Source organism: Pseudomonas cremoricolorata, from assembly GCF_000759535.1.
GTDB classification, from domain to species: domain Bacteria; phylum Pseudomonadota; class Gammaproteobacteria; order Pseudomonadales; family Pseudomonadaceae; genus Aquipseudomonas; species Aquipseudomonas cremoricolorata_A.
In genome coordinates this window covers 976042-1204744 of sequence record NZ_CP009455.1, presented here as the reverse complement: position 1 = coordinate 1204744, position 228703 = coordinate 976042, and the positions used below count along the sequence as shown (strand labels likewise).

At 63.9% G+C, this 228703-nt stretch carries 200 protein-coding genes and 2 tRNA genes (1 of these 202 cut by a window edge); 105 read left to right on the top strand and 97 right to left on the bottom strand.

All coding sequences use genetic code 11. From position 1 onward, the window contains the following. The first annotated feature begins 201 nt into the window (after window positions 1–201). Window positions 202–2136, top strand: a complete 1935-nt coding sequence (gene dibA / locus LK03_RS05110) for a phosphodiesterase DibA (protein ID WP_049870432.1) — start codon at window positions 202–204, stop codon at window positions 2134–2136. A gap of 20 nt (window positions 2137–2156) precedes the next feature. On the opposite strand, the gene tcyN is transcribed toward dibA, so the two are convergent. The 3 genes from tcyN to tcyJ are packed head-to-tail and all read right to left on the bottom strand — an operon-like array spanning window position 2157 to window position 4378. Continuing rightward, entirely contained in the window at window positions 2157–2915 is a 759-nt protein-coding gene (tcyN, locus tag LK03_RS05105) for an L-cystine ABC transporter ATP-binding protein TcyN (RefSeq protein ID WP_038411356.1), read from the bottom strand. A gap of 3 nt (window positions 2916–2918) precedes the next feature. Next, window positions 2919–3587, bottom strand: a complete 669-nt coding sequence (gene tcyL, locus LK03_RS05100) for a cystine ABC transporter permease (protein ID WP_038411355.1) — start codon at window positions 3585–3587, stop codon at window positions 2919–2921. Continuing rightward, complete coding sequence (gene tcyJ, locus LK03_RS05095) at window positions 3584–4378, bottom strand: cystine ABC transporter substrate-binding protein (protein ID WP_038411354.1); 795 nt, start codon at window positions 4376–4378, stop codon at window positions 3584–3586. The genes tcyL and tcyJ overlap by 4 nt, the downstream gene beginning before the upstream one ends. 275 nt (window positions 4379–4653) lie before the next feature. Between tcyJ and epsC the strand changes: the two genes are divergently transcribed. Continuing rightward, window positions 4654–5586: a serine O-acetyltransferase EpsC gene (gene epsC, locus LK03_RS05090; protein WP_038414615.1), complete on the top strand. Its 933-nt coding sequence runs from the start codon at window positions 4654–4656 to the stop codon at window positions 5584–5586. Window positions 5587–5909: 323 nt separating this feature from the next. Then, window positions 5910–7925 (top strand): choline transporter BetT, encoded by a 2016-nt coding sequence (gene betT, locus LK03_RS05085; protein WP_038411353.1) that lies wholly within the window; start codon window positions 5910–5912, stop codon window positions 7923–7925. 38 nt (window positions 7926–7963) lie between these two features. Here betT and tauD read toward each other — a convergent pair whose 3' ends face one another. The 4 genes from tauD to tauA are packed head-to-tail and all read right to left on the bottom strand — an operon-like array spanning window position 7964 to window position 11451. Beyond that, window positions 7964–8797 carry a taurine dioxygenase gene (tauD, locus tag LK03_RS05080; protein ID WP_038411352.1) on the bottom strand — a complete coding sequence of 278 codons (834 nt, stop codon included), beginning with the start codon at window positions 8795–8797 and terminating at the stop codon, window positions 7964–7966. Between the two features lie 31 nt (window positions 8798–8828). Next, window positions 8829–9668, bottom strand: coding sequence for a taurine ABC transporter permease TauC (gene tauC, locus LK03_RS05075; RefSeq protein ID WP_038411351.1), 840 nt, complete (start codon window positions 9666–9668; stop codon window positions 8829–8831). Further along, a complete protein-coding gene (gene tauB, locus LK03_RS05070) occupies window positions 9665–10456 on the bottom strand; it encodes a taurine ABC transporter ATP-binding subunit (protein WP_038411350.1) in 792 nt (263 codons plus the stop codon). Before tauB ends, tauC begins: the two co-directional genes overlap by 4 nt. Window positions 10457–10479: 23 nt before the next feature. Continuing rightward, the gene (tauA, locus tag LK03_RS05065) at window positions 10480–11451 is read right to left on the bottom strand and encodes a taurine ABC transporter substrate-binding protein (RefSeq protein WP_038411349.1); all 972 of its coding nucleotides are present in this window, start codon (window positions 11449–11451) and stop codon (window positions 10480–10482) included. Between the two features lie 462 nt (window positions 11452–11913). On the opposite strand from tauA, the gene LK03_RS05060 reads away from it, so the two are divergent. The 11 genes from LK03_RS05060 to LK03_RS05010 all read left to right on the top strand — a co-directional run bounded on the left by LK03_RS05060 (window position 11914) and on the right by LK03_RS05010 (window position 23282). Further along, window positions 11914–13230 carry an OprD family outer membrane porin gene (locus tag LK03_RS05060; RefSeq protein WP_038411348.1) on the top strand — a complete coding sequence of 439 codons (1317 nt, stop codon included), beginning with the start codon at window positions 11914–11916 and terminating at the stop codon, window positions 13228–13230. 207 nt (window positions 13231–13437) lie between these two features. Then, window positions 13438–14076, top strand: coding sequence for a peroxiredoxin (locus tag LK03_RS05055; RefSeq protein ID WP_028693256.1), 639 nt, complete (start codon window positions 13438–13440; stop codon window positions 14074–14076). 198 nt (window positions 14077–14274) lie between these two features. Then, window positions 14275–14868: an NADPH-dependent FMN reductase gene (gene ssuE, locus LK03_RS05050; protein WP_038411347.1), complete on the top strand. Its 594-nt coding sequence runs from the start codon at window positions 14275–14277 to the stop codon at window positions 14866–14868. A 91-nt stretch (window positions 14869–14959) separates the two neighbouring features. Further along, window positions 14960–15925 (top strand): sulfonate ABC transporter substrate-binding protein, encoded by a 966-nt coding sequence (locus LK03_RS05045; protein ID WP_038411346.1) that lies wholly within the window; start codon window positions 14960–14962, stop codon window positions 15923–15925. Between the two features lie 58 nt (window positions 15926–15983). Beyond that, window positions 15984–17132, top strand: coding sequence for an FMNH2-dependent alkanesulfonate monooxygenase (gene ssuD / locus LK03_RS05040; RefSeq protein ID WP_038411345.1), 1149 nt, complete (start codon window positions 15984–15986; stop codon window positions 17130–17132). A 9-nt stretch (window positions 17133–17141) separates the two neighbouring features. Beyond that, complete coding sequence (ssuC, locus tag LK03_RS05035; protein ID WP_028693260.1) at window positions 17142–17939, top strand: aliphatic sulfonate ABC transporter permease SsuC; 798 nt, start codon at window positions 17142–17144, stop codon at window positions 17937–17939. Further along, window positions 17936–18748: an aliphatic sulfonates ABC transporter ATP-binding protein gene (gene ssuB / locus LK03_RS05030; protein WP_038411344.1), complete on the top strand. Its 813-nt coding sequence runs from the start codon at window positions 17936–17938 to the stop codon at window positions 18746–18748. Before ssuC ends, ssuB begins: the two co-directional genes overlap by 4 nt. A 50-nt stretch (window positions 18749–18798) precedes the next feature. Next, window positions 18799–19014: a TOBE domain-containing protein gene (locus LK03_RS05025; protein WP_027595183.1), complete on the top strand. Its 216-nt coding sequence runs from the start codon at window positions 18799–18801 to the stop codon at window positions 19012–19014. 187 nt (window positions 19015–19201) lie between these two features. Further along, a complete protein-coding gene (locus tag LK03_RS05020; protein WP_038411343.1) occupies window positions 19202–19702 on the top strand; it encodes a sigma-70 family RNA polymerase sigma factor in 501 nt (166 codons plus the stop codon). Further along, window positions 19699–20688: a FecR domain-containing protein gene (locus LK03_RS05015; RefSeq protein WP_049870430.1), complete on the top strand. Its 990-nt coding sequence runs from the start codon at window positions 19699–19701 to the stop codon at window positions 20686–20688. Before LK03_RS05020 ends, LK03_RS05015 begins: the two co-directional genes overlap by 4 nt. Window positions 20689–20894: 206 nt before the next feature. Then, window positions 20895–23282: a TonB-dependent siderophore receptor gene (locus LK03_RS05010; protein WP_038414613.1), complete on the top strand. Its 2388-nt coding sequence runs from the start codon at window positions 20895–20897 to the stop codon at window positions 23280–23282. A gap of 75 nt (window positions 23283–23357) precedes the next feature. Here the strand turns inward: LK03_RS05010 and LK03_RS05005 are convergent, their stop codons facing one another. The 3 genes from LK03_RS05005 to LK03_RS04995 all read right to left on the bottom strand — a co-directional run bounded on the left by LK03_RS05005 (window position 23358) and on the right by LK03_RS04995 (window position 28173). Then, window positions 23358–23993: a TetR/AcrR family transcriptional regulator gene (locus LK03_RS05005; RefSeq protein ID WP_038411342.1), complete on the bottom strand. Its 636-nt coding sequence runs from the start codon at window positions 23991–23993 to the stop codon at window positions 23358–23360. Next, entirely contained in the window at window positions 23993–25585 is a 1593-nt protein-coding gene (gene gshA, locus LK03_RS05000; protein WP_038411341.1) for a glutamate--cysteine ligase, read from the bottom strand. Before gshA ends, LK03_RS05005 begins: the two co-directional genes overlap by 1 nt. Before the next feature lie 263 nt (window positions 25586–25848). Next, window positions 25849–28173, bottom strand: coding sequence for a Tex family protein (locus LK03_RS04995; protein WP_038411340.1), 2325 nt, complete (start codon window positions 28171–28173; stop codon window positions 25849–25851). A gap of 228 nt (window positions 28174–28401) precedes the next feature. On the opposite strand from LK03_RS04995, the gene ompR reads away from it, so the two are divergent. Continuing rightward, a complete protein-coding gene (gene ompR / locus LK03_RS04990; RefSeq protein WP_038411339.1) occupies window positions 28402–29142 on the top strand; it encodes an osmolarity response regulator transcription factor OmpR in 741 nt (246 codons plus the stop codon). A 115-nt stretch (window positions 29143–29257) separates the two neighbouring features. Further along, window positions 29258–30571 carry an ATP-binding protein gene (locus LK03_RS04985; RefSeq protein ID WP_028693269.1) on the top strand — a complete coding sequence of 438 codons (1314 nt, stop codon included), beginning with the start codon at window positions 29258–29260 and terminating at the stop codon, window positions 30569–30571. A 49-nt stretch (window positions 30572–30620) separates the two neighbouring features. On the opposite strand, the gene rimK is transcribed toward LK03_RS04985, so the two are convergent. After that, the gene (rimK, locus tag LK03_RS04980) at window positions 30621–31526 is read right to left on the bottom strand and encodes a 30S ribosomal protein S6--L-glutamate ligase (protein ID WP_028693270.1); all 906 of its coding nucleotides are present in this window, start codon (window positions 31524–31526) and stop codon (window positions 30621–30623) included. Further along, the gene (locus tag LK03_RS04975; protein ID WP_038411338.1) at window positions 31523–32005 is read right to left on the bottom strand and encodes an ATP-dependent zinc protease family protein; all 483 of its coding nucleotides are present in this window, start codon (window positions 32003–32005) and stop codon (window positions 31523–31525) included. Before LK03_RS04975 ends, rimK begins: the two co-directional genes overlap by 4 nt. 109 nt (window positions 32006–32114) lie before the next feature. Between LK03_RS04975 and LK03_RS04970 the strand changes: the two genes are divergently transcribed. After that, window positions 32115–32516, top strand: a complete 402-nt coding sequence (locus LK03_RS04970) for an RNA-binding S4 domain-containing protein (protein ID WP_038411337.1) — start codon at window positions 32115–32117, stop codon at window positions 32514–32516. 21 nt (window positions 32517–32537) lie between these two features. Here LK03_RS04970 and LK03_RS04965 read toward each other — a convergent pair whose 3' ends face one another. After that, window positions 32538–33338: a phosphatase PAP2 family protein gene (locus tag LK03_RS04965; protein ID WP_038411336.1), complete on the bottom strand. Its 801-nt coding sequence runs from the start codon at window positions 33336–33338 to the stop codon at window positions 32538–32540. A gap of 107 nt (window positions 33339–33445) precedes the next feature. On the opposite strand from LK03_RS04965, the gene hslO reads away from it, so the two are divergent. The 8 genes from hslO to LK03_RS04925 all read left to right on the top strand — a co-directional run bounded on the left by hslO (window position 33446) and on the right by LK03_RS04925 (window position 41058). After that, a complete protein-coding gene (gene hslO / locus LK03_RS04960) occupies window positions 33446–34345 on the top strand; it encodes an Hsp33 family molecular chaperone HslO (protein WP_038411335.1) in 900 nt (299 codons plus the stop codon). Between the two features lie 180 nt (window positions 34346–34525). Next, complete coding sequence (locus LK03_RS04955) at window positions 34526–36067, top strand: phosphoenolpyruvate carboxykinase (RefSeq protein ID WP_038411334.1); 1542 nt, start codon at window positions 34526–34528, stop codon at window positions 36065–36067. A gap of 307 nt (window positions 36068–36374) precedes the next feature. Then, window positions 36375–37175, top strand: a complete 801-nt coding sequence (locus tag LK03_RS04950; protein ID WP_038411333.1) for an energy transducer TonB — start codon at window positions 36375–36377, stop codon at window positions 37173–37175. A 36-nt stretch (window positions 37176–37211) separates the two neighbouring features. Further along, window positions 37212–37934, top strand: a complete 723-nt coding sequence (locus tag LK03_RS04945; RefSeq protein ID WP_038411332.1) for a MotA/TolQ/ExbB proton channel family protein — start codon at window positions 37212–37214, stop codon at window positions 37932–37934. A 1-nt stretch (window position 37935) separates the two neighbouring features. Continuing rightward, on the top strand, window positions 37936–38337 hold the full coding sequence (locus LK03_RS04940) for an ExbD/TolR family protein (protein WP_038411331.1): 402 nt from the start codon (window positions 37936–37938) through the stop codon (window positions 38335–38337). Between the two features lie 160 nt (window positions 38338–38497). Next, window positions 38498–39079 carry an alpha/beta hydrolase gene (locus LK03_RS04935; RefSeq protein WP_038411330.1) on the top strand — a complete coding sequence of 194 codons (582 nt, stop codon included), beginning with the start codon at window positions 38498–38500 and terminating at the stop codon, window positions 39077–39079. Between the two features lie 66 nt (window positions 39080–39145). Further along, complete coding sequence (locus tag LK03_RS04930; RefSeq protein ID WP_049870429.1) at window positions 39146–40135, top strand: sigma 54-interacting transcriptional regulator; 990 nt, start codon at window positions 39146–39148, stop codon at window positions 40133–40135. 137 nt (window positions 40136–40272) lie between these two features. Then, window positions 40273–41058 carry a MetQ/NlpA family ABC transporter substrate-binding protein gene (locus tag LK03_RS04925; protein ID WP_038411329.1) on the top strand — a complete coding sequence of 262 codons (786 nt, stop codon included), beginning with the start codon at window positions 40273–40275 and terminating at the stop codon, window positions 41056–41058. A gap of 83 nt (window positions 41059–41141) precedes the next feature. Here LK03_RS04925 and LK03_RS04920 read toward each other — a convergent pair whose 3' ends face one another. The 3 genes from LK03_RS04920 to LK03_RS04910 are packed head-to-tail and all read right to left on the bottom strand — an operon-like array spanning window position 41142 to window position 44902. After that, the gene (locus LK03_RS04920) at window positions 41142–41963 is read right to left on the bottom strand and encodes an alpha/beta fold hydrolase (RefSeq protein ID WP_038411328.1); all 822 of its coding nucleotides are present in this window, start codon (window positions 41961–41963) and stop codon (window positions 41142–41144) included. A gap of 6 nt (window positions 41964–41969) precedes the next feature. Then, window positions 41970–44348: a penicillin acylase family protein gene (locus LK03_RS04915; protein ID WP_038411327.1), complete on the bottom strand. Its 2379-nt coding sequence runs from the start codon at window positions 44346–44348 to the stop codon at window positions 41970–41972. Next, the gene (locus LK03_RS04910; RefSeq protein WP_240478661.1) at window positions 44345–44902 is read right to left on the bottom strand and encodes a DUF6436 domain-containing protein; all 558 of its coding nucleotides are present in this window, start codon (window positions 44900–44902) and stop codon (window positions 44345–44347) included. The genes LK03_RS04915 and LK03_RS04910 overlap by 4 nt, the downstream gene beginning before the upstream one ends. 144 nt (window positions 44903–45046) lie before the next feature. Here LK03_RS04910 and LK03_RS04905 point away from each other — a divergent pair, with 144 nt between their 5' ends. After that, window positions 45047–45973: an alpha/beta hydrolase gene (locus tag LK03_RS04905; protein WP_038411325.1), complete on the top strand. Its 927-nt coding sequence runs from the start codon at window positions 45047–45049 to the stop codon at window positions 45971–45973. On the opposite strand, the gene LK03_RS04900 is transcribed toward LK03_RS04905, so the two are convergent. Further along, window positions 45974–46726: a DUF2059 domain-containing protein gene (locus tag LK03_RS04900; protein WP_038411324.1), complete on the bottom strand. Its 753-nt coding sequence runs from the start codon at window positions 46724–46726 to the stop codon at window positions 45974–45976. A gap of 138 nt (window positions 46727–46864) precedes the next feature. Here LK03_RS04900 and LK03_RS04895 point away from each other — a divergent pair, with 138 nt between their 5' ends. Then, a complete protein-coding gene (locus LK03_RS04895; RefSeq protein WP_038414611.1) occupies window positions 46865–47494 on the top strand; it encodes a 2OG-Fe(II) oxygenase in 630 nt (209 codons plus the stop codon). Beyond that, window positions 47481–47999: a DUF523 domain-containing protein gene (locus LK03_RS04890; RefSeq protein ID WP_038411323.1), complete on the top strand. Its 519-nt coding sequence runs from the start codon at window positions 47481–47483 to the stop codon at window positions 47997–47999. The genes LK03_RS04895 and LK03_RS04890 overlap by 14 nt, the downstream gene beginning before the upstream one ends. Here the strand turns inward: LK03_RS04890 and LK03_RS04885 are convergent. After that, a complete protein-coding gene (locus LK03_RS04885; protein WP_038411322.1) occupies window positions 47983–48465 on the bottom strand; it encodes a transporter substrate-binding domain-containing protein in 483 nt (160 codons plus the stop codon). The two genes, LK03_RS04890 and LK03_RS04885, sit on opposite strands and share 17 nt — an antisense overlap. A gap of 243 nt (window positions 48466–48708) precedes the next feature. After that, window positions 48709–49938, bottom strand: coding sequence for a phosphoglycerate dehydrogenase (serA, locus tag LK03_RS04880; protein ID WP_028693289.1), 1230 nt, complete (start codon window positions 49936–49938; stop codon window positions 48709–48711). A 169-nt stretch (window positions 49939–50107) separates the two neighbouring features. On the opposite strand from serA, the gene LK03_RS04875 reads away from it, so the two are divergent. From LK03_RS04875 to LK03_RS04860, 4 genes are all read left to right on the top strand, one after another. After that, entirely contained in the window at window positions 50108–51511 is a 1404-nt protein-coding gene (locus LK03_RS04875) for an FAD-binding oxidoreductase (RefSeq protein WP_038411321.1), read from the top strand. Between the two features lie 14 nt (window positions 51512–51525). Continuing rightward, a complete protein-coding gene (locus LK03_RS04870; protein ID WP_038411320.1) occupies window positions 51526–52191 on the top strand; it encodes a fumarylacetoacetate hydrolase family protein in 666 nt (221 codons plus the stop codon). Between the two features lie 154 nt (window positions 52192–52345). Continuing rightward, complete coding sequence (locus LK03_RS04865) at window positions 52346–53290, top strand: SdiA-regulated domain-containing protein (protein ID WP_038414610.1); 945 nt, start codon at window positions 52346–52348, stop codon at window positions 53288–53290. A gap of 59 nt (window positions 53291–53349) precedes the next feature. Further along, window positions 53350–54258, top strand: a complete 909-nt coding sequence (locus LK03_RS04860; protein ID WP_038411319.1) for an SdiA-regulated domain-containing protein — start codon at window positions 53350–53352, stop codon at window positions 54256–54258. A gap of 6 nt (window positions 54259–54264) precedes the next feature. On the opposite strand, the gene rpiA is transcribed toward LK03_RS04860, so the two are convergent. Then, a complete protein-coding gene (rpiA, locus tag LK03_RS04855; RefSeq protein WP_038411318.1) occupies window positions 54265–54939 on the bottom strand; it encodes a ribose-5-phosphate isomerase RpiA in 675 nt (224 codons plus the stop codon). Window positions 54940–55070: 131 nt separating this feature from the next. On the opposite strand from rpiA, the gene ilvA reads away from it, so the two are divergent. The 4 genes from ilvA to ptsP all read left to right on the top strand — a co-directional run bounded on the left by ilvA (window position 55071) and on the right by ptsP (window position 60027). Further along, a complete protein-coding gene (gene ilvA, locus LK03_RS04850; RefSeq protein WP_038411317.1) occupies window positions 55071–56585 on the top strand; it encodes a threonine ammonia-lyase, biosynthetic in 1515 nt (504 codons plus the stop codon). Window positions 56586–56613: 28 nt separating this feature from the next. Beyond that, window positions 56614–57039, top strand: a complete 426-nt coding sequence (locus LK03_RS04845; RefSeq protein WP_038411316.1) for a DUF2269 family protein — start codon at window positions 56614–56616, stop codon at window positions 57037–57039. Window positions 57040–57245: 206 nt separating this feature from the next. Further along, window positions 57246–57725, top strand: coding sequence for an RNA pyrophosphohydrolase (locus LK03_RS04840; RefSeq protein WP_028693297.1), 480 nt, complete (start codon window positions 57246–57248; stop codon window positions 57723–57725). A gap of 22 nt (window positions 57726–57747) precedes the next feature. Further along, window positions 57748–60027, top strand: a complete 2280-nt coding sequence (gene ptsP / locus LK03_RS04835) for a phosphoenolpyruvate--protein phosphotransferase (RefSeq protein WP_038411315.1) — start codon at window positions 57748–57750, stop codon at window positions 60025–60027. Here the strand turns inward: ptsP and LK03_RS04830 are convergent. Continuing rightward, the gene (locus LK03_RS04830) at window positions 60024–60782 is read right to left on the bottom strand and encodes an NRDE family protein (RefSeq protein WP_038411314.1); all 759 of its coding nucleotides are present in this window, start codon (window positions 60780–60782) and stop codon (window positions 60024–60026) included. The genes ptsP and LK03_RS04830 overlap by 4 nt on opposite strands. 202 nt (window positions 60783–60984) lie before the next feature. On the opposite strand from LK03_RS04830, the gene lgt reads away from it, so the two are divergent. Then, a complete protein-coding gene (gene lgt / locus LK03_RS04825) occupies window positions 60985–61794 on the top strand; it encodes a prolipoprotein diacylglyceryl transferase (protein ID WP_028693300.1) in 810 nt (269 codons plus the stop codon). Between the two features lie 47 nt (window positions 61795–61841). Further along, the gene (locus LK03_RS04820; RefSeq protein ID WP_038411313.1) at window positions 61842–62813 is read left to right on the top strand and encodes a thymidylate synthase; all 972 of its coding nucleotides are present in this window, start codon (window positions 61842–61844) and stop codon (window positions 62811–62813) included. Window positions 62814–62838: 25 nt separating this feature from the next. On the opposite strand, the gene LK03_RS04815 is transcribed toward LK03_RS04820, so the two are convergent. Next, a complete protein-coding gene (locus LK03_RS04815; RefSeq protein ID WP_038411312.1) occupies window positions 62839–63258 on the bottom strand; it encodes a VOC family protein in 420 nt (139 codons plus the stop codon). A gap of 39 nt (window positions 63259–63297) precedes the next feature. Then, complete coding sequence (gene cadR, locus LK03_RS04810) at window positions 63298–63741, bottom strand: Cd(II)/Pb(II)-responsive transcriptional regulator (RefSeq protein ID WP_038411311.1); 444 nt, start codon at window positions 63739–63741, stop codon at window positions 63298–63300. An 82-nt stretch (window positions 63742–63823) separates the two neighbouring features. Between cadR and LK03_RS04805 the strand changes: the two genes are divergently transcribed. Further along, window positions 63824–66115, top strand: a complete 2292-nt coding sequence (locus tag LK03_RS04805; protein ID WP_038411310.1) for a heavy metal translocating P-type ATPase — start codon at window positions 63824–63826, stop codon at window positions 66113–66115. 6 nt (window positions 66116–66121) lie between these two features. On the opposite strand, the gene yrfG is transcribed toward LK03_RS04805, so the two are convergent. Continuing rightward, window positions 66122–66784, bottom strand: coding sequence for a GMP/IMP nucleotidase (yrfG, locus tag LK03_RS04800; RefSeq protein WP_028693305.1), 663 nt, complete (start codon window positions 66782–66784; stop codon window positions 66122–66124). Window positions 66785–66847: 63 nt separating this feature from the next. Between yrfG and nudE the strand changes: the two genes are divergently transcribed. Together nudE and cysQ are read left to right on the top strand one after the other, a co-directional pair. After that, window positions 66848–67414: an ADP compounds hydrolase NudE gene (nudE, locus tag LK03_RS04795; RefSeq protein ID WP_028693306.1), complete on the top strand. Its 567-nt coding sequence runs from the start codon at window positions 66848–66850 to the stop codon at window positions 67412–67414. Continuing rightward, entirely contained in the window at window positions 67411–68238 is an 828-nt protein-coding gene (gene cysQ, locus LK03_RS04790; protein ID WP_038411309.1) for a 3'(2'),5'-bisphosphate nucleotidase CysQ, read from the top strand. The genes nudE and cysQ overlap by 4 nt, the downstream gene beginning before the upstream one ends. 73 nt (window positions 68239–68311) lie before the next feature. Here the strand turns inward: cysQ and LK03_RS04785 are convergent, their stop codons facing one another. Both LK03_RS04785 and LK03_RS04780 read right to left on the bottom strand, forming a co-directional pair. Continuing rightward, window positions 68312–69712 (bottom strand): sigma-54-dependent transcriptional regulator, encoded by a 1401-nt coding sequence (locus tag LK03_RS04785; RefSeq protein ID WP_038411308.1) that lies wholly within the window; start codon window positions 69710–69712, stop codon window positions 68312–68314. After that, entirely contained in the window at window positions 69709–71523 is a 1815-nt protein-coding gene (locus LK03_RS04780) for a sensor histidine kinase (protein ID WP_038411307.1), read from the bottom strand. The genes LK03_RS04785 and LK03_RS04780 overlap by 4 nt, the downstream gene beginning before the upstream one ends. Window positions 71524–71632: 109 nt before the next feature. Here LK03_RS04780 and LK03_RS04775 point away from each other — a divergent pair, with 109 nt between their 5' ends. The 3 genes from LK03_RS04775 (at window position 71633) to LK03_RS04765 (ending at window position 77461) form a co-directional block, all read left to right on the top strand. Then, complete coding sequence (locus LK03_RS04775) at window positions 71633–74533, top strand: aminotransferase (protein ID WP_038411306.1); 2901 nt, start codon at window positions 71633–71635, stop codon at window positions 74531–74533. Between the two features lie 251 nt (window positions 74534–74784). Then, window positions 74785–75891, top strand: a complete 1107-nt coding sequence (gene aguA / locus LK03_RS04770; RefSeq protein WP_038411305.1) for an agmatine deiminase — start codon at window positions 74785–74787, stop codon at window positions 75889–75891. Between the two features lie 280 nt (window positions 75892–76171). Continuing rightward, window positions 76172–77461, top strand: coding sequence for an OprD family porin (locus LK03_RS04765; protein WP_038411304.1), 1290 nt, complete (start codon window positions 76172–76174; stop codon window positions 77459–77461). 72 nt (window positions 77462–77533) lie between these two features. On the opposite strand, the gene LK03_RS04760 is transcribed toward LK03_RS04765, so the two are convergent. The 12 genes from LK03_RS04760 to tssA form a co-directional block, all read right to left on the bottom strand. Beyond that, window positions 77534–78199, bottom strand: a complete 666-nt coding sequence (locus LK03_RS04760) for a hypothetical protein (RefSeq protein ID WP_038414609.1) — start codon at window positions 78197–78199, stop codon at window positions 77534–77536. Window positions 78200–78201: 2 nt separating this feature from the next. Next, the gene (locus tag LK03_RS04755; protein ID WP_049870428.1) at window positions 78202–82575 is read right to left on the bottom strand and encodes an RHS repeat-associated core domain-containing protein; all 4374 of its coding nucleotides are present in this window, start codon (window positions 82573–82575) and stop codon (window positions 78202–78204) included. 12 nt (window positions 82576–82587) lie between these two features. Next, a complete protein-coding gene (locus LK03_RS04750; RefSeq protein WP_038411303.1) occupies window positions 82588–83022 on the bottom strand; it encodes a DcrB-related protein in 435 nt (144 codons plus the stop codon). Between the two features lie 10 nt (window positions 83023–83032). Then, window positions 83033–84970, bottom strand: a complete 1938-nt coding sequence (locus LK03_RS04745; RefSeq protein ID WP_038411302.1) for a type VI secretion system tip protein VgrG — start codon at window positions 84968–84970, stop codon at window positions 83033–83035. A gap of 11 nt (window positions 84971–84981) precedes the next feature. Next, window positions 84982–87642 carry a type VI secretion system ATPase TssH gene (gene tssH / locus LK03_RS04740; RefSeq protein WP_038411301.1) on the bottom strand — a complete coding sequence of 887 codons (2661 nt, stop codon included), beginning with the start codon at window positions 87640–87642 and terminating at the stop codon, window positions 84982–84984. Beyond that, window positions 87635–88681: a type VI secretion system baseplate subunit TssG gene (gene tssG / locus LK03_RS04735; protein WP_038411300.1), complete on the bottom strand. Its 1047-nt coding sequence runs from the start codon at window positions 88679–88681 to the stop codon at window positions 87635–87637. The genes tssH and tssG overlap by 8 nt, the downstream gene beginning before the upstream one ends. Further along, on the bottom strand, window positions 88645–90507 hold the full coding sequence (tssF, locus tag LK03_RS04730; protein WP_038411299.1) for a type VI secretion system baseplate subunit TssF: 1863 nt from the start codon (window positions 90505–90507) through the stop codon (window positions 88645–88647). The genes tssG and tssF overlap by 37 nt, the downstream gene beginning before the upstream one ends. Next, the gene (gene tssE, locus LK03_RS04725; RefSeq protein ID WP_028693319.1) at window positions 90504–91019 is read right to left on the bottom strand and encodes a type VI secretion system baseplate subunit TssE; all 516 of its coding nucleotides are present in this window, start codon (window positions 91017–91019) and stop codon (window positions 90504–90506) included. Before tssE ends, tssF begins: the two co-directional genes overlap by 4 nt. A gap of 122 nt (window positions 91020–91141) precedes the next feature. Then, window positions 91142–91630, bottom strand: a complete 489-nt coding sequence (locus LK03_RS04720) for an Hcp family type VI secretion system effector (protein WP_028693320.1) — start codon at window positions 91628–91630, stop codon at window positions 91142–91144. A gap of 30 nt (window positions 91631–91660) precedes the next feature. Next, entirely contained in the window at window positions 91661–93157 is a 1497-nt protein-coding gene (gene tssC / locus LK03_RS04715; protein WP_038411298.1) for a type VI secretion system contractile sheath large subunit, read from the bottom strand. Window positions 93158–93168: 11 nt separating this feature from the next. Beyond that, the gene (tssB, locus tag LK03_RS04710; protein WP_038411297.1) at window positions 93169–93684 is read right to left on the bottom strand and encodes a type VI secretion system contractile sheath small subunit; all 516 of its coding nucleotides are present in this window, start codon (window positions 93682–93684) and stop codon (window positions 93169–93171) included. Between the two features lie 69 nt (window positions 93685–93753). After that, window positions 93754–94779 (bottom strand): type VI secretion system protein TssA, encoded by a 1026-nt coding sequence (gene tssA / locus LK03_RS04705; protein WP_038411296.1) that lies wholly within the window; start codon window positions 94777–94779, stop codon window positions 93754–93756. Window positions 94780–95150: 371 nt separating this feature from the next. On the opposite strand from tssA, the gene tagH reads away from it, so the two are divergent. From tagH to LK03_RS04635, 14 genes are all read left to right on the top strand, one after another. Continuing rightward, entirely contained in the window at window positions 95151–96542 is a 1392-nt protein-coding gene (gene tagH / locus LK03_RS04700) for a type VI secretion system-associated FHA domain protein TagH (RefSeq protein ID WP_038411295.1), read from the top strand. A 46-nt stretch (window positions 96543–96588) separates the two neighbouring features. Further along, entirely contained in the window at window positions 96589–97071 is a 483-nt protein-coding gene (tssJ, locus tag LK03_RS04695; RefSeq protein WP_038411294.1) for a type VI secretion system lipoprotein TssJ, read from the top strand. Window positions 97072–97086: 15 nt separating this feature from the next. Then, window positions 97087–98421: a type VI secretion system baseplate subunit TssK gene (gene tssK, locus LK03_RS04690; protein ID WP_038411293.1), complete on the top strand. Its 1335-nt coding sequence runs from the start codon at window positions 97087–97089 to the stop codon at window positions 98419–98421. A 6-nt stretch (window positions 98422–98427) separates the two neighbouring features. Then, window positions 98428–99729: a DotU family type VI secretion system protein gene (locus tag LK03_RS04685; protein WP_038411292.1), complete on the top strand. Its 1302-nt coding sequence runs from the start codon at window positions 98428–98430 to the stop codon at window positions 99727–99729. Further along, window positions 99726–103232, top strand: coding sequence for a type VI secretion system membrane subunit TssM (tssM, locus tag LK03_RS04680; protein ID WP_038411291.1), 3507 nt, complete (start codon window positions 99726–99728; stop codon window positions 103230–103232). The genes LK03_RS04685 and tssM overlap by 4 nt, the downstream gene beginning before the upstream one ends. Continuing rightward, entirely contained in the window at window positions 103229–103888 is a 660-nt protein-coding gene (tagF, locus tag LK03_RS04675) for a type VI secretion system-associated protein TagF (RefSeq protein ID WP_038411290.1), read from the top strand. Before tssM ends, tagF begins: the two co-directional genes overlap by 4 nt. Continuing rightward, on the top strand, window positions 103885–104613 hold the full coding sequence (locus LK03_RS04670; RefSeq protein ID WP_028693330.1) for a PP2C family protein-serine/threonine phosphatase: 729 nt from the start codon (window positions 103885–103887) through the stop codon (window positions 104611–104613). The genes tagF and LK03_RS04670 overlap by 4 nt, the downstream gene beginning before the upstream one ends. After that, window positions 104610–107606, top strand: a complete 2997-nt coding sequence (locus LK03_RS04665) for a serine/threonine-protein kinase (protein ID WP_038411289.1) — start codon at window positions 104610–104612, stop codon at window positions 107604–107606. Before LK03_RS04670 ends, LK03_RS04665 begins: the two co-directional genes overlap by 4 nt. Then, entirely contained in the window at window positions 107603–108319 is a 717-nt protein-coding gene (locus LK03_RS04660; RefSeq protein WP_038411288.1) for an ABC transporter ATP-binding protein, read from the top strand. The genes LK03_RS04665 and LK03_RS04660 overlap by 4 nt, the downstream gene beginning before the upstream one ends. Further along, a complete protein-coding gene (locus LK03_RS04655; protein ID WP_038411287.1) occupies window positions 108319–109521 on the top strand; it encodes an FtsX-like permease family protein in 1203 nt (400 codons plus the stop codon). Before LK03_RS04660 ends, LK03_RS04655 begins: the two co-directional genes overlap by 1 nt. Beyond that, window positions 109514–111295: a formylglycine-generating enzyme family protein gene (locus LK03_RS04650; RefSeq protein WP_038411286.1), complete on the top strand. Its 1782-nt coding sequence runs from the start codon at window positions 109514–109516 to the stop codon at window positions 111293–111295. The genes LK03_RS04655 and LK03_RS04650 overlap by 8 nt, the downstream gene beginning before the upstream one ends. Before the next feature lie 81 nt (window positions 111296–111376). Next, window positions 111377–112267: a type VI secretion system-associated lipoprotein TagQ gene (gene tagQ / locus LK03_RS04645; protein WP_038414607.1), complete on the top strand. Its 891-nt coding sequence runs from the start codon at window positions 111377–111379 to the stop codon at window positions 112265–112267. 161 nt (window positions 112268–112428) lie between these two features. After that, on the top strand, window positions 112429–113286 hold the full coding sequence (locus LK03_RS04640; protein ID WP_156109564.1) for an NAD synthetase: 858 nt from the start codon (window positions 112429–112431) through the stop codon (window positions 113284–113286). After that, entirely contained in the window at window positions 113283–113702 is a 420-nt protein-coding gene (locus tag LK03_RS04635; protein WP_038411284.1) for a hypothetical protein, read from the top strand. The genes LK03_RS04640 and LK03_RS04635 overlap by 4 nt, the downstream gene beginning before the upstream one ends. Here LK03_RS04635 and LK03_RS04630 read toward each other — a convergent pair. Next, window positions 113697–115067 carry an ATP-binding protein gene (locus tag LK03_RS04630; RefSeq protein ID WP_038414606.1) on the bottom strand — a complete coding sequence of 457 codons (1371 nt, stop codon included), beginning with the start codon at window positions 115065–115067 and terminating at the stop codon, window positions 113697–113699. The two genes, LK03_RS04635 and LK03_RS04630, sit on opposite strands and share 6 nt — an antisense overlap. A gap of 19 nt (window positions 115068–115086) precedes the next feature. After that, window positions 115087–115806, bottom strand: coding sequence for a response regulator (locus LK03_RS04625; protein WP_038411283.1), 720 nt, complete (start codon window positions 115804–115806; stop codon window positions 115087–115089). 158 nt (window positions 115807–115964) lie between these two features. Between LK03_RS04625 and LK03_RS04620 the strand changes: the two genes are divergently transcribed. Continuing rightward, window positions 115965–118241: a TonB-dependent siderophore receptor gene (locus LK03_RS04620; protein ID WP_167334485.1), complete on the top strand. Its 2277-nt coding sequence runs from the start codon at window positions 115965–115967 to the stop codon at window positions 118239–118241. Between the two features lie 66 nt (window positions 118242–118307). Here LK03_RS04620 and LK03_RS04615 read toward each other — a convergent pair whose 3' ends face one another. Beyond that, the gene (locus LK03_RS04615; protein WP_038411281.1) at window positions 118308–118946 is read right to left on the bottom strand and encodes a C40 family peptidase; all 639 of its coding nucleotides are present in this window, start codon (window positions 118944–118946) and stop codon (window positions 118308–118310) included. 167 nt (window positions 118947–119113) lie between these two features. Here LK03_RS04615 and LK03_RS04610 point away from each other — a divergent pair, with 167 nt between their 5' ends. Continuing rightward, window positions 119114–119533 carry an NINE protein gene (locus tag LK03_RS04610; protein ID WP_038411280.1) on the top strand — a complete coding sequence of 140 codons (420 nt, stop codon included), beginning with the start codon at window positions 119114–119116 and terminating at the stop codon, window positions 119531–119533. Between the two features lie 45 nt (window positions 119534–119578). Here LK03_RS04610 and LK03_RS04605 read toward each other — a convergent pair whose 3' ends face one another. The 3 genes from LK03_RS04605 to LK03_RS04595 all read right to left on the bottom strand — a co-directional run bounded on the left by LK03_RS04605 (window position 119579) and on the right by LK03_RS04595 (window position 124372). Next, window positions 119579–120274 carry an SPOR domain-containing protein gene (locus LK03_RS04605; protein WP_038411279.1) on the bottom strand — a complete coding sequence of 232 codons (696 nt, stop codon included), beginning with the start codon at window positions 120272–120274 and terminating at the stop codon, window positions 119579–119581. A 1-nt stretch (window position 120275) separates the two neighbouring features. After that, window positions 120276–122012, bottom strand: a complete 1737-nt coding sequence (gene argS / locus LK03_RS04600; protein ID WP_038411278.1) for an arginine--tRNA ligase — start codon at window positions 122010–122012, stop codon at window positions 120276–120278. A gap of 140 nt (window positions 122013–122152) precedes the next feature. Continuing rightward, on the bottom strand, window positions 122153–124372 hold the full coding sequence (locus LK03_RS04595; RefSeq protein WP_038411277.1) for a primosomal protein N': 2220 nt from the start codon (window positions 124370–124372) through the stop codon (window positions 122153–122155). A gap of 167 nt (window positions 124373–124539) precedes the next feature. On the opposite strand from LK03_RS04595, the gene rpmE reads away from it, so the two are divergent. From rpmE to LK03_RS04580, 3 genes are all read left to right on the top strand, one after another. Next, entirely contained in the window at window positions 124540–124755 is a 216-nt protein-coding gene (gene rpmE / locus LK03_RS04590; protein ID WP_038411276.1) for a 50S ribosomal protein L31, read from the top strand. Window positions 124756–124757: 2 nt separating this feature from the next. After that, entirely contained in the window at window positions 124758–125579 is an 822-nt protein-coding gene (locus tag LK03_RS04585; protein WP_038411275.1) for a thermonuclease family protein, read from the top strand. 179 nt (window positions 125580–125758) lie between these two features. Then, window positions 125759–127027 (top strand): malic enzyme-like NAD(P)-binding protein, encoded by a 1269-nt coding sequence (locus LK03_RS04580; protein ID WP_038411274.1) that lies wholly within the window; start codon window positions 125759–125761, stop codon window positions 127025–127027. A 184-nt stretch (window positions 127028–127211) separates the two neighbouring features. Here the strand turns inward: LK03_RS04580 and LK03_RS04575 are convergent, their stop codons facing one another. Beyond that, window positions 127212–129665 (bottom strand): penicillin-binding protein 1A, encoded by a 2454-nt coding sequence (locus LK03_RS04575; RefSeq protein WP_038411273.1) that lies wholly within the window; start codon window positions 129663–129665, stop codon window positions 127212–127214. 182 nt (window positions 129666–129847) lie between these two features. Between LK03_RS04575 and pilM the strand changes: the two genes are divergently transcribed. The 10 genes from pilM (at window position 129848) to hemE (ending at window position 144389) form a co-directional block, all read left to right on the top strand. Continuing rightward, the gene (gene pilM, locus LK03_RS04570; RefSeq protein WP_038411272.1) at window positions 129848–130741 is read left to right on the top strand and encodes a type IV pilus biogenesis protein PilM; all 894 of its coding nucleotides are present in this window, start codon (window positions 129848–129850) and stop codon (window positions 130739–130741) included. Next, the gene (locus LK03_RS04565; RefSeq protein WP_038411271.1) at window positions 130741–131277 is read left to right on the top strand and encodes a PilN domain-containing protein; all 537 of its coding nucleotides are present in this window, start codon (window positions 130741–130743) and stop codon (window positions 131275–131277) included. Before pilM ends, LK03_RS04565 begins: the two co-directional genes overlap by 1 nt. Then, the gene (locus LK03_RS04560) at window positions 131274–132296 is read left to right on the top strand and encodes a pilus assembly protein PilP (RefSeq protein ID WP_049870426.1); all 1023 of its coding nucleotides are present in this window, start codon (window positions 131274–131276) and stop codon (window positions 132294–132296) included. Before LK03_RS04565 ends, LK03_RS04560 begins: the two co-directional genes overlap by 4 nt. Further along, window positions 132247–133488 carry a secretin N-terminal domain-containing protein gene (locus tag LK03_RS04555; RefSeq protein WP_049870425.1) on the top strand — a complete coding sequence of 414 codons (1242 nt, stop codon included), beginning with the start codon at window positions 132247–132249 and terminating at the stop codon, window positions 133486–133488. Before LK03_RS04560 ends, LK03_RS04555 begins: the two co-directional genes overlap by 50 nt. A 4-nt stretch (window positions 133489–133492) precedes the next feature. Further along, a complete protein-coding gene (aroK, locus tag LK03_RS04550) occupies window positions 133493–134011 on the top strand; it encodes a shikimate kinase AroK (RefSeq protein WP_038411270.1) in 519 nt (172 codons plus the stop codon). A 96-nt stretch (window positions 134012–134107) separates the two neighbouring features. Beyond that, on the top strand, window positions 134108–135205 hold the full coding sequence (aroB, locus tag LK03_RS04545) for a 3-dehydroquinate synthase (RefSeq protein ID WP_038411269.1): 1098 nt from the start codon (window positions 134108–134110) through the stop codon (window positions 135203–135205). 15 nt (window positions 135206–135220) lie between these two features. Continuing rightward, window positions 135221–136810: an SPOR domain-containing protein gene (locus tag LK03_RS04540; protein ID WP_038411268.1), complete on the top strand. Its 1590-nt coding sequence runs from the start codon at window positions 135221–135223 to the stop codon at window positions 136808–136810. A gap of 369 nt (window positions 136811–137179) precedes the next feature. Then, complete coding sequence (gene gltB / locus LK03_RS04535; protein WP_038411267.1) at window positions 137180–141625, top strand: glutamate synthase large subunit; 4446 nt, start codon at window positions 137180–137182, stop codon at window positions 141623–141625. Window positions 141626–141748: 123 nt separating this feature from the next. Further along, a complete protein-coding gene (locus tag LK03_RS04530) occupies window positions 141749–143167 on the top strand; it encodes an FAD-dependent oxidoreductase (protein ID WP_038411266.1) in 1419 nt (472 codons plus the stop codon). Window positions 143168–143324: 157 nt separating this feature from the next. After that, on the top strand, window positions 143325–144389 hold the full coding sequence (gene hemE / locus LK03_RS04525; protein WP_038411265.1) for a uroporphyrinogen decarboxylase: 1065 nt from the start codon (window positions 143325–143327) through the stop codon (window positions 144387–144389). A gap of 52 nt (window positions 144390–144441) precedes the next feature. On the opposite strand, the gene LK03_RS04520 is transcribed toward hemE, so the two are convergent. Further along, window positions 144442–145674, bottom strand: coding sequence for an MFS transporter (locus LK03_RS04520; RefSeq protein ID WP_430962070.1), 1233 nt, complete (start codon window positions 145672–145674; stop codon window positions 144442–144444). Between the two features lie 143 nt (window positions 145675–145817). Here LK03_RS04520 and LK03_RS04515 point away from each other — a divergent pair, with 143 nt between their 5' ends. Continuing rightward, a complete protein-coding gene (locus LK03_RS04515; RefSeq protein WP_038411263.1) occupies window positions 145818–146708 on the top strand; it encodes a LysR family transcriptional regulator in 891 nt (296 codons plus the stop codon). Between the two features lies 1 nt (window position 146709). On the opposite strand, the gene LK03_RS04510 is transcribed toward LK03_RS04515, so the two are convergent. Next, on the bottom strand, window positions 146710–148101 hold the full coding sequence (locus tag LK03_RS04510) for an L-cystine transporter (protein WP_038411262.1): 1392 nt from the start codon (window positions 148099–148101) through the stop codon (window positions 146710–146712). A 243-nt stretch (window positions 148102–148344) separates the two neighbouring features. Between LK03_RS04510 and LK03_RS04505 the strand changes: the two genes are divergently transcribed. Continuing rightward, window positions 148345–149397 carry a hypothetical protein gene (locus LK03_RS04505; RefSeq protein ID WP_038411261.1) on the top strand — a complete coding sequence of 351 codons (1053 nt, stop codon included), beginning with the start codon at window positions 148345–148347 and terminating at the stop codon, window positions 149395–149397. 66 nt (window positions 149398–149463) lie between these two features. On the opposite strand, the gene ilvD is transcribed toward LK03_RS04505, so the two are convergent. Then, the gene (gene ilvD, locus LK03_RS04500) at window positions 149464–151305 is read right to left on the bottom strand and encodes a dihydroxy-acid dehydratase (protein ID WP_038411260.1); all 1842 of its coding nucleotides are present in this window, start codon (window positions 151303–151305) and stop codon (window positions 149464–149466) included. Window positions 151306–151571: 266 nt separating this feature from the next. On the opposite strand from ilvD, the gene LK03_RS04495 reads away from it, so the two are divergent. Continuing rightward, window positions 151572–153248, top strand: a complete 1677-nt coding sequence (locus LK03_RS04495; RefSeq protein ID WP_038411259.1) for a DUF4153 domain-containing protein — start codon at window positions 151572–151574, stop codon at window positions 153246–153248. Between the two features lie 35 nt (window positions 153249–153283). On the opposite strand, the gene LK03_RS04490 is transcribed toward LK03_RS04495, so the two are convergent. Together LK03_RS04490 and LK03_RS04485 are read right to left on the bottom strand one after the other, a co-directional pair. Next, entirely contained in the window at window positions 153284–154420 is a 1137-nt protein-coding gene (locus LK03_RS04490; protein WP_081951661.1) for an MFS transporter, read from the bottom strand. A gap of 280 nt (window positions 154421–154700) precedes the next feature. Next, window positions 154701–155897 carry a class I SAM-dependent rRNA methyltransferase gene (locus tag LK03_RS04485; protein ID WP_038411257.1) on the bottom strand — a complete coding sequence of 399 codons (1197 nt, stop codon included), beginning with the start codon at window positions 155895–155897 and terminating at the stop codon, window positions 154701–154703. 211 nt (window positions 155898–156108) lie between these two features. On the opposite strand from LK03_RS04485, the gene LK03_RS04480 reads away from it, so the two are divergent. Together LK03_RS04480 and mutM are read left to right on the top strand one after the other, a co-directional pair. Further along, on the top strand, window positions 156109–156927 hold the full coding sequence (locus LK03_RS04480; protein ID WP_205621233.1) for an HDOD domain-containing protein: 819 nt from the start codon (window positions 156109–156111) through the stop codon (window positions 156925–156927). Between the two features lie 3 nt (window positions 156928–156930). Next, window positions 156931–157743 (top strand): bifunctional DNA-formamidopyrimidine glycosylase/DNA-(apurinic or apyrimidinic site) lyase, encoded by an 813-nt coding sequence (gene mutM / locus LK03_RS04475; RefSeq protein WP_038411255.1) that lies wholly within the window; start codon window positions 156931–156933, stop codon window positions 157741–157743. 24 nt (window positions 157744–157767) lie between these two features. Here the strand turns inward: mutM and LK03_RS04470 are convergent, their stop codons facing one another. Further along, on the bottom strand, window positions 157768–158019 hold the full coding sequence (locus LK03_RS04470) for a YfhL family 4Fe-4S dicluster ferredoxin (RefSeq protein WP_028693370.1): 252 nt from the start codon (window positions 158017–158019) through the stop codon (window positions 157768–157770). Between the two features lie 109 nt (window positions 158020–158128). Beyond that, a complete protein-coding gene (gene coaD, locus LK03_RS04465) occupies window positions 158129–158611 on the bottom strand; it encodes a pantetheine-phosphate adenylyltransferase (protein WP_038411254.1) in 483 nt (160 codons plus the stop codon). 238 nt (window positions 158612–158849) lie between these two features. Here coaD and LK03_RS04460 point away from each other — a divergent pair, with 238 nt between their 5' ends. Then, window positions 158850–159704: a sulfurtransferase gene (locus LK03_RS04460; RefSeq protein ID WP_038411253.1), complete on the top strand. Its 855-nt coding sequence runs from the start codon at window positions 158850–158852 to the stop codon at window positions 159702–159704. Between the two features lie 15 nt (window positions 159705–159719). Here the strand turns inward: LK03_RS04460 and LK03_RS04455 are convergent, their stop codons facing one another. The 6 genes from LK03_RS04455 to LK03_RS04430 all read right to left on the bottom strand — a co-directional run bounded on the left by LK03_RS04455 (window position 159720) and on the right by LK03_RS04430 (window position 167016). Then, window positions 159720–160706 (bottom strand): hydrolase, encoded by a 987-nt coding sequence (locus tag LK03_RS04455; RefSeq protein WP_038411252.1) that lies wholly within the window; start codon window positions 160704–160706, stop codon window positions 159720–159722. A 92-nt stretch (window positions 160707–160798) separates the two neighbouring features. Continuing rightward, the gene (locus tag LK03_RS04450) at window positions 160799–162193 is read right to left on the bottom strand and encodes a M16 family metallopeptidase (RefSeq protein WP_049870423.1); all 1395 of its coding nucleotides are present in this window, start codon (window positions 162191–162193) and stop codon (window positions 160799–160801) included. Continuing rightward, entirely contained in the window at window positions 162190–163503 is a 1314-nt protein-coding gene (locus tag LK03_RS04445) for a M16 family metallopeptidase (protein ID WP_049870422.1), read from the bottom strand. The genes LK03_RS04450 and LK03_RS04445 overlap by 4 nt, the downstream gene beginning before the upstream one ends. A gap of 93 nt (window positions 163504–163596) precedes the next feature. Further along, window positions 163597–164193, bottom strand: coding sequence for a 16S rRNA (guanine(966)-N(2))-methyltransferase RsmD (gene rsmD, locus LK03_RS04440; protein ID WP_038411251.1), 597 nt, complete (start codon window positions 164191–164193; stop codon window positions 163597–163599). Continuing rightward, window positions 164193–165668, bottom strand: coding sequence for a M16 family metallopeptidase (locus tag LK03_RS04435; RefSeq protein ID WP_038411250.1), 1476 nt, complete (start codon window positions 165666–165668; stop codon window positions 164193–164195). Before LK03_RS04435 ends, rsmD begins: the two co-directional genes overlap by 1 nt. Continuing rightward, window positions 165661–167016, bottom strand: a complete 1356-nt coding sequence (locus LK03_RS04430; protein ID WP_038411249.1) for a M16 family metallopeptidase — start codon at window positions 167014–167016, stop codon at window positions 165661–165663. The genes LK03_RS04435 and LK03_RS04430 overlap by 8 nt, the downstream gene beginning before the upstream one ends. Window positions 167017–167249: 233 nt before the next feature. Between LK03_RS04430 and ftsY the strand changes: the two genes are divergently transcribed. The 4 genes from ftsY (at window position 167250) to rpoH (ending at window position 171380) form a co-directional block, all read left to right on the top strand. Continuing rightward, entirely contained in the window at window positions 167250–168728 is a 1479-nt protein-coding gene (gene ftsY / locus LK03_RS04425; protein WP_038411248.1) for a signal recognition particle-docking protein FtsY, read from the top strand. Beyond that, complete coding sequence (ftsE, locus tag LK03_RS04420) at window positions 168725–169396, top strand: cell division ATP-binding protein FtsE (protein WP_028693379.1); 672 nt, start codon at window positions 168725–168727, stop codon at window positions 169394–169396. The genes ftsY and ftsE overlap by 4 nt, the downstream gene beginning before the upstream one ends. Beyond that, window positions 169393–170415 (top strand): permease-like cell division protein FtsX, encoded by a 1023-nt coding sequence (ftsX, locus tag LK03_RS04415; RefSeq protein WP_038411247.1) that lies wholly within the window; start codon window positions 169393–169395, stop codon window positions 170413–170415. The genes ftsE and ftsX overlap by 4 nt, the downstream gene beginning before the upstream one ends. Before the next feature lie 110 nt (window positions 170416–170525). Continuing rightward, window positions 170526–171380 (top strand): RNA polymerase sigma factor RpoH, encoded by an 855-nt coding sequence (gene rpoH, locus LK03_RS04410; RefSeq protein ID WP_038411246.1) that lies wholly within the window; start codon window positions 170526–170528, stop codon window positions 171378–171380. 63 nt (window positions 171381–171443) lie between these two features. Here rpoH and mtgA read toward each other — a convergent pair whose 3' ends face one another. Then, window positions 171444–172154 (bottom strand): monofunctional biosynthetic peptidoglycan transglycosylase, encoded by a 711-nt coding sequence (gene mtgA / locus LK03_RS04405; protein ID WP_038414601.1) that lies wholly within the window; start codon window positions 172152–172154, stop codon window positions 171444–171446. 64 nt (window positions 172155–172218) lie between these two features. Between mtgA and LK03_RS04400 the strand changes: the two genes are divergently transcribed. From LK03_RS04400 to trmB, 4 genes are all read left to right on the top strand, one after another. Beyond that, window positions 172219–172590, top strand: coding sequence for a DUF423 domain-containing protein (locus LK03_RS04400; RefSeq protein ID WP_038411245.1), 372 nt, complete (start codon window positions 172219–172221; stop codon window positions 172588–172590). Between the two features lie 101 nt (window positions 172591–172691). Continuing rightward, the gene (gene thiS, locus LK03_RS04395; protein WP_038414600.1) at window positions 172692–172892 is read left to right on the top strand and encodes a sulfur carrier protein ThiS; all 201 of its coding nucleotides are present in this window, start codon (window positions 172692–172694) and stop codon (window positions 172890–172892) included. 52 nt (window positions 172893–172944) lie between these two features. Then, window positions 172945–173739 carry a thiazole synthase gene (locus tag LK03_RS04390; protein WP_038411244.1) on the top strand — a complete coding sequence of 265 codons (795 nt, stop codon included), beginning with the start codon at window positions 172945–172947 and terminating at the stop codon, window positions 173737–173739. Window positions 173740–173748: 9 nt separating this feature from the next. After that, complete coding sequence (gene trmB / locus LK03_RS04385; protein WP_038411243.1) at window positions 173749–174471, top strand: tRNA (guanosine(46)-N7)-methyltransferase TrmB; 723 nt, start codon at window positions 173749–173751, stop codon at window positions 174469–174471. Window positions 174472–174520: 49 nt separating this feature from the next. On the opposite strand, the gene LK03_RS04380 is transcribed toward trmB, so the two are convergent. From LK03_RS04380 to LK03_RS04340, 9 genes are all read right to left on the bottom strand, one after another. After that, window positions 174521–174847: a DUF3392 domain-containing protein gene (locus LK03_RS04380; protein ID WP_028693387.1), complete on the bottom strand. Its 327-nt coding sequence runs from the start codon at window positions 174845–174847 to the stop codon at window positions 174521–174523. Window positions 174848–174856: 9 nt separating this feature from the next. Next, complete coding sequence (hemW, locus tag LK03_RS04375) at window positions 174857–176050, bottom strand: radical SAM family heme chaperone HemW (protein WP_038411242.1); 1194 nt, start codon at window positions 176048–176050, stop codon at window positions 174857–174859. After that, complete coding sequence (rdgB, locus tag LK03_RS04370; protein ID WP_038411241.1) at window positions 176047–176643, bottom strand: RdgB/HAM1 family non-canonical purine NTP pyrophosphatase; 597 nt, start codon at window positions 176641–176643, stop codon at window positions 176047–176049. Before rdgB ends, hemW begins: the two co-directional genes overlap by 4 nt. Further along, on the bottom strand, window positions 176640–177074 hold the full coding sequence (locus LK03_RS04365) for a DUF4426 domain-containing protein (RefSeq protein WP_038411240.1): 435 nt from the start codon (window positions 177072–177074) through the stop codon (window positions 176640–176642). The genes rdgB and LK03_RS04365 overlap by 4 nt, the downstream gene beginning before the upstream one ends. Before the next feature lie 51 nt (window positions 177075–177125). After that, window positions 177126–177746: a methionine biosynthesis protein MetW gene (metW, locus tag LK03_RS04360; protein ID WP_038411239.1), complete on the bottom strand. Its 621-nt coding sequence runs from the start codon at window positions 177744–177746 to the stop codon at window positions 177126–177128. A gap of 7 nt (window positions 177747–177753) precedes the next feature. Beyond that, window positions 177754–178893 carry a homoserine O-succinyltransferase MetX gene (gene metX / locus LK03_RS04355; protein WP_038411238.1) on the bottom strand — a complete coding sequence of 380 codons (1140 nt, stop codon included), beginning with the start codon at window positions 178891–178893 and terminating at the stop codon, window positions 177754–177756. A gap of 88 nt (window positions 178894–178981) precedes the next feature. Beyond that, complete coding sequence (locus LK03_RS04350) at window positions 178982–179572, bottom strand: YggT family protein (protein WP_038411237.1); 591 nt, start codon at window positions 179570–179572, stop codon at window positions 178982–178984. A 10-nt stretch (window positions 179573–179582) separates the two neighbouring features. Next, window positions 179583–180401, bottom strand: a complete 819-nt coding sequence (proC, locus tag LK03_RS04345; RefSeq protein ID WP_038411236.1) for a pyrroline-5-carboxylate reductase — start codon at window positions 180399–180401, stop codon at window positions 179583–179585. 38 nt (window positions 180402–180439) lie between these two features. Further along, complete coding sequence (locus LK03_RS04340) at window positions 180440–181126, bottom strand: YggS family pyridoxal phosphate-dependent enzyme (RefSeq protein ID WP_038411235.1); 687 nt, start codon at window positions 181124–181126, stop codon at window positions 180440–180442. 64 nt (window positions 181127–181190) lie between these two features. On the opposite strand from LK03_RS04340, the gene LK03_RS04335 reads away from it, so the two are divergent. Beyond that, a complete protein-coding gene (locus LK03_RS04335) occupies window positions 181191–182195 on the top strand; it encodes a type IV pilus twitching motility protein PilT (RefSeq protein WP_038411234.1) in 1005 nt (334 codons plus the stop codon). A gap of 9 nt (window positions 182196–182204) precedes the next feature. On the opposite strand, the gene LK03_RS04330 is transcribed toward LK03_RS04335, so the two are convergent. Further along, window positions 182205–183089, bottom strand: a complete 885-nt coding sequence (locus LK03_RS04330; protein ID WP_038411233.1) for a LysR substrate-binding domain-containing protein — start codon at window positions 183087–183089, stop codon at window positions 182205–182207. A 276-nt stretch (window positions 183090–183365) separates the two neighbouring features. Here LK03_RS04330 and LK03_RS04325 point away from each other — a divergent pair, with 276 nt between their 5' ends. After that, window positions 183366–184007: a LysE family translocator gene (locus LK03_RS04325; protein WP_038411232.1), complete on the top strand. Its 642-nt coding sequence runs from the start codon at window positions 183366–183368 to the stop codon at window positions 184005–184007. 98 nt (window positions 184008–184105) lie between these two features. After that, window positions 184106–184921 (top strand): PDZ domain-containing protein, encoded by an 816-nt coding sequence (locus tag LK03_RS04320; protein WP_038411231.1) that lies wholly within the window; start codon window positions 184106–184108, stop codon window positions 184919–184921. A 234-nt stretch (window positions 184922–185155) separates the two neighbouring features. Here LK03_RS04320 and LK03_RS04315 read toward each other — a convergent pair whose 3' ends face one another. The 4 genes from LK03_RS04315 to LK03_RS04300 form a co-directional block, all read right to left on the bottom strand. Continuing rightward, window positions 185156–186538, bottom strand: a complete 1383-nt coding sequence (locus LK03_RS04315) for a sensor domain-containing diguanylate cyclase (protein ID WP_038411230.1) — start codon at window positions 186536–186538, stop codon at window positions 185156–185158. Between the two features lie 410 nt (window positions 186539–186948). Beyond that, window positions 186949–187473, bottom strand: coding sequence for a hypothetical protein (locus LK03_RS04310; protein ID WP_081951553.1), 525 nt, complete (start codon window positions 187471–187473; stop codon window positions 186949–186951). 174 nt (window positions 187474–187647) lie between these two features. After that, entirely contained in the window at window positions 187648–187920 is a 273-nt protein-coding gene (locus LK03_RS04305; protein ID WP_038411229.1) for a DUF3077 domain-containing protein, read from the bottom strand. Window positions 187921–187945: 25 nt separating this feature from the next. Beyond that, complete coding sequence (locus LK03_RS04300; protein WP_038411228.1) at window positions 187946–188188, bottom strand: hypothetical protein; 243 nt, start codon at window positions 188186–188188, stop codon at window positions 187946–187948. Window positions 188189–188968: 780 nt separating this feature from the next. On the opposite strand from LK03_RS04300, the gene LK03_RS04295 reads away from it, so the two are divergent. Both LK03_RS04295 and LK03_RS04290 read left to right on the top strand, forming a co-directional pair. Then, complete coding sequence (locus LK03_RS04295) at window positions 188969–191107, top strand: ATP-dependent nuclease (RefSeq protein ID WP_038411227.1); 2139 nt, start codon at window positions 188969–188971, stop codon at window positions 191105–191107. Next, complete coding sequence (locus LK03_RS04290; protein ID WP_038411226.1) at window positions 191092–193017, top strand: UvrD-helicase domain-containing protein; 1926 nt, start codon at window positions 191092–191094, stop codon at window positions 193015–193017. Before LK03_RS04295 ends, LK03_RS04290 begins: the two co-directional genes overlap by 16 nt. 573 nt (window positions 193018–193590) lie before the next feature. Here LK03_RS04290 and LK03_RS04285 read toward each other — a convergent pair. From LK03_RS04285 to LK03_RS04245, 9 genes are all read right to left on the bottom strand, one after another. Further along, window positions 193591–194112 (bottom strand): DUF2846 domain-containing protein, encoded by a 522-nt coding sequence (locus LK03_RS04285; RefSeq protein WP_038411225.1) that lies wholly within the window; start codon window positions 194110–194112, stop codon window positions 193591–193593. 35 nt (window positions 194113–194147) lie between these two features. Further along, window positions 194148–194780: a hypothetical protein gene (locus LK03_RS04280; protein WP_049870421.1), complete on the bottom strand. Its 633-nt coding sequence runs from the start codon at window positions 194778–194780 to the stop codon at window positions 194148–194150. A gap of 97 nt (window positions 194781–194877) precedes the next feature. Further along, window positions 194878–194953, bottom strand: a tRNA-Thr gene (locus LK03_RS04275). A gap of 98 nt (window positions 194954–195051) precedes the next feature. Then, window positions 195052–195288 (bottom strand): hypothetical protein, encoded by a 237-nt coding sequence (locus LK03_RS04270; RefSeq protein WP_038411224.1) that lies wholly within the window; start codon window positions 195286–195288, stop codon window positions 195052–195054. A gap of 335 nt (window positions 195289–195623) precedes the next feature. Next, a complete protein-coding gene (locus LK03_RS04265) occupies window positions 195624–196859 on the bottom strand; it encodes a methyltransferase (RefSeq protein WP_038411223.1) in 1236 nt (411 codons plus the stop codon). An 87-nt stretch (window positions 196860–196946) separates the two neighbouring features. Further along, window positions 196947–197636, bottom strand: a complete 690-nt coding sequence (locus tag LK03_RS04260; protein WP_028693569.1) for an ABC transporter permease — start codon at window positions 197634–197636, stop codon at window positions 196947–196949. After that, on the bottom strand, window positions 197633–198328 hold the full coding sequence (locus LK03_RS04255; RefSeq protein ID WP_038411222.1) for an ABC transporter permease: 696 nt from the start codon (window positions 198326–198328) through the stop codon (window positions 197633–197635). Before LK03_RS04255 ends, LK03_RS04260 begins: the two co-directional genes overlap by 4 nt. A 54-nt stretch (window positions 198329–198382) precedes the next feature. Then, window positions 198383–199138: an ABC transporter substrate-binding protein gene (locus LK03_RS04250; RefSeq protein ID WP_028693410.1), complete on the bottom strand. Its 756-nt coding sequence runs from the start codon at window positions 199136–199138 to the stop codon at window positions 198383–198385. Window positions 199139–199149: 11 nt separating this feature from the next. After that, on the bottom strand, window positions 199150–199923 hold the full coding sequence (locus tag LK03_RS04245; protein WP_028693411.1) for an ABC transporter ATP-binding protein: 774 nt from the start codon (window positions 199921–199923) through the stop codon (window positions 199150–199152). Between the two features lie 603 nt (window positions 199924–200526). On the opposite strand from LK03_RS04245, the gene gabP reads away from it, so the two are divergent. After that, a complete protein-coding gene (gene gabP / locus LK03_RS04240; RefSeq protein WP_038411221.1) occupies window positions 200527–201915 on the top strand; it encodes a GABA permease in 1389 nt (462 codons plus the stop codon). Window positions 201916–201989: 74 nt separating this feature from the next. On the opposite strand, the gene LK03_RS04235 is transcribed toward gabP, so the two are convergent. From LK03_RS04235 to LK03_RS04215, 5 genes are all read right to left on the bottom strand, one after another. Then, the gene (locus LK03_RS04235) at window positions 201990–202433 is read right to left on the bottom strand and encodes a hypothetical protein (RefSeq protein ID WP_038411220.1); all 444 of its coding nucleotides are present in this window, start codon (window positions 202431–202433) and stop codon (window positions 201990–201992) included. 149 nt (window positions 202434–202582) lie between these two features. Then, window positions 202583–202658, bottom strand: a tRNA-Phe gene (locus tag LK03_RS04230). 89 nt (window positions 202659–202747) lie between these two features. Further along, the gene (locus LK03_RS04225; protein WP_038411219.1) at window positions 202748–203020 is read right to left on the bottom strand and encodes an oxidative damage protection protein; all 273 of its coding nucleotides are present in this window, start codon (window positions 203018–203020) and stop codon (window positions 202748–202750) included. Further along, window positions 203017–204084, bottom strand: coding sequence for an A/G-specific adenine glycosylase (gene mutY, locus LK03_RS04220; RefSeq protein ID WP_038411218.1), 1068 nt, complete (start codon window positions 204082–204084; stop codon window positions 203017–203019). Before mutY ends, LK03_RS04225 begins: the two co-directional genes overlap by 4 nt. After that, a complete protein-coding gene (locus LK03_RS04215) occupies window positions 204081–206333 on the bottom strand; it encodes an AsmA family protein (protein ID WP_038411217.1) in 2253 nt (750 codons plus the stop codon). The genes mutY and LK03_RS04215 overlap by 4 nt, the downstream gene beginning before the upstream one ends. 349 nt (window positions 206334–206682) lie before the next feature. On the opposite strand from LK03_RS04215, the gene LK03_RS04210 reads away from it, so the two are divergent. From LK03_RS04210 to hisF, 6 genes are all read left to right on the top strand, one after another. Next, a complete protein-coding gene (locus LK03_RS04210; RefSeq protein ID WP_038411216.1) occupies window positions 206683–208344 on the top strand; it encodes an OFA family MFS transporter in 1662 nt (553 codons plus the stop codon). A 134-nt stretch (window positions 208345–208478) separates the two neighbouring features. Continuing rightward, window positions 208479–209072, top strand: a complete 594-nt coding sequence (hisB, locus tag LK03_RS04205) for an imidazoleglycerol-phosphate dehydratase HisB (RefSeq protein ID WP_038411215.1) — start codon at window positions 208479–208481, stop codon at window positions 209070–209072. Next, on the top strand, window positions 209073–209711 hold the full coding sequence (gene hisH / locus LK03_RS04200) for an imidazole glycerol phosphate synthase subunit HisH (RefSeq protein WP_038411214.1): 639 nt from the start codon (window positions 209073–209075) through the stop codon (window positions 209709–209711). Then, complete coding sequence (locus LK03_RS04195) at window positions 209711–209971, top strand: DUF2164 domain-containing protein (protein ID WP_038411213.1); 261 nt, start codon at window positions 209711–209713, stop codon at window positions 209969–209971. Before hisH ends, LK03_RS04195 begins: the two co-directional genes overlap by 1 nt. Before the next feature lie 100 nt (window positions 209972–210071). Then, window positions 210072–210821 carry a 1-(5-phosphoribosyl)-5-[(5-phosphoribosylamino)methylideneamino]imidazole-4-carboxamide isomerase gene (gene hisA, locus LK03_RS04190; RefSeq protein WP_038411212.1) on the top strand — a complete coding sequence of 250 codons (750 nt, stop codon included), beginning with the start codon at window positions 210072–210074 and terminating at the stop codon, window positions 210819–210821. Window positions 210822–210910: 89 nt separating this feature from the next. Further along, window positions 210911–211681 carry an imidazole glycerol phosphate synthase subunit HisF gene (gene hisF / locus LK03_RS04185; RefSeq protein WP_038411211.1) on the top strand — a complete coding sequence of 257 codons (771 nt, stop codon included), beginning with the start codon at window positions 210911–210913 and terminating at the stop codon, window positions 211679–211681. Between the two features lie 64 nt (window positions 211682–211745). Here the strand turns inward: hisF and LK03_RS04180 are convergent, their stop codons facing one another. The 4 genes from LK03_RS04180 to LK03_RS04165 form a co-directional block, all read right to left on the bottom strand. Then, window positions 211746–213776, bottom strand: a complete 2031-nt coding sequence (locus LK03_RS04180) for a TonB-dependent receptor domain-containing protein (protein ID WP_038411210.1) — start codon at window positions 213774–213776, stop codon at window positions 211746–211748. A 306-nt stretch (window positions 213777–214082) separates the two neighbouring features. Next, window positions 214083–215261, bottom strand: a complete 1179-nt coding sequence (choV, locus tag LK03_RS04175; RefSeq protein ID WP_038411209.1) for a choline ABC transporter ATP-binding protein — start codon at window positions 215259–215261, stop codon at window positions 214083–214085. Continuing rightward, window positions 215258–216106 (bottom strand): choline ABC transporter permease subunit, encoded by an 849-nt coding sequence (gene choW, locus LK03_RS04170; protein WP_205621232.1) that lies wholly within the window; start codon window positions 216104–216106, stop codon window positions 215258–215260. Before choW ends, choV begins: the two co-directional genes overlap by 4 nt. Window positions 216107–216212: 106 nt before the next feature. After that, complete coding sequence (locus tag LK03_RS04165; RefSeq protein ID WP_038411207.1) at window positions 216213–217160, bottom strand: choline ABC transporter substrate-binding protein; 948 nt, start codon at window positions 217158–217160, stop codon at window positions 216213–216215. 450 nt (window positions 217161–217610) lie between these two features. Between LK03_RS04165 and LK03_RS04160 the strand changes: the two genes are divergently transcribed. Then, window positions 217611–218990, top strand: a complete 1380-nt coding sequence (locus tag LK03_RS04160) for an L-serine ammonia-lyase (protein ID WP_038411206.1) — start codon at window positions 217611–217613, stop codon at window positions 218988–218990. A gap of 387 nt (window positions 218991–219377) precedes the next feature. Further along, a complete protein-coding gene (locus LK03_RS04155) occupies window positions 219378–220484 on the top strand; it encodes a GlxA family transcriptional regulator (RefSeq protein ID WP_038411205.1) in 1107 nt (368 codons plus the stop codon). Between the two features lie 141 nt (window positions 220485–220625). On the opposite strand, the gene LK03_RS04150 is transcribed toward LK03_RS04155, so the two are convergent. The 5 genes from LK03_RS04150 to choX form a co-directional block, all read right to left on the bottom strand. Further along, window positions 220626–220883 (bottom strand): hypothetical protein, encoded by a 258-nt coding sequence (locus tag LK03_RS04150; protein WP_038411204.1) that lies wholly within the window; start codon window positions 220881–220883, stop codon window positions 220626–220628. A gap of 266 nt (window positions 220884–221149) precedes the next feature. Further along, window positions 221150–221626, bottom strand: coding sequence for a thioesterase family protein (locus LK03_RS04145; protein ID WP_038411203.1), 477 nt, complete (start codon window positions 221624–221626; stop codon window positions 221150–221152). Between the two features lie 10 nt (window positions 221627–221636). Further along, window positions 221637–222602 carry an L-carnitine dehydrogenase gene (locus LK03_RS04140; RefSeq protein WP_038411202.1) on the bottom strand — a complete coding sequence of 322 codons (966 nt, stop codon included), beginning with the start codon at window positions 222600–222602 and terminating at the stop codon, window positions 221637–221639. Window positions 222603–222778: 176 nt separating this feature from the next. After that, on the bottom strand, window positions 222779–223672 hold the full coding sequence (locus LK03_RS04135; RefSeq protein ID WP_038411201.1) for a 3-keto-5-aminohexanoate cleavage protein: 894 nt from the start codon (window positions 223670–223672) through the stop codon (window positions 222779–222781). Between the two features lie 59 nt (window positions 223673–223731). Then, on the bottom strand, window positions 223732–224658 hold the full coding sequence (choX, locus tag LK03_RS04130; RefSeq protein ID WP_038411200.1) for a choline ABC transporter substrate-binding protein: 927 nt from the start codon (window positions 224656–224658) through the stop codon (window positions 223732–223734). A gap of 145 nt (window positions 224659–224803) precedes the next feature. Here choX and LK03_RS04125 point away from each other — a divergent pair, with 145 nt between their 5' ends. Then, complete coding sequence (locus LK03_RS04125) at window positions 224804–225751, top strand: GlxA family transcriptional regulator (protein WP_038411199.1); 948 nt, start codon at window positions 224804–224806, stop codon at window positions 225749–225751. An 18-nt stretch (window positions 225752–225769) separates the two neighbouring features. Here LK03_RS04125 and LK03_RS04120 read toward each other — a convergent pair whose 3' ends face one another. Then, complete coding sequence (locus tag LK03_RS04120; protein ID WP_038411198.1) at window positions 225770–226171, bottom strand: lysozyme inhibitor LprI family protein; 402 nt, start codon at window positions 226169–226171, stop codon at window positions 225770–225772. A 289-nt stretch (window positions 226172–226460) separates the two neighbouring features. Between LK03_RS04120 and LK03_RS04115 the strand changes: the two genes are divergently transcribed. The 3 genes from LK03_RS04115 to dgcA all read left to right on the top strand — a co-directional run. Next, window positions 226461–227438 (top strand): dipeptidase, encoded by a 978-nt coding sequence (locus LK03_RS04115; protein ID WP_028693436.1) that lies wholly within the window; start codon window positions 226461–226463, stop codon window positions 227436–227438. A gap of 214 nt (window positions 227439–227652) precedes the next feature. Next, complete coding sequence (locus tag LK03_RS04110) at window positions 227653–228183, top strand: DUF5943 domain-containing protein (protein WP_038411196.1); 531 nt, start codon at window positions 227653–227655, stop codon at window positions 228181–228183. A 15-nt stretch (window positions 228184–228198) separates the two neighbouring features. Then, on the top strand, window positions 228199–228703 hold the beginning of the coding sequence (gene dgcA, locus LK03_RS04105; RefSeq protein ID WP_028693438.1) for a dimethylglycine demethylation protein DgcA. It continues 1556 nt past the right edge of the window; 505 of the gene's 2061 nt are visible here — the first part of the coding sequence; the start codon lies at window positions 228199–228201; its stop codon lies beyond the right edge, outside the window.

Sequence of the window (228703 nt, the reverse complement as noted above, 5' to 3'; positions counted from 1 at the left end):
GGGCGTGTGGCACGGCCGGCCCGCCACGCGAGCGATTTGCCATATATGAGTAAATCACTGGGATTAAGTTCACACATCGCTTGCCGCTTGTCGTGTGTTCTCGCGTCGAAAAAAAACCTGTGCAGGACGCTGACGGGCAGCCATGGCGGCATTGTGCCCTTATACTTGCCGTTCATTTTCCCTGGGCTGACCCAACCCGTTATGTCTGTTTCCGTTCGCGACGCCTTGCGCATGGCTGCGCTGTACCTGGTGCTCTCGATAGTCTGGTTGGCGGTCGCCGGGCAGGTGCTCGACGACCTGATCGAAAACCCGCGCTGGCACGCCCTCGGCGGCCACCCCAGCGTGCTGGTCTGGGTGCTTGCCAGCAGCGTGCTGATATTCATCTCTCGCGCCCGTCTGCTCAGTTTCATCGGCTTGGGTGCGCGCCTGCGCCGCGAGGACCGCGAGCGGCTGCGCATGGCTGCAGCGGTGTTCGACACCACCCTCGAAGGGGTACTGGTGACCGACAGCAAGGGCCTGATCGTGCACGTCAACCGTGCCTTCATGCGCATCACCGGGTATCAGGAGGATGAAGTGCTCGGCCAGCGGCCGAACAAGTTCAAGTCCGGTCACCACGGCCCGGCCTTCTATCAGCAGATCTACGCCGCGCTGTCGAGCAATGGCGAGTGGAGCGGCGAGATCTGGAACCGTCGCAAGAGCGGGGAAATCTACCCGCAATGGCAGACCATCCGTGCCATCCGCGACGACCACGGTGCGGTCAGTCACTTCGTGGCGGTGTTCAGTGACATCAGCGCGATCAAGCACTCCGAGCAGGAGCTGGCGCACCTGGTGCATCACGATCCGCTCACCAGCCTGCCCAACCGCCTGTTGTTCAGCGACCGTGCCGAGCAGGCCCTGGCCGCCGCCCAGGCGCACAAGCGCGGGTGTGCCCTGTTGCTGATGGACCTCGACCATTTCCAGAGCATCAACGATGGCCTGGGCCACCCCATCGGAGACCAGTTGCTCAAGCGTGTCGCCGAGCGTCTGAGCGACGTGCTCGGCAGCGGCCTGACCCTGGCGCGGCTGGGCGGCGACGAGTTTGGTGTGTTGCTCGAAGGCTGTCAGCAGGTCGGCGAGGCCGCCAGCGTGGCGCGCACTGTCATCGAACGCATGAAGACGCCGTTCAGCTTCAATGGCCACCGGCTGTTCATCAGCGTCAGCATCGGCATCAGCCTGTTCCCCCACGATGCACTGACGGCCGAGCAGTTGCTGCGCAACGCCGATTCGGCGCTGTTCAAGGCCAAGACCTGTGGCCGTGCGGGTTACGCCTTGTACACCGAAGAGCTGACCGCCCACGCCCAGCACCGCGTGGAAACCGCCGGTGAGCTACGCCGGGCGCTGGAGCACGACGAGTTGCAGGCGTACTTCCAACCGGTACATGACCTGGCGTCCGGCGCCATGATCGGGGTCGAAACCCTGGTGCGCTGGCTGCACCCGCACCGCGGCCTGGTGGCCCCGGGTGAGTTCATTCCGATTGCCGAGCGTAGCGGGCTGATCGCCGAAATCGACACCTGGGTGCTGCGTCAGGCGTGCCAGCAGATGGTGCGCTGGCAGGCCGAAGGCCGGGCGCTGGAGTTCGTCGCGGTGAACATCTCCAGCCGTCTGTTCAGCCAGCGCAGCCTGTACCGGGAAGTGGCCAAGGTGCTGGACGAAACCGGCATGAACCCCGGGCTGCTGGAAATCGAGGTCACCGAGAGCGCAGTGATGGATGACCCGGAAGTGTCGCTGGAGCAATTGCATCGCCTGCGCGAACTGGGCCTGCGCCTGGCCATCGATGATTTCGGCACCGGTTATTCGTCGCTGCTGCGGCTAAAGCGCCTGCCGGTGCAGAAACTCAAGATCGACCAAGGCTTCGTCGCCGGTCTGCCGGATGACGAAGATGACATCGCCATCGTCCGGGTCATCATCGCCCTGGCTCGCAGCATGGGCATGCAGGTACATGCCGAGGGTATCGAGCACGCGCAACAGGCGCAGCTGCTGCTCACCCTGGAGTGTCAGCTGGGGCAAGGCTACTGGTTCGGCCGGCCGATGCCGGCGGATGAACTGATGGCCACGGCACACGCAGGGGTGGCGCGACACGGGCGGCGGCTACGCTGACCGCGTGTGGCGCCAGAGCGCTAGCCTTGCGCCGCCGTGCCGAGGAATTTGCGCAGAAATTGCCGGGTCCGTTCGTGTTGCGGGTTGGCGAACAGCGCCTTGGCCTCGCCCTGCTCGACGATCACCCCCTTGTCGAAGAAAATCACCCGGTGAGCGACATCGCGGGCGAAGCTCATTTCATGGGTGACGATGATCAACGTACGTTGCTCTTCGGCCAGGCTGCGGATGGTCCCGAGCACCTCACCGACCAGTTCCGGGTCGAGCGCCGAGGTCGGTTCATCGAACAGCATGACCTGCGGCTCCATCGCCAGGGCCCGGGCGATGGCCACACGCTGCTGCTGGCCGCCAGACAGGCGCCGCGGGTAGGCGTCTTCCTTGCCGGCCAGACCGACCTTGCCCAGCAGCCGACGGCCCAGCGCCAGCGCCTGCTCGCGCGGCGTCTTCTTCACCACCAGTGGCCCTTCGATGACGTTTTCCAACGCCGTACGGTGCGGGAACAGGTTGAAGTTCTGGAACACGAAACCGGCCTGCTGGCGCAGACGGCGGATCGCAGCCTGCTGGCTGCTTAGCGGGCGGTTGGCGTCGATGCTGATCTGGCCGATGCGAATGCTGCCGCTGTCGGGAGTCTCCAGCAGGTTCAGGCAGCGCAGGAAGGTGGTCTTGCCCGAGCCGCTGGGCCCGATGATGGCGATGACCTCACCGGCGCTGACCTGCAGGTCGATGTCGTGCAGGACGGTCTGGCCGTTGAAGCGTTTGCTCAGCCCTTTGACGGCGATCATGCCTCAGTGCTCCTGATCGTGGCGGTTGACCCGCGCTTCAAGGCGATTCTGCAAGTGCGCCAGGATGCTCGCCAGCACCCAGTAGATCAGCGCCGCCGCCAGGTACAGGGTGAACACCTCGAAGGTGCGTGCGGTGATCAACTGGGCCTGGCGGAACAGCTCCGGCACCTGGATGGTGGCCGCCAGGGCCGTGTCCTTGACCAGCGAAATGAAACTGTTGCCCAGCGGCGGCAAGGCCGTGCGCATGGCTTGCGGCAGGATCGCCCGGCGCAGTGCCTGGGCGCGGGTCATGCCGATGCTGGCGCAAGCTTCCCACTGGCCCTTGTCGATCGAGGAGATCGCCGCCCGGAGAATCTCGCAGGTATAGGCCGCCATGTTCAGGGAGAATCCGATCAGCGCGGCGGGCAGTGGGTCGAGCTCCAGTCCGACCTGGGGCAGGCCGTAGTAGATGACGAACAGTTGCACCAACAGCGGCGTGCCGCGAAAGAACGACACATAGATGCGCGCCAGCCAGCTCACCGGCCATAGCCGCGACAGCCGCATCAGCGCCAGGGCGAAGCCCAGCATCAGGCCGAAGAACATGCCGCCGACGCTGAGCACGATGGTGAAGTAGGCGCCCTTGAGCAGAAAGGGCGCCGAGTCCAGCGCCAGTTGCAGGCTTTCTTCGATCATTGGGTGACGTCGGCGCCGAAGTATTTCTCGGACAGTTTGCCGAGGGTGCCATCGGCCTTGAGTGCCGCCAGCGCCTTGTTCAGGGCTTCGAGCAGCTCAGGCTCGTTCTTGCGCACCGCGATGCCCGACTCCAAGTGTGAGAACGCTTCACCGGCCAACGCGGTGTCCTTGGCCTTCTTGGCATATTCCAGGGCCGCCAGGCGGTCGATGAGGATAGCGTCGATACGGCCCACGCGCAGGTCCTGGAATTTCGCCGGGTCATCGTTGTAGGTGCGCACATCGGCGCCCGGTACTTCCTTTCTCACCCATTGTTCGTAGTTGGTGCCCAGGCCCACCCCGACCTTCTTGCCATCCAGGTCGGCCGCGTTTTTGATCGCCAGTTTGGCGAGATTCTTCTCCAGCACCAGCGCCTGAATGCCCGAAACGGTGTAGGGCGTCGAGAAGTCGTAGGCCTTCTTGCGCTCATCGGAAATGGTCACCTGGTTGACCACCACATCGAGGCGTTTCGATTGCAGCGCAGCCAGAATGCCGTCCCATGGGGTGGGTTGCAGCTTGACCTTGACCCCCAGCTGCTTGGCCAGCGCCTCGGACAATTCGACCTCGAAGCCTGTGAGCTTGCCGCTTTCGTCGACGAAGCTGAAGGGCGGGTATGTGCCCTCCAGGCCGACGTTGAGCACGCCTTTTTCCTGGATGGTCTTGAGTTGTTCACCGGCAGAAGCCTGGCCCAACATGCCTGTGCCCAGCAGCAGGGCAAGACCAGCGGTGAGAAGCGGTTTGGCGAGCTTGATCATGTTAGGCCTGCTGAATGTGGGGATGGGGGTAGCGACTATAGAGGCGCGGCTTTTAGTGCAGGAAATAATAAAAAAGCATTTTGTTATTCCAGCCATTGGCTTGCTCAGCACCTCTGGCTATTAGGTTAGGCCAGGAAATGCCAACACGTGAGTCGACAGTGGTTCATGATCGGCCAATGGGACCAAAGCGGTGTTTTTTGCAGGAGCAGGATTCCCGTAGAGTGGGTCGCTGCTTGGGTTACCTTTCGAATCAGAATCTGTTGCAGGAGAACACCGTGAGCCAACCAACCTCTACCAGCCAGTGGCAGCTGCCGGCCATCGTCAGCGGCCTGCGCAGTGCCCGCGAACAGTGGCGTACGCGCAATGGGCGCAGCAGCGGCGAGCAGGGCGGGCGCGAACTGCCCTCGCGCGAAGCCATCGGTCAGGTGTTCGAGCAGCTCTGCGGTGCGCTGTTTCCCATGCGCCTGGGCCCGGTCGACCTGCGCGAAGAAAGCGAAGACTTCTATGTCGGGCACACCCTCGACACCGCGTTGACCTCGCTGCTGACCCAGGCGCGCCTGGAGCTGCGCTACGCCGCGCGCCACGACAACGCCGACGTCGCCGCCAGTGATGCCCGTGCGCTGAGTGTCATTCAGCACTTCGCCGCCGCCTTGCCGCACCTGCGTGTGCTGCTCGACACCGACGTGCTGGCCGCCTACCACGGCGACCCGGCGGCGCGCAGCGTCGATGAAGTGTTGCTGTGCTACCCCGGCATTCTGGCAATCATCCACCACCGCCTGGCGCATCACCTGTACCGCGCCGGTTTGCCGCTGCTGGCGCGGATCGGCTCGGAGCTGGCGCACTCGGCCACCGGCATCGACATCCATCCGGGTGCGCAGATCGGCCCCGGCTTCTTCATCGACCACGGCACCGGCGTGGTGATCGGCGAGACCGCGATCATTGGCGAGCGGGTGCGCATCTACCAGGCCGTGACCTTGGGCGCCAAGCGGTTCCCGGCCGATGAGTCCGGCACGCTGCACAAGGGCCAGCCGCGCCACCCCATCGTCGAGGACGATGTGGTGATCTACGCCGGCGCCACCATCCTTGGACGCATCACCATCGGCCAGGGCTCGACCATCGGTGGCAACGTCTGGCTGACCCGCAGCGTGCCGGCGCAGAGCAACATCACCCAGGCCAACCTGCAACTCGATTGCCAGGACAAGCACTGAGCCACGTGATGCCCGCAACGGCGGCAGGGTGCAGCGACCCATGCCCGCCGTTGAACACCTTGGCCGCTGCCCCGATACGCCTGTGAATCGCCGGTTGCAGGTGCGGAACTTGCCTCTGCCAACCCTTCTCTGAGTCAGACACCGAGAGCGACCCCGCCATGCCCGTTCGGCTCGAGCGGGTCGCCATGGACGACGATCCGTGGTTAACTTGAACGCTTGTTCAATTTAAAAACGCTGGTCCGTTGCCGGTGTTCAACAGGAGGATTCCCTTTGCTGAACCCGTTCAATCCGAACATTCCGAACCCTTGCGAGGTGCCCGTCCGATGAGTGCCTCCAGCGCATCTGCTACTCCCGAGCAGTCCCCCGACAAGATCCGCATGAACCCGCCAGTGTTCTACTTCGCGGCGAGCGTCATTCTGCTGTTCGGCCTCACCGTCATCAGTTTCCCCGACGCCGCCGGCCAGTGGCTGCTGGCGGCGCAGAACTGGGCCGCCAACACCGTTGGTTGGTACTACATGCTGGCGATGACGCTGTATCTGGTCTTCGTGGTGGTCACCGCCTTGTCTGGCTACGGCAAGATCAAGCTCGGTGCCGACCACGACGAGCCCGAATTCAGTTACCTGTCATGGGCCGGCATGCTGTTCGCCGCCGGCATCAGCATCACGCTGTTCTTCTTCTGCGTCTCCGAACCCCTGACCCACATGCTGCAGCCGCCCCAGGGCGAGGCCGGCACGGTCGAGGCCGGGCGTCAGGCGATGCAGATCCTGTTCCTGCATTGGGGCCTGCACGGTTGGGGCGTGTTCGCCTTCGTCGGCATGGCCCTGGCCTACTTCGCCTATCGGCATAACCTGCCGCTGGCGCTGCGCTCGGCGCTGTACCCGCTGATCGGCAAGCGCATCAACGGCCCGATCGGCTACGCGGTGGACGGCTTCGGCATCATCGCCACGGTGTTCGGCCTGGGGGCCGACATGGGCTTTGGCGTGCTGCATCTCAACTCCGGGCTGGACTACCTGTTCGGCGTCAGCCACAGCCAGTGGGTGCAGGTGCTGCTGGTCACGCTGATGATGGGCGCGGCGGTGGCCGTGGCGGTCGCTGGCGTCGAGAAAGGCGTACGGGTGATGTCCGACATCAACCTGTTCCTGGCCTGTGCGCTGTTGCTGTTCGTGCTGTTCGCAGGCCCCACCCAGCACCTGTTCAACACCCTGATCCAGAACCTTGGAGACTACCTCGGCGCCTTGCCGAGCAAGAGCTTCGATGTCTACGCCTACGGTGAAAACCGCGACTGGCTGGGCGGCTGGACGGTGTTCTATTGGGCCTGGTGGATTGCCTGGTCGCCGTTCGTGGGCCTGTTCATCGCGCGTATTTCCCGTGGCCGCACCATCCGCGAGTTCGTCTTCGGCGTGCTGCTGATTCCACTGGGCTTCACCCTGGCGTGGATGTCGATCTTCGGCAACAGCGCGCTCGACCAGGTGATCAACCACGGCATGACCGCCCTCGGCCAGTCGGCCCTGGACAACCCGTCCATGAGCCTGTACCTGCTGCTTGAAACCTATCCGTGGAGCAAGACGGTGATCGCCGTCACCGTGTTCATCAGTTTCGTGTTCTTCGTCACCTCGGCCGACTCCGGCACCGTGGTGTTGTCGACGCTGTCGGCCAAAGGTGGGCAGGCCGATGAAGATGGTCCGAACTGGCTGCGCATCTTCTGGGGCGCGATGACCGCACTGGTGACCAGCAGCCTGCTGTTCGCCGGCAGCATCGACTCGCTGAAATCGGCGGTGGTGCTGACCTCGTTGCCGTTCTCGCTGATTTTGCTGTGCATGATGTGGGGGCTGCACAAGGCCTTCTACATGGAATCGCAGCGGCTGATCGCGCGGACCCATTCACTGGCGCCGTTCGCCCAGACCCGCCGCGGTCGTGGTGGTTGGCGTCAGCGCTTGAGCCAGGTGGTGCACTTCCCGTCGCGCGACGAAGTCTATCGGTTCATGGATGACGTGGTGCGCCCGGCGATCAAGGACGTCACCGAGATGTTCGAGCAGAAGGGCCTGGTGTTGATCACCCAGGACGACCCGGCGCACGACAACGTCAGCCTCAAGGTCGGTCATGGTGAAGAGCAGCCGTTCATCTACCAGGTGCAGATGCGTGGCTACTTCACCCCCTCGTTCGCTCTGGGCGGGCTCGGTTCGCAGCCGCTGAACAACCGCCGCTACTACCGCGCCGAGGTGCATCTGTCAGAGGGCAGCCAGGACTACGACCTGGTGGGCTACAGCAAGGAGCAGATCATCAACGACATCCTCGACCAGTACGAACGGCACATGCAGTTCCTGCACATGGTCAGGTAGGTCAGTGATGAAGGCTGGGCCGCGCTGCGGCCCAGCCTTCAGAACGGCACATCCCCCAGAATCGTCGCCCGGTGCATCACCCGCCGCTGTGGGCGGTAGTCGTCCACCGCGTAATGCTGGGTCACGCGGTTGTCCCAGAACGCGACGTCGTTTTCCTGCCAACGCCAGCGGATGCTGAATTCCGGGCGGGTGGCGTGGGCGAACAGCAGTTTGAGCAAGGCGTCGCTCTCGTGCGCCTCCAGCTCATTGATCCGTGTGGTGAACCCCTCACTGACGAACAGTGCCTTGCGCCCGCTCTGCGGATGGGTGCGCACCACCGGGTGCGACAGCGGCGGGTGCTCGCGGCGGGTGGCTTCCCAGCGCGCCAGGTCTTCGGCGGTGTTGCCGAAGCGCTCCAGCGGAAACGAGCGGGTGAAATCATGGGTGGCCGTCAGGCCATCGAGCAAACTCCGCAGCGGCGCCGACAGCGCCTCGAAGGCGGCGATACCACTGGCCCACAGGGTATCGCCGCCATAGGCCGGTAACTGCTTGGCGCTGAGCACCGCGCCCAGTGCCGGGGTGGGCAGGAAGGTCACGTCGGTGTGCCAGATGGCGTTGTCACGAACGTCGGTCACGGCGGTGTCGAGCACCAGCACCTGTGGCACATCGGCCACCTTGGGGTAAATCGGGTGAATGTGCAGGTCGCCGAACTGCGCGGCGAAGTGCGCCTGCTGCTGCGGGCTGATCGGCTGATCGCGGAAGAACAGCACCTGGTGCTTGAGCAGCGCCTGCTCGATGGTGTCGCGTTGTGCACGGTCCAGCGGGCGGGCCAGGTCGATACCGCTGAGCTGCGCGCCGAGGGCGGGGCCAAGGGGGTGGATGGTCAGGCTCATGTGGCGCTCCGGGTTCGGCAAAAAGGTAGGTTCAGTGACTTTTGCCGTGCCACGGCACCAGCGTGCGTTGCAGGGCACGCAGGCCCATCTCCAGGGCAAAGGCGATCAGCGCGATCAGCACGATGCCCAGCACCACCACATCGGTGACCAAAAACTGCGCCGCGGACTGCACCATGAAGCCCAGGCCGCGTGTGGCGGCGATCAGCTCGGCCGCCACCAGGGTCGACCAGCCGACCCCCAGGCCAATGCGGATGCCGGTGAGCATCTCTGGCAAGGCGCTGGGCACGATCACGTGGGCGATCAACTGCGCCCGACTGGCGCCCAGCGATTGCGCCGCGCGCAGCTTGACCGGGTCGACGGTACGCACTGCCGTGGCGGTGGCGATGGCAACCGGGGCGAAGATCGCCAGGTAGATCAGCAGCACCTTGGACAGCTCGCCGATGCCGCACCAGATCACGATCAACGGTAGGTACGCCAGCGGTGGAATCGGCCGGTAGAACTCGATCAACGGGTCGAAGATGCCCCGCGCCACCCGGTTGCAGCCGATGGCGATACCCAGCGGAATCGCCGTGAGCACCGCCGCCAGCAAGGCCACGCCGATACGTCCCAGGCTCGCGCCCAGGTGCTGCCACAGGCTGGCGTCCATGTAACCCTGGCTGAGCAGGCTTGCGGTCTTGCGCACGATGTCGCCGGGCGAGGGGAGAAACAGCGGCTCGATCCAGCCGGCTGCCGTCACCAGCCACCACAGGGCGAGCAAGGTGAGCGCGGTCAGGGTGCTGATCCAGCGGGTCGAAAGGGCACGCCGTGGTGGGCGCGCCAACGCGGCGGCAGGCTGCGATTGCGCCTGCAGAGGTACTTGCAGACTGCTCATGCTGTTGCCCGCCGTGTGGCCTGACGCTGTTCGAAGACCCGCGCCAGCACCTGCTCGCGGGTGGCGATGAAGGCCGGGTCCGACTTGATCGCCCGCGCCGACTCGCCGGCTGCATAGCGCTGGCCGAAGTTCAGTTGCAGGCGTTCGACGATGCGCCCCGGGTCAGGCGCCAGCAGCACCAGATCGGTGGCGAGGAACACCGCCTCTTCGATGTCGTGGGTGATCAGCAATACCGGCTTGGCACTGCGTTGCCATATGCGCAGAAGCAATTCCTGCATCTGCTCGCGGGTAAAGGCATCGAGGGCGCCGAACGGCTCATCCATCAACAGCAACTGTGGTTCGGCAGCCAGCGCCCGGGCCAGCCCCACGCGCTGTTTCTGCCCGCCCGACAGTTGCCAGATGCGCCGCTCGGCGAAGCCGGCGAGGTCGACCAGTGCCAGCATCTCCCGCGCGCGGGCTTCGCGTTCCGCCTTGGCGACCCCGGCCAGGGCCAGGCCGAAGGCGACGTTGCCCAGCACGGTTTGCCACGGCAGCAGCGCGTCATCCTGAAACACCACGCCGCGCTCGGCGCCCGGGCCGCTGATCGGCACGCCATCGAGGGTGATGTGCCCGGCGCTGGGGGCGACGAAACCGGCGATGAGGTTGAGCAGCGAGGTCTTGCCGCTGCCCGAAGGGCCCAGCGCCACCACTAACTGGCGTGGGCCGAGGCTCAGGTCGATGTCGGCCAGCACCGGGGTGGCGGCGCCGGGGTACTGTGCGCTGATGCGCTGCAGTTCAAGCAAGGCCATGGCAGGCTCCGGTCAAGGGCGAATCACTGGGGGATGTACTGGGCGCTGACGTAGGGCGCGTAGTCCGGCAGCACCGCTTCGACCTTGCCTTGCTCTTTAAGGAAGGCGGCAGTGTCGCTCAGGGCCTGGGTGGTCGGTGCGCCAAGCGCCGTGCGCTGATCGGCTGCCAGCGGATAGACGTTGCCTTGCAGCAGCAACGGGATGTCTGCGGGTTTGGCCCCCGACAGGCGCGCCACTTTGCTGATGTTGTCGGCCTTGGCCAACCACGCCTTGGGGTCCTGGCGGTAATCGGCATAGGCGTCCAGGGTGACCTTGGCGAAGGCCTTGACCACCTCGGGGTGCTTGGCCGCAAAGTCCTTGCGCACGATCCAGGCATCGAACGTCGGCGCGCCTTTGCTGGCCAGCTCGCCGGAGGTGATCAGCACCTTGCCGCTTTCCTTGGCCACGCCCAGGGCGGGGTCCCAGACGTAGGTGGCATCGATGTCGCCACGCTTCCAGGCGGCAATGATCGCCGGCGGCGCGAGGTTGAGAATCTGCACCTTGGCCGGGTCGATGTCCCACTGCTTGAGCGCTGCCAGCAGGCTGTAGTGACCGGTGGACACGAACGGTACGGCGATTTTCTTGCCGATCAGGTCGTGTGGGGTATCGATGCCGTTGCGCGCCACCAGGGCCTCACCGGCACCGATCTGGGTGGCGATGAGGAAGGTCTCGATCGGCAGCTTGCGGGTGGCCGCCGCGGCCAGGGGGCTGGAGCCAAGATACCCGATCTGTACGTCGCCCGAGGCCACGGCGGTGATGACATCCGCGCCGTTGTCGAACTTGCGCCAGTCGATGCTGGCCTTGCTCGATTGCTCATAGGCGCCATCAGCCTGGGCCACTTTGGCCGGGTCGACGGTGGTCTGGTAGGCCACGGTCAGGTCGGCGGCCTGGGCGGCCCAACTGGCGCTGGCCAGAGCGATGGCGGCGAACAGACGCAACGGAGCATGGACGATCATGGAGCATTCCTCGGCAGACGATCAGGGATGAGCGAATGCTGTGAAGGCTAAATGATCTAAAAAAACAAATATAAATAACTTTTAAGAATTAGCTTAGGCGGCTGCCGTTGGTCGCTGGATGCGGCTTCACGTTGCTGCCCGTGAGACACACCTGACGCAGCGGTAGGACAGCCGTTTGAGCCTTACTTTGTGGAATAAAAAACCGCTTGCTCGAATGCGCTCGATGAAAAGGGCTCAAGGTTATTCCGCAAAAATCTTACAAATTTGGAAAACAATCATTCTTGATTTATCAGATTGTCATTATTCTGTAGCCCGTTTGGCGTATTAGACCAAAGTCGCGAAACGAACTGTAACGATTGACTTCGCGAGGACGCTTTGGCGCTAATCGCCAATCCACGGTGAGCACGGCATCAGACCAGGCCACTGCAGACGCACAAAAATTAGAACGTAGAGGAGCACATCATGTACAAGTCCAGCCTGGCTCTGGCCGTGGCCCTGGGGGTTTTCGCCCAACAAGCAGCAGCTGCCGGTTTCGTTGAAGACAGCAAGTTGTCGGTCAGCTCGCGCACCATGTACTTCGACAACAACAACCGTGAAGTCCACAGCAACCCGCGCCCTGATCAGCGCGAATCGGGTCAAGGCTTCAAGCTCGACTACATCTCCGGCTTCACCCAAGGCACCGTGGGCTTTGGTGTAGACGCACAGGCCCTGTGGGGTATTCACCTCGACGGCGGCCGCGGCTACCACAAGTCGGGCTTCTTCCCCAACGACGGTGATGGCTCTGCCAGCCAGTGGGCACGCTTGGGCGCAAACGCCAAGGCGCGCTTCTCCAAGACTGAAGCGCACTTCGGTAGCGCGCTCGCCCCGAGCCTGCCGATTCTGGTTTCCAACGACGGTCGTCTGCTGCCACAGACCTTCGAAGGCGGCACCATTCAGTCCAAAGAAATCGACAACCTGACCATCAACGCCGGTCAGCTGACCCACGCCATGGGCCGTGCGTCGAGCAACCGTACGGGTCTGTCGGTCAATGGTGCTACCGAAGACAGCAACAAGTTCCGCTACGGTGGCCTGGACTACAAGCTCACCAAAGACCTGACCCTGCAGTACTACTACTCGAACCTGGAAGACTTCTACAAACAGCACTTCCTGGGCGCGACCCACCTGTTCCAGATCGACAAGGATCAGTCGTTCAAGACCGACCTGCGCTTCTTCGACAGCAGCAGCGACGGCAAGAACGGTGAAGCCGGCTACCGCTTCAACAACAACGGCGGCTACGCCAAGAACCCAGGCAAGGTCGACAACAAGACCTGGTCGGCCATGTTCACTTACACCCTCGGCAGCCATGCCCTGTTGGTCGGCCACCAGCGCGTCAGCGACGACGGTGGTTTCGTCTGGCTGAACCAGGGCAGCCTGGTCAACGAAGGTGCAGCGGGCGCAAGCTTCTACCTGTTCACCGACAGCATGCTCAACCAGTTCGCCAAGGCCGGTGAAAACACCACCTTCGGCCAGTACTCGTACGACTTCGCTAGTCTCGGCGTACCGGGCCTGAAGGCGTCGGTTTCGTACCTGCGCGGCGAAGACGGCAAGAATGCCAGCGGCAACGGTACCTTCAACGAGTGGGAGCGCGATGCGCGCATCGACTACGTGATCCAGGAAGGCCCGCTCAAAGGCCTGGGCACCAGTCTGCGTCATGGCGTATACCGTGGGTCGGGCGCCAGCTCGCTGGCTGACCAGGATCAGACCCGTCTGATCTTCAACTACACCTACAACTTCCTGTAAGGCGTAGCTGGAGCGGGGCGTTCGCGAGTCGATATCGCGTTCAAGGCCCTCAACCTGAAAACCCTGCCCCTTGCGGCAGGGTTTTTTACGATACGAATCTAATATTCCTAAATCTTATAAATAAATCGATATTTATTCTTTTTAATTTATCGGCGGCACAGGCACATTGCTGACATCAGGCCTGACTCAGCATAGGAGCCGCACCCCATGAGCCTCAAACTTGGCGACATCGCCCCCGATTTCGAACAGGACTCCAGCGTCGGTACGCTGCGCTTTCACCAGTGGCTGGGTGACAGCTGGGGGGTGTTGTTTTCCCACCCTGCCGACTTCACCCCGGTGTGCACCACCGAACTGGGGCTGACCGCCAAGCTCAAGGACGAATTCGCCCAGCGCGGGGTCAAGGCCATCGCGCTGTCGGTCGACCCGGTCGAATCCCATCACCGCTGGATCGACGACATCAACGAAACCCAGAACACCGTGGTGAATTTCCCCATCATCGCCGACGCCGACCGCAAGGTCTCCGACCTCTACGACCTGATTCACCCCAACGCCAGCGACACCCTGACGGTGCGCTCGTTGTTCGTCATCGACCCGCACAAGAAAGTGCGTCTGACCATCACTTACCCAGCCAGCACCGGGCGTAATTTCAACGAGATTCTGCGGGTGATCGACTCACTGCAGCTGACCGACAGTCATAAGGTGGCGACGCCCGGCAATTGGCAGGACGGCGACGATGTCGTGATCGTGCCGTCACTCAAGGACGAAGACGAAATCAAGCGACGCTTCCCCAAAGGCTATCGCGCCGTGAAGCCGTATCTGCGCCTGACCCCGCAACCCAATCGCTGAACCTCATTGATTGCCTCGCGCTTGCCTAACAGGGATTTTCGGGCCGTTTCGACGGCCCTTTTTTTTGCTTTGCCGAAAAGTCGCGGGTGCGTGACGTCCATTAATTAATAATGGAATAAGCAAATGAAAAAATATGATTTCTAGCTATATGAAAGTGCTGGTAACGTCACCCCCAACTGAACACAAGGAAACGTCGTGATGCTGGTCGTCTCAATCGGTGGAAGCCCCAGTCCTCGTTCGCGCTCAGGCGTGCTGCTCGAGCATTCGCGCCAATGGCTGCAGGAGCGTGGCGTGGAAGTAGTGAGTTTCCAGGTACGTGACTTTGCCGCCGAAGACCTGCTCCACGCGCGTTTCGACAGCCCTCAGGTCAAGCACTTCCAGGACGTCGTGGCCCAGGCCGACGGCCTGATCGTCGCCACTCCGGTGTACAAGGCGTCGTTTTCCGGCGCGCTGAAGACCTTGCTCGACCTGCTGCCTGAGCGTGCTCTGGAACACCGCATCGTGCTGCCGATCGCCACTGGCGGCAGCATCGCCCATATGCTCGCGGTGGACTATGCACTCAAGCCGGTCCTGGCTGCGTTGAAGGCGCAAGAGACCCTGCACGGGATCTTCGCCGACGACAGCCAGATCAGCTACGGCCAGGGCGACACCCCGGCGCAGCTCGCGCCGGTACTGCAGGAACGCTTGCTCGACTCGCTGCAGACGTTTCACCTGGCCTTGGCCCGGCGCCCACAGGCCGTGGCACCAGGGGTGCTCAACGAACGGCTGATCAGCGCTCGCTGGAGTATCTGATCGGTTTTACCGCTGTACTGCTTTTCCACCTTACTGGCCCGCCAACGGGCAAGCAGGTGCAACCCGAACCTCATTCGTACAGGAGAGCGCTATGCGCACAGTCTTCTTGCGTCGTGGTCTGGTCGCCCTGTTTGCGGCGGCCGTGTCCTACGGCGTCATTACCCAGGCCCAGGCTGAAACCCTGCGCATCGGCTATCAGAAATACGGCACGCTGGTGCTGCTCAAGGCCAAGGGCTCGCTGGAAAAGCGCCTGGCCGAGCAGGGCATCAAGGTGCAATGGACCGAATTTCCAGGTGGCCCGCAGTTGCTCGAAGGGCTGAACGTCGGCTCGATCGACTTCGGCGTCACCGGCGAAACCCCACCGGTCTTCGCCCAGGCCGCGGGCGCCGACCTGCTGTATGTCGCCTATGAACCGCCTGCGCCCCACAGCGAGGCGATTCTGGTGCCCAAAGGCTCGGACATCCAGGCGGTGAAAGACCTCAAGGGCAAGAAAGTCGCCCTGAACAAAGGCTCCAACGTGCACTACTTGCTTGTGCGTGCGCTGCAGAACGCCGGCCTGCAATACAGCGACATTCAGCCCGTCTACCTGCCCCCGGCCGATGCCCGCGCCGCCTTCGAGCGCGGCAGTGTTGATGCCTGGGTGATCTGGGACCCGTACCAGGCGGCTGCCGAGCAGCAGCTGCAGGCACGCACCCTGCGCGACGGCGAAAACCTGGTCGACAACCATCAGTTCTACCTGGCCACCCGCAACTACGCCACCCAGCATCCCGCGGTGATCAGCACCTTGATCGAAGAAGTGCGCACGGTGGGCGAGTGGTCGCAGGCCAACCCGCAGCAAGTCACCGACCAGGTTGCGCCGCTGCTCGGGCTGCCCGCCGACATCACCCTGACCTCGGTCAAGCGCCAAGGCTATGGCGCTGCGCCGCTCACCCCCGAGGTGGTCGCCGCGCAGCAGAAGATCGCCGACACCTTCCAGGCGCTCAAGCTGATTCCCAAGCCCCTGAGCATCAAGGACGTGATCTGGACCCCACCTGCCAAGGTCGCCAGCGCGCCTTGATTGATTCGCCAGCGGCGGCCCGGTGCCGGCGCTGCTCACCCTTGAGGAGACAACTCCAATGAGCCTGAATATTTTCTGGTTCCTTCCCACCCACGGCGATGGCAAATACCTCGGCACTGCCGAAGGCGCGCGGGCGGTCGACCATGGCTACCTGCAACAGATCGCCCAGGCTGCCGACCGCCTTGGCTTCGGCGGCGTGCTGATCCCTACCGGACGCTCCTGCGAGGACTCCTGGCTGGTGGCCGCCTCGCTGATTCCGGTCACCGAGCGGCTGAAATTCCTCGTCGCGCTGCGCCCTGGGATCATTTCCCCCACCGTCGCGGCGCGCCAGGCCGCGACCCTCGACCGACTGTCCAATGGTCGCGCACTGTTCAATCTGGTGACCGGCGGTGACCCCGACGAGCTGGCTGGCGACGGCCTGCACCTGAGTCATCAGGAGCGCTACGAAGCCTCGGTGGAATTCACCCGCATCTGGCGCAAGGTGCTCGAAGGCGAAACGGTCGACTACGACGGCAAGCATTTGCAGGTCAAAGGCGCCAAGCTGCTCTATCCACCGGTGCAGCAACCGCGGCCGCCGCTGTACTTCGGTGGCTCGTCGGAGGCAGCGCAGGACTTGGCTGCCGAGCAGGTCGAGCTGTACCTGACCTGGGGCGAACCACCGGCGGCGGTTGCCGAGAAGATCGCCGTAGTGCGCGAGAAAGCTGCCGCGCAGGGCAGGGAAGTGCGCTTCGGTATTCGTCTGCACGTGATCGTGCGCGAGACCAACGAAGAAGCCTGGGCGGCCGCAGATCGGCTGATTTCGCACCTGGACGACGACACCATCGCCCGTGCCCAGGCCTCGCTGGCGCGCTTCGATTCGGTGGGACAACAGCGCATGGCTGCCCTGCATGGCGGCAAGCGTGACCAGCTCGAAGTCAGCCCCAACCTGTGGGCCGGGGTCGGGCTGGTGCGTGGGGGTGCCGGGACTGCACTGGTCGGTGATGGCCCGACCGTAGCGGCGCGGGTCAAGGAATACGCAGCGCTGGGCATCGACACCTTCATCTTCTCCGGCTACCCGCACCTGGAAGAATCCTACCGGGTGGCTGAACTGCTCTTCCCGCACCTGGACGTGCAGCGCCCCGAGCGGCCTACAAGCTGCGGTTATGTGAGTCCGTTCGGCGAGATGGTGGCCAACGACATCCTGCCCAAAGCCGCGTCGCAGAGCTGAGGGGCGATCATGAGTACGACATCTTCCAACACCCTGGCCAAGCGCCTGGCGCCCTGGGCCTTGCCGGTTCTGCTGCTGGCACTGTGGCAACTGGCGGTCAGCGCCGGCTGGCTGTCCACGCGCATTCTGCCGGCGCCCAGCGCGGTCATCAGTGCCGGCGTCGAGCTGGTGCGCAGTGGCGAAATCTGGACGCACCTGGCGATCAGCGGCTGGCGCGCAGGCCTCGGCTTCGCCATCGGCGGCAGCATCGGCCTGGTGCTGGGCTTCATCACCGGGCTGTCGAACTGGGGTGAGCGTCTGCTCGACAGCTCGGTGCAGATGATCCGCAACGTGCCGCACCTGGCGTTGATTCCGCTGGTGATTCTGTGGTTCGGCATCGATGAGTCGGCGAAGATTTTCCTGGTCGCCCTGGGCACCTTGTTCCCGATCTACCTGAACACCTACCACGGCATCCGCAACGTCGACCCGGCGCTGGTGGAGATGGCGCGCAGCTACGGGCTGTCGGGCTTTGCCCTGTTCCGCCAGGTGATCCTGCCCGGCGCCCTGCCATCGATTCTGGTCGGTGTGCGCTTCGCCCTGGGCTTCATGTGGCTGACCCTGATCGTCGCCGAAACCATTTCCGCCAATGCCGGCATTGGCTACCTGGCGATGAACGCCCGGGAATTTCTGCAAACCGACGTGGTAGTGCTGGCAATCGTGCTGTACGCGGTGCTCGGCAAACTGGCCGACCTGGCCGCACGGGGGCTGGAGCGCGCCTGGCTGCGCTGGCACCCGGCCTACCAAGTGGCGAAGAAGGAGGGCGCATGACCGTGCTCAAGCAACAACCCCCGCACCTGCTGCGCGGCATCCCGCTGGCGACCCGCGACCTGCGCAAGACCTTCGGCAAGCGCGAGGTACTGCGCGGCATCGACCTGCACATTCCGGCGGGGCAGTTCGTCGCTATCGTCGGGCGCAGTGGCTGCGGCAAGAGCACCTTGCTGCGCCTGCTGGCCGGCCTCGACCTGCCCAGCCAGGGTCAGTTGCTGGCTGGCGCGGCGCCTCTGGCCGATGCCCGCGAGGAAACCCGCCTGATGTTCCAGGACGCCCGGCTGCTGCCGTGGAAGAAAGTCATCGACAACGTCGGCCTGGGCCTGTCGGGCAACTGGCGTGAACAGGCGTTGCAGGCGCTGGATGCGGTCGGTCTGATCGACCGCGCCAACGAGTGGCCAGCGGCATTGTCGGGCGGGCAGAAACAGCGCGTAGCGCTGGCCCGTGCGCTGATCCACGAACCGCGCCTGCTGCTGCTCGACGAACCCCTAGGCGCGCTCGATGCGCTGACCCGCATCGAGATGCAACAACTGATCGAGCGACTCTGGCGCCAGCACGGTTTCACCGTCCTGCTGGTGACCCACGATGTCAGCGAAGCGGTGGCGGTGGCCGACCGGGTCATCCTCATCGAAGACGGCGAAATCGGCCTCGACCTGGAAGTCGATCTGCCCAGGCCCCGCGCACGCGGTTCACACCGCCTGGCGGCGCTGGAAAGCGAAGTGCTCAACCGTGTCATGTCGGTGCCGGGCGCCCAGCCCGAACCCGACCCTGTAGCACCCCTGCCTACGCAACTGCGTTGGGCGCACTGAACCCTGAAACCCTGAAGTACCGCATCCAACCACTCTCGAAGGAAATAGCCATGACCATCAAAGCGATCAACGTCCGTAACCAGTTCAAAGGCACCGTGAAAGAAATCCTCGAAGGCCCGGTGTTGTCGGAAATCGATGTGCAGACCGCCTCAGGCGTCGTCACGTCAGTCATCACCACCCGCTCGGTGCGCGAGCTGGAATTGCAGGTGGGCAGTGAAGTGATTGCCTTCGTCAAATCGACCGAGGTGTCGATCGCCAAGTTGTAATGCCTGGCAGGGTTGCTTGCGCTACTGATCTGCGCCCCAAAAGTGGACGGATGTCCAACCAAGGGAAGCGCCGATCAGTGCGCTAGCCCCTGGCCGGCATCCAGAGTTACCCAGCCCAATTGCAAATCCCCCACCACTTGCTCACAATGCGACCGGTTATCATTTACGCTGCGTCCGGACGCGCTCTATGCCCTCTCACAACCACGGCGTGACTACGCTCTACCTCGACCATCACCGTTGGCTGCATGCCTGGTTGCACGGCAGGCTGGGCAATGCCGCGGACGCGGCCGATCTGGTTCAGGAAACGTTCGTTCGCCTGCTCAACCGCCGCGAGCGGCTCGAACTGAAAACCCCGCGGGCGTTTCTGCGCACGGTGGCCAAGGGTCTGGTCATCGATCACTGGCGGCGCGGCGAAATCGAGCGGGCCTATCTGGAAGCGCTGGCCCAGCGTCCTGACCTGGAATCGCCTTCACCTGAATCCCGCGAGTTGGTTTTTGAATTGCTCGAGCGTATCGCGCGGATGCTCGACGGCTTGAAACCCAAGGTCCGCCAGGCCTTTCTGCTGGCGCAATGCGAGGGCTTGAGCCATCCGCAGGTCGCTGCGCGCATGGGCATTTCGCTGCGCTCGGTCGAGCGCTACGTCGCCGATGCGCTGTACCACTGCTACCTGTTGCGATACGGCGCGTGAGCGGCGCACAGGCGCGGCAGCTGCCTTGCGAGGCGGTGGTCAGGCAAGCCATCGAATGGTCGTTGCGCTTGCAGGTTCACCCCTGCGACACCGCCTTGTACGAGCAGTGCCAGCGCTGGCGAACCCACGCTGCCGAGCATGAGCGTGCCTGGCAACAGGTGCAGGCGCTCACTGGCGAATTGAGTCAGCAGTTCGCCGCGCTGCCTGCATCCGGTCTGGCGATCGAAGCGCTGGAGCAGAGCCAACAACGCCTGCACCGGCGCCAGGCCTTGAAGCTGTTGTCGAGCGTGGCGGTAGTGGGCTCGGCCGCCTGGTTCGCCCGCGACGTGGCACCCATGCAGCAGTGGCGCGCCGACTACGCCACCGGCATTGCCCAGCGTGGCAGTTTCCACCTGGCCGATGGCACCTCGCTGCAACTGAACACCGACAGCGCGGTGAACCACGCTGTCGGTGAGGGGCGCCGATCGATCACCCTAACCCGTGGGGAAATTCTGCTGGATACCGCGACCTCGCAGCCTGGTGAAGGCCGGTCGCTTCTGCAGGTTCACAGCGGTCACGGCGTGTTCGAAACCCTGGCCGGGCGCTTCGTGGTGCGCCGCGACGAGCGCCAGACCCGCCTGAGCGTGATCGCGGGTGAAGTGCTGGTGCGGCCTATGAAGGGTCAGCCGGTGCAGGCACGCGCCGGCCAGGACTATCGGGTCAGCGCGATCCAGGCACACCTGGTGCCTGACCCGGACATGGACGCCAGCGCATGGATCGACGGGCTGATCGTCACCCGCGGCATGCGCCTGCGCGACTTCCTCGCGGAAGTGGCGCGTTATCGCCGGGGGCGTGTGGCGTGCAGTGACGATATCGCCGACTTGCGGCTTTCCGGGGTGTTTCGCCTGCAAGACACCGACAAGCTGCTGGCCGTGCTGCCACGGACGTTGCCCGTGCAGGTCGATTACCGCACACGCTGGTGGGTGACCCTGCGACGACAGGCGTGATTTTTTGGCGGGTTTCCCGAGGTCGTGCGGCTAAAGAGCAATTCCCTCTTCAACCCCTTCTTCCATGGAAGCCCCCGATGACCCGGCAACTGACTCCTTTTCTCGCGCATTCGTCCGTCGCTTGCGTTCGTGCACCACGCACCCGGCTAGGCAGCGCGATCAGGCTCGCGACCTTGACCACTGCGTTGGGCATCACCGCTTTGCCCATGCTGAGCCTGGCCGAGGAAACCGCAGCGGTAGCCGCCAGCACTCGCGCCTACACCATTGCACCAGCTCCGCTGGGCGAAGCACTGAACCAGTTCGCCCGTCAGGCTGGCATCACCCTGTCGGTCACGCCCCAGCAGACGGCCGGCGTGCAGTCTGCCGGTTTGCAGGGCCAATACTCGGTCGAGCAAGGGTTGGCGATGCTGCTGGGTGCCAGTGGCTTGCAGGCGGTGGCCACCGACAGCGGAAGTTACGTGGTGCGCAGCGCTGAAACCGAGGCGTTGTCGTTGTCGGCAACCGACATCCGCAGCTTCACCTTGGGCAACGCCCTGGGCAGCACCGAAGGCTACAACGCGTCGCACAGCCAGATCGCGACCAAGACCAGTACCGCATTGCTGGAAACCTCACAGTCGGTGTCGGTGGTGACCCGTCAGCAGATGGACGACCAGGGCGCGCAGACCGTCGCCCAGGCCATGCGTTACACCCCCGGCGTGCTGACCAACCCCTATGGTGCCACCCACCGCTACGACTACGTCGCCATGCGCGGCTTCAATGACGGCGCTGTGGATAACATCTACCTCGACGGCCTGAAGTCGATGGGCGACAGTGGCACCTTCAGCACCATGCAGGTCGACCCGTACTTCCTCGAACGCGTGGATATTCTCAAAGGCCCTTCGTCAGTGCTCTACGGCCGCAGCTCTCCCGGTGGCCTGGTGGCGCTGACCAGCAAGAAACCGCTGTACACGCCTTATCACCAGATCCAGGCAACCGTCGGCACCCAGGGTCAACGTGGCGTGGGCTTCGATTTCAGCGGGCCGGTCGATGACGACAAACGCATCGCTTACCGGCTGATCGGCCTGGCGGACAAATCCGATACACAATTCGATCATGCCGAAGAAAAGCGCTACGTCATTTCGCCGACGGTCAGCATCGACTTTTCCGAAGACACCTCGCTTACCCTGCAGGCCTATCTGCAGCACGATCCCGAAGGCGGCTATCACGGCGGCGTGCCGGCGGATGGCGCCCTGCACAAGCGCAATGGCCGACGTATTTCCGAGCACTTCTTCGACGGCGAGCCGGATGTCGACGGCTATAGCCGCGATCAGAAGTCGTTCAGCTACCAGTTCGAACATCGCATCAATGATGTCTTCACCGCGCGCCAGAACTTCCGCTACCAGGACTCGAAGGTCAACATCGACCAGATCTACAGCTATGGCTGGACCACACCGACCAGCAACCAGCTGAACCGCTACTACACCGGCGGCGACGAGCGCCTGCATGCCTTCATCATCGACAACATGCTGCAAGCCGACGTCTTCACCGGCAGCGCCAAGCACACGCTGCTGCTGGGCGCTGACTACCAGCGGCGTAAGACCGTGGTCGACTGGACCAGCGGCGCCGTGGCCCCGCTCGATGCCTTCGATCCGGCCTACGGCAACGATGCGATCGACTACTACAGCCCCACCAGCTACCTGCGGCGCCTGGAGCAAACCGGGGTGTATGCCCAGGACTTGATCGAGTGGGATCAATGGCGTTTCTCGCTGGGCCTGCGCCACGATTGGGTCACCACCTCGGACGAAAACCGCATCGCCGAGGCCGCGCGCCCGCAAGGCACCGAGATCGAAGACAAACGCACCAAGACCACCGGCCGTGCCGGCGTGCTGTATCTGTTCGAAAACGGCATTGCGCCGTACCTGAGCTATTCGCAGTCGTTCAACCCCAACTCCTATTCCGACAGCGCCGGCAACCCGCTGGCGCCCACCGACGGCACCCAGTTGGAGGCCGGCCTCAAGTACCAGCCGCCGGGCACGGACAATCTGTTCACCGCTTCGGTGTTCCACATCGAGCAGGAAAACCTCGCCTCCAAACTGCCCCAGGAGAACTTCTACCGGCCCGTCGGCGCGGTGCGCTCGCAGGGCCTGGAGCTCGAAGCGCACCTGCAGCTGACCGACAACTTCAAGCTGCTGGGCAGCTACACCCTGACTGACATCGAGTATTCGAAGTCGATGCCGAGCACCTTGAGCACACCAGGCAATGTCATCGACAACAAAAGCAACTCACCGACTCAGGCGCCCAAGCACATGGCGTCGCTGTGGGGTGACTACGCGTTCGACAGCGGTGCGCTGGATGGCCTGCGGGTGGGCGGTGGCGTGCGTTACGTCGGCTACAGCTGGGCCGATGCCGAGAACACCATGAAGGTGCCGTCGTACACGCTGTTCGACGCCTCGGTGGGCTATGACCTGGGCAAGGTGGGGCTCAAGGGCGTGGATGTGCGGGTCAATGCCAACAACCTGACCAACGAATCCTATGTGGCGTCGTGTGCGAGCCTGAGCTTTTGCTACATGGGCGAAGAGCGCAACGTGAATGCGACGGTGAGTTATCAGTTCTGAAGGGCCATTCGCGGCTCACGCCGCTCCTACGGGGTCAATCTGTAGGAGCGCACAAGCCGCGATGGACCGCGACGCTCAAACCGCCGCGTTCTTTTGCAGATACACCGGCAGATACATCCCCAGATACGCCTCGAACACGCGCATGCCTTCCTCGGCCATGCGCGGGGTAATTACCTCGTGCTGCTGGATCGAGCGGGCATAGACACGGTCGCTCAACGCCAGCGCCAGGGCGAATACCTCGACATCGTCAGGCAGGGCCGGCAACTGGAAATGCTGTTCGAACAGCTGGTGCAGCAGCTTGTCCAGTTCGAGATCGTGCTTTCGGTCGGCCTGGCTCACCTCGTTGAGCCCGTGCTGGGCGAGAATCAACTGACGGGCCGCGGCATCGTGGTGATACACCGCCAGCATGCGCTGTTCGAGCAGGCGCGCCAGGTCATGCCAGGTGTGCAAGGTGCTGCTGTCGATGGGCGCCAGCAGCGCCTGGCGGAAGGCGTGGTGGATGTCGCCGGTCAGCGCTTCGAGCAGCGCCGGGACGCTGGCGAAGAAGTGATAGACCGACGACGGCGGAATCTGTGCGCGTTCAGCCACGCTGTAGATCGACAGCCCGGCCACGCCCTGCTCGGGCAGCAGGGCGCGGGCGGCGGCGAGGATCGCTGCGATCCGCGCCTGGCTGCTGGCGCGCGGCCGACGCGGGACGAGCGCGCGGCTCATCAGGTACTGATGGCCAGGATGCTGGCCTGGTAGGCACCGACGAACAGGTCGAAATCACCCACTTCCTGCTGTTCGAGGCGAGTCTGCTCGTCCAGCGACTTTCGCGCCATGGCCTCGAACGCCTGTTGCCGCTCGCTGGACAATGGCTGGCTGCGCAGGGTCTCGGCGTGGGCCAGGCTTTGGCGCATGGAGAATGCGGCGAAGCTTTCGTTGTGCTGCTGCATGCTGGCCAGCACCCGTGCCGACGGGGTCTGTGACGGATCGTCGACCTTGGCTTGCTGCGCGCCCAGTGCGTTGACGTGCTCGTCGCTGGCGTTGGCCTGGTCGAGTAACTCGGCGAACGGCCTGATTCGTTCCAGCAGTTCGTTGGCCCAGGTGGTGAGGGGGATCGCCTGGCCATTGCGACTCAGTTCCAGACCCGGGCGCCGGCCTTCCTTGACCACACTGAGGAAGTTGTCGCTGCACTGGCGGCACTCGGCATTGTCCAGCTGTGGACTGTCGTCCAGGGCGCAGAGCAGCAGGAAGGCATCGAGGAAACGCGACTGCGGCAGATCGATGCCCACGGGCAGGTACGGGTTGATGTCCAGGCAGCGCACTTCGACATACTGCACGCCCCGGGCGACCAGCGCCTGGATCGGCCGTTCGCCGGTGTACGTGACGCGCTTGGGGCGAATGTTGGAGTAGTACTCGTTTTCGATCTGCAGCACGTTGGTGTTGAGCTGCACCCATTCGCCGTCTTTGTGCGTACCCACTTCGACATAGGCCGGGTAGGGCGTTGCCACCGCTTTGCGCAAACTGTCGGTGTAGCTCTGCAGGTCGTTGTAGCAGGGCGTCAGGCCGGCCTGGGCATTGCTCTGGTAACCCAGGTCGCTCATGCGCAGGCTGGTGGCGTAGGGCAGGTACAGGGTGGTGGCATCGAGCTGTTCGAGCTGGTGCGCACGGCCGCGCAGGAAGCCCGCATCCAGTGCTGGCGAGGCGCCGAACAGGTACATCAGCAACCAGCTGTAGCGGCGGAAGTTGCGGATCAGTCCGATGTAGGTTCGGGACTGAAAGTCGCGGTCGCTTTCCTGGCTGCCCTCGGCGGCACGCAGCAGCGGCCACAGGGCTTCAGGCAGGGAAAAATTGTAGTGAATGCCGGCGATGCATTGCATGGTGCGTCCGTAACGCAGGGCCAGGCCCTTGCGGTACACGTGCTTGAGCTTGCCGATGTTCGAGGTGCCGTACTCGGCGATGGGAATGTCTTCCTCGGCCGGCAATGCGCACGGCATCGACGGGCTCCACAGGTACTCGTCGCCAAGACCGGTGTAGACGAAACGATGGATGTCTTCGAGGTTTTCCAGCACCTGGGCCGGGTCGGTCAGCGCCGGAGTGATGAACTCCAGCAGCGATTCGGAATAGTCAGTGGTGATCTGCTCGTTGGTCAGTGCCGAGCCCAGCGTGTGCGGATGCGGGGTCTGGGCCAGGCGACCTTCGGCGGTCACACGAAGGCATTCACGTTCAATGCCATGCAGACACTGCGCGAGCAGGGGAAGATTGGCGCTGAGCAGGCTCAGGCGGCTGTTGAGGAGGTCGCTCAAGATGTATTCCTTCACGCGTCAGTCGCCCCAATATGGGGGTGGAAGTGACGGTCTACAAGGGTAGGAAAAAAGGAACTGGCGTGGTCGCCTGGTTTACGCGGTTCCAGCAGTGCCACAGCAGTATGGAAAATACCGCAGATACCAATTGGTGAGCTAGACCGGGGAGAAGGTTCCTTGGACATTGCTGGACTGCCATGTCGCCCTCGAGCGTGCCAGTGTCGGGCTGCGAAGCAGCCCCACTGGGTATTGCCTGAACGAACGGTATCAGGGCATCACGCTCACTTCTTCTTCAACTGGCGAGCATTGGCGAACAGTGCCGCCATGGCATTGTTGGCCGGCGCTGGCGCGGCAGTTTCGCGCGGGCGCGGTGCCTGCGCCGGACGATTGCCCCCGGCGCCACGGCCGCCGCCACGCTGGCCGTCGACCTTCTCGCCTGGGGTATCGCTCATGCGCATGGACAGGCCGACCCGTTTGCGCGGGATATCCACCTCCATCACCTTGACCTTCACCACGTCACCGGCCTTGACCGCTTCACGCGGATCCTTGACGAACTTCTCCGACAGCGCCGAGATGTGCACCAGACCATCCTGATGGACACCGATGTCGACGAACGCACCGAAGTTGGTGACGTTGGTCACCACGCCTTCGAGGATCATGCCAGGTTCCAGGTCCTTGAGGTCTTCGACGCCATCCTGGAAGGTCGCGGTCTTGAACTCGGGACGCGGGTCGCGACCGGGTTTGTCCAGCTCCTGGAGGATGTCGGTGACCGTTGGCAGGCCGAAGGTTTCGTCGGTGAAGCGCTTGGGGTCGAGGCGCTTGAGGAAGCCGCTGTCGCCGATCAGCGAGCGGATGTCGCGCTCGGTGCCGGCCGCGATGCGCTGCACCAGCGGGTAGGCTTCCGGGTGTACGGCCGAAGCGTCCAGCGGGTTGTCGCCGTTCATCACGCGCAGGAAGCCTGCGGCTTGCTCGAAGGTTTTTTCGCCCAGGCGGCTGACTTTCTTCAGCGCCGCACGGGTGGCGAACGGGCCGTTGGCGTCGCGGTGGGCGACAATGTTCTGCGCCAGGGTGGCGTTTAGGCCGGAGATGCGCGTGAGCAGCGCCACCGACGCGGTGTTGACGTCGACACCGACGGCGTTCACGCAGTCTTCCACTACTGCGTCCAGGCCGCGCGCCAGCTTCACCTGCGACACGTCGTGCTGGTACTGGCCAACGCCAATGGATTTTGGCTCGATCTTCACCAGTTCGGCCAACGGATCCTGCAGGCGGCGGGCGATCGACACCGCGCCACGAATCGACACGTCCAGATCAGGGAATTCGCGGGCGGCCAGCTCGGAGGCCGAGTACACCGAGGCGCCGGCTTCCGAGACCATGACCTTGGTCATCTTCAGCGCGGGGTACTGCTTGATCAGGTCGGCGGCCAGCTTGTCGGTCTCGCGGCTGGCGGTGCCGTTGCCGATGGCGATCAGTTCCACCGAGTGCTTGGCGCACAGCGCGGCCAGCACGGCCAGGGTGCGATCCCAGTCGTTGCGCGGCGCGTGCGGGTATACGGTGGCGGTGTCGAGCAGCTTGCCGGTGGCATCGACCACCGCCACCTTGCAGCCGGTGCGCAGGCCCGGGTCCAGGCCCAGGGTGGTGCGCGGGCCGGCGGGGGCGGCCAGCAGCAGGTCGTGCAGGTTGTGCGCGAAGACGTTGATCGCCTCGCTCTCGGCGCTGTCACGCAGTTCGCCGAGCAGGTCGGTTTCCAGGTGGGTGTAGAGCTTGACCTTCCAGGTCCAGCGCACCACCTCGCCCAGCCACTTGTCGGCGGCGCGGCCACGGTTCTCGATGCCGACGTGTTCGCCGATCATCTGCTCGCACGGGTGCAGAGTGCCGGGCAGCTCTTCGCCGACCTTCAAGGACGCGCTGAGCATGCCTTCGTTGCGGCCGCGGAAGATCGCCAGGGCGCGGTGCGACGGCACGCTGCGCAGCAGTTCGTCATGGGCGAAGTAGTCGCGGAACTTGGCGCCTTCCTCTTCCTTGCCCGGCACCAGTCGGGCACTGAGCACCGCTTCGTGCTTGAGGAAGGTGCGCAGTTTCTCGAGCAGGCTGGCGTCTTCGGCGAAGCGCTCCATGAGGATGTACTTGGCACCTTCCAGCGCAGCCTTGACGTCGGCCACGCCCTTGTCGGCATCGACGAAGCGTGCGGCCTCGGTTTCCGGCGCCAACTGCGGATCGCCGAACAGGGCATCGGCCAACTCGCCGAGGCCGGCTTCCAGGGCGATCTGACCCTTGGTGCGGCGCTTTTGTTTGTACGGCAGGTAGAGGTCTTCGAGGCGGGTCTTGGTGTCGGCGAGCTGGATGTCGCGGGTCAGCTCCGGGGTCAGCTTGCCCTGTTCCTGGATGCTGGCGAGGATGCTCGCGCGGCGCTCGTCGAGTTCGCGCAGGTAGCGCAGGCGCTCGTCGAGGTGGCGCAGTTGGGTGTCGTCCAAGCTGCCGGTGACCTCTTTGCGGTAACGGGCGATGAAGGGCACCGTCGAGCCTTCGTCCAACAAGGCTACGGCCGCCGCGACCTGCTGCGGGCGAACGCCCAGTTCCTCGGCGATACGGCTGTTGATGCTGTCCATGAGAACTACCTGACAATGGGTGAATGCGTGAGGCCGCGGGCGGGCGGCAAGCCCGGCGCTGCTCGGTCAAGGCCGGGGATTATACGCATCGCATCCGGCTTGCGGTGATGGCCCCCGGCCACCTGCGCAGGTGGGAAGTGGCGCCCCGGGAAAAATCTGCTAACAATGCACACGGCACGGGCTACAGCGGCTACGCCATAATGCCGGCCGACATCAGAGGAGCTATTCATGAGTGGCACTGCAAACAACGCTGAAGGCGAAAAGATTCTCATCGTCGATGACGATCCGGGGCTGAGCAACCTGCTTGAGCGTTTCTTCACCAGCAAGGGCTACCGTGCCCGCGCCGTGCCCAATGTCGAACAGATGGATCGCCTGCTGGCGCGCGAGGTGTTCAACCTGGTCGTGCTCGATCTCATGCTCCCTGGCGAAGATGGACTGTCGGCCTGCCGTCGGCTGCGCGCCGCGAACAACCAGATCCCTATCATCATGCTCACCGCCAAGGGCGATGAGCTCAGCCGCATCAAGGGCCTGGAGCTGGGCGCGGACGATTACCTGGCCAAGCCCTTCAACCCCGACGAACTGGTGGCGCGGGTCAAGGCCGTGCTGCGCCGGCAATCGCCGAGCGTTCCCGGCGCCCCGGGCAGCGAAGACGAAACCGTCACCTTTGGCGACTACGAGTTGTCGCTGGCGACCCGTGAGCTCAAGCGCGGCAACGAGGTGCACATGCTCACCACCGGCGAGTTCGCCGTGCTCAAGGCACTGGTCATGCATGCCCGCGAGCCGATGACCCGCGACAAGCTGATGAACCTGGCCCGGGGTCGCGAGTGGGATGCCTTGGAGCGCTCCATCGACGTCCAGATTTCCCGCCTGCGGCGCATGATCGAGCCCGACCCTTCCAAGCCGCGCTACATCCAGACGGTGTGGGGCGTCGGCTACGTGTTCGTACCGGACGGCAACGCCAGTAAATGAAGCCCCGTTCGCGGGCGCTCCCTGATGCAGCAGGGCGATCCTCGGTGATCGCCCTGTTTGCGTTCGCGTTGGGCCAGCGGCATCGCTGCGCCCCTGTCATTCAGCAGTTGGTCCGATGAAAACGCCTCTCTGGTTCCCGCAAAGCTTCTTCTCTCGCACCCTCTGGCTGGTGCTGATCGTCGTGCTGTTCTCCAAGGCGTTGACCCTGGTCTACCTGCTGATGAACGAGGATGTGCTGGTCGACCGTCAGTACAGCCACGGTGTGGCCCTGACGCTACGCGCGTACTGGGCCGCCGATGAAGAAAACCGTGATCAGATCGCCGAGGCAGCCGGGCTGATCCGCGTCACCGGCGCCGGCGTGCCGGAAGGCGAGCAGCACTGGCCCTACAGCGAAATCTATCAACGCCAGATGCAGGCCGAGCTGGGCGAAGACACCGAAGTGCGTCTGCGTATCCATGCGCCACCGGCGCTGTGGGTCAACGCGCCAAGCCTGGGGCCGGGCTGGCTGAAAGTGCCGCTCTATCCGCACCCGTTGCGCGGTCAGAAGATCTGGAACGTCTTGGGCTGGTTCCTCGCCATCGGCCTGCTGTCCACGGCCTCGGCGTGGATTTTCGTGCGTCAGCTGAACCAACCGCTCAAGCGCCTGGTATTCGCCGCACGGCAATTGGGCCAGGGCCGCAGTGTGCGCCTGCCGATCAGCGATACCCCGAGCGAGATGACCGAGGTGTATCGCTCGTTCAACCAGATGGCCGAAGACGTCGAGCAAGCCGGGCGCGAGCGGGAACTGATGCTCGCCGGAGTTTCCCACGACTTGCGCACACCGCTCACGCGCCTGCGGCTGTCGTTGTCGTTGATGGACGCGGAACACGACCTCACCGACGACATGGTCCGCGACATCGAAGACATGGACGCCATTCTCGACCAGTTCCTCGCCTTCATTCGCGATGGGCGTGACGAGCCTGTGGAGGAGGTCGACCTCAATCACCTGATTCGTGAAGTGGTGGCCCCGTACAACCAGCCCGAGGAACAGGTGCGCCTGTGCCTCGAGCCGATCCCGCCCTTCCCGCTGCGGCGGGTGTCGCTCAAGCGCATGCTCGGCAACCTGATCGGTAACGCCTTGCATCATGGCGGACAGGCGGTGGAAGTGGCGGCCTATGTGTCGGGCGACCACAGCGCGCCCTACGTGGTGCTCAGTGTGCTCGACCGTGGCGCCGGCATCGACGAGTCGGAGCTGCAAAGCATCTTCAACCCGTTCATTCGTGGCGACCGCGCCCGTGGCGGCAAGGGCACCGGCCTGGGCCTGGCGATCGTCAAGCGCATCGCAGCCCAGCACGGCGGCAACGTCGAGCTGCGCAATCGTTCAGGTGGCGGGATCGAAGCCCGGGTGCGGTTGCCGCTGGGGCTGCTGTTGCCGCGCAACGCGGTCTGAGTGCAGGGCAGTTGCTGCGCCTGGGCGGCGCAGCGTGCCTGACGGGTCGTCAGCCTTTGCCCTTGGTGCGGGTCTGGTTCGGGCCGCCGTTCTTTTCCAGATGCTCGATGATCATTCCGGCCACGTCCTTGCCGGTGGTCACCTCGATGCCCTCAAGGCCCGGCGAGGAATTCACCTCCATCACCAGCGGGCCGTGATTGGAGCGCAGAATGTCGACCCCGGCCACGCTCAGGCCCATGACCTTGGCCGCGCGAATGGCCGTCATGCGTTCTTCCGGGGTGATCTTGATCAGGCTGGCCACGCCGCCGCGGTGCAGGTTGGAGCGAAACTCGCCGGGCTTGGCCTGACGCTTCATCGAGGCGATGACCTTGTCGCCGACCACGAAACAACGGATGTCCGCCCCGCCGGCTTCCTTGATGTATTCCTGGACCATGATGTTCTGTTTCAGGCCCATGAACGCCTCGATCACCGACTCGGCCGCCTTGGTGGTCTCGCACAGCACCACGCCGATGCCTTGGGTGCCCTCCAGTACCTTGATCACCAGGGGCGCGCCGTTGACCATCTGGATCAGGTCGGGGATGTCGTCTGGGGAGTGGGCGAAACCTGTGACCGGCAGACCGATGCCACGCCGCGACAGCAACTGCAGCGAGCGCAGCTTGTCGCGCGAGCGGGCGATGGCCACCGATTCGTTGAGCGGGTAGACACCCATCATTTCGAACTGGCGCAACACGGCGCAGCCGTAGAAGGTCACCGAGGCGCCGATCCGTGGAATCACCGCATCGAACCCTTGCAACGGTTTGCCGCGGTAGTGGATCTGCGGCTTGTGGCTGGCGATGTTCATGTAGGCCCGAAGGGTATCGATGACGACGACTTCATGACCACGTTGGGTACCGGCCTCGACCAGACGGCGGGTTGAATACAGACGCGGATTGCGCGACAGCACGGCGATCTTCATGCGGCACCTGTGGCAGGAAAGGTAGTTGCCGGGTAGGCCGGCTTGTCCTGAACGTATTTCAAACCTGGGTTCACTACCAGTTGACCGTGAACCAACGCTTTCGAGCCAATCAAAAGGCGATATCGCATGCGCTTGCGGCAGGCGAGGGTGAATTCCACCTCCCAAAGCCGGTCGCCCAATGCCAGGGACGTGCGAATGACGTAACGCATCTGCTCGTGGCCGTTGGAGCTTCTGATCAGGCGCATGCTTACCAGCGGTGCTTCGCACGGGTGATCGCGCAACTGCTTGAGGCTGCCTAGATGCGCGATGAACCGTACCCAGGGCTCGCCGTCGCGCTCGAACGGTTCGATCTCGGTGGCGTGCAGGCTGGAGGTGCTGGCGCCGGTGTCGATCTTGGCGCGCAGGTTGGCAACGCCCAGGCCGGGCAGGGCGACCCATTCGCGCAGGCCGATCACACTCAGATGGTCAAATGTCTTCACATAACGCGCCTTGTGGATAAGGGGGTGAACTGTAAGCACCACGCGGACTTTTTGCATCCGCCAGTGAAGGTAGTACAGTTCCGTGAACGACTGAATTCGAGGAATCGGGATGACCGCCAAAGGCGAAGATGACGACAAGGTCCGCCTGGATAAATGGCTATGGGCAGCACGTTTCTATAAAACCCGGGCGCTGGCCAAGGCAGCGATCGAGAGCGGCAAGGTGCATTGCCGCGGCGAACGCTGCAAACCGGGCAAGGAGCCGCGCGTGGGCGACAGCTTCGTGCTGCGCATGGGCTTCGATGAAAAGACCGTGGTGGTCAAGGCGCTGTCCGCCGTGCGCCGCGGGGCGCCCGAGGCACAACTGCTGTATGAGGAAACCGAAGACAGCATCCGTCGCCGCGAGCAGGCTGCCCAGTTGCGCAAGGCCGGTGCCACCGGTGTCACCACCGATGGCCGACCGAACAAGAAGCAGCGACGGCAGATCCATCAACTGCATGGCCACTTCGGCTGAGCGAAACAGGCCCCGGAACGATCAGGCGCGGCGCACGATGCTCATGCGGTTGATCAGCGGCAGTTTCTGCAACAGGGTGAATAGCGGCGTGGTCCAGCGTACCAGGGCGTCGCTGGCCTTTGCCGCCATGGGCGTGTAGCAGCTCCAGCCCAGCGCCAGAATCGCCATCAGCAACCCGCCGATGTAGTCGTCCTGGCCCCAGTGGGCGCCGGCCACCAGGCGTGGCAGCATGAAGATCACTGCCAGGCTCCAGATCACCACGTGCTGCCAGGTCCGGCGGCTGAACAGGCTCATGAACAACGCCCAGATCAGCAGTACCGAGGCGTGGTCGCCTGGGAAACTCTTGCTGGAGCGGTCCTTCAGTTCCCACGATTGCTCGAGATGGGGGTAGTAGTCGCTGAGGTGAATGGCGCTGGCGAAGTTCATCGATGGACTGGAGTGTTGCCAGCCCATGGCGTCCACCCACTTGGAAAACACCGCGCGAATCACCACTAACAGCAGCAGCGTGACCAGAAAGCCGAAGAATGCGGCGCGCACCTGGAATGCGCTGAACACCCAGTTCCCGCGAATTAGCAACCCGAGCATGATCAGGCCGACGACAATGTCGAATGGCCGCAGGCTGCCGACAGTCCAGATATAGCGCCATGTGGTGCTTTCGGACAGGGGCGCGTTGAGGGTGTGGAACAACCACTCGTCGAAAGTCAGACACAGTTGATGGCCAATAGGCCATAACCAGAAACACAGCAGGCCGATGGGCAGCAAGGTGCACACCGCCAGCGGTCCCCAAGCCCACCTGGCTTGGAACAAGGGTTGATTGTCCATAAGATACCTTTATCACCAGCGAAATTTGAGTGCGTCAGACCGCACTCGGCAGCGGGCTTTCATTTCCCGAATATCATTTTGTCATTATTTTCAGATAGCCAGAACCTATGAGCGACTTGCCTGATACAGATTTCACTCAACGCTTCATCTTCGACGACCGCGATGTCCGCGGCGAGTGGGTGTCGCTTGAACACAGCTATGCCGAGGTCCTGGCCCGGCATCCCTATCCGGCCCCGGTAGCGACATTGCTCGGTGAACTGATGGCGGCCACTGCTTTGCTGGTCGGCGCTCTCAAGTTCGACGGCCTTCTGATTCTGCAGGCACGCTCCCAGGGGCCGATTCCTCTACTGATGGTGGAATGCTCGGGTGATCGCGAGATCCGTGGCATGGCCCGTTACGAGGCCGAGCAGATCGCTGCCGATGCGACCTTGGCCGAGCTGATGCCTGATGGCCATCTGACCCTGACCATCGACCCGGTCAAGGGCCAGCGTTATCAGGGTACGGTCGATCTCGATGGCGCCGACCTGGCGCAATGCTTCACCAACTACTTCCTTCAGTCGCAGCAGCTCAACACGCGGTTCTGGCTCGATGCCACCGATGGCAAGGCCCGGGGCCTGCTGTTGCAGCAACTGCCGGCCGATCGCGAGACCGACGCGGATGAGCGCGAGGAAAGTTGGCAGCACGTCCTGGCTCTGGCCAGCACACTCAAGGCAGAAGAATGGGCGCAGGACAACGAAACGCTGTTGCACCGCCTCTACCACGAAGATGCCGTGCGCCTGTTCGACGGCAACCCGCTGCGATTCCATTGCAGTTGCTCTCGCGAACGATCCGGCAATGCGCTTGTCAGTCTTGGCGAAGCCGATGCCAAGGCCCTGGTGGACGAGTGTGATGGGCAGATCGAGATCGATTGCCAGTTCTGTAACGAGCGGTACTTATTCGATGCCAGCGATGTTGAACAACTGTTCAACGGCGGTGGAACGGACGCGCCTTCAGAAACTCGCCACTGAAACGTTTAAGCCCAAGATATTCTCCTGCCGAATTGCGCAAATCCGCAGTTCTGACAGGAGGGGCCTACTTTTTTTGGGCTTTTCTGGCATAATCCGGCCACTTTTTTCGCTGTAGTAGTTTTATTCCGACCACTACAAATCGTTTGGAGCACTCGGCCTCGGGCCGGATGAGGATCTCTCATGACGCAAGCCAACAACACCGTGTACAAAGACCTGAGCGTCGATGAACTGGTAAAACAAGCGCTGTCCCGCGGTGAAGGCGTGCTGGCCGATACAGGTGCACTGGTTGTCGAGACCGGCCACCGTACTGGCCGTTCGCCGGCTGACCGTTTCATCGTCGAAGAACCTACCACCCAGGACGCCATCGCCTGGGGCCCGATCAACCGCAAGTTCCCGGCCGACAAGTTCGATGCCCTGTGGGACCGCGTGCAAGCCTTCAACGATGCCCAGGATCACTTCGTTTCCTACGTCCACGTAGGGGCTGCCGACGCGCACTACCTGCCCGTCAAGATGACCACCCAGACCGCTTGGCAGAACCTGTTCGGCCGTTGCCTGTTCATCAATCCCGAACAGTACAACCCGGCTGGCCGTGGCGAGTGGCAAGTGCTCAACGTCGCCAACTTCGTGTGTGAGCCCGAGCGTGACGGCACCAACTCCGATGGTTGCGTGATCATCAACTTCGCGCAGAAGAAAGTGCTCATCGCCGGCATGCGTTACGCCGGTGAAATGAAAAAAGCCATGTTCTCGGTGCAGAACTTCCTGCTGCCGGCCGCCGACGTACTGCCGATGCACTGCGCCGCCAACATCGGTGAAGACGGCGACGTGACCCTGTTCTTCGGCCTGTCCGGCACCGGCAAGACCACCCTGTCGGCCGACGAAAGCCGTTACCTGATCGGTGACGACGAGCACGGCTGGGGCGAGGGCGTGGTGTTCAACATGGAAGGTGGTTGCTATGCCAAGTGCATCGACCTGTCCGAGAAGAACGAGCCGGTCATCTGGAAAGCGATCAAGCATGGTTCGGTACTGGAAAACGTCATCATCGATGACGCCAAACATGCCGACTACAGCGACGTCAGTCTGACCCAGAACAGCCGGGCGGCCTACCCGCTGGAGCACGTCGCCAAGCGTTCCGAAAAGAACCTGGGCGGCGAACCCAATGCCGTGATCTTCCTGACCTGCGACCTGACTGGCGTACTGCCTCCGGTGTCGATCCTGAACAACGAGCAGGCGGCCTACCACTTCCTGTCCGGCTACACCGCACTGGTCGGCTCCACCGAAATGGGCTCGGGCAGCGGCATCAAGTCGACCTTCTCGACCTGCTTCGGCGCGCCGTTCTTCCCGCGTCCGGCAGGCGAGTACGCCGAGCTGCTGATCAAGCGTATCAACGCCTTCGGCTCCAAGGTGTATCTGGTCAACACCGGCTGGACCGGCGGTGGCTACGGCGTCGGCAAGCGCTTCAACATCCCGACCACCCGTGCGGTGATCGCGGCGATCCAGAGCGGTGCGCTGATCGGCGCTGAAACCGAGCACGTCGCCACCATCAACCTGGATGTGCCAAAAGCCGTTCCGGGCGTCGACACCGAGCTGCTCAACCCGCGCAACACCTGGGCTGACAAAGCCGCTTACGACGAAGCCGCCAAAGGCCTGGCCAAACTGTTCACGGAAAACTTCAAGAAATTCGAAGTGTCCGAGGCCATCGTTGCCGCAGGTCCTCAGCTGTAAGCCATTACCGCTGACCGAAAGCCGCCCCCATGGGCGGCTTTTTCGTTTCCAAGGGGGCAAGCGGCTGGCGGCCGAACGATGCCTGTCAGGTATATTTTCAATGCCGCTCAGGCATGCCATGCAATGGCTTTGCTTTCCAGCCCTGAAAATCCGCGACTTCGGGCGCTGCGATCACGCTAAATATCAGCTTTAGTTATAACTTTAATTTTAAACATTACTTTATGCGATAAGCCCTGCTGACGATGATTCGTTCACAGCATGCCCCAAGGCACGCTGTTTCGAATCAACGCCCCCAGGAGCTCGATCAATGGGTAATGTCCAGACGGCCGTCAAGGCTTACGACCTGCCATGGCGCCCGGCGCCGGGTGATCTGGTCGAGCTTGGACGCACGCTACGCGTGCCGCTGGCTCAACTACGTCTACAACGCACGCCGTTCAGCGGCCTCAAGGGCCGCGACAAGCTGCTGCTGGGTTTGCTGGTAGTGGCACTGCATGGCGCGGCTGCCTACTGGATCAGCCAGGCGCCGACGCCGGCGCTGCCGGTGGTGCCCCCGCAGATTCCGCCGATGACCATCGAGTTCGCCGCCCCGGCGCCACCGGTGGTCGAACCGCCGCCGCCCGCGCCTGCTCCGCCAGTGGTCGAGCCACCGCCACCGCCGGTGGTGGATGAACTGGCTGCCAAGCCTGCGCCCAAGCCGGTACCCAAGCCCAAACCGTTGCCCAAGCCAGTCGCCAAGCCCGTGCCCAAGCCGCAGCCAGAGCCGGTGCAGGCACCGCCGCCAGCACCTGCGGCTGCTCCCGCACAGCCGGCGCCGAAACCGGCACCGGTCACTCCGCCTTCGGCCAATGCCGCCTACCTGAAGAATCCGGCACCCGAATATCCGCAGCTGGCCCAGCGTCGGGGCTGGGAAGGCACCGTGCTGCTTCGCGTGGAGGTGTTGCCCAGCGGCAAACCCGGACAGATTCAGCTGCAGAAAAGCAGTGGCCGCGATGCCCTGGACGCTGCCGCCATCGCCGCGGTCAAGCGCTGGAGCTTCGTGCCGGCCAAGCAGGGCGACGTGGCTCAGGCGGGCTGGGTCAGCGTCCCGATCGATTTCAAACTTCGTTAACCGGCGTCCATCGACCGAACATAGGAAGACCCCATCATGAGCGTGTTGGCATCCCCCCTCGAATCCGTTGAAAGTGCAGTCATCTGGCTGCTGGTTGGTTTCTCTGTTGCCACCTGGGCGCTGGCGCTGATCAAGATCACGCAGTTCATACGCCTGAAACGTCAGGACAAACGTTTCCACAGCCATTTCTGGGCCGCCTCCAGCCTCGATTCTGCGGCTGAGTTCAGCCAGACACAGCCAGGCCCCGCCGCACGGGTTGCCCAGGCAGGTTACGCAGCCATCGCCGTGGCCGAGCCCGGCCAGGCCAGCGACCTGAGCCACGCCATCAATCACCAGGACCGCCTTGAGCGCGCCTTGCGCCAACAGATTGTGCGGGAACGACGCTCACTGGAAAGCGGCCTGGCGGTGGTTGCCAGTATCGGTACCACGTCGCCGTTCATCGGCCTGTTCGGCACCGTGTGGGGCATCATGGAGGCGCTCAAGGGTATCAGCGCGGCAGGCTCGGCCAGCCTTGAAACCGTGGCAGGACCAATCGGCGCTGCGCTGGTGGCCACCGGGGTCGGCATCGCCGTCGCCGTGCCGGCAGTGCTGGTCTACAACTATTTCCTGCGCCGGCTCAAGCTGACCACCGCCGACCTCGATGATTTCGCCCACGACTTCTACAGCCTGGCGCAGAAGAGTGCGTTCCGCGTGCTGCTGCACCCAGCCTTGCACAAGCACCAGGCCGGCCCAGCCGTAGCCGTGAAGGAGGCGTCCTGACATGGCTTTTTCGACCCAGGACAGTGACGAAGTCCTCAGTGAAATCAACGTCACCCCGCTGGTGGACGTCATGCTGGTGCTACTGGTGGTGTTCATCGTCACCGCGCCGCTGCTGACCAACGCCATTCCCATCAACCTGCCCAAGACCGAGGCGGTGGCGCCGGTCGAGCAGAAAGACCCGCTGGTGGTCAGCATCGATGGCTCGGGCGCGCTGTTCATCAACAAGGATGAACTGCCCGCCGACGGCCTGGAAGCACGGCTCAAGCGCGCCAAGCTCGACGACCCGGAGGTGCGCGTGCAACTGCAGGCCGATGATGGCGTGAATTACGGCGAAGTGGCGCGGGCGATGGCGGCGATCGAGCGGGCGGGAATCAGCAAGCTGGCAGTGATCACTGCGCGTTGAGTGGAATCAGGCAGGGCTTGGAGGGTCGGTCTCTTGGCAGAGGTCGGCCCTTTTTTGATCTGGATTTATGGTTATTAACAAATAGCTTCTTATTCCTTTACGCATATATCACCACCTTTATAATCGGCCACATCAATGCATACGTTAGGGAGGCGTACCCATGCGCAATGAGTCGATCCGCTATCTGATCGTGCCGGGCTGGCAAGGATCGCCAGACAACCATTGGCAGAGTCACTGGCAGCGTACCCTGCCTAACAGCGCGCGGGTCGAGCAACTCGACTGGTTCACCCCGCAGCGCGAGGACTGGGTGTCGGCGCTGGAGCAGGCGATCTCCGCCGAGCGCTCGCCGGTGATTCTGGTAGCCCATAGCCTGGGTTGCGTCACCGTGGCGCACTGGGCCGCACAGGCCAGCCCGACCCTGCTGCGCCGGGTGCGCGCGGCATTGCTGGTGGCGCCTGCCGACGTCGAGCGCCCTGGCTGCGCCGCTGCGCTGCGCAACTTCGCACCGATTCCAAGGCAGCGCCTGCCGTTCGCCACCCATGTGGTGAGTTCCGATAACGACCCAGCCGTCAGCGTGCCACGGGCGATGTGCCTGGCCCAGGACTGGGGTGCCGAGGTGGGCTTGTTGGCCAGCGCCGGGCACATCAACGTCAAGTCCGGGCACGAGTGCTGGGAACAGGGCTTCGCCTACCTCTATCGATTGCAGGGCCGGGCCGAACAGCGCAGCCTGCGCCGCGCCTGACGCGCCTCTGCCATCACCGTTTTCCCCGTACACGCCAGGGCCACCGACGCCGTGGTGGGAGTTCACATGCCGTTCCACAACACCTTCGGCCAGCCACTGCTGACCTTTCCCGAACTGGACAAAAGCCCGCTGAGCATTCGCGCCAAGGCGCTGGTGTTCGTCGACCCGCGCTCGCAGCAACTGCGTTACCAGCTCGAACGCCTGGCGCCGCAGCCTTTGCCGGTGCTGATTCGCGGTGAGACCGGCAGTGGCAAGGAGCTGTTGGCGCGGCAGATCCACCGGGCCAGCGACCGGGCAGGGCTGTTCGTTTCAGTCAACTGCGCGGCGATCAGCCCGACCTATGCCGATGCCGAGCTGTTCGGCTACAGCGCCGGCAGCCATGGCGGCACGGCCAGTGGCCGCGCCGGCTGGTTCGGCTCGGCCAACGGCGGCACGTTGTATCTGGATGAAATCGCCGACCTGCCGCTGGCGATTCAGGGCAAGTTGCTCGCCGCCCTGGAAAACCGCGAGGTCACCCGCGTTGGCGCGCAGCGCCCGCAGGCGGTGGATGTGCGGCTGGTGGCGGCGTCGAGCATCGACCTTGCCGATGCGGTGCGCGCTGGCCTGTTCAACGAGCGGCTGTATCACTATTTGCATGAGGGCGAGCTGCAACTGCCAGCGCTGCGCGCGCGGGTCGGTGACATCCTGCCGCTTGCCGAATACTTCGTAGGCATCTACAGCGCGCGACTCGACCGGCCTGTTCCTTTGCTGAGCGAAGCGGCACAGTTGGTGCTGGAAGGGTATGACTGGCCCGGTAATACCCGCGAGCTGGAAAACGTCATCCACTTTGCCCTGTTGGTCAGCCACGGACCTGAAGTGCTGCCTGAACACCTCGGGTTGCCCCCTGCCGACCCCATCGAACAGCTGGCAGCCAAAGCGGCGCAACTCGGCGCCAGCCGCGAGCCGCAGACCCTGGAACGCCTGCGCGACACCCTGCGTCAGGCACTGGCGCAGCTTGAATTCGGCGAGTCGGGGCAGGGCGTTGCGGGCAGCAGGAGCAACAGGAATAACGACTGATTAATTTGGAATAAGAAGCAAATCAAAATATATTGTTAAGGCATAAGTATTACCGGTATCGTCCGCTTCATGCCGGCCCCTTAGCGGCGCCCGGCCCACGTTGTCGACCCCGTACTCGCACACTTTCAAGGAACATCATGAAGAAGACGTTGCTGACCACGGCCCTGGCCGCTGCCCTCGCATTCACTGGCCTGGCCTCGGCGGCTGAAAAACTGGTGGTGGCTGCCACCCCGGTGCCGCATGCCGAGATCCTCGAGCTGATCAAGCCAACCCTGGCCAAAGAAGGCGTGGACCTGGAAATCAAGGTCTTCACCGACTACGTGCAGCCCAACGTACAGGTCGACCAGAAGCGTTTGGATGCCAACTACTTCCAGACCTTGCCGTACCTGAAGAACTTCAACGAAGGCAAAGGCACCAACTTGGTGACCGTGGTCGGCGTGCACGTCGAACCCTTCGGTGGCTACTCCAAGAAGGTCAAGAGCCTTGACGAGCTCAAGCAAGGCGCCACCGTCGCCATTCCCAACGAGGGCAGCAACAGCGGCCGCGCCTTGCTGCTGCTGCAAAAAGCCGGGTTGATCACCCTGAAAGACCCGAACAATGCCCTGGCGACCCCCAAGGACATCGTCAAGAACGACAAGCAGCTGAAATTCCGTGAGCTGGAATCGGCCATGCTGCCGCGGGTTCTCGACCAGGTCGACCTGGACATGATCAACACCAACTATGCCCTGGAAGCGGGCTTGAACCCGGCCAAGGATGCGCTGGTCATCGAAGGCAGCGACTCGCCGTACGTCAACTTCCTGGTGGCTCGCCCGGACAACAAGGACAGCGATGCCATGCAGAAACTGGCCAAGGCCCTGACCAGCCCTGAAGTGAAAACCTTCATCGAGAAGAAATACCAGGGCGCGGTACTGCCCGCGTTCTGATCCCACCGCTTCGCTGCCCCCGCAGCGAACGCAAGCGGCCCCCCACAGTGTGTGCACGGCACCTGTGGGGCGCCTGCCGCCACTCAGCCCGCCGCGCGCGGCAGCCAGTTCAGCAGAAAATCATTGATCACCCTGGGGTTCTCGAGGCTGGAGATGTGCCCGGCATCGGGTATCTGCGCCGCCAGACAGCCGATCAGACGGGACATTTCATTGGCTTCGGCGGGTGGACGCGGGATGTCCTGATCGCCACCCAGAACGATGCTGCGCTCGGCAGGCAGTTGGCTGAGCTGTTCAAGCAGGTTTTCCCGACCGAAGATCAGCCGGCCCAAGGGGTCGATGCTATTGCGGATGGTCTCGGCGCTGAAGGCTTTCAAATCGCTGCGAAAGCGCTCGCGCACTTCAGGTACCGTTGCGCCACCGGCGTGGAAGAAGATCGGCACGATGATGTCCAGCAACGGGTCGGTGAACTCACCGGCTTGGGAAGCGGCGTCGAGCAGGGCGAAATAGCGCTCGCGGGTGGGGTCGGGTTCAGCGCCCAGGTAGGTGTCCATCAGCACCAGACGATCGACTCGCGACGGGTGCGCAAGGGCCAGGTGCACGCCCCACATCCCGCCCACCGACAGCCCGACGACATGGCAGCGGCTGATGCTCAGGGCGTCGAGCAGTTGCAGGTACTGGCGCGCCAGGGCGGCCATGTCGGTGGTGCCGGGCGGTGGCGGTGCCGAATCACCATGGCCCCAGAGCTCCGGGACGATCACTCGATAGCGGGTAGACAGGGCTTCGACCTGCGGTGCCCACATTTCGGCAGACCACAGGTAGCTGTGCCCCATCAGCACGACCGGCCCCTGGCCTTGGTCGACGTAGCTCAGGCGTGCGCCTTCGATGTCGATGAAGTGTTTGTCCATGGCGGGCTATTCCTGTTGGCTAGGGTTGGCGGGGAGCAAGCGTAGCGTGCTCTGGCCATCCTCCGTGGGTTGGCGCGCCGGGAAATCTTGTCCAGTTATGTATGCCTGGGCCTGGTCGGCGTAGTGGCGGTCGAAGGGCACACCGCTCTGGCCGACCGGGTTGAGGGTGCGTGCCAGCTGCGGGTGGGCGAAGTCGATCACCCGCCGCGTCGAGGGGCCATAAGTGACGGGCCAGGGCGCCGGGCCGATTTTTGCCGATAGATTGTTCGGCACTTCGTGGCTGCCCGGTGCTTCGAACGGGCCGATGTCCAGCAGCAGGTTCAGCGGTTTTTTCGCCCCCAGCGGGTGGTGGTGGGTGAGGGTGTGTGCCTGGCCCCAGTGCCAGCCTGCCGGATCCTCCCCATAGAGCGCTTGCAGGTGGCTCAGGCTGCGTTGCCAGGCCAGGCGCACCACCGCCTCGCGCCCACTTGCCGATGGCTCATGGCGGTTCTGCCACCAGGGTGAGCTGGCATCGGCTGCCAGGCGCGGCAGCGCGGCATCGATGGCGCGGGTGCCCAGCAGCACCTCGAACCAGGTGTCGCCCAGCTCGTCATGCAGGGCGGCGAAGGCCAGCTCATAGAGGAACTGGTTGAACAGCGTGGCCGCCGTGGACTCCAGCGGGTAGTCGCCTTGCCAGTCTGCCAAGGCCTGAACCAGTGCCTGTTGCCGATCACCCTCGGCCACCCGGCGCAAGGTCGGCAGCAGCGGTGCCAGGGTGCGCGGGCCGTAGTCGCTGCCGACCTCGCGTTGCAGCGCCTGGCTGCGCGCGGTGTCCCACTGCGTGCCGCCTTCGCGCAGACGCTGGTCGAGGCGGCGGCCGCGGTCGGCCAGGTTGTAGTAGCCGGGGATGGCGACCTCGCCAGGCGGCTGTGCGTTGGCCGAAACCACATAGCCGCGCGCCGGGTTTTCCTCCTGCGGGTTGTCGCTGAAGGGGCGAAAGCCCAGCTTGTCGGCGGCGTGGCTGCTGCCGTCGAGAAGGAACGCCGGATTGACCCCGTCGGGGCGAATCGGCAACTGCGCCGCGGCCCACCAGCCGATGTCGCCAGCGGCGTTGGCCCACACCAGATTCAACCCCGGAGCGTGGATTTTGCTCGCCGCTTCGCGCATCTGCGTCAGCGAGGCGGCGCGGTTGATCTGGTAGAAGCCGTCGAGAATAGGGTTTTCGGTTTCCAGAAACGCCCACCATAGGGCAATCGGCGCATCGCCTGCGCTGTCGCCCAGCACGCGATTGACGATCGGGCCGTGGGCCGAACGGCGCAGTTCGATCACCTGCGCTGGCTCACCTTTGACGGCAATCGATTCGGCGCGGCGTTCGAGGAGTTGCCAGCGCCCGTCGATCAGCACCTGCTCGCTGTTGGCTGGATTGACCTGCTCGCGGACAAGGTCGACGTCATCGTTCTGGAACATGGTCAGGCTCCAGGCGAACTCGGCGTTGTGCCCGAGCAGGGCGAACGGCGTCAGCGCCAGGTGATGGCCATAGAGGTTGAAGCCTGGCGCGCTCAGCTCGGCCTCGTACCACACCGACGGCACGGCGAAGCTGATGTGCGGGTCGCCGGCCAGCAGCGGCTTGCCGCTGCGGGTATGGCTGCCAGACACCGCCCAGGCGTTGCTGCCTTCGAACTGGGCGATGCCGGTGAGCTGCAGGGCCTCATGGCTGGTCCGCGCCAAGTGTTCGAGGCCGCGCCAGTCGGCAGTGGCCAAGGGGGCGGCGACGCTACCGGTGGGCTGCCAGTCGAGATCGAACACCCGCAGATAGTCGCTGCCCAGTTGGTCACGAATGTAGGTCAGCGCAGGTTCGGTGCGAAACGCCGCCGCGAAGCTGTAGGCCAGGTAGCCGGCAATGCTGAAGGTGTCCTCGGCGGTGAATGGGCGCGGAGTGATGCCGAGCAGGTCGAATTCCATCGGCCGGTGTTCGGCCTGCCAGGCGTTGACGCCCTGGAGGTAGGCCTGCAGCGCCTGCCAGGTGGCGCCCTGGCGGTCCTGACGTTGCGCCATGCGCGTGGCGCGTTCGGCGATGCGCAGGCTGCGAAACAGCGCATCGGTGGGCACCAGGGCCTTGCCGAGTACTTCGGCCAGTTCGCCACGGGCGAGGCGGCGCATCAGCTCCATCTGGAACAGGCGATCCTGGGCGTGCACATAGCCCAGCGCTCGGTACAGGTCAGCCTCGTTCTGCGCCTGGAGATGCGGCACGCCGCGGGCGTCGTAGTCGACCTGCACCGGCGCCTGCAAGCCGGCCAGGCGTATGTCGCCTTGGCGTTGTGGTTGTTTCTGATAGAGGTAGACGCCGACACAGGCGGCCAGGGTCAGCACGACGCTCAGCGCCAGCAGGCTCAGGCGAGTTTTCATCGAGGTTCCTCAGCGGCAGACCATGGACAGTAGCAGCCCACCGCCAGGGTGTTGGTCGCCGTCACCGTGCGCCCGGCGCGCAGGGCTTGGATGATCGGTTCGACGAAGCTGTTGCTGGCATTGCAGACCGCGCCTTCGCTCCATGGCCCGAAGTACACCAGCGTTCCTTGCCGATCCCAGATCGCCACGGCGGGGCTTGCGGGTAGTTGCGCGCTGCCCGGCAACGCTGGCAGCTCCGGCAAGTCTGCCAACGGCTGCGGCAATTGGCCGTGGCTGCCGGGCTTGCGCACGGTATGGAACTGCACCTCGGGCCCGGCGAAGCGTTGCACCAGCTCGCTCAGGTGCTGCTGATTGCCGACATTGCAAGGGCAGCTTGGGTCCCAGAAATGCACCACGCGAATCGCACCGGGGCCGGCGATTTCCGCTGGCAGTTGCAATTGCCTGCCATCGAACAGGGTGGCCTGATGATCGAACGGGCGCAGGTAGCGGGCCTGGAAACGCTCATAAGCGAACCACGCCACGGCGGCGCCGAATAGCACCAGCAGGACAAGCATCAGGGTAGAGCGAGAAGGGCTGGACATGGGCGATCCACGGATGCCGCGCCGCGGCGCTGGCGATGAACGATTCGCACAGCTTGCCATGGCGTGAACCAGAGCTGAATATCGCAGGTCAATGCTTGCTCGATTCGGACCTGTCCCATGCCTGCCAGTTTTCATCCCGACCAACTGCGCGCCAGCCTAGCGCCGCTGACCGCGCGATCCGCGCTGAGTGAGCAAGGCCTGATCTACCAGCGTTACTACGGCCTCGACCTGCCCACGTCGAGCACCCTGGGCACGTTCGAGGTGGCCGGATTCGAGGTGGTCGGACAGGCATGGCTGCCACCTCAGCCGGTGGCGACGCTGTTCCTGCTGCATGGCTTCTATGACCACATGGGGTTGTTCCGCCACGTCATCGAATGGGCGTTGGGCAAGGGCTATGCCGTGCTCAGCTGTGACCTGCCGGGGCATGGGCTGTCCAGCGGCGCGCGGGCCAGCATCGATGACTTCGCGGTGTATCAGCAGGTGCTCGACGCACTGTTCCTCCAGGCCCAGGCCCTCGACCTGCCGCAACCCTGGCACCTGTGCGGGCAGAGCACCGGTGGCGCCATCGTCGTCGATCACCTGTTGCACTGCGCCGAACAGAGCCCTGCGCAAGGCCAGGTGGTGTTGCTGGCACCGCTGGTGCGACCGCGCGCCTGGGGCCGCTCGAAGCTCAGCTACAGCGTGCTGCGGCACTTCGTCAGTGGTATCGAGCGGCGCTTCACCGACAACAGCAGCGACCCGGCCTTCCTGCCGTTTCTGCAGGCAGACCCTTTACAGCCACGGCGGCTACCGACCGCCTGGGTCGGTGCGCTGGTGCAGTGGGTCAAGCACATCGAAGCGGCGCCGCGCAGCAACCGGCCCTTGCTCATCGTGCAGGGCGAGGCTGACGGCACGGTGGATTGGCAACACAACCTGCGCGTGCTGCAAGACAAGTTCGCCAAGCCGCAGATTCTCATGTTGCCCCAGGCGCGCCATCACCTTGCCAACGAGCTGCCTGATGTGCGCCAGCAGTACTTCACCTTCCTCGGCCAGCACCTGGGCTGATCAGTTCAGGTCGGCGCCGCTCTGGCCCACGGCCAGCCCGGCGCGCACGGCAGCCAGGGCGGCCTGGTAGTAGGCCTTGCCTTCGGCGGACTCGGCGAAGGTGGCGAATTCTTCCAGTTCGTTGTCGGACAGGTCGCGATAGACATACAGCAAGGTGTTGTTCAGGTCGCTGCCAATCTGCTGCATCAGCCGTTGCCGCTGGCCGTCGAGCATGCCCTGCGCCTGCCCGCCGCCGAACAGGCCGGGCAGCATCGAGCTCAAGCTGTCGGCGGCAACACCGGCGATGGCCAGGCTGACCTCCGCCCCGGCTTCACGCGCCGGCAACGCCCGCGCCAGGTGGTCGATGAGCAGCAGGCGATTATCGCTGGCCTGAATCTTCGGCAGCCCCTCGGCGTTTTTCGCCAACTGATCCTTGCGCGTGGCCAGCAACTCGGCGGCGACCACCTTGCGCCCCAGCGGCGACTGGAAGAAGGTCAGCGCCGCGGTGGGATCAGGCAGGGTGGCGCGCAACTGGGCCTGGGCACGGCGGTCCATGGCCTGGGCCTGGAAGCGCTGGTTGCTGTTGTTGACCAGGGCCTGGAACACCGCAGGTGGCAAGCTGTTGCGGTAGCGCTGCTGGGCGGCGCCAACGGCATCGGTGAAGTGGGCGCGTTGGTCGGCCCAGCCAGCGGCTTTGTACAGTTGGTCGAGACTGTCTGCCCAGACAGGCATGGCGCAGATCATCAGCACAAGCAGGGAAAACGGACGGCGCATTCAGGACTCCTGTCGGCAGGGCGCCATTGTCCTAGGCACCGGCCTGATTTGTCGAGAACCCCGAGACGGCTGGCCGTCAGGTGGTACGCGCGTACCGCCAGCGAAGCCTACTGTTTGTGCGCTTGGGTTACCGCTATGATGCCGGCCATGACCCTACCTTCCGAACACCCGATGTTGTCGGCCATCGTCGACGATCTAGCCGCCCGTGGCTGGTCGCAGCAGGCCCTGTTCTTGCCCGGCGAGCTGATCCGCGCGCTGGCGGCCGAGTGTCGCCGCCGCGCGGCGCAAGGCGAGCTGGAGCCGGCGGCGATTGGCCGAGGCGATGCACAGACCATCCGCGAGGCGATTCGCGGCGACCGTATCCAGTGGATCGAGCCCGGTGACGCCGACTGCTGCGACCGCTACCTGGAGGTGATGGACTGTCTGCGTCAGACCATCAACCGCGAGCTGTTCCTGGGCCTCGAAGACTTCGAATGCCACTTCGCCCTGTACCCGCCCGGTGCGTTCTACCGGCGCCACCTCGACCGTTTCCAGGATGACGACCGGCGCATGGTCTCGGCGGTGTTGTACCTCAACGATGACTGGCAGGCCGGCCAGGGTGGGGAACTGCGCATGTACCTGGATGGACGTGAGCACGACGTTCCCCCTGAGGCAGCTTCGCTGGTGGTGTTTCTGTCCGGCGATGTGCCCCATGAGGTACTGCCGGCCAGCCGTGATCGGCTGTCGCTCACCGGCTGGTTCAGGCGCCGCGGCAATGACCCGTTCTGAGCTGCCCAAGGTGCTGGTCAGTGCCTGCCTGCTCGGTCAGGCGGTGCGCTATGACGGTCGCGACAGTGGCCATCCTGATGTGTTGCGCGCCTGGCAGGCCCAAGGTCGGGTGGTGGCGCTATGTCCCGAGGTGGCGGGGGGACTGTCGACACCCCGCCCGCCGGCAGAGATTCTCGGCGGGCAGGGCGGGCAGGTGCTCGATGACCAGGTTCAGGTGCTGACCGTCGAGGGCGAGGATGTCTCCCAGGCCTTCCTGCACGGCGCGCAGCGGGCGCTGATGCTGGTGCGGCGGCACGGCATCGGTGTGGCGGTGCTCAAATCAGGCAGCCCTTCGTGCGGCAATCGCCTGACCTATGACGGCAGCTTCAGCGGGGTCAAGGTAAGCGGCGAGGGCGTCACAGCGGCACTGTTGCGCCGCGAAGGCGTGCAGGTATTCAGCGAGCTTGAACTGGAGCAGGCCAGCCAGGCCCTCGGGCGAATGACAGCGCCTAACGCGCCGCGGTAGGTTGCTCGGCAGGCTTGAGCCACTTGGCTTCCAGCTCGGCCAGGCGTCCCGCTTCGCTCAGGCGCTGCAAGGCATTGTTGACTGCGCTCTGGAAGGCTGGATTGTCTTTCTGAAATGGGATCACCCGCGTTTCGCTGCTGAACGGTTGGCTGGTGTCGATTTCGGCCTGGGTGGGCGGCTTGAGGTCATTCAGGGCGATGTCGTAGCGCCCGCTTTCCAGGCCCGCTACCAGTTCCGACTCCGGTGCCTCGACGAAAGTCGCGCGTACATCCAGTTCATCGGCCAGGGCCTGACCCAACTCCACCTCGAAGCCTGTCAGGCGCTCATCTTCCTTGAAGGTGTAGGGCGGGGTATCGGCCAGCACGGCAATGCGCAGTTCGCCCCGGTCGTTGACTTCATCCAGCAGCTCGGCCTGGGCCAATGGATTGATCAGTACTGCAAGCAGTACGCCAATGGTTAAACGCATGGGTGTCCCTTTTCTTGTGTCTGGCAGGTGTATGGCGTTCGCCGGCGCTGCTCCAGGCCGGTGAAGCGCAGGCTATGACCGTGCGAGGCGGGGAATGTTTGCCAGCGGAGGGATTTTTTCCCGCGCCAGAGGGGCGGGGTAGTGCAGAAGGGGCTGATTGGCCCGGTCATGATGATCCGGGCCGGCACTGCGTGCCCGGTTTCGGCCTGCCGAAGCAGACCTTGGCCGGGCGAGCGCGGCGTATCAGAACAAGACGCGCGAGCGGATGGTGCCTTTGACGTGCTGGAGTTTTTCCTGAGCCAGGTCGGAGTACTCGGCATCGACGTCGATGACCACGTAGCCGACCTTGTCGTCGGTCTGCAGGAACTGGCCGGAGATGTTGATGCCGTTTTCCGCGAACACGTTGTTGATTTCGCTGAGCACGCCCGGGATGTTCTCGTGGATGTGCAGCAGACGGTGCTTGCCCGGGTGCGCCGGCAGGGCCACTTCAGGGAAGTTGACCGAGGAAACGGTGGTGCCGTTGTCGCTGTACTTGACCAGCTTCTCGGCCACTTCCAGGCCGATGTTGGCCTGTGCCTCGGCGGTGGAACCACCGATGTGCGGGGTGAGGATGACGTTGTCCAGGCCGCGCAGCGGGCTTTCGAACTCTTCATCGTTGGAGCGCGGCTCGACCGGGAAGACGTCGATAGCGGCGCCGATCAGGTGCTTGTCCTTGATCGCGGCGGCCAGGTGATCGAGCTCGACCACGGTGCCGCGGGCGGCGTTGATCAGGATCGAGCCTTTCTTCATGGCGCGGATTTCTTTCTCGCCGATCATCCACTGGGTGGACGGCAACTCAGGCACGTGCAGCGACACGATGTCGGCCAGGCCCAGCAGTTCGTGCAGGTTGGCGACCTGGGTGGCGTTGCCCAGCGGCAGTTTGGTCAGCGGATCATAGAAGTAGACTTGCATGCCCAGGCTCTCGGCCAGTACCGACAGCTGAGTACCGATCGAGCCATAGCCGACGATGCCGAGCTTCTTGCCACGAATCTCGAAGGAGTTGGCAGCGCTCTTGATCCAGCCGCCGCGATGGCACGAAGCGTTTTTCTCGGGGATGCCGCGCAGCAGCAGGATGGCTTCGGCCAGCACCAGCTCGGCGACCGAACGGGTATTGGAGTAGGGTGCGTTGAATACGGCGATGCCGCGCTGGCGGGCGGCATTGAGGTCGACCTGGTTGGTGCCGATGCAGAAGCAACCGACCGCGACCAGTTTCTTCGCACAGTCGAAGATCTCTTCGGTCAACTGGGTGCGTGAGCGGATACCGATGAAGTGGGCATCGGCGATCTTTTCTTTCAGCTCGGCTTCGGGCAACGAACCAGTGAGGTACTCGATATTGGTGTAACCGGCTGACGTGAGGGTATCGACAGCGTTCTGGTGCACACCTTCAAGGAGAAGGAACCTGATCTTGCTCTTTTCGAGAGAAGTCTTGCTCATCTGCGTAAACCTGTATCCCGGAGAAAAATGGCGAGAAGTTGCAGCGGCACGGCGAGGGGCCTAGCACGAACAACGGGGGCGATATGCTACCATGCGCGACGCAATCTGCGCTGATTCCGCCACATGAAGCCTGTTCAGGCTGACCATGAATAGTCCGAGTGTTCCTGCCATGACCGACACCGCGGTACTCGCTGAACTCATGACGCTGGTCGCACCCGCCAAGGTGCTGACCGACCCCGCCTCGCTGCAGGCCTACGGCACCGACTGGACCCGGCATTACCCGCCTGCACCCAGTGCCGTGGTGCTGCCCAGAACCCTCGAACAGGTCCAGGCCATCGTCCGTTGGGCCAACCGTCACCAGGTTGCGCTGGTGCCGTCGGGCGGGCGTACCGGGCTGTCGGGGGCGGCGGTGGCGGCCCATGGCGAAGTGGTGGTGGCGTTCGACCTGATGAACCAGATCATCGGCTTCGATGCGGTCGATCGCAGCGTGGTCTGTCAGCCTGGGGTCATTACCCGGCAGTTGCAGGCCTTCGCCGAAGAGAACGGCCTGTATTACCCGGTCGACTTCGCTTCGTCCGGCTCCAGCCAGGTGGGCGGCAATATCGGCACCAACGCCGGCGGGATCAAAGTGATCCGCTACGGCATGACGCGCAACTGGGTCGCCGGGCTGAAGGTGGTCACCGGCACGGGCGAGTTGCTCGAACTGAACAAAGGCCTGGTGAAGAACGCCACCGGCTACGACCTGCGCCAGTTGTTCATCGGTGCCGAGGGCACCCTGGGCTTCGTGGTCGAGGCCACCCTGCGGCTGGAGCGCGCCCCGCGCAACCTCACGGCGATGGTGCTCGGTACGCCTGATTTCGATTCGATCATGCCGGTGCTGCATGCCTTCCAGGGACAGCTCGACCTCACCGCTTTCGAATTCTTTTCCGACAAGGGGCTGGCGCACATCCTGGCTCGCGGCGATGTCCCAGCACCGTTCGAGACGCCATGCCCGTTCTACGCCCTGCTCGAATTCGAAGCGCTCAATGACGAGGTCGCCGAGCAGGCCCTGGCCACCTTCGAGCGCTGCGTGGAACAGGGCTGGGTACTCGATGGGGTGATGAGCCAGAGCGAAACCCAGCTCAGGAACCTGTGGAAACTGCGCGAATACCTGTCGGAAACCATTTCCCATTTCACCCCATACAAGAACGACATCTCGGTCACCGTGGCCAAGGTGCCGGCGTTCCTGCGCGAGATCGATGCGGTGGTCAGCCAGCATTACCCGGACTTCGAGGTGGTCTGGTACGGCCATATCGGTGACGGCAACCTGCACCTGAACATCCTCAAGCCGGCCCATCTCGACAAGGCGGCGTTCTTCGCCCGCTGCGCCACGGTCAACCAGTGGGTGTTCGAGATCGTCGAGCGCTACCAGGGCTCGATCTCTGCCGAACATGGCGTTGGCATGATCAAGCGCGACTATCTGCATTACAGTCGCTCGCCGGCGGAAATCGCCTGCATGAAAGCGATCAAGGCGGTGTTCGACCCGAATGGCATTCTCAATCCGGGTAAGATCTTCGCTCCTGACCACCAGTAGCAAAGGAATCGGCCATGAATTACCAGCACCAATACGTAGACGGCACGCGCATCCACTTTCCACTGGGCAAGGTGGTGTGCGTGGGGCGTAACTACGCCGAACATGCCAAAGAGCTGAACAACCCCATTCCGACCGAGCCGCTGCTGTTCATCAAGCCGGGCAGTTGCGTGGTGCCTGCCGAAGGTGGGTTCAACATCCCAAGCGATCGCGGTTCGGTGCACTTCGAGGCGGAAATCGCGGTGCTGCTGGGCAAGCCGCTGTCGGCCCGGGCCAGCGAAGAAGACGTGCGCGATGCCATTTCCGGCTTCGCCCCGGCGCTCGACCTGACCCTGCGCGATGTGCAGAGCAAACTGCGCGACAAGGGCCTGCCATGGGAAATCGCCAAGTGCTTCGACGGTGCCTGCGTGCTGCCGCCGTTCGTGTCTGCCGACGCCTTCGCCGACGTCAATGACATTCCGATTCGCCTGACCATCAATGGTGAAGTACGCCAGGATGGCAACAGCGCAATGATGCTCAACCCCATCGTGCCGATCATCCAGCACATGGCCGCGCAGTTCTCGCTGCAGGCCGGTGACGTCATTCTCACCGGCACCCCGGCCGGCGTTGGCCCGTTCCACTCCGGCGACGAGTTGGTGCTGGAACTGCCGGGCGTCAGCCGTTTCGACAGCCGGGTGCTGTAAATCACCGCAGCCGCCAGCGGCGCGGGCTTTACCCTTTTTTCACAACCCATGTGGATAATCGCCGGGTCTTTTTCCCGGGCGCAGGCGCATGACCGGGGCTGCAGGTCGGCCCCAGGCATCGCGCTGGCTGCCCATGATTCAGGTGACCCGCACGATGCCCCGTTCCTCCTCTTCATTGGCCTTGCCGCCCAAACGTTCTGCCCTGCGCCGCTGGCCAGTGTGGCTGGCGCTGCTGGCGGTGGTTTTCTATGGCGTTGCCGTGCTCATGCACTGGGACGACCGCGGCCTGCTGTGGCTCAAGGAAAGCCAGCAAAGCCCCGGCACGCGCCTGGAAAGCGTCTGGCTGCCCGACTACAGCGTCGACATCGACGCCAAGCAGATGGCCGGTATCGGCGATGATGAAGCCTCCGACCTGGCCTTCAGCCCGCAGACCCGCACGTTGTTTTCGGTGATGGGCAAGCACCCATTTCTGGTCGAGCTGAGCCTCGATGGCGAGGTGTTGCGCAAGATTCCCCTGCTTGGCTGGGACAACCCTGAAGGTGTGGCCGTCATGGCTGACGGGCAGATCGCGATCACCGACGAGCGCAAGCACGATCTGGTGCTGGTCAAACTCGACGCCACCACCACGACCCTCAACCGCGCGGACTTCACCTCTTATGACCTGGGCACCTCGCCTGAAGAGAACAAAGGCTTCGAAGCCATCGCCTGGGACGCCCACCGCCAGCGGCTGCTGATCGGCCAGGAGCGTCCACCGAAGCTCTACACCTGGGCCACCAACGGCCATGGCCCGCTCACCGGCGACAAGCGCCACCTGCCCAGCGACCAGCTCGACCTGCGCAATTTGTCGGCGCTGACCGTCGACCCGCGCAGCGGTCACCTGCTGGCACTGTCGGCCGACTCACACCTGCTGCTGGAACTGGACGAAGAGGGTCGGCAGGTCAGCTTCATGGCCTTGCTCGGCGGTTTCAACGGCCTCGCGGCGCACATTCCCCGGGCCGAGGGCGTGGCGCTGGATGACCAGGGCACGCTGTACATGGTCAGCGAGCCAGACCTGTTCTACCGCTTCAAGAAAAACCCGTCGACAGCGCCGGATCATTAAGCGCCGCTTCAGCTATTCGTGCTTAGATGCGCCACCTTTGATTGCCGAGTCGTTTTTCCATGCGCCGTGTTTTCCGCTTGCCGCTGCTGCTGTCGATGCTGGGTCTGTGTCTGCTGTTGCTCGCCGCCGCGGCGCAGGAGTTTCGCCTGTTCGAGCGCGCCTGGTTCAACGTCAAGGCCTGGTGGCAACCGGCCCAGGAGGGCATCGCCTTGCAGGGCTACCAGGTGAGCATCGAGGCCAAGGTGATCGACGGCCTGGACGACGACGTATCGGCGCTGACCTACGATCCCGAGCGCAAGACCCTGTTCACCGTCACCAACGCCCGCCCTGAACTGATCGAACTGTCGCTGGATGGGCGTATCCTACGCCGGGTGGCGCTGACCGGCTTCGGCGATCCGGAGGCGGTCGAGTACGTCGGCCCTGGCAGCTTCGTCATTACCGACGAGCGCCAGCAGCGGCTGATCAAGGTGCAACTCGATGACAACACCACCGCCCTGGACGCCAGTGACGCGCAGCAGTTGACCCTGGGTATCGGCTTCAATGGCAACAAGGGCTTCGAGGGGCTGGCCTACGACTCGCTGGGCAAGCGCCTGTTCGTCGCCAAGGAGCGCGACCCGATGATGATCTACGAAGTGCGCGGCTTCCCCAACGAACAGCCCGACAAACCCTTCGCCGTGCACGTGGTGCAGGACCGCGAGCGTGACTCACGGTTGTTCGTGCGCGACCTGTCGAGCCTGCAGTTCGATGAGCGCAGCGGGCATTTGCTGGCGTTGTCCGATGAGTCGCGGCTGATCGTGGAACTGAGCGTGGAGGGCAAGCCGCTCAGTACCCTGTCGCTGCGCAAGGGCTACCAAGGCCTGCAGCGTACCGTGCCGCAGGCCGAGGGCCTGGCGATGGACGAGGCCGGCACGCTGTACCTGGTCAGCGAGCCGAACCTGTTCTACGTATTCAAGCCGCAGCAGCCCTGAGGCGGCTTAGCGGGCCTTGAGGGTCTGTACACCTTCAGCGGTGCCCAGCAGCAGCACGTCGGCTGGACGCGCAGCGAACAGACCATTGGTGACCACGCCGACGATGGCGTTGATCTGGCTTTCCAGCAGGCGCGGGTCGGCGATCTGCAGGTTGTACACATCGAGGATGATGTTGCCGTTGTCGGTCACCACGCCTTCACGGTAGACCGGGTCGCCGCCGAGCTTGACCAGCTCGCGGGCTACATGACTGCGGGCCATGGGAATCACTTCCACCGGCAGCGGGAAGGCCCCCAGCACCGGCACCAGCTTGCTGGCGTCGGCAATGCAGATGAAGGTCTGCGCCACGGCCGCGACGATCTTCTCGCGGGTCAGTGCGGCACCACCACCCTTGATCAGGTTCAGGTGCTCGTCGCTTTCGTCGGCGCCGTCGACATAGAACTCCAGCTGGTTGACGCTGTTGAGTTCGTACACGGCAATGCCGTGGCCCTTGAGCCGCGCCGCCGTGGCTTCGGAACTGGCGACGGCGCCGTCGAAGGCGGTCTTGTGCTGAGCCAGGGCATCGATGAAGAAGTTGGCCGTGGAGCCTGTGCCGACGCCAACCACGCTGTCCTTGTCGAGTTTCGGCAGGATGAGGTCGACGGCGGCCTGGGCGACGGCCTGTTTGAGTTGGTCCTGGGTCATGCGGGCTCCAAAAAGGGGCGGGAGATTCAAAAGCGGCCAGTATAGCGACTCGCGCGGCATTGCTGTGGTCGCCCGACGGGACGCTGGGGTAGACTTCCAGGCCTTGTCCCGCGGCCCAGTGTGCTTCCCCGATGCTTGAACAGTACGTCAAGAAGATCCTCACCTCGCGCGTCTACGACGTCGCCGTCGAAACCCCACTGCACAGTGCCGGGCAACTGAGCCGGCGCCTGGGCAATCAGATTCTGCTCAAGCGCGAAGACTTGCAGCCGGTGTTCTCGTTCAAGATTCGCGGGGCCTACAACAAGCTGGCGCAACTGAGCGCCGAGGAACTGGCCCGTGGCGTGGTCACCGCCTCGGCCGGCAACCACGCCCAGGGCCTGGCCCTGGCGGCGCGCGAGATGGGTATCAAGGCGACCATCGTCATGCCCAAGACCACCCCCGAGATCAAGATCGAAGGTGTGCGCTCGCGTGGCGGCAAGGTGGTGTTGCACGGCGACTCGTTCCCCGAAGCGCTGGCCTACTCGCTGAAGCTGGTCGATGAGCGCGGGCTGGTCTACATCCATCCCTACGATGACCCGCACACCATCGCCGGCCAGGGCACCGTGGCCATGGAAATCCTGCGCCAGCACCAGGGCCGGCTGGACGCCATCTTCGTGCCGGTCGGCGGCGGCGGGTTGATCGCCGGCATCGCCGCCTATGTGAAGTACCTGCGCCCGGACATCAAGGTCATCGGTGTCGAACCGGACGACTCCAACTGCCTGCAAGCGGCCATGGCTGCGGGCGAGCGCGTGGTGTTGCCGCAAGTCGGGCTGTTCGCCGACGGTGTTGCGGTGGCGCAGATCGGCCAGCACACCTTCGACATCTGCCGTTTGCATGTCGATGAAGTGATCACGGTCAGCACCGATGAAATCTGCGCGGCGATCAAGGACATCTACGACGACACCCGCTCGATCACCGAACCGGCCGGCGCCCTGGGCGTGGCCGGGATCAAGAAGTACGTCGAGCGCACAGGTCTCACCGGGCACACCTTCGTTGCCATCGATTCGGGGGCCAACGTCAACTTCGACCGCCTGCGCCATGTGGCCGAGCGCGCCGAGCTTGGCGAAAAGCGCGAAGCGATCATCGCCGTGACCATCCCCGAGCACCCCGGCAGCTTCAAGGCGTTCTGCGAAGCGGTGGGCAAGCGCCAGATCACCGAATTCAACTACCGCAAGCACACCGCCGATGAAGCGCACATCTTCGTCGGCGTGCAGACCCACCCCGACAGCGATCCGCGTGCAGCCTTGGTCCAGCAGTTGACTGACCAGGGCTTCCCGGTCATCGACCTGACCGACAACGAACTGGCCAAGTTGCACATCCGCCACATGGTCGGCGGCCATTCAGCCAAGGCCCATGACGAGATCGTGCTGCGTTTCGAGTTCCCCGAGCGTCCGGGCGCACTGTTCAACTTCCTCGACAAGCTCGGCGGGCGCTGGAACATCTCGATGTTCCACTACCGTAACCACGGCGCAGCCGATGGCCGGGTGGTCGCCGGGTTGCAGGTACCGGAGGACGAGCGTCACCTGGTGCCGGCGGCGCTGGCCAGGATCGGCTACCCGTACTGGGATGAAACCGATAACCCGGCCTACCAGATGTTCCTCGGCTAGGCTTGGTCTGATTCTACGGAGCTGACCCATGGACCTGCTGACAACGCTCAAGACCGTGCATATCGCGGCAAACCTGCTGGCGGTAGGCAGCGCCCTGGGCCTGGGCGTATGGGCCTGGCGGGCGCGGCAGCAGGCGGGGGCGGCCATGGCTGCCGGCCTACTGCGCGGTCCGCTGCTGGCGGCGTGGCTGTTGCTCGTACTCAGCCTGTTGAGCATGCCGTTCAGCGGCTGGTGGCTGGTGCATCTGGTCGGCTGGCCGCTCGGCCAGGCCTGGCTTCTGGCTTCCAGCACGCTCTATGGCGTCGCGGCGGCAAGCACCGCCTGGCTGCTGCTGCGGCTCTACCGCCAGCGCCGCGGCGCTTCGGCACGGCCGCGTCTGACCTTGGCCCTGGCGCTGTTCAGCGCGCTGTGCTTCGTGCTGATCGCTGCGTTGATGGGCGCCAAGCCGGTCTGACTCACGCCGTCATCCCCCGGTCATGCCTTGGCGGTATATACCTGACACGGCCCATCACGCCCGAGGCGTCACCGGTTCCACGACGCCGGTCAATACCGCGCGCTCACACCCTGCCAGACTCGCAGCGGATATGCGCTGCGGGCGCGTTGCTGCGCTTGCAAGCTTTGTGGAACAATGCGGCGACATGCGTTTTCGAGGTTGCGGCCGTGATCGACCCGGATGGTTTTCGCCCCAATGTCGGGATCATTCTTACGAATGATGTCGGACAGGTGTTATGGGCTCGGCGGATCAACCAGGATGCCTGGCAGTTTCCCCAGGGCGGCATCAACCCTGATGAAACGCCGGAAGATGCCCTGTACCGCGAGCTGAATGAAGAAGTGGGGCTCGAGCGCGATGACGTGGAAATTCTTGCCTGCACCCGCGGCTGGTTGCGTTATCGTCTACCCCAACGTCTGGTCCGCACACACAGCCAGCCGCTGTGTATCGGCCAGAAGCAAAAATGGTTTCTGCTGCGTTTGGTCACCAATGAGCAGCGAGTACGTATGGACCTGACCGGAAAACCGGAGTTCGACGGCTGGCGCTGGGTCAGCTACTGGTATCCGTTGGGCCAGGTGGTGACATTCAAGCGCGAGGTCTATCGCCGCGCGCTCAAAGAGCTTGCCCCGCGCTTGCTGATGCGCGACTGACCACGGAGTCCGACCCCGAGCCATGCTCAATACGCTGCGCAAGATCGTCCAGGAAGTGAACTCCGCCAAAGATCTCAAGACGGCGCTGGGTATCATCGTCTTGCGCGTCAAAGAGGCCATGGCCAGCCAGGTCTGCTCGGTCTATCTGCTCGACCCGGAAACCAATCGCTTCGTGCTGATGGCCTCCGAGGGTCTCAACAAACGCTCCATCGGCAAGGTCAGCATGGCCCCCAACGAGGGCCTGGTCGGTCTGGTCGGCACCCGCGAGGAGCCGCTCAACCTGGAAGACGCCGCCGCCCACCCGCGTTATCGCTACTTCGCCGAAACCGGTGAAGAACGTTACGCCTCCTTCCTCGGCGCGCCGATCATCCACCACCGCCGTGTGGTCGGCGTGCTGGTCATCCAGCAGAAGGAACGTCGTCAGTTCGACGAAGGCGAAGAGGCCTTCCTGGTCACCATGAGCGCGCAACTGGCCGGGGTCATCGCCCATGCCGAGGCTACAGGCTCGATTCGCGGCCTGAACCGCCAGGGCAAGGGCATTCAGGAAGCGCGCTTCGTCGGTGTGCCGGGCTCGCCCGGTGCCGCCGTCGGCCGCGCCGTGGTGATGCTGCCGCCTGCCGATCTGGATGTGGTGCCCGACAAGACCGTCGAGGATATCGACGCCGAGCTGCTGCTGTTCAGCGCGGCCCTGGAAGGCGTACGCGCCGACATGCGCAAGCTCTCGGCCAAGCTGGCGACTCAGTTGCGCCCCGAAGAGCGTGCACTGTTCGACGTTTACCTGATGATGCTCGAAGACGCCGCCCTCGGCGGTGAAGTGGTGGCGGTGATCAAGACCGGCCAGTGGGCCCAGGGCGCCTTGCGCCAGGTGGTCAGCGAGCACGTCAACCGTTTCGAGCTGATGGACGATGACTACCTGCGCGAGCGCGCCTCCGACGTCAAGGACCTCGGCCGCCGCCTGCTCGCCTATTTGCAGGAAGCGCGCTCGATGGCGCTGGTGTACGCGGAAAACACCATTCTGGTCAGCGAAGAGCTGACCCCTGCCATGCTCGGTGAAGTGCCCGAGGGCAAGCTGGTCGGGCTGGTGTCGGTGCTGGGCTCGGGCAACTCCCACGTGGCCATCCTGGCCCGCGCCATGGGCATTCCCACGGTCATGGGCCTGGTCGATCTGCCGTATTCCAAGGTCGATGGCATCGAGCTGATCGTCGACGGCTACAAGGGCGAAGTCTTCACCAACCCCAGCGAAGTGCTGCGCAAACAGTACGGCGATGTGGTGGAAGAGGAGCGCCAGCTGGCCCAGGGCCTCGATGCCCTGCGCGAATTGCCCTGCGTGACCCCTGACGGCCATCGCATGCCGCTGTGGGTCAACACCGGGCTGCTCGCCGATGTCGCCCGCGCCCAGCAGCGCGGGGCCGAGGGCGTCGGGCTGTACCGCACCGAAGTACCGTTCATGATCAACCAGCGCTTCCCCAGCGAGAAGGAACAGCTGGCGATCTACCGCGAGCAGTTGCAAGCCTTCCATCCGCTGCCGGTGACCATGCGTACGCTGGATATCGGCGGTGACAAGGCACTGTCGTATTTCCCGATCAAGGAAGAAAACCCCTTCCTCGGCTGGCGCGGCATTCGCGTCACCCTCGATCACCCGGAAATCTTCCTGGTGCAGACTCGCGCCATGCTCAAGGCCAGCGAGGGCCTGAACAACCTGCGCATCCTGCTGCCAATGATTTCCGGCATCCACGAACTCGAAGAAGCCTTGCACCTGATCCACCGCGCCTGGGGCGAGGTGCGCGATGAAGGCACCGACGTGCCGATGCCGCCGGTTGGGGTGATGGTGGAAATTCCTGCAGCGGTGTATCAGACCCGCGAGCTGGCGCGTCAGGTCGATTTCCTCTCGGTGGGCTCCAACGACCTGACCCAGTATTTGCTGGCGGTCGATCGCAACAACCCGCGGGTCGCCGATCTGTATGACTACCTGCATCCGGCGGTGTTGCAAGCTTTGCAGACGGTGGTGCGCGACGCCCACGGCGAAGGTAAGCCGGTGAGCATTTGCGGAGAAATGGCCGGTGATCCGGCGGCGGCGATATTGCTCATGGCCATGGGCTTCGACAGTCTGTCGATGAACGCTACCAACCTGCCCAAGGTCAAGTGGATGCTGCGCCAGGTCAACATGAGCAAAGCCCACGAGCTGCTCGCCGACGCCATGAGCCATGACAGCCCGCAACTTATCCACAGTGCGCTGCAACTGGCGTTGAAGAACCTCGGCCTGGCGCGGATGATCGCCCCCGGCGCCAACAAGTCGCTTTAAGCGCCCGGCCCAAGGGCCAGCGCCACCTCCCCTAAGTGCCCGCCATGCGGGCCGAAACTGCGCTCGATCAGTTGGCGATTGCCTTGCGCATCGCACAGCAGCACGGTGCTGGCACGGGTGCCGTAGTGCGGGCTGGCGATAAACACACTCGACAGCAAGCGCTCGGTTTCGCGGCCTACGCCGGTGTCAGGCAGTGCGCTGTCGGCGGGGCGTTGGTCATCGCCCAGCAGTGCCAGCAAGCGATCCGCGTGCGGCGCCGACAACTCGGCGCGCAACCCTTCACGCGCCTTGTGCAATTTCGGCCACGGCGTGTCGAGCGCTGCGTTGCTCAACCCATACACACCCGGTTCGAGCAGGCGCGGCTGTGCCTGGAGCGCGTTGAGGTAGCCCAGGTGCAGGCCGTCGCCGACCAGTAGGTTGAACCCCGCATACTCCCCAACGCGCGGCGCCAGCGCGTCCAGATACTGTGCTGCGCTGAGCTGCCCGCGCAGGAAGCCCGCCACCAGCTCGCCACGCGAGCGAAGGCCGGTGGTAAGGTCCGGGTTGCGGATATTGGTGAGGGCGGCAAAGCGCCCCCCGGCAGCGACGCCGAGCCAGCTGCCGCCAGCTTGCAGGTCGCGCCCGGCATGCACGCCGGGGGCATCGTGCCACGCCGCCAGGGGCTGGGTAGGGCGGGCGTAGAACTCGTCACGGTTGGCCGCGACGATCAGCGGCAGGGCCTGGCCCGGCTGCCAGGCAAAAACGATCAGGCACATTCGAAGGTCTCCGATTGCTACCACTGTAGCGGCGTTGCCCAAAGACTTCACTAGAGCCCCGACCTTGGCTTCCGTTACCATGCCCAACTGATTTTCTCGGGGATGGCGCAGTGTTTGTCGCCATGTCCGCCCACGCATACGTTCACCGCGCCGTGGTTTGGCGTCGGTTTCAGTTCTGTGATGTGAACCATAAGGAATCACCATGCTGCCTTACCCGCAGATCGACCCCGTGGCCCTGGCCATCGGGCCGCTGAAAATTCACTGGTACGGCCTGATGTACCTGGTCGGCATCGGCGGTGCCTGGCTGCTCGCCTCGCGCCGGCTCAACCGCTTCGACCCAACCTGGAGCCGCGAGAAACTCTCCGACCTGGTGTTCTGGCTGTCGATGGGGGTGATCGTCGGCGGGCGCCTGGGTTACGTGCTGTTCTACGACCTGCACGCCTACCTGAGCAATCCGACGTTGATCTTCGAAGTGTGGAAAGGCGGCATGTCGTTCCACGGCGGGTTCATCGGGGTGATGCTGGCGGCGCTGTGGTTCGGCAAGCGCAACAACAAGTCGTTCTTCGAACTGATGGACTTCGTCGCACCGATGGTGCCGATCGGTCTGGGCGCCGGACGCATCGGCAACTTCATCAATGCCGAGCTGTGGGGCAAGCCGACCGATGTGCCGTGGGCGATGATCTTCCCGCCGTTCAGCGACCCGGCGCAGTTGCCGCGCCACCCGTCGCAGCTGTACCAGTTCGCCCTCGAAGGCGTGGCGCTGTTCCTGGTGCTGTGGTTCTACTCGCGCAAACCGCGCCCGACCATGGCGGTGTCCGGCATGTTCGCGCTGTTCTACGGCATCTTCCGCTTCATCGTCGAGTTCTACCGGGTGCCGGATGCACAGCTCGGCTATCTGGCGTTCGGCTGGCTGACCATGGGTCAGTTGCTCTGCGTGCCAATGATCGTCGCCGGCCTTGCCATGATCTGGTGGGCCTATAATCGCAAGCCCACGGCGACATCCGCCCATTGATCCACACGGCAGGGGTGATCCCTCTGCCGCTTCGCTACAGGTAGGCCATGAAACAGTATCTAGACCTGGTCCGTGACGTGATCGACAACGGCACGCTTCAGGAAAACCGCACCGGCATCCGCACCATCAGCCGGCCCGGCGCCATGCTGCGCTTCGACCTGCAGCAAGGTTTTCCGGCCATCACCACGCGCCGGCTGGCGTTCAAGTCGGCCATCGGCGAGATGGTCGGCTTCCTGCGCGGGGTGAACAACGCCGCGCGCTTCCGCGAGCTGGGCTGCAAGGTGTGGGATCAGAACGCCAACGAAAATGCCCAGTGGCTGGCCAACCCGTTCCGTCAGGGCGAAGACGACCTCGGCGAAATCTACGGCGTGCAATGGCGCAAATGGCCGGGCTACAAGCGCATCCCGCTGAGCAACCCGGCCGCCATCGCCATGGCCGAGCAGCAAGGCTTTCGCACGATCGCCCGCGATGAAGAAGACGGCCAGGGCTTCGTCATTCTGTACAAGGCCATCGACCAGGTGCGCCAGTGCCTGGACACCATCGTCAACGACCCCGGCAGCCGCCGCATCCTGTTCCACGGCTGGAACTGCGCGCAGCTCGATGAAATGGCTCTGCCGCCGTGCCACTTGCTGTACCAGTTCCACGCCGACGCAAGCAAACGCGAGCTGTCGCTGACCTTGTACATCCGCTCCAACGACCTGGGCCTCGGCACCCCGTTCAACCTCACCGAGGGCGCCGCGCTGCTGTCGCTGTTCGCCCGCCTCACCGGCTACACGCCGCGCTGGTTCACCTATTTCATCGGTGATGCGCACGTCTATGAAAACCATCTCGACATGCTCAACGAGCAGTTCAGCCGCGCGCCCATGGCGGCGCCGAAGCTGGTGATCAGTGAGCGCGTGCCTGAGTTCGCCAAGACCGGCCAGTACCAGCCCGAATGGCTGGAGCTGATCGAACCTGGCGATTTCACCCTGGAAGGCTACGAGCATCACCCGCCGCTGACGGCGCCGATGGCGGTGTGAGGTCGCGCGGCAGCGCGCAGGTGCGTCAGCCCTGCGCGGTGATCTCGGGGTGCGCGGTGTAGCAGACGAAGCACAGCTTGTTGCCCTCCGGGTCGCGGCAGTAGGCGCCGTAGTAGTCCTCGGCGTAGTGCGGCCTGAGTCCGGGCGCGCCTTCGTCGATGCCGCCCTGGGCGAGGGCGGTGGCCCACGCCTGATCGACCGCTTCGCTGGAACGCGCCAGAAAGCTGACTTGGGTGCCATTGCCCCAGGTCGCGGGCAGGCCGTTGATCGGCAACTGGATATAGAACCTGCGCCAGGCCACGGCCTTGTCATGCCAGCCGGCGCCGGTCGGGCCGCCATCGTGGGGTTCTTCGATGCGCTCGAGCCCGAGCGGTGCCAGCACGGCATCGTAGAAGGCCGTCATGCCGGCGAGGTCTTTCGCGCCGAGTTGGATATGGCTGAACATCGCTCGCTCCTTGTCGCTGAAGTGAGGGTGGGTACGGGCTCAGTGTCCGTGGCTGCGCCCAACGTGGGAGTGCTCGGTGTCGGTCGCGGTGACGGCACCGTTGACCTCCAACTGCTGGAGGATGGCGCATTCGGCGCCTTGCTGGCTGCAGCGCTGGCGCAGCTCGACCAATTGCCGTTGCAGCGCCACCAGGCCGTCGATGCGTGCCTGGACATGCTCGATATGCTCGTCGATCAGCGCGTTGACGCTGCCGCACTGGCCTTCAGGGCGGTCGCGCAGGTTGAGCAGGCTGCGGATTTCATCGAGGGTCATGTCCAGGGTGCGGCAGTTGCGGATGAAGGTCAGCCGCTCGACATGGGCCTGGGTGTAGAGCCGGTAGTTGCCGTCGGTGCGCGCCGGTTCCGGCAGCAGGCGTTCACGCTCGTAGTACCGGATGGTCTCGACGGCGCAGTCGGTGGCCCTGGCCAGTTCGCCAATCTTCATCACTGATCTCCACAGGAAAGCTTGACCCTATAGTGGCTACAGGGTGTTCACTTGGCAACAGGTGCACATTAAGGACGCGTCCATGAACCAGCCTGTCAGCCCGCCGACCCACCACGATCACGATCACGATCACGATCACGATCACGATCACGATCACGATCATGCCCATGCGCCCGAGCAGGCGCAGAACGGACATGCCCACGCCCATGCCGCCGGCAGTTGCTGCAGCAGCGCCGCGCCTGCGCAGGTGCAACTCACCGCGCACAGCAGCGCTGACGCCCGGCTCAGCCGTTTTCGCATCGAGGCCATGGATTGCCCGACCGAGCAGACGCTGATTCAGGACAAACTCAGCAAGCAGCCGGGCATCGAGCAGCTGGAATTCAACCTGATCAACCGGGTGCTTGGCGTGCGTCACACGCTGACCGGCACCGAGCCGATCGAGCAGGCCATCGCCAGCCTGGGCATGCACGCCGAGCCGCTGGAGGGCGATGCCGAGGTCGGCGCTGCGGCGGCGGCACCGACGCGCTGGTGGCCACTGGCGTTGTCTGGCCTGGCGGCGCTGGCTGCCGAAGTGGTGCATTTCACCGGGCTGGCCCCCGAGTGGTTGGTGGCCGCCCTGGCGCTGGCGGCGATTCTCGGCTGCGGCCTAGGCACCTACAAGAAGGGCTGGATCGCCCTGAAGAACCGCAACCTCAACATCAACGCGCTGATGAGCATTGCCGTGACCGGCGCGGTGCTGATCGGCCAGTGGCCGGAAGCGGCCATGGTCATGGTGCTGTTCAGCGTTGCCGAGCTCATCGAAGCGCGCTCGCTGGACCGCGCGCGCAACGCCATCGGTGGGCTGATGCAGCTCAGTCCCGACCTTGCCACCGTGCGTGAGGCCGACGGCCAGTGGCGCGAAGTGGACGTGCGTGAAGTCGCCGTCGGCGCAGTGGTGCGGGTCAAGCCAGGCGAGCGCATCGGCCTGGACGGCGAGGTGCTCAGCGGGCAATCAAGTGTCGATCAGGCGCCGATCACCGGCGAAAGCCTGCCGGTGGAAAAGACCGTGGGCGACAAATTGTTCGCCGGTACCATCAACCAGGCCGGGGCGCTGGAGTATCGGGTCACTGCGGCGGCCGGGCAGTCGACCTTGGCGCGAATCATCAAGGCGGTGGAAGAAGCCCAGGGCAGCCGCGCGCCGACCCAGCGCTTCGTCGACCGTTTCTCGCGCATCTATACCCCGGCGGTGTTCGCCGTGGCCCTGGCGATTGCCGTGCTGCCGCCGCTGTTCGGCGCCGGCGCCTGGTTCGACTGGATCTACCGCGCTCTGGTGCTGCTGGTGGTGGCGTGCCCCTGCGCGCTGGTGATTTCTACCCCGGTGACCATCGTCAGTGGTCTGGCAGCGGCGGCGCGCAAGGGCATTCTGGTCAAGGGCGGGGTGTACCTGGAAGGCGGGCGCAAGCTCGATTTCCTGGCGCTGGACAAGACGGGCACCATCACCCACGGCAAGCCGGTACAGACCGACTTCCACCTGCTCGACCCGCGTTTCGAAGGCCGCGCCCAGGCGCTGGGCGCAAGCCTGGGCGAGCGCTCCGACCATCCGGTATCTCGCGCCATCGCCCAGTTCGCCCGCCAGCCGAATCAGCCACTGAGTGAGGTGCAGGACTTCGCCGCGCTGGCCGGGCGGGGCGTGCGTGGCGAGATCGACGGCGTGCGTTATCACTTGGGCAACCACCGCCTGGTGGAAGAGCTGGGGCTGTGCTCACCGGAGCTGGAAGCCCGGCTCGATGGCCTTGAGCGTCAGGGCAAGACCGTGGTGCTGCTGCTCGATGACAGCGGCCCCCTGGCGCTGTTCGCCGTGGCCGATACGGTCAAGGAAAGCAGCCGTCAGGCGATTGCCGAGTTGCACGAATTGGGCATCAAGACCCTCATGCTCACCGGCGACAACCCACACACAGCCCAGGCCATCGCCGCCCAAGTGGGCATCGACTGCGCCGAAGGCAATCTGCTGCCGGCCGACAAGCTCGCCGCCATCGAGGCGCTGTACGCACAAGGCCACCGCGCCGGGATGGTCGGCGACGGCATCAACGATGCCCCGGCGCTGGCGCGGGCCGAGATCGGCTTCGCCATGGCCGCCGCCGGCACCGACACCGCCATCGAGACCGCCGACGTGGCGCTGATGGACGACGACCTGCGCAAGATTCCGGCATTCGTGCGCCTGTCACGCCAGACCGCGGCGATTCTCACCCAGAACATCGTGCTGGCTCTGGGCATCAAGGCGATCTTCCTCGCCATCACCTTCGCCGGCCTGGCCACCATGTGGATGGCGGTGTTCGCCGACATGGGCGTGAGCTTGCTGGTGGTGTTCAACGGGTTGCGTCTGCTGCGCAAGTAGCGCCGCTTAAAGTCCATCCAGAAGCGTGCGGTAGTCGTCCACTGCATCGAACTCCTGGGTATCTCTGATCGCCGCCTTGCTGTCCGGTTGAAGAACCGCCAGCAGGTGCGCGACACCGAAGCGCCGGGCGCTGCGCAGAATCGCCAGGGTGTCGTCGATGAACAGGCTGCGCGAAGGCTCGAAGCCGATGTCGGCGTGCAGCGCATCCCAGAACTGCGGGCTTTCCTTGGGGAAGCCGTAATCGTGTGAGCTGATCAGCCGCTCGAAGTACGGCGCCAGCTCCACCCGCTCCAGCTTCAGCGACAGCGAGTCGCGGTGCGCGTTGGTGATCAGCACCACGCGCTTGCCGGCGTCGCGGATCGCCGTCAGGAACGGCCCGGCATCCGGGCGCAGGGCGATCAGCTCGGCCAGTTCCTGTTTGAGTTCGCGAATCGGCAGGCGCAGTTCTCGGCTCCAGAAATCTAGGCAGTACCAGTTCAGCGTGCCGGCGTTGCGCTCGAACAATGGCTGCAGCTCCAGCTCGGCCATCGCCCGGCTGACGCCATGCAGTTCGGCGTAGCGCTGGGGCAGGTGCTGCATCCAGAACTGGTTGTCGTAGTGCAGGTCGAGCAGGGTGCCGTCCATGTCGAGCAGGACGGTATCGATCTCGGACCAGGGAAGAAGTGCCATGGGAAACTCTCGTTCAGTCAGCAAGCCACGGTATAGTAACCCGTTCACGTCTAGGAGCCTGCCATGCGCGAGAAACCCACCGTCCTGAGCCGCGAGATCGTCGCCAGCAGCCACCTGTTTCGCGTCGAAGCGGTGCAGTTGCGTTTCAGCAACGGCACCGAGCGCACTTACGAACGTCTGGTCGGGCGCGGCACCGGGCACGGCGCCGTGATGATCGTGGCGATGCTCGACGGCGAGCGCGCGTTGCTGGTCGAGGAATACTGCGGGGGCACCGATGCCTACGAGCTGTCGCTGCCCAAGGGCCTGATCGAGCCGGGTGAGGACGTGCTGGCCGCCGCCAACCGTGAGCTCAAGGAGGAAGCCGGTTATGGTGCCCGCGAGCTGGAACACCTGACCGAGCTGTCGTTGTCGCCGGGCTACATGAGCCAGAAAATCCAGGTGGTGCTGGCCACCGACCTGTACGAAGAACGCCTGGAGGGCGACGAGCCCGAGCCGATGCGCGTCGACACGGTCAATCTGCGCGAGCTGTCCGCCCTCGCCACCCACCCGCAGTTCTCCGAAGGCCGCGCCCTGGCGGCGCTGTACCTGGTGCGTGACCTGCTCACTCAACGAGGCCTGCTCAGCGCATGAATCAGCAACGACTGCTCGCCGAGGTGGTGACCCTCGCGCAACGTGCCGGCGAGGCGATTTTGCCGTTCTGGCGTGCCGATGTCGCCGTCACCGCCAAGGCCGATGATTCCCCGGTAACGGCCGCTGATCTGGCTGCGCATCATGTGATCGTCGCCGGGCTACAGGCTCTGACCCCGGACATTCCGGTGCTGTCGGAAGAAGACTGCGGCATCGCCCTGGAGCAGCGTCAGCGCTGGCAGCGCTGGTGGCTGGTCGATCCGCTGGACGGCACCAAGGAATTCATCGCCGGCAGTGAAGAATTCACCGTCAACATCGCCCTGATCGAGCGCGGTGAGGTGGTGTTCGGCGTGGTATCGATGCCCACCAATGGCCGCTGCTACTTCGGTGGGCGCGCATTGGGTGCCTGGCGTGCCGAAGCTGGCGCTGCGCCCGAGGCGATCGCGGTGCGCAGCCAGCCTGGCGCCGGTGAGCGCTTCACCGTGGTCGCCAGTCGCCGGCACAGCAGCCCGGCCCAGGAGCTGTTGCTCGAAGGGCTGTCGGCGGCGGTCGGCGAGCTGACCCTGGCGAACATCGGCAGCTCGCTGAAATTCTGCCTGCTGGCCGAAGGCAGTGCCGATTGCTATCCGCGCCTGGCCCCGACCTCGCAATGGGACACCGCCGCCGCGCAAGGCGTGCTGGAAGGCGCCGGCGGCGCGGTACTTGGCCTCGACGGCCAGGCATTGCAGTACCCGCCCCGCGAATCGCTGCTCAACCCGTTCTTCCTTGCGTTGCCGGCCACTGCCAGTTGGCGGGATGCCTTGGTGCGGTTGGCTTCGGCGGTCTGACGCGCTGCGGTTGATCTTGAGCCTTTCGCGGCTGAAGACGCGAAAGGCCGGCAAAGCCGGCCTGCCCCAACACCTACCCCCGCCCGTCCTCATGCTCATCATGCCCGCTGCTGCCCTCGAAACTCAGGCCATGCTTGCGCAGTTTGTCGTGCAGGGTCTTGCGCGGCATGCCCAGCGCTTCGGCGAGGCTGCGCATCGAGCTATGCGGCTGGCTCAGTTCGGCGGCGATCAGCGAGCGTTCGAACTGCTCGACCTGTTCGCTGAGGCTGCCACCGCGCGCTACCGGGGTGGCGGTGGCGGCGGCGGGTTGCGGTGTGTCCAGGGCCAGTTCCAGGCCCAGGGCGAAGCGTTCGGCGGCGTTTTGCAGTTCACGCACGTTACCCGGCCAGTCGTGGCGCAGCAGTAACGCGCGCTGCGCCGGTTGCAGGCTGTGCGGGGGCAAGCCATGGCGCTGGCTGGCGGCATCGGCAAAATGCTGGAACAGCACCAGAATGTCATCGCCACGCTCGCGCAGCGCCGGTATACGCAGTGAAGCCACGTTCAGCCGGTAGTACAGGTCGGCGCGGAAGCGGCCCTGGTCGGCGGCCTGGCGCAGGTCTTCCTTGGTGGCGGCGACTATGCGGATATCCAGCGGAATCAGCTGGTTGCCGCCCAGGCGTTCCACCACCCGCTCCTGCAACAGGCGCAGCAGCTTGACCTGCACATCCAGGCTCATGCTTTCGATTTCATCGAGGAACAGCGTGCCGCCGTTGGCGAATTCGAACTTGCCGATGCGCCGCTTCTGCGCCCCGGTGAAGGCCCCCGGTTCGTGGCCGAACAGTTCGCTCTCGACCACCGACTCGGCCAGCGCCCCGGCGTTGATCGCCACGAATGGCCCGTCGCGGCGGCTCGACAGATCGTGCAGGGCGCGCGCCACCACCTCCTTGCCGGCACCGGTCTCGCCCAGGATCAGCACGTCGGCGCGGGTGCCGGCCAGGGCGCCGATCTGCTCGTGCAGGCGCAGCATCGACGGTGCTTGCCCGACCAGGCGGGTGGCCAGTTGCTGGCGGTCGCTCAGGGCCAGGCGCAGGCTGCGGTTATCAAGCACCAGGCGGCGCAGGGCGAGGGCGCGACGCACACTGTCGAGCAGCGCATCACTGGCGAACGGCTTTTCCAGAAAATCGTAGGCGCCGGCGCGCATCGCCTGTACCGCCAGCGGCACATCGCCGTGGCCGGTGATCAACAGCACCGGCAGCTCCGGGTCGCGGCCATGCAGTTGCTCGAGCAGTTGCAGGCCGTCGATGCCGGGCATGCGGATGTCACTGACCACCACCCCTGGCCAGTCTTCGCCAATGCGTTCGGCCAGGCCCTGGGCATCGCTCAGCGCCGTGACCTTGAGCCCGGCCAGGTCCAGGGTCTGGCTCAGGGCCTGGCGCAGGTGCGGGTCGTCGTCGACCAGGATGACCTGGGTCGGGCTGTCGATCAGAAAGGTCATGCCGAAGGGTCCTCAGAGGGTTTCAGGTTGGCGCCGCCGCTGGCCACGCGCAGGCGCAAGGTCAGCAAGGCGCCGCCTTCGGGGTGGTTGCCCAGCAGCAATTCGCCGCCCAGGGTGCGCATCAGGCTGTCGCAGATGGCCAGGCCCAGGCCCAGCCCCTGGGTGCGGGTCTTGGTGGTGAAGAACGGCTCGCGGGCGTGGGCCAGGGCCTGGCTGCTGAAGCCTGGGCCGTTGTCGCGAATCAGCAGATACACATGGTCGTCGCGTTTTTCCGCGCTCAGCCACAGGGTGCGCGGATTGGCTTTCTCGGTGAGGGCATCGAGGGCATTGGCCAGCAGGTTGCCGAGCACCTGGCGCAGGCGGGTTTCGCCGGCCTGCACCCACAACGTGGCATCGGGGATGTCGCGCACCAACTCTACGGCCATGGCGCGGCGGCGCTTGGCCAGCAAGGCCAGGGCGTCTTCCAGCGCTGGTTGCAGGGCCACGCTTTCCGGGGCGTGGCGGTCGCGCCGGGCGAAGGCGCGCAGGTGGGCGATGATCGAGGCCATGCGCCCGGTCAGCTCGCCGATCTGCTTGAGGTTGCCGCGGGCATCGTCGGTGCGCTGGTGGTCGAGCAGCACCTCGGCGTTCTCGGCATAGCTGCGGATCGCCGCCAGCGGCTGGTTGAGCTCATGGCTGATGCTTGCCGACATGGTGCCGAGCACCGACAACTTGCCGGCCTGCACCAGTTCGTCCTGGGCGCGCACCAGTTCCTGCTGGGCGTTTTCCCGCTCCAGCACGGCGCTCTTGAGACGCGTGTTGAGGCCTTCCAGCGCCGCAGTGCGCTCGACCACGCGTTTTTCCAGGTCTTGCCGGCCACGTGCCTCGAAGCGAATGCGGTCGATGTAATGGCGCCGGCGTTGCATCACCAGCCCGGCCAGCAGCATGACCACCAGCAGCGCACCGGCGCCAATGGCGGTGACCGTTTGCACCGAGCGGTCGAGAAGGATGCGTGGGGCGAGAATGCTCACCTGCCAGCCGGTTTCACGGATGTCGCGGGTCTGGGTGATCCAGGCATCGGGGTTGAGGGTCAGCGGCTGTGGCGCCTGGGTCGGGTAGGGCTGGATGGCGATGATCGCCTGACGCTCGGCGGCGCTCAGCGGGCGGGTCGCGCGGAAGCGCCAGTCGGGCCGCGAGGTGAGCACCACCACGCCATTCTGGTCGGTCAGCAGCAGTTGTTCCGGGGTGCGCCCCCACAGCGTTTCGGTGTGGTCGAGGTCGACCTTGACCACCAGCACGCCGATCACCTTGCCGGCATCGCGCACGGCGGCGGCGAAGAAGTAGCCGCGCTTGGCCGAGGTGGTGCCCTGGCCGAAGAAGCGGCCCAGATTGCCCTGCATGGCTTCGATGAAATACGGGCGGAAGGCGAAGTTACGACCGACGAAAGAATCGTGCTTGTCCCAGTTGGAGCCGGCCAGGGTGTTGCCGCTGACGTCCATCAGGTACATCACCTCGGCGCCGGTCTGCTGGGAAATGTCCTTGAGCAGACGGTTGGCGTTGGTGACCGCTTCCAGGCGGAACGGATCTTTCAGCACGCCGCGCAGCGCTGGCAGTTCGCCGAGAATCTGCGGCAGGGTTTCGTAGCGGTGCAGGGTGCCGAGCAGGTTGGCGACGTACAGGTCGAGGGTCTGGCGATTCTGCGAAGCCAGTTGGTCCTGATAGTAGCGCTCGGCCAGGTGATGCAGCGGCCACAACAGCGGCGCCAGGCACAGCGCCAACAGGGCCAGGCTGCGCCAGCGGGGGCGTCGGGGTGGAGTGGGGGTCGGGGTCATCGCCTGTCGCGCCAGTCAAAGAGGCGGTAATTATGCGCTACTTCGCCTTGCCCCTTGAATATCGCTGGGCACGATGGCGATATAGGCGGCAAAAAATCGAGGCTTTACCATGCCCCTGAGCACTTTGTTGCAGCGCTCCAGCCTGCCCAACCCCGTACTTGACCCGCTTCAGGCCGAATCCTTGCTGCGCCGTCACTACGGACTACACGGCACATTGAAGTCGCTGGGCAGCCAGCAGGACCTCAACCTGCGTCTGGACACCGGCCAGGCGCGCTATGTGCTCAAGGTCTGCCACGCCAGTTATGCCGAGCAGGAACTGCACGCGCAGCACGCGGCCCTGGCGCATCTGCGTGCCCACGGCCTGCCGGTGCCGGCCGTGTTGCCCGCTGTCGATGGCAGCACGCTGCTGAGCATCGAGGCCGACGGGCAGCCCCTGCGCGCGCGCCTGCTCGACTACATCGAAGGCCAGCCGCTGGGCGAACTGCAGCACCTGCCCACGCGGCTGATCGCCGAGCTGGGTGCGCTATGCGGGCGGGTCGACCTGGCCCTGGCCGAGTTTCATCACCCCGGCCTGCAACGCACCTTGCAATGGGACCCGCGCCACGCCGTCGCGTTGATCGAACACCTGCTGCCGGCACTCCCGGATGCCGAGCGCCAGGCCCAGGTGCGGCAGGTTTGCGCCGCTGCGGCCGAGCGCCTGCAAGCGCTGGCCGAGCACCTGCCGCTGCAAGCCGTGCACCTTGACATCACCGACGACAACACTGTCTGGGCCCGCGATGAACAGCGCCAGTGGCAGTTGCAGGGGGTGATCGATTTCAGCGATCTGCTGCACACCTGGCGCATCGCCGAGCTGTCGATCACCTGCGCCGGCCTGTTGCATCAACTGCCCGACGACCCGCTGCGCATCGCTTCAGCGGTGCGCGCCTACCATGCCGTCAACCCGCTGCATGAAGCCGAGCTGCGCGCGCTGTGGCCGCTGATCGTGCTGCGCGCCGGGGTCTTGGTGCTGAGCAGCGCCCACCACCTGCAACACGACCCGCACAACGCGTACATCCGCGCCAACCTCGACTGTGAATGGGGCATCTTCGATGTCGCGGCGGCAGCGCCTGCCGCGCTGATGGAGGCCGCGTTCCTCGAGGCCGGCGATTGCTCACCCCTTGCCCTGCCGCTGGATGGCTGCACGCCGCTGTTGCCGGCACTGGCCGCCCAGCCGCCTAGGGGTGTCGACCTCGGCGTGCTCAGCCCGCACTGCGAGGCCGGCAACTGGCAGCAGGCTGATTTCGACCGCCAAGTGCTCGAGGCCCAACCGGGCGCAGCCTGCACCCTGCATGGGCAATACCGCCTGTCGCAAACCCACATCGACCGCGCCGACGAGCCGGCCACCTGCGCCCTCGGCGTGCAGCTCAAGCTGGCGCCGGGCAGCGCACTGGTCGCACCGCTCGAAGGTATCTGGCAGCGCCATGACGAGGGCCAGGGCTGCCTGCGCATGGCGTCCTGCACCCTGTGGATAATTGGCTTGCAGCAGGCGCCGGCCGAGGGGCAGCGGCTGGCCCAGGGTGATGCACTGGGCAGCAGCAGTGGCTGGTTGACCGTGCAACTGTGCCGGGCGGCCGAACTGCGTCCGCCGTTTTTCGCCAAGCCCTCCGAGGCGCCTGCGTGGCTGGCGCTGTGCCCGTCACCGGGCGCGCTGCTCGGTATTGCCTGCGAAGCGCCGCCGCTGGTCGATGCCCAGGCGCTGCTGGCGCGCCGCGATGCCAGCTTCGCCCGCTCGCAGAAACACTACTACCAGCAGCCGCCACACATCGAGCGGGGTTGGCGCAACTACCTGATCGACATGCACGGTCGCTCGTACCTGGACATGCTCAACAATGTCGCGGTGCTCGGCCACGGCCATCCGCGCATGGCCGCTGAATCGGCCCGGCAGTGGTCGTTGCTCAACACCAACTCACGTTTCCACTATGCCGCCATCGCTGAGTTTTCCGAGCGTCTGTTGGCCCTGGCGCCGCCAGGCTTCGACCGGGTGTTTCTGGTCAACAGCGGCACCGAGGCGAACGACCTGGCGATTCGCCTGGCCTGGGCCTACAGCGGCGGGCGTGACCTGCTCAGCGTGCTGGAGGCCTATCACGGCTGGTCGGTGGCGACCGATGCCATTTCCACCTCCATCGCCGACAACCCGCAAGCCCTGCAGACGCGCCCGAACTGGGTGCATGCAGTGGAGGCGCCGAATACCTTCCGCGGGCGCTATCGCGGCGCCGACAGTGCGGCGCACTACCTGCGCGACGTCGACGCCAAGCTCGCCATGCTCGACGCCCAGGGGCGGCAACTGGCGGGGTTCATCTGCGAGCCGGTGTATGGCAATGCCGGCGGTATCGCCCTGCCGCGCGGCTATCTGCAACAGGCCTATGCCAAGGTGCGCGAACGCGGCGGGGTGTGCATCGCCGACGAAGTGCAGGTCGGCTATGGCCGTTTGGGTGAGTACTTCTGGGGCTTCGAAGAGCAGGGCGTGGTGCCGGACATCATCACCATGGCCAAGGGCATGGGCAACGGCCAGCCGCTGGGCGCGGTGATCACCCGCCGCGAAATCGCCGAAGCGCTGGAGGCCGAGGGTTACTTCTTCTCCTCCGCAGGCGGCAGCCCGGTGAGTTGCCGTATCGGCCTGGCGGTGCTGGAGGTGATGGAAGACGAGCAACTGGTGCAGAACGCTCGCGAGGTGGGCGGCTACTTCAAGGCGCGTCTGCAAGGCCTTGTGGATAAACATCCGCTGGCCGGTGCCGTGCATGGCTCGGGGTTCTACCTGGGGCTGGAACTGGTGCGTGATCGCATCACCCAGGAACCGGCCAGCGGCGAAACCCACCAGTTGTGTGAACGCCTGCGTGAGCTGGGTATTTTCATGCAGCCAACCGGCGATTACCTGAACATTCTCAAGATCAAACCGCCGATGGTCACCACCCGCGCCAGTGTCGATTACTTCGTGGATTGTGTGGATCGAATTTTGGGGGAGGGGCTCTAGAGGAGGTGTGCGTTGGAGTTAAGCCGATAATGATCGGCTTTTTTGAGGCGTCATTAGATTTGCCAAGGCTTTGCCTTGGATCGCGGCTGAAGCCAATCCTACACGGATAACTTAACCGTTTAGGAGCGGCTTCAGCCGCGAAGCTCTTACTATACACAGGCTTTAAAGTCAGATAATTATCGGCTATAAGTTATCCACAATTCTCACCACGCCATGGCGCCCCGCGCGTCTGGCCGCCACAGAGGTCATTCATGAAAACCCTCACTTCGACTCCGCGCGCCGATGGTTTCCACATGCCCGCCGAATGGGCGCCGCAGACCCAGGTCTGGATGGTCTGGCCAGAGCGCTCGGACAACTGGCGGCTGGGCGGCAAGCCGGCGCAGGCTGCCCACGTTACTCTGGCCAAGGCCATTGCCCGCTTCGAACCGGTCACCGTGGCCGCCTCGGCCGGCCAGTACGAAAACGCTCGCCGCCAGCTCGACCTGCCCAACATCCGGGTTGTGGAAATCAGCAGCGACGACGCCTGGGTGCGTGACACCGGGCCGACGTTCGTGATCGACGCTAGCGGCGAAGTGCGCGGCGTCGACTGGGCCTTCAACGCCTGGGGCGGCTTCGACGGCGGCCTGTACTCGCCGTGGAACCGCGACGCCGAACTGGCGGCCAAGGTGCTGGAAATGGAGCGCTGCCAGCGTTACCACACCGAGGGCTTCGTGCTCGAAGGCGGCTCGATTCATGTCGATGGTGAAGGCACCCTGATCACCACCGAAGAATGCTTGCTCAACCGCAATCGCAACCCGCACCTGAACCGCGAGCAGATCGAGCAGGTGTTGGCCGAGCAGTTGGCGGTAGAGAAGGTCATCTGGCTGCCGGATGGCCTGTTCAACGATGAAACCGACGGCCATGTGGATAACTTCTGCTGCTACGTGCGCCCGGGCGAGGTGCTGCTGGCCTGGACCGACGATCCGCAAAACCCCAACTACCCACGCTGCCAGGCGGCGATGCAGGTGCTAGAAAGCAGCCGTGACGCCAAGGGCCGTGCGCTGACTGTGCACAAGATGCCGATCCCCGGGCCCTTGTTCGCCACCGAAGAGGAGTGCGCAGGCGTCGATCAAGTAGCCGGCAGCCAACCGCGCGATCCGTCGGTGCGTCTGGCCGGCTCCTACGTCAACTTCCTCATCGTCAACGGCGGCATCATCGCGCCGAGCTTCGATGACCCAATGGACGCCCAGGCCCGCGACATTCTGGCGGCGCTGTTCCCGGACCACGAAGTGGTGATGATTCCGGGCCGCGAACTGCTGCTCGGCGGCGGCAACATCCACTGCCTGACCCAGCAGCAGCCGGCGCCTGTGCACGCCTGATTGGCGCTGCGTTGTAGTGTGGGCGCGGCAAAAGCGCTCACACATTGCGACTTTTCCTACAGAATAATTCACCAGTTCTGCTCGATATGACCCTTCAAATGTGCTGTTGAAACGGCAGATTCTGGTTATAACCTTATTCTTTTCACGATTTTTTGACATTTTCGTCAAGTCGCAGCTAGGATTCGACCCCTCTTTGCTGGCCCGGCTTGGGTCAGTCTGCTGCCAGGTGCCGTGGATCGCTCACAGCGCTTGTTGATGTCGTGATAAGGAAAACGCCGCAATGTTGAACACCAGGATCAGCCTCGTCGCACTGGCATTGATTGCCGCGAGCCAGGCCCAGGCCAATGACCAGGCCCAAAGCAAAGGCTTCGTCGAAGACAGCCACGCCAACGTGCTGCTGCGCAACGCCTACATCAACCGTGACAAGAAGCACGGTAATTCCGACCAGGCCGAGTGGGGCCAGGCGTTCATCGGCAAGTTCAGCTCAGGCTTCACCCAAGGCACGGTCGGCGTTGGTGTCGATGCCTTCGGCCTGTATGCGCTGCGCCTGGATGGCGGCAAGGGCCGCAACGGTGGTGCCGGCATCGATTTCTTCAAGCCTAGCGATACCGCGCCAGCCAATTCCCCGCACAACCTCGCCCGCGCCGGTGCAGCGGTGAAGTTCCGTATCTCCAACACCGTGCTCAAGTACGGCGACCAGATGCCGTCGTTGCCCGTGCTGCAACACGACGACGCCCGCCTGCTGCCCGAGAGCTTCACCGGCACGCTGATCACCTCCAAGGAGATCAAGGGCCTGGAGCTGAACGCCGGCCGCTTCACCCAGGAAGCGCGCAAGAGCGCCGAAGGCCGCGACAGTGGTGGTCTGAAGTCGATCAACGTGCTCGGCGGCAGCTACCACTTCACCGACAGCTTCAGCGGCTCGCTGTACACCTCGCAGGTCGAGGACGTGCTGCAAAAGCACTACCTGGGCCTGAACTACGTCCATGCCATCGCCGACGATCAGTCGCTGACCCTGGACTTCAATGGCTACAAGACCGAAATCAACAACAAGTACGTCAAGGCCGCTGACCTGACCGGCGATCGCAACACCATCTGGAGCCTGGCGGCGACCTACGCCTTCGGCCCGCACGCGCTGACCCTGGCGCACCAGCGCAGCACCGGCAGCACCGGTTACAACTACGGCTGGTACCAGAACCGTGGCGGCGTCGGCGACGGCGGCTCGAGCATCTTCCTGGCCAACTCCTACTGGTCCGACTTCAACGCCGAAGACGAACGTTCCTGGCAGATCGCCTACGACCTCGACTTCGCTGGCTTCGGCGTGCCGGGCCTGACCTACAAGGTCGCCTATGTGCGCGGCGACAACATCAACACCCACGGCTTCGGCGAAGGCAAAGAGCGCGAGATCTTCAACCAGGTGCGCTACGTCGTGCAGGAAGGCCCGGCCAAGGACCTCTCGGTCAAGCTGCGCAGCTCGTTCCTGCGCACTTCGGAGAGCGTGCGCCAGAACGGCTACAACGACGACGGCAACGAAGTGCGCGTATTCGTCGAGTACCCGATCAGCATCTTCTGATTTGTCGCTCAGCGGTACCCCAACAGCCTCGGTGAATGCCGGGGCTGTTTCGTTTCAACGCCGCTTCGATGTTCAGGTGGACTGAAGGAAGAAGTATCCCCCTTCATCCCCCTCCTTGCCGCGCCGCGCCTGTCGGTCGACGTAGACGTAGCCGATCCCTTCTGCGAGCAGGCCCTCATGCTCGGGGCTCCATTGGGCGATGTCGTAGTCCCTCAATTGCAGCAGAAACAGATAACGGTTCGGCTCGTAGATCGGGTCTTGCAGCCACGACGGCCGACCGACCGGTTTGCTCACTTCCAGCCCGTTGTCGTCATCTTCCAGCTCCTGCTCGAGCTCTTCGTCGCTCATCGCCTGAAAGTGGATGAACGCGCTTGGCAGCAGCAGCGTGCCCGGCGTCGGCGACAGGGGCTGGTCGCTCAGGCGGTGCAGCAGGACCCGGGCGTAACCTGCGTTGCGCACGGTTTCCAGCTCGCTTTGCTGATTGACGGTGTAGCGGCGTTGGGTCGCTTCGTTGAACTCACCGTCGCGTTGCTTGACTGCGATGAACACGGTCAGCGCCATGCCCTCGGGGATGAAGGTCACCGGCAGGAAACGCTCGGTAAGGGTCATCAATGGGGTTAGCAGTTCGCCGGAATCCGGGGCCCGTGGCCACAGCGCCATATCGGGCAAAAAAGCCCCGCCGCCGACCTGGCCGAGCCCTGCGTCCTGGTCGGAAAACACGATCTTGTTCGAGCTCATGGTCAGTAACATCCCTTGCTCTTGGCGAACGACTTGGCATAGCGCCGTGCGGTTCGCAGTTGTTGAATGGTCATCTCGCCCTTCACCACCATGGAGTTGTAGATTGCCTTGGACATCAGCTTGATCTCCAGGCGGCCGCTGCGCAGCATCTGATTGCCTTTCAGACCTAGCTGTTTACGCAGCCGCCGTTCCTCGCGGTGCACGGCGCGGTGGTTGGTTGGGCTCAGGGCGATGGACGGGTTGCCACGCAGGCGCTGGCCATTGCTGGCGATGCCTTTGTCCTGGAGGAATTTGTTGCGCACCACTTCGTGGGCCTCGCGGCCATCGTTCTTGTGCACCTCGGCGCCGTAGCCTGCGACCTCACCTTCATTCAATAACCCCCACGGATCGATCCAGGTAAAGGGATTCGGCGCATACGCATAGTGATTCAGACCGCCCGATATACCGATCGGATCAGGCTGGGTGAAGCGTCCGATGTCCGGGTCGTAGAAGCGGAACAGGTTGTAGTGCAGGCCGCTCTCGCGGTCCAGGTACTGGCCCTGGAAGCGCAGGTTCTGCTGTTCGGCGAAGTCGCTGCTGGCGTATTCCTGGCGGGTCTGGCCCCAGGTCGAGTAACGCGCACTCCAGCACAGCTCACCGTTGTCGTCGCTGAGTTGTTCAGGCAGGCCGTTGAGGTCGTTGTGGTAGTGGCGCAGGTGCTGGTAGTCGCCTTCACCGTCGATGCGCGCCAGTGGCTCGTGGCCGTCATCCAGGTACAGGTACAACGTCTGCCGGCCATCGCGGCGCTCGCCGCTCAGGCGCAGGCCATCCCAGGTGAACTCGGTCTGCCCCAGCGGCACACCGCCGAGGGTGGTCTCGCGTTTGCCAATGCGCCGTCCCATCGGGTCGTAATGCATGTGCAGGACCCGCTCGCGTCCGGGCTGCAGGGTGTGCACTTCGATCAGGCGGTGTTCGGCGTCATACACGAAGCGTTGCGTGCCATGGCGGCGGCTGCGCTTTTCCTTGAGCCGCCCAAATCCGTCGTAGGCATAGCGCTTGTCTTCGAAGGTCAGCAGCCGGTCATGCTTGACCGGCCCGGCGCCAGGCGGGTGTGGATCGAGCAAGTTGCCGGCCGGGTCGTAGTGGAACTGCTCATGCAGGCCCTGGCTGGGCGCATCGACGGCGGCGATACGTCCGCTGGCGTCGTGGTTGAAGCTCTGCCAGCCCTGCAGGTCGGGGCGCTGCACATAGCGGCTGGCGAGGTGGTCGAGCAGGTCGTAGGCAAAGCGCAGTTGATCGCTGGCGGGCACGTGTTGCGCCTGGCTCGCCGGGCGCCTCAGTCGCGCACGCAGGTGCCCGGCACGGTCGTATTCGCTGCGGGTCAGCAACTGCCCTTGGCTGCGCTGCACTTCGCGATGCAGGCGGTCGCGCTCGAAGTCGCTGACCAGCCGGCCGTCGACGTTGACCTGGTGCAGGTGGCCACTGCCGTAGTACAGGCGATTGATCCAACGGCCATCGGCCACACGGGTGCGGGTCAGGTTGCCGAGCGGGTCGTATTCATGGCGCAGGCTGCCGCTGGCGCTGCGTTCTTCGAGCAATTGGCCGAGGGCGTCGTAGGCGAAGCCCAACGACTGACTACTGCCGTCGACCCCCTCGAAGGTCATGTCCAGCAACTGATCGACCGCGTCGTAGCGGTAGCGGGTGCATCCATCGCGGGTGGTGCGGGTCAGCAGGCGGCCGACGGCATCGTGCTGCATCCGATGCACGATCGGCGCTTCGTCACTGCCTGCGGTGGGCACGAACTGCACCTCGCAGAGGTGATCGCCGGCATCGTAGCGATAGTGGCGGGTGCTGCCGTCGAGGTTGCACTCGGCCACCAGCCGGTCGGCCGCGTCCCAGGTGAAACTGTGCAGTTCACCGTTGGCATTGCGCATGCCGGTCAGCCGCCCGTAGCGGTCGTGCAGGTAGTTGACGCTGCGGCCAAAGGCGTCGCGCCGGGTGGTCAGCTGACCGCGACTGTTGTAGCCCAGCTCGGTGACATGCCCGGCCGGGTCGAGGTAGCCCACCAGCAAGCCGCGCTCGTCGTAGCGGTACTGCTCGATGCGCCCGTCGGGCTGGGTCACTTGCAGCAAACGGCCATCGACGTCGTGCTGGTAGTCGGTGACCTCGCCCAGAGCGTTGCTCAGGCTGCGCAGGTGGCCGTGGGCGTCGTAGCTCAACCGGGTGACGGCGTCGGTGCAATCGGTCTGGCGCAGCAGCACGCCGCGCAGGCTCCAGTGCAGGGTGCGGCGGGTGCCGGCGGCATCGATGATCTCGCACGGACAACCGTGAGCGTCGTAGCGGTAGCGGGTGATGCCGCCCAGCGGATCGGTCTCGCTGATGCAGTTGCCGCGTGGGTCGTAGCGGTACTGCCAGCGCTGCCCGGCGGCATCGGTCTGCACCGTCGGTAGCGACCAGTGTTCGAGCCAGGTGGTGGATTCCCGTCGGCCCAGCGGGTCGAGCGTTTCCACCAGGTTGCCCGAGGCATCGTAGAGAAAGCGCCACTGGCCACCGGCAGGGTCGGTGGCGCCGAGCAGTTGGCGTTCGTCATCCCACTCGAACTGCCATGTCTGGCCCAGCGGATTGCTGTGCCGGGTGATCTGCAACTGCGCGTTCCAGGCATGCAGGTTGACCCGTTGCAGGCTGTCGGTGACGCGGGTGATGCCGGCTTCGAGGTCGTAGTCGAACTGGTAGCTGTCGCCGGCATCGGTCCAGTGCCGTATCACCCGCGCAGCGTCGCCGATCTCGGCCCACTCGTAGAAGCAGCGCAGGCCGCTGCGGGTCTGGTGCTGGCACAGGCGTTCGGCGGCGTCGTAGGCAAAGCTGCGCAGCAAGCGCTGCTGGCCGTCACGAACCTCGACCAGCAGGCCGCGGGCATCGTAGTGATAGTGCGCGCGCACTGCGTTGTGGCCCTCGGCATCGCGCTGCTCGATATGGCTGACGCGCTGCGGCCAGTGCTCGTTGTAGTGCAGGTGCAGGCAGACGCTGTCGAAGGTGTCGCGCAATTGGCTGAGGCGGCCTTGGGCGTCGTAGTCCAGGTAGATGCGGTTGTCGTTGCGATCGCCCAGCTGGCTCAGGCGCAGGTGCTCGGGACGTCCTGGCGTGGGCTGGAACAGCCGGTACTGGCCCTCACGGCTCTCGCTGAGCAGTTCGCCGTTGGCTGCGCGGCGAATGCTCAGGCCTTCGCCGACGCTGAACACTGCCTCGCCCGGGGCGATGTTGCCCATGTCCACGGCCCGCGCCTGTTCGTCGTAGAGCCACAGCCGTTCGCTGCCGTCGGCGTCTGCAACGAGACTCACACTGACCTCGAAAGCCGTGCTCCAGCCCGGCCCGAACAACGTGTGTCGGCGCTCGTCTCGGCTGCTGTAGAAACGCTGCCAGTCGATGGCCAGCATTGCCTGCACGCTGAAGTCGAGGTCGTCCTCGCCGCACAGCACCTTGGCCCCGGTGGCGGCATGCACCGGGTTCGGTGAGGCGCTGGTGGCGCGAACCAGCGCGCCGGTCACGGCACTGGTGGCGTAGCTGGTGGCGCCGCCCAGCAGCATGCAGCCCAGCTTGCTGTAGAACTTGCCACCACGCCCGCGCAGCAGCATCAACGCCGAAATCGCCAAACCGATGCCCGGCGTCTTGCCGCTGCGAATCTCACGTACCACGATCGGCTCGCCGCCGATGCGTACGTCGCTCGACACCTCGCCACCATCGACCACCACCGCCTCGCAGGTGCTGCGGTCGCCGCTGCGCACGGCGGGGTGGCCGTTGATCATGACCTTGCTCGAGCCTTCGGCCAGGTACTGCGGCGGCATGGCCGGGTGCTTGCTGCACAGAACCTTGTCGTCGTTGGCTTCCTGGGTATTCGGCGCGGGGCTGGCGACGGTCGGGCGCCACATCTGCGAGAAGAAGCCCTTGGCCATGTCGAGGAAGGTTTGTTCCTCGGCCTGGGCGTCGGCGGCGGCCTGTTCTGCCTCCAGCGGCGTCAGGGGCGCCAGCACGATACCGGCGGCGCGGGCGGCGGGCTTGCCGTTGATGTGGGTGTCGCTGGAGCCGCTGGCGATGGTGGCCTGCACGGTGGGCGGCGAGAGGGCATTGCCGATGCCCTCGCATAATCGACTGAGCCCGGTGTCGGCGCCGGTCTTGGCCATCGCCACGCCGACCACCAGGCCGACCGCGGCGCCGAGCACGAAGCAGCCCAGCCCGCCCGTGGCCACGGTGATGCCGAAGGCCGCCGCCACCGCGGCGGTGGCCAGCGCGCCGATGGCCACGGTGGCAGCCACCTCCAGCACGCCGCCGACGATGTCGGCCAGCATCGAGGTGTGCAGCAGCGCATCGCCTTCGCGGGCGGCCCAGAATGCGTCAGACATCGCCGGGTCCGGTCAGCCGAGGTTGTCGAAGTCGAGCGATTGCTTGAGCTGGGCCCAGTGCGCAGCCTCGGCCGCGCCCAAGGGCTGCGGCTTGACATAGCTGAGCGCGAACATCTTGCGTGTGCCCGGCAGCAGCAACGCCAGCTGGTACTGGTAGACCTTGTCCTGGCCCTTGCTGAACTGGCTGCTCAGCTCGATGGCGTCGATGTCCTGCGCGGCACCGACCTTGACTGCGCTGGCCGGCACGAAGTGCAGGTCCTTGACCTGCTGCTGCAAGCGCTGCAATTGGCCGTCGAAGTTGCTCTGCAGGGTTTCGCCTTCGGCCAGCAGGCTGCGGCTGACGATCAGCGAGGTGCCCAGCGCGTCGAAGCGCAAGATGTTGATGCTGGTGTCGGTGACCCGCGCATCCGGCAGGGCGAAACGAAATTCGTTGAGGCGGTAGGTCATGAAGGTCTCGTCACGTGTTCGCGTCGGGGAACAGGCCCTCGACCGCGTCCTGAATGTCTTTCTGAATGCCCTGGCCATCGGCCGAGGTCTGCGCGCCGCCGCCCAGGTTGAGGTCGAGGGTACCGCCGGTGTTGATTTCGGCATCCTGTCTGGCGTGGAAGCTGAACTGCTCGCAGCTGATGTTGATCTGCCCGCTGGCGTTGAGCTCGATGACGCTCTTGCCGCACACCAGGCGTAGCACGTTGCCCACTTCCAGCAGGTAGCTGGCGCCGATGCTGTCGGACTTGCTGGCACCGACCATCACCACATCGTCGAAACGCACCGCCCGCAGGCGACTGGCGCCGATGGTGATCTGCTCCATCTGGCCGACCGACTGAGTGCGGTTGGCGCCAACCGAAAGGGTTTCGTTCTGCTCGACCACGGTGTCGAGGTTGCGCTCGGCGTGCACGTAGAGCTGCTCTTCGCCCTTTTTGTCTTCCATGCGGATTTCGTTGAAGTTGGCCGGCGAACCGCCCTTGCTGGAGCGGCTCTTGATGCCGCTCTGGGTGGCGCTGGCGGGCAGGTCGTAGGGCACGGTCTGTTCGGCGTTGTACACCCGACCGGTAATGATCGGCTGGTCCGGGTCGCCTTCGAGGAAGCTGACGATGACTTCCTGACCAATGCGCGGCACCTGCATCGAACCCCAGTTCTTGCCGGCCCAGGCCTGCGACACGCGAATCCAGCACGAGCTGTTTTCGTTGGACTGGTCGTGGCGGTCCCAGTGGAAATGCACCTTGACCCGGCCGTATTGGTCGGTCCAGATCTCTTCGCCGGCGGGGCCCACTACCACGGCGGTCTGCGGCCCCTTGACCAGGGGTCGCTGGGTGCTGGCCAGCGGACGGAAGCTCTGCTGCGCGTCGATGCAACTGAGGTTGCCGTGAAACTGTGCGCTGGTATTGCCGCCGCCGCTTTCCAGACGCTCCTGCACCACGTGATAGCGGGCGGCGACGATCAGGTATTCGCGGTTCTGGTCGGCGCGGGTGAAGCCGCTCAGGCTGAACAGATGACCGCTGCCAAGGCCACGGGCGTTGCCACTGAGTTCGACCCGTTCGTGCTGGGTTTGCAGCGCTTCCAGGCGGGTGCGGGCGTAGTGCTCGCCGTGCTCGCTGTGCTGGTATTCGCCGGGGTAGTCGAACAGCGGGTAGTCGCCAGCCTGGTGCGGACGCGGCATGGCCGAACGCACGTTGATGCGCGCGCCGGGGCGCTGGAAGTCGTAATCGTTGAGTTCCAGCGAGCCGGGCTGCACCTCTTGCGCCAGGTACCAGTCGTTGATGTGGTCGCGCTCGCGGTGCTGGCCGTCGGGTGGGTAGAACGGCACGCTCTCATAGCCGGCCACGCTCTGGTGCGCGCCATAGGCGTCGGCCAGCACCAGCACGTGGCGCTCCTGCTCGTGGCGGAAGTAGTAGTAGATGCCTTCTTCTTCGAGCAGCCGGCTGATGAATTCGAAGCTGGTCTCGCGGTACTGCACGCAGTATTCGCGCTCGCGGTAACTGCGGCTGAGCTGTTCCTCGAAGTCCGAAAAGCCGAGGTCGCGAAACACCTGCTTGACGATCTGCGGGGCGCTCTGGTTCTGGAAGATCCGGCAGTCGCTGGTGCGGGTCAGCAGCCACAGCCAGGGACGCAGCGTTACCCGGTAGCTGGCGAACTGGCCGCGATCCACCGACTGGCTGCAACGGGCGACGATACCGTGGAAATGGCGCTGCGCGCCCAGGCTCATCTGCAGGCTCAGGCACATCGGCTTGCCCAGCAGTTGGTTGAGGTCGATGGCCGAATCCTGGCTGGTCAGCTGCAGCTCGTATTCGAACAGCCGCCCCAGCTCGTCACTGCCGCTCATTTCACTGAGCAGCAGGCTATTGGGTGGCAGCGGGCTGGTGATCTGCGCCAGGCGGGTGAGTTGCGAGAACAGCATGGCAGGTCCTGTCAGTCGGCAGTGGCGAAGGCGTAGTGCAGGTCGTTGTGCTGGCGACTGATGTGTACGCTCGCCAGCGGCCGACCTTCGAGCAGGCGGGTGAGGAACTCGCGGCTCATGTCCGGCAGCAGGCCATTGGTGAGAATGGCGTCGATCATGCGCCCGCCGCTTTCGCTTTGCGTGCAGCGCGAGACGATCAGGTCCACCACCGCATCGTCATAGCTGAAGCCGACCCTGTGCGTGTGCTCGACGCGGCGGCGGATGCGTTCGAGCTGCAAGCGCGTGATGGCCTTGAGCATGGCGTCACTGAGCGGGTAGTAGGGGATGGTCACCAGGCGTCCGAGCAGGGCCGGGGGGAAAATCTCCAGCAGCGGACCGCGCAACTGCGTGGCGACCGCTTCGGGTGACGGCAGCGCGCTGGCGTCTTGGCACAGGCCTGCAAGCAGGTCGGTGCCGGCGTTGGTGGTCAGCAAAATCAGCGTGTTGCGAAAATCGATCTGGCGCCCTTCGCCGTCTTCCATCACCCCTTTGTCGAACACCTGGAAGAAGATTTCGTGTACGTCCGGGTGGGCCTTTTCCACCTCGTCGAGCAGCACCACGCTGTAGGGGCGGCGGCGCACGGCTTCGGTCAGGACACCGCCTTCGCCATAGCCGACATAGCCCGGCGGCGCGCCCTTGAGGGTCGACACGGTGTGGGCTTCCTGGAACTCGCTCATGTTGATGGTGATGAGGTTCTGCTCACCGCCATACAGCGCCTCGGCCAGGGCCAGGGCGGTTTCGGTCTTGCCCACCCCGGAGGTGCCGGCGAGCATGAACACGCCAACCGGCTTGTTCGGGTTGTCGAGGCCGGCGCGCGAGGTCTGGATGCGTTTGGCGATCATCTGCAAGGCATGGTCCTGGCCGATGATGCGTTTGCCCAGGTGCTGGTCGAGGTTGAGCACGGTTTCGATTTCATTGCGTGCCATGCGCCCGACCGGGATGCCGGTCCAGTCGGCCACCACTGCGGCCACCGCCTGGTAGTCGACCGTGGGCAGGATCAACGGCGTCTCACCCTGCACGGTGGCCAGGCGCGCTTGCAGGTCGACCAAGGTGGCGCGCAGCGGATTGTCGCCCTGATCGACGCTGGCGCCGCCTTCACGCAGTTGCGCGCGGGTAGCGAGCAGTTCGTTGACCAGTGCCTTTTCTTCGGCCCAGCGCGCTTCCAGAGTTTCCAGGCGCGTCTGCTCGGCGGCCAGGGCCTGCTCGGCCTGCACCTGACGTTGACCGATGGCCACGCCAATGGCCGCTTCGCGGGCGATGATCTGCAACTCGACCTGCAACGCCTCGATCCGCCGGCGGCTGTCGTCAACCTCCGCCGGCACCGCGTGCAGGCTGATCGCCACGCGGGCGCAGGCGGTGTCGAGCAGGCTCACCGACTTGTCGGGCAACTGCCGCGCCGGAATGTAGCGGTGCGACAGCTTCACCGCCGCCTCCAGCGCTTCATCGAGAATCTGTACCTGGTGGTGCTGCTCCATGGTCGAGGCCACACCGCGCATCATCAGCAGGGCCTTGGCTTCGCTGGGCTCGGCCACCTGCACCACCTGGAAGCGCCGGGTCAGGGCCGGGTCTTTCTCGATGTGCTTCTTGTACTCGGCCCAGGTGGTGGCGGCTACTGTGCGCAGGCTGCCACGGGCCAGGGCGGGCTTGAGCAGGTTGGCGGCATCGCCGGTGCCCGCGGCGCCGCCGGCACCGACCAGGGTGTGAGCTTCATCGATGAACAGGATGATCGGCCGCGGTGAGGCCTGGACGTCTTCGATGACCTGGCGCAGGCGCTGTTCGAATTCGCCTTTCATGCTCGCCCCGGCCTGCAGCAGGCCGACATCGAGGCTGCGCAGTTCGACGTCCTTGAGCGCCGGCGGCACGTCACCGGCGACGATGCGCAGGGCGAAACCTTCGACCACGGCGGTCTTGCCCACCCCGGCCTCGCCGGTGAGGATCGGGTTGTTCTGGCGCCGGCGCATGAGGATGTCGACCAGTTGGCGAATCTCGTCATCGCGGCCAACGATGGGGTCGAGCTGGCCGTTGCGGGCCTGCTCGGTGAGGTCGACGGTAAAGCGCTGCAATGCCTCCTGCTTGCCCAGCGCTGCCGGCGCCACCGCGCCACTGGCTTCACCGGGCACGCCGGCGCTGGAGCCGTCGCTGGCACCGAGGGCGTTTTCCGGCGAGTCACCGACGTACTCGTCGAAGCGCTCGCTCAAGGCCTCGATGCGCAGCTTGGCGAACTCGCCCGACAGCCCCAGCAGCGCGTTGCGCAGGCTCGGGGTCTTGAGGATGCCGACCAGCAGGTAGCCGCTGCGCACCTGGCTTGCGCCGAACATCAGGCTGCCGTAGACCCAGCCACGCTCCACGGCATCCTCGACCTGCGAGGACAGGTCGGTGATCGAGGTCGAGCCGCGTGGCAGGCGGTCCAGCGCGGCGGTGAGGTCGGCCGCCAGGCGCGCCGGCTCGACGTTGAACTGGCGCAGGATGCGCTGCAGGTCGCTGTCGGGCAGTTGCAGCAGCTGGTGCAGCCAGTGCGCCAGTTCGACATAGGGATTGCCGCGCAGCTTGCAGAACACCGTGGCGGCTTCGATGGCCTGATAGGCCAGGCTGTTGAGTTTGCCGAACAGTGCGGCGCGGCTGATTTCACCCATGGTCCGGGCTCCTGGAGGCTGTGCGGGACAGCGTGGCGTAGTGGTGGGCCAGCTTGAGGTCGCTGGCATCGTGCTCGGGGCTGCCGAGCCAGGTGTCGAAGCCCAGGCGCCGGCCGGCACCGGGTTGCAGGGCCGGCACCTGTTCGCGGCGCAGAATCAGTTGCACCTCCCAGTCCAACTCGTGGCCCAGGTACTCGGCGACCCAGGCGGCCAGTTCGCTGAAGGCTTGTCCTCCGGGCAGCAGTGCGTGGTACTGGTCGAGACTGAGCGGGCCCAGGCGCAGGCGGAACGTGTGCTGGCGATCCCATACATGCCGGCCCAGGCACGTATCCACGCCCAGGCGGTTGGCGCGCACGCCGAGCTGGCTGCGTTCGGGCAGCTCGAGCCATTGCCCGACGTATTCCTCCAGGCTCACCGGCACGCCGAAATAACTGCCGAGAATGCCGCACAGGCCATCGGGGTAGCGGGTTTGCGCAGCGAGGTGGCCGGAGTAGTGCAGCTTGGCGGTGTCGGGCAGCGGCCCCTGGCCTTGCAAGGCCGGTTGGCCGCGGCCACTGAGGGCGGCCAGGCGCCCGGCCCAGTAGTCGTCACCGGGGCGGTCGTGGCTGACCGTTGGCCGCGCTTCGGCCCAGGCCCGGTAGAACAGACTCAGCAGGCGATGGTGGAAGACATCGAGGAAACGCTTGCTGGTGGCGTCGGCGTGGTTGCGCTGGCGCTCGCGGGCGTATTCGGTCAGGTGCAGCGGTAGCGGCCCGTTGGGCCCGCCAAGGCCGAAGAAGAACTGCTCCAGGCGCGCCGGCGTGTGCTCATCGGCCGGCGTCACCGAGGCCAGGGTGGCCGGGGCGAAGGCGCTGTCCAGGCGCTGGCCGAGGCGCACCGGTTCATCGCTCAGGCGCAGCGAATGGCCGAAGCGTGGCAGTTCTGGGTGTTCGGCTTCGAGCCGGCGCAGGGCCTGGAAGAAATCGTACTGCCAGGGCTCGGCCTGCATCGCCTCGAGGATGTTCACAGGGTCGGCCTGCGTCCGGGTTTGGCTGTCCATCGCATGATCTCGCCGCGCTCGGTGGTGCGCAGCACGGTTTCGGTGAAGCTGTTGATCGACACGTAGCGGGTCAGGAAGCGCTCGAACACCGCGCCCAGCAGAAACACGCCCGTGCCGCGGAAGGCGTTCTCGTCGAAGGTCAGGGTGATCTCCAGGCCACGGCCGAAGACGATTGGCCCGGGCATCGGCAGGCGCCGCGTGCACGGCGTGCAGCTGACCTCGCGCAGGCCGTCGATCTGCAACTGCAGGGCGCTGTCGTGGCTGTCGCCGTATAGCCGCAGCAGTTCGCGCAGGGCAGCAGCGCCCTGGCCTTGTTCAGTCAGCGACAGGTAGTTCAACGACAACTGGCTGATCAGCCGCCAGGCGCGGTTGTCGTGGGCATGGCTGGGGCGGGGTCGGCTAGGCCCGGCCAGGCAGCGCACGGCACTGACCGGCGCGCTGTCGGCCAGGCTGAAGTCGCTGCGCGCGTCACCCACGGCCATGAACAGCGGCAGGTCGCGGTTGCTGCACAGCGCGCTGATGCCAAGCTGGCGCAGGTCGTGACGGTACGGCGCCTGCTGGCCATCGACCAGGCTGATGAAGGTTTCACTGCCGATGTAGCTCGAACGGTTACCGTTGCGCCGCTGTTCGCTGGACAGCACGCGCGGTTCGCGGCGCACGATGTAGTAGGCCTGATCGCGGCCATAGCGCGACGGATCACGCACGGCATAGAACGGCAGGAACGGCTGATCGGGGCCGGTACCGTGGCCACTGACCTGTTGCAACGAATGGATTTCGAAGTCCAGCGGGCGCGTACGGTCGGCGATCACATGGTGTTCGTTGACCTTGTCGCTCAGGTGGATGCGGTCGACCCGGCGCGGGAACAGATTGATTGCCGGTGTGCAGAAGGGCACGAACTGCTGGGCGCTGACGCTGCCTTCCAGGCTGCTCTCGAACCGCTCGAACAGCACCAGCAGTTCCAGCTCGTGGCCGTCGCAGCGCTCTACGGCGCGTTCCAGCCCGGCGAAGTCGACGAACAGATAACGCTGCGGCAGGGCGAAGTATTCCTGCAGCAGCCGATAGCCCTGGAACGCCTGCGGCACCACCGGCAACGCTGCGTCGCGGTCATCGAAGCCGCACGGACGCAGGGCGTGCTCCAGTGCAATGCGCTCGACCCAGTCGGCCCCCGGCTGGCGCACGAACACCGCGCAGGCACTGCCCAGCAGTTGCTCGTACAGCCGATACGGGGTTTCGTCGCTGCCGTTGAGGTACAGCGGCAGGTGCTTGAGCGGCAATTGGCAGAAGGGCATTTGCGCGCCGCTGCGCAGGGTCAGGCGCAGCCCGGCGCGGGCCTTGGGTTCGCTGGCCGCGAGGCGTCCGAGCACGGCGCCGGGGTTGCCGAAGTACTGCGCACGGGTCACTTCCAGCGGCCACAGGGTCACGTCCTGGGTACTGCGAAACTCGCACGGTGTCTGCGACTCGCGGCCCAGGTTGGCGCGCAGGGTGCTGCCCCGTGGCAGGCAGAAACCTTCGCTCAGCGAGCCTTCGTTGGGGTCGGTCTGAAGCTGCACCACGGTCATCGACGGAGTCGGTGCCAGGTAGTGCGGGTAGGCGATTTCCAGCAGGTTGTGGGTGAAGGTCGGGTACTCGGCATCGAGCTTGAGCTGCACCCGCGCGGTCAGGTAGGCGAAGCCTTCGAGCAGGCGTTCGACGTACGGGTCGGCGCAGTCGATACCCGACAGGGTCAGGCGCCCGGCGATCTTCGGGTATTCCTTGGCGAACTCCGCAGCGCCCTCGCGGATGTGTTGCAGCTCCTGGTTGTACAGCTCCAGCAGGCGCGGGTTCATGGGCGCCTCCGGCGCAGCAGCGGCGCCACCCGCACCTGCCCTGATTCCAGGTCCAGGTCGGTCTGCAGCAGCAGCGGCAGGGCGGCGGGCTGCGCCCACAGGTCGCCTTCGATCTCGAAACTCAGGGCGTTGGCGTTCATCTCGCCAGGGGCGCTTTGTGCGCGCACCTTAAGGGTGTGGGCAAGGATGCGCGGTTCGAAGTTGACGATGGCCTGGTGGATGATCTGCTCCAGCAGGCCAATATCGATGTTCGAGGCACTGTTGCCGGCCAGAGCCGGCAGGCCGTAGTTGAGCACCGACACGCCCGCCGGGGTGCGCAGGGTGGCGTCGGCGTCGAGCAGGGCGGTGGTGTTGAGCAGCCAGGTGAGGTCGCGCAGCACCGAGGCCTTGAGCTGTTGCAGCGACAGCACGCGCTTGTCCGGAGCTTCCTGCGGGTTGCCGGGGTCATCGTCGGTCAGACGATCGAGCAGCGAGGGTTGCAGGCGGTCACGGGCGGCGATGTCGGCTACCACGGATGTGTTCCTTCGAATTCGGTAGAAGATCCTGTAGGAGTGGCCGTGCCGGCGCTTCGGTTCGGCTGGGATGGGCCCGCGAGCGGGCCTTCGCGGCTAACAGCCGCTCCTACAGGACGGTGTCAGATCTTGACGTTCTGGCGCACGTTCCAGCCGTACTTGATCGCCCCGCCGTCCTTGCTGCCATCGGCCTTCTGCGGCTGATAGTCGACGGTGACCTTGGCGAAGTTCAGCGAGATGTTTTCGGTCAGGCGGTCATCGTGGCCCGAGCCGCCGGTGCTCAGCGAGCTGATCAGCACTTCTTCGAGGTTGATGATCAGGTACTCGACCTGGCTTTCGCCACCGGCCTTGCGCACGGTCAGCTTGACCTTGTCGATGTGCTTGCCGCTGGAGCAGTGGGCCATCAGGTTGGGGCTGGACTTGTCGACGTACTTGGTGATCGCCATGTCCTGGATGTTGACCTTGCCCGCACCGCCGCCGCCGCCCATGTGCATGTTGCCGGACTGCGCCATGCCCCAGCTCCAGTTGAGCACGTCGATCTCGTCCTTGTGGGCCTTGTCCATGGACTCGCCCTTGATGTCGCCGATCTTGATGAAGATGTCTACAGCCATGATGTCTCCGAAATGTCGGGTCTAAGTGGATTACGCGTTCTTCGCCGAAGGCAGCTTCGATACCAGGCGCAGCGACACCGTCAGCCCTTCGAGCTGGTAGTGCGGGCGCAGGTAGAAGCGCGAGTTGTAATAGCCCGGGCTGCCTTCGACGTCTTCCACCACCACCTCGGCGGCGGCCAGCGGGTGCTGGGCCTTGGTGGTCTCGGTGGAGTGCGCCGGGTCGCCGTCGACGTAGTTGAGAATCCAGTCCTGCAGCCAGCGCTGCATCTCGTCCTTCTCTTTGAACGAGCCGACCTTGTCGCGCACGATGCACTTGAGGTAGTGGGCGAAGCGGCAGGTGGCGAACAGGTACGGCAGGCGTGCGGCCAGGTTGGCGTTGGCGGTGGCGTCCGGGTCGTCGTATTCGGCCGGCTTTTGCAGCGACTGGGCGCCGATGAACGCAGCGAAGTCGGTGTTCTTCTTGTGCAGCAGCGGCATGAAGCCGTTCTTCGCCAGCTCCGCCTCGCGGCGGTCGGAAATGGCGATCTCGGTCGGGCACTTCATGTCCACGCCACCGTCGTCGGTGGGGAAGGTGTGCGCCGGCAGGCCCTGTACTTCACCGCCCGATTCCACGCCACGAATGCGCGAGCACCAGCCGTAGTGCTTGAACGAGCGGTTGATGTTCACCGCCATGGCGTAGGCGGCGTTGGCCCAGGTGTACTTGCTGCTGTCGGCGCCGTCGGTGTCTTCCTCGAAGGCGAAGGCCTCGACCGGGTCGGTCTTGGCACCGTAGGGCAGACGAGCCAGGAAGCGCGGCATGGTCAGGCCGATGTAGCGGGCATCTTCCGATTCGCGCAGCGAACGCCAGCCGGCGTATTCCGGGGTGGTGAAGATCTTGCTCAGGTCACGCGGGTTGGACAGCTCCTGCCATGAACCCATGCCCATCACGGTTGGCGAAGCGGCGGCAATGAACGGCGCGTGCATCGACGCGCAGACCTTGGCCATCTCGCCCAGCAGCTCGACGTCCGGCGGCGACTGGTCGAAGTAGTAGTCGCCGACCAGGCAGCCGTACGGCTCGCCGCCGAACTGGCCGTATTCCTCTTCGTAGAGCTTCTTGAACACCGGGCTCTGGTCCCAGGCGGTGCCCTTGAATTTCTTCAGAGTCTTGTGCAGGTCGGTCTTCGACACGTTGAGCACACGAATCTTCAGTTGTTCGTCGCTCTCGGTGTTGGTCACCAGGTAATGCAGGCCACGCCAGGCACTTTCCAGCTGCTGGAAGTCGGGGTGGTGGATGACCTGGTTGACCTGGGCGGTGAGCTTGGCGTCGATGGCGGCGATGATCTGCTCGATCGAGCCGATGGCATCGTCGGAGACCAGGCTGGTCTGCGCCAGGGCCTGCTCGGCGAGGGTGCGCACGGCGCTCTCGACAGCTTCCTTGGCGCGCTCGGTCTTGGGCTTGAATTCCTGCAGCAGCAGGGCCGCGAACTCGCTGGTCTGCTCGTGGCTGGCGGTCGGCTGGGCCTGGGTGTCGCGCAGTGAATCGGTCATGGGCAGGCTCCTCAGGCGCTCGGCTCGTTGTCAGCGGATTTTGGCGCGCTGGCCAGGGCCTGCAGCAGGGCAGGGTCCTTGATGGCTTTCAGGACGATGTCTTCGGCGCCGGTCTTGCCGTCCATGTAGGTCAGCAGGTTGGCCAGCTGGGTGCGCGCTTCGAGCAACTGGTTGAGCGCGTCGATCTTGCGTGCCACGGCGGCGGGGCTGAAGTCGTCCATGCTCTCGAAGGTCAGGTCCAGGCTCAGGTTGCCTTCGCCGGTCAGCTCGTTGGGCACGTTGAACGCCACCCGCGGCTGCATGGCCTTGAGGCGCGAGTCGAAGTTATCCACATCGACTTCGAGGAACTTGCGCTCGGCCACCGCGGGCAGCGGCTCGGCGGGCTTGCCGGCGAGGTCGGCCAGTACGCCCATGACGAACGGCAGCTGGACCTTTTTCTCGGCACCGTACAGCTCGACGTCGTATTCGATCTGCACCCGTGGCGCGCGGTTGCGCGCGATGAATTTCTGGGAGCTGTCTTTCGCCACGTTGTTCCTCCTGGTCGCCGTTGAGGCGCTGTGTTTCGTTGCGGGCGTTATGGGGCGCAGCCGAAGGCGTCAGTCGCTCTCCGGGCCACGAAGATTCTCGAATTGCGACAGGCCATCTGGGATCAGGTCGCGGACGATGGTGGCAAAGTCCGCCTCGACCAGATTCTGCGCACGGCGCAGCAGCACCGGCAGCGGGCTGGAGGGTTCGTGACGGGCGTAGTATTGCAACAGCCGCTCGAGGCTGGCGCGCACGTCCTGGCGGCTGTTGATCTCGCCGGGGCGTGCCACTGGGCGCGCTGCCGGGGCTTGGGCGACGGCAGGCTGCGCAGCGGCTGCGGGCGCATCGAGGCTGGCAGCGGCAGTGGCTTGGCTCGGTTGCGGCGCGTAGTCGGCCAGCACTTGCCGTGCCTGGCGCAGCGGCTGGCTCAGCGCACCCAGATCGACACCGCGAGCCGAGCCGACCTGCTCGTTGACCCGCCGTTCGATGGCCGCACAGTGTTCGAGCGCCTGTTCCAAGGCCTGGCGGGTGTCCTCGAGCAGCGTGGCGTCGGTGTCACGCAGCGCCGCTGCCAGCTCTTCGCTGCCCAGGGTGCCGGACCCCGAGGCCAGCCCGGCTGCCTGCAAGGCGCCGCGCAGGCTGACCTGGCCAAACGTGCGCGAGCGTGCCAGTACGGCATCGCGCAGCAGGTTGACGGTGGTTTCGCTGGTCAGTCCGGCCAGGGCATTGAGGCGCACGGTGGGGTCGTTGTCGTCGGCGGCGTCGAGTTGCGGGTGCAGGTGCAGCCAGTACTCGGCGAGCAGGGCGTCGATCAGCGCGAGGCTCGCGGCAAGGCCAGGCAGGCCGTGCAAGGCCAGTCGAGCCTGGCTGAGGAAATGGGTGATACGCAGGTCTTTGCTGTCGTGCAGCAAGGCTTCGCTGGCCTGCTCGAGGGCCCGCCAGTCCGGCGCTTCTGCCGGCTGCACGGCATCGCCCATGACCCGTTCCGGACGGCCTTGGGCATCCCGTTCGAGTTGAAGGAATTTCGCGTCGTATTCGAGGTCTGTTCCGCACGGAAAGTCGTCGGAAACAGGCGCCAAGAGCTGCGAGTTATTCACCGAAGAATGCGATCCTTGTCATTTCGTGATGAGGGCTTTGAAGCACTGGTTTGAGGTGTGAACTGGTCCACAAGTTCAGACGAAAGTGATATCTAAGTGATGTCATCCAGCGTTTCGAAAGTTGCGCATTTTTGGTTTATTTCATAAATGCTGTCAAGGTAAGCTAGCGCGGCGCAGCGCGCTATCAAACATTGGGTAACAGTTTTGCTGAGTTCCCGATCGCGCGGCCAGGAGTAGCCTCAGCGTTGCGATCATTGCTGAAAAATCGTGATTTTTTCATTAAATTCAATGACTTGCATGTTCGCTAAACGGCCCATGGCAGACCAGTTTCACTCAACGGACGACGAACACAATCGTATGCAGGAGGCGCGATGGCACTTTGCCTTACCATCACCAGTTACCACAAGATAACCCCGGGACAGGCCCCGGAGTTCGTGGTGGGTGAGGGTGCCATCAGCATTGGTAGAAACCCCGATAATGATTGGGTATTGCCCGACCCGGAACGCCTGGTGTCCGCGAAACATTGCATTATTCAGTACCGTGATGGGCATTATTACTTGACCGACAGTAGTACCAACGGCGTCGAGCTAGTGCAGGCCGGGGTAAAACTAAGGCGCGGCAACAGCGAGCCGTTATTGAACGGTGAAGTTATCCGTATCGGCGAGTACGAAATTCACGCAAGAATCGATTCAGCGCTGGCTCAGGGTATCGCCGGGCAGTTGGAACCTGCCAGTTTCGAAGCGCTGATGGCCAACCAGCAAGCAGCACCTGCGCAGGCGCTGCAGCCACAGTCCGCGGCCCTGCTGCAGGGGGCGCCAAGCCATCAGACGCTGCCGGACCTGTTCGATTTCCTCGAACCCTCCCGCGTGCCGCCGCCCAGTCAGCCCGACCATGTGCCGGCCCAACAGCACGATTTTCGTCCACCTGCAGCCATCGCCCCAGCCCCGCCAGAGCCTTCGCCAGAGCCGCCGTTGCCGAGCGCGGCGCCGGGCCTGATTCCGGCCGATTGGGATGCGCCCTTGGCTAGCTCAGCGCCCGCAGTGCCTGCGCCTCCAGTCCTCGAGGTGCCTGCGACGCCGAACATGCCGCCTGAGCCGGTCGCAGTCGCTGCGTCACGCCCTGACGCCGAAGCGCTCAGCACACCGACAACCCCTGCACCTGCCATGGCCGAACGCCAGGACCTGCTCGACGCCTTCCTGCGTGGCGCCGGCATCGAGCACCTGCGTGTCGACGCCGAGCAGGCCCAGGCGCAGATGGAGGCGCTCGGGCGCAGCTACCGGCTGATGGTCGAAGGGCTGATCGACGTGCTGCGCGCGCGCAGCAGCCTGAAGGGTGAGTTCCGCATGCAGCAGACCAGCATCGCGCCGTTGCAGAACAACCCGCTCAAATTCGCACCCAATGCCGATGAAGCGCTGCTCTTGCTGCTGCGCCACGGCAACCAGGCGTTCATGGCGCCTGACCAGGCCGTGCAGGACAGCTTCGATGATCTGCGTGCCCACCAGATGGCAGTGATGGCCGGCGTCGAAGCCGCCATCAAGCACCTGCTGGCACGCTTCGAGCCGGGCCGGCTGGAAGCCCGTCTGGCCCCGGCCAGTGGCCTGGCCAAGCTGTTCGGCAACTCCCGTCAGGCCCACTGCTGGCAGCAGTTCACCGAGTTGTTCGGGCAGATATCCCGTGAGGCCGAAGACGATTTCCACGACCTGTTCGGCCGCGAATTCAGCCGCGCCTACCAGGCCCACAGCACCCGCAGCCCACGCCACTGAGCGACCCCGCCGACCAGGAACCGCACCCTTGATCACGAGAACACGGATGACAATCACCAGGCTGGTCGCTGCTGCGGCCCTGATCCTGCTCAGTGCCTGTAGCAAGGACGCCACGCCCCAGGCCCCGGCCGAACAGGCGGTGCAGTTGTATTTCAGCGCGGCTGCCGGGCTCAACCCGGGCGCCAGTGGAGAGCCGGCGCCAGTGCGCGTGCGCATCTTCGAATTGAAGAACGCCGCGGCCTTTGCCCGCGCCGATTATTTCGCTCTGGCCGAACGCGCTCAGCAAACCTTGGGCAGCGATCTGATCGATCAGGACGAAGTGCTGCTGCGCCCTGGCCAGCAACTGCCGGTGCACCGTGCGCTGGACCCATCGACCCGGCAGATCGGCCTGGTGGTCGGCTATCGCGAGATCGACCGCGCGCAATGGCGCGCCGTGCTGGCGGTGCCGCCGCGTGATTACCAGATCAGCCTCGATGTGCGCGCCGTGCGCAGCGCCGTGGCCACCCCTCAACCTGCGCCTGCCCGCTAGGCCACCGGAGCTCCCATGTCCTGGAACAATCGTGTCGTCTGGTCGGAAGGGATGTTCCTCACCACCCAGCATTTCCAGCAGCAAGACCGCTACCTGGAAAACCTCATCGACGCCCGCAGCCGCCCGCTGCACGCCGCGGCCTGGGGTTTTTCCGAGCTGCTGATCGATCAGGGCTTGCTCAGCCAGGGCAAGCTGGCGATCCTCGCCGCCCGTGGCCTGCTGCCCGATGGCACACCGTTCGACATTCCCCGTGACGACCTGCCGCCGCCACCGCTGGAGATCCCCGAAGACCTGCGCGACGGCGTCATCTACCTGGGCCTGGCGCTCAAGCGCGCCGGTGCCCGCGACACCGTCGATGAAGGCGAGGCGCAGGAAGGCGCGCGCTATGTCAGCCGGGTCAGCGAAGTGCGCGACGACAATGCCGCTTTTGAAAACCGTGCGCCGCTGGCCCTGGGCAGCCGTGCCCTGCGCCTGCTGCGTGCCGAGGATGGCCTGAGCGATCACGCAGCCCTCGGTGTGGTGCGGATTCGCGAGCGCCGCGCCGATCGTGCCCTGTCACTGGATGACAGCTACATCCCGCCGTTGCTGGACGTTGCCGCCAACCCGGCGCTGTCGAGCTTTCGCAGTGAACTGCTGGGCCTGCTGCATCAGCGCGGCGAAGCCCTGGCCGGGCGCGTGGTGGCCTCGGCCAACGGTGGCGCTTCGGAAATCGCCGACTTCATGCTCCTGCAACTGGTCAACCGCGCCCAGCCGCTGATCGAACACCTCAACCAGCTCAGCCCGCTGCATCCCGAGCGCCTGTACAGCGAGCTGCTGGCATTGGCCGGTGAGTTCGCCACCTTCTGCAGCGAAGCGCGCCGCCCGCATAGCTTTCCCATGTACCAGCACGACGACCTGGCCGCGACCTTCGCGCCGGTCACTGCGGCGCTACGTGAGGCGCTGTCGATGCTGATCGACAGTAAGGCGGTGGCGATTCCCATCGTCGAGAAGGCCTACGGCATCCATGTGGCGATGCTCGCCGACCGCAGCCTGCTCGACAGCGCCAGTTTCATTCTGGTGGTGCGCGCCGATGTGCCCAGCGAAACCCTGCGCAGCCGCTTCGGCCAGCAGAGCAAGATCGGCTCGGTGGAGCGCATCCGCGACCTGGTCAATCTGCAACTGCCGGGCATTGGCCTGCTGCCATTGCCGGTGGCGCCGCGGCAGATTCCGTTCCACGCCGGCTCGACCTACTTCGAACTCGACCGCGGCAGCGAGCAGTGGCAGATGCTGCAAAGCTCGGGCGGCTTCGCCTTCTACGTGGCCGGCGAGTTCCCGGGCCTGGAACTGGCCTTCTGGGCCATTCGAGGGTGACCGCCGATGCAGCCTGAAGATCCCTCGGCCAACGACCGTACGCAATTCATGCCGCGCCCCGGTGGGCGCCCTGCGCCGGCCCCTGCTGCTGCGCCGGCAGCGCCGCTGAGCATGCCCGGCGAGCCGCTGGCGCCCGGTCAGGGCCAGGGCCTGAACCCGCTGGAGCAGGCCGCCTCGCCGCTGCTGAGCCTGCTCACGCGGCTGCGCAACACCCTGGCCCATCCGGCGCCGGCCAGCCTGCGCGCGCAGTTGCTGGCCTACCTGCGCCAGTTCGAAGCCCAGGCCGAGGCGGCCGGGGTGCCGCGCAACGAAGTGTTGCTGGCGCGCTACGCGCTATGTACCGCGCTCGATGAAGCCGTGCTGAGCACGCCGTGGGGCAGCGCCAGTGACTGGGGCAAGCAGAGCCTGCTGATCACCGTGCACAACGAGGCCTGGGGCGGCGAGAAGGTCTTCCAGCTGCTCGAACACTGCCTGCAAAGCCCGCGCGAGCGGCTCAACCTGCTGGAGCTGCTGTACCTGTGCACCAGCCTCGGTTTCGAGGGGCGCTACCGGGTCATCAACGGCGGCCGGGCGCAGCTCGAAGCCCTGCGTGAGCGCACCGCGGCGGTGATTCGCAGCGCCCGTGGCGAGGCCGAGCGCGAGCTGTCGCCGCACTGGCGTGGAGTGACCGCCAAAGGCGATCGCCTGGGACGTTGGCTGCCGGCCTGGGTCGCCCTGGCAGTGGCCCTGGCATTGCTGCTGCTGGTGCTGTTCGGCCTGCGCCTGAAACTGGCCAGCGATGCCGAGCCGGTGTTCCGCGGCATCCATGCTCTGGGTGAGATTCCGGTGCAGGCCATGGATCGTCCGGTGGTGCAGCCCAAGGCGGTCGAGCGTCCGCGCCTGGCCGGTTTCCTCGCCGAGGACATCAAGGCCGGGCGGGTCGCGGTGGAAGATGCCGTCGACCGCTCGGTGGTGACCATCCGCGGCGATGAGCTGTTCGCCAGCGCCAGTGCCAGCATCAAGGGCGATTTCCAGCCGCTGATGACGCGTATCGCCGAGGCCATCGGCAAGGTCAAGGGCGAGGTGCGTATCACCGGTCACAGCGACAACCAGCCCATCGCCACACTGCGCTTCCCCTCCAACTGGGCGTTGTCCCAGGCCCGCGCCGAACAGGTGCGCGAACTGCTCGCGGCACGCACCGGGCAGGCCCAGCGCTTCACCGCACAAGGCCTGAGCGACACCGAACCGCTGGCGTCCAACACCACCGCGCAAGGCCGGGCGAAGAACCGTCGGGTGGAAATCACTGTTCTGGCGGAGGGTGCCGAGTGAAGTCGTTCGTAGGATTGGTAACGCGATGGCTGGTGCCTTTGCTGGGCCTGCTGGCGCTGAGTCTGATCATCTGGTTCGTCGGCCCGCTGCTCGATGTGCTGGTCAGCCCGCTGCGGCGCGCGGCGCTGATTGCCCTGCTGTTCGGGTTGTGGCTGGCCTGGCGTATCTACCAGGTGGTGCAGGCGCGCCGTCAGGCCGCCAAGGTGCTCGACAGCCTGGCCGCCGATACCCCGCCGGACCCTGCCAGTGTCGCCACCGCCGAAGAGCTGAGCGCCCTGCGCCAGCGCATGGCCGAGGCGGTTGCGCTGCTGAAGAAGGCGCGCCTGGGCGGCGACGAGCGGCGCAACCTGTACCAACTGCCGTGGTACGTGATCATCGGGCCACCGGGGTCGGGCAAGACCACCGCGCTGGTCAACTCCGGGCTGCACTTCCCGCTCGCCGCGCAACTGGGCGAGGGTGCGGTGCGCGGTGTCGGCGGCACGCGCAACTGCGACTGGTGGTTCACCGACCAGGCGGTGCTGCTCGACACCGCTGGGCGCTACACCACCCAGGACAGCCACGCCCAGGTCGACAAAGCCGCCTGGCTGGGCTTTCTCGACCTGCTGCGCAATCAGCGCTCGCGGCGGCCCATCGACGGTGCGTTCATCGCCATCAGCCTGGCCGACCTGCTGCTGGGCAGTGAGGCCGAACGCGCAGCCCACGCCGCAGCCATTCGCAGCCGCATTCAGGAGTTGTACGAACGCCTTGGCGTGCGCTTCCCGATCTACCTGATGCTGACCAAGCTCGACCTGGTGCCGGGCTTCATGGAGTTCTTCGACAACCTCGGCAAAGAGGAACGCGCGCAGGTCTGGGGCATGACCTTCGCCCTCGACGATGGCGAGCAGGGCGCCGGCCCCCTGGGCCGCTTTGGCAGCGAATTCAGCCTGCTCGAACAGCGCCTCAATCAGCGCCTGGTCGAGCGCCTGCAACACGAGCGCGACCCGGCGCGGCGTGATCTGGTGTACGGCTTCGTGCAGCAGTTCGCCGCCTTGCGCAGCAACCTCGAGCAGTTCCTCGAGGCACTGTTCAAGCCCAATGCCTTCGAGACCCGCGCCTTGCTGCGCGGCGTGTACTTCACCAGCGGCACCCAGGAAGGCAGCCCCATCGACCGGCTGATCGGCAGCATGGCGCAGAGCATGGGCCTGGATCGCGCGCAGCTGGCGCGCCAGAGCGGCAGCGGGCGCAGCTATTTCATCCAGCGCCTGTTCAGCGACGTGGCCTTCGCCGAGCGCGGCCTGGCCGGCAGCAACCCCAAGGTCGAACGCCGCCAGCGCTGGCTGACCCGCGCTGCACTGGGCCTGAGCGTGGCACTGTTGCTGCTGGTGGGCAGCGTGTGGGCGCTGAGCTACCGCGCCAACCAGGCCTACATCGCCGAGGTCGAGCAGCGTCTCGAGCCGGTCGGGAAAAGCGTGCAGACCCTGAGCCCGGCGCAGCGCAGCGTGCTCGAGGTGCTGCCACTGCTCGATGCCGTGCGCCACCTGGCCGACGACCCGCCGTCGTGGGCTGAAGGCTGGGGGCTGTACCAGGGCGATATGCTGGAAAGCGAATCGTCCAGCGTCTACCGCAAGCTGTTGATCGCGGTGTTCGCCCCACGGCTGGTCACCCGCATCGAAGAACAGCTGTATGCCGGCGGTTCTTCCGATTACCTCTACGAAGGCCTCAAGGCCTACCTGATGCTGGCTGACACCGAGCATTACGACCCGGCCTTCATCAAGGCCTGGGTACTGCTCGACTGGGAGCGCGCGCTGCCCCGTGACCTTGCCCCGGAACAGCGCGAGGCCCTGGAACAGCACTTGGACGCGTTGTTCGAACGCCGCCCGCCCAATGCCCGCCTCGACCAACGCCTGATCGACGACATGCGCCAGCAGTTGCAGCAGTTGCCGGTGGCCCAGCGCGTCTACGACCGGGTCAAGCGCCAGCCGCTGCCGGCTGGGGTCAGTGACCTCAGCCTCAGCGAAACAGCCGGGCGCGATGCTGCCCTGGTGCTGCGGCGCAAGAGCGGCAAACCGTTGAGCGAGCCACTGCCGGGCCTGTTCACCGTGCAGGGTTACCGCAAGGCGTTTCTCGCCGCGAGCCTGGCCCAAGCCACCACCCTTGCCGAAGAACGCTGGGTACTGGGCCGTGAGATGGGCGATGCCGGCGATGCCAAGCGCCTGGCCGATGATGTACGCGACCTGTACTTCCAGGATTACATTCGCCACTGGGACGCGCTGCTGGCCGACCTCGATGTGGCGCCGGTAACCAGTGTCGGCCAGGCCGCCGACGTGCTGCGGGTGCTCTCAGGCCCGGCGTCGCCGTTGAAGAAACTGTTGCAGAGCGTGGCGCGGGAAACCGATCTGCAACAGCCCAGCGAGCTCGATGCGGTCAAGGCCAAGGTCGAGGACAGCGGCGTCGATCAACTGCGCCAGCGCCTTGGCGGCCTGCTCGGCGATACGCCGGTGGCGGCCGGTGCCGAGCGCCCGGCGTCCCGCGACCCGGTCACCGAACATTTCGCGCCGCTGGCCGCGCTGGTACAGGGCGGTGAGGGCGAAGCGCTGCCCATCGACGGTCTGCTCAGTGACCTCAACAGCCTCTACGTGCAAGTCAGCGCGATGGTCGGGGCCAGTGGCGATGCCCTGCTCGGTGAGGCGAAGAACCAGGCCCAGGCGGCGGCGCAGCGGGTCACCCTCGGTGCCGCGCGTCAGCCGCAGTTGGTGCAGGACATGCTCGGCTCGCTGGTCGGCTCGACCAACGCGGTGGTCATGGGCGGGGTGCGCAACCAGCTCAATGCAGCGTGGAAAAGCGAGGTGGTGACGGTTTATCGGCAGTCGCTGGGCGGGCGTTACCCGCTGGCCCGTGGCAGCGCGCAAGACGCCACCCTGGAAGACTTCGGGCAGTTCTTCGGGGTCGGCGGGGTGATGGACAACTACTTCCGCAAGTACCTGCAACCCTACGTCAACACCAGCTCCAACCCCTGGAGCTGGCAGCCGGGCGCTGCGCAGAAACTGGGTATCAACGCCTCGGTGCTGGGCACCTTCCAGCGCGCCGCGAGCATCCGCGATGCGTTCTTCCGCAACACCGGCAGCACCCAGCCGCTGGTGCGCTTCGAGCTCAAACCGGTGGCGATGGATGCCTCGATCACACAGTTCCTGCTCGACCTCGATGGCCAGCAGATCAGCTATGACCACGGCCCCAGCCGCCCGGTGGCGGTGCAGTGGCCGAACAACAACAGCATCGGTGTGGTGCGCCTGGCGATCACTCCACCGGCGGCCAGTGGCCGCTCGGGGCTGACCGTGGAAGGGCCGTGGGCGTGGTTCCGCCTGCTCGATCAGGCCGACCTGGTCGCCGGCAACTCGCCGGAGCGCTTCAACCTGCGTCTGCGTGTCGAAGGCCTCAGCGTGTCGTACGAGCTGCGCGCCAGCAGTGCCTTCAACCCGTTCCGCAGCCGCGTGCTCAACGGCTTCAGCCTGCCGGAGCGGTTATGAACAGCGTGGGCTTCTACGGCAAGCTGGCCTGCCGCGGCGATTTCGTCAGCCGCGGCCTGCCGGGCAGTTTCGTACAACCGTGGGACCAGTGGCTGGCAGCCGGCGTGCAAACCAGCCAGCGCCAGTTGGGCGAGGCCTGGCTGCCGGCGTATCTGGTCAGCCCGTTATGGCGTTTCGCCCTGGCGCCGGGCCTGTGCGGGCCGCAGGCGGTGGTGGGCGTGCTGATGCCGAGCATCGACCGGGTCGGACGGTATTTCCCCCTGACCCTGGCCCAGCCATTGCCGGCCGATACCTCGCTGGCAGCCGTGCTCGGCGCGTCGGATGACTGGTTCGACGCCGCGGAAGGCCTGCTGTTGGCAAGCCTCGAAGCCCAGGCGAGCTTCGAGGACTTCGACGCTGCGGTCAGCGCTCTGGCGCCGCTCGAAGCACCTGCCGCGCGGCCTGTGCAGGTCAGCCTCGGCGGCTTGCAACGGCTGACCGAAGGCTACGCCGACGACCGTCTTCGGGCTCTGGCCGACAGTGCGTGTGCAGGCATGAGCCTGTGGTGGGGCAAAGGCTCGGCGCAGATCGCTCCGGGCTTGCTGCGCTGTCAGGGACTGCCGCGCAGTGACGCGTTCGGCGCCTTCATTCTGGGTAAAGAGGCCCCGTGCAGATGACCGCCATGCAGTACACCGCGGCCAGTTACAGCCACACCGGCATGGTGCGCCGGATCAACGAAGACGCCTGCCTGGAGCTGACCGCAGAGGGCCTGTGGGCCGTGGCCGACGGCATGGGTGGGCATGCGGCCGGTGATTACGTCAGCAGCCTGACCGTCGACAGCCTGCGCCGTCTGCCGGCGTGCCAGAGCCTTGCCGAGCGCAGCGCTGCATTGCGCAGCCGGCTCGCTCAGGTCAACCAGGCGGTGCGCGAGGAAACCCTGCGCCGCGGCGTGAGCCTGATGGGCAGCACCGTGGTGGTCATGACCGCCTGTGACGATCAGGCCCTGGCGCTGTGGGCTGGCGACAGCCGCCTGTACCGCTTGCGCGGCGCGCGCCTGACTCGCCTGACCCACGACCACAGCTACGTGCAGGAACTGCAGGACAGCGGCCTGCTCAACGAGGCCGAAGCCCGCGAGCACCCGCGTGGCAACATCATCACCCGGGCGATTGGCGTGCAGGCGCAGTTGGACTTGCAGGCGGTCGAGATCGCCGTGCAGCCCGGTGACACCTACCTGCTGTGCAGCGACGGCCTGACCAAGACCGCCGAAGACCACGAGATCGCCGACGTGCTGGTGCACCCCGACCCGTACCAGGTGGTGCGCAGCCTGGTGCACCTTGGGCTGACCCGCGGCGCACCGGACAACATCACCGCCATCGTGATCAAGGCCGGTGAACCACGATGAACGCCGACATGCACATTCCAGGCTTCGACATCGACGGCGAGATCGGTCAGGGCGCCATGGCCAGCGTCTACCTGGCGACCCAGCGCTCGTTGCAGCGCAAGGTGGCGCTGAAGGTGATGGCCGCAAGCCTGGCCCAGGACCCGACCTTCTGCGAGCGCTTCCTGCGCGAAGGCCGCACCCTGGCCCGGCTGGCGCACCCCCACATCGCCACCATCCACGACATCGGTAACGTCGACGCGCTGTACTACATGGCCATGGAGTACTTGCCCAACGGCACGCTCAAGGAGCGCATCGCCGCTGGACTCGACCCCGAACAGGGCCTGCTGTACGTGCGCCAGATCGCCCAGGCGCTGGGCTATGCCCATGCCCAGGGGCTGGTGCACCGCGACGTCAAACCGGCCAACATTCTGTTCCGCGCCGACGGTACGGCGGTGCTGTCCGACTTTGGCATCGCCAAGTCGCTGGACGACCGCACGCAATTCACCCAGGCCGGCTTTGCCGTCGGTACCCCCAGCTACATGAGCCCCGAGCAGGCGCGCGGGCAGGAAATCGACGGCCGCGCCGACCTCTACGCCCTGGGCGTGGTGCTGTACGAAATCCTCGTCGGCGAGCTGCCCTACAACGGCACCGATGCCCTGTCGACCGCGCTGGCGCACCTGACCGAGCCACTGCCGGCGCTGCCGCTCGAGCATGGCCGCTACCAGGCCATTCTCAGCGGCCTGCTGGCCAAATCCGCCGATGAACGCTTCAGCGATGCCGCCGCCTTGCTGGCGGCGCTCGACCGCCTGCCGTTGCAGGACGACGACGCCACGGTGTTTCGTCCATTGCTCGGCGGTGAAGTGCTGACGCCACTGACCCCGGCCGGGGTGGCCGCAGAACTCGCTGAGCCGCCTCCCGCCAGCGTCAGCCCGGCCCCAGCGCCGACCCCGATTGAGCCCGCGCCTGTGCTGGCGGCAACCCCCGCAGCCACCACCCGCACCCCGCGCAACGCCTTGCTGGCACTGGCCGTGGCGGCGGTGCTGGGCCTGGCCGGCGGTGCCTACTGGTGGCTGCAACCTGGGTCGCCGCTGGCGGGGCAGGCGAGTCCTGACAGTGAGCCTGTAGCGTCGCCGGTGATTGCCGAGGCCAATGCCGAAGGTGACCGGCCGCTGCTGATGGCCGGCAAGCAGACCCTGTTCCAGCGCGTGCTGAGCAAGCCCGGTGCGCGCCTGCTGAGCAGCCCCGAGGCGGGTGACGGCAAGGCCGTGCCAGCGTTCTCGGTGCTGTACGTGTACCAGCGCAAGAACGTCGACGGGCAACCCTGGCTGCAAGTCGGCGCCGCCAGTGACGGCCAGCGCGAAGGCTGGATCGCCGGCGCGCAGCTCAGCGACTGGAAGCAGAGCCTGGTGCTGACCTTCACCGAGCGCTCCGGGCGAGCGCCGCTGATGTTCCTGCGCCAGCCGGATGACGTGCAGCACCTGCTCGATGACCCGGCCCAGGCGCAGAAGGTGCTGCACAGCGCGCAAACCGCGCCCGAGCAAGTGCCGCAGGTGATGGCGCTGGAGCCGGCCGGGCAGGCGGTTGCGGCCAGTCAGTTCTACCTGATGCCGATCTTCGATTACCGGGAAAGCTTCGATGCCAGCGGCCAGCCGGTGCAGTTGCTCAACATCGCCTCCATCGACCCTGGCACCCGCGCCGACCCGCCTGCGGCAAAAAAACCACAGACGCCTGCGGCCGACAACGCCTTCCGCACCGGCATCGTGCTGGTGGTCGACACGTCGGTGTCGATGCAGCCTTACATCGACCGGGTGCAGCAAGTCGTCAGCGAGCTGCAGGCACAGTTGCAGGCCCGTGGTGAGCTGGACAACGTCAGCTTTGGTCTGGTGGGCTTTCGCAACAGCGTCAAGCGCACACCGGGGTTGCAGTATCTGAGCAAGACCCTGGTCGATCTGCAGCAGGGCCGCGACCCGGCGCGCTTCCTGCGCGCGGCGCGCGAGGTCAAGGCCACTACGGTGTCCAGTCATGCCTTCAACGAAGACGCCTTCGCTGGCGTGATGCAGGCGGTCGAAGGCCTGGACTGGTCGGGCTATGGCGGGCGCATCGTGTTGCTGGTCAGCGATGCCGGCGCGCTGCGCAAGAGCGATCCTGCCAGCAGCACGCAGATGAACGAAGCCGAAGTGCGCCAGGCGGCGCTGAGCAAGCAGATCAAGATCTACGCCCTGCACCTGCGCACCCCGGCCGGGCAGCACAACCATGCCAGCGCCGAGGCGCAGTACCGCGTGCTGACGGCCGACAGCAACCCGCAGATCGGCGACCTCTACGTGTCGGTGCCTGGCGGTGACGTGAAGCTGTTCGGTGAGCGCGTGCGCGAGATCGGCACGACCTTCGCCGAACTGGCGCAACAGGTGCGCGAGCGCCAGCCGCAAGCGACCCCGGTGCTCGATGCGGCACCGAGCCTGGCGGCCAAGTCGGCGGCCATCGGCTATGCCATGCACATGGATTTTCTCGGTCGCCAGCAGGCCAGCCAGGCGCCACAACTGGTCAGCGCCTGGACCGCCGACCGCGACCTGAGCAACCCCGCGCTGCCAGCGTTGCAGGTGTGCGTGATGCTCACCAAGTTGCAACTCAACGACCTGCAACAGTCGCTCAAGCTGATCGTCGATGCCGCGCGCAAGACGCGCAGCTCACCAGCCGACTTCTTCAACGAGATCGCCAGCGCCAGCGCCTACATGACCCGCGACCCTGGCGCCCTGCGCGACGGCGCCAACCTGGCGGCCAGTGGTGTGCTGGGTGAATACCTCGACGGGCTGCCGTACCGCAGCAAATCGCTGAGCATGACCCAGGACCTGTGGCTGTCGCTGTCGGTGGCCGAGCAGGAAGACTTCATCGACGAGCTGGAGTCGAAGATCAGCCTCTACGAAACCTTCCACAACGACCTCGGTAACTGGGTGCGCTTCGGCAATGCCGAACCGGGCGACGCCTTGTACCGCGTACCGCTGTCGACCTTGCCATGATGCGCTTGCAGGCAGTGAGCAAACGCCGCGGCAGCGCCAGCCAGCGCTTCAGCCTGGAGATCGAGCGGCTGCACCTGCGCGCCGGGCAAGTGCTGGGGCTGGTCGGGCCGAGCGGCTGCGGCAAGAGCACCGTGCTCGACCTGCTGGCGCTGACCCTGGCCCCGGATCAGGCCGAGCACTTCAGCCTGCACGCCGAAGGCGGTGAGCACGACCTGGCGCAGTTGTGGCGCAACGCGCGCCGCGACCAGTTGGCCGCGCTGCGCAGCCGGCAGATGGGCTACGTGCTGCAAACCGGCGGGTTGCTGGGTTTTCTCGATGTGCGTGACAACATCGCCTTGCCCCGGCAACTGCTCGGCCTGGCGGATGATGGCAGCGTCGAGCGCCTGGCCACGGCACTGGAGCTGGATGGACACCTGCGTCATTACCCGGCCGAGCTGTCGGTGGGCCAGCGCCAGCGGGTCGGCTGCGCACGCGCCCTGGTGCACGCCCCGCAACTGCTGCTGGCCGACGAGCCGACCGCAGCCCTCGATCCGCTCAACGCCGAGCGGGTCATGCGTCTGTTGCTGTCCCAGGTGCGCCAGGCCGGTGCGGCCTGCGTCATCGCCAGTCACGACGAGCCCTTGTTGCGCGCCGCCGGTGTGCCCGTGCTGCGCATGGGCTGCCGGCGCGATGGCGATGGCGGCGTGACCTCTGTACTGGAGGTCGGGCACTGATGCGTGTACCTCTGATCGCCAGGCTGGCCTGGCAGGACTACCGCCGTGATGGGCGTTTGTCCGCGTGCAGCATACTGGCCCTGGTGGCGGTCATCGCACCGCTGCTGGTGCTGTTCGGGCTCAAGTTCGGCCTGATCGGCAGCCTCACCGAGCGCCTGCAACGCGAGCCGTCGGTGCGCGAAATCATTCCGCTGGGCGGCGGGCGCTTCGATGCCGCGTTCATCGCCGCGCTGGCGCAGCGCAGCGATGTGGCCTTTGCCCTCCCGCGCACACGACAGATTGCCGCCACCGCAGAACTGCTGCGTGCGGCTGGCGAGCGCCGGGTCAGCGTCGAAATGCTGCCGACCGCAGCCGGCGATCCATTACTGCAAGACATCCCCGCGCCCAGTGCGGCGGGGCACGTAGTGCTCAGCCACACCGCTGCGGAAAAACTCGGCGTGCAGGCTGGCGACCAGGTGCAGGCCAGCTTCGCCCGCCAGCGCGACGGCGAGCTGCACTGGCAGCACAGCGCCCTGCAGGTGCAGGCAGTGCTGCCGCTCAGCGTGTTCGAGCGCGATGCACTGTTCGCCCCGTTGGCCTTGCTCGAAGCGGTCGAGGACTACCGCGACGGTTTCGCCGTGCCGGCGCTGGGCTGGCCCGGTGCGGTGCGCCAGGCCGATGGCAAACGTGTCTACCCGGCATTTCGCTTGTATGCCCAGACCCTGGATGACGTCGAGCCGCTGCGCCAGTGGTTCGCCGAGCGGCAGTTGCTGGTCTCGACCCAGGCCGCGCAGATCGCCCAGGTGCAGTCGCTTCGGCGCAACCTCGACCTGGTGTTCTGGCTGGTCGCGGCCCTGGCGGTGGCTGGGGCGCTGGCGGCGGTGGCGGCAGGCACGCTGGCGGCGGTCGAGCGCAAGCAGCGTGAGCTTTCGGTGCTGCGCCTGCTGGGGTTTGGCAGCGCTGCGCTGTTGCTGTTCGGCGTGTTGCAGGCGCTGTACAGCGCGCTGTTCGCAGCGTCCCTGGCGGCGTTGCTGTATCAGGGCGCCGAATACGCCCTGAACCGTTTGTTCGTGCACACGCCCGGCGAACACGCCAGCCGTCTGCTGCCCGTGCACTACCTCGTGGCCCTCGGCGCAACGCTGCTGGCCGCTGCCAGCGCGGCGGCCGTCGGCGGCTGGCGCGTGGTGCGTATCGACCCCTCCCAAGGAATCCGAGATGTCTGACTGCCGCCTGCGGGCTTCGGCCCTGCTGCTGACCCTGTTGAGCCTGGGTGCCTGTTCGCCGGGCGATGAGCCGGCGGCGCCTGCCGGCAAGGCCGCTCAAGAAGGGGCCGCGCATGCGTCTGCCAGCGTGCCCGATGAACAACTGGACAACCCCAAACCGCTGCCCGACGACATCGCCCTGCCATTGCCCTGTGGCGGGCAGATGGTGTTTCGCCACGTCTACGTGCTGGCCCAGGGCAGCCTCGACGACCGAGAAGTCAGCCTCGGCTACCCGTTCAGTGAAGGCGAGCCGGGCTACAAGCAGTCGTTCATCTCTGGCTACCGGCGCGACTTCATCAACGGCCAGTTCAGCCTCGCTGACCTCGCGCCGCAGTGGCAGAAGCGCATCGCCGGCAGCTTGCCGACGCTGGAAAAAGACAGCCCGCTCAAGCCAATGATGTATTTCATCGGCAAGTACGAGGTGACCGCGCGGCAGTACGCCCAGGTCATGGCCCAGGCGCAGTCGCTGAGCACTGGCGAGACGCCGCCGGCCTGCACAGGCAACGACGGCATGAGCGGGCGTCTGCCCAAGGTCGACCTGTCGCGCTTCGAGGCCGAGCGCTTTTCAGCGGTGTACAGCGCCTGGTTGATGAAACACCACCGCGACCTGCTGCCTGTCAGCGGGCGCGGCAAGCAGGATGAAGACGGCGGTGTCGGCTTCGTGCGTCTGCCCACTGAAGTGGAGTGGGAATTCGCCGCCCGTGGCGGCTCGGCGGTCAGCCGTCAGGACCTCGAAGGCCGACTGTTCCCGCGCCTGCGCGAAGGCAGTGACAGCGACGGGCCGCTGGCTGACTGGGCCGTGTTCAACCAGGTCGCCGGTGGCACTGGGCAGGCTCCGCGGCTGATGCCGATCGGCACCAAGCAGCCCAACCCGCTGGGGCTGTTCGACGTCATCGGCAACGCCGCGGAAATGGTTCAGGAGTCGTTCCAGCTGGTGCATGCCGGACGCCGGCAAGGCGCCTATGGCGGCTTCGTGGTCAAGGGCGGCAACTACCTGGAAGGCGAGGGCACGTTGTTCACCGGCATGCGCCGTGAATATCCGCTGTTCGCCGCCGACGGCCGCGAGCAGCACAACGAGACCACCGGCTTCCGCGTGGCCATTGGCGCGCTGTCGGCGCCCCGTTCGCGTTACCAAGAGCTGTTCGAGCAGTGGCAGAAGGAGGGGCGTCTGGCCAGCCTGACCGACGACATCCAGGCCGCCGAAGACCCGACCCAACGCCTGGACAGTGTCATCGCCAGCACCACCGACCCGCGCTTGCAGGCCGAGCTGGGCGTGGTCAACGAAGAGCTCAAACGCACCGTGTCGCTGATCGCCCGCCAGCGTGAGGAAGCGGCCGGCAACCTGATCCAGTCGGCAGCGTTGGTGGCCGAGACCATCAACAACTACAACATCCGCCTGAGCAACCTGCGCAAGAGCCAGGCCGACGCCAAGGCCTCCGGCGACCCGGCCACCGCGCGCATGTTCGGCGCGGCCATTGGCAACGGCCAGACCGCACTCAACGGCGCCGTGGCGATCTACATCGACAACCTGGCCAGCGGCACACGCTACACCGATGCCGTGATCCAGGCGCAGTTTCAGCGGGTCAAGACCGAACTCAACCGCAACCCGGTGCTGGGCAAGAGCCTCACCGCGCGCGCGACGCTGTTCGTCAAGCACGTCGGCCAATACCGCCAGAACCGCCGGGCCGACCCGGCCACCATTCTCAAGGAGCTGCTCGCCGCAGCGGCTCGTTGAGCCCGATGGATTGTTTCACCGAAAGGAAATCCGCCCGGCATGAGGCTGAGCGGTCGTCATCACACCAAGAGAGAACTGACCATGCTTTTCAAACGCAACCCACTGTTCACCGCCACCCATGCGCGCAGCGCCCTGCTGCTGGCCGCAGGTTTCAGCACCGTGCTGCTGACTGGCTGCGCCACGTCAGCCTCGGACAAGGTCGGTGCGACCACCAAGGTCGAGTACTACCCGAGCTGCTACGAGCCGGTGCAGCACCTGCGCGCCACCGACGGTGACATGACCAGGTCGGTCGCCACCGGCGCAGCGCTGGGCGCGCTCGGCGGTGCCCTGACCGGCGCCCTGACCGACAAGGAGCACCGTGGTCGCAATGCCGCCATCGGTGCGGCCGGTGGTGCGTTGGTCGGCGGCGCAGCCGGTTACTACACCGAACGCCAGAAGCAGATCAGCGATGACAAGCAGCGCATCGCCTCGTACGCCGTGGACATCGACAAGAGCAGCGCCGACCTGGACCGCACCAGCGCCTACGCCCAGGCTTCGCAGACCTGCTACCAGCGCGAGTTCACCCAGCTGATCGAAGGCCGCAAGGCCAACCGCATCGACGCCGCCGAAGGCCGCAAGCGCCTGGCCGAAATCGTCTCCGGCCTGCAGGAGTCGAACAACCTGCTGGCAGCGGTCAACGGCCGTGTCGGTGAAGACCTGAACAACTACACCCAGGCTTACGAGCAGGACCTCAAGCAGGTTGGCGTGCAGCGCACCGAAGTCGCCCAGGTGGCCAAGACCGCCAAGGCCACCACGGCCAAGGCCAAGGCGATTCCGACCGAAGCGGTGAACACCGAGAAGACCTTGCAACTGGCCAACACCAAGAAGGCCCAGGCCGCTGCCGTGGCCAAGACCGGCCAGAGCAAGGTCGAAGGCATGTGCCGCAGCGCCGACGTCGGCGACTGGGCACCGGTACCTTGCCCGAACGTCTAAGGGCTCTGTCGCCGCCTGCGGGCGGCGCATGTTCCAGGGTCGGAATCGGCGTGCCGGTTCCGACCGGGCCAGAGGCCAGCGTCGCGCTGGCCTGAACCCTTGCGAGGATCTTTCCCTTGAACAGTCTCCTGCCCCCAGCACTGGGCAACCATTCACAATTCATGGCGCGCCAGCGCATCGAGGGCATGGTCAACCTGCCCAAGCTGTTTTCCGCCATCGATGCCGATCCGAACATCGTTGGGGCGGGTGTGGTGTATATCGATAGCACGCTCAATATCGTCACCCTGCGCGAGTTCCAGCCGATCTGCAGCATCCGTCCGAAGCGGGTGATTCTGCGTGAGATCGAGAAATATCAGACCCCCGAGCAGTACACCGAGGTGCTGCAGAACAGCGCCCGTGAGTCCAAGCTCATCCAGGAAGCGGTCAATACCAGCCTGGCGTGCGCCGGTGCGGTGCTGGGCTGGATCGTGGTATGCAGCGGCACCATCGCCGCGCCGTTCACGGCCGGCACCAGCCTGGTCCTGACCTACATCGGCGGCGCTGCGGCAGCGGCCAGCGGCGCGCAGTGTCTGATCGGCGGAATACGCACCGTCCGTGAGGTGACCAACCCGGCCGCCAACGACGCTCTCGACAGCGAACCCTGGTATCAGGCAGCGTCACTGGTGCTCGATGGTGTGTCGCTGTTGGGCGTTGGGGCTTCGGCACTGACGACCATCAAGTACCTGCAAGTGGTCAAGGCACGTACGGGCCGCAGCTGGTACGAACTGGGCAAGACCCTGAGCCGTCAGCAGCGCAAGGCGCTGACCGACGAATTGCTCTCGCTCAAGCATCCTGCGTTGACCGCCAAGCAACTCAAGCTGGAACAGGCGGCCAGCAACCTGACCAAGCGCTATACCCCAACCCAGGTCAGCCACGCCACGCGGACGTTGATCAAGGACTCGGTCAGCGCGGTGTTCGGTTTCGTTGGCAATGCTCGGGTGCAGAGCGTCGCGGTGGGTTTGTATGAGGAGTTGGAATGAAACCGCAGGCCTACTCTCGGTTCATGTCGCGATTCTTCCCCACATTTTTGCTGGGGTTCTTCAGTGCAGTGTTCGGTCTGTCGATCGCGGTCGCGCTATGGAGCGACCTGCAATGGCGCAACCCAAGCGACAATGCGCAATACAGCACCTTGCTCGGCGCCGGTCTGGCCTTGCTGCTCAGCCTCGGGCATTTCGTGATGATCCGCGGTCGCCGCTGGGGACTGGGGGTAATCTGGGCGGTACTGGGTATCGGCCTTCTGATGGGCGTGAGCCTGCTCGGTTCGAGGATGCCGGCCGTGCTGGTGGGCGCCAGCCTATTGCTGTTGCTGGTGTCGTTGCTTGTGCTCAATAGCGCTCGCCATCGCGAGATGCGCGCCTACCTGATCGCCCTGGCGATCGAGCGTCGCGGTTCATAGCGGCTGGCCGACCGGCAACCACAGACTGACGCGCAAACCACCATCGGCACGGTTGACCAGCAGCAGCCCGCCACCGTGGCTGCTGGCGATGCGCTGGACGATGCTCAGGCCCAGGCCGTAGCCACCGGAGGCCTGGCTTCGCGAGGCTTCGCCGCGCACGAACGGGTCGGTGATGGTCGCCAGCAGCTCGGGGGCGATGCCTGGGCCGTGGTCGTCGACATGGATGTAGGCAGCGCTGGCCGTGCGCTCCAGGTGCAATGACACGCCGCTGGCATAGCGCAGGGCATTGACCAGAAGGTTTTGCAGGCAGCGCTGCAGCATCAGCGCGTCGGCCTGCACGCTACCGGCCTGGCCGAGGATCGGCAGCGGTTCCTCGGCGCTGGCAAGCTCGCTGCACTGACGCGCCACCAGGCGGTCGAGGTCGACGCTTTGCAGGTTCTGCTGTTCGCCTGCGCGCAAGTAGTCGAGCACCTGGCTGATCATGTCGTCCATCTGCGCGATGTTCTGCCGCAGACGCTGTTTGTCTTCCCCTTCCGGCAAGCGTTCCAGACGCAGCCGCATGCGCGTCAGCGGCGTGCGCAGGTCGTGGGACACGGCGGCAAGGAAGTAGGCCTTGTCGTTGACCATGGCGATCAGTCGCTGCTGCATGGCGTTGAAGGCCTGCGCGGCTTGGCGCACTTCCTGCGGGCCGTCCAGCGGCAGCGGTGCCTGTTTGAGGTCGTTGCCCAGCCCGCGTGCGGCATCGGCCAGGCGGCGCAGCGGGCGTAGGCACAGGCGCACGGCTACCAGGCACGCCAGCAATACGGCGACGATGCGCAGGGCGTAGACGCGCAGCAGGTAGTCGCTGATCAGCACCCAGGCCGATTCGCCACTCCAGCCCTGCATTTCCATACCGTCGATGGTCAGCCAGTGGCCGTCGCCCAAGGGCACGGCGAAGCGAATGTGTGCCTGGGCCGTGCGCAGGCCGAACAGGCTGCGCCAGAGCAGCGGCTGGCCGAGTTCGTCGGTCAGTTGCACCTTGAGCACCCGGGCGTTCTGCGTGTGCCCCAGCTCTGCGGTAAGCGCCTGGTGCAACAGCAGCTCGATGCGTCGGCGGCCGCGGCCTTCATCGCTCACGGTCGGCGGCGCCTGCTCGGTGCAGCGCAGATGGTAGTTGCGTGGCAAGGTCGGGCGGCTGGCGTGGCACTGGGCCTGGGCGATCAGCGGTGCGCTGCGCGCCGCCATCAGCCGCACTGGCGCTTCCAGCACCTGGGCGAAGCGCACATCGAACCAGATGCTGCTCGATACCACCTGCACCAGCAGCGTGCCGCTGACCATGATCAGCAACAGTTGCCCGAACAGCGTGCCCGGCCACAGCCAGCGCACAGGCCGAGGCAGACGCACGTCAGGCGTCCGCGCCGTGCGGCTCGATGCTCAGCAGGTAGCCTTCGTTGCGGATGGTGAGGATTTGCGCCGCGCCCTCGGGAGCCTTGCGCAGGTGCTGGCGCAGGCGGCTGATGCACATGTCCACCGAGCGGTCGTCAGGCAGGTGGTCGCGGCTGAAGGCGCTGCGGGTGAGGTGGTCGCGTGAGACCACGCGGTTGTTCGCCTCGAGCAGTTCGCGCAGCACCCGGTAGTCGGAGCGTGGCAGGGTCAGGGTGTCACCATCCGGGCAGGTCAGCAGGCGCTTGATATGGTCGAGGCTGAAGCCTGCGAAGCCGTGTACGGCACTGGCCGGCGCTTCGTCGTGTAGCTCCAGGCGCTGCGGGCGGCGCAGCACGGCCTTGATCCGGGCGATTAGCTCGCGGGGTTCGAAGGGCTTGCCGAGGTAGTCGTCGGCGCCTACCTCCAGTCCGATGATACGGTCGAAGGCGCTGCCTTTGGCCGACAGCATGATTACCGCCAGCCCGGCATGGGCCTGCAATTGCCGGCACAGGCTCAGGCCATCTTCGCCGGGCAGCATCAGGTCGAGCACCACCAGGCGCACCGGGTGGCTGGCCAGTTGCTGACGCATCTCATCGCCATTGGCCGCAGCCAGAACCTGATATCCGGCATCGCTGAGGTAGTCGCAAAGCAGTTCGCGGATCTCGTCGTCATCGTCGACGACAAGCAAGGTGATAGCCATCGAGCCCTTACCTGTGTGAAGCGGCGCCCAGGCCGCTCATTACATTCGATTACATGCGCGTACATGCCGCCCATGGAGTGGCGCAGGGCGAACCCTAAAATGCTAACAAAAAAACATCTGCGAATAAGACGCTTTCCCAAATGATCCAGAAGAGCATCATGATCCCTTCTACTTCCCCAGCCCGAGGCGGCTTGCGCCTCACCCCCCTGGCCCTAGCCGTCGCCCTCAGTCTTGGCACCAGCGCCCACGCCGCCGAGGGCGGCGCGCTGGAGCTCGACGCCACCACGATCGAAGACAGCAGCCTGGGTGCCGATGAAACCGGCCAGCTAGGGTACACCGTCGAGAGCACTCGTAGCGCCACCGGGATGAAACTCAGCCCACGTCAGACCCCGCAATCGGTCACCACCATTACCCGTCAGCAGATGCAGGATCGCGATATCCATAGCATCGAGCAGGCGCTGGAGACCGCACCAGGCGTGACCGCCAGCAAGATGGAAGTCGGCGGGCGTACCGAGTTCCGCGCGCGCGGCTACGGCATCAGCAACTGGAAAATCGATGGTCTGCAGTACCCCGGCAGCACCGACTTCAGCGGTGGTGGTGCGGCGCTGAACATGGACATGTACGAGCGCGTCGACATCGTGCGCGGTGCCAACGGCCTGCTCGGCGGCACCGGCGACCCGTCTGCCGCAGTCAACCTGATCCGCAAGGCGCCGACCAAGACCTTTGGCGGCAGCGCCTATGCCACCTACGGCAGCTGGGATAAACGCCGCCTGGGCGCCGACCTCAACGTGCCGCTGTCCGAAGATGGCCGTCTGCGCTCGCGCTTCGTGGTCACCCAGCAGGACGCCAACTCGTTCCGCGACAACCAGTCCGAGCGCTCCCGTGCCGCGCTGGCCAACTTCGCCTTCGACCTCAGCGATGCCACCACCCTCAACGCCGGCTACCAGTACGAATACAGCAAGACCGTCGGCGGCGGCTGGGGCGCCAACATTCCGATCTGGTTCGCCGATGGCAGCAAGACCAACCTGCCGCGCAGCAGCAACCTGGCACCGAGCTGGAGCTTCGGCGAAACCGAGACGCAAACCGTGTTCGCGGGCTTGCAGCACCGCTTCGAGAATGACTGGGAACTGGAACTTAAAGGTTCTCAGAGCTCTATCGATGCCCTGAGCCACCGCGGCCTGGCCAAGGTTAACTCGCTGCGCCGTGGCGTGTATGGGGGCTACTGGGATCAGGATGGCGGCGGGGCGATTCTCAACGGCCTGCACCAGTCCACCGACACCACCCAGCAGTCGGCACAGATCGATTTGTCCGGCCCGTTCCAACTGCTGGGGCGTACCCACCAGGCGATGGTTGGCTATAGCGACAGCCGCACCGTAGCCTGGTCGCCGCAGTACAGCTGCACCATGGTCAGTAACGGGCAAAGCTCGGGCCCAGTGACCGGCTGCCTGTTCCGCGCCAACAACGGCCTGCCGATCAGCAACTGGCACGACGGGGTGGACGACGACCTGAACATGCTGGCCTCCAAGACCGGGCTGCACAGCAAGGTCACCACGCGCCTGCAAGGCATGTACGCCGCGACCCGCCTGAGCATCACCGAACCCCTGTCGGTGATCGTCGGCGCCCGCACCAGCGATTACTCGGCCATCACCCGTGGCGTCGATGGCAGCCGCACCAGCCAACACAACAACGGTGTGGTCACCCCTTACCTGGGCGCCGTCTACGACCTGGACGACAACTACTCGCTGTACGCCAGCTACACCGACATCTTCACTCCGCAGACCCAGCAGACCGTCAGTGGCGGCACGGTCGAGCCGATCCGTGGCCAGAGCTATGAAACCGGTATCAAGGGTGAGTGGTTCGATGGTCGGCTGAATGCTTCGGCGGCGTACTTCCGCACTAAGCAGGACAACAAGGCTGTGCTCGACGGCGACCTCACCACGCCGACCGGCAACTCGGCCTATAAAGCCGGCACTGGCCAGGAAACCGACGGCATCGACCTGGAGCTGGCCGGCGCACTGACCCCGGACTGGAACGTCTACGCCGGCTACACCTACCTGCACTTCCGTCGCGTCGACAGCGATGGCCGGCAAGACCCGTCGCACCTGTTCAAGGCCTCGACCACCTATCGCCTGTCCGGCGCGTTGGATCGCCTGACCCTGGGCGCCGGCGTCACCGCGCAAACCAATATTCGCGCCGTGTCTTCGCCTGCCGGTCAGCCGAGCAATGGCATCAGCACCGGCCCGAGCGATGTGAACTGGTCGGGTTATGCGATCTGGAACGCGCTCGCCAAGTACCAGGTGACCGACGACACCAGCGTCACCCTCAACGCCAACAACCTGTTCGACAAGCACTATTACACCCGCTACGGCTTCTACGCCGGCGCCATCTACGGCGACCCGCGCAGCCTGTCGCTGACGGTGAACACTGCCTTCTGAGGCAACGAAAAACGGCCCGCAGATGCGGGCCGTTTTGTTTTTCCAGTCAATGCAGGGGCGAGTGCCTCAGCGCTTGGCGATCTTTAGGTCTTGCGCATTGAGCGGCTCTTTGGGCAGCACGCGTTTGGCGACCACGTAATGCTGCTGCCAGTACGGTTTTTTCAGGGTGTCGATGCTGACGTTCTTGCCACGCCGTGGCGCGTGGATGAAGCGATCGTTGCCCAGGTAGATGGCCACGTGGTTGACGCGGCGGCTCTTGATGTTGAAGAAGATCAGGTCGCCCGGCTTCAGGTCAGCCTTGGCAACCTTGACGCCGTGGCCGGCGGCCATTGCGCTGGAGGTGCGCGGCAGGTCGACATTGGCGACGTCATTGAAGGCGTACTGCACCAGACCGCTGCAATCGAAGCCTTTTTTCGGGCTGCTGCCGCCCCAACGATAGGGTGTACCGAGCACGTTCACGGCACGGCTGAGCACGGCGTTGCTCTGCTTGGCCGGCGCTGCGGCGGTGGTCAGGGTATGTGCTTTGCGGCTGACCGGAACGGCGCGCAGCACATTGACCTGTTTGACTTGTGGACGCTTGACCGAGGCGCTGTGCACGGTCTGGCCAGTGAAGCCGTTGGGAAGACGTTGCTCACGATTGGTGGCGTGGGCGGCCAGTGGCAATAATAGACAGAGGGTCAGCCATGTCTTGAACAGAGGTGGCATAGATGAAGCTCTTATGAAAGTTGTGTGTTTGGCGCGCAACTTTATAACAGCTTTTTGATCAACTCCTGATCCGTTGGTCGATTGCACGGCTACCGCCCGTCGGCCATCCTGAAAAAAGTCACAACTTTTTTTAGAAAATTTTTCGTATAAGCGGCGAGGTTTACGCAATGAATGGTTATGGACAAAGTCAGCCGTTGCACGACACCCACAGCAAGGTGCTGGGGTATCTGCTGTGGATTTTCGGCTTTACCGGCTCGCACCGGTTCTACTACGGCAAGCCGATCACCGGCACGATCTGGTTCTTCACCCTGGGCCTGCTGGGCATCGGCTGGCTGATCGACCTGTTCCTGATTCCGGCCATGGACCGCGAGGCCGATGCGCGCTTCCAGCCAGGGCGGGTGGACTACAACCTGGCGTGGATTCTGCTGACCTTCCTCGGTGTGTTCGGCCTGCACCGGTTGTACCAAGGCAAGTGGATTTCCGCCCTGATCTACCTGTGCACCGGCGGGCTGTTCCTGCTGGGTGTGCTGTACGACTTCTGGACCCTCAACCGGCAAATCTCCGAGGTCAACGCCAGCCGCCGCTGAGGCAGAAAAAAGGCCTTGTCAGCTGTGCTGGCAAGGCCTTTTTCGTTACTGGCGGGTTTGTCGCTGTTGCAACAGCAGGTTGCTGAAGCCTGCCCCGGCCAGTTGCTTCTGCGCCACGGTCAGCTGTTCGCGGTTGCTGAACGGACCGACCAGCACGCGGTACCAGGTTTCCTCTTTCACCGTGCCCGACTCGACCTTGACCGTCTGCCCGAGCAGGATGATCTGCGCGCGGACCTTGTCGGCGTCAGCCTGCTTGCGGAACGAGCCGGCCTGCAGGAAGAACTGTGTGGTGGCCGCAGGTTTGATCACCGGCGGGGCGGGGGGTGGGGTCTGGCCGAGCAGCGCGGCCTGGGCGCGGGCGGTGTCGATTTTCGCCGCTTCGGCCGGGGTCACTGGGGTGACGGGCTGCGCAGGCACTGGCGGGGTTTTTTCCGGTACCGCTTCAGGCGGCACGATGACTTCCGATTCCGGTAGCAGGGTGTAGAAGTCGTATTTGGGCTTGACCGGCTGCTGCGGCGAGGGCGCGGTCTTGTTGTCCTGTGCGACTTTGCCCGGCGCCTGTTTCTCGGGCTTGGCGCGCTGGATGTCGCCCGACCCCGGTTCAAGCTTCATCAGAAACACCACGAAGGCGCCCACGGTGAGGCCCACGGCCAGCCAGATCCACCCCGGGATCGGCTTCTTGCTGGGGGCTTGCTGGCGGCTGGCGCCGCGCTTGGGGGCAGGTTTTTTCTTGGCGGCCAAGTTACATGCGCTCCAGGGTTTCCAGGCCAAGCAGTTCCAGGCCCTGTTTGAGAGTGCGGCCGGTCAGCGCGGCCAGGCGCAGACGGCTCTGCTGCAGCTCGGGCGTTTCGGCGGCAAGAATCGGGCAGTTCTCGTAGAAGCTGGAGAACAGCCCGGCGATGTCGTAGAGGTAGCTGCACAGCACATGGGGCGTGCCTTTTTCCGCGACGCTGTTCAGCACTTCGCCGAACTGCGCCAGGCGCGCGGCCAGCTCCTGCTCGTGGGCCGCCTGCAGCACGATACTGCCCTCGACCTGTTCGAAGCCTTTGCCCAGCTTGCGGAACACGCTGGCAACCCGGGTGTAGGCATACAGCAGGTAGGGCGCGGTGTTGCCGTCGAAGTTGAGCATCAGCTCGAAGTTGAAGCTGTAGTCGCTGGTGCGGTGCTTGGACAGGTCGGCGTATTTCACCGCACCGATGCCCACCACTTCGCCGATACGGCGCAGTTCCTCTTCACCGAGGCCTGCGTTCTTTTCCTTGACCAGCGTGTAGGCACGTTCCTTGGCTTCGGTGAGCAGGTCGATCAGCTTGACCGTGCCGCCGTCGCGGGTCTTGAACGGTCGGCCATCGGCGCCGTTCATGGTGCCGAAGCCCATGTGCTCCATGCGCATCGGGTGACCGACGAAACCAGCGCGGCGGGCCACTTCGAACACCTGGTTGAAGTGCAGCGCCTGACGCTGGTCGACGAAGTACAGCGCACGGTCGGCCTTGAGCACGTTGCTGCGGTAGCGCACGGCGGCAAGGTCGGTGGTGGCGTACAGGTAACCACCGTCGGCCTTCTGCACGATCACCGGCAACGGGTCGCCTTCGGCATTCTTGAACTCTTCCAGGAACACGCACTGCGCGCCCTGGTTCTCGACCAGCAGGCCGCTGTGCTTGAGGTCGCTGACGACGTTGGCCAGGTCATCGTTGTAGGCGCTTTCGCCCATCACGTCGGCCATGCTCAACTTGACGTTGAGCTGTTCGTAGGTCTTCTGGCAGTGCGACAGCGAGATGTCCTTGAAGCGGGTCCACAGCGCCATGCACTCCGGATCGCCGGCCTGCAGCTTGACCACCAGGCTGCGCGCGCGGGTGGCGAAGGCTTCGGATTCGTCGAAGCGCTTCTTCGCCGCGCGGTAGAAGTTTTCCAGGTCGGACAGCTCGTCGCTGGTGATGGGGTTTTCTTCCAGATAGGCCAGCAGCATGCCGAACTGGGTGCCCCAGTCGCCGACGTGGTTCTGCCGGATCACCTCGTCACCGAGAAACTCCAGAATCCGCGCCACGCTGTCGCCGATGATGGTCGAGCGCAGGTGGCCGACGTGCATTTCCTTGGCCAGGTTCGGCGCCGACAGGTCGACCACTACCTTCTCGGCGGCACCGGCCTTGCGCACGCCGAGGCGTGCATCGGTCAGCGCTGCGTCGAGGCGGTTGGCCAGGGCCGCAGTGTTCTGGAAGAAGTTGAGAAAGCCGGGACCGGCGATTTCCACCTTGCTGATGTCGTCGCTGGCCGGCAGGGCCTGGATGAGTTTTTCCGCCAGGTCGCGTGGCTTCATCCCGGCCGGCTTGGCCAGCATCATGGCGATGTTGCTGGCGAAGTCACCGTGGGTCTTGTCGCGGGCGTTTTCCACCTGGATCGCAGGCGACAGCCCCTCAGGCAGCACACCGTCGGTGACGAGTTGGGTGAGGGCTTGCTGGACCAGCTGGCGAATGGTGTCTTTCATCAGGTTCTCTTTTCGACCGCAAGCGCGGCGGGGCGCTTCGATGCGCTGGTGGAAAAACTGCACATTATCCGTGGCCGGAAGCGGGTTGCCAACCTTTCACGGCCAATGGTCGTGCACACCGCGTCGCCAGCGGGCGTGGCTCAATACAGGTCGACCGGATCGACGTCCAGCGACCAGCGCACCTGTCGGCCGCTAGGCAATTGCTCCAGCTGCACCAGCCAGGCGCTGAGCAGCCGGTGCAGCGCCGCCCGGCCGCTGGCCTGCACCAGCAACTGCGCGCGGAAGCGCCCGGCGCGGCGTTCCATCGGCGCTGGCACCGGGCCCAGCAGCTCGATGCCGGTCTGCGGAAATGCTGCCAGCCAGGCCTCGGCGGCCGAGCACGCCAGGTCGAGAAACGCCTCGGCCTGGCCCGGCTTGTGCGCCTCGGCACGCAACAGCGCCAAGTGCGAGAACGGCGGCAGGCCAGCGCTGCGACGTTCGCTCAGGGCCTGTTCGGCGAAGGCGAAGTAGCCCTGCTCGGTCAACTGCACCAGTAACGGATGCTCGGCCAGGTGGGTCTGGATGATCACCTTGCCTGGCTCTTCGGCACGTCCTGCGCGCCCTGCGACCTGCATGATCAACTGCGCCATGTGTTCACTGGCGCGGAAATCACCGGAAAACAGTCCGCCGTCGGCATTGAGCACGGCCACCAGGGTCACCTTGGGGAAGTGGTGCCCTTTGGCGAGCATCTGCGTGCCCACCAGGATGCTCGGCTGGCCGCGCTGGATGGTGGTGAACAACGTGTGCATGGCGTCCTTGCGCGAGGTACTGTCGCGGTCGACGCGCAGCACCGGGTAATCCGGGAACAGCAGCTTGAGCCGATCCTCGGCGCGCTCGGTGCCGGCACCGATTGGGCGCAGGTCGACGTGGTCGCACTGCGGGCATTGCTGCGGCAGGCGTTCTTCATGGCCGCAGTGGTGGCAGCGCAGCAGACCCGAGCGCTGGTGCACGGTCATCCGCGCGTCGCAGCGCGGGCAGCCCGACAACCAGCCGCAGTCGTGGCACAGCAATGTGGGCGCGAATCCACGGCGGTTGAGGAACACCAGCACCTGCTGGCCGGCTTCCAGGGTCTGGCGGATGGCCTGTTGCAGAGGCCCGCTGATGCCGCTGTCCAGCGGCAGGCTGCGCACGTCCAGGCGCAGCAGTCGTGGCGGCTGCGCGCCGCCAGCCCGTTGGTGCATACGCAACAGGCCGTAACGGCCGGTGTGGGCGTTGTGCAGGCTTTCCAGCGATGGCGTGGCCGAGCCGAGCAGAATCGGAACCTGCTCTTGGTGGGCGCGTACCACTGCCAGGTCGCGGGCGTGGTAACGCAGGCCTTCCTGCTGTTTATAGGAACCGTCGTGTTCCTCGTCGATGATGATCAGCCCAGGGTGCTTCATGGGCGTGAACAGCGCTGAGCGGGTGCCGATGATGATGTCGGCTTCGCCATCGCGGGCCGCCAGCCAGGCGTCCAGGCGCTCGCGGTCACTCAGGCCTGAATGCAGCAGGGCGACGCGCGCGTTGAAGCGCTGCTCGAAGCGCGCCACGGTTTGCGGGCCCAGGTTGATCTCGGGAATCAGGATCAGCGCCTGCTTGCCGGCCTGCAACGCTTCGCGGATCAGTTGCAGGTACACCTCGGTCTTGCCGCTGCCGGTCACCCCCGCCAGCAGAAAGGCGTGAAAGGCACCGAAGCCTGAGCGCACGGCGGCAAACGCGGCCTGTTGCTCATCGTTGAGGGTCAGTTCCGGCTGCGCCAGCCAGTGCTCATGGCGCGGGGCCGGCAGTTGCCGGCGCACTTCCACGCTGACCAGGCCCTTGGCCAGCAGCAGGTCGAGGCTGTCCTTGTTCAGTTGCAGCTTGCTCAGCAGGCTGTGGGCCACGCCGTGGGGGTGCTGGGCCAGGGTCTGCAAGGCTTCGCGCTGGCGTGGGGCGCGGGCGATGCGCGGATCGCTCAGGCTCGCGCCGTCTGCCGCGTGCCAATAGCGCTCCTGACGCGCTTCGGCCAATTCGCCCTGGCGCAGCAGGTTGGGCAAAGCCCAGCTCAGGGTGTCGCCCAGGCTGTGCTGGTAATACTGGGCGGTCCACAGGCACAGCTTGAACAGCGCCGGCGGCAGCGGCGAGACCTCATCGAGCAGGGCACGGGCGGGCTTGAGCTTGTCTTGTGGCACCTCACTGTGGTCGCCGACCTCAACCAGCACGCCGATCATCTCGCGCCGGCCGAATGGCACGCGCACGCGCATGCCCGGCGTCAGCGTACGGCCTGCCACGCCCGCCGGTGCGCGGTAATCGAACAGGCGGCGCAGAGGCGAGGGCAAGGCGAGGCGCAGGATGACGTCGGACACGCGGGAGGTCTCTGGGGGGTGTTTCAGAATGCGACGAGCGTAGCAGACGACGGTCGGTGCAAGCGACAACTTGCGCTGGGTGCGCGCTCTGGTATTATTCGCCGCCTAATTACGTGCGGTATTCAACAATGGTGTTGGGTGGCGGCACGCAGCTCGAGGAAATGACGATGAAAGACAATATCCATCCGAATTACGAAGCAGTTGCAGTCACCTGCAGCTGTGGCGCTCAGTTCGAAACCCGTTCGACCCTGGCCAAGCCGCTGTCGATCGACGTGTGCTCGCAGTGCCACCCGTTCTACACCGGTAAGCAAAAGGTTCTGGACACCGGTGGTCGCGTACAGAAGTTCGCAGATCGCTTCGGCATGTTCGGTGCCAAGAAGTAAGACTGCGCATGGCGAATTCTTCGGAGTTCGTACAGTTGCAAAAAAAGGCGTCCCTGGTGGGCGCCTTTTTTATGGGCATCTTTTGGCACCTATCCGCCGCGGCGCTGTGTCCCTTGCCGCTGCCCAAGGCGACGGTGGCGGTCGCTCAGGTACTCGATGGTGACACCCTGCGCCTGAGCAATGGTCGCAGCGTGCGGCTGATCGGCATCAACGCCCCGGAAGTCGGCCGCGGCAAGCGCGCCAGCGAACCCTACGCCATTGCCGCGCGGCAGCGCTTGCAGGCGCTGGTCGAGGCCAGTGGCGGGCGTATCCATCTCGTCCGTGGGGCCGAGTCGAACGACCGCTATGGCCGCATCCTCGCCTATGCCTACGCGCGAACGGGCGACAATCTGGCCGCACAACTGCTGCGTGAGGGGCTGGGCTACCACAGCGCAATCGCCCCTAACATCCGCCTGGCGACCTGCCAGGGCGAGGCCGAGCAGGCTGCACGTGCGGCCCGTCTCGGGCTCTGGCAGGCGCAGCCGGTGCAGCGCGCGCGTACGCTGAAACGCGCCGGTTTCGCCGTGGCCAGCGGCCAGGTCACGCGTGTGCAGCGGCGCAAGGATGCGCTGTTGCTGGATGTCGATGGCGTGCTGCGGGTACGCCTTCCCGCTCGTCTGCTTCGCGGTTATCCGGCGGCATTCGCCGATACCCTCAAAGGGCGATCCGTGGAAGTGCGGGGCTGGATCGTCAGCCGTTCAGGCGTGCGTGCCGGCACGGTACGCTCACCGCGCTGGTACCTGCAGTTGAGCCATCCGAGCATGTTCAAGGCGCTGACCCGATAGAAATTTGTAGACACTATAAGCGCTGATTGTACACACTGGCTTTTCCATGCCTCCGCAGGTCCTAGCGCAAAGTCGTAGAGCAAAGGCCTTGACAGTTGTGACCGGGCAGTCTTGTCGCTCCACGGCACATTGCGTATCCTCGGCGGCCCGTCAGAACAGTAAAAAGCGGAATGCCTACCATGTCAGATCTCAAAACTGCCGCTCTCGACTACCACGCTCAGCCTCGTCCGGGGAAACTGAGCGTCGAGCTCACCAAGCCTACCGCCACCGCGCGCGACCTGGCCCTGGCCTACAGCCCGGGCGTCGCTGAGCCGGTGCGTGAAATCGGCCGTGACCCAGAGCTGGCTTACAAGTACACCGGCAAGGGCAACCTGGTCGCAGTGATTTCCGACGGCACCGCCATTCTCGGCCTGGGTGACCTCGGCCCACTGGCGTCCAAGCCGGTCATGGAAGGCAAAGGCGTTCTGTTCAAGCGCTTCGCCGGTATCGATGTGTTCGACATCGAAGTCGAGTCGGAAAGCCCGCAGGCCTTCATCGACACCGTGCGTCGCATTTCCATCACCTTCGGTGGCATCAACCTCGAAGACATCAAGGCCCCTGAGTGCTTCGAGATCGAGCGTACGCTGATCGAGCAGTGCGACATCCCGGTGTTCCACGATGACCAGCACGGCACCGCCATCGTCACCGCGGCCGGCATGATCAACGCCCTGGAAATCGCCGGCAAGACCCTGCCTGAAGCGCAGATCGTCTGCCTCGGCGCTGGCGCTGCGGCCATTTCCTGCATGAAGCTGCTGGTGAGCATGGGTGCCAAGGTCGAAAACATCTACATGATCGACCGTAACGGCGTAATCCACGCTGGCCGTGATGACCTCAACCAGTACAAGGCGCAGTTCGCCCACGCCACCGACAAGCGCACCCTGGCCGACGCCCTCAACGGTGCCGACGTGTTCGTTGGCCTGTCCGGCCCGAACCTGCTCAGCGCCGAAGGCCTGAAGTCGATGGCGGCGAATCCGATCGTCTTCGCTTGCTCCAACCCGGACCCGGAAATCAGCCCAGAGCTGGCGCACGCTACCCGCGATGACGTCATCATGGCGACCGGTCGTTCCGACTACCCGAACCAGGTCAACAACGTGCTGGGCTTCCCCTTCATCTTCCGTGGTGCCCTGGACGTTCGCGCCAAGCGCATCAACGAAGAAATGAAAATCGCCGCCGCCATCGCCCTGAAAGACCTGGCCAAGCAGCCAGTGCCCAAGGAAGTCTGCGATGCCTACGGCGTTCAGGCCCTGGAGTTTGGTCGTGAGTACATCATTCCCAAGCCGATGGACCCACGCCTGATCACCCTGGTCTCCGATGCCGTGGCCAAGGCCGCCATCGAGTCCGGCGTCGCCACCCTGCCGTATCCGAAGCACTACCCGCTCAAGGGCGTGGATGACGTCTTCAACGGCTAAGCGGCCTTGCATAAAAAAACCCGCTCCTGGTGAGCGGGTTTTTTTATGCAAGGCAGTTGCTAGTTACAAGCCGCAAGCTGCAAGTTGAACCGAGTTCTTTGACCGATCGCGTCAGGCCGCCCCACGCAATCCATCTTGCCGCTTGCCGCTTGCCGCTTGCCGCTTGAAGCTTAGAGCTTGCCGCTCAGAACAGGTCCATGGGCGCCGACTCGTCGGCCGGCAGTGGGCTGCCTGGCGCCGCACCGTTACCCAGCTCATCACCATTGGGCGGTGAGTCTTCGGCCTTGAACAGTTCGAAGTAGGCATTGGGCGTGCTCGGCGTTGCCGCGCGGCCACTGATCGGATCGACGCGCAGGCTGAGAATGCCCTGAGGCTCGGCGGGTGGGTGGCTGGGCTTGTCCTTCAGCGCAGCGCCCATGTAGTTCATCCAGATCGGCAGCGCCGCAGTACCGCCATATTCACGGCGACCGAGGCTTTCCGGCTGATCGAAACCGACCCACACGGTGGTCATGAAATCAGCGTTGTAGCCGGAGAACCAAGCGTCCTTGGACTCGTTGGTGGTGCCGGTCTTGCCTGCCAGGTCATTACGGCCCAAAGCCAGCGCCCGGCGTCCGGTGCCGCGCTTGATCACGTCCTGCAACATGCTGGTGAGGATGTAGGTGGTGCGGCCGTCGACGATGCGCTCGGCCACCGCCGGTGGCTGCGTGGTAGCGAAGGCCTGGTCGATGGCATTCGGCGCTTCGCCCGGCAAGCTGCCGGTGCTGATCGGCTGTTCCGGTGCGGCGATGCCCGCCTGATCCTCGGCACCTTGCGGCACACGCGGCGGGTTGGCGGTGAACAGCGTCTCGCCACTGCGGCTTTCGATGCGCTCGATCAGGTACGGGCTGATCTTGTAGCCGCCGTTGGCGAAGGTGCTCCAGCCTGCGGCGATTTCCATCGGTGTCAGGGTCGCGGTGCCCAGGGCCAGCGACAGGTTGTAGGGCAGGTCCTGCTTGTTGAAGCCGAAGCGGGCGATGTAGTCGACCGTGCGGCCTACACCCATGGCTTGCAGCAAGCGGATCGACACCAGGTTGCGCGACTTGTACAGCGCTTCGCGCATGCGGATCGGGCCGAGGAAGGTATTGGTGTCGTTCTTCGGACGCCAGACCTTGTCGACGTTGGGGTCGGCGAACACGATCGGCGCATCGTTGACCAGGCTGGCGGCGGTGTAGCCACTGTCCAGGGCCGCGCTGTAGACGAATGGCTTGAAGCTCGAACCGGGCTGACGCTTGGCCTGGGTGGCACGGTTGTAGTTGCTCTGCTCGAACGAGAAGCCGCCAACCAGTGCGCGGATCGCGCCGCTGGTGGGGTCGAGCGACACCAGGGCGCTCTGCGCAGCAGGTACCTGGCTGAATTTCAAGGTGCCGTCGGCCAGGCGCTGGACCCGCACCAGATCGCCCACCTGGGCGACGTCAGCCGGCGACTGCGGCGCACGGCCCTGGGCGTTGGTATTGATGAACGGACGCGCCCACTTCATCGAGTCCCAGGCAATCTGCTGATCCTGGCCGCTGCGGGTCAGCACGCTGATGCCGGTCTTCTCGACCTGGGTGACGATGGCCGGCTCCAGGCCGCCGAGGGTGCGCTGTTTGCTCAGCTCGGCCAGCCATTCGCTGCGGCTCTTGCCGGGGAAGCGCGCCAGCGGGCCGCGATAGCCATGGCGCTCGTCGTACTCGCTGAGGCCTTTGAGCACCGCGGAATTGGCCATTTCCTGGAGGTCGCTGGGCACGCTGGTGGTGACGCGGAAGCCTTCGGTGTAGGCATCGCTGCCGTAGCGCCCGACCATCTCGGCGCGGGCCATCTCTGCCACGTAGGGCGCGTACACCTCAGGGGTCGGCACGTGATAGCTGGCATTGAGCGGCTCGGCCAGAGCGTTCTGGTAGCTGGCCTGGTCGATCTTGCCGAGGCGATACATGCGCCCCAGGATCCAGTCACGACGCTCTTTGGCGCGCACCGGGTTGGCCAGCGGGTTGAAGCGCGAGGGCGCCTTGGGCAGGCCGGCGATCATGGCCATTTGCGCCAGGCTGACGTCACGGATCGATTTGCCGTAGTACACCTGCGCGGCGGCATCGATGCCGTAGGCGCGGTTGCCCAGGTAGATCTTGTTGACGTACAGCTCGAGGATTTCGTCCTTGGTCAGCTCGCGTTCGATTTGCAGCGCCAGGAGAATTTCGTTGGTCTTGCGCGAGAAACTGCGCTCGCTGGTGAGGAAGAAGTTCTTCGCCACCTGCATGGTGATGGTGCTGCCGCCGGTCTGGATGTGGCCGGTCTTCACCAACTGCGTGGCAGCGCGCATCAGGCTGCCCGGGTCGACACCGTAGTGATTGAGGAAATTGTCATCCTCGGCTGACAGAAGCGCCTGGATGAACTGTGGGGGAATTTCCTCGAAACGGATGGGAGAGCGCCGCATCTCGCCGAATTCAGCGATCAGCTTGCCGTCGCTGCTATACACCCTCAGGGGTATCTGCAACTGGATGCTTCTGAGCGACTCGACCGACGGGAGGTTGGGACTAAGATACAGAAACGCGCCGCTCAGACCGAGTACGAGCGAGCAGATGACTGCAACGAAAGACCACCAGCAGAATTTCAACAGGCGTATCAAGGCTTTTGGGTGTCCAGGTTGGAAAGTGGATTGCACGCGTCCGGGGACTGGGAAAAATCGCCGGCATTATAAGCACTTTTCGCTTGACTGGGTGACCGCCCAGGCAGTCTGCCGACCGCCAGCGAAGGGTTCGATCGACCTCCGCAGCCGGGGTATCGCCACCCGCAAAAAAGGAAAAATCAGTGCTTGGACGCATAGGCAGGGATGCCAGTTCACCTCTGGCGGTGGAAATCGCCGCCGATTCCATTCGAATGCTGCAATTGAGCCGCCGCCGTGGCCGACATCGCATCAGCGCGTGGGCGATAGAACCGCTCGAGTTGGCCACGCCGCTGCCAGGGCTGTGCGAACCGCTGCGCCGGGCCGTACAGCGCTGTGGCAGTCGCCAGCGCAAGGTGGTGATGGCGCTGCCAGCCGCGCAGGTGATCTGCAAGGTGTGCCAGCTACCGGTCTGTCGTCTCGACACCGAGCTTGAGCAGCAGCTGTTGCGCCAGGCCGAGCAGTTGTTCCCGTTTCCGTTGGATGATCTGGCACTGGACTTCCAGGTACTGGGTCCAGCTGCCGAGCCAGGGCAGGTCAAGGTGCTGGTCGGCGCATGCCGGCAGAGCCTGATCGATCCGCTCGAACAGCTCTGCGCAGAGGCAGGGCTACAGTTGGTGGGTATCGAGGTCGACAGCTTTGCCCTGCTGCGATCGTTGTCCGAGGAGGCTTGTGAAACCACCGCGCTGCTTCAGGTGGAAGCAAACGATGTGGTGTTGCACCGTCGCAGCGCCCAACACCTGGCGTTGCACCACCGCGCGCCGCATCTGGCCAGCGGCGGGGAGCTGACCTGTGCCGATTGGCTGCGCGGGGTATGGACGGGCGCGACCGAAGCGGACGCGCCGCGTCGTTTGCTGCTGACCGGTGTCGGCGCCAGCGAAGCGTTGGCCCAGGTGCTGTCTGCGCGTCTGGCACTGGACTGCCAGGTATGGACGCCGCGCTCGCACCTGACGCCAGGCATGCGCGCCGCCGATGAGTTTCGCAGCGGTGCGGGCCGTCTGGCATTGGTCCATGGTCTGGCGTTGGGAGGGCTGCGCTGATGCTCCGGCTGAATCTGCTGCCCTGGCGCGAGCAGCGCCGCCACGCTGCGGTGCGGCGGTTTCAGGCCACGTTACTGGCCGGTGCGGTGGGTGCCTTGGCGCTGGTGGTGATGATCGATCAACTGGCCCAGTCACGCCTGCGCGAACATCACCTGGCCAACGCTGCCCAGCAGCGCCAGCTCGACCGCCTCGAACGCCAGGTGCGAACCCTCGATGAGCTGCGCGCGGCGCGAGCTGCACTGGAGCTTCGCCTGCGTGCGCTGGCACGTCTGAGAAGCGATCAGGCCGTACTGCCGAACATGCTCGCTGGCCTCGAACAGGCCATGCCCAGCGGTCTGCAGCTCACCGAGCTGCGCCTCGATGGCGAACGCGTGGTGCTGATCGGCCTGGCTGCATCACCTGCCCTGGTGGCTCAGTGGGTGCGCCAGCTGCAGCAGCTTGCGGTATTGCGCGAGGTCGAGATCAGCGCCATCGACAACCAGGCCGAGGGCGAAGCGTTCGAGCTGAGCGCCAGGCTGCCAGCGCGTTGGTCATGAGCGCCCTGTCATGGCTCGACTGGCATGCGCTGGCAGCCCGGCGCTGGACGCAGCGCTTGCTGTTGCTGACAGCGCTGGTGCTCGGGGTCATCGGCCTTGGCCATGTATTGCGCGTGCAGGCAACACAACGGGCGGTCGAGCAAGCCTTGAGTCAGGCCGTGCAACTGCGCACGCGCCAGCAGCAGTTGCAGGCACAGGTCCAGAGCCTGGAGGCCGAGCGCGAGGGACTGGCCCTGGCCAACGCCCGTCTGCTGGACAGTCGCTGGCGTCTGGCAGCGGGCGAGGACAGCAGCGACCTGCTCGATCAACTGAGCCGGGCCGGGCATGCCCATGGATTGACCTTCGAGCGCGTCGCGATCAAGGCGCAACCCGCGCAGGACGACGTGCACCCTTTGACGCTGCAGGTACAGGTCGGCGGCAGCTACCCCGCGCTGCGGCAGTGGCTCGATGACTGGCTGGGTCAGATCCGCCTGCTGCGCGTCAGCGAGGCGCGATTGAGCCGCGCATCGGCAGACGCCGGACGCCTCCAGGCCCACTTCACTGTCACCGCCTACCACGCCGGCGAGGTCCTGACGCCGCCCGCGTCGCTGGCTGAGGAACCGGCACGCCGTCGCCCGCCAGCTGGCGTCGTCGATCTATTCGGCCTGTGGTCGGCACAGGTCACGGCAGGCGAGCTGCGCGGCGTGCCGCTGGAACAGCTGAAAATGGTCGGCAGCCTGTTCAGCGCGCAGCAGTACCAGGCGCTGATCGCCGCAGGTGGCCGGGTCCATCGGGTACGGGTCGGTGACGCCCTGGGACGGCACGAGGGCCGGGTGGTAGCCGTGGACGCCGACCAGGTTCGAGTACAGGAGCGCATCGTTCTAGGTGACGTATGGCAGGAGCACAACAGGACGTTGTGGCTCGGAAAAAGCGTAGGCAATCGAGGTGCGGATGAGCGTGAAGACAAGGATGCGAGCGTGCTGGACAGCGTTGCTGATACTGATCTCCCTGCACACCCAGGCGCAGCCCGCCGAGGATGAGCGGCTGTCGCTGAACTTCCAGGATGTCGAGGTGCGAGCGGTGCTCCAGGTGCTGGCCGAGCACGCTGGGGTGAACCTGGTGGCCAGCGATACCGTGCAGGGGCGCATCACCTTGCGCCTCGATCAGGTGGCCTGGCAGCAGGCCCTCGATCTGGTGTTGCGCAGCAAGGGGCTGGGCATGCGACAGGAAGGCAACGTGCTGGTGGTCGCCCCTGCTGCAGCGCTCTTGGAGCAGGCTACCCAGGCGCGGCTGGGCGAGATGCATGAGGCGCAGCAACAGCCTTTGCAGCGTGAACTCGTTCCCATCCATCACGCCAATGCAGCGGAACTGGCAGAGCTGCTGCTCACCGCGCTGGCCGAGGAGCCCGCCCTGGCAACCCGCGGGGGTCTCAGCGTGGATGTGCGCACCAACACCCTGATCGTCAGCCAGCCGGCGCAGCGTCTGCAAGAGCTGCGCAAACTGATCAGGCAACTGGATGTGCCGGTGCGTCAGGTGATGATCGAAGCGCGCATCGTCGAAGTGAACGTCGACTACGAACAGGGGCTGGGTGTGCGCTGGGGCAGTGGTCTGTACCAAGAGGGCGCGCGGGCCGGCAAGGAGCTCTTCGTCGATCTGGGTGTGGAGCGAGCGGGGTCGGTGATCGGCCTTGGGCTACTGCGCAGCGACGTGTTGCTCGACCTGGAACTCAGTGCCATGGAAAAGACCGGCAATGGCGAGATCATCTCCCAGCCCAAGGTCTTCACCGCCGACAAGGAAACCGCGAGGATTCTCAAGGGCACCGAGGTGCCGTACCAGGAAACCAGCAAGAGCGGAGCGACCTCGACCTCGTTTCGCGAGGCTTCGCTGTCGCTGGAAGTCACACCGCAGATCACCCCGGATGGCGATGTGATCATGACCGTGCGCGTGACCAAGGACGAGCCGGACTACCTCAACGCCCTGAACAACGTACCGCCGATCCGAAAGAACGAGGTCAACGCCAAGGTTCGCGTCGCCAACGGCGATACCATTGTGATTGGCGGCGTGTATTCGACGTCGCAAAACAAAGTGTCGGACAAGGTGCCATTTCTCGGTGATCTGCCGTATGTTGGGCGGCTGTTTCGACGCGATGCATTACAAGAGAAAAAATCCGAGCTTTTGGTCTTTCTGACTCCGCGTATCATGGGAGACCAGGCGATAGCTGTGAGTCGTTGATTCTGTGCGAAATATGATACTTGTGGGGCCGATGGGCGCGGGTAAGAGCACCATCGGCCGCTTGCTGGCCAAAGAGCTGCGTCTGCTGTTCAAGGATTCCGACAAGGAAATCGAACTGCGCACGGGCGCCAATATCCCGTGGATTTTCGACAAGGAAGGCGAGCCAGGCTTTCGCGATCGCGAGCAGGCCATGATCGGCGAGCTGTGCGAACTTCAAGGTGTGGTGCTGGCCACCGGCGGCGGCGTCGTCATGCGTGAAGCCAATCGCCAGGCCCTGCGCCGGGGCGGGCGAGTGATCTACCTGCATGCTTCGGTCGAGCAGCAGGTCGGGCGTACCGCCCGTGACCGAAATCGCCCGTTGTTGCGCACGGCCAACCCGGAAGCCACGCTGCGCGCGCTGCTCGAACTGCGCGACCCGCTTTACCGCGAAATTGCCGACCTGGTGGTGGAGACCGACGAGCGCCCACCGCGTATGGTGGTACTCGACATTCTCGAACGGCTCGAGCAGTTGCCGCCCCGGTAAGCCGCGTCTATTCTCGGCGACCACTGCCGAGACGCGTTCAATGTTTTCGCGCGGGTCGCTGCGACGATCCCGTGCTCCAGTACATCGTGGGGATACATGCAGACACTGAAGGTCGACCTGGGCGAGCGTAGCTACCCCATCTACATTGGCGAAGGCCTGCTGGACCAGGCTGAACTGCTGGCGCCGCACATTGCCGGGCGGCAAGTCGCAATCGTGTCCAACGAGACCGTCGCCCCCCTGTACCTGCAACGCCTGAGCCAGACGCTCGGCGCTTACAAGGTGCTGCCGGTGGTATTACCCGATGGCGAAGCGCACAAGAACTGGGAAACCCTGCAACTGATCTTCGACGCCCTGCTCACTGCCCGGCATGACCGTCGCACCACGGTCGTCGCCCTGGGCGGTGGCGTGATCGGCGACATGGCCGGGTTCGCGGCAGCGTGCTACCAGCGCGGGGTCGATTTCATCCAGGTGCCGACCACGCTGCTGTCCCAGGTCGACTCTTCGGTCGGTGGCAAGACTGGCATCAATCATCCGCTGGGCAAGAACATGGTGGGGGCGTTCTACCAGCCCAACGCCGTGCTGATCGACACCACCAGCCTGAGCACTTTGCCGGCCCGCGAGCTATCAGCCGGACTGGCCGAAGTCATCAAATATGGCCTGATCTGCGACAAGCCTTTCCTCGCCTGGCTCGAAGAGCATATGTCGGCCTTGCGCCGGCTCGATTCGGCCGCCCTCACCGAAGCCATCGCCCGTTCCTGCGCGGCCAAGGCTGCGGTGGTGGGCGCCGATGAGCGCGAGTCCGGGGTGCGTGCCACGCTCAACCTCGGGCACACCTTCGGCCATGCCATCGAAACCCACATGGGCTATGGCGTCTGGCTGCATGGCGAGGCGGTTTCGGCAGGCACGGTCATGGCCCTGGAGATGTCCATGCGCCTGGGCTGGATCGATCAGGCCGAGCGTGACCGCGGCATCCGCCTGTTGCAGGCTGCCGGCCTGCCGGTGGTACCGCCGACGGAAATGACCCCGGCACACTTCATGGAACACATGGCGGTCGACAAGAAGGTGCTCGATGGGCGTCTGCGTCTGGTGCTGCTGCGCCAGATGGGCGAGGCCATCGTCACCGACGACTATCCGACACAGATTCTCCAGGCGACGCTGGCGGCGGATTACCGCGCCATCGTGGCCCAGCTTTGAGGTTGTGACAGCGCGATGACCAGTTTGCATGCCGACGAGGCCTTCCTCGACCACTACGAGTTGAGCCACGACCCTTTCGCCCCACGGGTGCCAGGGTTCAAATTCTTTCCCGCCCAGCGCAAGCCGGTGTTGGGCCAGCTGCACCACCTGGCGCGCTACAGCCACCTGATGCTGGTGGTCACCGGTCCACTGGGCAGCGGCAAGACGCTGCTGCGCCAGGCGCTGGTGGCCAGTACCAACAAGCAGTCGGTGCAAAGCGTGGTGGTTTCCGCGCGCGGGGCTGCGGACGCGGCCAGTGTTCTGGGTCAGGTGGCGCAGTCGTTGAACGTCGCCAAGGCCGAAATGCAGGCCATTCTTTCCCAGGTCGTGCAACTGGCGCTGACCGGCCAGGAAGTCTATCTGCTGGTAGACGATGCGGAACAACTCGAGGAGTCGGCACTCCAAGCGTTGCTGGAGTTGGCTGCCGGGATGGCCGAGGGCCGCCCCCATGTGTTCCTGTTCGGTGAGCCGTCGCTGATCGCTCGGCTCGACGCATTCAGCGCCGACGAAGAGCGGTTCCATGTCATCGAGCTTGCGCCCTATACCGAGGACGAAACGCGCGAGTACCTGGAACAGCGTCTGGAAGGGGCAGGGCGTGGTATCGACCTGTTCACCCGGGAGCAACTGGCCGACATCCACGAAAACTCCGACGGCTGGCCTGGGATCATCAACCAGGTTGCCCGCGATACATTGATCGAAGCCATGATCGCCAGCCGCACCACGGCCAAGCGACCAACCATGGGGTTCACTATGCCGAAGAAACATGTACTGGCGTTGTCCGCAGTCGTCGTGGTGGCCGTTGCCGCAGCGGTGCTGATGCCCAAGAAAGGTGACAAGCCCGCCCAGGAGCCGGTCACGCAGAGTCAGCAGGGTCAGACCAACGATGGCAGCCCGGCCATCGAATTCTCCGGCACCACCAAGCCGCTGCCGCTTGGCGGGCAACAGCCGGTGGTGCGCGAACCCTTGGCCGAAGCCGCAGGTATGGGCGATGGCGAAGAAAATGGCCCGGCCAGCAACACCACGCTGCAACCGTCCAACCCGCCGACCGTGACCACCACCGCGCCGCCTGAAGGCGTCTCGGCAGGCCCGGCGCCAACGCCTGCTCAGCCAATCGCCCAGGCACCTGTGCAAAAGCCTGCGGCGACTCAGCCGGCCAAACCGGCAACCCCAGCGGCCAAGCCAGCCCCTGCACAGCCTTCCGCGCCGACCCAGGTCGCCAAGGCCGCGCCGGCCGCCAAGCCTGCGGAAAAACCCGCGGCAGCAACCGGCGGCAGCGGCAACAGCGGTTGGTACAGCAGCCAGAAAGCGGGCAACTACGTGGTGCAGATTCTCGGCACTAGCTCTGAGGCCTCGGCCCAGGCGTTCGTCAAGGCCCAGGGCGGCGAGTACCGGTACTTCAAGAAATCCTTGCAAGGCAAGCCGCTGTACGTCGTGACCTACGGTAACTTCGCCAGCCGTGATGCAGCCATTGCGGCCATCAAGAACTTGCCAGAGAAGGTTCAGGCTGGTAAACCTTGGCCACGAACCGTCGCCAGCGTCCAACAAGAGCTGGCCTCGGCCCGCTGATCCTTCCGGGCGGCACCACCCCGCCGCCCAGTTGCTGAGCGATTCCTGACTCTACGAAAGCCTGCTGCACACCGATGCGGCAGGCTTTTCTGTCCCAGACTGCCGGCCAAAAGCCCCCTGCTGCAGTACTGGCTGAAACGTTTCCGACAGCACTTGCCTGATCACGGCAATGCTCGGTAAAACATTCAAAATTACGACATAAATTTTCAATGATGCGCCATGAAAATTTGTGAGCGTCGCTGTCCCTGTGCAACAATGGAAATCCTTCACCCCACAAAAAAACTGGCTATCGATCAGGGTGGGCGTCAAGTGTCTGTTCTAAAAAGAGTTTAGCCTTCGTCGAGAGGCGAACCTGGTGAGAAAGTGTCTATGAAAACAGGTCTGTACCACCCCGAAGAATTCAAGGATAACTGTGGTTTTGGCCTGATCGCCCATATGACGGGCGAGCCCAGTCACCACCTTTTGCAAACTGCCATGCAGGCCTTGACCTGCATGACCCACCGCGGCGGTATCAATGCCGATGGCAAGACCGGTGACGGTTGCGGCCTGCTCATGCAGAAGCCCGATCAGTTCCTGCGTGCCGTGGCCCAGGAGCAGTTCTCCACCGAGCTGCCCAAGCAGTACGCCGTGGGCATGGTTTTCTTCAATCAGGACCCGATCAAGGCTCAAGCCGCTCGGGACAACATGGACCGTGAAATTCTCGCCGCAGGCCTGAGCCTGGTCGGCTGGCGCAAGGTGCCGATCGATACCAGCGTGCTCGGTCGCCTGGCCCTCGAGCGCCTGCCGCAGATCGAGCAGGTGTTCATCGGTGGTGAAGGCCTGAGCGATCAGGACTTCGCCATCAAGCTGTTCAGTGCCCGCCGCCGCTCGTCGGTCGCCAACGCCCATGACAGCGACCACTACATCTGCAGCTTTTCCCACAAGACCATCATCTACAAAGGCCTGATGATGCCGCGCGACCTGGCGGCGTTCTATCCCGACCTGGGCGATGAACGTCTGCAGACTGCGATTTGCGTGTTCCACCAGCGCTTCTCCACCAACACCTTGCCAAAATGGCCGCTGGCCCAGCCATTCCGCTTCCTCGCCCACAACGGCGAGATCAACACCATCACCGGCAACCGCAACTGGGCCATGGCCCGTCGCACCAAGTTCGCCAACGACCTGATCCCCGACCTCGACGAGCTCGGCCCGCTGGTCAACCGCGTCGGCTCCGACTCGTCGAGCATGGACAACATGCTCGAACTGATGGTTACCGGTGGCATCGACCTGTTCCGCGGCGTGCGCATGCTGGTTCCGCCAGCCTGGCAGAACGTCGAAACCATGGACGCCGACCTGCGCGCCTTCTACGAATACAACTCCATGCACATGGAAGCGTGGGATGGCCCGGCCGGTATCGTCATGACCGAAGGCCGCCACGCCGTGTGCCTGCTCGACCGCAACGGCCTGCGTCCGGCGCGCTGGGTGACCACCAAGAACGGCTACATCACCCTCGCCTCGGAAATCGGCGTGTGGAACTACCAGCCCGAAGACGTTCTGGCCAAAGGCCGGGTCGGCCCGGGGCAGATCTTCGCCGTCGATACCGAAACCGGGCAGATTCTCGACACCGACGCCATCGACAACCGCCTCAAGTCGCGCCATCCGTACAAGCGCTGGCTGCGTCAGCACGCCACGCGCATCCAGGGAACCCTGGAGGGCGATGAGGGCGTGGCCAGCTATGACGCCGACCAGCTCAAGCAGTACATGAAGATGTTCCAGGTCACCTTCGAGGAACGTGACCAAGTGCTGCGCCCCCTCGGCGAGCAGGGCCAGGAAGCGGTCGGCTCGATGGGCGACGACACGCCGATGGCAGTGCTCTCGCAGCGCGTGCGCTCGCCGTACGACTTCTTCCGCCAGCAGTTCGCCCAGGTCACCAACCCGCCGATCGACCCGCTGCGCGAAGCGATCGTCATGTCGCTGGAAATCTGCCTGGGCGCCGAGCGCAACATCTTCCAGGAGTCGCCTGAGCACGCTTCGCGGGTGATCCTCAGCTCGCCGGTGATCTCGCCTGCGAAATGGCGCACGTTGATGAACCTGGAGCGCGAAGGCTTCGACCGTCAGCTGATCGACCTCAACTACGAGCAGAGCCTCGGCCTGGAAGCGGCGGTGCGCAACATTGCCGATCAGGCTGAAGAAGCGGTGCGCGCAGGCAAGACGCAACTGGTGCTGAGCGACCGTCTGATCGCCCCGGGCCGTCTGCCGGTGCATGCCTCGCTGGCCGTCGGCGCCGTGCACCACCGCCTGACCGAGCAGGGCCTGCGCTGCGACAGCAACATCCTGGTCGAAACCGCCACTGCCCGCGACCCGCACCACTTCGCCGTGCTGCTGGGCTTTGGCGCCTCGGCGGTGTACCCGTACCTGGCCTACGAAGTGCTGGCCGACCTGATCCGCACAGGCGAAGTGCTGGGCGATCTGGACGAGGTGTTCAAGTACTACCGCAAGGGCATCTCCAAGGGCCTGCTGAAAATCCTCTCGAAGATGGGTATTTCCACCGTCGGTTCCTACCGCGGCGCCCAGCTGTTCGAAGCCATCGGCCTGTCGTCCGAGGTGGTCGACCTGAGCTTCAAAGGCGTGCCGAGCCGAATTCAAGGCGCGCGTTTCGTCGACCTGGAAAGCGACCAGAAACTGCTCGCCGCTGAAGCCTGGAGCACGCGCAAGCCGATCCAGCAAGGTGGCCTGCTGAAGTTCGTGCATGGCGGCGAATACCACGCCTACAACCCGGATGTGGTCAACACCCTGCAGGCGGCGGTGCAGCAGGGTGACTACAGCCGCTTCAAGGAATACACCGCGTTGGTCGACCAGCGTCCGGTGTCGATGATTCGCGACCTGCTCAAGGTCAAGGTCGCCGAGCAGCCACTGGAGCTGGCCGAGGTCGAGCCGCTGGAGGCCATCCTGCAGCGCTTCGACTCGGCGGGTATCTCGCTCGGCGCCTTGTCGCCCGAAGCCCACGAAGCGCTGGCCGAGGCGATGAACCGCCTGGGTGCACGCTCCAACTCCGGTGAGGGCGGTGAAGACCCGTCGCGCTATGGCACCGTGCGCAGTTCGAAGATCAAGCAGGTGGCCACTGGCCGGTTCGGCGTGACCCCGGAATACCTGGTCAACGCCGAGGTGCTGCAGATCAAGGTGGCCCAGGGTGCCAAGCCCGGTGAGGGCGGCCAACTGCCAGGCGGCAAGGTCAATGGCCTGATCGCCAAGCTGCGCTATGCGGTTCCCGGCGTGACGTTGATTTCGCCGCCACCGCACCACGACATCTACTCCATCGAAGACCTCTCGCAGCTGATCTACGACCTCAAGCAGGTCAATCCGCAGGCGCTGGTCTCGGTCAAGCTGGTGGCCGAAGCGGGTGTTGGCACCATCGCGGCCGGCGTGGCCAAGGCCTATGCCGACCTGATCACCATTTCCGGCTACGACGGCGGCACCGGCGCTTCGCCGCTGACCTCGATCAAGTACGCCGGCGCGCCGTGGGAACTGGGCCTGGCCGAAACCCACCAGACCCTGCGCGGCAACGACCTGCGCGGCAAGGTTCGGGTGCAGACCGACGGCGGCCTGAAGACCGGCCTCGACGTCATCAAGGCGGCGATCCTCGGCGCCGAGAGCTTCGGTTTCGGCACCGCGCCGATGATCGCCCTGGGCTGCAAGTACCTGCGCATCTGCCACCTGAACAACTGCGCCACCGGCGTGGCGACGCAGAACGAAAAGCTGCGCAAGGATCACTACATCGGCACCGTCGACATGGTGATCAACTTCTTCAAGTTCGTCGCCGAAGAGACCCGCGAGTGGCTGGCCAAGCTTGGCGTGCGCAGCCTCGGTGAGCTGATCGGGCGTACCGATCTGCTCGACGTGCTGCCCGGTGACACCGAGCGCCAGCACCACCTCGACCTCACCCCGCTGCTGGGCAGCTCGCATATCCCGGCCGACAAGCCGCAGTTCTGCGAAGTCGAGAAGAACCCGCCGTTCGACAAGGGCGAGCTGGCCGAACGCATGGTCGAAATGGCCCTGCCGGCCATTCGCGATCAGGCCGGTGGCGAGTTCACTGTGGATATCTGCAACTGCGACCGCTCCATCGGCGCGCGGGTATCCGGCGAAATCGCCCGCCTGTACGGCAATCAGGGCATGGCGGCCAAGCCAATCACCTTCCGCTTCAAGGGCACTGCCGGGCAGAGCTTCGGGGTGTGGAACGCCGGTGGCCTGCACATGCACCTGGAAGGCGATGCCAACGACTACGTCGGCAAGGGCATGACCGGTGGCAAGCTGACCATCGTGCCGCCTGCCGGCAGCCCGTTCGAAACCCAGCACAGTGCCATCGTCGGCAACACCTGCCTGTACGGCGCCACCGGCGGCAAGCTGTTCGCCGCAGGCACCGCCGGCGAGCGTTTCGCTGTGCGTAACTCCGGCGCCCACACCGTGGTCGAGGGCACCGGTGATCACTGCTGTGAATACATGACCGGCGGCTTTGTCTGCGTCTTGGGCAAGACCGGTTACAACTTCGGTTCTGGCATGACGGGCGGCTTCGCCTACGTGCTCGACATGGACAACTCGTTCGTCGACAAGCTCAACCATGAACTGGTGGAAATCCAGCGCATCAGCGGCGAAGCGATGGAGGCGTACCGCACCCACCTGGCGCGGGTCCTTGCCGAATACGTCGACGAAACCGGCAGCGAATGGGGGCGTGAGCTCTCGGAGAACCTGGACGACTACGTGCGTCGCTTCTGGTTGGTCAAGCCCAAGGCGGCCAACCTCAAGCAACTGCTGTCCAGCACCCGCGCCAACCCGCAGTAACTACAGCTGCAAGTGGCAAGCCTCAAGCTGCAAGTAGAAGCGGTACGAGGTTTGCCCGGCTTACGTGATCGTCTTGCAGCTTGCGGCTAACGCCTTGCAGCTGCTGTTGAGAGGTTTTGAAAAATGGCTGAACGTCTGAGTAACGACTTCCAGTTCATCGAAGTGGGGCGCAAAGACCCCAAGAAAAAGCTGCTGCGTCAGCGCAAGAAAGAGTTCGTCGAGATCTACGAGCCCTTCAAGCCCCAGCAATCGGTCGAACAGGCCCACCGCTGCCTGGGCTGCGGCAACCCGTACTGCGAATGGAAGTGCCCGGTGCACAACTTCATTCCCAACTGGCTGAAGCTGGTGTCGGAAGGCAACATCCTGGCCGCCGCCGAACTGTCGCACCAGACCAACACCCTGCCGGAAGTGTGCGGTCGGGTATGCCCGCAGGACCGTCTCTGTGAAGGGGCGTGCACCCTCAATGATGGCTTCGGCGCAGTGACCATCGGTTCGGTGGAGAAGTACATCACCGACACCGCCTTCGCCATGGGCTGGCGCCCCGACATGTCCAAGGTCAAGCCGACCGGTAAACGCGTGGCCATCATCGGCGCCGGCCCTGCCGGGCTTGGCTGTGCCGATGTGCTGGTGCGTGCCGGGGTAACGCCGGTGGTGTTCGACCGCAACCCGGAAATCGGCGGTCTGCTGACCTTCGGCATCCCTGAGTTCAAGCTGGAAAAGACCGTGCTGAGCAACCGTCGCGAAGTCTTCAGCGGCATGGGCATCGAATTCCGCCTGAACACCGAGGTGGGCCGCGACGTCACCCTCGAACAACTGCTGGCCGACTACGACGCCGTGTTCATGGGGATGGGCACCTACACCTACATGAAGGGCGGCTTCCCCGGCGAAGACCTGCCGGGCGTGCACGATGCGCTGGATTTTTTGATCGCCAACGTCAATCGCAACCTGGGCTTCGAAAAATCGCCCGAAGACTTCGTCGATATGCAGGGCAAGACCGTGGTCGTACTCGGTGGTGGCGACACGGCGATGGACTGCAACCGCACCTCGATCCGCCAGGGCGCAGCCAGCGTCACCTGCGCCTACCGGCGCGACGAGGCGAACATGCCCGGTTCGCGCAAAGAGGTGAAGAACGCCAAGGAAGAAGGGGTCAAGTTCCTCTATAACCGCCAGCCCATCGCCATCGTCGGTGAAGACAAGGTCGAGGGCGTCAAGGTGGTGGAAACCCGTCTTGGCGAACCCGATGCCCGTGGCCGTCGCAGCCCCGAGCCCATCCCAGGTTCCGAGCAGGTCCTGCCGGCCGATGCGGTGGTGATCGCCTTCGGCTTCCGTCCAAGCCCGGCGCCGTGGTTCGAGCAGTTCGGCATCGATACCGACAGCCAGGGCCGTGTGGTGGCCCCGGAGAAAGGCGCGTTCAAGCACCAGACCAGCAATCCGAAGATTTTCGCCGGCGGCGACATGGTGCGCGGTTCGGACCTGGTGGTGACCGCGATCTTCGAAGGCCGCACTGCGGCTGAAGGGATTCTGGATTACCTGGAGGTCTGATCGAGGGTGCCGGCGCGGCCACAGCGGTCGCGTCTGCACCGCGCCAGCACCCGACAATCTTGACCCAAAGCACCCATCGGGCAGAACGAGAGGCGCCGTCCGTGCCTTTTCCTTCGGGGTCTGAGAAAATGCCGGCACTTTTTTGCCGGATGCCGACATGACTGCCCTGAAGAACGATCGTTTCCTGCGCGCACTGCTCAAGCAACCCGTAGACGTCACGCCTGTCTGGATGATGCGCCAGGCCGGTCGCTACTTGCCTGAATACCGCGCCAGCCGTGCCAAGGCCGGCGACTTCATGAGCCTGTGCAAGAACCCGCAGTTCGCCTGCGAGGTCACCCTGCAACCGCTGGAGCGCTACCCGCTCGACGCGGCGATCCTGTTCTCCGACATCCTCACCATCCCCGATGCCATGGGCCAAGGCCTGTACTTCGAAACCGGCGAAGGTCCACGTTTCAGGAAAGTGGTCAGCAACCTGGCTGACATCGAGGCGCTGCCGGTGCCCGATGCGCAGAAAGACCTCGGCTACGTCATGGACGCGGTCAGCACCATTCGCCGCGAACTCAATGGCCGTGTGCCGCTGATCGGCTTCTCCGGCAGCCCCTGGACCCTGGCCACCTACATGGTCGAAGGCGGCTCGTCGAAAGACTTCCGCAAGATCAAGGCCATGGCCTACGACACCCCCGAAGCCCTGCACCTGCTGCTCGACAAGCTGGCGCAGTCGGTCACCAGCTACCTCAATGGGCAGATTCTGGCCGGGGCACAGGCGGTGCAGATCTTCGATACCTGGGGCGGCAACCTGTCGTCGGCGGCGTATCAGGAGTTCTCCCTGGCCTACATGCGCAAGATCGTCAGCGGCCTGATCCGCGAGCATGAAGGGCGCAAGGTGCCGGTGATTCTGTTCACCAAGAACGGCGGCCTGTGGCTGGAAAGTATCGCCGATGCCGGGGCCGATGCCCTGGGCCTGGACTGGACCTGCGACATCGGCGAAGCGCGTCAGCGCGTCGGTGGCAAGGTGGCCCTGCAAGGCAACATGGACCCCACCGTGTTGTATGCCAACCCCACGGCGATCCGCAAGGAAGTGGCGCGCATCCTCGCCAGCTATGGCTCAGGCAGCGGCCATGTGTTCAACCTCGGCCACGGCATCACCCCGGAGGTCGATCCGGCCAACGCCGGCGTGTTCATCAATGCCGTGCACGAGCTGTCGGCGCAGTACCACGGCTGAGTGTGCGGGCACAGGCCGGGCCGCAACGGCCTGGCCTGTTGTCCACTGCCGATCAGGCGGTCTTGGTCGGCAGTCGGCTCAGGTGCAGGGCGATCAGCAAGGCGATCGTCAACAGGCCACCGATGAACAGGCCGATGCCGTTCCAGCCGCCCAGATGCCAGAACACCCCACCGGCCGTCCCGGCCACACTCGATCCTGCGTAGTAGCTGAACAGGTACAGCGATGATGCCTGGCCCTTGGCGGTGAGCGCACGGCGGCCGATCCAGCTGCTGGCCACCGAATGCGCGCCGAAGAAACCAAAGGTGAACACCAGCATGCCGACGATGATCAGCGGCAGTGGCGTGGCCATGGTCAGCAGCATGCCGCTGGCCATCACCACGATGCTGGCCCAGAACACCCGGCGCCGGCCGAGTTTGTCGGCCAGCGCGCCGACCTGCGCCGAGCTGTAGATGCCCGACAGGTAGACGATCGACAGCAGGCCGACCAGCGCCTGATTCATGTGATACGGCCCGTCGAGCAAGCGGTAGCCGATGTAGTTGAACAGGGTGACGAAGGCGCCCATCAGCAGGAATGCTTCAAGGAACAGCCACGGCAGGCCGGCATCCTTGAAGTGCAGCACGAAGCCATCGAGCAAGCGCCGTGGACGCAGCGACTGCGGGCGGAAATTGCGTGATTCGGGCAGCACCCTCCAGAACACCAGCGCCGCCACCAGCGCCAGGCCGCCCATGACCAGCAATGCCGTGTGCCAGCTGACGAAGTCGATCAGCACGCCGCTGATCAGGCGCCCGCACATCCCGCCGATGGCGTTGCCGCCGATGTACAGGCCCATTGCCAGGCCAATGTGCTGCGGGGCGATTTCTTCGCTCAGGTAGGTCATCGCCACTGCCGCCAGGCCGCTCAGCGAAAGCCCCACCAGCGCGCGGCTGACGAGCACCGTTTCCCACGTGGGCATGACTGCGCTGGCCAGGGTCGCCAGGGCTGCGCAGAGCAACGCGAAGACCATCACCGGCTTGCGCCCGATACGGTCGGAAATCGGCCCGGTGATCAGCAGCCCAATGGCCAGCATCGCCGTGGACACCGACAACACCAGGCTGCTTTGCGCGGCATTGATGGCGAACTCGCGCGACAGCAGCGGCATCATCGGCTGCACGCAGTAGAGCAGGGCAAAGGTGGCGAAGCCGCCGCTGAACAGCGCCAGCACGGTCTTCATGAAAGCGGGCGTGCCTTTCTCGATCCAGATATCGGTCACCGAGGCGGCCTGAACGGGCGCGGCAGAGGAGGGCAATGGGGCTACAGCGGATTTCACGAAGTCTACCTCGGGTGGGGCGGCATGCAGGCAATGGAAAAAATCATATAGCTAGCTAATGATTAGTTCCAATATATTGTTCGACCTATTTGAGAGCTTTTACGACTTATTGAGGAGCTTGCGTGGAGCTGCGTCATTTACGTTATTTCATCGCCGTGGCCGAGGAATTGCACTTCGGCCGCGCCGCGCAGCAACTGGGCATTTCCCAGCCGCCGCTGAGCCAGCAGATTCAGGCGTTGGAGCACGAACTCGGCGCGCGGCTGTTCGAGCGCACCAACCGCCGGGTTGAGTTGAGTGAGGCTGGCAGGCTGTTTCTCGATGAAGCGCGCCAGGTGCTGGCACAGGTCGAAAAGGCCGCTGATGTGGCGCGCCGGGCGCAGTTGGGCGAGCTGGGCGACATGAAGATCGGCTTCACCTCATCGGCGCCGTTCACCTCGAAGATTCCCAAGGCGCTGTATGCCTTCCGCCAGCGCTTCCCCGCCGTGCACCTGGACCTCAAGGAGATGAGCAGCCGTGATGTGGCGGCCGGGGTGTTCGATGAGTCCATCGAGGTCGGCCTGATGCGGCCCATGCCGCTGCCTGAGGGGCTGGTGGTCACCGAACTGCTGCGCGAACCGCTGGTGGCGGTGCTCAATGCCTCGCATCCGTTGGCGCAGGGCAGCGAAGCCGGCTTGTACATGGCGCAGCTGGCCGACGAGCCATTCGTGTTTTTCCCACGCAGCTATGGCAGCGGTCTGCACGCGCAGTTGCTCAGCCTGGCGCGACAGGCCGGCTTCACCCCGCACTTCACCCAGGAGGTCGGTGAGGCGATGACCATCATCGGCCTGGTGTCGGCGGGGTTAGGGGTGTCGGTGCTGCCGGCGTCCTACCAGCGCATGCGCATCGAAGGGGTGGTGTACCGCACGCTGCTCGACGAAGACGCCATCACCGCGGTGTGGCTTGTGCAGCGCCAGCATGGCAATTCGGCAATGGCCCGGGCCTTTGCCGAATTGCTGGTGGAAGGCGCGCGCTGACTCAGGTGTGCTTGAGCTGCGCGTGCTCATCGGCGGCCATCACCTGGGCGTCGGTCTGCTTGAGCAGTTGGCTGGTGACCATGCCGGCGGTCATCGAGCCGTTGACGTTGAGCGCGGTGCGCCCCATGTCGATAAGCGGCTCGACTGAAATCAGTAACGCCACCAGTTCCACCGGCAGGCCCATGGCCGGCAGCACGATCAACGCGGCGAAGGTGGCGCCGCCACCGACCCCGGCAACGCCGACCGAGCTGAGGGTGACGATGGCCACCAGAGTGGCGATCCACAGCGGGTCGAACGGGTCGATGCCCACGGTGGGCGCGACCATCACCGCCAGCATCGCCGGGTACAGACCCGCGCAGCCGTTCTGGCCAATGGTGGTGCCGAACGACGCACTGAAACTTGCAATCGACTGCGGCACGCCCAGGCGCAGGGTCTGCGCTTCGATGTTCAGCGGGATGCTGGCGGCACTGGAGCGGCTGGTGAAGGCGAAGGTCAGCACCGGCCAGACCTTGCGCAGGAAGCGCAGCGGGCTGACACCGATGGCGCTGAGGATCAGCCCGTGGACCACGAACATCAGCCCAAGGCCCAGGTACGACACCACCACGAAGCTGCCCAGCTTGAGGATGTCGTCGAGGTTGGAACTGGCGACCATTTTCGCCATCAGCGCCAGTACGCCGTAGGGCGTGAGCTTCATCACCAGGCGCACCAGGCGCATGACCCAGGCTTGCAGGGTGTCGATGGCCGACAGCGCGCGGTTACCCTTCTCGGTATCGTCCTTGATCAGTTGCAGAGCGGCCATACCCACGAACACCGCGAAGATCACCACGCTGATGATCGATGTCGGTTTGGCCCGCGCCAGGTCTCCGACCGGGTTGCTGGGGATGAACGAGAGCAGCAACTGCGGCACGTTGAGGTCGGCGACCTTGCCGGCGTAGTCGGCGTGGATGGCCTGCAAGCGAGCGCTTTCCTGCACACCGGCGATCAGGCCCTCGGCGCTGAGGCCGAACAGGTTGGTCAGGACGATGCCGATCAGCGCGGCGATGGCGGTGGTGATGAGCAAGGTGCCGATGCTCAGCACGCTGATACGGCCCAAGGAGGAGGCGTTGTGCAGACGTGCCACGGCGCTGAGGATCGAGGCGAAGATCAGCGGCATGACGATCATCTGCAACAGCCCGACATAGCCGTTGCCGACCAGCTCGAGCCAGCCGATGGTGGCTTTGAGCACCGGGTGGCCGGCGCCGTACAGGGTGTGCAACACCAGGCCGAACAACACGCCCAGCACCAGGCCGAGCAAGACTTTTTTCGCCAGGCTCCAGTCGGTACGCCGGGTTTGCGCCAGGCCCAGCAGCAGGGCCAGGAACGCCAGAAGATTGAGGGACAGCGGCAGGTTCATTGAAGCTCCAGAACGAAGAAGCAGGGGGCATCGAGAGTATTGCGCGATTGCCAACCGGAAATGCTAACAGCCTGAAAGCCAAGCGATTTATACCCAAATAGAATGTGCATAGTCGTTTTTGGAATATGCAAGGGTCGCCAAGGGATATGCCGTAGGCGCTTTCAGCACCGAATACGTCGTTGTCATGCAACACGGGCAGGATTCGTCGTCTAGTTTGTTCAGGTCATTTCAGGAGATGCCTGCATGAAGTTCGCACCCAAAGCGCTTGCCGTCACGTTGTCCCTGTTGTTCAGCGTCCACGCCCTGGCCACTGAGCTCAAGCACTGGCCGGCCGACGCCGCCAAGCAGCTCGACAGCATGATTGCCGCCAATGCCAACAAAGGTAACTACGCGGTGTTCGACATGGACAACACCAGTTACCGCTACGACCTCGAAGAGTCGTTGCTGCCATTCATGGAGAACAAGGGCCTGCTGACCCGCGACAAACTCGATCCGTCGCTCAAGCTGATACCGTTCAAAGACACCGCCGAGCACAAGGAAAGCCTGTTCAGCTACTACTACCGGCTGTGCGAGCTCGACGACAGGGTCTGCTACCCGTGGATCGCCCAGGTGTTCTCGGGCTTCACCCTCAAGGAGCTGAAGGTTCAGGTCGATGAGCTGATGGCCTCGGGCAAACCGATTCCTGCGACCTACTTCGAGGGCGACCAGCTCAAGACCACCGAGGTGCAACCGCCCAAGGTCTTCGTCGGCCAGACCGAGCTGTACAACAAGCTGATGGAGAACGGCATCGAGGTGTATGTCATCACTGCGGCCGGCGAAGAGCTGGTGCGCATGGTGGCCTCCGATCCCAAGTACGGCTACAACGTCAAACCGCAGAACGTGATCGGCGTCACTCAACTGCTCAAGGACCGCAGCAATGGCCAACTGACCACCGCGCGCAAGCAGATCAGCGCCGGGCACTACGACCCCAAGGCCAATGAAAACCTCGAACTGACCCCCTACCTGTGGACCCCCGCCACCTGGATGGCCGGCAAGCAGGCGGCCATCCTCACCTACATCGATGAATGGAAACGCCCGGTGCTGGTCGGCGGCGACACCCCCACCAGCGATGGCTTCATGCTGTTCCACGGCGTGGATGTCGACAAGGGCGGCATCCACCTGTGGATCAACCGCAAGCCCAAGTACATGGACCAGCTCAACGCCATGATCGCCAAGAATGCTGCGGCACAAGCCAAGGAGGGGCTGCCGGTGACGGCCGATAAGAACTGGGTGATCGTGACGCCCGACGATATCTGATCGTTACCTGGCCTGTTGTAGAAGCGGCCGGTCCGGCCGCTCCTACAGGCGATCCCATGCCAACAATCACAGCCCGTCGAGCATCGCCTTGTTGCGCACAGCCCCCTTGTCGGCACTGGTCGCCAGCAGGGCGTAGGCCTTGAGGGCGGTGGTCACTTTACGTGGGCGTACTTCCACCGGCTTCCAGCCTTTCTTGTCTTGCTCGATGCGGCGGTGGGCCAGTTCTTCGTCGCTGACCAGCAGGTTGATCGAACGGTTAGGGATGTCGATCAGCACCTTGTCGCCGTCGCGCACCAGGCCGATGGCGCCACCTGCAGCCGCCTCGGGTGAGGCGTGGCCGATCGACAGGCCCGAGGTGCCGCCCGAGAAGCGACCGTCGGTGAGCAGGGCGCAGGCTTTGCCCAGGCCCTTGGACTTGAGGTACGAGGTCGGGTAGAGCATTTCCTGCATGCCCGGGCCGCCTTTCGGACCTTCGTAGCGGATGATGACGATATCACCGGCCTTCACTTCGTCGGCAAGAATGCCGCGCACGGCGCTGTCCTGGCTTTCGAAGATCTTGGCGTTGCCTTCGAACACGTGAATCGACTCATCGACACCAGCGGTCTTCACCACGCAGCCATCGAGGGCGATGTTGCCGTACAGCACGGCCAGGCCGCCTTCTTGCGAGTAGGCGTGCTCGAAGCTGCGGATGCAGCCGTTCTCGCGGTCGTCGTCGAGGGTGTCCCAGCGGGTCGACTGGCTGAATGCGGTTTGCGTGGGGATACCGGCCGGGCCTGCCTTGAAGAAGGTGTGTACGGCTTCATCGTCGGTCTGGGTGATGTCCCACTTGGCGATGGCCTCTTCCATGCTCGGCGAGTGCACGGTCGGCAGGTCGGTGTGCAGCAGGCCGCCACGGGCCAGCGAGCCGAGAATGCTGAAGATGCCACCGGCGCGGTGTACATCCTCCATGTGGTACTTCTGGATGTTCGGCGCCACTTTGCACAGCTGTGGCACCCGGCGCGACAGGCGATCGATGTCACGCAGGTCGAACTGCACCTCGGCTTCCTGCGCCGCCGCCAGCAGGTGGAGAATGGTGTTGGTCGAGCCGCCCATGGCGATGTCGAGCATCATGGCGTTCTCGAACGCCTTGAAGTTGGCGATGCTGCGCGGCAGTACCGAAGCGTCGCCTTCGCCGTAGTAGCGCTTGCACAGCTCGACGATGGTCCGCCCGGCGGTGAGGAACAGCTGCTCGCGGTCGGAGTGGGTGGCCAGGGTCGAACCGTTGCCCGGCAGGGCCAGGCCCAGGGCTTCGGTCAGGCAGTTCATCGAGTTGGCGGTGAACATGCCCGAGCAGGAACCGCACGTCGGGCAGGCGCTGCGCTCGTATTCGGCGACTTTCTCGTCGGAGGCCGTGCTGTCGGCGGCGATCACCATGGCGTCGACCAGGTCCAGGCCGTGGCTGGCCAGCTTGGTCTTGCCGGCTTCCATCGGCCCGCCGGAAACGAAGATCACCGGAACGTTCAGGCGCAGCGCGGCCATGAGCATGCCGGGGGTGATCTTGTCGCAGTTGGAGATGCACACGATGGCGTCGGCGCAGTGGGCGTTGACCATGTATTCGACCGCGTCAGCGATGATCTCGCGGCTGGGCAGCGAATAGAGCATGCCGTCGTGGCCCATGGCGATGCCGTCATCGACCGCGATGGTGTTGAATTCCTTGGCCACGCCACCGGCGCGCTCGATCTCGCGGGCGACCAGCTGGCCCAGGTCCTTCAGGTGCACATGCCCCGGGACGAACTGGGTGAACGAGTTGGCGATGGCGATGATCGGTTTCTTGAAGTCTTCGTCCTTCATCCCGGTGGCGCGCCACAGGGCGCGGGCGCCGGCCATGTTGCGGCCGTGGGTGGAGGTCTTGGAACGATAATCAGGCATGGAGCGCTCCTGGCGGCTAAATCACGTCAAAGTAGGGAGTGAGCTTCTCGTGTCCTAATGCGCCGAAGGCCGGTTGCCATTGGCAAGGATGTTGGGACGAAGTCCGCGCGGGATCGCCGCAGGCTCGACCAGAGCTCATAAACCCGCCGGGGGATGACTGGCGATGAATCGTCTGATTCTACACCGCTGTGCCCCGGAAGGAATGCCGACATAGCCGGACGGCGCTAGACTTCACCCCCTTCGCCGCATCACCAAAAGGACTTCCCATGCCTGAGTCGCAACGCCCGCTGCCGTTCTACCTGTTCATCGGCCTGATCCACGGCCTGTTGTTGATGGGCTTGGACATGGCCGGCCCGCCGCAGTCGGCGTTCATCTACGCAGCCTGCGCCGGGGTGACGGTCTGGGCGGTCGTGCTGCAACTGCTGGGCCCGCAGGGCGTGCAGCGCGGCACCTTGCTCATGACCCTCGGCCTCGGGCTGCTGGTGGCCGGGCTCAGTGCCTATGACCGCTCCTCGATGGACAATGCGTCCGTGCGCGACACCGCCTGGCTGGCGATCGTGGTGCTCAGCTACATCGCCACCGCGTTCATCCTCGCCTGGCCGACCCGGCAGGGCCTGCGTCCGCGCTACCAGGATCTGTTCCGACAGGCGTGGAACAATGTCTTCATCGTCCTGCTGGCCCTGGGGCTGATGGGGGTGTTCTTCTGGTTGCTGTGGCTGTGCGGCACGCTGTTCGAGGTGGTGGGCATCAGCCAGATCAAGGCAGTGCTGGAGAACCACGCATTGCTCTATGTCGTACTGCCAGTGGTGTTCGCGCTGGGCATGCGCATCGGTTTGCAGAACGAGAAAGTCATAGGCCTGCTGCGCGGCATGCTGCTGTCGCTGTGCCGTTTGCTGCTGCCCTTGAGCGCTGCGATCGCCGTGGTGTTCACCTGCGTGCTGCCGTTCACCGGGGTACAGCCGATCTGGGCCACCGGGCAAGCCACCGCGATTCTGCTGCTGCTCAGCGCCTTCAACCTGTTCCTGGTCAACGGCGTGTTTCAGGATGGCGAACAGGGCGAGGCCTATCCGCGAGGGCTGCGCATGCTGGTCAATGCCAGCCTGCTGTGCCTGCCGATCCTGGTGGCCCTGGCCGCATGGGCCAGTGGCCTGCGCATCGCCCAGTACGGGCTGACCCCCAGCCGTATCCAGGCGGCGCTGTTGATTGGTGTGATGCTGGTGCACGCGCTGGCGGCGGCCTGGGCGGTGCTGCCCCGGCATGGCGCGTGGTTACATGGCCTGCGCCGCAGCAACCCGTGGATCGCGTTGCTCACGGCGTTGCTGATCGTCGCCTACCAGTCACCGCTGCTCGATCCCCTCGGGCTCAGCGCACGCAATCAGGTGGCGCGCCTGCTCGACGGGCGCACGCCGGTCGATTCGTTCGATGCCAATACGCTGTACTTCGGTTGGGGCGAGCCGGGTCGAGAAGCCTTCGAGGCTTTGTCGAAACAGGTTGAGGCGGGCACGGTGCTCGCTCCAGCCGAGCGAGAAACCCTGCGCCAGCGCCTGGACGACGCCCGCGAAATGGGCGCCAGCGCAAACCCTGCACATCCGGCGCAGGAATGGCTAGGTGACAGGCCGAACCATGCCGAAGCCTTCACCGCGCAGCTCACCGACGACTACGAATGCGCACAAGGCTGCTACCTGTGGGCGCAAGACCTGGACGACGACGGGCAGGCCGAGGTGTTGGTTATTCCACGCCAGCGCTACGCCCCGAGCGTACTGATGTTCGCCTGGCAGGACGGGGTCTGGAAACGCGCAGGCGTCTACACCTGGAACTACGCACGGCCTGCCGTGAACGACTTCGTCAAACGCATTCAGGCCGGTGAGCTGAAGCCGGTCACACCCCGCTACAAGACCTTCGAGGTCGACGGGCAGGAGCTGATGCTTCAGCGCGAACCTTAAGCGGCATCACACCTTATGGGGCTGGCGCCTGGCGCTTACACCGCCTGGCGCCATCGGCTCATAGCGCTGATCACTTTCAGCATCAGGCCACCACACACGCCAACAGCGATCAGCGCCATCGCCAGGTGTTTGGGCAAGTCCTGCTCCGCGACTGCAATCAGCCCACTGAGCACCCCGCCCACGGTGAACAGCAGCGTGCTGCTCAACGCCGCCGCCGTGCCCGCACAACCCGGATGCCGCTCCAGCGCACACGACATCGCCGCCGGACGCGCCACCGTGGTGCCGGCCGTGCAGATGATCATGGGCAGCAGCAGCGCGAAGGCCGAAAGTCCGACCAGCCACAGTGTGCCGAGCATGGTCACGCCCGCGGCGGCGATCAGTGCCAGGCCCAGGGCGATCTGCACCGGTGGGCTGAACAGGCGATTGATTCGAGCGGCAAACAAGCCGCCCAACAGATAGGCCATGCCGTAGACGACGAACACCCAGGCGAATGCTTCGGCCGAGAATCCCAGCCGGTCGATGAACAGCAGCGGCGAAACCACCACGAAGGTGAAGTGGCAGGTAAAGGCCAGCGCCGCGATCAGCGAATACAACAGAAATGTCCCATCGCCTAGTAACACCCCATAGTTGCGCAAACTGCCCTGTGCGCTTGGCCTTCTGGGCTGTTCGCTGGGCATCGCATACACGAGGAAAACGGTCAGCACGCAGAGGCAGACGAACACATGGAAGCTGCCCGGCCATCCCCAGAGGTGCTGCAAGGCCGTGCCGGCCAGCGGCGAGAGGGAAATGAACAGTCCGCTGCTGGTGGTCAACAAGATGCGCATCGCATTGCGGCGATGTGCGGGGTAAAGGTCTTGCACCAGCGCCTGGCACAGCACGAAACAGCCGCAGCCGAGGGCCTGCAGGGTGCGAAAGGCCATGAATGTCACGTAATCGGAAGCCATACTGCAGCCCGCGGCGCCGAACATGGCCACTAGTAAGCCGATCAGCAACAGCTTCTGCCGGCCAACACGGTCAGAAAGTGGGCCAATGAAGCACTGTGAAAACGCCACCCCCACGGCGAACGCGCTCATGGAGTAGGCGATGTCCTTGCCTGCAACTGCGAACGTCTCCGACAGTGCAGGGAAGGACGGCAGGATGACGTCCACCGGAAATACACTGAGCAGGCTCATCAGAGCCAGCAACGCTGTCGAGAGCCGGCAGACGTTGTTGCGTAGGGCGTGGTCCACGGTTTTTATCCTCTTGTCTGATCATCGAGCGGCCCTCGGCCTGTCGCATTTCTGCGAGTCGAACAGGCTAGAGGGCCACGGGATCAGGGCAAGGGATGTGGGTCGTGGAACCTTCCTGGTGTGGCGTAGGCAACGTCCTGGATGGGAGAAGCCAGCAACAAGTCGTAAAAAAGCCGACGCCCTGTTCGGGGCATCGGCTTGAAGTACTTCGACGGTCGCCGGATCAGCTGTTGGGCAACAACCGGCAGGTAATGCTCTTGATGTAGCGCGTCTCGGGAATAGCCGGGTGAACCGGATGGTCCGGGCCCTGGCCGCCGCGTTCGAGCAGTTGCAGGTTGCGGTCCAGGTGGCGGGCGCTGGTCAGGAGGATGCCGTTGAGGTCGTCTTCAGGCAGGTGCATCGAGCACGAGGCGCTGACCAGGATGCCGTCCTTGTTGAGCAGGCGCATGGCCTGTTCATTGAGGCGGCGGTAGGCGCCTTCGCCGTTCTTCAGGTCTTTCTTGCGCTTGATGAAGGCGGGTGGATCGGCGATGACCACATCGAAGCGTTCTTCGGCGGCTTTCAGCTCCTTGAGCGCTTCGAACACATCGCCTTCGATGCAGGTGAGTTTTTCGCTGATGCCGTTGAGCGCCGCGTTACGCTCGACGCCGTCAAGAGCGAAGCCCGAAGCGTCCACGCAGAACACTTCACTGGCGCCGAAGGCCCCGGCCTGCACGCCCCAGCCACCGATATAGCTGAACAGGTCGAGCACGCGCTTGCCGGCAACATAGGGGGCCAGGCGTGCGCGGTTCATGCGGTGGTCGTAGAACCAGCCAGTCTTCTGGCCTTCGCGCACCGGCGCTTCGAACTTGACGCCGTTCTCTTCCAGCGCGACCCAGTCTGGCACTTCACCGTAGACGGTCTCGACGTAACGGCCCAGGCCCTCGGCGTCGCGCGCGGCGGAGTCGTTCTTGAACAAAATGCCGCTGGGCTTGAGCACCTGCACCAGGGCGGCGATGACTTCATCCTTGTGCTGCTCCATGGTGGCCGAGGCCAGTTGCACCACGAGGATGTCGAAGAAGCGGTCGACCACCAGCCCCGGGAGCAGGTCGGAATCGCCATACACCAGGCGGTAGCACGGCTTGTCGAACAGGCGCTCGCGCAGCGACAGGGCCACGTTGAGGCGGTGCACCAGCAGGGATTTGTCGAGCATCAGCTTGGCGTCACGCGACAGCAGACGGGCGCAGATCAGGTTGTTCGGGCTGACCGCGACCACGCCCAGGGGCTTGCCGCTGGCGCTTTCGAGAATCGCCTGCTGACCGGCGGCCAGGCCCTGCAGCGGGGTCGCAGCCACGTCGATCTCGTTGCTGTAGATCCACAGATGGCCGGCGCGCAGGCGGCGGTCGGCGTTGGCTTTGAGGCGTAGGCTGGGCAGGGACATGACGTCGCTCCGGAAAAAAGAGCGGGATTATAGCGTAAGGCTTGCCCATAAAGCGGTGCTGGCTACGCGCCATGAATGATGCTTCATCGGCCTAAGTTGTGCTCAACGATCGCGCGCCAGACAGGTAGAATCTGCCGTCCTCAGCGAGTATGTAGTCATGTCCCTCGAACTCACCCCGGAGCAGATCCGGCAAGCCTTGCAAGGCATCACCATTCCACCGCAACCGCAGATCCTCGTCGATTTGCAGTTCGAGCAGTACATGCCTGACCCCGACCTGGGCACCATCGCCCGCCTGATCGCACAGGACCCCGGTCTTTCCGGGGCCTTGCTCAAGCTGGTCAACTCGGCGCAGTTCGGCCTGAGCAACAAGATCGGCTCGATCCAGCGCGCGGTCGATTTGCTCGGCAGCCGCTCGATCATCAACCTGATCAACGCGCAGTCGATCAAGGGCGAGATGAGCGACGAAACCATCGTCACCCTCAACCGCTTCTGGGACACCGCCCAGGACGTCGCCAACACCTGCCTGACCCTGGCCAAGCGCACCGGCATCCAGGCCGTGGACGAAGCCTATACCCTGGGCCTGTTCCACGATTGCGGCGTGCCGCTTATGCTCAAGCGCTTTCCCAATTACATGGACGTGCTGATCGAGGCCTACGCCCAGGCCGGCCCAGGCTGGCGGGTGGTGGACACGGAAAACCGTGCGCTCAACACCAACCACTCGGTGGTCGGTTACTACACGGCCAAGTCCTGGCGCCTGCCCGAGCACCTGAGCGCGGCTATCGCCAACCACCACAACGCCCTGGCGGTGTTCAGCGACGAGTCGTCGCACAGTGCGCACCCGCAGTTGAAGAATCTGCTGGCGGTGCTCAAGATGGCCGAGCACATCTGCGCCTCGTACCGGGTGCTGGGCGACCAGAACGTCGACCACGAATGGGACGCCATCGCGCCGCTGGTGCTGGACTACATCGGGCTGTCGGAGTACGACTTCGAGAGCCTCAAGCAAAACCTTCGAGAAGCGAGCGGGCACTGATTCATGCCGGAACTGCCAGAAGTCGAAACCACCCGGCGCGGGATCGCGCCCTTCCTGGAAGGCCAGCGCGTCAGCCGCGTGGTGGTGCGTGACCGGCGCTTGCGCTGGCCGATCCCCGAAGACCTTGACGTGCGGCTCTCCGGGCAGCGCATCGTCACCGTGCAGCGGCGCGCCAAATACCTGCTGATCAACGCCGAAGTCGGCACGCTGATCAGCCACCTGGGCATGTCGGGCAACCTGCGTCTGGTCGAGATGGGCCTGGAGCCGGGCAAGCACGAGCATGTCGATATCGAGCTGGAGTCGGGGCTGGCGTTGCGCTACACCGACCCGCGGCGTTTCGGTGCGATGCTCTGGAGCCACGACCCGCACAACCATGAACTGCTGCTGCGCCTGGGGCCTGAGCCGTTGACCGAGCTGTTCGATGGCGAACGCCTGTTCCAGCTGTCGCGCGGGCGCAGCATGGCGGTCAAGCCGTTCATCATGGACAACGCGGTGGTGGTGGGGGTGGGTAACATCTACGCCACCGAGGCGCTGTTCGCCGCTGGCATTGACCCGCGGCGCGAGGCCGGCGGTATTTCACGGGCGCGTTACTTGCGCCTGTCGGTGGAGATAAAACGGGTGCTGGCTGCCGCCATCGAGCGCGGCGGCACGACCTTGCGCGACTTCATCGGCGGCGATGGTCAGCCGGGGTATTTCCAGCAGGAACTGTTCGCGTATGGTCGGGCTGGTCAGCCCTGCAAGGTCTGCGGAACGACCCTGCGCGAGGTCAAGCTCGGCCAGCGGGCGAGCGTCTACTGCCTGCGCTGCCAGCGCTGAACGAGGCGCAAGGCCTGAAGGGGTTCAGGCCTTGCCAGTGATGCGACGGTACTTGGCCATCAGTTGTTCTTCGCTTTCCGGGTGGGCTTCATCCAGCGGGATGCAGTCGACCGGGCAGACCTGCTGGCACTGCGGCTCGTCGTAGTGGCCCACGCACTGGGTGCACAGGTTCGGGTCGATCACGTAGATCTCTTCGCCTTGAGAGATCGCAGCGTTCGGGCACTCGGGTTCGCAGACGTCGCAGTTGATGCAATCGTCGGTGATGATCAGGGACATGGAGACTCCGGCCGGGGCGTCGCGCCCGGGCATGTAGCTAAGCAATGGGCGCAATTGTGCCGTATTCACGCCCGCAGTGCACGCGGGCGCGCGTGCTGCCGACGTGGGGTTACTTTTGGTTGAAGCGCTCGGTCAGTGCATCGGCCACGGCAGGGTGGACGAACTTGGTGATATCGCCGCCCAGCGCGGCGATTTCGCGCACCAGGGTCGAGGAAATGAACGAGTAACGCTCCGACGGGGTGAGGAACAGGCTCTCGACGTCGGGGGCCAGTTGCCGGTTCATGTTCGCCAGTTGGAACTCGTACTCGAAGTCGGACACGGCGCGCAGCCCGCGCAGCAGGACATTGGCGCCTTGCTCTTTGGCGAAGGCGGCCAGCAACGTAGAGAACCCGAGCACGGTGACGTTGGGCAGATGGCGGGTGACCTCCTGGGCCAGCTCGACGCGTTGCTCCAGCGGGAACAGCGGGTTTTTCTTCGGGCTGGCGGCCACGGCGATGATCACGTGGTCGAACAGCCGTGAAGCGCGCTCGACCAGATCGCCATGGCCCTTGGTAATCGGGTCGAAGGTGCCCGGGTACAACACTCGGTTCATCGCTTGGTCCTGGCAGGAGGGCGTTGGGGAGTCGGATGGTAGCGCAGCGACTGCGCCCGGCCAAGTCGCGTGGGCAAATGATGGCACTGTGCGACGTGTGGGTATTGCCTCGATGGCGCACGAGGCGGCCGACAGTCAGCCATGTCGGCCTTGCATCCAGCAGCGCCGTGGTCGGCTACACAGCGGCTGGTCGATGGCCGTAAGATGCAGTGATACTGCCCTCGATAAGGAGTTCGTCATGCCCCTTGCGCAATTGATCACCCCGCAACAGTTGGCCGAGCGTCTGGATGCGCCCGGGCTGGTGATCCTCGATTGTCGTTTCGCCCTGGAAGATGCCGACTACGGCCAGCGCAGCTATGCCGAAGGGCATATTGCCGGCGCACATTTCGCGGACCTCGAGCGCGACCTCAGCGGTCCTGTGCACAAGGGCCAGACAGGCCGGCATCCGCTGCCCGAGCCTGCGCAACTGGCAGAGCGTCTGCGCGAGTGGGGGGTGGATGCAGACAGCCAGATCGTGCTCTACGACGATGGCCCCGGCGCTTTTGCCGCGCGCGCCTGGTGGTTGCTGGCCTGGCTGGGCAAATGCAGCGGGGTGTCGATTCTCGATGGCGGGTTGAAGGCCTGGCATGCCGCGCACCTGCCGCTGAGCCTCGATCCACCGGCCAAGCGCAGCGGCTCGTTCACCGGGTTGGCCAATTCGCGGCTGGTGGTCGATGCCGAACAATTGCTCAAGCGCCTGCACAGCCCTGAGCTGACGCTGATCGATGCCCGGGCGCTGCCGCGCTTTCGTGGGGAGGCTGAGCCGATCGATCCGGTCGCCGGGCATATTCCTGGTGCGCAGTGCCTGGCCTCCAGTGAAAACCTCGGCCCGGACGGGCGTTTCCTGCCGCCCGAGCAACTGCGTCAGCGCTTCGCCCAGGTGCTGGGCGAGCGCTCGGCCCAGCAGTTGGTTTCCTACTGCGGCTCGGGCGTGACCGCCTGCCACAACCTGTTCGCCCTGGCCCTGGCCGGTTACCCCTTGGGCCGTCTGTACCCAGGTTCGTGGAGTGAGTGGATCACCGACCCGAGCCATGAAGTCGCCACTGGCGACTGACTCTCCCGGCGGCCATCACTGGCCGCTGATCAGCCACTGCGGGATGCGCCGCTCGAGGTAATAGCGCGGCGCCCGCACGCTGCCTTCGACGAAACCCACATGACCGCCACGCCGGTGCAGCTCGAAGTGGGTCTGCGCCGGCAGCTCGGCGGCATCCGGCAGGCTGTGCCTGAACACGAACGGGTCATCTTCGGCGTGGATGATCAGCGTCGGGGTTTGGTTCTGCCCCAGGTAGTAGCGGCTGGATGACTGGCGGTAATAGTCGTGGACATCGCGAAAACCGTTGAGCGGAGCGGTCACCTTGCCGTCGAAATCCCAGAAGGTGCGCAGGTTGCGCAGCGAGCCCAGGCGCTCGAGGGTGTCGACGGCATCCTGCTGACCGCCTGCGCTGAAGTGGCGCTGTTTGTTCTGCACATAGGCGAGCATTTCACGCATGAAATGCGCCTGATACACCTTGGAAAAGCCCAGGCCGATGCGGTCGGCGCACTGGTCGAGGCGAAACGGCACCGACACTGCCACGGCGGCCTGAAGATGGCTGTCCTGGCCGCTTTCGCCCAGATACTTGAGCAGCACATTACCGCCCAGCGAATAGCCCACCGCATACAGCGGCGCCAACGGCCGCTGCGCCCGCAAGTGGGCGATGGTTTCGGCCAGGTCTTCGCTGGCACCGGAATGGTAGCTGCGCGGCAGCAGGTTAGGCTCGCCCGAGCAGCCGCGCCAGTTCACCGCGACACTGGCCCAGCCCTGCTCGCGCAGGGCCAGTTGCAGACCCTTCACGTAGGGCGAATCGGATGAACCCGTCAGCCCGTGCAGCACCAGCACCAGCGGCGCATCCGCCTCGTGCGGGCCGAACCAGTCGAGGTCGATGAAGTCGCCATCGGCCAGCCACATCCGCTCGCGCTGCCGCGAAAGCGGCGCCAGCTTGCGCCACAGCGGCCCCCACAAGGTTTGCAGGTGCGGATTGGACAGGCCCCGAGCGGGGTGGAAAGCGGGTGTGGGCATGAACGAGGGCTCCGGTAAGCCGGCACAGCTTGCCACGGAACGGCGTGCCCAGGGAGGGGCAGCGCTTGCCGATTCAGCGCTGCCCCTTGCCCTCACACTTCTGGCCGATCGGGCAGATGCTGTTGCGCTTGTCTCGGGCCAATGCTGAAGAAGCTGATGCCGCGAACATCGATCCAGCGCTGCAATGCCTGGCGTACCTGCTGTGGCGTCACTTGGCGCAACTGCTCAATGAAGTCGGTGAGGTAACCTGCGGGCAGACCGTGCTGGCTGTGCTGAGCCAGCAGCACCGCTGCCTGATCGTTGCGTGCAGCCTCCAGCAGCAATGCGCCTGCACGTTGATTCACCGCTCGCTCCAGCTCCGCCTGGGTGGGGCCGTGCTCCAGAAAGCAAGCGATGATCGCTAGCACCAATTGGCGTGAGGCTTCGGCGTAGTGAGCGGCGATTTCCCAGCGCACCGTGAGCAACCCGCCTGCTTGCCACAGGGTGGGCGTGACGCGGATGTCGTAGGTCAGATTGCGCCGCTGGCGCAAGTGCTCCATCAACCGCGAACTGGCTCCCGAGCCCAGTACCGTGCAGCCCAGCAGTACGGCCGGGTAGTCCTCGTGTTGCGGGGTGAGGTGTAAGGGCAGCGCCAGGGCGATACTGGTACCGGCACTGGGAAACGTCAGTTCACGGCGAGTCGCTCCTGGTGCCGGCGCCGGTGGCAGTGCTGCGGCCGCCCAGTGCTGAGGCAGGGCGCTGCTGATGGCGTCGGCCAGTGCCCGGGCCTCATTGCTCGACAGGTCGCCGACGATGGCGATCTCGAGATTGTTGGCACTGTAGGCACGCTGGTGGAAGTCGCGCAGATGCTCGACGCTCAGTGCGCTAACGCCCGCCTCGCTGCCGTTGACGTAGTCACCGTAGGGATGATCGACGAACAGCTCGTTGAGCACGGCGCGTTGCAACAGGCGGTCGGGGCTCTGCTCGACCAAGGCCAGGTGGCTGAGCAGGCGGCGTTTGATCTTATCCAGGGCCGCGGCTTCGAAGCGTGGGCGCGCTGCCACTGCCATGAACAGATGCAGCGCCTGAGCGCGCACGCTGGCAGCGCTCAGACAGCGCAGCGACAGGCTCGCGTGATCGACATCGAGCTGCTTGCCCAGCTCGGCCCCCAGGTCCTCCAGCGCGGTGGCAAGGCCTTGTGCGTCGAGGTCGTCGGCGCCTTGGTCAAGCATGTACAGGGTGGTCGCCGCCAGGCCCGCCAGGTTACCGTCCAGGCTGCTGCCGGCAGCGAAGCGCAGCACGATGTCGACGACCGCCAGCTCGCGGGATTCGATGAAACGCACTCGGCTGCCCTGGGCGGTGTGCCAGTCCAGCGGCGCGCGCTGCACGGTCGGCAGGTCGTTCAGGTCAAGGTCAGTGGCGCTGGTCAGCCCGCCGAAGTCGAACGAGACTTCGCCCGCAGCGAAATCGGCGCAGTGCGGTCCGGCATTGAGAGACGAGTGGATCATTGCGCGGCCTCCTCAGGCTGGGTGTAGGTCACGGTCAGGCGGTTCGCGGTGAGGTAGCGTCTGGCAACCTCCTGTACCGCATCGGCGGTGACCGCCTGGATCAGCTCAGGGGTTCGTTCGAGCAGGTCGAGGTCGGCGCCGCTGAGCGCATGGCGCCCGATGTGATACGCGTGGTCCTGCAACGCGTCGCGTTGATAGATCAGCTGCGCCAGCAGCTTGGTCTTGGCCCGTTGCAATTCAACGCCCGATACCGGTGTATGGGACAGCGTATCGATCACTGCCAGCATGCGTGCGCTGGCCTGCTGCGCACTGGTTGGCCCGGGGCTGAGCAAGCTATGCCAGGTCATCAGTGTGTCGCCACGCAGATGAACGTCGAACTCGCTGCGAATGCCGCGCAGCAAGGGCTCGTCTCGCACCAGTTCTGCGTAAAGTCGCGAGCTGGCACCGTTACTGAGCAGGGCTGCAGCCACTTGCAGGGCAATGACCTCGGCGGGCGATTGAGTACTGCCCAGGCTGGGCGTGTTGAAGCTGAGAATCACGCCTTGGCGCAGCGCCGGGAGGCGCACCGTCTGCTCGCGTCCGAACAGGGTGTCGGTTTGCCTGAAGCCAGAGTAGGTGTGCTGCGGCTGTGTCGGCAGCGCATCGAAATGGCGCTCGACCTGTTCGCGCAACGCGGGCATGAGGATGTCGCCGGCCACCACCAGAGTGGCGTTGCCGGGGTGGTAATGCTTGGCGTACCAGGCCCTCACCGCCTCCGCGCCAAGGCCTTGCAGGTCATCGAGGTGGTCATAGCGTGAATGGGCGTAGGGACTGGCGCCATGGGCCAGCTGCAGGTGCAGGCGGTTGGCCTGTTCATCCGCTGAGCTTTCAACACGCAAGCGATGCTCGTTGATCAGCGCATCGCGGCAACTGACGAAATGCTGCTCGGCGAGGGTTGCGCTGGACATGATGTCGGCCTGGGCTTCCAGTACGATCTCGAGGCGATTGACCGGCACGCTGGCGACGTACAGCGTGGCTTCGTCGAGGGTAAAGGCCAGCGGCTTGCCACCCAGACGGGCGAGCACCTTGGCGTACTGGCCGGGCGCGAGTTTGCTGCTGCCCTCGAACACCCAGTGTTCAAGTGCGTGAGACAGGCCACTTTGCCCGTGCGGCTCATGGCTGGCGCCGACGTGAAACCACAGCTGGGCAGTGACCAGCGGCACGCGGTGGTCTTGCAGGAGGATGACCCTGAGGCCGTTGGCGAGGGTGAAGTGGGCGAGCGGCGAGGACGAGCGCCGCAGGCGGCTGCTGGTCTGAAGTGAGGGCTGCATGATCGAAGAGGCTCCTTGAATGGCGGTGGCCGGAGCAGCTTCGGTCAATGCAGCCCTGCGACTGCGTTAACTAAATCAGCAGGTGGTAGCCGATTATTCCCGTTGCCACAGCGCGTAATGCACCTGGCCGGTTTTCTTCTCGCGGTGCAGGCGCCAGTTGGCGGGCATGCCCAGGCTCGAAGGTAGCGCTTCGCTTTCCGTGTAGATCCAGGCGCGTTCACCCAACCATTGCTGCTGCTCGAGCAGTTGGCAGGTGTTGGCGAGCAGGTCCTGATGGAACGGCGGGTCGAGGAATACCAGGTCGAACTGCTGCTTGGCCGGCCCCTGCAAGTAGCGCAAGGCGTCGGTTTGCAGAATCTGCCCGCGCGGGCAGCGCAGCAGTTCGAGGTTGTTCTTCAGGTTGGCGATGGCCGCCGGATTGCTGTCCAGCGCCACTGCGTTCTGCGCGCCACGCGACAGCGCTTCGAGTATCAGCGCGCCGCTGCCGGTGAAGGCGTCCAGCACCTGGGCGCCTTCGATGTACGGCGCCAGCCAGTTGAACACGGTTTCCCGCACCCGGTCTGGCGTAGGTCGCAAGCCATCACCCTCGGGCACTGGCAAACGCCGGCTGCGCCATTCGCCGGCGATGATGCGCAGGTGGCCCTGGCCCTTGCTGGCGGCGGGACGGGGGGAGGAGGTTGCTCTGGCCATCAATGCTCCGGTACGCCAAGCGGCTGGTCGGCGGGTTTTTCAGTGGGCGGCGGCAGCGGTTTCTGCGGCACTTTCGGGCCGACCGTGACGATCACCAGTTTGTCTGCTGCCAGGTGCTTGTTCATCGCGGTCTTGACCTGCTCGACGGTCAGCGCCTGCGACTGCTGCATGAAGTCTTCCAGCCAGGTCAGCGGCAGGTTGTAGAAGCCGATGGCGCCCAGTTGGCCGACGATGCTGGCGTTGCTGGCGGTCGACAGCGGGAAGCTGCCGGCCAGCTCACGCTTGGCGTCGTCCAGTTCCTGCTGGGTCGGGCCGGTCTTGAGATAATCGGCCAGCAGGTCCTGCACCAGCTTCAAGGTGCCCTCGCTGAGTTCGGCACGGGTCTGCAGGTTGATGGTGAAGGGGCCGCGCACCTGCATGGGGGTGAACGAGGAATACACGCCGTAGGTCAGGCCGCGTTTTTCCCGCACCTCGCTCATCAGCCGGGTGCCGAAGGCACCACCGCCGAGAATCTGGTTGCCTAGCGACAGCGCGGCCCAGTCCGGGTCGTTACGGTCGATGCCCAGCTCGGCCAGCATCAGGTGGGTCTGCTTGGAGGCGTAGTCGATGTGGGTGATGCCAGGCTTGGGCTCGCTCGGCTGCGCCGGGGCCGGCAGCGCCGGGCCTTTGGGCAGTGCGGCCGAGACCTGCGCGGCGATGGCTTCGGCCTCGCTGCGGCTGAGGTCGCCGACCAGGGCGATGACCGCGTTCCCGGCGGCGTAGGCCTTGGCATGGAAGGCGCGCAGTTGCGCCTGGGTGATGCCTGGAATGCTCTTGGCGTTGCCGTCGCTGGGGAAGGCGTAGGGGTGAGTGCCATACAGCTTGCTGGACAAGGCATTGGCACCCAGCTTGGCCGGGTTCTGCTTGTCGTACTCAAAACCTGCGAGCATCTGATTCTTGATGCGTTTGAGCGAGTCCTCGGGGAAGGTGGGCTTGCCGACCACATCGGCGAACAGCTTGAGCGCCGGCTGGCGTTTGTCCGCCGCACTCAGGCTGCGCAGGCTGGCGACCGCCATGTCGCGGTAGGCGCCGTTGCCAAAGTCAGCCCCCAGGCCCTCGAAGCCCTGGGCGATGGCAGTGACGTCCTTGCCGGCCACGCCTTCGTTGAGCATGGCGTTGGTCAGGGTGGCCAGGCCCTCGGTGCCAGCATCCTGGCTGCTGCCGGCGGCGAAGGTCAGGCGCAGGTCGAACATCGGCAGTTCGTGGGCCTCGACGAACAGCACCCGGGCGCCTTCGGCGGTTTTCCAGTTCTGCACGTTCAGTTGGCGGCGGCTGGGTGCCTTGCCATCGAGTTCGGCCAGCGATTGCAGACCGTTGGCGGGCTTGGCGGCGTCTGCGGCATGCGCCGGCGCCGACAGCAGCGTGCAGGCCGACAGGGCCAGGGCGAACAGGCCGGCGCCGACGAAGGTCTGGCGCGGTGCGCGGCGATCACTCATGAGCGGACTCCTCGGGCAGTACGTGGGCAACGCTCAGGCGTTCACGGGTGAAATAGGTGCGGGCGGCGTCCTGGATGTCCTTGGGCGTCACTTGCTTGAGTTCGTCCAGCTCGCGGTCGATCAGCTTCCAGGAAAGGCCGACGGTTTCCAGCTGGCCGATGGTGGTGGCCTGGCTGCTGATGGAGTCGCGGTCGTACACCAGGCCGGCGATGACCTGGGCGCGCACGCGTTCCAGTTCCGCAGCGCTCGGCGGGGTGGTCTTGAGCTCGTCGAGCTGTTCCCACAGGCCTTTTTCCACGTCGGCCAGGGTCTTGTGCTGCTGCACGTTGGGGGTGGCGGAAATCAGGAACAGGCTGTCGCCTCGGGTGAAAGCGTTGTAGCCGGACGATGCACCGGCCACCAACTCCTGGCCGCGCTCCAGACGCGATGGCAAACGCGCGCTGTAGCCGCCGTCGAGCAGGGCCGAAATCAGTCGCAGGGCGTGCACGCTACGTGGGTTTTGCGCAGTCGCCAGACCCGGCACGTTGAAGCCGTAGATCAGGCTGGGCAGTTGCGTGGCGACATGCAAGGTCAACTGACGCTGGCCAGGCTCGGCCAGTTCGAGCGGCAGTTTGGCCGGCGGGGTGTCGCGCTTTGGGATGGCGCCGAAGTACTTCTGCGCCAGGCCTTTGACCTCATCGACCGTGACATCACCGACCACCACCAGAGTGGCGTTGTTCGGTGTGTACCAGGCCTCGTACCAGTGGCGCAGTTCCTCGACCTTCATGCGTTCGAGGTCGGCCATCCAGCCGATGGTCGGGGTGTGGTAGCCGCTGGCCGGGTAGGCCATGGCGCTGAACAGCTCGAAGGCCTTGGCGTTGGGCTTGTCATCGGTGCGCAGGCGGCGCTCTTCCTTGATGACTTCGATTTCCCGGGCGAACTCCTCGGGCGGCAGGCGCAGGCTGGCCATGCGGTCGGCCTCGAGTTCGAAGGCGACCGGCAGACGGTCGCGGGCCAGCACCTGGTAGTACGCGGTGTAATCATCGCTGGTGAAGGCGTTTTCCTCGGCGCCGAGGTCGCGCAGGATGCGCGAACCTTCGCCTGGACCGACCTTGGCGCTGCCTTTGAACATCATGTGTTCAAGGGCATGGGACAGGCCGGTCTGGCCTGGGGTCTCGTAACTGGAGCCGACCTTGTACCAGATCTGCGACACCACCACGGGCGCGCGGTGGTCTTCGCGCACGACCACTTTCAGGCCGTTGTCGAGGGTGAATTCATGGGTCGGTTGGGTATCGGCGGCGATGGCGGCCAGTGGCAGACACAAGGTGCCGAGCAGCAGGCCGGCAGCGCGGCGGGCGAGAGCTTTCATAAAGGGGGTTCAACCTGTTCGGCGGCCCGCTTGGGTTTAGCGTCGGCGGGCCTGGAGGTGCTAGGATACTGATCCGGTCGCCTGGCGGCCATGCCTGTCGCCGTTCTGGCCCGCGGGCCCTTAAGACAAAACGTTACGCATGAACCAGTCGCATCGATGAGAGTCTGTTCTGCGTCTATTGAATTCCAGATGCGCCACTGCTGGCCCATCGCTGCCTTGAGATAGCCGTCTCCATGTTTGGTTCCAACGACGACAAGAAAGCGCCGGCCGATGCTGGTGAGAAGAAAGGCCTGTTCAGCTGGTTTCGCAAGAAGCCACAGCAACCGGCTCCCGAGCAACCGGTCCCTGAGCAGCCTGCCGTCGAGCCGCAGCTGCCTGCGGTAACGCCCGAGCAGCCTGCCCTCGAGGCTGAGCAACCGGCTCCGGCGCCCGCTGAAGCGCCGCAGCTCGTGGACCCGGCACCGATCCCGCCAGCGCCAGCTGCACCGCTCACGCCCAGCGCCGAAACCCCGGTCAGCAACCTGGTCTTGCCGGTGGCCGAAGAACCCGTTGCGCTGGTGCCCGACCTGCAACCGAAGGCGCCGCCGGTCATCCCCGAGCGCGCGCCGGTCGAGCAGGTAGAGGTAGCACCTGCGGTCGAACCTGAATCCACGCCCGTGCCCGTGGCATTGACCCCTGCCGCCGCACCGCCGGCCATCGTCGAGCCGGTCGTGGTCGTCGAGCCCAAAGCCGCGCCTGAGCCCGAGCCACAACCCGTGGCCGTCTCTGCCGAGCCGTCCAGGCCCGGCTTCTTCGCCCGTCTCAAGCAGGGGCTGTCGAAGACCAGCGCCAGCATCGGCGAGGGCATGGCCAGCCTGTTCCTCGGCAAGAAGGTCATCGACGATGACCTGCTCGATGAAATCGAAACCCGCCTGCTCACCGCCGACGTCGGTGTCGAAGCCACCTCCACCATCGTGCAGAACCTCACGCAGAAGGTCGCGCGCAAGCAGCTGACCGACGCCGAGGCCTTGTACAAGTCGCTGCAGGATGAACTGGCCGCCATGCTGCGCCCGGTCGAGCAGCCGCTGAAGATCGTCTCCCAGAGCAAGCCCTACGTCATTCTCGTGGTGGGCGTGAACGGCGCCGGCAAGACCACCACCATCGGCAAGCTGGCCAAGAAGCTGCAACTCGAAGGCAAGAAGGTGATGCTGGCAGCCGGCGATACCTTCCGCGCAGCGGCCGTCGAGCAGTTGCAGGTCTGGGGCGAGCGTAACCACATTCCAGTGATCGCCCAGCACACTGGCGCAGACTCGGCCTCGGTGATCTTCGACGCCGTCCAGGCAGCCAAGGCCCGTGGCGCCGACGTGCTGATCGCCGATACGGCAGGGCGCCTGCACACCAAAGACAACCTCATGGAAGAGCTGAAGAAGGTGCGCCGGGTGATCGGCAAGCTCGATGCCGACGCCCCCCACGAGGTGTTGCTGGTGCTCGATGCCGGCACCGGGCAGAACGCCATCAGCCAGGCCAAGTACTTCCACCAGAGCGTCGAGCTGACCGGCCTTGCGCTGACCAAGCTCGACGGCACCGCCAAAGGCGGGGTCATCTTCGCCCTGGCCAAGCAATTCAACCTGCCGATCCGCTTCGTCGGGGTCGGTGAGGGCATAGACGACCTGCGCACCTTCGAGGCCGAGCCGTTCGTCAAAGCCCTGTTTGCCGAACGGGACGCCCCATGATCCGCTTCGAACAGGTCGCCAAGCGCTACCCCAACGGCCATATCGGCCTGCACGAGTTGAGTTTCCGGGCACGCCGGGGCGAATTCCTGTTCGTGACCGGCCACTCGGGCGCCGGCAAGAGCACCTTGCTGCGCCTGCTGCTGGCCATGGAACGACCGACCAGCGGCAAGTTGCTGCTGGCCGGGCAGGACCTGGGGCAGATCAGCACCGCGCAGATTCCGTTCCTGCGTCGGCAGATCGGTGTGGTGTTCCAGAACCACCAGTTGCTGTTCGACCGCACCGTGTTCAACAACATCGCCTTGCCGCTGCAGATTCTCGGCCTGTCCAAGCCCGAGATCGCCAAGCGCGTCGACTCGGCGCTGGAGCGTGTCTCGTTGTCCGACAAGGGCGAACTGTTCCCCGCCGACCTCTCCACCGGTCAGCAGCAGCGCGTCGGCATCGCCCGCGCCATCGTTCACCAGCCGGCCCTGCTGCTGGCGGACGAACCGACCGGTAACCTCGACCCACGGCTGGCCGCCGAGATCATGGGCGTATTCGAAGACATCAACCGCCTCGGCACCACCGTGCTGATCGCCAGTCACGACCTGGCGCTGATCGCGCGCATGCGCCACCGCATGCTGACCTTGCAGCGTGGGCGACTGATCGGCGATGGGGAGGCCGGGCAATGAGCAACAACCGTACATCCAAAGTCTCCGAGCGCGTGGCGCCGAAGGCGGCCGAGCAGGTCAAGAAAAAGCCCGGCAATCACGACGACGACGGCCCAGACCTGCGCACGCTGATGCGCGCCTGGCTGGAAAGCCACCGCGCCAGCCTCGCGGACAGCCTGCGCCGTCTGGGCAAACAGCCCATCGGCAGCTTCTTTACCTGCCTGGTGATGGCCGTGGCGCTGAGCATGCCCATGGGCCTGTCGCTGCTGCTGAAGAATGTCGAAGTGCTCGGCGGCTCATGGCAGCGCGCGGCGCAGATCTCCCTGTACCTGAAAATGGACGCCAGCAGCCGCGAGGGCGAGGCCCTGCGTGACGAAATCATGGACATGCCCGGCGTGGCCCAGGCGCAGTACGTCAGCCGTGAGCAGGCGCTGGAAGAGTTCAAGAAGCAGTCCGGGCTAGGGGAGGCGATTCGCGAACTGCCGGAAAACCCGCTGCCGGGTGTGGTGGTGGTGACCCCGACCGAGGTCGACAAGCCTGCGCTGGAGGCCCTGCGTCAGCGTCTGTCCGAGCTGCCCAAGGTCGAAGTGGCGCAGCTCGACTTGCTCTGGGTCGAGCGCCTGGCGGCGATCCTCAAGCTGGGCGACCGCTTCGTCTTCGGCATGGCGGTGATGCTGATTTCAGCCTTGTTGTTAGTAATCGGTAACACAATTCGTCTACATATCGAGAACCGCCGTACCGAGATCGAAGTGATCAAGCTGGTGGGCGGCACCGACAGCTATGTACGGCGGCCCTTCCTCTACATGGGCGCCCTCTACGGCCTGGGCGCGGGGGTGCTGGCATGGGGTATTCTGGCCTTCGGCCTGAACTGGCTGAACGATGCGGTAGTCGGGCTTTCCGGTCTGTACGGCAGCGATTTCGCCCTCGCAGGGGTACCAGGGTCGGATGGACTTTCGCTCTTGATCGGTGCTGTACTGTTAGGGTATATCGGTGCGTGGATTGCGGTCGCTCGCCATTTGCGAGAGTTGGCACCGCGCTAGCGTTAATCGCCAACATTGCATTTTCTTCATCCTGGAACTTGCGTACGGGTTTTCCGGTCAATGTTGGCAGTGCTCACAAGGCACACATCTCGAAAGCTGGAGGTTCTTGAATGACCACATCGTTGCAACCTGCGTATGCCCTGGTTCCCGGTGCAAACCTGGAAGCCTACGTGCACACGGTCAACAGCATTCCGTTGCTGTCGGTCGAGCAGGAGCGTGATCTGGGCGAGCGTCTCTACTATCAGCAGGATGTCGAAGCCGCTCGCCAGATGGTGATGGCGCACCTGCGTTTCGTGGTTCACATTGCCCGCAGCTATGCCGGTTACGGCCTGGCGCAGGCAGACCTGATCCAGGAAGGCAACGTCGGCCTGATGAAGGCGGTCAAGCGTTTCAACCCGGAAATGGGTGTGCGCCTGGTGTCGTTCGCCGTGCACTGGATCAAGGCCGAGATTCACGAGTTCATCCTGCGCAACTGGCGCATCGTCAAGGTGGCCACCACCAAGGCGCAGCGCAAGCTGTTCTTCAACCTGCGCAGCCAGAAGAAGCGTCTGGCCTGGCTGAACAACGACGAAGTGCATCGGGTCGCCGAAAGCCTGGGGGTCGAACCTCGGGAAGTGCGCGAGATGGAAAGCCGGCTGAGCGGCCATGACATGGCCTTCGATCCGGCCGCCGAGGCCGATGACGACAGCGCCTTCCAGTCGCCCGCGCATTACCTGGAAGACCACCGCTACGACCCGGCACTGCAGCTCGAAGACGCCGACTGGAGTGACAACTCGGTAAGCAATCTGCACCAGGCCTTGAGCGGTCTGGACGAGCGCAGCCGCGATATCCTCTATCAGCGCTGGCTGGCCGAAGAAAAGGCCACCTTGCATGAGCTGGCAGACAAGTACAGCGTCTCGGCCGAGCGTATTCGTCAGTTGGAGAAGAACGCGATGAACAAGGTCAAGGCACTGATCGCCGCCTGATCACCTCACCGCCCACGAAAAAGCCGCTGCCCGTTGGGTCAGCGGCTTTTTCATGTCCGCGATTTAGAAGCGTTCGCCGCCCTCGAGCTGACGCAGATAAGCGTTGCCGCCCAGTTGGCTGATCTGCCGGCTGATCCAGCTGGCACGGCCTGCCACGTATGTGCTCGGATGCCCTGCGCTCCATTTCAGCGGGCTGGGCAGCACAGCGGCCAGTTGTGCGGCCTGCTGGCGGCTCAGTTGGCTGGCGTCGACGCCGAAGTGGTAGCGCGCTGCGGCCTGGGCGCCAAACACCCCTTCACCCCATTCGGCGCTGTTGAGGTATACCTCGAGAATTCGTTCTTTCGACCAGAACAGCTCCATCAGCCCGGTGAACCAGGCCTCCAGGCCTTTACGCAGCCAACTGCGCCCCGACCACAGGAACAGGTTCTTCGCCACCTGCTGGGTCAGCGTGCTGGCGCCGCGCAGGTTGCCACCGCGCTCGTTGTTGGCGAAAGCGGCCTGGATGGCGGGAACGTCGAAGCCCCAGTGGCTGGCGAACTTTTGATCTTCACCGGCAATGACCGCCAGCTTGAGGTCGTTCGAGATGCGCTCCCAGGGCTGCCATTCACGTTGCAGGTCGATAGGTTCGCCGTTGACCCAGGACTGCACCTTGCGCTCGACCATCAGCGCGGTGCCGGGCGGCGGTATCCAGCGAAAGATCAGCACCAGCACGATGCTGCCAGCGATGAACCACAACAGAGCACGGGTAAGGCGGCGGATGAGCGATGACAGCATGACGATGGCTTGGCCGGACCGAGGGAAGCGGCCATTATACAGAGCCATTTCCAGGAGTCGTCCCATGCTTCGCAGCTTCCTGATGCTCGCCGCCTTTTTCGGCTTCACCGGTGTTGCCCTCGGTGCCTTCGCCGCCCATGGTCTGAAGAGCCGCCTGAGCGCCGAATACCTGGCGATTTTCCACACTGGCGTCACCTATCAACTGGTGCATGCCCTGGCGATTCTGGGCGTTGCGGTACTGGCGGTGCACCTGCCCGGGCGGTTGGTCGGCTGGGCCGGCGGGCTGTTCGCGCTGGGCATCGTGTTGTTCTCCGGCAGCCTCTATGCGTTGACCCTGAGCGGCCTGGGCAAGCTGGGGATCATCACCCCGATCGGTGGTGTGTGCTTCCTTGCAGGCTGGCTGTGCCTGGGTATCGCCGCCTGGCGCCTGGGTTGAATAGCGGCCGCCATTGGGCTGAACCCAGGTCGCCAGACTTGGGAAATGCGCCCTACAGGGGCTAGAATGCGGGCCCCCAACGCACAATGGTGGCCGTGCGCATGCGCATTCAACTGAACGGTGAACCTTACGAATTGCCCGCTGGCGAAAGCGTCGCGGCCTTGCTGACTCGCCTTGAGCTGGCCGGGCGCCGCGTTGCCGTGGAACTGAACCTGGATATCGTGCCGCGCAGCCTGCACGACAGCACGCTGCTCAACGACGGCGACCAGGTGGAGGTGGTGCATGCCATCGGTGGCGGCTAGCCGCCCCGGCATTTCACCCGCACTTCCCGTAACCCTGTCCCGAGGAATCCCGATGAGCAACGTTCGCAGTGACAAGCCCTTCACCCTGGCCGGCCGCACCTTCCAGTCGCGTCTGCTGGTGGGCACTGGCAAGTACCGTGACATGGAAGAAACCCGCCAGGCCATCGAGGCCTCGGGTGCCGAGATCGTCACCGTCGCCGTGCGCCGCACCAACCTGGGACAGAACCCGGGCGAGCCGAACCTGCTCGACGTGCTGCCGCCCGACCGCTACACCATTCTGCCCAACACCGCCGGCTGCTATGACGCGGTCGAGGCCGTGCGTACCTGCCGCCTGGCCCGTGAGCTGCTCAACGGCCATAACCTGGTGAAGCTGGAAGTGCTGGCCGACCAGAAAACCCTGTTCCCCAATGTCATCGAAACCCTCAAGGCCGCAGAAGTGCTGGTCAAGGAAGGCTTCGACGTCATGGTCTACACCAGCGATGACCCGATCATCGCCCGCCAGCTCGCGGAAATCGGCTGCATCGCGGTCATGCCGCTGGCTGGCCTGATCGGCACCGGGCTGGGCATCTGCAACCCCTACAACCTGCAGATCATCCTCGAAGAATCGAAAGTGCCGGTGCTGGTCGATGCCGGTGTCGGCACTGCATCCGATGCCACCATCGCCATGGAAATGGGCTGCGAAGCGGTGCTGATGAACTCAGCCATCGCCCACGCCCAGCAGCCGGTGATGATGGCCGAGGCCATGAAACACGCCATCGTCGCCGGTCGCCTGGCCTATCTGGCCGGGCGCATGCCGAAAAAACTCTACGCCAGCGCCTCGTCGCCGCTGGATGGTCTGATCAAGTAAGAGCCCCTGATGACTGAATCGCAAGAAACGCCCGTGACCCCCGAGGGCGAAGAGCGCCCACACCGCCGCATCAAGAGCTTCGTGATGCGCGCCGGACGCATGACCGAAGGCCAGCAACGTGGCCTGGAGGTGGGTGGCCCGCAGTTCATCCTGCCGCTGGCCGGTGAGCCGGTGGACTACGACCAGGTATTCGGTCGCAGCGCCCCGCGCACCCTGGAGATCGGCTTCGGCATGGGTCATTCCCTCTTGGAAATGGCTGCCGCCGCGCCTGAGCAGGACTTCATCGGCGTGGAAGTGCACCGCCCAGGTGTCGGTGCGCTGCTCAATGGGGTGCTGACTGAAGGCCTGAAGAACCTGCGGGTGTATGACTGCGATGCCATCGAGGTGCTCAACCGCTGCGTCGCCGATAACAGCCTCGACCGCCTGATGCTGTTCTTCCCCGACCCCTGGCACAAGGCGCGCCACCACAAGCGCCGCATCGTCCAGCTGGAGTTCGCCGAGCTGGTACGGCGCAAGCTCAAGCCCGGCGGCGTGTTCCACATGGCCACCGACTGGCAGCCCTATGCCGAATACATGCTGGAAGTGATGAGCGCAGCCCCCGGCTACCGCAACCAAGCCGCCGATGGCACTTACGTGCCGCGCCCGGAAGAACGCCCGATCACCAAGTTCGAACGCCGCGGTGAGCGTTTGGGGCATGGGGTTTGGGATTTGAAGTTCGAAAAGTTGGGGTGAGTTCGGGGGCGATGGGCCGCAACGATTACGCTACACGTGTGACAGAGCCTCACCCCCGCCGATCCGCCACCACCCCGATCAACGCGATCACCACCAGCAACACCGGCGCCAGCGCGTAGTTGTTGAACTGGCTCAGCCCCTTCATCACCCATGGCGTGGCATAGATCAGTGCAGCGCCGCTGCCGATCATCACCAGCAAGGCCATGGCCGGTACGCGCAGGGCGCCGGCTACGCTGCCCAGGCGCTGCTCGGCCCAGGCCTTGATGTCGGTGCCGAACAGCACCAGCAGACAGCCGACGAAGGCCAACGAAATTTCCGAAAGGTGGCTCCGGCTCCAGCGCGAAACGGTGGCCAGCAGGTCAAGTACCACGTCCATGCTTCATCCTCAGGTCAAGAAGTACTGCAGCAGGTCATTGAGGAACAGTTGGCCGCGCGCAGTGGCGGCCAGTCGATCCGGTTCGACCCGCAAAAGGCCCTTTTGTTCGGCCGTGCGACGGGCCTGGGCCAGCTGTGCCAGGGGCTGGCCGGTACGTTGGGTGAACAGCTCGGCCTCCACGCCTTCGGTCAGGCGCAGGGCATTGATGAGAAATTCGAACGGCAGCTCATCCAGCGGCAGGGCCTTTTCCCCGGCCTTGAAGGGCTTGCTCGGGTTGAGGTAGTCCTTCGGCAGGCGGGTCTTCCAGGTGCGTACGATGCGCCCATCAGGCAGCGACAGCTTGCCGTGGGCGCCGGCGCCGATGCCGATGAAGTCACCGAAGCGCCAGTAGTTGAGGTTATGCCGCGCGGCGCGGCCCGGCTGGGCATAGGCCGACACCTCGTACTGGGCGAAACCCTGCTGGGCGAGCAGCGCCTGGCCGGCTTCCTGAATATCCCAGAGGATGTCGTCTTCGGGTAGCTCCGGCGGCTGGTTCCAGAACACCGTGTTCGGCTCGACGGTGAGCTGGTACCACGACAGGTGCGTCGGCCCCAGCTCGATGGCCTGGCGCAGATCGCCCAGGGCATCGTCCAGCGACTGCTCGGGCAGGCCGTGCATCAGGTCCATGTTGAAGTTGTCGAAGCCTGCGTTGCGTGCCATGGCCGCAGCGCGCACCGCTTCATCGCCGTTGTGGATGCGCCCCAGGCGCTCCAGCTTGGCCGGCTGGAAGCTCTGCACGCCAATCGAAAGGCGATTGATGCCCTGCTGGCGGTACGCCTTGAATTTGTCCTGCTCGAAGGTGCCGGGGTTGGCTTCCAGGGTGATCTCGATGTCGCTGGCGAAGGGGATACGCTGCTCGACGCCACGCAACAGGCGACCCAACTGCTCGGCGCTGAACAGGCTCGGCGTGCCGCCGCCGAAGAAGATCGAACTCAACACCCGACCCTGCACGGCGAACAGGTCCTGGTCGAGGTCGGCGAGCAATGCATCGACGTACTCGGCCTCAGGCAGGTCCGGGCCAGCCTGGTGCGAGTTGAAGTCGCAGTAAGGGCATTTGCGCACGCACCAGGGGATGTGGATGTACAGCGCCAGCGGCGGCAATTGCGGCAGGGCGATGACCGTCGCTGTGGGGTAGAGCAACGTCGAGGACGGCTGGTCGGTCATGCCAGGCCCAGACGTTGGCGCAGCAAGGCCATGGCGCGGGCGCGGTGGCTCAGCTGGTTTTTTTCCAGCGGCGCCAGCTCGGCGCTCGAGCAATCGCGCTCAGGCACCCAGAACAGCGGATCGTAGCCAAAGCCATGCTCGCCGCTGGCGGCGGTGAGGATGCGCCCGTGCCACAGCCCTTCACACAGAATCGGCAGCGGATCATCGGCGTGCCGCACCAGCGCCAGCACGCAGACGAACTGCGCGCCGCGTTGCTCGGCCGGCACGTCCTTGAGGGCCTTGAGCAGCTTGGCGTTGTTCGCCGCATCGCCTTGGCCATCGGCATAGCGCGCCGAGTAGATACCCGGCGCACCGCCGAGAACATCCACCGCCAGCCCGGAATCGTCGGCCAGCGCCGGCAGGCCGGAAATACGTGCGGCGTTGCGCGCCTTGAGGATGGCGTTTTCGACGAACGACAGACCGGTTTCTTCCGGTTCGACCTGGCTGAATTCACCGATCGAACGCAGGTGGACCGATTCGCCGAGCATGGCCTGGAGTTCTTTGAGTTTGCCGGCGTTGTGGCTGGCGAGGACGAGCTGCTGGAGATTCATCATTGGCCTGGGAAGACTTCCTGGTTGAAGCTGAGAGTATGGCTGACGCCGCCGGTGTCGATGTCGAGGGTGAAGGTCAGCAGTTGCGCCTGCTCGACCTTGAACTGCGCCACGTACGACACCGCGCCCTGACTGCTGATGGCCTTGAAGCTCAGCGGGCTGCTGCGCCCGGTGAGGTCCTTGACCGAACCCTTGACCGTCGCCAGGCCTGGGGCATCGGCCTGGCGTACCGCCACGGTCAGCACGCCCAGCTCTTTGCTGCGCAGCAGGCCGGTCGAGGCGGCCACCGCAGGCGGCAGGCTGCTGGACGAGAAGGCGTTGTAATGCACGGTGACGTCGTCGAAGGTCTGCTGACGTTCAGGACGGGCGGCATCGGCAGCCAGTGCCGGCAGCGCCAGGCACAGGCTGAGCAGAAACGCGGCGAAACCACGCATGGAACAGTGACTCCCTATGACGATGCGCGCCACCGGCAGTGGCGCCTGGGTTCAGACCGCGACCTGGTGTTCGGCCAGGCTCGGGCTGCTGACCCGGTAAATGCCGATTTCCCCGAGCAGGTTCGGCCACAACCGGCCACCCAGTCCGTTGCGGTGCAGACGGTCGACCGCCAGACGATCGAGCACCTTGGCATGGCGCTCGTGGCACAGTTGCTCGAAGTCAGCGAAGGTACAGAAGTGGATGTTCGGCGTGTTGTACCAGGTATAGGGCATGAAGTCCGATACCGGCATGCGGCCTTTGGTCGCCAGGTACCAGCGGCAGCGCCAGTGACCGAAGTTGGGGAAGGTGATGATGCATTCGCGGCCCACCCGCAGCATCTCTTCGAGGATGCGGTCGGGGTATTCCACTGCCTGCAGGGCCTGGGTCATGACCACGATGTCGAAGCTGTCGCTGGCGAAGTTGCCCAGGCCCTTGTCGAGGTCTTGTTCGATGACGTTGACGCCCCTTGCCACGCATTCGGCAATGTTGTCGGGGTCGATTTCCAGGCCATAGCCGTGCACCTGCTTGCGATCGCGCAGCGAGGCCAGCAGTTCACCGTTGCCGCAGCCCAGGTCGAGCACGCGGCTACCGGCGGGGATCCAGTCGTGGATGATTTCCAGGTCGGCTCTCATGCTGTCCTCAGATCGCGATGCGGTTCATGTAGTTGGTAAACCCCTGCATGTAGCGCGGTGTAGGGATGAGGAAGGCGTCGTGGCCGTAAGGCGAGTCGATGTCCAGGTAGCAGACGTTCTTGCGCGCCGCCAGCAGGGCATCGACCATTTCCCGCGAGCGGGCCGGGGAAAAGCGCCAGTCGGTGGTGAACGACATGATGCAGAAATCAGCCTTCGCGCCGGCCAGGGTCGCGGCCAGGTCGCCATTGTGCGCGGCGGCCGGATCGAAGTAGTCCAGCGCCTTGGTCATCAGCAGGTAGGTATTGGCGTCGAAGCGCCCGGAGAACTCTTCGCCCTGGTAGCGCAGATAGCTTTCGACCTGAAACTCGACGCTGTGGAAGTCGTAGTTGAGCTTGTCGCTCTTGAGTTCACGGCCGAACTTCTCGCCCATCGAGTCATCCGACAGGTAGGTGATATGGCCGACCATGCGCGCCAGCATCAGGCCGCGCTTGGGGATCACGCCCTGGTCCTGGAACGAGCCCCCGTGAAATTCCGGGTCGGTGAGAATCGCCTGGCGGGCGACCTCGTTGAAGGCGATGTTCTGCGCCGACAGCTTGGGCGCCGAGGCGATGTCGACACAGTGGCGGATGCGCTCGGGGTAGGTGATCGACCATTGCAGCGCCTGCATGCCGCCCAGACTGCCACCGACCACTGCCGCCCACTGAGCGATGCCCAGGCGGTCGGCCAGGCGCGCCTGGCTGTGCACCCAGTCTTCGACGGTGAGAATCGGGAAGTCGGCGCCGTAGGGCTTGCCGGTGGCGGGGTTGAGGCTGCTCGGGCCGGTACTGCCATTGCAGCCACCCAGGTTGTTCAGGCTGACCACGAAGAAGCGGTTGGTGTCGATCGGCTTGCCCGGGCCGATGCAGCTGTCCCACCAGCCGGGCTTGCGGTCTTCGGCGCTGTGAAAGCCCGCCGCATGGTGGTGGCCCGACAGCGCATGGCAGATCAGCACGGCATTGCTGGCCGTGGCGTTGAGCGTGCCATAGGTTTCGTAGATCAGTTCATAGCTGGCCAGCGAACGGCCACAGGCCAGCGGCAGCGGCTCATCGAATCGGGCAACCACAGGGGTTACCAGACCGACGGAATCTTCGGCAAAGACAGTGGACATCGACCCAGCTCACGCGTGAATGAGGCGTAAGTCTAAAGAGCGCTACCCCCAGCGGCAAGCAACAGCTACCGCTGGGGGCGGCGAGGGGTCAGATCATGCGGAACAGTTCTTGCGGCATGCCGATTTGCGCGGCAATCGGTGGCAGCACGAACGACTGGATCACCTGGATGGCGATGAAGGCGAAGATCGGCGAAATATCCAGCCCGCCGAGGTTCGGCACGATGCGGCGGAACGGTGCCAGCACGGGCTCGGCAATCTGGTAGGCCAGCTCGGCGGCCGGGTTGTGGCTGTTCGGCGCGATCCACGAGACGATCACCATGACGATCATCGCCACCCAGAAGATCTTCAGGAACAACGACGCCACGCCCAGCAGCGCCCACATCAGCAGGTGCAGGATGTCGCCGAAGGTGCCGTAGGTGACCATCAGCACGAAGGCCATCAGCAGCGCCTGCAACACCACGGCCAGCAGCAGGGACGAGGTGTCCATGCCACCGATGCTGGGGATGATGCGACGGATCGGCTTGAGCAGCGGTTGCGTGGCGCGCACCGCGAACTGGCATAGCGGGTTGTAGAAGTCGGCCTTTACCAGTTGCAGCACGAAGCGCAGCAGGACGATCACCAGGTACAGGCTGACCAGGGTTTGCACCACGAAAATCGCGGCGCCGGACAGTGCATTCATCGACAGCTCCTTATTTGCCCAGTTGTTCGGCCAGCGCGGCGGAGCGCTGCGCGGCAGCCTCCAGGGCGTGCTCGACCAGTGTCTGGAAACCATTGTTCTGGAATGAGGTGATGGCCGCCTCGGTGGTGCCGCCCGGCGAGGTGACGCGGCGGCGCAGCTCGGCGGCGTCGACGTCGCTGGCCGCAGCCATGTGCGCAGCGCCCAGGGCGGTCTGCAAGGTCAGTTGCGAAGCGGTTTCGCGCGGCAGGCCGAGTTTCTCGCCGGCGGCGGTCATGGCCTCGATCAGCAGGAAGAAATACGCCGGGCCGCTGCCCGACACCGCAGTGACGGCATCGATCTGTTGCTCTTGATCGAGCCACAGCACGGTGCCGACCGCGCCCAGCAGGGTTTCGGCCTGCTGGTGCTGTTCGGCCGAGACCTGGGCATTGGCGTACAGGCCGCTGGCGCCCTTGCGCAGCAGCGCCGGGGTGTTGGGCATGCAGCGCACCAGCGGGCGCTCGCCCAGCCAGCTTTGCAGGCTGGCGCAGGTGATGCCGGCGGCGATGGACACCACCAATTGGCCCGGTGCAAGCGACGGCGCCAGGGCCTCGCACACCGCTTTCATCACTTGCGGCTTGACCGACAGCACCACCACGTCGGCATCGGCCACGGCCTGGGCGTTGTCTTCGAACACCTCGATGCCGTGCTCGGCCTGGACGCGGCTGCGGGTCTCGGCACCGGGGTCGCTGGCGCGGATCTGCGCGGCGTCCAGGCCCTGGGCGCGCAGACCGCCGATCAGGCTGGCGGCCATGTTGCCGGCGCCGATGAAGGCAATACGTGTCTTGCTCATGTCAGGTCCTTGCGGGAAAGGGTGAGTGAAACATGGATTCAGACGGCGCCATAGTCACGCGCGCCGAACAGGGCGGTGCCGATGCGCACCCAGGTCGCGCCCTGGGCGATGGCCGCCTCGAGGTCGTGACTCATGCCCATCGACAAGGTATCGAGGCCAGGTTCGAGCTGGCCCAGCAGTTCGCGCAACTGGGCGAACGGGCGTTCCTGCGCGGCGCGTTCGTCGCTCGGCGCGGGAATCGCCATCAGCCCACGCAGGCGCAGCCCGGGCAGGGCCGCCACCGCGGCGGCCAGCGCCGGCAGGTCGGCCGGCGCGCAGCCCGACTTGCTGCCCTCGCCGCTGACGTTCACTTGCAGGCAGACGTTGAGCGGGGCCAGCCCGGCCGGACGCTGCTCGGACAAACGCTGGGCGATTTTCAGGCGGTCTACGGAATGTACCCAATCGAAGTGCTCGGCAATGGCGCGGGTCTTGTTCGACTGGATGGGGCCGATGAAGTGCCAGGTCAAGGGCAGGTCGGCAAGTTCCTGCTGTTTGTTCAGCGCTTCCTGTAGGTAATTTTCCCCCACATCGCTGACCCCGGCGGCGTACAACTCACGCACGGCGCTGGCCGGCTTGGTTTTGCTCACCGCCAGCAGGCGCACGCTGGACGGCGCGCGTCCGGCTGCCTCAGCGGCACTGTGGATACGGACGGCGAGGGCCTGCAAGTTGGCTGCTACTGTGGACATGGTTGATCGCCGGCGGCTCAGTGGTCGCGGCATTCTACCTGCTCTATGGCCTTTGGGGAGTCTCATGGACGTGACCGACCTGCTGGCCCGCGCCCTCCACGCGCGGGCCTCCGACCTGCACCTGGCAGCAGGTGAAGCGCCGCTGCTGCGCATCGATGGCGAGCTGCAGCGCCTGGATTTACCGGTGCTGAGCGCCGACGCACTGTTCACCGGCCTTGGCCAGTTCCTTGACGCCGAGCAGCAACGGCAGTGGGCCAGCAGCGATGAACTCGACTTGGCCTTGGCCGTTCCCGAGCGTGGCCGGGTGCGCCTCAACCTGTTCCGCCAACAGCAGGGCCCTGCAGCCAGCCTGCGCTTGCTGGCAGACGATGTACCGAGCGTCGAGGCGCTTGGCTTGCAGCCGATCTACCCGCTGCTGGCAGGGCTGCGCGACGGCCTAGTGCTGGTCGGCGGGCCGACCGGCAGTGGCAAGTCCAGCACCCTCGCGGCCTTGCTCGACCAGCTCAACCGCGACCGCGCCCTGCACATCATCACCCTCGAAGACCCAGTGGAAATCCTTCATTGCAGCCAGCGCAGCCTGATCAACCAGCGCGAAATCGGCCGCCACAGCCGCGACTTCGCCCAGGCCCTGCGCAGCGCCCTGCGGCAAGACCCGGACATCATCATGCTCGGCGAACTGCGCGATCTCGAGACCATCCGCCTGGCCCTGCGCGCCGCGGAAACCGGGCACCTGGTGCTGGGCACCGTGCACACCCGTTCGGCGGTGAGCAGCATCGAGCGGCTGGTGGAGGTGTTCGCCGCCGAGGAAAAACCGTTGGTACGGGCCATGCTCGCGCAGTCGCTGCGCCTGGTGTTGGTGCAGGTGCTGGTCAAGCGCAAGGGCGGCGGCCGGGTAGCGGCGCGCGAAGTGCTGGTGGGTACGCCTGCAGTGCAGAACCTGATTCGCGAAGGGCGCCTGGCGCAGCTGCACTCGACCCTTCAAACCAGCGCCGCCGCCGGCATGCAGACACTGGAGGCTGCCTTGCAGGCGCTGCGCAGCCAGGGGTTGCTCGATGAGCCTGTGGGGTAGGGCGCGCGTTCACAGTAGCGGCAAGCGCTCGGTACTGGCCTGCATCTGCGCCGTGATCCAGTGCAGGAAGGCCGTCGCTTTGCTGCTGTCGGCAAACGGCTGGGCAGCCAGCAGGCAATAGCGCGAGCCATCCTTGGCGAAACCCAGCGGCGCGAGCAACTGCCCAGCGCGCAATTCATCTTCCACCATCAACGCCGAAGCCAGGCACACGCCCAGCCCGGCAGCGGCTGCCTGGGTCGAGAGGTAGAAGTGCTCGAAGTCCTGGCGCGTTGACTGGGCCAGCGTGATGCCGCGCAGGCGCAGCCAGTGGTCCCAGGCCTGTGGGCGGGTGCGGCTGTGCAGCAGGCACAGGCCATCCAGCGCTTCTTGGCCGTGCCACAGCCCAGGCGTGCACAGCGGGCCGACCCACTCTTCGCACAGAGTGGCGCTGTGAATGCCCTCGCCCCAGTAGAAGTCATCGCGCCGCACCGCCACATCGACCCCCGTTCGCGCAAAGTTCACTGCCCCGCCTGCGGTGAGCAGTTGCACCTGAATGCCAGGGTGCTGGCTGTGGAAATCCGCCAGGCGCGGGATCAGCCATTTCATCGCGATGGTCGGTTCGCACGACACCACCAGCACCTCGTCACGACTCGGCTGTTGCAGGTCGAGCACGGTCTGGCGCAAGTCCTCGAAGAACGGCGCGGTCAGCTGATACAGCCTGCGCCCGGACTCATTGAGAAAGATCGCCCGATTACGCCGCTCGAACAGCGTCACGCCGAGGCTCTCTTCCAACTGACGCACCTGGCGACTCACCGCGCCGTGGGTGATATGCAGCAAGCGCCCGGCCTGGACGAAGCTCTCGGTTTGGGCGGCGACATTGAAGAACTGTAGGGCGGCAAGCGGTGGAAGCTTCATGGGCGATGATTACTCACAGATACGCGCGACGAGAAATCGATTTTTATCCACAGGGTGGCTCGGCATGCTGTGTCGCGACCGGGGCTTGCGGTGAGTCTACGGAAGGATGACGAGGTTGTGGATAACCATGTTCGGCCCATCTATAGCGGCATCAGCCGGCGCACTGCCTGGCTGCCCAATGTTTCACGTTGAATTGCGAAAATCCCCACAGCGGCAGCGTGCTCAGTGTGATATTGCGAATCATCTGTGCAAAAGCATCGTCGATGGATACAGCCAATGAACGAACTCATCGCTGTCGCCGCCATCACCGTGCTCGCCGTCATCAGCCCCGGCCCTGATTTTGCCATGGTCACCCGCACCAGCTACGCCTACGGCCGCCGTCACGGACTGCTGGCCGCCCTCGGCATCGCCTGCGGCGTACAGGTGCATGTGTGCTACGCCGTGTTCGGCATCGCGCTGATCATCACCCACTCGCCGCTGCTGTTCCTGGCCATGAAACTGCTCGGCGCCGGGTATCTGCTCTACCTGGGCTACAAATCCCTGACCAGCACCTCGGCCCTCAGCATCGATGCCGCCAGCGGTCCGGCACTGTCCAACCGCCAGGCCTTCGCCCAAGGTTTTCTCACCAACGCCCTGAACCCCAAGACCATGCTCTTCGTCGTCGCGGTGTACAGCCAGGTGGTGCAGGCCGGCAGCAGTTGGGCGAGCAGCCTTGGTTATGGGCTGTTCATGTCTGCGGCGCACTGGCTGTGGTTCAGCCTGGTGGCGGTGTTCATCTCAGCGCCGGGGGTACGGCAGCGATTGCTGGCGCGCCAGCGCATGCTCGACCGGGTGATCGGCTCGGCGCTGATTGGCCTGGGACTGTGGGTGTTGTGGCCGGAGTTCGCTCAGGAGGTGATGGCTGGGGTGGGAGTGTAAGGAGGGGCGAGTGATGGGGCGAAAGGTCTACACCCTCGGTGATGATGTTAGAGTGCTACCTATCATCGGACCCACACATCGCCCAAGGAGCAAGTGGAATGGATTTCAGGTCAGGTCTGGCGGGTGTGCTGGCGTTGATTGCGCTTTCGGGCTGCACTGTGAACCCGTATTCGCGATCTTATGTAGCGAACAACTATGGCTACGACATTCGCACCAATCGCGTGGCACCTGCGCCAGAACAGCCAGATATCAGTCGGATAGTCTACTCCGAACTGGAATCGACCAATGAAAGTCTGCGCCGTAGAGGTTTTCAATCGCTGGGCTACTCATCATTCAAAACTGAAGATGATGCAGCAGACTCGATGGCCGTCGAGCAGGCGAAAAGCATCGGTGCCGATCTCGTGGTGATCATCGATCATGAGCTTGCCCGTAGCTATACGAGAACCCGAGAGGTGTCGGAGCCCGTAGGCAATAGCGAGTCCGTTACGACGGTCAGAGACGAAAAGGGCCGCGCTACGGGCGAGACCGCGACCACCAGGACGGTGCTGTACGAGACTCGATACGTATCCAGCACGGTCGACATTTATGACTACGGTGCCTTCTACTGGATACGCACCAATACAGGCCTAGGTGTTCAACTCACGAGGCTTTCGCCAACGCTGGCGAAGACTCCTGAAACAGCGAATGGTGCGCGGATCGACATGGTGATCTATGACAGCCCGGCTGACCGGGCGGATCTGCGGGAAAACGACATCATCGAATCGGTAGATGGCAAAACCGTCACCAGCCCTTACGTGTTCGAGGATTATCCCTACGTACCCGGCCAGGCGCTGAAATTGGTCATTACCCGCGATAACAAGAAGCTGGAAAAGACGCTGATAGCAGGTGAACGGCCGAATATCCCGATGAAATGAGTATTGCTCCGGACGCCCGTCAAGCGTTGTCGAATCTGGGAATTCACTCGTTTCCGTCCCTTCATGCCAAGCCCCTGCTCGTGAGGATCCAGGGGCGGTAGGCATCAGCGCCCTAAAAAGCAGAAGAACCCAGTGATTTCAGAAAACCGGGCATCTGATGCGTGCTCTGTAGGCCGATCAAGTCAATGATGGGTTCGGTGATCTGGAAGTACTGAGTGGCTTACCGGCGTTCAATCAAGAGGTGATGAGCGGCTCGCGCAACAGGCCGTCTTCGGCGAACACATAACGGTTCTTGCCCAGCGCCTTGGCCTCGTACATGGCGGCATCGGCCAGACGCAGCAGGCGGTCGCTGTCGCTGGCCGCGCCACCATCGCTGATCACCACACCGACACTGGCCTGCACCTGCGCGGTGCCGGTGGCGAAGCGGTGCGGCTCACGCACGGCGCTGACGATTCGGTCGAGCACCCACTGGCACTCCTCGCGCCCGCTGACGTCCTCCATGATCAGCACGAACTCATCACCGCCCAGCCGTGCCAGCGTGTCTGACACGCGGATGGTGGCCAGTACGCGCTGGGCCGTATTGATCAGCACCTCATCGCCGTGGGCATGGCCAAAGCGATCGTTGACCCCCTTGAAACCATCCAGGTCGAGCAATGCCAGAGCGAAGCGCGTGCCCTTGCGGCGAGCGCGCTCCTGCGCCTGGGTTAGTCGCTGCAGCATCAGGCGGCGATTGGCCAGGCCCGTCAGCGGGTCGATCAACGCCTGCTGCAGCAGTTCTTCGCGGCGCTGGCGCAGGCTCAACAGCGCATACACCAGCCAGCCCATCAGGCCGCTGCCGAGCAAGGTCAGGCCGATCTCGAAATAGTGCCGGGCCTGACTGCGCCACGGCTTGAGCGGCGCCACGCACAGCTTCCAGCGCGTCTGCCCCACCTGCACATCACGGCACAGCTCATCGGCCAGCGCCGCCTGCGAGCGCTGCAACACCCGCGGCTCACCCGTCTCTGCATCGTCACCGACCAGCGCATAGGCATAGCCCTGCGCCTCGATGGCCGGCAGGTTGGCGTCTTCCAGGGCCTCGGGCAGCATCAGCGTGACCACGGTGTACCCCCAGAAACGCGGCGTGCCCTCAGCGTCTGGCAGAAACACCGGCAGCATGCCGATGCCACCGATCGGCCCCTGGATCAGCTCGAACGGCCCGGAAAACTGAATGACCGTCTCGGCCGGATCGAGCGCGCCGAGCACCTCGGCGCGGTCCAGATCCTCGAGCAGATCGTGGTCACGCACCAGCAGATTGCGATCCAACGGCTCGATCTGCCGAATGATGCCCTGCGGCGCCAGCGACAACGCATACGCGCCCTTGTACAGCGGCAACAGAAAACTCGCCAACGCCGTGAAGTCTGGCACCTCGCCATGGCCCTGATAGACCATCACCGCCAACGTGCGATTGGCCGTCAGCGCCCGCTCCAGCACCTTCTCCACCGACACCGCGAACGACATCGCCACCTCACCGGTGCGCACCCGCTCGATATGCCGCGCATCCTCATCGAAGCGCTGCAACAGACCCCACGCAACGGCAAAGAACACACCCGACGCCAGCGCCGGCAGGCCCCAGCGCATCCAACGACTTGACTGAGGAAAACACTTCATACGCACGTCTCGCCGCTAGACCGCCCAACTTCAGGACTTCGCCAAGCATAGCGGCTACCCCGTGACAGCCGCGACTCCCGCAAACGACCTCGACCGTTCTGCGGCCGCGTTGGTGTGTAGCGAGAAAGTGAGCTCTGTGGGCTGCGTTGCGCAGATCGCGGGGAAAAGGGGAGAGATCTATTAACTCGAGAGTTGCACACGCGAATCTAATAGATCAGCTCCCTTTTGATGTATCTCCAATCAGGGATAAAAAGGTGCCGATTGATTGATGCTGGAATGCGCTGTGGAAAGTTGAACTGTCCGCGTCACCCCAGCCTCGACCCGCGTGTCGCGTTGGGCCTTTGCCAACAAGGTTTGCCAGTGATTCGACTACCGGGTGATCAGGGAAATACCTGCTTATTAGTCCCTTGCTCCAGCACATAAGAGGAGACGCTGATCTCCATCTGCTCACGGCCCCTGAGTCCGGTGACCGAGGTAGATGAAGACCACGTCGCAAGATAGTGCTTACCGGCTTCCAAGTTGAGAGCCGGAGCACCAAAGCCGCACTTGCCACCGCCCGTGCCCAGCTTGTTCATCGACACCCAGCACCACTCCACCGAGTGTTCGCCTGGCGCTAGACGCAGTGCCTGGTAGCCCGAGTAATTGAGAATGGAATGCTTGCCCGCATCAGGGAGCTGTTTGCCATCCACGCGCACGGCGAGCAGCAGACGGTGAAAGGGCACGCCTAGCTCTCGGAACTGCCGCGTGTCGAAGTAGAGAATTGGCGCATTAGCTGCGCCCTCGGATAAATCCAGAACCTGAATCGCCGGGTCGTCCAGGCTGCCGACATAGGTCTTGTACTGATGGTTCGAACAAGCCGATGTCATTAGAAGTATTGCCGTGAGGCCTAGCAGCCGAAAAGCCATAGAGTCCATTCCTGTGCTGTTATTGAAGCGATCGAATTGGTCGAAAAGCCTGTCCTTCAAAGGCTTAACTGAGCGGCATTATGCCAGGGCCGGATTTCGGTAGTAAAACGATGCCGGGGGACAGTGATGCCTTAGATGGTGAAATGCCCCTATTTTAGTAGGGGCTCGTGAGCCTTAAGGGTGGCCTGCTCGGGCAACCTCGATGTCATCCATGACCGCCTTGGCCAAGCTGCTCAAGTAGCCCGCAGCCCCCAGCAACTTATGATCATCCGCCAGATCCCCCTCATGAAGCAGATGGCGGATATAGCCCAGCAGCACCGAGACCTGCTCGTACGCCTGTTCGAAGGGAATGCCGGGCATGACCCGGAACAGATGCGCTGGGTTTTCGTCGAGTTCGCAGAAAGGTTGGATGCCGACGGTTACGTTTGGTTGGTGTTTTTCGTTCATGGCTGAACCTCCCTCCATGGCCGTATCACATGCCGGTGAGCGCGTGGGTGATGAGGGCGCTTGCGGTGTTGGCGCTGTGGGCTGCGTTTCGCAGCTTATTCAGGGCAGGAGCGGTAGGGTGGGTGTGGCAGTAGTCGTTGAGCGCTTGGTGAATGGAGAGGAGAAGGTCGTTGGCGACGGCGAGCGCGTCGGGTGGGATGAGGTCGGCGGGTAGGGATGAGGTCTGGATCAGGGTCAGGTGCGGTGGATCTGGGACGATCTTTTTCATAAGTAGGCTCGATGAGGTAATGAAAGCTACCAACCATCGTTTCCACACGAAGGGTGGCAGCTGTACGCGGGGTGGAAAACCGGACATCGAGAAACCCGGTAGGCCAAAGGCCTCCCGCGCACAGCTGCCATAACGGCAGGTCGATCGATGATTGCCAAGGTTTCCACACCCCGATCACTGAAGTTTTCAGCGACCCAGCGAGGGTAGGAGGGTGGATTTCCCAGCGCAATCAGACGCGGATCGACAGGGGGTGTAGGGTATTTCCTAGGACGGGGGATTGATATGGGGTAAGAGTCAGATGTTTCGGAAAGGGATGTGGGAAGTGGGAGGGGGCGGGACCGGATGTATCGGGCGAGAGGGGCTGTGCTTGTGTGGGTCGCGGCCCCAAGACTCAAGATCTTCTCTAACTACATGTTTTTATTGGTGTTTTAGCAATTAATAAAAAGCTGTCTCTACATATCTATCCTGCTATCCACTACAGCCTCCGTATTTACGAGTGTGATCCCCGCTGTCCGTGTTGAAGCCTCTTGCCGACTGCCCCAAGCTTTAGTTACTGTCTGGCAAGTGGCCAGCACCCGTGGTTTTTACAAAACTTGGCAGCAATAGGTTTGGTTAGCATGAATGCAGAGAAGCCGCTTAAACGCTTAAGCTAATTCATATCAGCACGAGGCACGCCGATAGATATACTTTTGTTGATTAACTATCGGTCTTTCTATGCCAAGGATGAGATGCGTCTGGTATATAAATGCAATGTAGTATTTTTCTAATTTAAGGTTGGTTATGAAAATAGTAAGGATTGAAGTCGGCAATTTTCGTTTGTTGAAGAATTTTTCTCTTGATCTTGAGAGTAATCTTTCTCTGGTGCTGGGTAAAAACAATAGCGGAAAAACTTCGCTGCTTTCCGCATTAGAAAAATTTATAAACTCATCTGATAAGAATAAAATAGTTTTTGACGATTTTAACGTTGATCTAAAAGCAGCTCTAAGTGACTTGGTTAGCGGAGTCAAGCCCATAGGTTTGGAGAGTGACTATTTACCCTTAGGTATAACTTTAAAGTTGTGCATTGAGTATGATGATTTAGATGATTTGTCAGCGGTAAGTCAGTTGATAATGAGTTTGGATCCTGATGACAATCATATTGTGCTCGGATTTGAGTATTTGATTAGCTACTCCCAGTTGACGGCAATGCGGAATGACTTCAGTGCTATAAAAGACAAATATGACAACGACCCTAGTTTGTTCCTTAAAGAAAACCAGCACATTTATTTTGACCAGATTCGGAAAAAAAGCTTTTCCTATAGTGATCCGGAAGTGTTCACGGATTTAAATAAGGAAAATATTAGCCTGGCTAATGTCATCTCATTCAGGTCTATCGGTGCGAAGCGGAGTGTTACGAATAGAGACAATGATAAGACACTTTCCACTCAGACTGCAATTATCTATAAAAAGACATCTGAGAACCAAGAGCAGCAGGAAGCTGTTGAAGGTTTCAAGAAGCAGTTACGGTCAACCGACACAGAGCTGAGTGAAATCTATCAGAACATGTTTTCTGGATTGTTGAGTAAGGTGGCAAAGTTTGGGGGTTCAAGATTGTCGGAGACGCATATAAAAATTGCATCTACCTTGCAGCATCGAGAGTTGCTGGATGGGAATACAACAGTAATGTATACCCATGGTTCGCATGATCTGCCAGAGCACTTTAATGGTCTCGGGTATATGAACTTAATTAGTATGATTTTTGAGATAGAGATGCTGATGAGCTCTTTCAGGCGGCCTAGCAAGGAAAGTCCTGCTACTATTAATTTGCTCTTTATTGAGGAGCCGGAAGCGCATACGCATCCTCAAATGCAATATACTTTTATTAAGAATATTAAGTCGTTGTTAGAAGAAAGTAGGGTGAGAGAGGATGGTATAGAAATTCATCTTCAAACGATTATAAGTACGCATTCTTCTCATATAGTGGCGGAGTGTGATTTTGATGATATTAAGTATTTGAGAAAGTCGCCTTTTTCTAACAGCGTAGACGCAAAAAATCTCAAGTCTCTCAAGTCTGAGTATTCGTCTGATGGTGCGGATGATAATGCTCAAGGTGAACTTTGCTATAGATTTCTCAAGCAATATCTTACATTGAATCGTGCTGAGCTGTTTTTTGCTGACAAAGCAATACTGGTTGAGGGTGACACTGAAAAGATTCTTTTGCCAGCAATGATGCGAAAACTTGATAAAGAGTTCCCAGATACTGGTGTCATGCCGCTACTTTCTCAGAATGTCTCGATTGTGGAGGTAGGAGCGCATGCGCAGATTTTTGAGAAGTTTATTCATTTCATTGGCATTAAAGCTCTAGTCCTGACCGACATAGATAGCGGCATTAAAGAGCTACTTTTTGAAAGGGATGGGGTTACTCCGCAACGGTATAAAAATGGTAATCAAAAAATAGAGACCAGAAAATGTCGTCCTGATGACCCTGCGGCAGACCACACAGCGAATGGATCGTTGATATTTTATCACGGCAAGGTTAGAGAGGACTTGGGCTACTTTACTTCACTTGGTGCTGAAAGTAAGGCTTTATCTAAAGTCGGAGGTGAGTGGAAAGTTGATGTCGCTGGGTCTGTTTTCTTGGCATATCAAACTGAAGATAACGGCTATCATGGAAGAAGCTTCGAGGATGCTTTTTTTTCAATTAACAAAGCACTCCTTGGAACGGACCACGAGAAGTTTCCCTCTCTAACGCCTAAGTGGTTTAATAAATACGTAAATAACGAGTGCTGTGCATTCGAATTTGCAGAGAAGGCAGTTGGCAAAAAGCCTTCGTTAGCGATTGAGATTTTGCTTAATAGTATACCGGATGATAAATCTGAATTTTCCAATTGGAAAACACCTCACTATATCCAGGAGGGGTTGGAATGGTTGCGCAAATGAAAAATTTAGAGGGCGTTAGTGAAGAGACTAGAAAGATTTTAGATGCTATCAATGAGGGCAAGAGTTTTTTACTGAGTGGTGGTGCTGGAAGTGGAAAAACATATTCTTTGGTAGAGGTTATAACGAGCTTGGTTACCCTCAAGCCTTTAGCGCGCGTAGCGTGTATAACCTACACCAACGCGGCGGTCCGGGAGATTGAGAGTAGAGCCAGTCATCCAAATCTACACGTTTCTACGATACATGACTTTCTTTGGGGAGTAATTAAGCACTTCCAAATTGAGCTAAAAGAAGTTCTGTTATCGCTGATTAATGACAGTGATATATCAAATTTCAAAATTTTGGATGCTAACGGCGAACCGACAAGCTTGGCTGAAATTGATGGGGATGTTAGGTATAAGGAGTACGTAAAATTTAGGGAGGGGATTATTTCTCATAGTGAGGTTATCGTTCTTGCTAATGAGATGTTTAAACGATATGACAAATTATGTAGAATTCTGAAAGATTGCTATCCATATATTCTTGTGGATGAATATCAGGACACTCAGGCTGAGGTTGTGGACATACTTCTCACACAGCTGACTAGAGTCGGATGCCCAAATGTTGTTGGGTTTTTCGGCGATGCAATGCAAGCAATTTATGAGGAAGGTATAGGGGATTTAGATTTATACAAAGGGGAGGGTGTTGGGCAGGTAAGGGAAATAAAGAAAGAAGAAAACAGGAGGAACCCAAAAAATATAATCGATTTGGCAAACAAACTTAGAAATGATGGGATTTTTCAAGTTCCTTCTAAAGACTTGAATGCTCCCAATATGGCCGAGGACGGAAGTGTAAAGAACGGATGCATACAGTTTATATACTCTTCGAATGATGATGTTAATGTTGTAAAGAGATTTCTTGGCTGGGACTTTTCCGAACCTTCAAGCGCGAAAGAGCTGAATCTTACCCATAACCTAATCGCTGCAAAGGCAGGCTTCAGTGAGTTAATGAGAATTTATGATGGTGACAAGATTTTAGAGTATGTCCGTAGAGTAAAAAACTATATTAAGAGGAGTGAGCCTGATTTCATCTGTGATGGGAAAACATTTGGAGAAGTTTTAGTCGGTTTGAAGAGTGGGAAGGTAGGTAAAACCTTAAAAAACATTGAGCCCACTGATGGCATGGCGGATTATATCGCGGAGCATCGAGCCGTATATGATGAAGCGCTGGGCTACCAATATACTGAGCTTGCTTCTCTATATGTGAATAAGGACCAGCTAATAGATGATCAGAAATCAGATAGAGGGGAGTTGGGGCGTGGCGGTGGTAACAGAGATGATCTTATAAAGCATTTATTTAAAATACAAAACAATGTTCAGTTGTACTTGGAGGGGAGATTCAACGAGTTTGTTCGGATAACTGAGCATGCCATTACGTCGAAAAAAGATAAAGTTAGGTTGAAAGAGGAGATTGTAAGGTTATCTAGGGTCGACGGCAAAACGGTCCAGCAAGTCATCGATGAAGCTAATGCTGGGGGAATCGTTAGAATTGATGATCGTCTTAAGTTATTTGTTGAATCAAAACGCTATATTTATAATCAAGTTGCCGCGCTTCCATTTGCACAATTTCAAAAGCTATTTGAATATCTTGAGGGGTTTACACCCTTTTCTACTCAGCATAAAACCAAAGGTAGAGAGTTTTCCGATGTTCTAGTTGTTCTCAATAATGGTCGGTGGAATTCCTATAATTTTGACTATCTGTTCACTGATCGTGCGGATAAAGAGAGTGTGGTAAGCCGTACGCGAAAAATTCTGTATGTTTGTTGCACCCGTGCGAAGTCAAATTTAGCATTGTTTTATCATTCGCCATCTGAAGCCGTTATTCAGAAGGCGAAGGTTTGGTTTGGAGATGAAAATGTTACAAGTCTAGATTGAGTTTCTAAATCAAAGCTGTGCCTGGGGCTATGAGGTCGCGTCAGGCAATAGTAACTAAGTATGGGTGTGCATCTGGTAGACAAGTATTTTACTAAGTAATGGCTTAATAAGTTCGGTTGTCATTTTTCGTTAAAGCGTGTAAACGGTACAGTACTGTATTTTCGTATCCAGAAAATACATAATGTGGTTTCTGCCATGTCCAATGATTTTATCGATGCCAGTGCTTAGCGAACGCTCTTAGAAACGCATTCGTCGTGGCGTAGAGGGACATTGCCGCGCGCTATGCGAGCTGGTCGGGGTGCCGGCTAGCAAGTGGTTCATATCGCATATCGCATATCGTGGACATGCTCAATAACCAAAGTAGTTGGCAGCTGAGCACAGGATCCATGCCGAAGATGCCATTAAGCATTTGACATCGCGCCTTGAGCGCCCTATGCGTGGCGAAGGCCAAGTGATAGCGACGATCACTGCTCAGCGCTCACAAGAACCCTCATATCGGCGCGTCAGGACGCCTCTCGGCAACCGGTGCGCATCACTTAAGCTGGGGCGTCTGTTCAGATCAACCCCACACCATCACTTCCCCCCAACCGGCACCCGCTGACACCACTTAATCGCCCGCAACGCCTCTTCCGTCGGCACCAGCGCATACCTGAAGTAAAACGGCATAAGCCCAAAGCTGGCCTCGTCCACCCCATCCAAGGTCTGCCCGTCCTTAAAGTCGGAATCGCTAACCTGATCGGCAATGAAATACACCTTCCCGTTCTCCACCGCGAGGTCGAATCGTTTGCTCACTTTGCCGCTAATAAACGGTGGTGAAGTCGATTCGATGGTGTGTGTGCCGGCGGGAAGGGTGACTTTGAAGTAGCCACCGGATGGCAAGCTGCTGACGGCGGTGCCGTCGATCTTGATGGTTGGCGCAACTCCGGCGCCGATGCTGGCGGCGGTGCGGTAGAAGTAGAGGGTGGCTTGGTTGGGGCTGGATTCTGCTGGGGGGGTGAAGAAGGGTTGGCCTTTGAGGTCGGGGCCGCTGGTGCAGGCGGTCAGCAGGGTGAGGATTGTTAGCAGGGATAGCCAGAGTACGGCGGGGCGTTTCATGGGGGTGATTCCTTGCGCGCGTTGAAGCGGGGTGGTTACTGCTTCGATGGAGCAGCGGGCAGGCTGGCCCAGAAGGCGCAGAGGCCTTTACCGTTGTCTTTGGCGTCCGAGCTTGGCCAGTCCTGGAACGCGGTTTTGTCGGTCAGGTTGACGATCGTGCGGCCATTGAGTACGGGATACTTGCGCTTGAGCGCCTGCAAGGTGCCTTCGGCCTTGTCTAGATTGGACAGGCAGAGGTTGAGGTCGTCGGCGCGTTGGTCTCCGATGTAGGCGACTTCTCCGGCCTGCACGGTGAAGACCACGGGTGTTGCCCGTGCCATGGAGTGGCCGGCGAAATACTCGTACTTCCAGGTGGTGAACGCGTAGTTTCCGGGCGGTACTTCATACATGTAGAGGTGGCCCAGCAAGTTGGGCGAGGGCTGGTCGTCTTCGTTGGCCAAGGTGGTCAGGCGCAGGTGCGTCTCTGGCTCGCCTTGCTGTTCGATGTCGACTATCAGGCCGTGGGGCTGGCTGAGGAAGGCTTCGGTGATCGCGCCGACGATGATGGCCTTGCCCGGATCGGGTGGGGTTTTGCCGTAGTAGCGTGAGGCGTAGCAACCGCTCAACAGGCTGAGGGAGAGGGCGATGGACGCGAAGAGGAACAATCGTTTGCTGGCTTTCCGTAGCATAGGGCTTATCCGTTCCGTGATGAGTCGATGAAGCTGGGCAGAATACGGCACACACAAAAAAGGCCCACCTTCCGGTGAGCCTCTTGAGTACTGCGTATGGTGCCGGCACCAGGAATCGAACCCGGGACCTACTGATTACAAGTCAGTTGCTCTACCAGCTGAGCTATACCGGCAATGGGGCGTCATTATAGCTATCGCGGGGCGGCTGTAAACCTCTTAGTTGCTTTAGCCTGCGATAAAGCTAAATCCCCGTGACGAAAGGAGAATTTCCTTACCAGCCGCGGTAGGTGCGGGGGTTGCCGGGTTGGTGCTGGGCGGTCTTGAAGAAGACGCTTTGCTGGCTGCAGCCGCTGGCTGGGCAGGGGCTGGTGCCCATGGGCAGACCGCGTTCGCTGCCCAGTTCCATGGCTGGGATTGGCCAGCTGCTGGATGAGGTGCTTGGGCTGTGGCTGCAGGCGGTGAGCAGGGCGGCGCAGAGGAGCAGGGTCAGGCGATGGACGGTGGTCATGTTCGGGTCTTGTGAGCGGTGCTGGGCGGGGCGGGGATTCTACCGGGTGTGAGGGTTGGGCTGAAGCGCTGGCGTGCCAAAGTGTGAGGCTATTTGTGTATTTTCCGGGGGTATTTTGGCCGCCTATACGATGCTTTAGTGCTATTGCGCAAAGTCGTTATGCACAACGGGCATGCCAACCTTACGCACAGGCGCGACCGTTGGTCGCGGTGTGGAGGCTTGCTGCAAATGCCTGATTTTGCTGGCTTGCGCATTTGCCTGAAGGGGTGCTAGGGGGCTCAAGGGCGGCATTTCAGGGACGTCTGGCGCATTTCATCACAAGCTTGTTCACAGACTTATCCACAGGGTTTTCCACTGTTGTGTTCGGCCAGCAACAGTAGGTTGCGTGGAGTCAGTGTGTGTTCGCAGAAATGTCCAAGGCGCACGTCGTAGTCGTGTTGCTGGAGGAACAGTGCTCGGTCCAACACCAGCCACAGTTCCAGTGGGCGGCGGAACAGGTTGCGTACCCGTTCGAGGTTGCGCACTTCGGCCAGGCGCTGCCAGCCGCGGGCTTCCCACTCGCTCCAGTCGAGGGTGCCGCTGAGGGTCAGGCCTTTGAGGGTGGCGAGGTCCTGGCAGTAGTCGGCGAAGGGTTTGTGCAGCCAGTCGACGGGCAGCGAAGGCGTGGGCAGGTAGTCGTCGGTGTGCCGTTGTTGGCGTTGCAGCAGGTCGAAGGCCAGGCGGCGGCTCATCGACAGGTCGCGCTGGCGGCGGGTGCGGGCGCTGGCGGTGACGGTTTCGCTCAGTGGCAGGCCGAGGTCGTCGAGTGACAACCGCAAGGGGCTTGCCTTGGCGGCGGCCGAGAGTGGCTGATAGTGCTGGCCGGCAATGCGGTTGTAGCAGCAGGGGGCGAGGGCGATGTGCGCGCAGGCTTTGCTGCTGGCCAGCTGCAGCAGGCGTGCGTGCAGGTCGCCGCAGGCGTGCAGGGCGACCACGCTGCTGTGAGCATCGAGGTGGCGCTCGCAGTCGCTTTCCAGCACGTCCTGGCACAGGTGCTGGGCTGGCAGGTGGTGATGCTGGCTGAGGGCGGCGCCGGCGTCGACCAGGGCGGGGTCGTATTCCAGGCAGGTCAGTTGCTGGCCGGGTTGCAGCAGGCGGCGGCCGAGGTGGCCTTTGCCGGCGCACCAGTCGATCCAGTGCCGGGGCGGGGCCTGGAAGTCGAGGCGGCGGCCGAAGGCTTCGATCTGCTGCCACTTGCGGCCGGGGACGTTGACGTCGAGGCGTCGGGCGGCGGGGTGCAGGTCGATGGTGGGCAGTTCCTGGGTGTGGGCCAGATGTTGGGCCTGGGTGGCCCAGGTGGGGAAGGGCTCGGGTGGGGCCTGGGCTTCGTCGCTGTGCTCGGCGGCTTCTGCCTGTTCCAGGGTTTGTTGGCGCAGCCAGGTGGACAGCGCTGGGTGGTCGGTTTCCCAGGGCAGGTGCAGGTGGTGGAAGGGGCGGGGGCGCCAGAGGGGTTGGTGGTGGGTGAGGAAGTGGTCCAGGGCCTGGAAGCGGGTCAGGAGGTGGGGGCCTTGGAGGGGTTCTTGGTGAGTCATCGGCTGGTCAGCGTTATCAGGGGTAAGGGGCCGCGGTGCGGCCCTTCGCGAGTAAGACGCGCTGCTATAAGGAGAAGACGTACCGCCTTAGCGGCCCTGACACGCATCCACCCGCAACCAGCGTTCCAGCAGTTTGAAGCCTTGCACCAGCACAAACGAGATCAGCAGGTAGAACACGCCGGCGGCGAAGAAGATTTCCACGGGCAGGTAGGTGCGGGCGATGATCGTGCGGGCCATGCCGGTGAGCTCCAGCAGGGTCACGGTGCTGGCCAGGGCGCTGGCCTTGAGCATCAGGATCACTTCGTTGCTGTAGGCCGGCAGGCCGATACGTGCGGCGCGCGGCAGCAGGATGTAGTACAGCGCCTTGCCCTTGGACATGCCCAGCGCCCGCGCCGCTTCCACTTCGCCACGGGGGATGGCTTGCAGGGCGCCGCGCAGGATCTCGGCGATGTAGGCGGCGGTGTGCAGGGTCATGGTCAGCACGGTGCACCAGAACGGATCGCGCAGGTACGGCCACAGGCTGCTGTTGCGCACGGCATCGAACTGGGCCAGGCCGTAGTACACCAGAAACAGCTGCACCAGCAGCGGCGTGCCCCGGAAGAAGAAGATGTAGCCATAGGGCACGGCGCGCAGCCAGGGGTTGCGCGAGGCGCGGGCGATGCCCATGGGGATCGCCAGAATCAGCCCGGCGATCACCGCGATGGCTACCAGCTCCAGGGTGAGGATGGCGCCGTCGGCGAGCCGCGGCAGGTACTTGATGATGACGTCCCAGTTCATTCCCCGGCCCTCACGAAGCCGCGTGCGGCGCGTCGTTCCAGAAAGTACATGCCGGTCATGGCGATCACGGTCAGGGCCAGGTACATGATGGCGGCGACCATGTAGAAGGTGAACGGTTGCTTGGTCACGGTCACGCCGATCTGCGCGTGGCGCATGATTTCCTCGAGGCCGATCACCGACACCAGGGCGGTGTCCTTCATCAGAATCATGAACAGGTTGCCCAGGCCCGGCAGGGCGATGCGCCACATCTGCGGCAGGATGATCCGCGAAAGAATGCGCCCGCGCGACAGCCCCAGCGCCAGGCCCGCTTCGCGGTGGCCTTTGGGAATCGCCAGAATGGCGCCGCGGAACACCTCGGTGGCGTAGGCGCCGAAGCACAGCCCCAGGGCGATGACCCCGGCGGCGAAGGCGCTCAGCTCGAGACCCGGGATGTTCAGGGCTTCGCCGAGGCGGTTGACCAGGTTGACGGTGCCGAAGTAGATCAGCAGCACCCAGAGCAGTTCGGGCACGCCGCGAACCAGGGTCGAATAGGTGCCGCCCAGCCATTGCAGAGGCTTGTTCGGCGAGGTCTTGGCCAGTGCGCCGAGCAGCCCGAGCACCAGGCCCAGCAGCAGCGCGCACAGCGCGAGTTTGACGGTCATCAGCATGCCGGCGAGCAGCGCCGGGCCGAATCCGTGGAGGTCGATAGTCATGGGCAGGTGCGTTCCAGGAACCTGCGCGCCCTCAGGCGCGCAAGTCGGGGCGGATCATTCGATGCTGAACGGGAAGTACTTGTCGTTGATCTTCTTGTAGGTGCCGTCGGCCTTGATTTCCTTCAGCGCGGCGTTCAGGTCGTTGCGCAGTTTGTCGTCACCCTTGCGCACGGCGATGCCGATCTTGTCGCTTTCCTCGACAGGTTCGCCCTTGAACTCGAAGTCCTGGCCTTCCTTGCTCTTGAGCCACTCGTACTGCACGTACTTGTCGGCGAGGATGCCGTCGATGCGCCCGGCGACCAGGTCAAGGTAGGCGTTTTCCTGGGTGTCATAGAGCTTCACGTCGACATCGCTGCCGTAGTGGTCTTCCAGCCAGCTACCGGCCAGGGTGGCGCGCTGGGTGCCGATCACCTTGCCTTTGAGCGAGTCTTTGTCGGTCTTGAACTCGGTGCCTTTCTTGGCGATGAACTGCAGCTTGTTGGAGTAGTAGGGGTCGGTGAAGTCGACCGCCTGCTTGCGCTCGTCGGTGATCGACAGCGACGACACCAGGAAGTCGAACTTCTTGGCGTTCAGGGCCGGGATGATGCCGTCCCAGTCGGAGGTGACGACCGAGCACTCGACCTTCATCTTGGCGCACAGGGCGTCGCCGATGTCCTTGTCGAAGCCCACCACGTTGCCGCTGGCGTCCTTGTTGTTGAACGGCGGGTAGGCCGCTTCGATACCCATGCGCAGTTTTTCTGCGGCCAGGGCGTTGGCGGAGAAGACCAGCGTGGCGGCAGCTGCCAGGAGGAATTTCTTGTAGGTCTGCATGTGTTGCTCCGTTAGCGGTGGCTGGACATGAATTGCTTGCAACGCGCCGAGGTCGGGTTTTCGAAGACCTGCTGCGGCGATCCTTGCTCTTCTACCAGGCCCTGGTGCAGGAAGATCACTTCGCTGGACACCTGGCGGGCAAAATTCATTTCGTGGGTCACCAGCAGCATGGTGCGGCCTTCCTCGGCCAGGGCGCGGATGACATTAAGCACTTCCTGGACCATTTCCGGGTCGAGCGCCGAAGTCGGTTCATCGAACAGGATGACTTTGGGCTTCATCGCCAGGGTGCGGGCGATGGCGGCGCGCTGCTGCTGGCCACCGGAGAGCTGCGCCGGGTAGGCGTGGCGCTTGTCGTAGATGCCGACCTTGTTGAGCAGGGCTTCGGCGGCTTCGATGGCTTCAGCCTTGCTCTGGCCGAGCACGCGGCGCGGTGCCTCGATGATGTTGTCGAGCACCGACATGTGCGGCCACAGGTTGAAATTCTGGAAGACGAAGCCGATTTCGCTGCGCAGACGGTTGATCTGGCGGTTGTCGGCGGCGATCAGATCGCCGTTCTTGGCGGGCTTGAGCTTGAGCGATTCACCGGCCAGGAGGATTTCACCCTTGTGCGGGTGCTCGAGCAGGTTGATGCAGCGTAGCAGCGTCGACTTGCCGGAACCGGACGAGCCGAGAATCGAGATCACGTCGCCATCGCGGGCGGTCAGCGAGATGCCTTTGAGGATCTCTTGCTCACCGTAGCGTTTGTGCAAATTGCGGATTTCCAGCGCGGGCGTGGCCTGAGCCATGTGCGGTCCTCATGTATTCGGGTGCATTCCCAGCTGTTTGGCGGCCTTCCGGGCCTGCGCAACGCTAGCATGTGGCGCTATGACAGCCAACCAGGATGCAGGGGACATGGCGCGTTGCCGGGACAGTTTGTCGCATCGATGCAGTGGACTGTCGCGAGGATGACCGCATGGGGGCGGCCGGCGCCTGAGCCTTGATGAAAAAAAGGCGCGATGGTGCCAGTTTTACCCCGCCGAGGGAAGCCGTTTATGCCCAGGTGCTACCAAGGTTGCAGAGCTTGGCTGAAATAGGTGCAACTTACGGTTGCTCCTTTTATGCCCTATTTTCGTGCGCGGTGTTATCTGGACGCACCCTCGGGACACATGTAAGTGAGTATTTCTGTAATCCAGCGAAATCGCAGGGATTTAATGACCTTTCGGTCAGTCCGTGGCCGAAGGCCGGCACCCCGCGTCGGCATTGATTTCCAGATGTTTCATGATGCGCCCATTCTCATCTGGCCCGCTTATTGCCCTATGCACCACACCGGACCCGCTTGCGGCTAAACATCGCAGAACGCATGACGTTCATGGGGTTCGAGTTGGTCCACTCCTTACAAAGGTAGGTTTATGAGCGGTAAGCACAATTCCAATGACCTCGCTCAGGGGCTCAAACAACGGCATGTCACCATGCTGTCCATCGCTGGCGTCATCGGTGCCGGCCTGTTCGTTGGCTCAGGCCACGCCATCGCCGCCGCTGGACCGGCGGTGCTGCTGGCCTATGCCGCCGCCGGCACGCTGGTGATTCTGGTGATGCGTATGCTCGGCGAGATGGCCATCGCCTCGCCTGACACCGGGTCGTTCTCCACCTATGCCGACCGCGCCATTGGTCGTTGGGCGGGCTTTACCATCGGCTGGCTGTACTGGTGGTTCTGGGTACTGGTGATTCCGCTCGAGGCCAACGCGGCTGCGGCGATCCTGCATGCCTGGTTCCCGGCCGTCGATCTGTGGGCGTTTTCCCTGTTGATCACCCTGGCGCTGACCGGCACCAACCTGTTCAGCGTGAAGAACTACGGTGAGTTCGAGTTCTGGTTCGCGCTGCTCAAGGTGCTGGCGATCATCGCCTTCATCGTCGTGGCCTGCGTGGCCATGTTCGGCCTGGTGCCGGGCAGCCAGGTCAGCGGTGCCAGCCACCTGTTCGACACCCAGGGCTTCATGCCCAATGGTTTGGGCGCGGTGCTGGCGGCGATGCTGACCACCATGTTCTCGTTCATGGGCACGGAAATCGTCACCATCGCGGCGGCGGAATCGAAAGACCCAGGCAAGCAGATCACCCGCGCTACCAATTCGGTGATCTGGCGGATCTGCCTGTTCTACCTGGTGTCGATCTTCCTGGTCGTGGCCCTGGTGCCGTGGAACGACCCGGCGCTGGCGGAAATCGGTTCCTACCAGACCGTGCTGGCGCGTATCGGTGTACCGAACGCCAAGCTGATCGTCGACATCGTGGTGTTGATCGCGGTTACCAGCTGCCTGAACTCGGCGCTGTACACCTCGTCGCGCATGCTGTTCTCGCTGAGCAAGCGCGGTGATGCCCCGGCAGTGGCGCAGCGCACCTCCAAGGCCGGTACGCCGTACTGGGCCGTGCTGCTGTCGACCGCTGCGGCGTTCCTCACCGTGTTCGCCAACTTCGTCGCCCCGGCTGCGGTGTTCGAGTTCCTGCTGGCAAGCTCTGGCGCCATCGCCCTGTTGGTGTACCTGGTGATCGCGGTTTCGCAACTGCGCATGCGCAGCCAGCGTGAGGCCCGCGGTGAGCAGATCGCCTTCAAGATGTGGCTGTTCCCGGGTCTGACCTGGCTGACCATCGGTTTCATCATCGCGGTGTTGACGGTGATGGCGCTGCGCGAAGATCACCGCGTAGAAATCCTCGCTACGGCGCTGCTGAGCATCGCGGTGGTGGCGGCTGGTTTGCTGGTGCAGCGCAAGCGTGGTGCTGCGGGCAAGGCTGTGCTCGATCATTGATTGAGCTAGCTGGATGACGAAGGCCGCGCCCTGTGAGGGGCGCGGCCTTTTTTGTTGGGCGGTGAAGCCGGGCGTCAGCCGTACTGCTTCTGCTGTTGCTGCTGACGCGCCACCACTTCGGAGGCTTCGATATAGGCGTTCTGGAATTCGTCGCTTTCCAGCCAGGCCATGGTGGTGTCGGCGTCGGTGCCGTCGAGCCAGTCGCGGTAGGCGGTGAAGACCATGACGATGTAGTCGGTGGCGTGCTCTTCCTTGTGGCCCTTGAGCACCAGCGCCAGCAGCGGGTCGACCAGGAACACCGAGATCATCGGCACCAGCCCGCCTTCCTGGGCTTCTTTCATTTTCGCGAACAGCGCGTCATAGCTGCCCGAGTCCATGGCCTTGGTGTACACCTGCTCGACGCTGGCGCTGTCTCCGGCGCTGGCTTTGACCGCCTGGCCGCTGCGCACCATGCGGTTCTGCTTGGCCTTGCTGGCGGCGCGCTTGGCGCGTTTCTGTTGTTTGCTGCTGGTGGCCATTGGGTGCGAGTCCTTGGGGGCGGGCTGAGAGGCGTATTGAAGCGCGGGCGTCTGCGGGTGTTCAAGTAAATCGCAGACAACAAAAAACCCGCACTGGGCGGGTTTCTTGTGTCGCTTCGGGTAACTTTGCAACCACCAGAAGCTGAAGGTGGTGCCCAGAGACGGAGTCGAACCGCCGACACGAGGATTTTCAATCCTCTGCTCTACCGACTGAGCTATCTGGGCGACGGGGCGAATTAAAAAGGTTTTCAGACCTTGCGTCAACGACTTTTTGAAAATTTTTTAAATTAATTCCGTCGCTTACGATTTTTCCGTCACGCGCTGGGCGGAACGTAGCCTTCGGCCTGGGCGTAGTCTTCGCCGGCGAAGAACTTGTCCATTTCCGTTTGCAGGAACTTGCGGTCGTCGGCGTTCATCATGTTCAGGCGCTTTTCGTTGATCAGCATGGTCTGGTGCTTTTGCCAGTCTTCCCAGGCCTGACGCGAGATGTTGTCGAAGATGTCCTGGCCCTTGGCGCCGGGGTAGGGCGGGCGGTCGAGGCCGGGCAGTTCCTGATTGAGCTTGCGGCACTTCACGGTGCGGGTCATGGGGCATCTCCTGCGGTCAGTTCGTCGGCCGCGCGTTTGAGCAGTTTCTTCACCGGGGCGGCAAGGCCCAGGCGCGGCGGGGTGGCGAGGTTATACCAGAGCCAGTCGGCCTCGGCCACGTGGGCACCCAGCGGCTCGACGCGGATCAGCCAGGGCTCGATCGCCAGCTGAAAGTGGCTGAAGGTGTGGGTCAGGCCGTCCAGGGCGTGGCGCTCGGTCAGGCGCAGGCCGTGCTGCGCGGCGAGGTCGTCGAGCTGGGTCAGATCATCCAGCTGCGGCAGGCTCCACAAACCGCCCCACAGGCCCGTGGAGGGGCGCCGGTAAAGCAGGATGGCGCCGTCCTCGTTGGCCAGCATCGGCATCAGCGTGCGTCGCTGGGGCAGGGTCTTGCGTGGCTTGGGTTCGGGGTAGTGCGTTTCCTGGCCGAGCAGGTGCGCTTCGCAGCCGCGTTGCAGCGGGCAGATCAGGCAACTGGGCTTGCTGCGGGTACACAGCGTGGCGCCCAGGTCCATCATCGCCTGGGTGTAGTGGTTGACCCGGGTCATCGGCGTGTAGCGCTCGGCGGTGGCCCACAGCGCGTTGGCCACCTTCGGCTCGCCGGGGTAGCCGGCCTGGGCGGTGTAGCGGGCCAGCACGCGCTTGACGTTGCCATCGAGAATCGGCGCGCGGATGTTCATGCTGATACTGGCGATGGCACCGGCGGTGGAGCGACCGATGCCGGGCAGCTCGGTGAGCTGCTCGACGCTGCGCGGAAATTCGCCGCCGTGCTGCTCGACGACGATCTTCGCGGCTTTTTGCAGGTTGCGCGCACGGGTGTAATAACCCAGCCCGGTCCACAGGTGCAGCACTTCGTCTTCGGGCGCCTCGGCCAGCGCCTGCACGGTGGGCAGCGCCTGCATGAAGCGCTCGAAGTAATTGAGCACGGTGCTCACCTGGGTCTGCTGCAGCATGATTTCCGAGACCCATACCCGGTACGGGTTGATGCCCTGTTGCCAGGGCAGATCATGCCGACCGTGGCGGTCGAACCAGTCCAGCACGGCGCTGGAGAACTGCGCGGGGGTCATCGCTTGAACAGCCCCTTGAGCGCGTCTTTGAGTTCAGGACTCACTTTGTCTCCCAGTTTTTCATCGAGTTTTTCGTCCAGCTTGTCTTTGATGCGGTTGCCGGCAAGCTTGGCCGCGACCTGGCCCAGGCCATCCTGGTCGAGGCGGCAGGCCTTGGCGCCCAGCTCCAGCGGGCCGCGGCAGCGCAATGGCAGTTCCACGCCCACGTAGCGCTCGTTGACCTGGCAGGCCGGGTCGGGCATGGCGCGCTGGTCGCCTTCGACGATCACGCCGACGCGGTAATCCATGCCCAGCACGCGTAGGTCGAGGTCGCCATTGCCGTTGAGGGTCAGGCCGGGAATGCGCACTTTCAGGTCAGGGTTGCTGGCCACGCCATTGCGCACCACCAGGCTGCCGTGCAGTTCCTGGAACGGGGTGTCCTTGCCGCGCGGCTCACCGCTCAGTTGCTTGCGGTTGAGGGTGGCGATGGCCTGGCACAGCTGCTGTTCGATGTTGGCGTTGACCAGCACACCGTCGTTGATGGTGAAGTTGGCCGTGCCGTTGAGGGTATCGATCAGCGCCTTCTGGCTATTACCGGTGGCGGTAAGGTCGCTGCTCAGGGTCAGCAGGCCTTTGACCGGTGGCGCCTTGTCAGGGCTTTGCGTCTTGATGAAGTGCTCGACCGGCACGCGGGTGATCTTGGTGTTGATGCCCAGTTGCGGCACCGCAGGCCGCACGTCGAGGTTGCCGCGGGCTTCGAAGCTGCCGTTGTACAGCGCGCCGCGCAGGGTTTGCAGGGTGAGCATGCCGCCTTGGCCCTGGGCTTGCAGTTGCGCCTGCTTGATTGGCAGTTTGTCGAGGGTCAGGGCGTCGAAGGCCAGTTCGGCCTGTATGTCGAGGGCGCGCAGGCGGTCGACCGGCAGCAGTTTGTCGTTGCTCCAGGCCACCTGGCTCGGGGCGTTGGGCAGTGGCGTGGTGCCGGCGCCAGCCACCGCGCCGTCTTCTTCCTGTTTCACCTCGGCCTGGCGGGCGGCCTTGGCCCCCTTGGCCTCGTCGCTCTTGGCCGGCAGGTAGCGGTCGGCGTCGAAGGTGTCGGCCTTGAGGTTCAGGCGCAGGGCCTGGCGGGCGAAGTCTTCCACAGCCACGCGGCCGCTGAAGGTGCTGTCGTCGAGTTTGATCGTCAGATCGTCCAGGCTCAGGCTGCTCGGACTGGCCTGCAGACGGCTGACCACTTCCAGCTTGGCGAACACCGCAGGGTCGGCAGTGGCCGGCAGCGGGTGGCCGATACCGTCGAGGAAGGTGCGCAGGTCGAATTGGGCGATGGACAGCCCGCCAGACACCTGCGGTGTGCTGTGCAGATCCCGTGCGCTCAGCTCGCCCAGGGCGCGCAGCTGGTTGGCGGAAATCTTAAGGCCCGTCCATTCGGCGACGTTCTTCGCCAGATCGACCATGACCTGGCCTTGAGCGGCGTAGGTCAGGGTCTTGCCACCCAGCGGTTCGCCCGAGGCCTCACCCGACAGGCGCATGTCATCGAGGTTGTAGCGCTTGGCCTGGCGGTCGAAGCGCAGGTCGCCGGCCAGTTCGCTGCGCACTTTCAGGTTCGGCTGGCCGATGCTGACGAAGCCGCTCGCCTTGAGTGGGATGGTCGCGCCCTGGTGCACGGCACCGGTGCTCAGTTGAATGCTCTCGGCGTTGAGGGTCTGGCCGCTCTTGGCGTCGCTGTACTGCACGCGGGCGTTGTTCACCGTGAGGCTGTCGATATCCAGTTTCACCGGACGCTCGTTGCCGTCTTCGGTGCCAGAAGTTTCGGGCTTGCCGGCGTTCGAGTCGCCGGGCGTGGTGCTGGCGTCCGTTTGATCGCTCGGCAGCGGCTTGCCGAAGTCTTCCCAGTTGCCATGGCCGTCGGCATCGCGGGTCAGGGTCAGGTTCAGGCCCTCGACGCGCACGTCGCTCATCTGCACTTCCTTGCGCAGCAGCGGCAGCACGCGCACCGACAGGCCGAGCATCTGCAGGTCGGCGAACGGTGCTTTCGGTGCGTTCAGGGTGGCGATGCTGGCGTCGTGCAGCTCAAGGCCCAGCCAGGGGAACAGGCTCCAGCCGATATCGCCGTTGAGGGTCAGCTCGATGTGCGCCTTGTCCCGGGCCAGCTGGCGAATTTCGTCCTTGTAGTCGTTGGGATCGAACAGGTGGGTCAGGGCGAAGCCCAGCGCCACGATGATCAGCAGCAACCCGAGAAGCCCCAGTCCCAGGATTTTGCCGAACGCTTTCATGGGCAAGTCCTTGTAGTTCAGTGTTGGAAAATTCGAACCGCAGAGTATAGCGCCGTGGTGGGCCTCCCTGTCTGTCCGGCGCGAAAGCGATCCATTGTCAGGATGTTTTTCCCCTGCCCAGTTCGACAGTCTGCCCCGGTGCAGTTCAGTCGCGGTGCAGATCGGCCAGAAATAACGATGGCAGGATGATCTCATCGGCCTCTGCAACTGCTACCCTTGCAGCGTGTTCGTAGCGCCCGCGACCCTTTGTCGCGGGCGTTGCCTTAAACGGCCGGTGGCACCCCGCGTGCAGCCACCCAGAGCCGGGCATTCAATCGGCGAATGCAGCCAACTATAAAAGGAACGACCTATGTCTAGCAGCACGACTGCGGGACGCCCGGCCTCTGCGCCGAGCTTCCTGTCCAAGGAGCGCATCATCGCGCGCCCCGGCTTCAACCGCTGGCTGGTACCGCCAGCAGCCTTGGCCATCCACCTGTGTATCGGCATGGCCTACGGCTTCTCGGTGTTCTGGCTGCCGCTGTCGCAGTCGCTGGGCATTACCGCGCCGATCGCCTGCTCGCCGGACATGAGCTTCGTCGCCAAGCTGTTCACCACCGAGTGTGACTGGCCGATCTCGATGCTCAGCTGGATCTACACCCTGTTCTTCGTCTTCCTCGGCTGCTCGGCCGCCGTGCTTGGCGGCTGGCTGGAACACGCCGGCCCGCGCAAGGCTGGCCTGGTGTCGGCGCTGTGCTGGTGCGGCGGCATGCTGATCTCGGCGATCGGCGTGAAGACCCACCAACTGTGGCTGATGTGGCTGGGCTCGGGGGTGATCGGCGGTATCGGTCTTGGCCTGGGCTACATTTCGCCGGTCTCGACCCTGATCAAGTGGTTCCCGGACAAACGCGGCATGGCCACCGGCATGGCGATCATGGGCTTTGGCGGCGGTGCGATGGTCGGTGCGCCTCTGGCCACTGCGCTGATGGGGCATTTTGCCAACGGTCAGGACGTCGGTGTCTGGCAGAGCTTCATGGTCATGGCGGCGATCTACTTCGTGTTCATGGTCGCCGGCGCGCTGACCTACCGCGTACCGCCGACCGGCTGGAAACCCGAGGGCTGGGTGCCCCCTGCGAAAAAAGCCGGCAACACCATGGTCACCGACCGTCACGTGCATGTCAGCGTGGCGTGGAAAACCCCGCAGTTCGCCCTGGTGTGGCTGGTGCTGTGCCTGAACGTGTCGGCCGGTATCGGCATCATCGGCATGGCCTCGCCGCTGTTGCAGGAAGTGTTCGCCGGCAAGCTGCTGGGCAACGGCCTGAGCTTCAGCGAGCTGGACGCCGGGCAACTGGCACAGATCGCCGCGATTGCCGCAGGCTTCACCGGCCTGCTCAGCCTGTTCAACATCGGCGGGCGCTTCTTCTGGGCGTCGTTCTCTGACTACATCGGCCGCAAGAACACCTACTTCGCCTTCTTCGCCCTGGGCGTTGCGCTGTACAGCCTGGTGCCGAACATGGGCCACATCGGCAACGTTGCGCTGTTCGTGGCGGCGTTCTGCATCATCCTGTCGATGTACGGCGGCGGTTTTGCCACCGTGCCGGCGTACCTGGCCGACCTGTTCGGCACACAGATGGTCGGTGCGATCCACGGGCGTCTGCTGACCGCCTGGGCGGCTGCCGGGGTGTTGGGCCCGGTGCTGATCACCTACCTGCGTGAGTCGCAGCTGGCGGCCGGTGTCGAGCGGGCTGCGGCCTATGACATGACCCTGTACATCCTCGCCGGGCTGCTGGTGCTGGGCTTCTTCTGCAACGCGCTGATTCGCCCGGTGGCCGACAAGCACTTCATGACCGACGCCGAGCTTGCCGCCGAGCGCGCCCTGAGCCACGACAAAGGCGCCGATGGCGCGCAGTCGCTGGAATGGAAAGCCGCGTCCGGCAGCGCGCCGCTGGTGATCCTGGCCTGGGCCGTGGTGGTGATTCCACTGGCCTGGGGCGTGTGGATCACCCTGCAGAAAACGGCGGTGCTGTTCCACTGATCGTCGTCTGAGCGTGGGGGCGGGCCGTCCGCCCCCACCGATACACGACGTACCCTCTGTCATTCGCGTTCCAAGCCAGCACGATCTGGGCCTATAATGGCGCCCTTTCGCCCAATGATTTTGCGGAGCTGGTGATGGTTGAACGTATCGCTTCGGTCGAGCGCAACACCCTGGAAACCCAGGTCAAGGCCTCGATCAACCTGGATGGTACGGGCAAGGCCCGATTCGATATCGGCGTGCCGTTCCTTGAACACATGCTCGACCAGATCGCCCGCCATGGGCTGATCGACCTCGACATCGAGTGCAAGGGCGACCTGCATATCGACGATCACCACACCGTCGAAGACGTCGGCATCACCCTCGGCCAGGCCTTCGCCAAGGCCATCGGCGACAAGAAAGGCATCTTCCGCTACGGCCATGCCTACGTGCCGTTGGATGAAGCGCTGTCGCGCGTGGTCATCGACTTCTCCGGCCGTCCCGGCCTGCAGATGAACGTGCCCTATACCCGCGCCAGCGTTGGCGGCTTCGATGTCGACCTGTTCCAGGAATTCTTCCAGGGCTTCGTCAACCACGCCCTGGTGACCCTGCACATCGACAACCTGCGCGGGCACAACACCCACCACCAGATCGAAACCGTGTTCAAGGCCTTCGGCCGCGCGCTGCGCATGGCCGTCGAGCAGGACGCGCGCATGGCCGGACAAATGCCATCGACCAAGGGATGCCTGTAAATGCAGACGGTAGCGGTAATCGACTACGGCATGGGCAACCTGCACTCGGTGGCCAAGGCGCTGGAGCACGTCGGTGCCGGCAAGGTGCTGGTCACCAGCGATGCGGCGGTGATCCGCGAGGCCGACCGCGTGGTGTTCCCAGGCGTCGGTGCGATTCGCGACTGCATGGCGGAAATCCGTCGCCTGGGCTTCGACAGCCTGGTACGTGAAGTCAGCGTCGATCGCCCGTTCCTCGGCATCTGCGTGGGCATGCAGGCGCTGCTCGAACACAGCGAAGAGAACCACGGCGTCGACTGCATCGGCCTGTTCCCCGGCCAGGTGAAACTGTTCGACAAGTCGACCCAGGAACACGGCGAGCACCTCAAGGTGCCGCACATGGGCTGGAACGAAGTCAGCCAGGCCATGGCCCACCCGCTGTGGCACGACATTCCCGACCAGGCGCGCTTCTACTTCGTGCACAGCTATTACATCAATGCCGGCAAGCCAGGCCAGGTGGTCGGCCGTGGCCACTACGGTGTCGATTTCGCCGCCGCGCTGGCCGACGGTTCGCGCTTCGCCGTGCAGTTCCACCCTGAGAAAAGCCACACCCATGGCCTGCAACTGCTGCAGAACTTCATCGCCTGGGATGGGCGCTGGTAATGGCTGGCGCGCGCAACAAGGCTCCGATCCTCACCTTGGCGCCCGAGCAGGAGCGTGAAGCGCTCGATACGCTCAAGCGCTTCGTCGAAGATCGGTTCGAGTTGCAACTGGGTTCGTTCGAGGTTGCCGAGCTGCTCGAGGTGTTCAGCAAGGACATCGCGCCGCATTACTACAACCGCGCCATCGCCGATGTTCAGTTGCACTTGAAGGAGCGCTTCGAGAGCATCGAAAGCGACGTATGGGCGTTGGAAAAGAACTGAGAGCTGCACGCTTGAAGCCGAAGCTCGATCACTGATCTGAAATACAGTGCGCACTGCTTGCAGCTTGTCGCTTGCAGCTTGCCGCTCCAAAGGAAAGAGCATGCTGATTATTCCCGCTATCGATTTGAAGGACGGCGCATGCGTGCGTCTGCGCCAGGGCCGTATGGAAGATTCCACGGTGTTCTCCGATGACCCGGTGAGCATGGCCGCCAAGTGGGTCGAGGGGGGGTGCCGTCGCCTGCACCTGGTCGACCTCAACGGAGCCTTCGAAGGCCAGCCGGTCAACGGTGAAGTGGTCACGGCGATTGCCCAACGCTACCCGAGCCTGCCGATCCAGATCGGCGGCGGCATCCGCTCGCTGGAAACCATCGAGCACTACGTCAAGGCCGGCGTCAGCTATGTGATCATCGGCACCAAGGCGGTCAAGCAGCCCGAGTTCGTCGCCGAAGCGTGCAAGGCTTTCCCGGGCAAGGTCATCGTCGGCCTGGATGCCAAGGACGGTTTCGTCGCCACTGACGGCTGGGCCGAAGTCAGCACGGTGCAGGTGATCGACCTGGCCAAGCGCTTCGAGGCCGATGGCGTCTCGGCCATCGTCTACACCGACATCGCCAAGGACGGCATGATGCAGGGCTGCAACGTGCCCTTCACCAAGGCCCTGGCCGAAGCTACGCGCATTCCAGTGATCGCCTCGGGCGGCATCCATAACCTGGGCGACATCAAGGCCCTGCTGGACGCCAAGGCCCCCGGCATCATCGGCGCCATCACCGGCCGTGCGATCTACGAAGGCACCCTCGACGTCGCCGAAGCCCAGGCCTTCTGCGACCAATTCCAAGGCAGCCGCGAGCTGTAAGCGCAAAGCTGCAAGAAGAAGCCGAACCGCAGCGCTTCTTCTTGCCGCTTGTAGCTGACAACTTGTAGCTGCTCCTCAGGAGCCCCCCGATGGCTTTAGCGAAACGCATCATCCCTTGCCTGGACGTGGACAACGGCCGGGTGGTCAAGGGCGTCAAGTTCGAGAACATCCGTGATGCCGGTGACCCGGTGGAAATCGCCCGTCGCTACAACGAACAGGGCGCCGACGAAATCACTTTCCTCGACATCACCGCCAGCGTCGATGGCCGTGACACCACGCTGCACACCGTCGAGCGCATGGCCAGCCAGGTGTTCATTCCGCTGACCGTCGGCGGTGGCGTGCGCAGCGTGCAGGATATCCGCAACCTGCTCAACGCCGGTGCCGACAAGGTGTCGATCAACACCGCCGCAGTGTTCAACCCCGAGTTCGTCGGTGAGGCGGCCGAGCGCTTTGGCTCGCAGTGCATCGTCGTGGCCATCGATGCCAAGAAGGTCAGTGGCGCCGGAGAAACCCCGCGCTGGGAAATCTTCACCCACGGTGGTCGCAAGCCGACGGGGCTCGATGCGGTGGAGTGGGCGAAGAAGATGGAAGCGCTGGGGGCGGGGGAGATTCTCCTGACCAGCATGGATCAGGACGGCATGAAGAGCGGCTTCGACCTTGGCGTGACCCGTGCCATCAGCGATGCGCTGGGCATCCCGGTGATCGCCTCGGGCGGTGTCGGCAACCTGCAGCACCTGGCCGACGGCATCCTCGAAGGCCATGCCAGCGCGGTGCTGGCGGCGAGCATTTTCCACTTCGGCGAATACACCGTGCCTGAGGCCAAGGCGTATATGGCCTCGCGCGGCATCGTCGTACGCTGAGCCACCCCTCGCGCAGCGCTTCAGCTCAGGCCCGTGCCCTTTGGCACGGGCCTGTTGCCCAGCTTCAGAAGTAGGTCGTTGCCCCCACGAAATACGCCCGTCCCGGTACGTAAAACTGCGTGGCGTCGTCTCGTGCATCTTCATCGAGCAGGTTCTGGATACCGGCCTTGACCGTCAGCCAACTGCTGGCCGTCCATACGCCAGTCAGGTCATACGTGGTGTACGACTTCAGGAAATCAGTGGCCACGCCGCGCTGTTTTCCGACATGCTGCGCGGCCAGTTCAGCATTGAAACGGCTGTCGATCTGCCAGTCCAGGGCGCTGTACAGCGACAGCTTGGGTGCGCTGATCAGGTCCTTGCCGGTGGAAAGGTTGCGGCTTTCCAGCAGGTAGGTAGCATTGCTGCGCCACGTCACGCGGTCAGCGATCAGCGGTACGCTGAACGAGCCTTCCCAGCCGCGAGTACGCGCCTTCTCTGCGTTCTCCAGCAAGGTCCACCACCGGCCTTCATGGAACCCTTTGGGCGCGTAGTCGATCTTGTTCCTGAAGTCGGTGTGGAAGTAGGTCAGGCCTGCCTGCCAGTCATCGAAATCATAGGCCACGCCCATTTCCTTGCTGATGCTGGTTTCCGGACGCAGGTTGGGGTTGCCGGCCATCCAGCAACCGCCCGTGACATAACCCAACGGCCGCAAGGATGTGCAGCCGCGACCCTTCGAAAACGTGGCTGCGCCCGCGCTTCCCTCCTTCAGATTCGGTGCACGAAAGCCCTTGGAAATGCCGCCGCGAAGCGTCCAGTCAGGGTGCGGGTGGTAGACCACATAGGCCCGCGGGCTGTGGTGATTGCCATAGGTGTCGTTGTGATCGAAGCGATTGCCCAGCGTCAGTGAAAGGTTATCGAGCAGGAAGATCTCGTTCTCGATGAACGCGGCCCAGTTGGTGCGTTGGTAGCTGGAACCTGAAACCGGCTGGCCCTGGTAGTCGACGGGCACGGTGCCGAGGGTTCGGGTGTTGGTCAGCGACTCACGCATCCATTGGCTGCCTACGGTCAGGCGCTGGTTGAATTGCCACTCAAGGGGCATCGTCAGGCTGCCCTCGACGATCTTCTCCTCGGAATGGGCTTTTTCTGCACTGATCTTGTTCTTGAAGCGGTTCAGGTAGGCATCGAGCCGTGCTGTTGCAAAGCCCAAGTCACCGTTGTAGGACGTGGCATAGCTTTCGCGGGTCAACTGCCCGGCCCCGAACGCGCTGATCTGCGACTCAGGCATATCCGACGCCCAGGCCCGTTCGACTCCCTGGCTGACCTCGAAGGAGACGCTGTGGTCCCCATTCACACGCCAGTCGAGCAAGGCGTTGGCGCTTCGATCCTTCGCCCCACCGGCGCCGTCATTGCTCAACGGATCGCCGAGGGCATCCAGGCGAGGTCGCACCTCGTCGCTGGCGCGGCGAGTGACGTTGCCGCCCAGGCGCAGGCCGATCGATTCACTGAGCGGACCCGACAGGTTGACGCTGGTCTGCTGGGTCTGACCGCGATCGCTGTTCTCTGGAATCGTGGTATTGGCCTCCAGCGACCCACTCCAGGTTCGTGACACCTTGCGCGTGATGATGTTGATTACCCCACCCATGGCATCGGAGCCATACAGCGAAGACATCGGGCCGCGAACCACTTCGATGCGCTCGATCATGTTCGGCGAAATCCAGTTCAGGTCCTGGCGACCCAGGTCTCGCCGGTAATGGGTATCGGCTGAGCTGCCCATGCGCTTGCCGTCCACCAGAATCAGCGTGTACTTGTCGTCCAGCCCGCGCAGCTTGATTTTCGATTGCTCGCCCACCGGCCCGAACCCGCCTGTCACACCGGGCAGGCGCCGCAGCAGGGTATTGAGGTCGTGCACCGGTTGGCGCTCGATTTCTTCACGGGTAATGACGCTGACGCTGGCCGGCGCATCGCGCACGTCAGTGCCGCCGCCGCTGGCAGTGATGAACGACATTTCCAGTTCAGCGACGGCCTTTTCCGGCGGCTCTGGGACTTGCGTGGCATGGGTGAGTGGAGTGAAGAGGGCAACAGCGAGCAGACCGAGGGGTAAAGCAGGAGGGTTCATTGCGGGCCAATCCTTCGTAGTCAGGAAGTGGGCCGGGATGTTAGTGAAAATGAGAACGTTTCGTGATTTATTCGTAAGTTATTGAGTTTCAAGAAATTTATATGAAAATTTGTGTCGGAGAGCTGAGGGGTGGCAGCCGCTCTAGTTCGCGGTGTTCACTGGGATTGGGGGGTGGGAGGGGAAGTTACGGGGTGTTGCGGGGGGGAGGTAAGGGAGGGGCCGCTTTGCGGCCCTATCGCGGCTGAACCGCAGCGGCGGATGGGCCGCCGCCGCAGTTTAGCCGCGAAGCTCTTCAGGTCATGAAGGTCAACCGTGGTTCTTGCCCAGCAGCGCGTGATACAGCTCGGTGTCCCCGAGAATCCCCACCACACGGTCGTTGTCTTGCAGGACCAGCTTGTTGCCCGTGTGGTAACGGATCTGCAAGGCTTCGCGCATGCCGATGTCGGCGTGCACTACGGTCGGGCGGCGGCCGAGGGTTTCGACATCCTGCCCCGGTGCCCAGTGCTGCATGTCCAGGCCATTCTGGCCTTGGCGGGCGCGTTGCAGCGAGCCGCCTTCGCCCAGGTCGAGCCAGGCATCTTCGCCAGGGTCAAGGCACACCGAACCGTTGATGCGTTTGCACTGGTCGACGGTGCGCATCAGGCTGCGGCCGCACAGCACGTTGAGTGGGTTGGTGTGGGCGACGAAGGTGCGCACGTATTCGTCGGCCGGGTTGAGGACGATTTCTTCCGGCTTGCTGTACTGGATGATCCGACCATCTTTCATGATGGCGATGCGCGTGCCGAGCTTGAGCGCTTCGTCCAGGTCGTGGCTGACGAAGACGATGGTCTTGGCCAGCTTGCGTTGCAGTTCCAGCAGCTCATCCTGCAGGCCCTGGCGGATCAGCGGGTCGAGGGCGGAGAACGGTTCGTCCATCAGCAGGATGTCGGCGTCCATCGCCAGCGCCCGGGCCAGGCCCACACGCTGCTGCATGCCGCCCGAGAGTTCATCGGGTTTCTTGTTGCGCCACTGGGTCAGGCCCACCAGCTCGAGCTTTTCATCCACCAGCTTGCGCCGGTCCTTCTCGGGGCGGCCCTGCATTTCCAGGCCGAAGCTGATGTTCTCGCGCACGGTCAGCCACGGCATCAGGGCGAACTTCTGGAACACCATGGCGATACGCTTGGTGCGCATCATCTTCAGCTCGGCGGCGGAGCAGTGGGCGATATCGATGTGATTGCCTTCATGCTCGACGAACAGCTTGCCGCGGCTGACGGTGTTCAAGCCGTTGATGCAGCGCAGCAGGCTCGACTTGCCCGAGCCGGACAGGCCCATCAGCACGCAGATCTCGCCCTTGTTGATGTCCAGGTTGGCTTTTTCGACACCGACCACCAGGCCGGTCTGCTTGAGAATCTGCTCGCGGGTCTTGCCTTGGTCGAGCAGTGACAACGCTTCGCGCGGCTTGTTGGAGAAGATGACGTCGACGTCTTCGAATCGAATGATGCTCATGCTTCACTCCTAGCCGGCAGCTCCGGTTGCTTGCAGATACGGTCGAGCATGATCGCCAGCAGGACGATCGCCAGGCCCGCTTCGAAGCCCAGGGAAATGTCGGCGGTGTTCAGCGCGTTGACCACCGGCTTGCCGAGGCCATCGGCACCGACCAGCGCGGCAATCACCACCATCGACAGCGACAGCATGATGCATTGGGTCACGCCGGCCGCGATGCTGGGCATGGCGTGTGGCAGTTCGATACGGGTCAGCAGTTGACGGCGCGAGCAGCCGAAGGCCTTGCCGGCGTCCATCAGTTCCTGGGGTACGTCGCAGATGCCCAGGTAGGTCAGGCGAATCGGCGCGGCGATGGCGAACACCACGGTGGAGATCAGCCCCGGCACCACGCCCAGACCGAACAAGGTCAGGGTGGGGATCAGGTAGACGAAGGTCGGCACGGTCTGCATCAGGTCGAGGACCGGGCGCAGGGCGGTGTAGAACATCGGTTTGTGCGCGGCGACGATACCCAGCGGTACGCCGATGGCGACACACACCACGGTGGCGAAGGTGACCTGGGCGAGGGTCTCCATGGTTTCCTGCCAGTACCCCAGGTTGAGGATCAGCAGGAACGAGGCGGCAACGAATACGGTGAGGGCGACTCGGCGCTGAATCAGGTGCGCGAGCGCGGCGAAGATGGCGATGAGCACGAAGGGGTTGAACCAGGTCAGGGCACTGGTGACCCCGTAAATCATGAACTCCAGGCCTTGGGCGATGGCGTCGAAGTAGTTGGCGCCGATTTGCGTCAGCCACTCGACGAAGGTTGCCATGTACTGGCCTAGCGGTATTTTCTGATCGATGAGCATGATAGCGAGCTTCCACCTGCAAAGATTGAAATCAGTCCGGGGAGGGCACGGTCCCGCCCCGCGGTAGTGCCTGACGGCCTGGGCAGACCGCCTGCTATTGCGACTTTCGTTATTGCGTCAGCTTGGCCTTGGCCGCCTCCAGTCCCGGTTTGCCATCGACGGTCGTCACCCCGGCCAGCCAGGTGTCGAGCACTTGAGGATTGTTCTTCAGCCACGCTTGCGCAGCGGCATTGGGTTTCATCTTGTCGTCCAGCACCTTGCCCATCAGGGTGCTTTCCATGTCCAGGGTGAACGACAGGTTGTTCAGCAGCTTCCCGACGTTGCTGCACTCCTGTGCGTAGCCCTTGCGGGTGTTGGTGTAGACGGTGGCCTTGCCGAAGTCAGGGCCGAAGAAGTCGTCGCCGCCGGTCAGGTACTGCATCTGGAAGCGTTTGTTCATCGGGTGCGGTTCCCAGCCGAGGAACACCACGCCTTCGTTCTGCCGCTTGGCCCGCTCGACGGCGGTCAGCATGCCGGCCTCACTCGACTGCACCAGCTTGAAGCCGGCGTCCTTCAGGCCAAAGGCGTTCTTGTCGATCATGCTCTGGATGGTGCGGTTGCCATCGTTGCCAGGCTCGATGCCATACAGCTTGGCGCCCAGCTCGTTCTTGAATTTGGCGATATCGGAAAAGTCTTTCAGGCCCTTGTCGTACAGCGACTGCGAGACCGCGAGGGTGTATTTGGCGTTTTCCAGATTGGGACGCAGGGTTTCGACGGTGCCGGCATCGCGATAGGCCTTGATGTCGTTCTCCATGGTCGGCATCCAGTTGCCGAGGAACACGTCGAGGTCTTTGCCGGAGGCGAGGGATTTGTAGGTGACAGGTACCGAAATCATCGTGGTCTTGGTCTTGTAGCCCAAGGCTTCGAGAACGGCGGTGGTGACAGCGGTGGTGACGGTGATGTCAGTCCAGCCGACGTCCGAAAAACGTACCGTCTGGCACTGTTCGGGCTCGGCGGCCTGGGCCAGCAGCGGTGTGGCTAACAACGCGGCCAGCAACAGCGAGGGTGAGGCTTTCATGGGTGGACTCCATTAATTTTGTCTTCGGGTTCGCGAGGGTCGTCGAGCCTTCTTCGGGCTTCGATCGTCCAGGCCTGCAGAGGGCAGGTTGCGGGGCCGTGCAATACGAGTCGCTTTCGATAATCCTCCAGCGGTCGGCATTCGCCTACTGCCAGGGTCGTATCCAGTGCAGCACAGGTCGTATCCAGTATGTGCGATGTCGCTTAGAGATTGTTCTGCCCGTCCGAGGGCGCTTTTGCGGCATCCGGCGCTCCGAAAGCGCCCGTGCCAGGGGCCTGCAGCGGCGTCCATCCGGGGCGCTGGTGGACAAAAGTACGTCCGTTGCAGACGGCGAACTGTAGGACAAAAGTCCGATGATGCGCGCATTCACAGTGGTCGTCCGCAGCCTGGCGGACGCATCACGGCACGCAACGACGCGTGCAGACAAGCCCATCAAGAGGTGATTCGACAATGGCCATCAGCGTGTTCGACCTGTTCAAGATTGGTGTCGGGCCTTCCAGCTCCCACACCGTCGGCCCCATGCGCGCCGGCGCGTTGTTCGTGCAGGGACTGCGCGAACGTGACGAACTGCAGCAGGTCAGCCGCGTCGAGGTGCGCCTGTATGGCTCGCTGTCGGCCACCGGCGTCGGCCACGGCACCGACAACGCCACCATCATGGGCTTGATGGGCGAATGGCCCGATCAGATCGACCCGACCCTGATCGGCCCACGCATCAGCGAATTGCGCGAAACCAACACCCTGCAGCTCGATAGCCGCCTGCCCATCGAGTTTCGCTGGGAGCGCGACATGCTGCTGCTCGACGAGAACCTGCCGTACCACCCCAACGCCATGACCCTGGTCGCCTACGCCCAGGACGGTGATCTGCTGCACGAGGACACCTACTACTCGGTCGGCGGCGGCTTCGTGGTCGATGCCGCGCAGGCTGCAAGCGGCGTGCTTGACGCTGACCAGACCGTGCTGCCGTACGATTTCAACAGCGCCGCCGAACTGCTCGAGCTGTGCAAGAAAAACGACATGCGCGTGTCGCAACTGATGATGGCCAACGAGCTGACCTGGCGCAGCGAGGAAGACATCCGCGCCGGGCTGTTGAAACTCTGGCGCGCCATGCAGGAATGCGTGAACAACGGCCTGAAATACGAAGGCACACTGCCTGGCGGACTCAACGTGCGCCGCCGTGCGGCCAAGCTGCACCGCAACCTGCAGGAAATCGGCAAGCCCAATGTCATCGGCTCAACCATGAGCGCCATGGAGTGGGTCAACCTGTTCGCCCTGGCGGTCAACGAAGAGAACGCCGCCGGCGGGCGTATGGTCACGGCCCCCACCAACGGCGCGGCGGGCATCATTCCGGCGGTGCTGCATTACTACATGCGCTTCTCCGACGTGGTCGACGAAAGCAACGTGGTCGACTACCTGCTGGCCGCCGCGGCGGTCGGCATCCTGTGCAAGAAGAACGCGTCGATCTCCGGTGCCGAAGTGGGTTGCCAGGGCGAGGTCGGTTCGGCGTGCGCCATGGCGGCGGCAGGTCTTGCGGATATTCTGGGCGGCACCCCGCCGCAAGTCGAAAACGCCGCCGAGATCGCCCTGGAACACAACCTGGGTCTGACCTGCGACCCGGTCGGCGGGTTGGTGCAGGTGCCGTGCATCGAGCGCAACGCCATCGCAGCAGTGAAGGCGATCAATGCGGTGCAGATGGCGCTGCGCGGCGACGGCGAACACTTCATTTCCCTCGACCAGGTGATCCGCACCATGCGTGACACCGGCGCCGACATGCATGACAAATACAAAGAGACCTCTCGCGGCGGCCTGGCCGTCAGCGCCATCGAATGCTGATGCCCGGATTTGACGCCAAACGGGTCTGATTGCCCCAATCTGGAACACGCCAGTAACGCGCCGGCCGGTACTTGTTACCGCTGCCGGCGCACTGGTCGGTGACACTTGATGATGTCGTTTCTGGACATGTTTCCCACGAGTGCTACCGAAATGCTCAGTGCATAGAAGCAAACGCGCTAGGACGCTGCTTTACCTTTTCCTACAAGCTTATGAGAAAAGCCCATATTGACTGACGTTGAGGTCGTTTTTGGGCTTTGTTGAACGAACATCCAAAACAGGCATGCCAATTGCGTTGCAATTGGCAAAAGCCCCGCAAACGAACCGGGGCCATTACAAGAAACAGTGCCCGCCTGAGGCACACCCTGTATTTGTGTGAGGAGAATCACGATGTCGTCGTCCACCTCCGGGACCCAGTCCCAGAACCGCACAGCACCCCAATCCATCGGGTTTCTCCTGCTGGACAACTTCACCCTCATTTCCCTGGCCTCGGCGGTCGAGCCGCTGCGCATGGCCAACCAGCTGTCGGGCCGTGAACTGTATCGCTGGCACACCCTGACCCTCGATGGCGGCCAGGTGTGGGCCAGCGATGGCCTGCAGATCACCCCGGATGCGGCCATGCATGCCGCGCCAGCGATGGATACGGTGATCGTCTGCGGTGGCGTCGGCATCCAGCGCACCGTGACCCGCGAGCACGTCACCTGGCTGCAGGCCCAGGCCCGCCAATCGCGCCGCCTGGGTGCGGTGTGCACCGGCAGCTGGGCGCTGGCCTGTGCCGGTTTGCTCGACGGCTTCGATTGCAGCGTGCACTGGGAATGTCTGGCTTCGATGCAAGAAGCCTTCCCGCGGGTCAACATGAGCACGCGCCTGTTCACCCTCGACCGTAACCGGTTCACCAGCTCTGGCGGCACCGCGCCGCTGGACATGATGCTGCACCTGATCAGCCGCGATCATGGCCGTGAGCTGTCAGCGGCGATCTCGGAAATGTTCGTCTACGAGCGTATTCGCAACGAACAGGATCACCAGCGCGTGCCGCTCAAGCACATGCTTGGCACCAACCAGCCGAAGTTGCAGGAAATCGTCGCGCTGATGGAAGCCAACCTGGAAGAGCCGATCGACCTCGACGAACTGGCGGTGTACGTGTCGGTGTCGCGTCGTCAGCTCGAACGGCTGTTCCAGAAGTACCTGCATTGCTCGCCGTCGCGCTATTACCTCAAGCTACGCCTGATCCGCGCGCGTCAGTTGCTCAAGCAGACGCCGATGTCGATCATCGAAGTGGCCTCGGTCTGCGGCTTTGTCTCCACCCCGCACTTCTCCAAGTGCTACCGCGAATACTTCGGCATTCCGCCGCGTGACGAGCGCGTGGGCTCCAACACCACCCAGCAGGTGGCGATGATGCCAATCCCGCAGGCCATGGTGCTGTCGCCGCATAGCGGGCCCATGGCGGCGCTGAGCCAGGCGCGCAACGAGTCGACCTTTGCCAGCGTGAGGCTCTGACGGCGCGAGCAGAACCCTTGGCCCCGCAGGCCTTGAGCGCTGCTCGATAGCCTGTGAGGGCGAACAGCCCGCCGTTGTGGTTTACCCGCGAACGCCTGCCGAGCGCCGCTCACTCTCGTAGCGGCGCCTCACTCCACAGTTTCAGCCACGCTGCTGAAACTGTGCCAGGGCTGGCAGCAATTGTTTGTCTATCGCCTGGCGCACCGCTGGCAGAATGGTCGCGCCGCCCTTGTACATGTCCTCGACCATGCCGCGCAGTGCGCGGGCGTTAGGTTCATTCAAACCCCCTACGACCTTGGCGCAAGCCTCGTCGGCCGTGGCCTCGGCGGGAATGCTGAAGCCCAGTGCGCGCAGATGGCCAAGCAGGTCGTCCTGGTCGATCAAGTCGGTGTGCATCATGTGTGTCGTCCTCTGGCAGTGAGCATTGAGCCGATTCTGTGACCTGCCCGACAGCACAGCAAGGGCAGAATGCGCACGTGGCAACTTTGGCTAAGAACAGGTCGTTTACGGCTAACTGCACCCTCACGCAAATCAGCACACTGAACCCATTCACGGTTTCCAGCGGGTTTGGTCACCCGCTCTCACACACAGTGGATGCTCGCTCTTGGCCCCGGATGCTCACGGCTTTCCGGGGTTATTTTTTTCAGCGGCAGAGCCGCAACTCTTTAGCGTCGTACCGGCAAAGCGAGTGCGCGGGCCCTGTGAACAGGGTGTGGCGCGTCGTGCTGTCCGCTGTCCAGCGCCTGCAACGCGGTTACGCTGTACGCCTCGAACGGCGCCGCTCTCGGCCCGGCCAGGTCGACATGCAAGAGCATCTGCTCGCTGGCCGCCAGCGCCTCATCGAACTCAGCGCGGTGCAGGCTGTGGTAGACCTGCACGCGTTTGTGGTCGAAGCCGACGATCTGCGTTTCCACCCACACCTCGGTGCCGAGCTTCACTTCGTGCAGGTAGTTGATGTGAGCCTCCAGGGTGAACAGCGAGTGGCCGCTCTGCCCGCGGCTGTCGGCGTCCAGGCCGATGCGCTCCATCAGGGCGTCGGTGGCGTAGCTGAAGATCAGCAGGTAGTAGGCATCGCGCAGGTGGCCGTTGTAGTCGACCCAGTCGGCCTGAACCTCGGTGCGATAGGTGATCAGTGCGGGCATCGGGTGCTCCTCATTCGCTGAAGGTCATGCCATGCCTGGCCTTGCTGGTGCCGATCGCCTCCAGCACCGCCAGCAAGGTGTCGTCGCGGTAGCGTTCGAGCTCTGCGATGCTGCGCTCGCCCAGTTGCACCGAGGTGCCGTCGACCACGTCGTCGATCAGCCGCTCGGTCAGTTCCGGCGCTGGCAGATAGGTCCACGGCAGTTTCAGCGCCGGGCCGAACTGCTGCATGAAATGGCGCATGCCGGCATCGCCACCGGCCAGGGTGTAGGTGAGGAAGGTGCCCATGAACGACCAGCGCAGACCGGCGCCGAAGCGGATTGCGTCGTCGATTTCGCCGGTGGTTGCGATACCGTCGTTGACCAAGTGCAGTGCTTCACGCCACAGCGCTTCGAGCAGGCGGTCGGCGATGAAGCCGGGGACTTCCTTGCGCACATGCAGCGGGCGCATGCCCAGCTCGGTGTAGATGCCTTTCGCCGCCTCGATGGCCTCGGGCGCGGTATGCCGGCCGCCGACGATTTCCACCAGCGGCAGCAGGTACACCGGGTTGAACGGATGGCCGACGATGCAGCGCTGTGGGTGGCTGGACGACTCGTAGAACTCACTGGGCAGCAGCCCTGACGTGCTGCTGGCGATGAGGGCGTCGGGCTTGGCGGCGGCGCTGATTTTCGCGTGCAGGTCGAGCTTCAGATCAAGGCGTTCCGGGGCACTTTCCTGAATGAAGTCGGCGTTGCGCACGCATTCCTCGATGGAACTGACGAAGGTCAGACGGTGTTGCGCGGCGCCGGCTGCCAGGCCTTGTTTTTCCAGCGCCGGCCAGGCGTTGGCGACGCGCTGGCGCAGGGCCTGTTCGGCGCCGGGGGCGGGGTCCCAGGCGATGACGTCGAGGCCATGGGCCAGCGCGCGGGCGACCCAGCCGCTGCCGATGACGCCGCTGCCGAGGGCGGCGAAGGTTTTGATGTGGGTGATGAAGGGCATAACGAATCCTCGGGTGTGCGCCTGTAGGAACGACCGGCCGCGCTCCGGGCAAGTCGCGATGGCCGGCAAAGCCGGCCCAACCCAGGCGAGCGAAGTCGACCTGACCTATGGCGTTTGTTGAATTGGGCCGGCTTTGCCGGCCATCGCGGCTCACCGGAGCGCCGGACCGGCCGCTCCTACAGGGAGCGGTGGGATTTCAACTGCATTTTCTGGCGGCCTTCGGCGGGGGTGAGGACGCGGGCGCCGAGGCGGCTGATGATCTCTACGGCGCGTTCCACCAACTGGCCGTTGCTGGCCAGCACGCCGCGGTCCAGGTACAGGTTGTCTTCCAGTCCGACCCGTACGTTGCCGCCGAGCAGCACCGCCTGGGCGGCCATGGGCATCTGCATGCGACCGATGCCGAAGCCGGCCCAGGTGGCGCCGGTGGGCAGGTTGTCGACCATCGCTTTCATGGTCGCGGTATCGGCCGGCGCGCCCCAGGGGATGCCCAGGCACAGCTGGAACAGCGGGTCGTGCAACAACCCTTCCTTGATCATCTGCTTGGCGAACCACAGGTGGCCGGTGTCGAAGATTTCCAGCTCGGCCTTCACTCCCAGCTCGGTGATGCGCTTGGCGCCTGCGCGCAGTTGCGCCGGGGTCGACACGTAGATCGAGTTGCCGTCGCCGAAGTTGAGCGTGCCGCAGTCGAGGGTGCAGATTTCCGGCAGCAGCGCTTCGACGTGGGCCAGGCGCTCCAGCGGGCCGATCAGGTCGGTGCCGGCACCGAATTCCATCGGCGTTTCGCCGGGGCCGATTTCCAGGTCACCGCCCATGCCGGCGGTGAGGTTGACGATGATGTCCACATCGGCGTCGCGGATGCGTTCCATCACTTCCCGGTACAGCGCCACATCACGGCTGAAGCGCCCGGTGTTCGGGTCGCGTACGTGGCAGTGGACCACCGTGGCGCCGGCCTTGGCCGCCTCCACGGCAGCAGCGGCGATCTGTTCGGGGGTCACCGGTACCAAATGACTCTTGCTCGCGGTGTCGCCCGCGCCGGTCAGGGCGCAGGTGAGGATGATCTCGTGGTTCATGGGGATGTCCTGATCGGGCGGGGTCAGAGCGGACGGAGCGTCGCTGCCAATGAGTGAAGTCAGATCGCCGGCTTACCATCGAAGGTGGTCACGCCTTCGAGCCAGCGGGCTTTGTCTTGCGGGTGATCCTTGAGCCACTGGCGGGCCGATTCGAGGGGGTTCTTGCGTTCGAGCAGCGGCTGCATCATGCGGCTCTCATCCTCGGCGCTGAAGGTCAGGTTGCTCAGCAGGCGGTAGGCGTTGGGGCAGCGCTGGGCGTAGTCGGGGGCGGTGACGGTCCACACTGTGGCGCGGCCTTCGTCCGGGCCGAGAGCGTCTTCACTGCCTGATAGGTAGACCATGCCGCCCTTGACGTTGACGTTCATCGGGTGCGGCTTCCAGCCGAAGAACACCACCGGCTCGTTGCGCCGCACGGCGCGGTCGACGGCAGCGAGCATGCCCGCCTCGCTGGACTCGACCAGCTGGAATTTGCCCAGGCCGAACTGGTTCTTGTCGATCATCGCCTTGATCTGCGTATTGGCCCCCGAGCCAGGCTCGATGCCGTAGATCTTGCCGCCCAGCTCTTTCTCGAACTTGTGGATGTCGGCGAAGGTTTTCAGGCCCTTGTCGGCCAGGTATTGGGGTACGGCGAGGGTGGCGCGGGCGTCTTCCAGGCTGGGTTTTTCCAGCACCTTGACCTGCCCGGCATCGACGAACGGGGTGATGGTCTGGGTCATGATCGGGTTCCAGTAGCCCAGGAACATGTCCAGGCGCTGGTCGCGGATGCCGGCGAAGATGATCTGCTGCGAGGCGCTGGTCTGCTTGGTGCTGTAACCCAGGTCATCGAGCAGAACGTTGGCCATGGCGCTGGTGGCGATAACGTCGGTCCAGTTGACCACGCCCAGGCGCACGTTCTTGCACACGGCGGGTTCGGCGGCGTACAGCGGGGTAACGAGCAGGGTGCTCACGGCAAGGGACAACAGACTGCGGCTGATCGGGCGAGGCATGGTGGCTCTCCATCGGCAGGACTGAATTCTTGTAGTTCGGCCTCTGTGGACCGTGAATACACGCTACGCTGGCCGTTCGCGGGGAAATCGCACCCTGGCGACCAACATTTGCACTGTAGCGACCAGCTGCGTCGCGGAGGCCGTGATGGCTGAAATCATCGACTTGCTGTTAGTGCCGGGCTTCTCGGCCATGGGCTTCATCAGCGCCATCGAGCCGCTGCGGGTGGCCAACCGTTTTCGCGGCGAGCTGTACCGCTGGCGGGTGCTCAGCCTCGATGGCGGCGCGGTGCAGGCCAGCAGCGGCATGTCGGTGAATGCCGAGCAGGCGCTGGGGCAGGGCGAGTCGGCGCGGCTGCTGCTGGTGGTCGCAGGTTTCGAGCCGCTGCGCAGTTTCACCCCGGCGCTTCAACAGGCGCTGCGCCGGCTCGATCATGCTGGGGTGGTGTTGGGCGGCATCGATACCGGGGCAATGATCCTTGCTGAAGCCGGCCTGCTCGACGGCCACCGCGCCACCGTGCACTGGGAAGCGCTGGAGGCATTCAAGGAGCGCTATCCGCGCTTGCAGGCGACCCAGGAACTGTTCGAGATCGACCGCCGGCGTATCACCTGCGCCGGTGGCACGGCCTCGATCGATCTGATGCTCGACCTGATCGCCCAGGCCCACGGCAGCGAACTGGCCGTGCAGGTCTCCGAGCAGTTCGTGCTGGGCCGGATCCGTCCGCGCCAGGATCACCAGCGCATGGAGATCGCCGCCCGCTACGGGCTGCGCAACAAGAAGCTGGTGCAGGTGATTGGCGCGATGGAAAAGCACACCGAAACGCCGCTGGATATCCAGCACCTGGCCGATGCCGCGGGGGTGACGCGGCGCCAGCTCGAGCGGTTGTGCCAATTGCACCTCAAGCAGACGCCGAGCGGGCTGTACCTGAACATCCGCCTCGACAAGGCGCGCCAGTTGCTCAGCCAGAGCGACCTCAGCGTGACCCAGGTCAGCCTGGCCTGCGGCTTCGAGCTGGCCTCGTATTTCACCCGTTGCTATAAGCGCCGCTTCGGCCATTGCCCGCGCGAGGCCCGGCGCAGCGCACTGGGTGCCTGAGTCGGCGGCGGCAGGGGGTTATTGCTGGGCCAGCGACTGCAGGTATTCCGAGCGGTCGTCGCTGCGCTGCGCCAGGCAGGTGTTGAGCGCCGCTTCATACGCCTTGCTGCCAGGTTGCTCGGCGAAGGTTTCCAACTTGCAGTCGGCGTCGCGCAGTTGCATCCACTGGGTTTGCGCGGCTTGCAGGCGGGCGCTCAAGTCGCTGACCTTGCTGCTCTGATTGGGGTACTGCTCGCGCAGGCGCTGCAGCAGGTCGTCGAATGCCGACTTCAATTCGCGTTCGGCGGTCTGCCGGTTGAATGCGGCGCAGGCGTACGTCTGTTGCTCGGTGTCGACGTTGTCGCACGGAGTGCTGTCTTCTTCACCGGCCTGGGCACCTGTCATCACGCCCAGCAGAACCAGCCATACCATTGCTTTCATCGCTTTTCTCCAACGCCATCCGGGCCTTCGACCGGGGATTCTCGCAGAGGGCTGACGGCGGCGAAACCCATGGCCACGAATGTTCATCAAAAGCGACCTCCAGCGGCGTTATCGAGACTGGCTCTCATCGCCTCAACCCGCGCCAGAGCGCCCTTTGTCGGGCATTGACGCTTTCGGCAAACCCCCTGTCGTTTTTGTATCGGGGCGTCGCAAGTGACAGGCATATGCTGGCCCCAAAGCGCCGGCAGACAGTTTGGCGCGAGCTCACTATATAAAAGGGGACAGCCTGATGAGCCCAGCCGAACTTCACGCCGACAGCATCATCATTGACGGCCTGATCATCGCCAAGTGGAACCGTGAACTGTTCGAAGACATGCGCAAAGGCGGTCTGACGGCAGCCAACTGCACGGTATCGGTCTGGGAAGGCTTCAAGGCAACCGTCGACAGCATCGCCGCCAGCCAGAAGCTGATTCGCGAAAACAGCGACCTGGTCATCCCCGTGCGCACCACCGCCGACATCCGCAAGGCCAAGGAGCAGGGCAAGACCGGCATCCTCTTCGGCTTCCAGAACGCCCATGCGTTCGAAGACCAGATCGCCTACGTCGAGATCTTCAAGCAGCTGGGCGTCGGTATCGTGCAGATGTGCTACAACACCCAGAACCTGGTCGGCACCGGCTGCTACGAGCGTGACGGCGGCCTGTCGGGCTTCGGCCGCGAGATCGTCGCCGAGATGAACCGCGTCGGCATCATGTGCGACCTGTCCCACGTCGGCTCCAAGACGTCCGAAGAAGTCATCCTCGAATCGAAGAAGCCGGTGTGCTACTCGCACTGCCTGCCTTCGGGTCTGAAAGAGCACCCGCGCAACAAGTCCGATGAAGAGCTGAAGTTCATTGCCGACCACGGCGGTTTCGTTGGTGTGACCATGTTCGCGCCGTTCCTGGCCAAGGGCATCGACTCGACCATCGACGACTACGCCGAAGCCATCGAGTACACCATGAACATCGTTGGTGAAGACGCGATCGGTATCGGTACCGACTTCACCCAGGGCCATGGCAAGGAATTCTTCGAATACCTGACCCACGACAAGGGCTACGCCCGCCGCCTGACCAACTTCGGCAAGATCATCAACCCGCTGGGCATCCGCACCGTGGGCGAGTTCCCCAACCTGACCGAGACCCTGCTCAAGCGCGGCCACTCCGAGCGCGTGGTACGCAAGATCATGGGTGAGAACTGGGTCAACGTTCTGAAGGACGTGTGGGGCGAGTGAGCACTGCCGGGGCCTGCTGCGCGCGTCGATCACTGCGTCAGGCCCTCACGAAAAGCTCGCCGTGCCTCGGCACTGTCTCGCTTTTCGCTTCGGCCCTTCCTTGTGCTCAACGCGCTCGCTACGGCCCCGCCAGCACTCACTGCGGCTTTCTGTAAACACAAAGGCCAACTACCGGCTTTTGCATCCCAATAAAAATTTCTGGAGTTGAGTTTCCATGGCCAAGATCGCCCCGCAATTGCCAATCGAAGTCGACAGCGAGACCGGTGTCTGGACCAGCGACGCCTTGCCGATGCTGTACGTGCCGCGTCACTTCTTCGTCAACAACCACATGGGCATCGAAGAAGTGCTGGGCGCCGACAAGTACGCCGAGATTCTCTACAAGGCCGGCTACAAGTCCGCCTGGCACTGGTGTGAAAAAGAAGCTGAGTGCCATGGCCTGGAAGGCGTCGCGGTGTTCGAGCACTACATGAAGCGCCTGAGCCAACGCGGCTGGGGCCTGTTCGAAATTCAGGCCATCGACCTCGACAAAGGCACCTGCGAAGTCAAGCTCAAGCACTCTGCCTTCGTCTACGTGTATGGCAAGTGCGGCCGTAAGGTCGACTACATGTTCACTGGTTGGTTCGCCGGTGCCATGGACCAGATCCTCGCTGCCCGTGGCAGCAACATCCGCACCGTGGCCGAACAGGTCTACGGCGGATCCGAAGAAGGCCACGAAGATGGCCTGTTCGTCACAAAGCCGTTGTAAGCCGGAGAAACCGTCATGGCCTTCGAAGCAATGTTCCAGCCGATTCAAATCGGCAAACTGACCATCCGTAACCGTGTGCTCAGTACCGCTCACGCCGAGGTGTATGCCACCGACGGCGGGATGACCACCGATCGTTACGTCAAGTACTACGAAGAGAAGGCCAAGGGCGGTATTGGCATGGCGATCTGCGGAGGCTCGTCGGTGGTCGCCATCGACAGCCCGCAGGAATGGTGGGCCTCGGTCAACCTGTCGACCGACCGCATCATTCCGCACTTCCAGAATCTCGCTGACGCCATGCACAAGCATGGCGCCAAGATCATGATCCAGATTACCCACATGGGCCGTCGCTCGCGCTGGGACGGCTTCAACTGGCCGACCCTGATGTCGCCGTCCGGTATCCGTGAACCCGTTCACCGCGCCACCTGCAAGACCATCGAGGTCGAAGAGATCTGGCGCGTCATCGGCAACTACGCCCAGGCTGCGCGCCGGGCGAAAGAAGGTGGCCTGGATGGCGTCGAAC

What these genes read in the sequence shown, in the direction of transcription:
- LK03_RS04310 (WP_081951553.1), bottom strand. Translation starts at nt 187,473, where the DNA reads ATGGCTTTTCGGCTGCTAGGCCTCACGGCAATACTTCTAATGACATCG.
- mutM (WP_038411255.1), top strand. Translation starts at nt 156,931, where the DNA reads ATGCCGGAACTGCCAGAAGTCGAAACCACCCGGCGCGGGATCGCGCCC.
- LK03_RS04350 (WP_038411237.1), bottom strand. Translation starts at nt 179,572, where the DNA reads ATGAATGCACTGTCCGGCGCCGCGATTTTCGTGGTGCAAACCCTGGTC.
- LK03_RS04435 (WP_038411250.1), bottom strand. Translation starts at nt 165,668, where the DNA reads ATGAGTGATCGCCGCGCACCGCGCCAGACCTTCGTCGGCGCCGGCCTG.
- LK03_RS04565 (WP_038411271.1), top strand. Translation starts at nt 130,741, where the DNA reads ATGCTCCGGCTGAATCTGCTGCCCTGGCGCGAGCAGCGCCGCCACGCT.
- LK03_RS04135 (WP_038411201.1), bottom strand. Translation starts at nt 223,672, where the DNA reads ATGAACCACGAGATCATCCTCACCTGCGCCCTGACCGGCGCGGGCGAC.
- hslO (WP_038411335.1), top strand. Translation starts at nt 33,446, where the DNA reads ATGAGCGACTTGCCTGATACAGATTTCACTCAACGCTTCATCTTCGAC.
- LK03_RS04665 (WP_038411289.1), top strand. Translation starts at nt 104,610, where the DNA reads ATGAACGCCGACATGCACATTCCAGGCTTCGACATCGACGGCGAGATC.
- rpiA (WP_038411318.1), bottom strand. Translation starts at nt 54,939, where the DNA reads ATGACCCAGGACCAACTCAAACAGGCCGTCGCCCAGGCCGCCGTCGAC.
- gltB (WP_038411267.1), top strand. Translation starts at nt 137,180, where the DNA reads ATGAAAACAGGTCTGTACCACCCCGAAGAATTCAAGGATAACTGTGGT.
- LK03_RS04430 (WP_038411249.1), bottom strand. Translation starts at nt 167,016, where the DNA reads ATGAAAGCTCTCGCCCGCCGCGCTGCCGGCCTGCTGCTCGGCACCTTG.
- LK03_RS04365 (WP_038411240.1), bottom strand. Translation starts at nt 177,074, where the DNA reads ATGCGTGGTTTCGCCGCGTTTCTGCTCAGCCTGTGCCTGGCGCTGCCG.
- tauB (WP_038411350.1), bottom strand. Translation starts at nt 10,456, where the DNA reads ATGGCCTTGCTTGAACTGCAGCGCATCAGCGCACAGTACCCCGGCGCC.
- LK03_RS04895 (WP_038414611.1), top strand. Translation starts at nt 46,865, where the DNA reads ATGCCGGCCATGACCCTACCTTCCGAACACCCGATGTTGTCGGCCATC.
- LK03_RS04885 (WP_038411322.1), bottom strand. Translation starts at nt 48,465, where the DNA reads ATGCGTTTAACCATTGGCGTACTGCTTGCAGTACTGATCAATCCATTG.
- LK03_RS04400 (WP_038411245.1), top strand. Translation starts at nt 172,219, where the DNA reads ATGCTTCGCAGCTTCCTGATGCTCGCCGCCTTTTTCGGCTTCACCGGT.
- LK03_RS04900 (WP_038411324.1), bottom strand. Translation starts at nt 46,726, where the DNA reads ATGCGCCGTCCGTTTTCCCTGCTTGTGCTGATGATCTGCGCCATGCCT.
- LK03_RS04290 (WP_038411226.1), top strand. Translation starts at nt 191,092, where the DNA reads ATGGTTGCGCAAATGAAAAATTTAGAGGGCGTTAGTGAAGAGACTAGA.
- LK03_RS04580 (WP_038411274.1), top strand. Translation starts at nt 125,759, where the DNA reads ATGTCAGATCTCAAAACTGCCGCTCTCGACTACCACGCTCAGCCTCGT.
- lgt (WP_028693300.1), top strand. Translation starts at nt 60,985, where the DNA reads ATGCTGCCTTACCCGCAGATCGACCCCGTGGCCCTGGCCATCGGGCCG.
- LK03_RS04110 (WP_038411196.1), top strand. Translation starts at nt 227,653, where the DNA reads ATGGCCAAGATCGCCCCGCAATTGCCAATCGAAGTCGACAGCGAGACC.
- cysQ (WP_038411309.1), top strand. Translation starts at nt 67,411, where the DNA reads ATGAATCAGCAACGACTGCTCGCCGAGGTGGTGACCCTCGCGCAACGT.
- LK03_RS04325 (WP_038411232.1), top strand. Translation starts at nt 183,366, where the DNA reads ATGAACGAACTCATCGCTGTCGCCGCCATCACCGTGCTCGCCGTCATC.
- LK03_RS04745 (WP_038411302.1), bottom strand. Translation starts at nt 84,970, where the DNA reads ATGCTGTTCTCGCAACTCACCCGCCTGGCGCAGATCACCAGCCCGCTG.
- LK03_RS04390 (WP_038411244.1), top strand. Translation starts at nt 172,945, where the DNA reads ATGAGCAACGTTCGCAGTGACAAGCCCTTCACCCTGGCCGGCCGCACC.
- rpoH (WP_038411246.1), top strand. Translation starts at nt 170,526, where the DNA reads ATGACCACATCGTTGCAACCTGCGTATGCCCTGGTTCCCGGTGCAAAC.
- coaD (WP_038411254.1), bottom strand. Translation starts at nt 158,611, where the DNA reads ATGAACCGAGTGTTGTACCCGGGCACCTTCGACCCGATTACCAAGGGC.
- LK03_RS04890 (WP_038411323.1), top strand. Translation starts at nt 47,481, where the DNA reads ATGACCCGTTCTGAGCTGCCCAAGGTGCTGGTCAGTGCCTGCCTGCTC.
- LK03_RS04505 (WP_038411261.1), top strand. Translation starts at nt 148,345, where the DNA reads ATGAAGTTCGCACCCAAAGCGCTTGCCGTCACGTTGTCCCTGTTGTTC.
- LK03_RS04285 (WP_038411225.1), bottom strand. Translation starts at nt 194,112, where the DNA reads ATGAAACGCCCCGCCGTACTCTGGCTATCCCTGCTAACAATCCTCACC.
- ilvD (WP_038411260.1), bottom strand. Translation starts at nt 151,305, where the DNA reads ATGCCTGATTATCGTTCCAAGACCTCCACCCACGGCCGCAACATGGCC.
- LK03_RS04445 (WP_049870422.1), bottom strand. Translation starts at nt 163,503, where the DNA reads ATGCAGCCCTCACTTCAGACCAGCAGCCGCCTGCGGCGCTCGTCCTCG.
- LK03_RS04460 (WP_038411253.1), top strand. Translation starts at nt 158,850, where the DNA reads ATGCCCCTTGCGCAATTGATCACCCCGCAACAGTTGGCCGAGCGTCTG.
- gabP (WP_038411221.1), top strand. Translation starts at nt 200,527, where the DNA reads ATGAGCGGTAAGCACAATTCCAATGACCTCGCTCAGGGGCTCAAACAA.
- mutY (WP_038411218.1), bottom strand. Translation starts at nt 204,084, where the DNA reads ATGACCCCCGCGCAGTTCTCCAGCGCCGTGCTGGACTGGTTCGACCGC.
- tagQ (WP_038414607.1), top strand. Translation starts at nt 111,377, where the DNA reads ATGCTTTTCAAACGCAACCCACTGTTCACCGCCACCCATGCGCGCAGC.
- LK03_RS04160 (WP_038411206.1), top strand. Translation starts at nt 217,611, where the DNA reads ATGGCCATCAGCGTGTTCGACCTGTTCAAGATTGGTGTCGGGCCTTCC.
- LK03_RS04140 (WP_038411202.1), bottom strand. Translation starts at nt 222,602, where the DNA reads ATGCCCTTCATCACCCACATCAAAACCTTCGCCGCCCTCGGCAGCGGC.
- LK03_RS04940 (WP_038411331.1), top strand. Translation starts at nt 37,936, where the DNA reads ATGGCTTTTTCGACCCAGGACAGTGACGAAGTCCTCAGTGAAATCAAC.
- LK03_RS04490 (WP_081951661.1), bottom strand. Translation starts at nt 154,420, where the DNA reads ATGAGCCTGCTCAGTGTATTTCCGGTGGACGTCATCCTGCCGTCCTTC.
- rdgB (WP_038411241.1), bottom strand. Translation starts at nt 176,643, where the DNA reads ATGATGAATCTCCAGCAGCTCGTCCTCGCCAGCCACAACGCCGGCAAA.
- LK03_RS04210 (WP_038411216.1), top strand. Translation starts at nt 206,683, where the DNA reads ATGTCTAGCAGCACGACTGCGGGACGCCCGGCCTCTGCGCCGAGCTTC.
- LK03_RS04270 (WP_038411224.1), bottom strand. Translation starts at nt 195,288, where the DNA reads ATGACCACCGTCCATCGCCTGACCCTGCTCCTCTGCGCCGCCCTGCTC.
- nudE (WP_028693306.1), top strand. Translation starts at nt 66,848, where the DNA reads ATGCGCGAGAAACCCACCGTCCTGAGCCGCGAGATCGTCGCCAGCAGC.
- LK03_RS04295 (WP_038411227.1), top strand. Translation starts at nt 188,969, where the DNA reads ATGAAAATAGTAAGGATTGAAGTCGGCAATTTTCGTTTGTTGAAGAAT.
- LK03_RS05020 (WP_038411343.1), top strand. Translation starts at nt 19,202, where the DNA reads ATGCCCTCTCACAACCACGGCGTGACTACGCTCTACCTCGACCATCAC.
- hisF (WP_038411211.1), top strand. Translation starts at nt 210,911, where the DNA reads ATGGCTTTAGCGAAACGCATCATCCCTTGCCTGGACGTGGACAACGGC.
- LK03_RS05060 (WP_038411348.1), top strand. Translation starts at nt 11,914, where the DNA reads ATGTACAAGTCCAGCCTGGCTCTGGCCGTGGCCCTGGGGGTTTTCGCC.
- tssH (WP_038411301.1), bottom strand. Translation starts at nt 87,642, where the DNA reads ATGGGTGAAATCAGCCGCGCCGCACTGTTCGGCAAACTCAACAGCCTG.
- LK03_RS04235 (WP_038411220.1), bottom strand. Translation starts at nt 202,433, where the DNA reads ATGGCCACCAGCAGCAAACAACAGAAACGCGCCAAGCGCGCCGCCAGC.
- tauC (WP_038411351.1), bottom strand. Translation starts at nt 9,668, where the DNA reads ATGAGCAGTCTGCAAGTACCTCTGCAGGCGCAATCGCAGCCTGCCGCC.
- LK03_RS04195 (WP_038411213.1), top strand. Translation starts at nt 209,711, where the DNA reads ATGGCTGGCGCGCGCAACAAGGCTCCGATCCTCACCTTGGCGCCCGAG.
- tauD (WP_038411352.1), bottom strand. Translation starts at nt 8,797, where the DNA reads ATGAGCCTGACCATCCACCCCCTTGGCCCCGCCCTCGGCGCGCAGCTC.
- ssuB (WP_038411344.1), top strand. Translation starts at nt 17,936, where the DNA reads ATGACCGTGCTCAAGCAACAACCCCCGCACCTGCTGCGCGGCATCCCG.
- LK03_RS04870 (WP_038411320.1), top strand. Translation starts at nt 51,526, where the DNA reads ATGAATTACCAGCACCAATACGTAGACGGCACGCGCATCCACTTTCCA.
- LK03_RS04165 (WP_038411207.1), bottom strand. Translation starts at nt 217,160, where the DNA reads ATGAAAGCCTCACCCTCGCTGTTGCTGGCCGCGTTGTTAGCCACACCG.
- LK03_RS04955 (WP_038411334.1), top strand. Translation starts at nt 34,526, where the DNA reads ATGACGCAAGCCAACAACACCGTGTACAAAGACCTGAGCGTCGATGAA.
- ftsX (WP_038411247.1), top strand. Translation starts at nt 169,393, where the DNA reads ATGAGCAACAACCGTACATCCAAAGTCTCCGAGCGCGTGGCGCCGAAG.
- LK03_RS04260 (WP_028693569.1), bottom strand. Translation starts at nt 197,636, where the DNA reads ATGAACTGGGACGTCATCATCAAGTACCTGCCGCGGCTCGCCGACGGC.
- LK03_RS04305 (WP_038411229.1), bottom strand. Translation starts at nt 187,920, where the DNA reads ATGAACGAAAAACACCAACCAAACGTAACCGTCGGCATCCAACCTTTC.
- LK03_RS04635 (WP_038411284.1), top strand. Translation starts at nt 113,283, where the DNA reads ATGAAACCGCAGGCCTACTCTCGGTTCATGTCGCGATTCTTCCCCACA.
- rimK (WP_028693270.1), bottom strand. Translation starts at nt 31,526, where the DNA reads ATGAAGATCGCCGTGCTGTCGCGCAATCCGCGTCTGTATTCAACCCGC.
- LK03_RS04470 (WP_028693370.1), bottom strand. Translation starts at nt 158,019, where the DNA reads ATGTCCCTGATCATCACCGACGATTGCATCAACTGCGACGTCTGCGAA.
- tcyL (WP_038411355.1), bottom strand. Translation starts at nt 3,587, where the DNA reads ATGATCGAAGAAAGCCTGCAACTGGCGCTGGACTCGGCGCCCTTTCTG.
- LK03_RS04755 (WP_049870428.1), bottom strand. Translation starts at nt 82,575, where the DNA reads ATGTCTGACGCATTCTGGGCCGCCCGCGAAGGCGATGCGCTGCTGCAC.
- choV (WP_038411209.1), bottom strand. Translation starts at nt 215,261, where the DNA reads ATGAGCATCATTCGATTCGAAGACGTCGACGTCATCTTCTCCAACAAG.
- yrfG (WP_028693305.1), bottom strand. Translation starts at nt 66,784, where the DNA reads ATGGCACTTCTTCCCTGGTCCGAGATCGATACCGTCCTGCTCGACATG.
- rpmE (WP_038411276.1), top strand. Translation starts at nt 124,540, where the DNA reads ATGAAAGACAATATCCATCCGAATTACGAAGCAGTTGCAGTCACCTGC.
- LK03_RS04775 (WP_038411306.1), top strand. Translation starts at nt 71,633, where the DNA reads ATGCCCCTGAGCACTTTGTTGCAGCGCTCCAGCCTGCCCAACCCCGTA.
- LK03_RS04215 (WP_038411217.1), bottom strand. Translation starts at nt 206,333, where the DNA reads ATGAAAGCGTTCGGCAAAATCCTGGGACTGGGGCTTCTCGGGTTGCTG.
- LK03_RS04935 (WP_038411330.1), top strand. Translation starts at nt 38,498, where the DNA reads ATGCGCAATGAGTCGATCCGCTATCTGATCGTGCCGGGCTGGCAAGGA.
- LK03_RS04455 (WP_038411252.1), bottom strand. Translation starts at nt 160,706, where the DNA reads ATGCCCACACCCGCTTTCCACCCCGCTCGGGGCCTGTCCAATCCGCAC.
- tssJ (WP_038411294.1), top strand. Translation starts at nt 96,589, where the DNA reads ATGACAATCACCAGGCTGGTCGCTGCTGCGGCCCTGATCCTGCTCAGT.
- LK03_RS04265 (WP_038411223.1), bottom strand. Translation starts at nt 196,859, where the DNA reads ATGACTCACCAAGAACCCCTCCAAGGCCCCCACCTCCTGACCCGCTTC.
- mtgA (WP_038414601.1), bottom strand. Translation starts at nt 172,154, where the DNA reads ATGCTGTCATCGCTCATCCGCCGCCTTACCCGTGCTCTGTTGTGGTTC.
- LK03_RS04145 (WP_038411203.1), bottom strand. Translation starts at nt 221,626, where the DNA reads ATGCCCGCACTGATCACCTATCGCACCGAGGTTCAGGCCGACTGGGTC.
- hisH (WP_038411214.1), top strand. Translation starts at nt 209,073, where the DNA reads ATGCAGACGGTAGCGGTAATCGACTACGGCATGGGCAACCTGCACTCG.
- LK03_RS04340 (WP_038411235.1), bottom strand. Translation starts at nt 181,126, where the DNA reads ATGTCCACAGTAGCAGCCAACTTGCAGGCCCTCGCCGTCCGTATCCAC.
- LK03_RS04620 (WP_167334485.1), top strand. Translation starts at nt 115,965, where the DNA reads ATGATCCCTTCTACTTCCCCAGCCCGAGGCGGCTTGCGCCTCACCCCC.
- LK03_RS05005 (WP_038411342.1), bottom strand. Translation starts at nt 23,993, where the DNA reads ATGAGCCGCGCGCTCGTCCCGCGTCGGCCGCGCGCCAGCAGCCAGGCG.
- hisB (WP_038411215.1), top strand. Translation starts at nt 208,479, where the DNA reads ATGGTTGAACGTATCGCTTCGGTCGAGCGCAACACCCTGGAAACCCAG.
- LK03_RS04820 (WP_038411313.1), top strand. Translation starts at nt 61,842, where the DNA reads ATGAAACAGTATCTAGACCTGGTCCGTGACGTGATCGACAACGGCACG.
- LK03_RS04845 (WP_038411316.1), top strand. Translation starts at nt 56,614, where the DNA reads ATGGACCTGCTGACAACGCTCAAGACCGTGCATATCGCGGCAAACCTG.
- LK03_RS04510 (WP_038411262.1), bottom strand. Translation starts at nt 148,101, where the DNA reads ATGAACCTGCCGCTGTCCCTCAATCTTCTGGCGTTCCTGGCCCTGCTG.
- LK03_RS04615 (WP_038411281.1), bottom strand. Translation starts at nt 118,946, where the DNA reads ATGCCACCTCTGTTCAAGACATGGCTGACCCTCTGTCTATTATTGCCA.
- trmB (WP_038411243.1), top strand. Translation starts at nt 173,749, where the DNA reads ATGACTGAATCGCAAGAAACGCCCGTGACCCCCGAGGGCGAAGAGCGC.
- LK03_RS04860 (WP_038411319.1), top strand. Translation starts at nt 53,350, where the DNA reads ATGCGCCGTGTTTTCCGCTTGCCGCTGCTGCTGTCGATGCTGGGTCTG.
- LK03_RS04155 (WP_038411205.1), top strand. Translation starts at nt 219,378, where the DNA reads ATGTCGTCGTCCACCTCCGGGACCCAGTCCCAGAACCGCACAGCACCC.
- LK03_RS04750 (WP_038411303.1), bottom strand. Translation starts at nt 83,022, where the DNA reads ATGACCTACCGCCTCAACGAATTTCGTTTCGCCCTGCCGGATGCGCGG.
- tssC (WP_038411298.1), bottom strand. Translation starts at nt 93,157, where the DNA reads ATGACCGATTCACTGCGCGACACCCAGGCCCAGCCGACCGCCAGCCAC.
- LK03_RS05010 (WP_038414613.1), top strand. Translation starts at nt 20,895, where the DNA reads ATGCTGAGCCTGGCCGAGGAAACCGCAGCGGTAGCCGCCAGCACTCGC.
- LK03_RS04815 (WP_038411312.1), bottom strand. Translation starts at nt 63,258, where the DNA reads ATGTTCAGCCATATCCAACTCGGCGCGAAAGACCTCGCCGGCATGACG.
- LK03_RS04925 (WP_038411329.1), top strand. Translation starts at nt 40,273, where the DNA reads ATGAAGAAGACGTTGCTGACCACGGCCCTGGCCGCTGCCCTCGCATTC.
- LK03_RS04905 (WP_038411325.1), top strand. Translation starts at nt 45,047, where the DNA reads ATGCCTGCCAGTTTTCATCCCGACCAACTGCGCGCCAGCCTAGCGCCG.
- LK03_RS04945 (WP_038411332.1), top strand. Translation starts at nt 37,212, where the DNA reads ATGAGCGTGTTGGCATCCCCCCTCGAATCCGTTGAAAGTGCAGTCATC.
- LK03_RS04560 (WP_049870426.1), top strand. Translation starts at nt 131,274, where the DNA reads ATGAGCGCCCTGTCATGGCTCGACTGGCATGCGCTGGCAGCCCGGCGC.
- LK03_RS04865 (WP_038414610.1), top strand. Translation starts at nt 52,346, where the DNA reads ATGCCCCGTTCCTCCTCTTCATTGGCCTTGCCGCCCAAACGTTCTGCC.
- LK03_RS04120 (WP_038411198.1), bottom strand. Translation starts at nt 226,171, where the DNA reads ATGAAAGCAATGGTATGGCTGGTTCTGCTGGGCGTGATGACAGGTGCC.
- LK03_RS04315 (WP_038411230.1), bottom strand. Translation starts at nt 186,538, where the DNA reads ATGCGCTGGGGCCTGCCGGCGCTGGCGTCGGGTGTGTTCTTTGCCGTT.
- LK03_RS04985 (WP_028693269.1), top strand. Translation starts at nt 29,258, where the DNA reads ATGAAAACGCCTCTCTGGTTCCCGCAAAGCTTCTTCTCTCGCACCCTC.
- LK03_RS04995 (WP_038411340.1), bottom strand. Translation starts at nt 28,173, where the DNA reads ATGGACAGCATCAACAGCCGTATCGCCGAGGAACTGGGCGTTCGCCCG.
- metX (WP_038411238.1), bottom strand. Translation starts at nt 178,893, where the DNA reads ATGTCCACTGTCTTTGCCGAAGATTCCGTCGGTCTGGTAACCCCTGTG.
- betT (WP_038411353.1), top strand. Translation starts at nt 5,910, where the DNA reads ATGAGTGCCTCCAGCGCATCTGCTACTCCCGAGCAGTCCCCCGACAAG.
- LK03_RS04950 (WP_038411333.1), top strand. Translation starts at nt 36,375, where the DNA reads ATGGGTAATGTCCAGACGGCCGTCAAGGCTTACGACCTGCCATGGCGC.
- tcyN (WP_038411356.1), bottom strand. Translation starts at nt 2,915, where the DNA reads ATGATCGCCGTCAAAGGGCTGAGCAAACGCTTCAACGGCCAGACCGTC.
- tagH (WP_038411295.1), top strand. Translation starts at nt 95,151, where the DNA reads ATGGCACTTTGCCTTACCATCACCAGTTACCACAAGATAACCCCGGGA.
- LK03_RS04910 (WP_240478661.1), bottom strand. Translation starts at nt 44,902, where the DNA reads ATGCTTGTCCTGCTGGTGCTATTCGGCGCCGCCGTGGCGTGGTTCGCT.
- LK03_RS04125 (WP_038411199.1), top strand. Translation starts at nt 224,804, where the DNA reads ATGGCTGAAATCATCGACTTGCTGTTAGTGCCGGGCTTCTCGGCCATG.
- hisA (WP_038411212.1), top strand. Translation starts at nt 210,072, where the DNA reads ATGCTGATTATTCCCGCTATCGATTTGAAGGACGGCGCATGCGTGCGT.
- LK03_RS04965 (WP_038411336.1), bottom strand. Translation starts at nt 33,338, where the DNA reads ATGGACAATCAACCCTTGTTCCAAGCCAGGTGGGCTTGGGGACCGCTG.
- LK03_RS04540 (WP_038411268.1), top strand. Translation starts at nt 135,221, where the DNA reads ATGACCAGTTTGCATGCCGACGAGGCCTTCCTCGACCACTACGAGTTG.
- cadR (WP_038411311.1), bottom strand. Translation starts at nt 63,741, where the DNA reads ATGAAGATTGGCGAACTGGCCAGGGCCACCGACTGCGCCGTCGAGACC.
- LK03_RS04380 (WP_028693387.1), bottom strand. Translation starts at nt 174,847, where the DNA reads ATGGACGTGGTACTTGACCTGCTGGCCACCGTTTCGCGCTGGAGCCGG.
- ilvA (WP_038411317.1), top strand. Translation starts at nt 55,071, where the DNA reads ATGCTTGAACAGTACGTCAAGAAGATCCTCACCTCGCGCGTCTACGAC.
- LK03_RS04335 (WP_038411234.1), top strand. Translation starts at nt 181,191, where the DNA reads ATGGACGTGACCGACCTGCTGGCCCGCGCCCTCCACGCGCGGGCCTCC.
- LK03_RS04485 (WP_038411257.1), bottom strand. Translation starts at nt 155,897, where the DNA reads ATGTCCCTGCCCAGCCTACGCCTCAAAGCCAACGCCGACCGCCGCCTG.
- choX (WP_038411200.1), bottom strand. Translation starts at nt 224,658, where the DNA reads ATGCCTCGCCCGATCAGCCGCAGTCTGTTGTCCCTTGCCGTGAGCACC.
- LK03_RS04320 (WP_038411231.1), top strand. Translation starts at nt 184,106, where the DNA reads ATGGATTTCAGGTCAGGTCTGGCGGGTGTGCTGGCGTTGATTGCGCTT.
- LK03_RS04280 (WP_049870421.1), bottom strand. Translation starts at nt 194,780, where the DNA reads ATGCTACGGAAAGCCAGCAAACGATTGTTCCTCTTCGCGTCCATCGCC.
- aroB (WP_038411269.1), top strand. Translation starts at nt 134,108, where the DNA reads ATGCAGACACTGAAGGTCGACCTGGGCGAGCGTAGCTACCCCATCTAC.
- LK03_RS04225 (WP_038411219.1), bottom strand. Translation starts at nt 203,020, where the DNA reads ATGACCCGCACCGTGAAGTGCCGCAAGCTCAATCAGGAACTGCCCGGC.
- LK03_RS04650 (WP_038411286.1), top strand. Translation starts at nt 109,514, where the DNA reads ATGTCTGACTGCCGCCTGCGGGCTTCGGCCCTGCTGCTGACCCTGTTG.
- LK03_RS04255 (WP_038411222.1), bottom strand. Translation starts at nt 198,328, where the DNA reads ATGACTATCGACCTCCACGGATTCGGCCCGGCGCTGCTCGCCGGCATG.
- metW (WP_038411239.1), bottom strand. Translation starts at nt 177,746, where the DNA reads ATGAGAGCCGACCTGGAAATCATCCACGACTGGATCCCCGCCGGTAGC.
- LK03_RS04930 (WP_049870429.1), top strand. Translation starts at nt 39,146, where the DNA reads ATGCCGTTCCACAACACCTTCGGCCAGCCACTGCTGACCTTTCCCGAA.
- LK03_RS04685 (WP_038411292.1), top strand. Translation starts at nt 98,428, where the DNA reads ATGCAGCCTGAAGATCCCTCGGCCAACGACCGTACGCAATTCATGCCG.
- LK03_RS04765 (WP_038411304.1), top strand. Translation starts at nt 76,172, where the DNA reads ATGTTGAACACCAGGATCAGCCTCGTCGCACTGGCATTGATTGCCGCG.
- hemW (WP_038411242.1), bottom strand. Translation starts at nt 176,050, where the DNA reads ATGACCGACCAGCCGTCCTCGACGTTGCTCTACCCCACAGCGACGGTC.
- LK03_RS04875 (WP_038411321.1), top strand. Translation starts at nt 50,108, where the DNA reads ATGACCGACACCGCGGTACTCGCTGAACTCATGACGCTGGTCGCACCC.
- tssG (WP_038411300.1), bottom strand. Translation starts at nt 88,681, where the DNA reads ATGGACAGCCAAACCCGGACGCAGGCCGACCCTGTGAACATCCTCGAG.
- LK03_RS04495 (WP_038411259.1), top strand. Translation starts at nt 151,572, where the DNA reads ATGCCTGAGTCGCAACGCCCGCTGCCGTTCTACCTGTTCATCGGCCTG.
- tagF (WP_038411290.1), top strand. Translation starts at nt 103,229, where the DNA reads ATGAACAGCGTGGGCTTCTACGGCAAGCTGGCCTGCCGCGGCGATTTC.
- dibA (WP_049870432.1), top strand. Translation starts at nt 202, where the DNA reads ATGTCTGTTTCCGTTCGCGACGCCTTGCGCATGGCTGCGCTGTACCTG.
- serA (WP_028693289.1), bottom strand. Translation starts at nt 49,938, where the DNA reads ATGAGCAAGACTTCTCTCGAAAAGAGCAAGATCAGGTTCCTTCTCCTT.
- LK03_RS04780 (WP_038411307.1), bottom strand. Translation starts at nt 71,523, where the DNA reads ATGACCCCGACCCCCACTCCACCCCGACGCCCCCGCTGGCGCAGCCTG.
- ftsE (WP_028693379.1), top strand. Translation starts at nt 168,725, where the DNA reads ATGATCCGCTTCGAACAGGTCGCCAAGCGCTACCCCAACGGCCATATC.
- LK03_RS04115 (WP_028693436.1), top strand. Translation starts at nt 226,461, where the DNA reads ATGAGCCCAGCCGAACTTCACGCCGACAGCATCATCATTGACGGCCTG.
- rsmD (WP_038411251.1), bottom strand. Translation starts at nt 164,193, where the DNA reads ATGGCCAGAGCAACCTCCTCCCCCCGTCCCGCCGCCAGCAAGGGCCAG.
- LK03_RS04625 (WP_038411283.1), bottom strand. Translation starts at nt 115,806, where the DNA reads ATGGCTATCACCTTGCTTGTCGTCGACGATGACGACGAGATCCGCGAA.
- ftsY (WP_038411248.1), top strand. Translation starts at nt 167,250, where the DNA reads ATGTTTGGTTCCAACGACGACAAGAAAGCGCCGGCCGATGCTGGTGAG.
- LK03_RS04300 (WP_038411228.1), bottom strand. Translation starts at nt 188,188, where the DNA reads ATGAAAAAGATCGTCCCAGATCCACCGCACCTGACCCTGATCCAGACC.
- LK03_RS04830 (WP_038411314.1), bottom strand. Translation starts at nt 60,782, where the DNA reads ATGTGCCTGATCGTTTTTGCCTGGCAGCCGGGCCAGGCCCTGCCGCTG.
- LK03_RS04250 (WP_028693410.1), bottom strand. Translation starts at nt 199,138, where the DNA reads ATGCAGACCTACAAGAAATTCCTCCTGGCAGCTGCCGCCACGCTGGTC.
- hemE (WP_038411265.1), top strand. Translation starts at nt 143,325, where the DNA reads ATGACTGCCCTGAAGAACGATCGTTTCCTGCGCGCACTGCTCAAGCAA.
- LK03_RS05045 (WP_038411346.1), top strand. Translation starts at nt 14,960, where the DNA reads ATGCGCACAGTCTTCTTGCGTCGTGGTCTGGTCGCCCTGTTTGCGGCG.
- LK03_RS04245 (WP_028693411.1), bottom strand. Translation starts at nt 199,923, where the DNA reads ATGGCTCAGGCCACGCCCGCGCTGGAAATCCGCAATTTGCACAAACGC.
- tssF (WP_038411299.1), bottom strand. Translation starts at nt 90,507, where the DNA reads ATGAACCCGCGCCTGCTGGAGCTGTACAACCAGGAGCTGCAACACATC.
- LK03_RS04915 (WP_038411327.1), bottom strand. Translation starts at nt 44,348, where the DNA reads ATGAAAACTCGCCTGAGCCTGCTGGCGCTGAGCGTCGTGCTGACCCTG.
- argS (WP_038411278.1), bottom strand. Translation starts at nt 122,012, where the DNA reads ATGAAAGACACCATTCGCCAGCTGGTCCAGCAAGCCCTCACCCAACTC.
- LK03_RS04640 (WP_156109564.1), top strand. Translation starts at nt 112,429, where the DNA reads ATGGCGCGCCAGCGCATCGAGGGCATGGTCAACCTGCCCAAGCTGTTT.
- LK03_RS04785 (WP_038411308.1), bottom strand. Translation starts at nt 69,712, where the DNA reads ATGACCTTTCTGATCGACAGCCCGACCCAGGTCATCCTGGTCGACGAC.
- ssuC (WP_028693260.1), top strand. Translation starts at nt 17,142, where the DNA reads ATGAGTACGACATCTTCCAACACCCTGGCCAAGCGCCTGGCGCCCTGG.
- LK03_RS04760 (WP_038414609.1), bottom strand. Translation starts at nt 78,199, where the DNA reads ATGAGCTCGAACAAGATCGTGTTTTCCGACCAGGACGCAGGGCTCGGC.
- LK03_RS04180 (WP_038411210.1), bottom strand. Translation starts at nt 213,776, where the DNA reads ATGAACCCTCCTGCTTTACCCCTCGGTCTGCTCGCTGTTGCCCTCTTC.
- LK03_RS04655 (WP_038411287.1), top strand. Translation starts at nt 108,319, where the DNA reads ATGCGTGTACCTCTGATCGCCAGGCTGGCCTGGCAGGACTACCGCCGT.
- aguA (WP_038411305.1), top strand. Translation starts at nt 74,785, where the DNA reads ATGAAAACCCTCACTTCGACTCCGCGCGCCGATGGTTTCCACATGCCC.
- LK03_RS04330 (WP_038411233.1), bottom strand. Translation starts at nt 183,089, where the DNA reads ATGAAGCTTCCACCGCTTGCCGCCCTACAGTTCTTCAATGTCGCCGCC.
- LK03_RS04150 (WP_038411204.1), bottom strand. Translation starts at nt 220,883, where the DNA reads ATGATGCACACCGACTTGATCGACCAGGACGACCTGCTTGGCCATCTG.
- tauA (WP_038411349.1), bottom strand. Translation starts at nt 11,451, where the DNA reads ATGATCGTCCATGCTCCGTTGCGTCTGTTCGCCGCCATCGCTCTGGCC.
- LK03_RS05025 (WP_027595183.1), top strand. Translation starts at nt 18,799, where the DNA reads ATGACCATCAAAGCGATCAACGTCCGTAACCAGTTCAAAGGCACCGTG.
- LK03_RS04530 (WP_038411266.1), top strand. Translation starts at nt 141,749, where the DNA reads ATGGCTGAACGTCTGAGTAACGACTTCCAGTTCATCGAAGTGGGGCGC.
- ssuD (WP_038411345.1), top strand. Translation starts at nt 15,984, where the DNA reads ATGAGCCTGAATATTTTCTGGTTCCTTCCCACCCACGGCGATGGCAAA.
- LK03_RS04450 (WP_049870423.1), bottom strand. Translation starts at nt 162,193, where the DNA reads ATGATCCACTCGTCTCTCAATGCCGGACCGCACTGCGCCGATTTCGCT.
- LK03_RS04720 (WP_028693320.1), bottom strand. Translation starts at nt 91,630, where the DNA reads ATGGCTGTAGACATCTTCATCAAGATCGGCGACATCAAGGGCGAGTCC.
- LK03_RS04670 (WP_028693330.1), top strand. Translation starts at nt 103,885, where the DNA reads ATGACCGCCATGCAGTACACCGCGGCCAGTTACAGCCACACCGGCATG.
- LK03_RS04660 (WP_038411288.1), top strand. Translation starts at nt 107,603, where the DNA reads ATGATGCGCTTGCAGGCAGTGAGCAAACGCCGCGGCAGCGCCAGCCAG.
- LK03_RS04920 (WP_038411328.1), bottom strand. Translation starts at nt 41,963, where the DNA reads ATGGACAAACACTTCATCGACATCGAAGGCGCACGCCTGAGCTACGTC.
- tssK (WP_038411293.1), top strand. Translation starts at nt 97,087, where the DNA reads ATGTCCTGGAACAATCGTGTCGTCTGGTCGGAAGGGATGTTCCTCACC.
- ssuE (WP_038411347.1), top strand. Translation starts at nt 14,275, where the DNA reads ATGCTGGTCGTCTCAATCGGTGGAAGCCCCAGTCCTCGTTCGCGCTCA.
- LK03_RS04970 (WP_038411337.1), top strand. Translation starts at nt 32,115, where the DNA reads ATGACCGCCAAAGGCGAAGATGACGACAAGGTCCGCCTGGATAAATGG.
- ompR (WP_038411339.1), top strand. Translation starts at nt 28,402, where the DNA reads ATGAGTGGCACTGCAAACAACGCTGAAGGCGAAAAGATTCTCATCGTC.
- ptsP (WP_038411315.1), top strand. Translation starts at nt 57,748, where the DNA reads ATGCTCAATACGCTGCGCAAGATCGTCCAGGAAGTGAACTCCGCCAAA.
- LK03_RS05055 (WP_028693256.1), top strand. Translation starts at nt 13,438, where the DNA reads ATGAGCCTCAAACTTGGCGACATCGCCCCCGATTTCGAACAGGACTCC.
- proC (WP_038411236.1), bottom strand. Translation starts at nt 180,401, where the DNA reads ATGAGCAAGACACGTATTGCCTTCATCGGCGCCGGCAACATGGCCGCC.
- thiS (WP_038414600.1), top strand. Translation starts at nt 172,692, where the DNA reads ATGCGCATTCAACTGAACGGTGAACCTTACGAATTGCCCGCTGGCGAA.
- tcyJ (WP_038411354.1), bottom strand. Translation starts at nt 4,378, where the DNA reads ATGATCAAGCTCGCCAAACCGCTTCTCACCGCTGGTCTTGCCCTGCTG.
- LK03_RS04610 (WP_038411280.1), top strand. Translation starts at nt 119,114, where the DNA reads ATGAATGGTTATGGACAAAGTCAGCCGTTGCACGACACCCACAGCAAG.
- LK03_RS04805 (WP_038411310.1), top strand. Translation starts at nt 63,824, where the DNA reads ATGAACCAGCCTGTCAGCCCGCCGACCCACCACGATCACGATCACGAT.